General features: G+C 43.6%; 206 protein-coding genes, 3 tRNA genes and 2 riboswitches (2 of these 211 running past the window's edge). Of the genes, 118 read left to right on the top strand and 91 right to left on the bottom strand.

Annotated elements, in window-relative coordinates; all coding sequences use genetic code 11:
- The 4 genes from ABIB39_RS12450 to rnr form a co-directional block, all read right to left on the bottom strand.
- Positions 1-221, bottom strand: partial view of an energy transducer TonB gene (locus tag ABIB39_RS12450; protein WP_354430445.1) — the 5' portion only. Its footprint begins 199 nt before the window's first position; the window shows 221 of its 420 coding nt (coding positions 1-221); the start codon lies at positions 219-221; the stop codon falls past the left edge of the window.
- Between the two features lie 230 nt (positions 222-451).
- Positions 452-631: a hypothetical protein gene (locus tag ABIB39_RS12455; RefSeq protein WP_354430447.1), complete on the bottom strand. Its 180-nt coding sequence runs from the start codon at positions 629-631 to the stop codon at positions 452-454.
- An 8-nt stretch (positions 632-639) separates the two neighbouring features.
- A complete protein-coding gene (locus ABIB39_RS12460; RefSeq protein WP_354430449.1) occupies positions 640-1,614 on the bottom strand; it encodes a polyprenyl synthetase family protein in 975 nt (324 codons plus the stop codon).
- 84 nt (positions 1,615-1,698) lie between these two features.
- Positions 1,699-3,837: a ribonuclease R gene (rnr, locus tag ABIB39_RS12465; protein WP_354430451.1), complete on the bottom strand. Its 2,139-nt coding sequence runs from the start codon at positions 3,835-3,837 to the stop codon at positions 1,699-1,701.
- 150 nt (positions 3,838-3,987) lie between these two features.
- On the opposite strand from rnr, the gene ABIB39_RS12470 reads away from it, so the two are divergent.
- The 3 genes from ABIB39_RS12470 to ABIB39_RS12480 all read left to right on the top strand — a co-directional run bounded on the left by ABIB39_RS12470 (position 3,988) and on the right by ABIB39_RS12480 (position 6,805).
- Positions 3,988-4,677: an aspartate/glutamate racemase family protein gene (locus ABIB39_RS12470; protein ID WP_354430453.1), complete on the top strand. Its 690-nt coding sequence runs from the start codon at positions 3,988-3,990 to the stop codon at positions 4,675-4,677.
- 64 nt (positions 4,678-4,741) lie between these two features.
- Positions 4,742-6,061 carry an MFS transporter gene (locus tag ABIB39_RS12475; protein ID WP_354430455.1) on the top strand — a complete coding sequence of 440 codons (1,320 nt, stop codon included), beginning with the start codon at positions 4,742-4,744 and terminating at the stop codon, positions 6,059-6,061.
- Positions 6,062-6,076: 15 nt separating this feature from the next.
- On the top strand, positions 6,077-6,805 hold the full coding sequence (locus tag ABIB39_RS12480) for a (Fe-S)-binding protein (protein ID WP_354430457.1): 729 nt from the start codon (positions 6,077-6,079) through the stop codon (positions 6,803-6,805).
- A 43-nt stretch (positions 6,806-6,848) separates the two neighbouring features.
- Here the strand turns inward: ABIB39_RS12480 and ABIB39_RS12485 are convergent, their stop codons facing one another.
- From ABIB39_RS12485 to ABIB39_RS12495, 3 genes are all read right to left on the bottom strand, one after another.
- Positions 6,849-8,246, bottom strand: a complete 1,398-nt coding sequence (locus ABIB39_RS12485) for an MBL fold metallo-hydrolase (RefSeq protein WP_354430459.1) — start codon at positions 8,244-8,246, stop codon at positions 6,849-6,851.
- A 306-nt stretch (positions 8,247-8,552) separates the two neighbouring features.
- Positions 8,553-10,385: an ABC transporter ATP-binding protein gene (locus ABIB39_RS12490; protein WP_354430461.1), complete on the bottom strand. Its 1,833-nt coding sequence runs from the start codon at positions 10,383-10,385 to the stop codon at positions 8,553-8,555.
- Between the two features lie 133 nt (positions 10,386-10,518).
- A complete protein-coding gene (locus ABIB39_RS12495) occupies positions 10,519-11,295 on the bottom strand; it encodes an SAM hydrolase/SAM-dependent halogenase family protein (protein ID WP_354430463.1) in 777 nt (258 codons plus the stop codon).
- 102 nt (positions 11,296-11,397) lie between these two features.
- Here ABIB39_RS12495 and ABIB39_RS12500 point away from each other — a divergent pair, with 102 nt between their 5' ends.
- The 4 genes from ABIB39_RS12500 to ABIB39_RS12515 all read left to right on the top strand — a co-directional run bounded on the left by ABIB39_RS12500 (position 11,398) and on the right by ABIB39_RS12515 (position 14,741).
- Positions 11,398-12,363 carry a PhoH family protein gene (locus ABIB39_RS12500; protein WP_354430465.1) on the top strand — a complete coding sequence of 322 codons (966 nt, stop codon included), beginning with the start codon at positions 11,398-11,400 and terminating at the stop codon, positions 12,361-12,363.
- Positions 12,364-12,430: 67 nt separating this feature from the next.
- Positions 12,431-13,375 carry a phosphoribosylaminoimidazolesuccinocarboxamide synthase gene (locus tag ABIB39_RS12505; protein WP_354430467.1) on the top strand — a complete coding sequence of 315 codons (945 nt, stop codon included), beginning with the start codon at positions 12,431-12,433 and terminating at the stop codon, positions 13,373-13,375.
- Positions 13,376-13,428: 53 nt separating this feature from the next.
- Entirely contained in the window at positions 13,429-13,806 is a 378-nt protein-coding gene (locus tag ABIB39_RS12510) for an STAS domain-containing protein (RefSeq protein WP_354430469.1), read from the top strand.
- 17 nt (positions 13,807-13,823) lie between these two features.
- Complete coding sequence (locus ABIB39_RS12515; protein WP_354430471.1) at positions 13,824-14,741, top strand: ribonuclease Z; 918 nt, start codon at positions 13,824-13,826, stop codon at positions 14,739-14,741.
- An 89-nt stretch (positions 14,742-14,830) separates the two neighbouring features.
- On the opposite strand, the gene ABIB39_RS12520 is transcribed toward ABIB39_RS12515, so the two are convergent.
- From ABIB39_RS12520 to ABIB39_RS12530, 3 genes are all read right to left on the bottom strand, one after another.
- Positions 14,831-15,841, bottom strand: a complete 1,011-nt coding sequence (locus ABIB39_RS12520) for a S41 family peptidase (RefSeq protein ID WP_354430473.1) — start codon at positions 15,839-15,841, stop codon at positions 14,831-14,833.
- A gap of 233 nt (positions 15,842-16,074) precedes the next feature.
- On the bottom strand, positions 16,075-17,019 hold the full coding sequence (locus ABIB39_RS12525) for an MlaD family protein (RefSeq protein WP_354430475.1): 945 nt from the start codon (positions 17,017-17,019) through the stop codon (positions 16,075-16,077).
- 34 nt (positions 17,020-17,053) lie between these two features.
- Positions 17,054-17,974, bottom strand: a complete 921-nt coding sequence (locus tag ABIB39_RS12530; RefSeq protein WP_354430477.1) for an N-acetylmuramoyl-L-alanine amidase family protein — start codon at positions 17,972-17,974, stop codon at positions 17,054-17,056.
- A gap of 94 nt (positions 17,975-18,068) precedes the next feature.
- Here ABIB39_RS12530 and ABIB39_RS12535 point away from each other — a divergent pair, with 94 nt between their 5' ends.
- Genes ABIB39_RS12535 through ABIB39_RS12545 form a run of 3 tightly spaced genes read left to right on the top strand, consistent with a single transcriptional unit; the run spans position 18,069 to position 23,604 of the window.
- Entirely contained in the window at positions 18,069-20,777 is a 2,709-nt protein-coding gene (locus ABIB39_RS12535) for a putative LPS assembly protein LptD (protein WP_354430479.1), read from the top strand.
- A 1-nt stretch (position 20,778) separates the two neighbouring features.
- Positions 20,779-22,020 (top strand): competence/damage-inducible protein A, encoded by a 1,242-nt coding sequence (locus tag ABIB39_RS12540; protein WP_354430481.1) that lies wholly within the window; start codon positions 20,779-20,781, stop codon positions 22,018-22,020.
- A 51-nt stretch (positions 22,021-22,071) separates the two neighbouring features.
- Positions 22,072-23,604 carry a dihydrolipoamide acetyltransferase family protein gene (locus ABIB39_RS12545; protein WP_354430483.1) on the top strand — a complete coding sequence of 511 codons (1,533 nt, stop codon included), beginning with the start codon at positions 22,072-22,074 and terminating at the stop codon, positions 23,602-23,604.
- Positions 23,605-23,684: 80 nt separating this feature from the next.
- On the opposite strand, the gene ABIB39_RS12550 is transcribed toward ABIB39_RS12545, so the two are convergent.
- The 5 genes from ABIB39_RS12550 to ABIB39_RS12570 form a co-directional block, all read right to left on the bottom strand.
- Entirely contained in the window at positions 23,685-24,884 is a 1,200-nt protein-coding gene (locus ABIB39_RS12550; protein ID WP_354430485.1) for a glycosyltransferase family 87 protein, read from the bottom strand.
- A gap of 115 nt (positions 24,885-24,999) precedes the next feature.
- Complete coding sequence (locus ABIB39_RS12555) at positions 25,000-26,232, bottom strand: homoserine dehydrogenase (protein ID WP_354430487.1); 1,233 nt, start codon at positions 26,230-26,232, stop codon at positions 25,000-25,002.
- A complete protein-coding gene (locus ABIB39_RS12560) occupies positions 26,232-27,287 on the bottom strand; it encodes a homoserine O-acetyltransferase family protein (RefSeq protein WP_354430489.1) in 1,056 nt (351 codons plus the stop codon). The genes ABIB39_RS12555 and ABIB39_RS12560 overlap by 1 nt, the downstream gene beginning before the upstream one ends.
- A gap of 89 nt (positions 27,288-27,376) precedes the next feature.
- A complete protein-coding gene (locus ABIB39_RS12565) occupies positions 27,377-28,690 on the bottom strand; it encodes an O-acetylhomoserine aminocarboxypropyltransferase/cysteine synthase family protein (protein ID WP_354430491.1) in 1,314 nt (437 codons plus the stop codon).
- Positions 28,691-28,924: 234 nt separating this feature from the next.
- A riboswitch (SAM riboswitch) is annotated at positions 28,925-29,036 on the bottom strand.
- A gap of 141 nt (positions 29,037-29,177) precedes the next feature.
- Positions 29,178-30,293, bottom strand: a complete 1,116-nt coding sequence (locus ABIB39_RS12570) for a trans-sulfuration enzyme family protein (protein ID WP_354430493.1) — start codon at positions 30,291-30,293, stop codon at positions 29,178-29,180.
- 195 nt (positions 30,294-30,488) lie between these two features.
- On the opposite strand from ABIB39_RS12570, the gene mqnE reads away from it, so the two are divergent.
- The 30 genes from mqnE (at position 30,489) to ABIB39_RS12720 (ending at position 55,438) form a co-directional block, all read left to right on the top strand.
- A complete protein-coding gene (gene mqnE, locus ABIB39_RS12575; RefSeq protein WP_354430495.1) occupies positions 30,489-31,682 on the top strand; it encodes an aminofutalosine synthase MqnE in 1,194 nt (397 codons plus the stop codon).
- Between the two features lie 70 nt (positions 31,683-31,752).
- Positions 31,753-32,379 carry a histidine phosphatase family protein gene (locus tag ABIB39_RS12580; protein ID WP_354430497.1) on the top strand — a complete coding sequence of 209 codons (627 nt, stop codon included), beginning with the start codon at positions 31,753-31,755 and terminating at the stop codon, positions 32,377-32,379.
- A gap of 12 nt (positions 32,380-32,391) precedes the next feature.
- Positions 32,392-33,135 (top strand): menaquinone biosynthetic enzyme MqnA/MqnD family protein, encoded by a 744-nt coding sequence (locus tag ABIB39_RS12585; RefSeq protein ID WP_354430499.1) that lies wholly within the window; start codon positions 32,392-32,394, stop codon positions 33,133-33,135.
- A gap of 57 nt (positions 33,136-33,192) precedes the next feature.
- Entirely contained in the window at positions 33,193-33,999 is an 807-nt protein-coding gene (locus ABIB39_RS12590; protein WP_354430501.1) for an SDR family oxidoreductase, read from the top strand.
- A gap of 265 nt (positions 34,000-34,264) precedes the next feature.
- Positions 34,265-34,738 carry a hypothetical protein gene (locus ABIB39_RS12595; RefSeq protein WP_354430503.1) on the top strand — a complete coding sequence of 158 codons (474 nt, stop codon included), beginning with the start codon at positions 34,265-34,267 and terminating at the stop codon, positions 34,736-34,738.
- A 225-nt stretch (positions 34,739-34,963) separates the two neighbouring features.
- On the top strand, positions 34,964-35,161 hold the full coding sequence (locus ABIB39_RS12600) for a cold-shock protein (RefSeq protein ID WP_067061679.1): 198 nt from the start codon (positions 34,964-34,966) through the stop codon (positions 35,159-35,161).
- Between the two features lie 119 nt (positions 35,162-35,280).
- The gene (locus tag ABIB39_RS12605; RefSeq protein WP_354430506.1) at positions 35,281-36,525 is read left to right on the top strand and encodes an MFS transporter; all 1,245 of its coding nucleotides are present in this window, start codon (positions 35,281-35,283) and stop codon (positions 36,523-36,525) included.
- A 138-nt stretch (positions 36,526-36,663) separates the two neighbouring features.
- Entirely contained in the window at positions 36,664-37,578 is a 915-nt protein-coding gene (gene hemF / locus ABIB39_RS12610) for an oxygen-dependent coproporphyrinogen oxidase (RefSeq protein ID WP_354430508.1), read from the top strand.
- 5 nt (positions 37,579-37,583) lie between these two features.
- Entirely contained in the window at positions 37,584-37,979 is a 396-nt protein-coding gene (locus ABIB39_RS12615) for a hypothetical protein (RefSeq protein ID WP_354430509.1), read from the top strand.
- A gap of 175 nt (positions 37,980-38,154) precedes the next feature.
- Positions 38,155-40,797, top strand: a complete 2,643-nt coding sequence (gene gyrA, locus ABIB39_RS12620) for a DNA gyrase subunit A (RefSeq protein ID WP_354430511.1) — start codon at positions 38,155-38,157, stop codon at positions 40,795-40,797.
- A gap of 3 nt (positions 40,798-40,800) precedes the next feature.
- On the top strand, positions 40,801-41,907 hold the full coding sequence (locus ABIB39_RS12625) for a tetratricopeptide repeat protein (RefSeq protein WP_354430512.1): 1,107 nt from the start codon (positions 40,801-40,803) through the stop codon (positions 41,905-41,907).
- Positions 41,908-41,975: 68 nt separating this feature from the next.
- Positions 41,976-43,229, top strand: coding sequence for a tetratricopeptide repeat protein (locus ABIB39_RS12630; RefSeq protein ID WP_354430513.1), 1,254 nt, complete (start codon positions 41,976-41,978; stop codon positions 43,227-43,229).
- A 633-nt stretch (positions 43,230-43,862) separates the two neighbouring features.
- The gene (locus tag ABIB39_RS12635; protein WP_354430514.1) at positions 43,863-44,180 is read left to right on the top strand and encodes a hypothetical protein; all 318 of its coding nucleotides are present in this window, start codon (positions 43,863-43,865) and stop codon (positions 44,178-44,180) included.
- Between the two features lie 174 nt (positions 44,181-44,354).
- Entirely contained in the window at positions 44,355-44,894 is a 540-nt protein-coding gene (locus ABIB39_RS12640) for a lysozyme (protein ID WP_354430515.1), read from the top strand.
- Positions 44,894-45,118, top strand: a complete 225-nt coding sequence (locus ABIB39_RS12645; protein WP_354430516.1) for a hypothetical protein — start codon at positions 44,894-44,896, stop codon at positions 45,116-45,118. The genes ABIB39_RS12640 and ABIB39_RS12645 overlap by 1 nt, the downstream gene beginning before the upstream one ends.
- 220 nt (positions 45,119-45,338) lie before the next feature.
- The gene (locus ABIB39_RS12650) at positions 45,339-45,557 is read left to right on the top strand and encodes a hypothetical protein (RefSeq protein WP_354430517.1); all 219 of its coding nucleotides are present in this window, start codon (positions 45,339-45,341) and stop codon (positions 45,555-45,557) included.
- Positions 45,526-45,843 carry a hypothetical protein gene (locus ABIB39_RS12655; RefSeq protein WP_354430518.1) on the top strand — a complete coding sequence of 106 codons (318 nt, stop codon included), beginning with the start codon at positions 45,526-45,528 and terminating at the stop codon, positions 45,841-45,843. The genes ABIB39_RS12650 and ABIB39_RS12655 overlap by 32 nt, the downstream gene beginning before the upstream one ends.
- Positions 45,844-46,023: 180 nt before the next feature.
- Positions 46,024-46,242 carry a hypothetical protein gene (locus ABIB39_RS12660; RefSeq protein ID WP_354430519.1) on the top strand — a complete coding sequence of 73 codons (219 nt, stop codon included), beginning with the start codon at positions 46,024-46,026 and terminating at the stop codon, positions 46,240-46,242.
- Between the two features lie 61 nt (positions 46,243-46,303).
- Positions 46,304-47,236 carry a hypothetical protein gene (locus ABIB39_RS12665; RefSeq protein ID WP_354430520.1) on the top strand — a complete coding sequence of 311 codons (933 nt, stop codon included), beginning with the start codon at positions 46,304-46,306 and terminating at the stop codon, positions 47,234-47,236.
- A 62-nt stretch (positions 47,237-47,298) separates the two neighbouring features.
- Positions 47,299-47,724, top strand: a complete 426-nt coding sequence (locus ABIB39_RS12670; protein WP_354430521.1) for a hypothetical protein — start codon at positions 47,299-47,301, stop codon at positions 47,722-47,724.
- 134 nt (positions 47,725-47,858) lie between these two features.
- The gene (locus ABIB39_RS12675; protein ID WP_354430522.1) at positions 47,859-48,152 is read left to right on the top strand and encodes a hypothetical protein; all 294 of its coding nucleotides are present in this window, start codon (positions 47,859-47,861) and stop codon (positions 48,150-48,152) included.
- Positions 48,152-48,862: a hypothetical protein gene (locus tag ABIB39_RS12680; RefSeq protein WP_354430523.1), complete on the top strand. Its 711-nt coding sequence runs from the start codon at positions 48,152-48,154 to the stop codon at positions 48,860-48,862. The genes ABIB39_RS12675 and ABIB39_RS12680 overlap by 1 nt, the downstream gene beginning before the upstream one ends.
- Positions 48,862-49,440, top strand: a complete 579-nt coding sequence (locus ABIB39_RS12685) for a hypothetical protein (RefSeq protein WP_354430524.1) — start codon at positions 48,862-48,864, stop codon at positions 49,438-49,440. Before ABIB39_RS12680 ends, ABIB39_RS12685 begins: the two co-directional genes overlap by 1 nt.
- Before the next feature lie 74 nt (positions 49,441-49,514).
- Entirely contained in the window at positions 49,515-50,036 is a 522-nt protein-coding gene (locus ABIB39_RS12690) for a hypothetical protein (protein ID WP_354430525.1), read from the top strand.
- 5 nt (positions 50,037-50,041) lie between these two features.
- Positions 50,042-50,479 carry a hypothetical protein gene (locus ABIB39_RS12695; RefSeq protein ID WP_354430526.1) on the top strand — a complete coding sequence of 146 codons (438 nt, stop codon included), beginning with the start codon at positions 50,042-50,044 and terminating at the stop codon, positions 50,477-50,479.
- 3 nt (positions 50,480-50,482) lie between these two features.
- Positions 50,483-51,058 (top strand): hypothetical protein, encoded by a 576-nt coding sequence (locus tag ABIB39_RS12700; RefSeq protein WP_354430527.1) that lies wholly within the window; start codon positions 50,483-50,485, stop codon positions 51,056-51,058.
- Between the two features lie 460 nt (positions 51,059-51,518).
- Positions 51,519-51,785: a hypothetical protein gene (locus tag ABIB39_RS12705; RefSeq protein ID WP_354430528.1), complete on the top strand. Its 267-nt coding sequence runs from the start codon at positions 51,519-51,521 to the stop codon at positions 51,783-51,785.
- 495 nt (positions 51,786-52,280) lie between these two features.
- Positions 52,281-53,603: a phage/plasmid replication domain-containing protein gene (locus ABIB39_RS12710; protein WP_354430529.1), complete on the top strand. Its 1,323-nt coding sequence runs from the start codon at positions 52,281-52,283 to the stop codon at positions 53,601-53,603.
- 27 nt (positions 53,604-53,630) lie between these two features.
- Positions 53,631-54,074, top strand: coding sequence for a hypothetical protein (locus ABIB39_RS12715; protein WP_354430530.1), 444 nt, complete (start codon positions 53,631-53,633; stop codon positions 54,072-54,074).
- A gap of 569 nt (positions 54,075-54,643) precedes the next feature.
- Entirely contained in the window at positions 54,644-55,438 is a 795-nt protein-coding gene (locus ABIB39_RS12720; RefSeq protein WP_354430531.1) for an SDR family NAD(P)-dependent oxidoreductase, read from the top strand.
- 68 nt (positions 55,439-55,506) lie between these two features.
- On the opposite strand, the gene ABIB39_RS12725 is transcribed toward ABIB39_RS12720, so the two are convergent.
- Entirely contained in the window at positions 55,507-55,701 is a 195-nt protein-coding gene (locus ABIB39_RS12725) for a hypothetical protein (RefSeq protein ID WP_354430532.1), read from the bottom strand.
- Between the two features lie 203 nt (positions 55,702-55,904).
- On the opposite strand from ABIB39_RS12725, the gene ABIB39_RS12730 reads away from it, so the two are divergent.
- From ABIB39_RS12730 to ABIB39_RS12745, 4 genes are read left to right on the top strand one after another with little or no spacing between them, the layout of a single operon-like run.
- Positions 55,905-56,387, top strand: a complete 483-nt coding sequence (locus ABIB39_RS12730; RefSeq protein WP_354430533.1) for a DUF4442 domain-containing protein — start codon at positions 55,905-55,907, stop codon at positions 56,385-56,387.
- 1 nt (position 56,388) lies between these two features.
- Positions 56,389-56,844 carry a GNAT family N-acetyltransferase gene (locus ABIB39_RS12735; RefSeq protein WP_354430534.1) on the top strand — a complete coding sequence of 152 codons (456 nt, stop codon included), beginning with the start codon at positions 56,389-56,391 and terminating at the stop codon, positions 56,842-56,844.
- A 12-nt stretch (positions 56,845-56,856) separates the two neighbouring features.
- Positions 56,857-57,480, top strand: coding sequence for an AlbA family DNA-binding domain-containing protein (locus tag ABIB39_RS12740; protein WP_354430535.1), 624 nt, complete (start codon positions 56,857-56,859; stop codon positions 57,478-57,480).
- Between the two features lie 39 nt (positions 57,481-57,519).
- Positions 57,520-58,896 carry an MATE family efflux transporter gene (locus ABIB39_RS12745; protein ID WP_354430536.1) on the top strand — a complete coding sequence of 459 codons (1,377 nt, stop codon included), beginning with the start codon at positions 57,520-57,522 and terminating at the stop codon, positions 58,894-58,896.
- Here ABIB39_RS12745 and ABIB39_RS12750 read toward each other — a convergent pair.
- From ABIB39_RS12750 to msrC, 7 genes are all read right to left on the bottom strand, one after another.
- Positions 58,885-59,787, bottom strand: coding sequence for a histone deacetylase family protein (locus tag ABIB39_RS12750; RefSeq protein WP_354430537.1), 903 nt, complete (start codon positions 59,785-59,787; stop codon positions 58,885-58,887). The genes ABIB39_RS12745 and ABIB39_RS12750 overlap by 12 nt on opposite strands.
- Positions 59,788-59,793: 6 nt before the next feature.
- Positions 59,794-60,651, bottom strand: a complete 858-nt coding sequence (locus ABIB39_RS12755; RefSeq protein WP_354430538.1) for a bestrophin family protein — start codon at positions 60,649-60,651, stop codon at positions 59,794-59,796.
- 6 nt (positions 60,652-60,657) lie between these two features.
- Positions 60,658-61,944, bottom strand: coding sequence for a kynureninase (gene kynU / locus ABIB39_RS12760; RefSeq protein ID WP_354430539.1), 1,287 nt, complete (start codon positions 61,942-61,944; stop codon positions 60,658-60,660).
- A gap of 102 nt (positions 61,945-62,046) precedes the next feature.
- Positions 62,047-62,547 (bottom strand): pyridoxamine 5'-phosphate oxidase family protein, encoded by a 501-nt coding sequence (locus ABIB39_RS12765; RefSeq protein ID WP_354430540.1) that lies wholly within the window; start codon positions 62,545-62,547, stop codon positions 62,047-62,049.
- A 49-nt stretch (positions 62,548-62,596) separates the two neighbouring features.
- Positions 62,597-63,199 carry a DNA-3-methyladenine glycosylase gene (locus ABIB39_RS12770; RefSeq protein WP_354430541.1) on the bottom strand — a complete coding sequence of 201 codons (603 nt, stop codon included), beginning with the start codon at positions 63,197-63,199 and terminating at the stop codon, positions 62,597-62,599.
- A 2-nt stretch (positions 63,200-63,201) separates the two neighbouring features.
- Positions 63,202-63,852 carry an alpha/beta fold hydrolase gene (locus ABIB39_RS12775; RefSeq protein WP_354430542.1) on the bottom strand — a complete coding sequence of 217 codons (651 nt, stop codon included), beginning with the start codon at positions 63,850-63,852 and terminating at the stop codon, positions 63,202-63,204.
- Positions 63,845-64,327: a free L-methionine (R)-S-oxide reductase MsrC gene (gene msrC, locus ABIB39_RS12780; protein WP_354430543.1), complete on the bottom strand. Its 483-nt coding sequence runs from the start codon at positions 64,325-64,327 to the stop codon at positions 63,845-63,847. Before msrC ends, ABIB39_RS12775 begins: the two co-directional genes overlap by 8 nt.
- Positions 64,328-64,402: 75 nt before the next feature.
- On the opposite strand from msrC, the gene ABIB39_RS12785 reads away from it, so the two are divergent.
- Together ABIB39_RS12785 and ABIB39_RS12790 are read left to right on the top strand one after the other, a co-directional pair.
- Positions 64,403-65,116: a DUF3291 domain-containing protein gene (locus ABIB39_RS12785; protein WP_354430544.1), complete on the top strand. Its 714-nt coding sequence runs from the start codon at positions 64,403-64,405 to the stop codon at positions 65,114-65,116.
- On the top strand, positions 65,113-65,361 hold the full coding sequence (locus ABIB39_RS12790) for a hypothetical protein (protein WP_354430545.1): 249 nt from the start codon (positions 65,113-65,115) through the stop codon (positions 65,359-65,361). Before ABIB39_RS12785 ends, ABIB39_RS12790 begins: the two co-directional genes overlap by 4 nt.
- Positions 65,362-65,660: 299 nt before the next feature.
- Here ABIB39_RS12790 and ABIB39_RS12795 read toward each other — a convergent pair whose 3' ends face one another.
- The 4 genes from ABIB39_RS12795 to ABIB39_RS12810 all read right to left on the bottom strand — a co-directional run bounded on the left by ABIB39_RS12795 (position 65,661) and on the right by ABIB39_RS12810 (position 70,179).
- On the bottom strand, positions 65,661-66,350 hold the full coding sequence (locus tag ABIB39_RS12795) for an SIR2 family NAD-dependent protein deacylase (protein WP_354430546.1): 690 nt from the start codon (positions 66,348-66,350) through the stop codon (positions 65,661-65,663).
- Positions 66,351-66,441: 91 nt separating this feature from the next.
- The gene (locus tag ABIB39_RS12800) at positions 66,442-67,008 is read right to left on the bottom strand and encodes a DUF6580 family putative transport protein (RefSeq protein WP_354430547.1); all 567 of its coding nucleotides are present in this window, start codon (positions 67,006-67,008) and stop codon (positions 66,442-66,444) included.
- Between the two features lie 51 nt (positions 67,009-67,059).
- Positions 67,060-68,121 carry a YncE family protein gene (locus tag ABIB39_RS12805; RefSeq protein WP_354430548.1) on the bottom strand — a complete coding sequence of 354 codons (1,062 nt, stop codon included), beginning with the start codon at positions 68,119-68,121 and terminating at the stop codon, positions 67,060-67,062.
- A 12-nt stretch (positions 68,122-68,133) separates the two neighbouring features.
- Positions 68,134-70,179 carry a TonB-dependent receptor plug domain-containing protein gene (locus ABIB39_RS12810; protein ID WP_354430549.1) on the bottom strand — a complete coding sequence of 682 codons (2,046 nt, stop codon included), beginning with the start codon at positions 70,177-70,179 and terminating at the stop codon, positions 68,134-68,136.
- Between the two features lie 105 nt (positions 70,180-70,284).
- Positions 70,285-70,492: riboswitch (cobalamin riboswitch) on the bottom strand.
- 110 nt (positions 70,493-70,602) lie between these two features.
- On the opposite strand from ABIB39_RS12810, the gene ABIB39_RS12815 reads away from it, so the two are divergent.
- Positions 70,603-71,502, top strand: a complete 900-nt coding sequence (locus tag ABIB39_RS12815) for an SRPBCC family protein (RefSeq protein WP_354430550.1) — start codon at positions 70,603-70,605, stop codon at positions 71,500-71,502.
- 80 nt (positions 71,503-71,582) lie between these two features.
- On the opposite strand, the gene rplT is transcribed toward ABIB39_RS12815, so the two are convergent.
- From rplT to thrS, 4 genes are all read right to left on the bottom strand, one after another.
- Entirely contained in the window at positions 71,583-71,927 is a 345-nt protein-coding gene (gene rplT, locus ABIB39_RS12820) for a 50S ribosomal protein L20 (RefSeq protein WP_067059791.1), read from the bottom strand.
- A gap of 76 nt (positions 71,928-72,003) precedes the next feature.
- Entirely contained in the window at positions 72,004-72,204 is a 201-nt protein-coding gene (gene rpmI / locus ABIB39_RS12825) for a 50S ribosomal protein L35 (RefSeq protein WP_067059792.1), read from the bottom strand.
- 88 nt (positions 72,205-72,292) lie between these two features.
- On the bottom strand, positions 72,293-72,859 hold the full coding sequence (infC, locus tag ABIB39_RS12830) for a translation initiation factor IF-3 (protein WP_354430551.1): 567 nt from the start codon (positions 72,857-72,859) through the stop codon (positions 72,293-72,295).
- A 1-nt stretch (position 72,860) separates the two neighbouring features.
- On the bottom strand, positions 72,861-74,786 hold the full coding sequence (gene thrS, locus ABIB39_RS12835) for a threonine--tRNA ligase (RefSeq protein ID WP_354430552.1): 1,926 nt from the start codon (positions 74,784-74,786) through the stop codon (positions 72,861-72,863).
- Positions 74,787-75,113: 327 nt separating this feature from the next.
- Here thrS and ABIB39_RS12840 point away from each other — a divergent pair, with 327 nt between their 5' ends.
- A complete protein-coding gene (locus ABIB39_RS12840; protein ID WP_354430553.1) occupies positions 75,114-75,629 on the top strand; it encodes a hypothetical protein in 516 nt (171 codons plus the stop codon).
- Between the two features lie 117 nt (positions 75,630-75,746).
- Here ABIB39_RS12840 and ABIB39_RS12845 read toward each other — a convergent pair whose 3' ends face one another.
- The 6 genes from ABIB39_RS12845 to ABIB39_RS12870 all read right to left on the bottom strand — a co-directional run bounded on the left by ABIB39_RS12845 (position 75,747) and on the right by ABIB39_RS12870 (position 80,535).
- The gene (locus tag ABIB39_RS12845; protein WP_354430554.1) at positions 75,747-76,700 is read right to left on the bottom strand and encodes a D-2-hydroxyacid dehydrogenase; all 954 of its coding nucleotides are present in this window, start codon (positions 76,698-76,700) and stop codon (positions 75,747-75,749) included.
- A gap of 81 nt (positions 76,701-76,781) precedes the next feature.
- Positions 76,782-77,849, bottom strand: coding sequence for a 3-phosphoserine/phosphohydroxythreonine transaminase (gene serC, locus ABIB39_RS12850; protein WP_354430555.1), 1,068 nt, complete (start codon positions 77,847-77,849; stop codon positions 76,782-76,784).
- 173 nt (positions 77,850-78,022) lie between these two features.
- Positions 78,023-78,673 carry a ribulose-phosphate 3-epimerase gene (gene rpe, locus ABIB39_RS12855; RefSeq protein WP_354430556.1) on the bottom strand — a complete coding sequence of 217 codons (651 nt, stop codon included), beginning with the start codon at positions 78,671-78,673 and terminating at the stop codon, positions 78,023-78,025.
- Positions 78,674-78,763: 90 nt separating this feature from the next.
- Entirely contained in the window at positions 78,764-79,420 is a 657-nt protein-coding gene (locus ABIB39_RS12860; protein WP_354430557.1) for a 3-oxoacid CoA-transferase subunit B, read from the bottom strand.
- A gap of 40 nt (positions 79,421-79,460) precedes the next feature.
- Positions 79,461-79,811, bottom strand: a complete 351-nt coding sequence (locus tag ABIB39_RS12865) for a four helix bundle protein (protein ID WP_354430558.1) — start codon at positions 79,809-79,811, stop codon at positions 79,461-79,463.
- A 10-nt stretch (positions 79,812-79,821) separates the two neighbouring features.
- Positions 79,822-80,535 (bottom strand): CoA transferase subunit A, encoded by a 714-nt coding sequence (locus tag ABIB39_RS12870; protein ID WP_354430559.1) that lies wholly within the window; start codon positions 80,533-80,535, stop codon positions 79,822-79,824.
- A 381-nt stretch (positions 80,536-80,916) separates the two neighbouring features.
- Between ABIB39_RS12870 and ABIB39_RS12875 the strand changes: the two genes are divergently transcribed.
- On the top strand, positions 80,917-81,468 hold the full coding sequence (locus tag ABIB39_RS12875) for a hypothetical protein (RefSeq protein WP_354430560.1): 552 nt from the start codon (positions 80,917-80,919) through the stop codon (positions 81,466-81,468).
- Positions 81,469-81,654: 186 nt separating this feature from the next.
- Here ABIB39_RS12875 and ABIB39_RS12880 read toward each other — a convergent pair whose 3' ends face one another.
- From ABIB39_RS12880 to ABIB39_RS12890, 3 genes are all read right to left on the bottom strand, one after another.
- Positions 81,655-82,722 carry a GDSL-type esterase/lipase family protein gene (locus ABIB39_RS12880; protein ID WP_354430561.1) on the bottom strand — a complete coding sequence of 356 codons (1,068 nt, stop codon included), beginning with the start codon at positions 82,720-82,722 and terminating at the stop codon, positions 81,655-81,657.
- A gap of 134 nt (positions 82,723-82,856) precedes the next feature.
- A complete protein-coding gene (locus tag ABIB39_RS12885) occupies positions 82,857-85,220 on the bottom strand; it encodes an endonuclease MutS2 (RefSeq protein ID WP_354430562.1) in 2,364 nt (787 codons plus the stop codon).
- Positions 85,201-85,590, bottom strand: coding sequence for a DUF4296 domain-containing protein (locus tag ABIB39_RS12890; protein WP_354430563.1), 390 nt, complete (start codon positions 85,588-85,590; stop codon positions 85,201-85,203). The genes ABIB39_RS12885 and ABIB39_RS12890 overlap by 20 nt, the downstream gene beginning before the upstream one ends.
- A gap of 41 nt (positions 85,591-85,631) precedes the next feature.
- Here ABIB39_RS12890 and ABIB39_RS12895 point away from each other — a divergent pair, with 41 nt between their 5' ends.
- The 4 genes from ABIB39_RS12895 (at position 85,632) to ABIB39_RS12910 (ending at position 89,004) form a co-directional block, all read left to right on the top strand.
- Complete coding sequence (locus ABIB39_RS12895) at positions 85,632-86,324, top strand: YggS family pyridoxal phosphate-dependent enzyme (RefSeq protein ID WP_354430564.1); 693 nt, start codon at positions 85,632-85,634, stop codon at positions 86,322-86,324.
- A gap of 30 nt (positions 86,325-86,354) precedes the next feature.
- Entirely contained in the window at positions 86,355-86,867 is a 513-nt protein-coding gene (locus tag ABIB39_RS12900) for a GNAT family N-acetyltransferase (protein WP_354430565.1), read from the top strand.
- 75 nt (positions 86,868-86,942) lie between these two features.
- Positions 86,943-87,761 carry a DUF3298 and DUF4163 domain-containing protein gene (locus tag ABIB39_RS12905; RefSeq protein ID WP_354430566.1) on the top strand — a complete coding sequence of 273 codons (819 nt, stop codon included), beginning with the start codon at positions 86,943-86,945 and terminating at the stop codon, positions 87,759-87,761.
- A complete protein-coding gene (locus ABIB39_RS12910) occupies positions 87,748-89,004 on the top strand; it encodes an aspartate kinase (RefSeq protein ID WP_354430567.1) in 1,257 nt (418 codons plus the stop codon). The genes ABIB39_RS12905 and ABIB39_RS12910 overlap by 14 nt, the downstream gene beginning before the upstream one ends.
- A gap of 3 nt (positions 89,005-89,007) precedes the next feature.
- Here the strand turns inward: ABIB39_RS12910 and ABIB39_RS12915 are convergent, their stop codons facing one another.
- Complete coding sequence (locus ABIB39_RS12915) at positions 89,008-89,712, bottom strand: DUF92 domain-containing protein (protein ID WP_354430568.1); 705 nt, start codon at positions 89,710-89,712, stop codon at positions 89,008-89,010.
- A 127-nt stretch (positions 89,713-89,839) separates the two neighbouring features.
- A complete protein-coding gene (locus ABIB39_RS12920) occupies positions 89,840-90,016 on the bottom strand; it encodes a hypothetical protein (protein WP_354430569.1) in 177 nt (58 codons plus the stop codon).
- Between the two features lie 183 nt (positions 90,017-90,199).
- Between ABIB39_RS12920 and ABIB39_RS12925 the strand changes: the two genes are divergently transcribed.
- The 4 genes from ABIB39_RS12925 (at position 90,200) to ABIB39_RS12940 (ending at position 97,819) form a co-directional block, all read left to right on the top strand.
- Positions 90,200-90,676, top strand: a complete 477-nt coding sequence (locus tag ABIB39_RS12925; RefSeq protein WP_354430570.1) for a DUF4112 domain-containing protein — start codon at positions 90,200-90,202, stop codon at positions 90,674-90,676.
- 181 nt (positions 90,677-90,857) lie between these two features.
- A complete protein-coding gene (locus ABIB39_RS12930; RefSeq protein WP_354430571.1) occupies positions 90,858-92,747 on the top strand; it encodes an AAA domain-containing protein in 1,890 nt (629 codons plus the stop codon).
- Positions 92,748-92,827: 80 nt separating this feature from the next.
- Positions 92,828-96,199 carry a DEAD/DEAH box helicase gene (locus ABIB39_RS12935; protein ID WP_354430572.1) on the top strand — a complete coding sequence of 1,124 codons (3,372 nt, stop codon included), beginning with the start codon at positions 92,828-92,830 and terminating at the stop codon, positions 96,197-96,199.
- 114 nt (positions 96,200-96,313) lie between these two features.
- Positions 96,314-97,819, top strand: a complete 1,506-nt coding sequence (locus ABIB39_RS12940; protein ID WP_354430573.1) for a family 43 glycosylhydrolase — start codon at positions 96,314-96,316, stop codon at positions 97,817-97,819.
- A 2-nt stretch (positions 97,820-97,821) separates the two neighbouring features.
- On the opposite strand, the gene ABIB39_RS12945 is transcribed toward ABIB39_RS12940, so the two are convergent.
- The 3 genes from ABIB39_RS12945 to ABIB39_RS12955 are packed head-to-tail and all read right to left on the bottom strand — an operon-like array spanning position 97,822 to position 103,314.
- Positions 97,822-98,847 (bottom strand): GntR family transcriptional regulator, encoded by a 1,026-nt coding sequence (locus tag ABIB39_RS12945; protein ID WP_354430574.1) that lies wholly within the window; start codon positions 98,845-98,847, stop codon positions 97,822-97,824.
- 37 nt (positions 98,848-98,884) lie between these two features.
- Positions 98,885-100,312, bottom strand: a complete 1,428-nt coding sequence (locus ABIB39_RS12950) for an arabinose isomerase (protein WP_354430575.1) — start codon at positions 100,310-100,312, stop codon at positions 98,885-98,887.
- An 8-nt stretch (positions 100,313-100,320) separates the two neighbouring features.
- Positions 100,321-103,314 carry a glycosyl hydrolase gene (locus ABIB39_RS12955; RefSeq protein WP_354430576.1) on the bottom strand — a complete coding sequence of 998 codons (2,994 nt, stop codon included), beginning with the start codon at positions 103,312-103,314 and terminating at the stop codon, positions 100,321-100,323.
- Positions 103,315-103,486: 172 nt separating this feature from the next.
- Here ABIB39_RS12955 and ABIB39_RS12960 point away from each other — a divergent pair, with 172 nt between their 5' ends.
- The 3 genes from ABIB39_RS12960 to ABIB39_RS12970 all read left to right on the top strand — a co-directional run bounded on the left by ABIB39_RS12960 (position 103,487) and on the right by ABIB39_RS12970 (position 106,756).
- Positions 103,487-104,371 (top strand): AraC family transcriptional regulator, encoded by an 885-nt coding sequence (locus ABIB39_RS12960; protein ID WP_354430577.1) that lies wholly within the window; start codon positions 103,487-103,489, stop codon positions 104,369-104,371.
- Positions 104,372-104,494: 123 nt separating this feature from the next.
- Entirely contained in the window at positions 104,495-105,604 is a 1,110-nt protein-coding gene (locus tag ABIB39_RS12965) for an SPFH domain-containing protein (RefSeq protein ID WP_354430578.1), read from the top strand.
- A gap of 21 nt (positions 105,605-105,625) precedes the next feature.
- Positions 105,626-106,756: a TFIIB-type zinc ribbon-containing protein gene (locus ABIB39_RS12970; RefSeq protein WP_354430579.1), complete on the top strand. Its 1,131-nt coding sequence runs from the start codon at positions 105,626-105,628 to the stop codon at positions 106,754-106,756.
- Between the two features lie 22 nt (positions 106,757-106,778).
- On the opposite strand, the gene ABIB39_RS12975 is transcribed toward ABIB39_RS12970, so the two are convergent.
- Together ABIB39_RS12975 and ABIB39_RS12980 are read right to left on the bottom strand one after the other, a co-directional pair.
- Entirely contained in the window at positions 106,779-107,627 is an 849-nt protein-coding gene (locus tag ABIB39_RS12975) for a phosphatase PAP2 family protein (RefSeq protein WP_354430580.1), read from the bottom strand.
- A gap of 89 nt (positions 107,628-107,716) precedes the next feature.
- A complete protein-coding gene (locus ABIB39_RS12980) occupies positions 107,717-108,058 on the bottom strand; it encodes an RNA recognition motif domain-containing protein (protein WP_354430581.1) in 342 nt (113 codons plus the stop codon).
- Between the two features lie 110 nt (positions 108,059-108,168).
- Here ABIB39_RS12980 and ABIB39_RS12985 point away from each other — a divergent pair, with 110 nt between their 5' ends.
- Together ABIB39_RS12985 and ABIB39_RS12990 are read left to right on the top strand one after the other, a co-directional pair.
- Positions 108,169-108,537: a hypothetical protein gene (locus tag ABIB39_RS12985; RefSeq protein WP_354430582.1), complete on the top strand. Its 369-nt coding sequence runs from the start codon at positions 108,169-108,171 to the stop codon at positions 108,535-108,537.
- A 246-nt stretch (positions 108,538-108,783) separates the two neighbouring features.
- Complete coding sequence (locus ABIB39_RS12990; RefSeq protein ID WP_354430583.1) at positions 108,784-109,968, top strand: metallophosphoesterase; 1,185 nt, start codon at positions 108,784-108,786, stop codon at positions 109,966-109,968.
- Between the two features lies 1 nt (position 109,969).
- On the opposite strand, the gene ABIB39_RS12995 is transcribed toward ABIB39_RS12990, so the two are convergent.
- Positions 109,970-111,064, bottom strand: a complete 1,095-nt coding sequence (locus ABIB39_RS12995) for an MBL fold metallo-hydrolase (protein ID WP_354430584.1) — start codon at positions 111,062-111,064, stop codon at positions 109,970-109,972.
- 300 nt (positions 111,065-111,364) lie between these two features.
- On the opposite strand from ABIB39_RS12995, the gene ABIB39_RS13000 reads away from it, so the two are divergent.
- Positions 111,365-111,931: a cupin domain-containing protein gene (locus tag ABIB39_RS13000; protein WP_354430585.1), complete on the top strand. Its 567-nt coding sequence runs from the start codon at positions 111,365-111,367 to the stop codon at positions 111,929-111,931.
- Positions 111,932-112,021: 90 nt separating this feature from the next.
- Here the strand turns inward: ABIB39_RS13000 and ABIB39_RS13005 are convergent.
- Positions 112,022-112,095, bottom strand: a tRNA-His gene (locus ABIB39_RS13005).
- A gap of 107 nt (positions 112,096-112,202) precedes the next feature.
- On the opposite strand from ABIB39_RS13005, the gene ABIB39_RS13010 reads away from it, so the two are divergent.
- On the top strand, positions 112,203-114,296 hold the full coding sequence (locus ABIB39_RS13010; protein WP_354430586.1) for a heavy metal translocating P-type ATPase: 2,094 nt from the start codon (positions 112,203-112,205) through the stop codon (positions 114,294-114,296).
- Between the two features lie 119 nt (positions 114,297-114,415).
- A complete protein-coding gene (gene rnhA, locus ABIB39_RS13015; RefSeq protein ID WP_354430587.1) occupies positions 114,416-114,883 on the top strand; it encodes a ribonuclease HI in 468 nt (155 codons plus the stop codon).
- 4 nt (positions 114,884-114,887) lie between these two features.
- Here the strand turns inward: rnhA and ABIB39_RS13020 are convergent, their stop codons facing one another.
- Genes ABIB39_RS13020 through ABIB39_RS13030 form a run of 3 tightly spaced genes read right to left on the bottom strand, consistent with a single transcriptional unit; the run spans position 114,888 to position 116,873 of the window.
- Complete coding sequence (locus tag ABIB39_RS13020; protein WP_354430588.1) at positions 114,888-115,382, bottom strand: metallophosphoesterase family protein; 495 nt, start codon at positions 115,380-115,382, stop codon at positions 114,888-114,890.
- Between the two features lie 49 nt (positions 115,383-115,431).
- Positions 115,432-116,142 (bottom strand): tRNA1(Val) (adenine(37)-N6)-methyltransferase, encoded by a 711-nt coding sequence (locus ABIB39_RS13025; protein WP_354430589.1) that lies wholly within the window; start codon positions 116,140-116,142, stop codon positions 115,432-115,434.
- Positions 116,143-116,144: 2 nt separating this feature from the next.
- Entirely contained in the window at positions 116,145-116,873 is a 729-nt protein-coding gene (locus ABIB39_RS13030; RefSeq protein ID WP_354430590.1) for a glycosyltransferase family 2 protein, read from the bottom strand.
- Positions 116,874-116,945: 72 nt separating this feature from the next.
- Here ABIB39_RS13030 and pbpC point away from each other — a divergent pair, with 72 nt between their 5' ends.
- The 3 genes from pbpC to ABIB39_RS13045 are packed head-to-tail and all read left to right on the top strand — an operon-like array spanning position 116,946 to position 120,371.
- On the top strand, positions 116,946-119,276 hold the full coding sequence (gene pbpC, locus ABIB39_RS13035; RefSeq protein ID WP_354430591.1) for a penicillin-binding protein 1C: 2,331 nt from the start codon (positions 116,946-116,948) through the stop codon (positions 119,274-119,276).
- A 9-nt stretch (positions 119,277-119,285) separates the two neighbouring features.
- Positions 119,286-119,990 carry a 3'-5' exonuclease gene (locus ABIB39_RS13040; protein WP_354430592.1) on the top strand — a complete coding sequence of 235 codons (705 nt, stop codon included), beginning with the start codon at positions 119,286-119,288 and terminating at the stop codon, positions 119,988-119,990.
- Positions 119,991-120,005: 15 nt separating this feature from the next.
- Entirely contained in the window at positions 120,006-120,371 is a 366-nt protein-coding gene (locus tag ABIB39_RS13045) for a VOC family protein (RefSeq protein WP_354430593.1), read from the top strand.
- Between the two features lies 1 nt (position 120,372).
- On the opposite strand, the gene ABIB39_RS13050 is transcribed toward ABIB39_RS13045, so the two are convergent.
- The gene (locus tag ABIB39_RS13050) at positions 120,373-120,543 is read right to left on the bottom strand and encodes a hypothetical protein (protein WP_354430594.1); all 171 of its coding nucleotides are present in this window, start codon (positions 120,541-120,543) and stop codon (positions 120,373-120,375) included.
- 229 nt (positions 120,544-120,772) lie between these two features.
- Here ABIB39_RS13050 and ABIB39_RS13055 point away from each other — a divergent pair, with 229 nt between their 5' ends.
- The gene (locus tag ABIB39_RS13055) at positions 120,773-121,285 is read left to right on the top strand and encodes a DUF892 family protein (protein ID WP_354430595.1); all 513 of its coding nucleotides are present in this window, start codon (positions 120,773-120,775) and stop codon (positions 121,283-121,285) included.
- A 110-nt stretch (positions 121,286-121,395) separates the two neighbouring features.
- On the opposite strand, the gene ABIB39_RS13060 is transcribed toward ABIB39_RS13055, so the two are convergent.
- The gene (locus ABIB39_RS13060) at positions 121,396-122,163 is read right to left on the bottom strand and encodes an SDR family oxidoreductase (protein ID WP_354430596.1); all 768 of its coding nucleotides are present in this window, start codon (positions 122,161-122,163) and stop codon (positions 121,396-121,398) included.
- A gap of 110 nt (positions 122,164-122,273) precedes the next feature.
- Here ABIB39_RS13060 and ABIB39_RS13065 point away from each other — a divergent pair, with 110 nt between their 5' ends.
- Entirely contained in the window at positions 122,274-122,729 is a 456-nt protein-coding gene (locus tag ABIB39_RS13065) for a winged helix-turn-helix transcriptional regulator (RefSeq protein WP_354430597.1), read from the top strand.
- Between the two features lie 55 nt (positions 122,730-122,784).
- Here the strand turns inward: ABIB39_RS13065 and ABIB39_RS13070 are convergent.
- Both ABIB39_RS13070 and hscB read right to left on the bottom strand, forming a co-directional pair.
- A tRNA-Leu gene (locus ABIB39_RS13070) sits at positions 122,785-122,864 on the bottom strand.
- Positions 122,865-122,887: 23 nt separating this feature from the next.
- Positions 122,888-123,430, bottom strand: a complete 543-nt coding sequence (gene hscB, locus ABIB39_RS13075) for a Fe-S protein assembly co-chaperone HscB (protein WP_354430598.1) — start codon at positions 123,428-123,430, stop codon at positions 122,888-122,890.
- A gap of 56 nt (positions 123,431-123,486) precedes the next feature.
- On the opposite strand from hscB, the gene ABIB39_RS13080 reads away from it, so the two are divergent.
- The 3 genes from ABIB39_RS13080 (at position 123,487) to ABIB39_RS13090 (ending at position 125,508) form a co-directional block, all read left to right on the top strand.
- Complete coding sequence (locus ABIB39_RS13080) at positions 123,487-124,275, top strand: helical backbone metal receptor (protein WP_354430599.1); 789 nt, start codon at positions 123,487-123,489, stop codon at positions 124,273-124,275.
- An 83-nt stretch (positions 124,276-124,358) separates the two neighbouring features.
- Positions 124,359-124,440, top strand: a tRNA-Leu gene (locus tag ABIB39_RS13085).
- Between the two features lie 189 nt (positions 124,441-124,629).
- Positions 124,630-125,508: a hypothetical protein gene (locus ABIB39_RS13090; RefSeq protein ID WP_354430600.1), complete on the top strand. Its 879-nt coding sequence runs from the start codon at positions 124,630-124,632 to the stop codon at positions 125,506-125,508.
- Positions 125,509-125,589: 81 nt separating this feature from the next.
- Here ABIB39_RS13090 and ABIB39_RS13095 read toward each other — a convergent pair whose 3' ends face one another.
- The 8 genes from ABIB39_RS13095 to ABIB39_RS13130 form a co-directional block, all read right to left on the bottom strand.
- Positions 125,590-128,061, bottom strand: coding sequence for a glutaminase family protein (locus ABIB39_RS13095; RefSeq protein ID WP_354430601.1), 2,472 nt, complete (start codon positions 128,059-128,061; stop codon positions 125,590-125,592).
- Between the two features lie 48 nt (positions 128,062-128,109).
- A complete protein-coding gene (locus ABIB39_RS13100; protein ID WP_354430602.1) occupies positions 128,110-129,525 on the bottom strand; it encodes a glycoside hydrolase family 125 protein in 1,416 nt (471 codons plus the stop codon).
- Between the two features lie 69 nt (positions 129,526-129,594).
- Complete coding sequence (locus ABIB39_RS13105; protein ID WP_354430603.1) at positions 129,595-130,755, bottom strand: glycoside hydrolase family 76 protein; 1,161 nt, start codon at positions 130,753-130,755, stop codon at positions 129,595-129,597.
- Between the two features lie 55 nt (positions 130,756-130,810).
- The gene (locus tag ABIB39_RS13110; RefSeq protein WP_354430604.1) at positions 130,811-131,950 is read right to left on the bottom strand and encodes a SusE domain-containing protein; all 1,140 of its coding nucleotides are present in this window, start codon (positions 131,948-131,950) and stop codon (positions 130,811-130,813) included.
- A 36-nt stretch (positions 131,951-131,986) separates the two neighbouring features.
- Complete coding sequence (locus ABIB39_RS13115; RefSeq protein ID WP_354430605.1) at positions 131,987-133,639, bottom strand: RagB/SusD family nutrient uptake outer membrane protein; 1,653 nt, start codon at positions 133,637-133,639, stop codon at positions 131,987-131,989.
- Between the two features lie 12 nt (positions 133,640-133,651).
- A complete protein-coding gene (locus ABIB39_RS13120; RefSeq protein ID WP_354430606.1) occupies positions 133,652-137,002 on the bottom strand; it encodes a TonB-dependent receptor in 3,351 nt (1,116 codons plus the stop codon).
- A gap of 263 nt (positions 137,003-137,265) precedes the next feature.
- Positions 137,266-138,216, bottom strand: coding sequence for a FecR family protein (locus ABIB39_RS13125; protein WP_354430607.1), 951 nt, complete (start codon positions 138,214-138,216; stop codon positions 137,266-137,268).
- A gap of 71 nt (positions 138,217-138,287) precedes the next feature.
- Entirely contained in the window at positions 138,288-138,881 is a 594-nt protein-coding gene (locus ABIB39_RS13130; protein ID WP_354430608.1) for an RNA polymerase sigma-70 factor, read from the bottom strand.
- A 174-nt stretch (positions 138,882-139,055) separates the two neighbouring features.
- Here ABIB39_RS13130 and ABIB39_RS13135 point away from each other — a divergent pair, with 174 nt between their 5' ends.
- Together ABIB39_RS13135 and ABIB39_RS13140 are read left to right on the top strand one after the other, a co-directional pair.
- Positions 139,056-140,603 (top strand): MFS transporter, encoded by a 1,548-nt coding sequence (locus tag ABIB39_RS13135; RefSeq protein ID WP_354430609.1) that lies wholly within the window; start codon positions 139,056-139,058, stop codon positions 140,601-140,603.
- 99 nt (positions 140,604-140,702) lie between these two features.
- Positions 140,703-141,623, top strand: coding sequence for a hydroxypyruvate isomerase family protein (locus tag ABIB39_RS13140; protein WP_354430610.1), 921 nt, complete (start codon positions 140,703-140,705; stop codon positions 141,621-141,623).
- Positions 141,624-141,626: 3 nt separating this feature from the next.
- Here ABIB39_RS13140 and ABIB39_RS13145 read toward each other — a convergent pair whose 3' ends face one another.
- From ABIB39_RS13145 to ABIB39_RS13170, 6 genes are all read right to left on the bottom strand, one after another.
- A complete protein-coding gene (locus ABIB39_RS13145; protein WP_354430611.1) occupies positions 141,627-142,796 on the bottom strand; it encodes a hypothetical protein in 1,170 nt (389 codons plus the stop codon).
- Positions 142,797-142,888: 92 nt separating this feature from the next.
- Positions 142,889-143,701 (bottom strand): helix-turn-helix domain-containing protein, encoded by an 813-nt coding sequence (locus ABIB39_RS13150; RefSeq protein ID WP_354430612.1) that lies wholly within the window; start codon positions 143,699-143,701, stop codon positions 142,889-142,891.
- An 82-nt stretch (positions 143,702-143,783) separates the two neighbouring features.
- Positions 143,784-144,671, bottom strand: coding sequence for an oxidoreductase (locus tag ABIB39_RS13155; protein ID WP_354430613.1), 888 nt, complete (start codon positions 144,669-144,671; stop codon positions 143,784-143,786).
- A 111-nt stretch (positions 144,672-144,782) separates the two neighbouring features.
- Positions 144,783-145,211, bottom strand: a complete 429-nt coding sequence (locus tag ABIB39_RS13160) for a GNAT family N-acetyltransferase (protein ID WP_354430614.1) — start codon at positions 145,209-145,211, stop codon at positions 144,783-144,785.
- Between the two features lie 145 nt (positions 145,212-145,356).
- Positions 145,357-147,309, bottom strand: coding sequence for a glycoside hydrolase family 97 protein (locus tag ABIB39_RS13165; RefSeq protein ID WP_354430615.1), 1,953 nt, complete (start codon positions 147,307-147,309; stop codon positions 145,357-145,359).
- Positions 147,310-147,439: 130 nt separating this feature from the next.
- Positions 147,440-148,291: a helix-turn-helix domain-containing protein gene (locus tag ABIB39_RS13170; protein WP_354430616.1), complete on the bottom strand. Its 852-nt coding sequence runs from the start codon at positions 148,289-148,291 to the stop codon at positions 147,440-147,442.
- A 130-nt stretch (positions 148,292-148,421) separates the two neighbouring features.
- On the opposite strand from ABIB39_RS13170, the gene ABIB39_RS13175 reads away from it, so the two are divergent.
- Positions 148,422-149,402, top strand: coding sequence for a phytanoyl-CoA dioxygenase family protein (locus tag ABIB39_RS13175; RefSeq protein WP_354430617.1), 981 nt, complete (start codon positions 148,422-148,424; stop codon positions 149,400-149,402).
- An 84-nt stretch (positions 149,403-149,486) separates the two neighbouring features.
- Here the strand turns inward: ABIB39_RS13175 and ABIB39_RS13180 are convergent, their stop codons facing one another.
- From ABIB39_RS13180 to ABIB39_RS13195, 4 genes are all read right to left on the bottom strand, one after another.
- Complete coding sequence (locus ABIB39_RS13180; protein WP_354430618.1) at positions 149,487-150,029, bottom strand: DUF4199 domain-containing protein; 543 nt, start codon at positions 150,027-150,029, stop codon at positions 149,487-149,489.
- Between the two features lie 114 nt (positions 150,030-150,143).
- A complete protein-coding gene (locus ABIB39_RS13185; RefSeq protein WP_354430619.1) occupies positions 150,144-150,608 on the bottom strand; it encodes a helix-turn-helix transcriptional regulator in 465 nt (154 codons plus the stop codon).
- 54 nt (positions 150,609-150,662) lie between these two features.
- On the bottom strand, positions 150,663-151,568 hold the full coding sequence (locus ABIB39_RS13190; protein ID WP_354430620.1) for an NAD(P)/FAD-dependent oxidoreductase: 906 nt from the start codon (positions 151,566-151,568) through the stop codon (positions 150,663-150,665).
- 181 nt (positions 151,569-151,749) lie between these two features.
- On the bottom strand, positions 151,750-152,208 hold the full coding sequence (locus ABIB39_RS13195) for a hypothetical protein (protein WP_354430621.1): 459 nt from the start codon (positions 152,206-152,208) through the stop codon (positions 151,750-151,752).
- Between the two features lie 71 nt (positions 152,209-152,279).
- On the opposite strand from ABIB39_RS13195, the gene ABIB39_RS13200 reads away from it, so the two are divergent.
- On the top strand, positions 152,280-153,203 hold the full coding sequence (locus tag ABIB39_RS13200) for a glycosyltransferase family 2 protein (protein WP_354430622.1): 924 nt from the start codon (positions 152,280-152,282) through the stop codon (positions 153,201-153,203).
- Positions 153,200-154,375 carry a glycosyltransferase family 2 protein gene (locus tag ABIB39_RS13205; RefSeq protein WP_354430623.1) on the top strand — a complete coding sequence of 392 codons (1,176 nt, stop codon included), beginning with the start codon at positions 153,200-153,202 and terminating at the stop codon, positions 154,373-154,375. Before ABIB39_RS13200 ends, ABIB39_RS13205 begins: the two co-directional genes overlap by 4 nt.
- 11 nt (positions 154,376-154,386) lie before the next feature.
- On the opposite strand, the gene ABIB39_RS13210 is transcribed toward ABIB39_RS13205, so the two are convergent.
- Positions 154,387-155,283, bottom strand: coding sequence for an SMP-30/gluconolactonase/LRE family protein (locus tag ABIB39_RS13210; RefSeq protein ID WP_354430624.1), 897 nt, complete (start codon positions 155,281-155,283; stop codon positions 154,387-154,389).
- Between the two features lies 1 nt (position 155,284).
- Positions 155,285-156,808, bottom strand: coding sequence for an alpha-L-fucosidase (locus ABIB39_RS13215; protein ID WP_354430625.1), 1,524 nt, complete (start codon positions 156,806-156,808; stop codon positions 155,285-155,287).
- A 127-nt stretch (positions 156,809-156,935) separates the two neighbouring features.
- On the opposite strand from ABIB39_RS13215, the gene ABIB39_RS13220 reads away from it, so the two are divergent.
- The 3 genes from ABIB39_RS13220 (at position 156,936) to ABIB39_RS13230 (ending at position 160,864) form a co-directional block, all read left to right on the top strand.
- A complete protein-coding gene (locus tag ABIB39_RS13220) occupies positions 156,936-159,089 on the top strand; it encodes a glycoside hydrolase family 3 C-terminal domain-containing protein (RefSeq protein ID WP_354430626.1) in 2,154 nt (717 codons plus the stop codon).
- A 3-nt stretch (positions 159,090-159,092) separates the two neighbouring features.
- Positions 159,093-159,548, top strand: a complete 456-nt coding sequence (locus ABIB39_RS13225) for a DUF4268 domain-containing protein (RefSeq protein WP_354430627.1) — start codon at positions 159,093-159,095, stop codon at positions 159,546-159,548.
- A gap of 113 nt (positions 159,549-159,661) precedes the next feature.
- Positions 159,662-160,864, top strand: coding sequence for a DUF763 domain-containing protein (locus tag ABIB39_RS13230; protein WP_354430628.1), 1,203 nt, complete (start codon positions 159,662-159,664; stop codon positions 160,862-160,864).
- On the opposite strand, the gene ABIB39_RS13235 is transcribed toward ABIB39_RS13230, so the two are convergent.
- Complete coding sequence (locus tag ABIB39_RS13235) at positions 160,856-161,389, bottom strand: DUF4142 domain-containing protein (RefSeq protein ID WP_354430629.1); 534 nt, start codon at positions 161,387-161,389, stop codon at positions 160,856-160,858. The two genes, ABIB39_RS13230 and ABIB39_RS13235, sit on opposite strands and share 9 nt — an antisense overlap.
- Positions 161,390-161,612: 223 nt before the next feature.
- On the bottom strand, positions 161,613-164,186 hold the full coding sequence (locus tag ABIB39_RS13240; RefSeq protein ID WP_354430630.1) for a phosphoenolpyruvate carboxylase: 2,574 nt from the start codon (positions 164,184-164,186) through the stop codon (positions 161,613-161,615).
- Positions 164,187-164,376: 190 nt separating this feature from the next.
- On the opposite strand from ABIB39_RS13240, the gene ABIB39_RS13245 reads away from it, so the two are divergent.
- Positions 164,377-166,536, top strand: coding sequence for an FUSC family membrane protein (locus ABIB39_RS13245; protein WP_354430631.1), 2,160 nt, complete (start codon positions 164,377-164,379; stop codon positions 166,534-166,536).
- A gap of 7 nt (positions 166,537-166,543) precedes the next feature.
- Here ABIB39_RS13245 and ABIB39_RS13250 read toward each other — a convergent pair whose 3' ends face one another.
- Both ABIB39_RS13250 and ABIB39_RS13255 read right to left on the bottom strand, forming a co-directional pair.
- On the bottom strand, positions 166,544-167,032 hold the full coding sequence (locus ABIB39_RS13250; RefSeq protein ID WP_354430632.1) for a PRC-barrel domain-containing protein: 489 nt from the start codon (positions 167,030-167,032) through the stop codon (positions 166,544-166,546).
- Between the two features lie 20 nt (positions 167,033-167,052).
- Entirely contained in the window at positions 167,053-167,700 is a 648-nt protein-coding gene (locus ABIB39_RS13255; protein ID WP_354430633.1) for an OmpA family protein, read from the bottom strand.
- Positions 167,701-167,876: 176 nt separating this feature from the next.
- Between ABIB39_RS13255 and ABIB39_RS13260 the strand changes: the two genes are divergently transcribed.
- On the top strand, positions 167,877-169,424 hold the full coding sequence (locus ABIB39_RS13260; RefSeq protein ID WP_354430634.1) for a M20/M25/M40 family metallo-hydrolase: 1,548 nt from the start codon (positions 167,877-167,879) through the stop codon (positions 169,422-169,424).
- A gap of 94 nt (positions 169,425-169,518) precedes the next feature.
- Here ABIB39_RS13260 and ABIB39_RS13265 read toward each other — a convergent pair whose 3' ends face one another.
- Positions 169,519-170,247 (bottom strand): ThuA domain-containing protein, encoded by a 729-nt coding sequence (locus ABIB39_RS13265; RefSeq protein ID WP_354430636.1) that lies wholly within the window; start codon positions 170,245-170,247, stop codon positions 169,519-169,521.
- A 55-nt stretch (positions 170,248-170,302) separates the two neighbouring features.
- Positions 170,303-172,012, bottom strand: coding sequence for a GMC oxidoreductase (locus tag ABIB39_RS13270; RefSeq protein ID WP_354430637.1), 1,710 nt, complete (start codon positions 172,010-172,012; stop codon positions 170,303-170,305).
- Positions 172,013-172,155: 143 nt separating this feature from the next.
- Here ABIB39_RS13270 and ABIB39_RS13275 point away from each other — a divergent pair, with 143 nt between their 5' ends.
- The 4 genes from ABIB39_RS13275 to msrB all read left to right on the top strand — a co-directional run bounded on the left by ABIB39_RS13275 (position 172,156) and on the right by msrB (position 179,550).
- Complete coding sequence (locus ABIB39_RS13275) at positions 172,156-172,995, top strand: MOSC domain-containing protein (protein ID WP_354430638.1); 840 nt, start codon at positions 172,156-172,158, stop codon at positions 172,993-172,995.
- Positions 172,996-173,171: 176 nt separating this feature from the next.
- Positions 173,172-175,514, top strand: coding sequence for a penicillin-binding protein 1A (locus ABIB39_RS13280; protein ID WP_354430639.1), 2,343 nt, complete (start codon positions 173,172-173,174; stop codon positions 175,512-175,514).
- Positions 175,515-175,583: 69 nt separating this feature from the next.
- Positions 175,584-178,808, top strand: a complete 3,225-nt coding sequence (locus tag ABIB39_RS13285) for an eIF2A-related protein (RefSeq protein WP_354430640.1) — start codon at positions 175,584-175,586, stop codon at positions 178,806-178,808.
- Between the two features lie 253 nt (positions 178,809-179,061).
- Positions 179,062-179,550, top strand: coding sequence for a peptide-methionine (R)-S-oxide reductase MsrB (gene msrB, locus ABIB39_RS13290; RefSeq protein WP_354430641.1), 489 nt, complete (start codon positions 179,062-179,064; stop codon positions 179,548-179,550).
- Here msrB and ABIB39_RS13295 read toward each other — a convergent pair.
- Positions 179,540-179,902, bottom strand: a complete 363-nt coding sequence (locus ABIB39_RS13295; RefSeq protein ID WP_354430642.1) for a GIY-YIG nuclease family protein — start codon at positions 179,900-179,902, stop codon at positions 179,540-179,542. The genes msrB and ABIB39_RS13295 overlap by 11 nt on opposite strands.
- A gap of 85 nt (positions 179,903-179,987) precedes the next feature.
- Between ABIB39_RS13295 and ABIB39_RS13300 the strand changes: the two genes are divergently transcribed.
- From ABIB39_RS13300 to ABIB39_RS13320, 5 genes are all read left to right on the top strand, one after another.
- Entirely contained in the window at positions 179,988-180,764 is a 777-nt protein-coding gene (locus ABIB39_RS13300; protein WP_354430643.1) for an XRE family transcriptional regulator, read from the top strand.
- A gap of 131 nt (positions 180,765-180,895) precedes the next feature.
- Complete coding sequence (locus ABIB39_RS13305) at positions 180,896-181,258, top strand: Spy/CpxP family protein refolding chaperone (protein WP_354430644.1); 363 nt, start codon at positions 180,896-180,898, stop codon at positions 181,256-181,258.
- A gap of 71 nt (positions 181,259-181,329) precedes the next feature.
- The gene (locus ABIB39_RS13310) at positions 181,330-182,457 is read left to right on the top strand and encodes an aminotransferase class I/II-fold pyridoxal phosphate-dependent enzyme (protein ID WP_354430645.1); all 1,128 of its coding nucleotides are present in this window, start codon (positions 181,330-181,332) and stop codon (positions 182,455-182,457) included.
- Entirely contained in the window at positions 182,450-183,061 is a 612-nt protein-coding gene (bioD, locus tag ABIB39_RS13315; RefSeq protein WP_354430646.1) for a dethiobiotin synthase, read from the top strand. The genes ABIB39_RS13310 and bioD overlap by 8 nt, the downstream gene beginning before the upstream one ends.
- A gap of 45 nt (positions 183,062-183,106) precedes the next feature.
- Positions 183,107-183,994, top strand: coding sequence for a 3-hydroxybutyryl-CoA dehydrogenase (locus tag ABIB39_RS13320; RefSeq protein WP_354430647.1), 888 nt, complete (start codon positions 183,107-183,109; stop codon positions 183,992-183,994).
- A 120-nt stretch (positions 183,995-184,114) separates the two neighbouring features.
- Here the strand turns inward: ABIB39_RS13320 and ABIB39_RS13325 are convergent, their stop codons facing one another.
- Positions 184,115-185,509: an arginine decarboxylase gene (locus tag ABIB39_RS13325; protein ID WP_354430649.1), complete on the bottom strand. Its 1,395-nt coding sequence runs from the start codon at positions 185,507-185,509 to the stop codon at positions 184,115-184,117.
- Between the two features lie 146 nt (positions 185,510-185,655).
- Complete coding sequence (locus tag ABIB39_RS13330) at positions 185,656-185,862, bottom strand: hypothetical protein (protein WP_354430650.1); 207 nt, start codon at positions 185,860-185,862, stop codon at positions 185,656-185,658.
- A gap of 418 nt (positions 185,863-186,280) precedes the next feature.
- Between ABIB39_RS13330 and ABIB39_RS13335 the strand changes: the two genes are divergently transcribed.
- Entirely contained in the window at positions 186,281-186,742 is a 462-nt protein-coding gene (locus ABIB39_RS13335) for a hypothetical protein (protein ID WP_354430651.1), read from the top strand.
- On the opposite strand, the gene ctlX is transcribed toward ABIB39_RS13335, so the two are convergent.
- Complete coding sequence (ctlX, locus tag ABIB39_RS13340) at positions 186,732-187,655, bottom strand: citrulline utilization hydrolase CtlX (RefSeq protein ID WP_354430652.1); 924 nt, start codon at positions 187,653-187,655, stop codon at positions 186,732-186,734. The genes ABIB39_RS13335 and ctlX overlap by 11 nt on opposite strands.
- 84 nt (positions 187,656-187,739) lie before the next feature.
- The gene (locus ABIB39_RS13345) at positions 187,740-189,182 is read right to left on the bottom strand and encodes an arginine deiminase family protein (RefSeq protein ID WP_354430653.1); all 1,443 of its coding nucleotides are present in this window, start codon (positions 189,180-189,182) and stop codon (positions 187,740-187,742) included.
- Positions 189,183-189,555: 373 nt separating this feature from the next.
- Between ABIB39_RS13345 and argS the strand changes: the two genes are divergently transcribed.
- Positions 189,556-191,325 (top strand): arginine--tRNA ligase, encoded by a 1,770-nt coding sequence (gene argS, locus ABIB39_RS13350; protein WP_354430654.1) that lies wholly within the window; start codon positions 189,556-189,558, stop codon positions 191,323-191,325.
- Between the two features lie 274 nt (positions 191,326-191,599).
- Here argS and ABIB39_RS13355 read toward each other — a convergent pair whose 3' ends face one another.
- A complete protein-coding gene (locus ABIB39_RS13355) occupies positions 191,600-191,893 on the bottom strand; it encodes a hypothetical protein (protein ID WP_354430655.1) in 294 nt (97 codons plus the stop codon).
- A 661-nt stretch (positions 191,894-192,554) separates the two neighbouring features.
- On the opposite strand from ABIB39_RS13355, the gene ABIB39_RS13360 reads away from it, so the two are divergent.
- From ABIB39_RS13360 to ABIB39_RS13390, 7 genes are all read left to right on the top strand, one after another.
- Positions 192,555-194,648, top strand: a complete 2,094-nt coding sequence (locus ABIB39_RS13360) for a ferredoxin-like domain-containing protein (RefSeq protein WP_354430656.1) — start codon at positions 192,555-192,557, stop codon at positions 194,646-194,648.
- The gene (gene cobA / locus ABIB39_RS13365; RefSeq protein WP_354430657.1) at positions 194,645-195,433 is read left to right on the top strand and encodes a uroporphyrinogen-III C-methyltransferase; all 789 of its coding nucleotides are present in this window, start codon (positions 194,645-194,647) and stop codon (positions 195,431-195,433) included. The genes ABIB39_RS13360 and cobA overlap by 4 nt, the downstream gene beginning before the upstream one ends.
- A complete protein-coding gene (locus ABIB39_RS13370; protein ID WP_354430658.1) occupies positions 195,411-196,922 on the top strand; it encodes a TSUP family transporter in 1,512 nt (503 codons plus the stop codon). The genes cobA and ABIB39_RS13370 overlap by 23 nt, the downstream gene beginning before the upstream one ends.
- Entirely contained in the window at positions 196,922-197,641 is a 720-nt protein-coding gene (locus ABIB39_RS13375; protein ID WP_354430659.1) for a phosphoadenylyl-sulfate reductase, read from the top strand. The genes ABIB39_RS13370 and ABIB39_RS13375 overlap by 1 nt, the downstream gene beginning before the upstream one ends.
- Positions 197,638-198,543, top strand: a complete 906-nt coding sequence (gene cysD / locus ABIB39_RS13380; RefSeq protein ID WP_354430660.1) for a sulfate adenylyltransferase subunit CysD — start codon at positions 197,638-197,640, stop codon at positions 198,541-198,543. The genes ABIB39_RS13375 and cysD overlap by 4 nt, the downstream gene beginning before the upstream one ends.
- 153 nt (positions 198,544-198,696) lie before the next feature.
- Positions 198,697-199,947, top strand: coding sequence for a sulfate adenylyltransferase subunit 1 (locus ABIB39_RS13385; RefSeq protein ID WP_354430661.1), 1,251 nt, complete (start codon positions 198,697-198,699; stop codon positions 199,945-199,947).
- A gap of 211 nt (positions 199,948-200,158) precedes the next feature.
- A complete protein-coding gene (locus ABIB39_RS13390) occupies positions 200,159-200,854 on the top strand; it encodes a hypothetical protein (RefSeq protein ID WP_354430662.1) in 696 nt (231 codons plus the stop codon).
- Positions 200,855-201,052: 198 nt separating this feature from the next.
- Here ABIB39_RS13390 and ABIB39_RS13395 read toward each other — a convergent pair whose 3' ends face one another.
- Positions 201,053-204,001: a TonB-dependent receptor gene (locus ABIB39_RS13395; protein WP_354430663.1), complete on the bottom strand. Its 2,949-nt coding sequence runs from the start codon at positions 203,999-204,001 to the stop codon at positions 201,053-201,055.
- A gap of 285 nt (positions 204,002-204,286) precedes the next feature.
- On the opposite strand from ABIB39_RS13395, the gene proB reads away from it, so the two are divergent.
- From proB to ABIB39_RS13425, 6 genes are all read left to right on the top strand, one after another.
- Entirely contained in the window at positions 204,287-205,366 is a 1,080-nt protein-coding gene (gene proB, locus ABIB39_RS13400; protein WP_354430664.1) for a glutamate 5-kinase, read from the top strand.
- A gap of 1 nt (position 205,367) precedes the next feature.
- Positions 205,368-206,612, top strand: a complete 1,245-nt coding sequence (locus ABIB39_RS13405; protein ID WP_354430665.1) for a glutamate-5-semialdehyde dehydrogenase — start codon at positions 205,368-205,370, stop codon at positions 206,610-206,612.
- Between the two features lie 74 nt (positions 206,613-206,686).
- Positions 206,687-207,358 carry a TIGR02117 family protein gene (locus tag ABIB39_RS13410; protein WP_354430666.1) on the top strand — a complete coding sequence of 224 codons (672 nt, stop codon included), beginning with the start codon at positions 206,687-206,689 and terminating at the stop codon, positions 207,356-207,358.
- 184 nt (positions 207,359-207,542) lie between these two features.
- Positions 207,543-208,631, top strand: coding sequence for a tRNA 2-thiouridine(34) synthase MnmA (mnmA, locus tag ABIB39_RS13415; protein ID WP_354430667.1), 1,089 nt, complete (start codon positions 207,543-207,545; stop codon positions 208,629-208,631).
- Between the two features lie 199 nt (positions 208,632-208,830).
- Entirely contained in the window at positions 208,831-211,230 is a 2,400-nt protein-coding gene (gene topA, locus ABIB39_RS13420; RefSeq protein WP_354430668.1) for a type I DNA topoisomerase, read from the top strand.
- A gap of 101 nt (positions 211,231-211,331) precedes the next feature.
- Positions 211,332-211,736, top strand: a complete 405-nt coding sequence (locus tag ABIB39_RS13425; protein WP_354430669.1) for a hypothetical protein — start codon at positions 211,332-211,334, stop codon at positions 211,734-211,736.
- Here ABIB39_RS13425 and ABIB39_RS13430 read toward each other — a convergent pair.
- Positions 211,733-213,232, bottom strand: a complete 1,500-nt coding sequence (locus ABIB39_RS13430; protein WP_354430670.1) for a gluconokinase — start codon at positions 213,230-213,232, stop codon at positions 211,733-211,735. The genes ABIB39_RS13425 and ABIB39_RS13430 overlap by 4 nt on opposite strands.
- A 285-nt stretch (positions 213,233-213,517) precedes the next feature.
- Between ABIB39_RS13430 and ABIB39_RS13435 the strand changes: the two genes are divergently transcribed.
- The 10 genes from ABIB39_RS13435 (at position 213,518) to ABIB39_RS13480 (ending at position 225,423) form a co-directional block, all read left to right on the top strand.
- Positions 213,518-213,907: a response regulator gene (locus ABIB39_RS13435; RefSeq protein WP_354430671.1), complete on the top strand. Its 390-nt coding sequence runs from the start codon at positions 213,518-213,520 to the stop codon at positions 213,905-213,907.
- Complete coding sequence (locus ABIB39_RS13440) at positions 213,885-214,976, top strand: sugar transferase (RefSeq protein WP_354430672.1); 1,092 nt, start codon at positions 213,885-213,887, stop codon at positions 214,974-214,976. Before ABIB39_RS13435 ends, ABIB39_RS13440 begins: the two co-directional genes overlap by 23 nt.
- Positions 214,977-214,993: 17 nt before the next feature.
- Complete coding sequence (locus tag ABIB39_RS13445; RefSeq protein ID WP_354430673.1) at positions 214,994-215,662, top strand: TolC family protein; 669 nt, start codon at positions 214,994-214,996, stop codon at positions 215,660-215,662.
- A gap of 2 nt (positions 215,663-215,664) precedes the next feature.
- Positions 215,665-217,815, top strand: coding sequence for an exopolysaccharide transport family protein (locus tag ABIB39_RS13450; protein ID WP_354430674.1), 2,151 nt, complete (start codon positions 215,665-215,667; stop codon positions 217,813-217,815).
- A gap of 47 nt (positions 217,816-217,862) precedes the next feature.
- Positions 217,863-218,000, top strand: a complete 138-nt coding sequence (locus ABIB39_RS13455; protein ID WP_354430675.1) for a hypothetical protein — start codon at positions 217,863-217,865, stop codon at positions 217,998-218,000.
- A 13-nt stretch (positions 218,001-218,013) separates the two neighbouring features.
- Positions 218,014-219,516: an O-antigen ligase family protein gene (locus ABIB39_RS13460; protein ID WP_354430676.1), complete on the top strand. Its 1,503-nt coding sequence runs from the start codon at positions 218,014-218,016 to the stop codon at positions 219,514-219,516.
- Positions 219,517-219,526: 10 nt separating this feature from the next.
- The gene (locus ABIB39_RS13465) at positions 219,527-220,141 is read left to right on the top strand and encodes an acyltransferase (RefSeq protein WP_354430677.1); all 615 of its coding nucleotides are present in this window, start codon (positions 219,527-219,529) and stop codon (positions 220,139-220,141) included.
- Positions 220,142-220,155: 14 nt separating this feature from the next.
- Positions 220,156-221,499 carry a lipopolysaccharide biosynthesis protein gene (locus ABIB39_RS13470; RefSeq protein WP_354430678.1) on the top strand — a complete coding sequence of 448 codons (1,344 nt, stop codon included), beginning with the start codon at positions 220,156-220,158 and terminating at the stop codon, positions 221,497-221,499.
- A gap of 14 nt (positions 221,500-221,513) precedes the next feature.
- On the top strand, positions 221,514-222,701 hold the full coding sequence (locus ABIB39_RS13475; RefSeq protein ID WP_354430679.1) for a glycosyltransferase family 2 protein: 1,188 nt from the start codon (positions 221,514-221,516) through the stop codon (positions 222,699-222,701).
- Between the two features lie 91 nt (positions 222,702-222,792).
- Entirely contained in the window at positions 222,793-225,423 is a 2,631-nt protein-coding gene (locus ABIB39_RS13480) for a non-ribosomal peptide synthetase (RefSeq protein ID WP_354430680.1), read from the top strand.
- Positions 225,424-225,544: 121 nt separating this feature from the next.
- Here the strand turns inward: ABIB39_RS13480 and ABIB39_RS13485 are convergent, their stop codons facing one another.
- Positions 225,545-225,931 carry a VOC family protein gene (locus ABIB39_RS13485; protein ID WP_354430681.1) on the bottom strand — a complete coding sequence of 129 codons (387 nt, stop codon included), beginning with the start codon at positions 225,929-225,931 and terminating at the stop codon, positions 225,545-225,547.
- A gap of 124 nt (positions 225,932-226,055) precedes the next feature.
- Between ABIB39_RS13485 and ABIB39_RS13490 the strand changes: the two genes are divergently transcribed.
- Positions 226,056-230,686: the 5' portion of an alpha-2-macroglobulin family protein gene (locus tag ABIB39_RS13490; protein ID WP_354430682.1), read on the top strand. 991 nt of this gene lie beyond the right edge of the window; the window shows 4,631 of its 5,622 coding nt (coding positions 1-4,631); its start codon is at positions 226,056-226,058; the stop codon falls past the right edge of the window.

Genomic DNA, 230,686 nt, shown 5'->3' on the forward strand with positions numbered 1-230,686 from the left:
ATCACCCGGCCTTCAATATTATTTTTTCTGGCCACTTTGGGATATTTTATATTCTTGTTAATGTAATTACCAAGAATATAAAAGCCGCCTAAAACCTCCGGCGGGGTATCTACAGCCACAAACTTTTGGGTGTCGGTTTTAGCTGTATCTGCTGTTTGTGCTTTTGCGGTAAAAGCATCAAATAAAAAAAACAGCACAATTGAATATACTCTGGCTTTCATAATTATAGGAATGTAATTGGCAACGTGTATTATACTCTAACAGGTTGATTATTTTGAAAACCCGGGTTCCATTTAGGCATTTTGTTTATCACACGTAAAGCTTCGGTATCTGTATCCTGAGATAAGTTCGTACAACTTTAACATCTGTAAGGGTTTCGTCTCTCTCAAACACAAAAGTGACGATAACCCTGCCGTGGGTATGATCATCAATAAGCTTACGTGTATTTTTTTTAAGATAGGCCGTTAGCCGTTTTTCGCCCCCCAACAAAAAAATGGACCCGCTCAGAGGTATCAATTTTAGGTGGTGCATCAGTCGCAAATTCGACAATCGGCAGTGGTTCGGGCGAGGTTTGCGCTTTAACGCCTAAAAAAGCGCCAATACATAAAACAGTAAATAATAACTTTTTCATTGCTATGATTAATATTCCCTCACCAACAACCCATCTGCAAAATCGCGGAGGTATTGTTTGTTTTCTTCGGGTAGGTTTATTTGGTCTAAGGCCGTAAAAGCTTTTTCGGCGTAGGCTTGCATTTCGGTTTCGGCATGTTGGCGAATGTTAACGCTGTTGTAAATTTTGGTAATGGCAGCTACTTTTTCGGGAGCGTTAAAAGTAGTAAAAGTTATCCAGCGAGCCAGTTCTTCGGCATCGGTACCTTTAACCAGTTCAAGCGCTTTAATAAGCAGGTAGGTTTTTTTGTTGGAGATGATGTCGCCGCCAACCTGTTTGCCAAATTTTTCCGGGTTACCATACACATCCAAAATATCATCCTGTAACTGGAACGCTATGCCCAGGTATTCGCCGAACTTGCAAAGCAGGTCGGCATCTTTTATATCTGCCTCGCCAATAAGCGCGCCTATCTTTAAAGCGCCACCGAGCACCACAGCGGTTTTAAGGCGGATCATATTGATATATTCTTCGATGCTGATATTGTTACTGGTCTCAAAGGTCATATCCAGCTGCTGGCCTTCGCAAACGCCTACAGCGGTATCGTTAAAAACATCCAGTACGGTACGCAAAATATTATCTCGCACCTGCATCATCAGTTTATAACCCTCTATCAACATTACATCGCCCGATAGGATAGCCACGTTGTTGTTCCACTTTTCGTGCACGGTGGTTTTACCGCGGCGTTTGGGGGCGTTATCCATAATATCATCATGCATCAGCGTGAAGTTGTGAAACACCTCTATAGCCAAAGCGGGGGGCAGGGCGGCTTCCACATCGCCACCAAACAGATCGCAAGCCATAAGCAACAGGGCGGGGCGCATACGTTTGCCACCCAGTGCCAGTATGTACTTTATAGGTTCATATAATTCCGCCGGGTACTCCGGGTATTTTAGTTCGGCTACCGAGCTTGCAATCAGCGACTGCAGGTCTTCAAGTTTTCTCATGTGTTTGAGTGTGTAAGTGCGGGATTAGAGGAGCGAAGAACGGATTAAACGCACCCCGCATTTATATCCCGCACCAATCACATATTAATTATTTACTAAACTAAAGTCTATCTGTTTTTTGGTAAGGTCTACGTTCTTCACGCGTATCTGCACCTCATCGCCAAGTTGGTAGGTTTTCTTTTTACGCTGACCGATGATGGCGTAGTTCTTCTCATCTAAAGTGTAAAAATCGTCGCTAATGTCGCGCAGGCGAATCATGCCCTCACACTTGTTCTGCACTATCTCTACATACATCCCCCATTCGGTAACACCCGAGATGATCCCGGTGAATACATTGCCCACCTGGTCTTTCAAGTACTCGGCCTGTTTGTATTTAACAGATGAACGTTCGGCATCGGCAGCCTTTTTCTCCATTTGCGAACTGTGCTTGCAAAGCTCCTCGTAATGGTCTGCGTTAACACTTTGGCCGCCGGCAAGGTAATGCTGTAAAAGGCGGTGCACCATTACATCCGGGTATCGGCGGATAGGTGAGGTAAAGTGCGTATAATGGTCAAAAGCCAAACCGTAATGGCTGCTGCTTTTGGTGGTATATATTGCCTTAGCCATAGAGCGGATAGCCAGCTGGGTAAGTACATTTTGCTCTTTTTTGCCTTCCACATCCTCCATTAAAAAGTTTAGGGAACGGGCGGTTTCTTTGTCAGATTTAGTGTTGATCTTATAACCGAACCTTGCTGCAAACTGCGCGAAGTTGGCCAGCGCATCGGGTTTTGGCGTATCGTGCACACGGTAAACAAAAGTGTATTTATGCTTGCCTTTACCCATTTTGCTTACATGCTCGGCAACCTTTCGGTTCGCTAAAAGCATAAAGTCTTCGATCAGTTTATGTGCATCCTTGCGCTCTTTTACATAAACGCCGATAGGCTTGCCGGTTTCATCCAGCTTGAATTTAACCTCGGTGGTTTCAAAGCTGATGGCTCCTGCTTTAAACTTGCGTTCGCGCAGTTTGTAGGCAAGGGCGTTCAGTTTTTCTATTTCTTCAACGTAATCACCGGTTTTTGTCTCTATAACGTCCTGTACTTCTTCGTAGGTAAAGCGCCTGTCTGAATGGATAACAGTTTTGCCATACCATTCCGTTTGGATATTGGCGTCTTCGTCCAGTTCAAACACAGCGGCAAGACAAAGCTTATCCTCATGCGGGCGAAGGGAGCACAGCCCGTTCGATAACCTTTCCGGCAGCATCGGGATAACCCTGTCTACCAGGTAAACGGATGTCCCGCGCTCGTAAGCTTCCTTATCCAGGGCCGAATCGGGGATGATGTAGTGCGATACATCGGCAATGTGCACACCAACTTCGTAATTGCCATTATCCAGTTTTTTGAATGATAAGGCATCATCAAAATCCTTGGCATCAAATGGGTCGATGGTGAACGTTAGCACATCGCGGAAATCTCGGCGTTTAGCAACCTCTTCGGCGCTTATCTCGCTTGGGATCTCTTCGGCATCGCGTTCAACCTCGGCAGGGAAAGATAGGGGAAACCCGTACTCAGCCAGGATGGCGTTCATCTCCGTATCGTTCTCGCCCTGTTCGCCCAAAATATGTTTGATGCGGCCTATCGGGTTTTTAGCGCCGGCAGGCCAGTCGGTAATTTCGGCTACAGCTTTAATCCCGTTCTTTGCCCCGTTCAAATCGCTGATGGGGATAAAGATATCGTGCATCATTTTACGATCATCGGGAATGAAGAACGCGAAACGTTCAGATAATTTTACCACACCGGTAAACTCCATTTTATGGCGCTGCAATATCTCTATCACTTCGCCTTCCTGGCGTTTGCCGCGGCTTTTAGCATACACATAAACTTTAACACGGTCGCCGTTTAGGGCGTTGCGCAATTTACGTGGGGCTACAAAAATATCGGTTTCACTGGGGTCGTCGGTAACGATGAATGCCGAGCCGTCATTGGTTAGATCAACCTTGCCTTCAACAAAGGTCTTTAGCTCCAGCAGTTGAAATTTGCCGGGCAATATTTCTTTCATTACACCTTTAAAGGCTTCGTTCTTCAATACATCCAGGATAACGCCGCGGGCATCAGGGTCGCGTACGTTTAGCTTGGCAGAAACTTGTTTATGGTTTAGCGGCGTATTGCCGTTTTGTTCAAATATATCCAGCACCATCTGCGTGAGCACCTGGTCTATGGTAGCGTTATTTTTATTCTTTTTTGACATTTATTATTGTTTGTTGCTAAGGTACGAAATGCTTAGGCTTTGTAGGGCAACGATTGCGAAACATTTACCACCAGCGTAAGCCGAATGTAAAAAATAGCGGATTTGTTGTGCTTTATAGCTAACCCGACTGATTTATGATAGTTTTACCGCATGAAAACTTTAGGGCTTATTGGCGGCACCAGCTGGGTATCAACTATCGATTATTACCGTTTTATTAACCTGGGCGTGAATGATAAACTGGGTGGTGTAAACGCCGCTCAATTGCTGTTGCACTCGTTCAATTATGCCGATATTGCTAAAAACCACGCGGAAGAAAGATGGGACAGAACCACCCAAATGATCATAGATGCCGGGATAGGTTTAAAAAACGCAGGGGCCGAGGGCATCATCCTTTGTGCAAATACGCTGCATTTGGTGGCTGATGAAGTAGAGCAAAGTATTGGCCTGCCCGTAATTAACATCGCGACCGCAACCGCTAAGGTTATTAACGCACATTACTTAACCAAGGTTGCTTTATTGGGTACTAAGTTTACTATGGAGCGGACTTTTTTTACCGATAAACTTACAGCAGCAGGTATAGAACCATTGCTACCCAACCAAACCGACCGCGACTTTATTCACCAAACCCTGATGGAAGAATTGGGCAAAGGTATTTTACTGCCTGAAACCAAAACCCGTTACCTGCAAATAATTGACGGACTGGTACAACAGGGCGCGCAAGCCGTTATTTTAGGCTGTACGGAAATACCATTACTGATAAAACCCGAAGACACTGACGTAATGCAGTTTGATACCACGCAGATCCACTCTGCAGCGGCGGTTGAGTTTGCTTTGGGGTAGGGTACACTGTCGCTTTTTTTCAAATATTTCTTAAACTCCAAAAATTGCATACTTTTAGTGTGCAATGGAAGAAAAAAATAACGACAGAACTATCCGGGCGTGGGCCATGTTTGATTGGGCAAATTCGGCTTACAACCTGGTGATCACCACAACCGTTTTCCCGGCTTATTACATTGCTATCACCGCAAACGCCGCAAACGGCAATCGAGTAAACTTTTTTGGTTTTAGCGTTATTAACACGGCTTTGCAGGACTATGCCCTTGCGGCTGCCTATCTCGTGATGGTATTCTTGCTCCCTATCCTCAGTTCCATTGCAGATTACCGCGGTAACAAAAAAACGTTCATGCAATTTTTCACAGCAATTGGCTCGCTTGCTTGCTGTAGCTTATTTTTTGTGGACGAGCATAACATCGAATGGGGCATTGTGGCCTTTGCCATAGCTGCCATTGGCTATGCGGGTGGCTTCGTATTCTACAATTCATACCTGCCTCAGATAGCCACGCTTGATATGCAGGATAAAGTAAGCGCCAAAGGCTTTACATATGGCTATATCGGCAGCGTTTTGCTCCAGCTTATTTGCTTTGTATTCATTTTAATGCCCGATACCTTTGGCCTTACAAAAGGCTCGGCCTCGCGCTTATCATTTCTGTTAGTAGGTATCTGGTGGATAGGTTTTGCTTTGATCCCTTTCTATATTTTGCCAAAAGGCAGCCCGAACGGTAAATCGCAGCACCAAAATATTATTAAGGGAGGGTTTGTAGAATTGGGGAACGTTTGGGTTAAAGTAAAGGGCATGCCGCTGTTAAAAAGGTTTTTGCCGTCTTTCTTTTTCTATTCGATGGGTGTGCAAACCATTATGCTGGTAGCTACCAGTTTTGCCGCTAAAGAATTGGGCATGCCAACCGAAGACCTGATCAAAATTATTCTTATCATCCAAATTGTTGCCATTGCAGGGGCTACGCTAATGTCGCGCCTATCTAATAAATACGGCAACGTACGGGTACTGATATTTGTGGTGTTCCTTTGGATAGGCATTTGTATCGCCGCGTACTTTACAAGAACTGCCGCGCATTTTTACATCGTAGCCGTATTTGTAGGTTTGGTAATGGGCGGGATCCAGTCGCTTTCGCGCTCTACTTATTCTAAATATTTACCTCAGAATATCCCGGATACAGCCTCATTTTTTAGCTTTTATGACGTTACCGAAAAGCTGGCCATTGTAGGCGGTTTATTCAGTTTTGGCTTTATTGAGGAGTGGACTGGTAGCATGCGTAACTCAACCCTTGTATTGGGCATATTCTTTGTTATCGGTTTGTTCCTGCTGTTTTCTTTGCTGGGTGCGGAGAATAAGATCAAGAAAAATGCTGAATTTAGTGGCCGTTAATATTTACCCGTACAGATGACAATTGAGTTATTTATCCCGTGTTTTATAGATCAGTTGTACCCAGCCACCGCTTTTAATACCGTTAAGGTGCTCGAAAAGGCAGGCTGTAAGGTAAATTATAACTCCGAACAAACCTGTTGTGGCCAACCCGCTTTCAACGCCGGTTTTTGGGACGACGCCAAAGCCGTTGGCAGCAAATTCCTGAATGATTTTCATGAGGATAGTATCATCGTTTCGCCATCTGCATCGTGTACCGGTATGGTGCGCAACTATTACAACGATCTGTTCACCAATACGGCATTGCACAATAAATGCCGCAATATCCAAAGCAATATTTACGAGCTGAGCGATTTTTTGGTAAACATCCTAAACGTTGATTACTTTGGCGCCGAACTGGAAGGCCGCGCCGTTTACCACGATAGCTGTGCGGGCCTGCGCGAATGCAAAATAAAGGACGAGCCGCGCCAATTGCTTTCCAAGGTATTAGGCCTGGAACTTGTAGACCTGAAGGATAACGAAACCTGTTGCGGGTTCGGCGGCACCTTTGCCGTTAAGTTTGATGGCATTGCCACCGCCATGGCCCAGCAAAAAGTAGACAACGCCCTTGCCGCCGGCGCCGAATACATCATCTCTACCGATGCATCCTGCCTGCTGCACCTACAAGGCTATATCGATAAAAACAACTTGCCCATTAAAACCATCCATATTGCCGACGTGCTTGCGCATGGTTGGGGGAATGTGTAAGAGGAATTTTCACCGCGTGTGATTTAAATGACCGTGGATTTACCTACAACTCGTAACTCACGCCCTTCTCCGGTATCGTAACCTTGTACCCGTCAACCTCCAATGCATCAGCCATGGCTTGCATGCTGGTGGCCTCGCCATGTACCAAATAAACGCCTTTAAGCTTGTTTGGAGCTTGCGACTTAATGTTGTTCACCAGGTCTTCGTGATCGCCGTGGGCGCTTAGTACGTCAGTTTGTTTGATGGTGGCGTAAACGGATAGGTCGCGGTCTTTAATATGGACGATAGGGTCGCCACGCAACAAGCGGAAACCTAATGTTCCTTTGGCACAATAACCTATAAAAAGAATGGTACAGTAGTAATTTTGGATATTATAAAAAAGGTGATCCTGGATTCGGCCACCCTCCAGCATACCTGCCGAGGAGATGATAATACAAGGCTCGTAATAATTAGATACCTGGCGGCTATCCTTCAGGGTTTCTACATAGGTGAGGTGCTCAAACTCGAACTCGTCGCCTTGTTTGTTGTAAAACTCCTGCGCTTCGGCATTTACCAGGTTATGGTGTTTGCGGTAAAGACTGGTAGCACGGGTAGCCATTGGGCTATCCACAAAAACCTTAACAGGAGGGAGCAAACCCGCGTTGAAGATCTTGTTGAGCGCAAAAACCAACGACTGCGTACGGCCAATGCTGAATGCGGGAATAATTAACCGCCCTTGCTCAACCACACAAACTTTCTCAATGGTTTCTATCAGTGTTTCCTGAACCGATTTGCCCTTGGTGTGCATCCTGCCACCGTAGGTAGATTCGGATACGATATAATCCACAGGTGGCAGCGGGTCGGGGTCGTTTAGCACCGGGTAGTTCTTGCGGCCAATATCGCCGGTAAAGGCGATTGATTTTTCTTCGCCGTTATCATTTATTTTAAGCACCGCAGCAGCAGCACCAAGCAGGTGGCCGGCGGGTATAAAGGTCAGTTCGATATCGCCGGTAATGCGGAACGGTTTGTTATACCCAATGGTTACAAAGCGTTCAACTGTATCCATTACGTGTTTTTGCAGGTAGAGAGGCTGAGGGCCGGCGCTGCTATGTTTATGCTTGCGGCCACGACTGCGGCCTTTTTGTGCCTTAGCTAAAAATATGTTTACTGAATCAAATAACAACAGTTCGGTAAGGTCGGCAGTTGGTGGGGTGCAAAGGATTTGGCCGTTAAAGCCTAAGCGCACAAGCGTAGGCAGGTTGCCCGAGTGGTCGATATGGGCATGGGTAAGGATCACTACGTCGATCTCTTCGGGGCGGAAACCAAAATCTTCGTTCACCATTACGTTATGGTCTTTCTCGTAATCCAGCCCGCAATCTACCAGTATTTTATATTGACCTACCTGCAGCAGGTGCATGCTACCCGTAACCTGGCGGGCAGCGCCGTGTATAGTTAGTTTCATTTATATAGTTCGCAGGCCACTAACAGGGGTGTTGGGCCTAATGCAATAATAACGATTAAAAGTTGGTTTTAAAGGCGAAAGCGAGTTCATCTTTTTAAGGTGTCCCACTTTGTGAGACACTACACAATATTTATTTAACATTATAACAATCAGCTAGTTACAAAACAGCTGATTTTTTAAATATTTAAATTTAATTTTTAAATAAAATACATAAATACCTGTAAGTTAGAAAACTATGTATTTTTAGAAGGGTGTCTCACTAATTAAAAAACGGTACACCGTGGGACACCCTGAGACAGCACTAATTTAGCTCTGCGCGGTCTCGAATTGCAACTGGCTTAAATATCGATACAGGCCTTGTTCATTAGCTATCAGTTCCTGATGGTTACCCGTTTCGATGATGTTGCCCTTCTCCAGCACGATGATCTTATCTGCCTCACGGATGGTTGATAAGCGGTGGGCGATGATGATAGACGTACGGCCTTTCATCAGCACTTCTAACGCCTCCTGCACCAAACGTTCAGATTCCGAATCGAGCGACGAAGTTGCTTCATCCAGGATCAATATAGCCGGGTTTTTAAGCAAGGCGCGCGCAATAGCGATGCGCTGGCGCTGTCCGCCGGATAGTTTTACGCCGCGCTCGCCAACAAGGGTATCATAACCTTCGGGGAAAGACGTAATAAACTGATCTGCATTAGCTTTTTTGGCTGCCGAAATGATCTCGTCCTTATCCGAACCCAATTTACCATAGGCAATGTTCTCTAAAATAGTACCCCCAAACAGCAATACATCCTGCGGAACAATAGCTACCTGGTTGCGGATATCGGTCAAGGCATACTCTTCGGCGTCTAAACCGTCAAAATAAATGCTCCCGCTTTGCGGATGGTAAAATTGCAGTATCAGCGCCGCCATGGTAGATTTACCAGAACCGCTTGGCCCAACAATAGCAACCTTTTGGCCCGCATTGGCGGTAACCGAAATATCTTTCAACACCGTAAGTTCTGAACGGGAAGGGTAGGCGAATACCACATTATTAAATGCCAGGTTACCGCTTATTTTTTGTTTTATGAGATTATCTTCGGCATTGATAGACACATCTTCGCCTTTTTCATCAAGGATCTCTAAAACTCGTTCGCTGGCACCAACCGCCTTTTGCAGATTGGCGTAAAGTTCCGGGAAGCTACCCATAGCAGCACCCACAAAAATAGAGTATAAGATAAAGGTGGTTAAGCTACCAACAGAAAGCTCGTGCCGGTGAACCAATATCGAACCATACCATATCACACCTACTATAGAACCAAACAAACAGAATACGATAAATGATGCGAATATCCCACGGAACACCGCACCCTTTACAGCTATCTTAACCACTTCGCGCAGGTTTTTGTTATAACGACCCGCTTCAAAAGCCTCGTTCACAAAAGCCTTTACGTTAGCAATACCTTGCAGGGTTTCTTCAATTATGGTGTTAGATTCCGCCAGTTTATCCTGCGCCTGCCTTGACAGGTTACGGATAAATTTGCCAAAGAATACGGCTACCACAACCAATACGGGCAACATCAACAATAAAGCCAACGTCAGTTTAAAGGATACGATGGTTAGTAAGGTAATGCCGCCAACCAATATAACCAGTTGCCTTATCATTTCGGCAAAGGTGGTGGTCATGGTATCCTGTATCTGCGATAGATCGGCAGAGATTCGGCTATTCAGTTCACCAACCCTGCGGTTAGCGAAGAAGTTCATGGGAAGGGTTATCAGCTTAAAGTAGGTATCGCGGCGGATATCAGCAAGTGCTTTCTCGGCAACCTGCACAAACCAAACCACCCTAAAGAACGATACAAACGCCTGTACAAATAAAATAGAGAATGCCAGCAAGCCAATAGCGTTGATGGTGGGCGGTAAAAAAGCATATTTCTGTTTGCCCTGCGCGGCATCGATCAAAGCACCCAATAATGACGGGAACGCAAGGCCGGTTAAACTCGACATAAATAAGAAGAACATCCCGGCGATGAATTTGCCCCGGTATGGTTTTATGTAAGAGATAAGTTTGCTGATGCGCCTAACGCTCTCCAGGTTTAATTTTGCTTTTGGTAATTCTGCTTCTGCCTTGCTGCCACTGTTCAATCTGCCTCGTGCCATTTATATGTGCTATATTATTGTATGTACAAAGCCGCTAAATTACACCTTTGTTTCGCGTTTGTTAACAGCAATGCTAAAATTGACGCAAGTATGAGGACAAGCGTCAAGAGGTACTGCTTAAACCGCTGTCATTTTACTGAAAATCAATAATAACGCTGTCGCCAAGGTTTAGGCCCAAAAGCCCGCTGGCGTTGCCTTTGTTAATGGCAATCTCCAGGTGGTCGCTGATACCGAAGAGGCAAAGCTTTTCGCCTTCGGGTACTTCATTATAGTGCCAGCTAAGATGATTAATAGTTTCGTTACGTTTAAAGTAGAGCACAAAACGGCGGCCTTGCTGCACGCGGTTAAAAAACTCTTTGGTAACGTTGGTGATCACGTTTTGGAACGAGTCGATATAGATCACCGCGCCCTTGATCAGGTTTTTTTCGATAACGGGTTGCAGGGTCATTTTATTTTCTACGCTGCTTACCGGCAGGCCGATCTCCGCAAGGGTACCGCCGTTTGCTAAATGGCAGGCGGCCTTCACAAAAATATCCGCCAGCGGGAAATGCAGAAACTTAAGGTCCTGCATGATATCTATTTCCACAATCTCATCCGGCTCATCATTAAACATCAACGAAAAGATGCCGTTATCGGCCCCCACAAAGTAGTGCGTTTTGTACCGCACGGCAAGGTAGCGGGTTTGCGTATTGTACACAGTATCAATGCCTATCAGGTGCACGGTATTATCCGGGAAATAGTAAAAACTGTTCTTTAAAATAAAGGCGGCCTGTTGCACATTAAAGGCGGCAACATTGTTAGTAATATCTACAATATTTACTGTTGGGAGCAATTTATAAATACTACCTTTAAGGGCAGCCTGATAAATATCTTTATCGCCCAGGTCAGTAGTTAAAGTTATAATAGCCATTAATTTTGTAAATATTTATTGCTAGTCTTGTAGAGTATTAAAGGTGCAAATATTCAATTTTTAATTCATAAAAATTCGTAAACTGTCAAAAATCAATTCCTATTGAACGAGCTAAAGTTAACAATTGAGCAGATTAGCCCCGCCGTATTATGGGGCCCTAACAACGACCATTTCGAGATCATTAAAAAGCAATTCCCTAAGCTTAAAATAGTTGCACGTGGCAGCGATGTTAAAGTTTTGGGTGATGAAAACGAACTAAACGTTTTCCAGGAGAAGTTTGACCACCTGGTACAGCATGTAGAAAAATTTGAGAGCCTTACCGTTATTGATGTGGAGCGCATATTAGGCAGCAAGCCTACGGCCAAACCCGCAGCACCCGGCGAGAGCACACCGGATAAATTTGCAAGCGGCGAAGTATTGGTTTTTGGCCCCAACGGTATCATGGTACGTGCGCGCACGCCAAACCAGCACCGCATGGTAGAGAGCCTTGCCAAAAACGACATCCTTTTTGCCATTGGCCCTGCGGGCACAGGCAAAACTTACACCGCGGTAGCGCTGGCAGTAAGGGCGCTAAAAAACAAAGAGATAAAGCGCATCATCCTTACCCGCCCGGCTGTTGAGGCAGGGGAGAACCTGGGCTTTTTACCGGGCGACCTGAAGGAAAAGATCGACCCATACTTACGCCCTTTATATGATGCGCTGGATGATATGATCCCGGCCGAAAAGCTGAAACTTTACCTGGAGAACCGCACCATCGAGATAGCGCCGCTGGCATTTATGCGTGGCCGTACGCTCGATAATTGCTTTGTAATTTTGGATGAGGCACAAAACGCTACAGATATGCAGCTAAAGATGTTCCTGACCCGTATGGGGCCATCAGCCAAATTCATCGTAACAGGTGACGTTACGCAGATAGACTTACCAAAAAAACAGCAATCGGGCTTATACACCGCCCTGCGCATATTAACCGATATAAGCGGTATCGAAATTGTTTACCTGAGCGGGGAAGATGTTGTACGCCACAAACTGGTGAAACGCATATTGGAAGCTTACGGAGATATACAATAAAGTATTTATTTAGTATCAAGTATCAAGATGTTTTAGGTACTTGATACTTGATACTCACTACTGAAACATGGACGCAATAAAAGAAACACATTTTAATTTTGAGGGGCAAACCAATTATTACAAAGGTAAGGTCCGCGATGTTTATACGATAGGTGATAAATGCTTGGTTATGGTGGTTACTGACCGCATTTCTGCGTTCGACGTGGTACTTCCCGAGGCTATCCCTTACAAGGGGCAAGTACTAAACCAAATAGCCGCCAAGTTTTTACAGGCTACATCAGATATTGTCCCTAACTGGGTTATCAACGTACCCGATCCATCTGTTACCATAGGCCGCATTTGCGAGCCCTTTAAGGTAGAAATGGTGATCCGCGGATACCTTGCAGGCCATGCCGCCCGCGAGTATGCTGCCGGCCGTAAACAGGTTTGTGGCGTTGCCCTTGCCGATGGTTTAAAAGAGAACGACAAGTTGCCCGAGCCCATCATTACCCCAACCACTAAAGCAGCTGTTGGGCACGACGAAGATATCTCCCGCGGGGAGATCCTGAAACAGGAAATTGTAAGTGAGGCGGATTATGTGCAATTAGAAAATTATACCCGCCAGCTATTTCAGCGTGGTACGGAGATCGCGGTGAAGCAAGGGCTGATACTGGTTGATACCAAGTACGAGTTTGGTAAGGTAGGCGATACTATCTACCTGATAGATGAGATCCATACGCCCGATTCATCAAGGTACTTTTACAGCGATGGCTACGCCGACAGGCAGGCAAGCGGCGAGGCGCAAAAACAACTTTCTAAAGAGTTTGTAAGGAAATGGCTTATCGAAAATGGTTTCCAGGGGAAAGATGGACAACAAGTGCCGGAGATGACCGAAGGAATTGTTAGTTCGATATCTGAACGGTATATTGAACTTTATGAGCAAATTACAGGAGAAGCCTTTGTAAAGCCCGAACTTGCCGATGTATTAAATCGGGTAGAAAATGCGATCAATAGAGCATTAGTCTCTATTTAAGTTTTTCAATTACAAAGAAAATAATTATATCTTAGCTTTTTAATTACGACAAAATGAAATTTCACGTTGACAAGCACGAGAAGTATATTCTGATTAAGCTTAACGAAACAAAATTAAACTCTTTGATCACCCCTCAGTTAAAATCTGAACTGATATTGATCAACACCGAAGGCCAAAGGAACATCATCCTTGATCTTTCGCAGGTTAAATTTGCAGATTCATCTGGCTTAAGCAGTTTATTGGTGGGGCATCGCTTATGTAAAAACGCAACTGGTTCATTTATCCTTTGCGGATTGAATGACGCGGTTTCACGCCTGATTACCATCTCCCAATTGGATAACGTTCTTTCTATTGTACCTACCTGCGAAGAAGGTATCGACCTTATTTTTATGGAAGAAATTGAGAAAGAACTGAAAAGAGAAATTAGATAATAACCCGCGCCCCCGGTATGAAATTTGAAGTTACTATACTGGGCAGTAGCTCTGCAACCCCCATTTTTAACCGGAACCCAACAGCGCAGGTACTCAACATAAACGAAAAGCTTTATTTGGTTGATTGCGCCGAGGGTACCCAGCAGCAAATGCTGCGTTTTGATGTTAAAGCCAGCCGCATAGATTATATTTTTATCAGCCACCTGCATGGCGACCATTATCTTGGTTTGGTGGGCCTGCTCTCATCTATGCACCTTAACGGGCGCAAAAAAGAAATTAAATTATTTTGCCCAGAGCCATTAAAAGAGATCATAGACCTTCAGCTAAAATATTCTGAAACTAAACTGCATTTTCCTCTTGAGTATGTGTTTACCGATGCTACACAAAAAGGTACTATTTTAGAGAACCAGGATATTTTTGTAGAAACCATTCCGCTCGATCACCGGATCCCCTGCACAGGCTTTCTGTTCCGCCAAAAGAAACGTTTGCGCAAACTTATCAAGGAAAAGATAGAGGACTTGAATATTCCGGTATCTGAATACAGTTCGCTTAAAAAAGGCAATGATTTTACAGCGGCAGATGGCACTGTTTACAAAAACGAAACGCTTACCACCGCCCCGCAGGAACCAAGATCATACGCCTACGTATCTGATACCCTTTACGTGGAAAAATACCTGCAGCAGATAAACTCGGCAACGTTGCTTTACCACGAGGCTACCTTTTTACATGACATGGTAGACAGGGCAAACCAAACCCACCACACAACTGCGTTACAGGCAGGGGAGGTGGCGCTACGGGTAAATGCCGAAAAACTCATCATTGGCCATTTCTCGGCCCGCTACAAAACGCTTAATGAGTTGCTGGAAGAAGCGCAAAGCGTTTTCCCAAACACAGAATTGGCTGTTGAGGGGAAGACGTTTGTTATTAGCGAATAAGATTCAGAATAACACCCAAAAGAAATTGAGAGAGGAATAAACTTTCATGAATTTATTCCAATATATTAACTGATTATTGCTCAGCAATCTCAATGAGCATTGAGCCATTTAATAGCAGCTTTAACATTGGTATCATTTTTTAAGGAATTGAAGTTTTCGGGTGCTTCTAAACGAATATCTGGTAGAATAGCATTAGTGTAAGAGTTGCCAATTCTGTCCTGGCCGTATCCGATTGAGAGGTTCATGAATGCAAATTTATTAATGGCGATGCCGCTGTTGACCGTAACATAACCTGCTGTCTCTGTCCCGATAAAAACTGTATTCTTTCTGCCTTTAAAAGCCATTGTCAAAAACTCCCCGGAACTTCCGGTGCCCGGCCCAATCAATAATACAACCGGGATTGATTGACCTTCAACATTACACTTCGGCTTAATTGCGGTCAATAAAGATGTATCAATGTAGAGACTATTATCCTTTATAACCCAGTCTTCTTTTCGTTTATTTAGAAATGAGCCAACTTTTCTGTTTCCCAATAGTTGTTCAACGCCAATAATCATAGGATGCATAGCTCCACCGCCGTTTATTCTCAAGTCAATAATAATTCCTTTGATGTTGGCTGTTAATATTTTGCAAAGGCTATCGTTAAGGGCTTGGCCCTTCTTATCATAATCATCCTTTCCGCCTCCGGGCATAGAAGGGATTCTTAAATACCCAATGTCTTTATCCAGTATGTCAGTTTTGATGCCAGACCGTTTGTTCCATTCCTTCATCACACTATCTGATACTGGTAAGTCTTTCCCATGCCACTGGAATGTACTATCGCGGTAAAAAAAAGCACCATGAAAGTCGCCAATAGATTTATAAAGCCCGCGCATAACCTTTCCTAATTCATAAGGGCTATTTAAATTGGAAGCCTTATTCAGCGCACTTTCTCTTAATACAGACCAGTCAACATTAGCAGCATTGACTGCATTATTCTTCATGATGATAATGGTAGTATCAATAAGGAATTTAACTTCCTGATTTTTAAAATTTTGAGATAAAGCCGTATTAATTAACGCAAATAATAATATAAAAATTAATGCAAAGCGTAGTTTCATTATTAGGAGTCTTAATATAAATTGCTGAGGTGACTGAGGATTAATTTATTATGTTTAAAATACTTTCTATAATCAAATATAAAAATTTGAATCTTTTAGTGAAATAAACAGCTGGTTAAAGAATTGGTTACGAGACGGAGATGCGCTGCGTGCAAACAGAAACGCCGATTTTAACTATTCCAAGATAGCTAAAATCGGCGTTCGTGCTGATTTTATTTTAAGGGTATCCTAAGCTAATTTCCCTTTTTACCGAATACCGAGAAGTTTACGTAACGGCTTGGGTGTGCCTTAATATCAATAAACAGGTTGTTAAGGTTGCCCGATGCCGTGTTTAAGTTATCGTACATCTTAGTATCATTCATTAATAAACCTAACGAACCCTGGCCGCTGTTAATCTTGCCAACGGTGGTCTGCAGTTCGCCCATGGCTTTGTTTGCGTTTTCCAGCGTACCCTTAATGTTTGAATTGGCCAGATCGGTGCTGAACTTTTCAAAGTTGGCAGAAATGCCGTTAAGGTTACCTGTACTAACTTTTAAATTACTTGATGCAGCATCGGCATTAGCCATAATACTGTTGATATGGCTGCTTTGCGCGCCTACAATTGCATCTATCTTTTTAGTAGTACCCTCTAAAGTTTGCAATGAGTTTGCAATGCTGGCAAAACTCCTGTCCACATTTTTTTGGAAATTAGGATTCATGATCTTGTTGATAGAGCCCAGGGCAGAGTCTACCTTGGTTATCAAAACCTCGGCCTTTTTCTGAATAGGTTGCAAGCTTTCTGCAAGGCTACCTTGAATATCAGCACGCAACGTATCCTGGGTTTCGGCATATTTCATGCTATTACCCAGTTCAAATACAATGGCCTTGCCACCCAAAAGGTCGGTGCTTTCTAATTTAGCAAGGGTATTATCTGGGATGTTATATTGTTTATCAACTTTAAATTCAACCGTGGTGCGGCCATCACCGCCTAATTGCATTTTAGATACGCGGCCTATTTGGAAACCGTTCACCAATATAGGTTTAGAAACGGTTAAGCCTTCTACACTGCGGTAGATGGCATAAAATTTATTAGACGATGAGAAAACATCATTTCCGCGGAGAAAGCTGTAGCCCAATATTAATACGGTGATGGCAACAGCTGTAAGCGCCCCAATTTTTGTTTCGTTTGATATTTTCATAAAGGTATATCGAAGTATATTTAATTTTCTGTGTTTAGTTTATTGTAACTTGTTCCATTTGTGTTTTGTACTTGCTAATTGCCCTTACGATCGAGTTAACTATCTCTTTTTGACCTTCTTCTGAGTTTAAATATTCCTCTTCTTCGGTGTTATTTATATAGCCGGTTTCAACCAATACAGACGGCATTGCGCTGTGGCAAAGCACATAAAGACCCTGTTCACGCAGCCCCTCGCTTCGTCTGTTGTCTGTCCCAACAATCTCATCGTTAATTAAGTTTGCAATTTTTATACTTTGTTTACGAAATTTACGCATGTATGCGTCTGTAAGTATTACTACTATGGGGTCGTTAGGGTCTAAAGCGCCGCCGTCTATGCCAGACTCATCCTCCACCTGGTTGTTTTTAATGGCGTTTTGTTCCTCGCGCGATCGGTGCAAACCATATACCAGCATCAACACCCCTTTACCCGAACGATCTGCCACGCGTACCGACTTGTAAACCGCCTTGCCGCGCCTGGTGCCAACACGATCACGAACCACCCTGTCTGACAGTGAATTACAGTGGATAGAAATAAACAAATTACCCTTGTTTTGATTGGCGATTTCGGCACGCTTTTCAAACGATACATCCTCTTCCGTTGTGCGGGTTAAAACACCTTTTACACCCGGCAAATCTTTTTCAATTGCTTTCTGCAATTTTAATGCAATGGCAAGCGTTACATTCCTTTCATTAGAAAAAGCGCCACCTGCACCAGGCGAATAATGACCCGGTGGGGCATTAGTTGGCTTAACGCCATGGCCTGCATCAATGATAACCGTTCTAAGTTTAAAACTGTTTACAACGGTGTCTTTTTCTACGAGATCTTTTGAGGTGAATGAAAATAATGAGAAGCAAATTAATAAAGCAGCAATGCTACAAATCGTTCTTTTCAACCTGTTCAATATTTTATTTTTCATTAGCTTTGAACGCTGTTAACTGTACCTGCAAAAATACTATTCATAATCAATTTTGAAATTAGTTAAGCCTTTTTTTACAATTTTACTAATATTAATGGGTAGCATAGCAGCGTCCGCAAATGCGGATTTCCGCCAGGCAGCTGTCCAAGATACAATTATAAAACCCGAAATCGTAAACGGCCGCCAAATCATCCAGCCAAAGAGCACCATTAAAGCTGACAATACCAAAACAAAGGGCCGTAATTTCACCGCCCCCAAAACAGCTTCGGTAAATACCAAACGGGATACCACGCCAAGTGCCGGGGGACTAAAATCTATTGTAAAAGCTACAGCCGAAGATTCATCCTTTGTTGATAACGATCACAAGATCAAATATCTGTATGGCAGGGCACGGGTTACTTACGAGGATTTTGAGCTTGATGCCGACTACATTCGTGTTGACGAAAACAAGCACCAGATATTTGCCCGCGGTTCTATCGATTCAAAAACCAGGCGATATATTGGCAGGCCACTTTCCAAATCGGGCACCGAAAAACCTGTGGCATCCGATTCGTTATTATTTGACTATAAATCCAAAAAAGGAAAGATCTGGAACCCCGCGTCTGAGCAGGAGGGGAACTTTATATCGGGCGGGCAGGCAAAACGCCTTAACGAAACCGAGGTGGCATACCGTAACGTAATATTCAGCACCTGCGATCTGCCTTACCCCGAAACACACTTTGGCATCGTAATTACAAAAGGTATCGGCCAAAAAAACCGCATTATATCCGGCCCGGCATATTTAGAGATAGCAGGTGTGCCATTGCCTTTGGGCATCCCGTTCGGGTTTTTCCCCAAGCCAGATTCGCGCACATCCGGTTTAATATTACCAACCTTTGGTGAGGACCAAAAACTGGGGTTTTACCTGCGCAATATTGGTTATTACCTTGCCCTTAGCGATTATATCGACCTTACCACAATGGCTACCTTGTACTCAAAAGGATCGTACGAGATAAACACAAATGCCCGCTATCTTAAAAAATACAAATACGGCGGTAGTTTAACATTGAGCTACGGTTCGCACAATTACGGCCTTTCCGGTGATCCGGCCATAAAAGATTTTAACATTGCGTGGACCCACTCGCAAGACCCTAACGCTAACCCCGGTACCACCTTTAGTGCGTCGGTTAACGCGGGTACATCAAGCTTTTACCGTAACAGCCCTGGCCAAAACAACTATAACTTAACCCAGTTAACGCAAAATAACTTACGTTCGAGTATCTCGTATGGTAAAACTTGGGCAGGCACGCCCTTTAATTTAAACGTGAGTTTAGGCCACAGCCAGGACCTTACCGCCAAAACCGTAACGCTGGAGTTGCCAACATTTAGCTTTAACATGGCTACGCTTAGTCCGTTTGATTCTAAAGACCGTGTGGGTGAGCAAAAATGGTATCAACGCATAACCGTTGGTTACAGCTTGGTAGGTACTAACAAACTAAACGCGGTACCCGAAGCGGAGCTGTTTAAAGCTAATACCTTTACGAAACGCCTTCAAAATGGTTTGCAACACAATATCCCCGTAGCATTTAACGCTACGTTTCTCAAATATTTCCAGTTTAATACCGGTATCAACTACACCGAACGCTGGTATTTGCAGAGTATCCGCCGCAGGTTTGACAGGGGTACTACTGCCGGGCAGGTATTGCCCGTTACCGATACCGTACAAGGTTTTACCCGTAACTACCAGTATAGCTTAAATGCGGGTGTTTCAACAAAACTTTATGGTACCCTTCCATTTAAAAAAGGGAATTTAATAGCTATAAGACACGTAACCACACCATCTATCAGCTTTAACTACCAGCCAGATTTTGGTGACCCGAGTTATGGTTACTATCGTACGGCCGTAAGCGCTGCAACGGTACCCTATCCTTATTACGCGCAACGCTATTCTATATATGAGCAATCTGTTTATGGCGGGCCGGGTATTGGTAAACAAGCAGGCATAGGCTTCTCGTTAGATAACACTATCGAAGCTAAGGTTAAGCCTAAAAGCACCGATACATCCGGTGTTGCCAGGAAAATCCCTATTTTGCAAGGTTTAACCTTTTCTTCATTTTACAACTTCGCGGCCGATTCATTAAAACTTGCAAACATTAACTTCTCGGGCCACACAGCTATCTTGAACCAGAAGATCAATATCAACTTTAGCGGTTCACTTGACCCATATACCACCCAGGTGCGCGATTCTATTTCTGGCAACCAAGTGCAAAAATATATCCGCAGGGTAAACCGTTACAGCTGGCAAGATGGTAAGTTCCCTTTATTACAAAGCTTCACCTTATCGGCAAGCGGTGCGTTAAACCCGGCTACTTTCAGGCCTAAAACGGTGCAGCCTGTAGGAAATACGCTCGAAACCATGGATCCTAACCAGGCGCAAAGGCTTGCAATGATCAATAGCGACCCGGGTGCCTATATCGATTTTAACATCCCGTGGAACATCTCTATAAACTACAGTTATTCGTACTCTAACCAGGTAATTAACAGCAGTACAAGCAACACCATAATGGTAAGCGGCGATGTAAGCCTTACTCAAAAGTGGAAGATCCAATATAACAGCAGTTATGATATTAAGGCAAGGCAATTGAGCAGCGCCACGTCATTTGCTATCTATCGCGATCTGCATTGCTGGGACTTATCAGTACAGTGGCTGCCATTTGGTTTCTACAAATCATATAACGTAACCCTAAAGGTTAAGGCATCAATATTGCAGGACCTGAAACTGAGTAAACGAAGCGACTACACAAATAACGCAGCCTTTAACTAATATGCTTGCAGAGATCATAACCATCGGTGACGAGATATTAATTGGACAGATTGTAGACACCAACTCTGCCTGGATGGCGCAGAAGCTTAACGGGGAGGGAATCCGTGTGAAACAGATCTCGTCCATATCCGACGATAAGCAGCACATCCTTAAAGCCCTTGCAGAAGCTGCCGGGCGTGCAGATATCATCCTGATAACCGGTGGCCTTGGCCCAACAAAAGATGATATCACCAAACATACCATAGCAGAATACTTTGGCGTCGGCTTGGTGCTGAATGACCAGGCTTTACAAAACGTTGAGAACATTTTTAAAAAGTACAACCGCCCGTTGCTTGATGTGAATCGCAAACAGGCCGAAGTACCCGCGAATTGCGAAATTGTGCTGAATAACAACGGCACAGCACCGGGGATGTGGTTTAATGTGGACGGTAAGATTTATGTATCGATGCCGGGCGTCCCTTTCGAAATGAAGTATATGATGGAGGAGGAGGTGATCCCTAAACTAAAAAGGACATTTAAACTACCGGTCATCATCCACAAAACCATATTGACTGTGGGCGAGGGCGAATCATTCCTGGCCGAGAAGATAGCAGACATTGAAAACGATTTGCCAGCCAGCATCAAACTGGCCTATTTGCCAAAAATGGGGCAGGTGCGTTTAAGGCTAAGTGCCTATGGCGATGGCGAGCCTTCGCTACAAGATGAATTAGATGAATTTGCAGCGCGGATAGTAGAGAGGGTAGGCATCAATGTGGTTGCACAAGAAGATATCCCGCTTGAAAAAGTTGTCCTGAATTATATGGCCGAACGCGGGCTTACCCTTTCTGTTGCCGAAAGCTGCACGGGTGGTTACGTATCTCATTTAATAACCCAACACGAGGGCTCGTCGCAGGTGTTTTTAGGCGGCGGCATAACTTACTCCAACGACCTGAAAGAAAACGTTTTAGGCGTCAATAATGAAACGCTCTATCAATTTGGCGCCGTTAGCCAGCAGACAGTTACCGAAATGGCCGAGGGTGCATTGCGCCAATTTAAATCCGATTTTTCGGTTGCGATAACGGGCATTGCAGGGCCTGGCGGAGGCAGCGAAGACAAACCTGTAGGCACCGTATGGATAGCGGCGGCAAAAGCCGGCAAAACTGTGACGAAGAAATACACATTTGGCAACAAGCGAACACAAAACATTGAAAGGAGTGCTGTAGCGGCCTTTTTTATGTTGATTACTTTACTGAAAGAAAATTAGCAGTACCGTTATATATTGTATAATTTTGATCAACGAACTATAGTTTTGCGTATGGCCAAATACCAATTATTACTGCCAAAGATGGGTGAGAGCGTTGCGGAAGCGACGATAATCAAGTGGACTAAAAAACCCGGCGATTATATAGAAGCAGATGAGGCAGTTATGGAAATTGCCACCGATAAAGTAGATTCGGAAGTCCCGTCACCGGTTTCAGGAAAGTTAGTTGAACAGCTTTGTAAAGAGGATGAGGTGGTACAGGTAGGTTCTGTAATTGCCATCATAGAAACTGAGGACGCCAACAGTAGTGACATCCCCCAATCGGCACCTGAAGCTACATCTGCACCTGAGCCTGAAGTTATTCAAACCCCGGAAACTGCACCGCAAGCAATTAGAGAACAAGCATCACATTTTGTAGCGCAATCGGTAGCGGAAGACCCTGCACCCATTGCCGATATACCTGGCATAAGCCAAATTGAACAAAGAGAGACCGCACCAATTGATAGCGTAAATTATAGCAATCGCTTTTACTCGCCATTGGTAAAAAACATAGCCAACCAGGAAGGTATTGGCAATAACGAACTTGACCACATACCGGGCACTGGCGCCGAAGGCCGTTTAACAAAAGACGACCTGCTGGAGTATATACAAAAACGCGGATCTACGATCCAAGCAGCACAACAAACGGATAGTACACCGCTACAACCTGCGCCGGCAATGGCTCAATCGCAGCCTGTAGTGCCTGCTTATACCGCGGCGCAAGCACCTGCTGCGTTACCTGAACCCGTACAACCGCCTGCGCCGCCACAGTCAACTGCTGCGCCACAAGCCGCTGCAGCTACTACAGAAGCTCAACCTGCTGCTACATCCGTATCGGGCGGGCAGGAGATCATAGAGATGGACAGGATGCGCAAGCTGATTGCCGAACACATGGTTTATAGCAAGCACACATCGCCCCATGTTACCTCATTTGTAGAGGCCGATGTAACCGAGCTTGTGTTATGGCGCGAAAAGATCAAGAACTCGTTTGAAAAACGCGAAGGCGAAAAAATAACCTTCACCCCGATATTTATCGAGGCTGTAGTGAGAGCTATAAAAGATTTCCCGATGATTAACGTATCTGTAAGCGGTACGCAGATCATCAAGAAAAAGGATATCAACATCAGTATGGCAACTGCTTTGCCAAGCGGCAACCTGATAGTTCCGGTAATTAAAAAGGCCGATCAGCTTAGCCTTATAGGCATCACCAAAGCGGTAAACGATTTGGCAACACGTGCCCGTAACAACAAGTTACAACCCGATGATGTACGGGACGGTACGTTCACTATAACCAACGTAGGTTCTTTCGGTAATGTGATGGGTACGCCAATTATTAACCAGCCGCAGGTAGCCATATTAGCTGTTGGTGCTATAAAAAAGAAACCGGCTGTAATAGAAACACCAAAAGGCGATGCTATAGCCATCAGGCACATGATGTTCCTTTCGTTATCTTATGACCACCGCGTGGTTGATGGTGCGCTAGGAGGCCAATTCGTGAGCAAGGTAGCCCATTACCTGGAAAATTGGGACACTAACAGGAGTTTATAGTTACAGGAATATATAGTTAATTTAATTTGTGAGTTCTACAAAAAGCTAAGGCTTCCATAACCGGAAGCCTTTTGCTTTTATTAGTTTGTTACAGTGCTTATCTGCAACGTTTCTTCGGGTTTGTCAAACTGGCGGGTGAGCATTTCATAGATTATCTTTAGCCAGATAAGCAAACATGGGAACGCCATTAATGAATATGGTATAAAATAATGCGATCTTAAATATGCCGGCATCAGATCGGATGAGGAAAAGCCTGTACCTACCAATGCGAATATGAGCAGGAAGCGTTCGTAACCCGTGATTGGTCGGCCTAAGTTAACATACCAGATCCCCACGCCAATAAAGGCTATACAATAGGTTGGCGGCTCGGACCCGGTGCTAAATATTACAGTAAATATCAATACTGAAGCCAGCAAAAGCAACTGGTATTTAACATCTCGCCAGTATTTTATGCGCAACATAGATGCGCCAAACAAAGCTAAAGCAGGTAGCAGGATAAACATGTTTGATAGTTTCTCTACGTGGAAGATCCTGCACACCATCCCCATCACACTCATATTTGCCCTTGGTGATACAAAGTTATCCGCATTTTTAGCAAGCAGATCCGGGTACCAATCGCGATATGTTTTGATAATGTACTCTGGCGATGAAACCAGCATTGGTAACACAAATAGCACGGCCGACCAAAACACAAGGCTTAAAATAAACTTTGGCTTGTTATCTGAGAAGAAGAAGAACGCAAGGCCCACAACACCATACAGTTTTATCGCGGTACCTAACACGATCATTGACGCAGCCCAAAAATCCTGTTTGTTCCTGATGAATATAAAGCTGAAAATCACCAGCGCGGTTATCAACGGATTTACCTGCACATTCCCCGATGAACCCATCATGCTGTTAATGTTTAGTAACAGTATAACTAACTTTTGCGCGTTATTTAAAGGAAGTTTTTCTACAGCATAGTATAGAATAAATGCGAGAAACATAGCCCAAAGCACAACCCCGATCTGGTTTGGTAAAACCGCGAAAGGCGCTATTATCAGCCCAAACAACGGCCCGTAATGGTTAAGATCGTGGTAAAACTCAGGCTCGGGCCCAAACAGCGTATGCTGGTGAATTAGGTTTAAAAAGTTGTGTTTGTAAATGATATAGTTGTTATGCGTGGTAAGCTTGTTATCGAAATGCGTGATAATGTCTTTTGCAACGGCGAAAAAACTCAAACCAAACCAAAGGATAAGTATAAATTTTTTGTTAAAAAGGATGCTTTTTAGTTTTTGCATACTGGGTAAAAGGTTTTGCAATGATACGTATTGCCGTTTATATTCAAGGTAGCAAACGGGCATAAAAAAAGGTTGGCGGGATAACCGTCAACCTTATAATTTATGTGCGATATAATTAAGCCTCGGCTTCCTGCAACTTTTCTGCGGCCAAGGTTACGCCTGTTAGCTGATCGGCAAATGCAACAAAAGCCTTTGTATCGGCAATGCGCTGCTGGTTATCTATCAGTTTCTGTAAGTTTATTTTACCAATGACGAATTTATAACTACCCGAGTAAAAACGCTCGTGGATATGTTCAAACTCCAGTGCATCAACCAAAGTTTCATCATCATAACGCAGATAAATATTTACTTCGACATTGTTAGTAAACTGCAGGTTGGTGGCGCCTTTGGCTTTTTTGTACTCATACTGGTAATCGTAACGAAGGGCCGCTATATCAGAAAGCACCGCCGAACCTGTTGGATGGCCTCCCGCACCTTTTCCAAAAAAGAATTGCTGGTCGGCAAAGGCGGCCTGTACCGTAACGCCATTGTATTCATATTCCACGTTGTATAAAAACTCAGTTTCATTTACAAATTTTGGCAGAACGAACAGGGTAACGTGTTTATCGTCGAGCTCTTTAGCAACCGGCACCAACTTTATCTTTAATTTCTTTTCGCGTGCATATTGCAGATCATTTGGCGACAGGTTTTGGATGCCGATATTCAACACATCTTCAGGGTTGATAACCACTCCATAAGCGTGCGCTGCCGCGATGATCAATTTGTATTTGGCATCGTACCCGCCAACATCCATGGTTGGGTCGGTTTCGGCAAAGCCAAGGTCCTGCGCTTGTTTAAGGGCGGTATCGTAATCAAGGTTCTCTAAATAGCCTTTTGATAAAATGTAGTTTGATGATCCGTTAAAGATCCCGCTGATAGAGTGCAATAACTCATTATCGTAATACTCCTCCAGGTTACGGATAATTGGGATGCTACCACAAACCGCGCCTTCGTATAACAACGAAGTGCCATGGATCTGTTGTAGTTCTATCAACTCATCCAAATAGGTGGCTATCATTTTTTTACTGGCAGATACCACGTTTTTACCTGTACTAAGCGCACGTGATACGATCTCGAAAGCAGCTTCAGTATCGTTTATCAGTTCAACAATGGTGTTTATTTCCGGGTTGTTCAGTATTTCGTCCCTATCGGTAGTAAACAATTCATTTGGTAATGAACGTTCTTTGCCCGGGTTTTTGATGGCGATCTTAACGATCTCTATATTTAGGTCTTTTGTTTTGATAATATCGTACAATCCCTGGCCCACTACTCCAAATCCGAAGAGGCCTATATTCAGTTTCTTGCTCATTAAGCTATTTTTTGTAATTCTATAATTTTTCCTTTTACATCTGTTTTAAAAAACGACGTAATAATATTTGTAAGATCTTCTGTTTCTATTAAAAATCCATCGTGCCCGTAAAACGAATCCAGTTCGGCAAAGGCCGATTTTGGGATATGCCTGAACAGGTATTGCTGCTCCTCGATAGGGAATAATACGTCAGATTTTATGCCGATAACCAATGTGCGTGCTTTTATCAGACTCAAAGCTTTATCAACACCGTGCCTTCCGCGGCCCACATTGTGCGAATCCATGGCCTTTGACAAGTACCAGTAGCTGTATGCGTTGAACCGGTTCACCAACTTTTGGCCCTGGTAACCCTGATAGGTTGATGCTTTAAAATTATCGGTAACCGTATCGCCATCTTCCTGTTGGGTGATGCCGTAAGTTTTGTAGGTACGGTAGGATAGGAGCGCTATGCTGCGCGCGGCTTTCAGGCCTTTAGCACCACCATCAGTGGCACCGGCATAAAAGGTACGGTCGGCAGTGATGGCTAAACGTTGTGATTCGTTAAAGGCAACACCCCATGGTGAATGGTTGGCGTTTGTAGCTATCAATATCAGGTTTTTGATACGTTCGGGCTCGATGATGCTCCATTCGATAGCTTGTTGGCCGCCTAACGATCCGCCCAATAATGTTTCTACATGGTCGATACCTAAATGATCGGCCAGTAATATATGCGCTTTTACAATATCCCTGATGGTAAACTCCGGGAACGCGAGGTAATAAGGCAAGCCGGTTGCAGGATTTGTGCTTAATGGATTATCAGTACCGTAAGGCGAACCTAAAACATTTGCGCAAACAATGAAATGCTCATCAGGGTTAAAGTGGTCTTCGGGGCCAAAAAAGCCTTTCCACCAGTCAAAAACGTCGGAGTTTGCAGTAAGGGCATGGCATACCCACACTACATTATCCCGGTTTTTATTGAGGCTCCCGTACGTATTAAAGCCAATTGTAAGTCCTTGCAGTTTCTGGCCGGATTCCAGTTCAAACGTTCCGGTATAGGTAAAACTTTGTGTGCTCATTTGTTACTCTTCGTTATTTGGGGGACGGCCGGCTAAAACAACCGCCCCCTCATAACATCACTTAAAAACTAAAAAAACTAAAAAAATCGTTATGCTAATTCAGGCTGCTTTATTTTGGCAAATGCCTGCTCAAAATCAGCCTTGATGTCATCTATATGTTCGATACCAACGGCAACGCGTAACTGGCCCGGCAAAACCCCGGCAGATATCTGCTCTATATCTGAAAGTTGCTGGTGCGTGGTAGCCGCCGGCTGTATAATTAATGTTTTGGCATCGCCCACGTTTGCTAAGTGGCTAACCAATTGCAGGTTATCGATGAGGTTATTGGCAAGTTCCTTATCACCCTTAATTTTAAAGGACAACACAGCACCGAAACCATTTTTCAAATACTTTTTGGCAAGGGTGTGGGACGCTGATGATTCCAACCCCGGGTAATTAACAGATTCTACTTGTGGGTGCTGCTCCAGCCATTTGGCAAGTTCAAGGGCGTTATCTACATGGCGTTGTACACGCAGCGACAAAGTTTCTAATCCCTGGATATTCAACCATGAATTAAACGGTGATTGCGACGGCCCAAAATCCCTCAAACCTTCAACCCGGGCACGAATGATAAAGTTGATGTTTCCAAAAGGTCCGTTTACACCAAATACGTCATTGAATATTAAACCGTGGTAGCCTTCGCTTGGCTCGGTAAACTGCGGGAACTTGCCGTTGCCCCAATCATAAGTACCGCCATCTACAATAACGCCGCCAATGCTGGTGCCATGCCCGTTGATCCATTTAGTGGTAGATTCTACAACCACATGGGCGCCATGCTGTAACGGGCGGAACAGGTATCCGCCTGCGGCGAATGTATTATCAACCATCAGCGGCAGATCGTGCTTGTTCGCCAATTTAGCCAGTTGTTCAAAATCGGGGACGCTGAAACCGGGATTACCGATGGTTTCGGTATAGATGGCTTTGGTTTTGCTGTCGATATGTTTTTCGATATTCTCCGCGGTATCATCCTCGGCAAAACGCACCTCTATACCAAGGCGTTTAAAGGCAACCTTAAACTGGTTATAAGTACCGCCGTACAAGAAAGGGGAGGTAACAAAGTTATCTCCGGCCTGTAAAATATTGTTCAAGGCGATAAATTGTGCTGCCTGGCCTGATGCTGTTGCCAAAGCCGCGATGCCACCTTCAAGAGCGGCAATACGCTTCTCAAAAACATCGGTGGTGGGGTTCATTAAACGGGTGTATATATTGCCAAATTCTTTTAGCGCAAACAGGTTTGCACCATGCTCGGCATTTTTAAACACGTATGATGTGGTTTGAAATAATGGTACTGCACGCGCGCCTGTAATAGGGTCAACTTCCTGTCCGGCATGTAGTTGCAGTGTTTCGAATTTTAATTTAGACATATTCTGTAGATTAAGGGTATTTAAATGAAATGTTAAAGGTTACGACAGGATAGAACTATCCTATTCAGCAGATCACGTATTTTTCAGGAAAACAGAAAAGGGAACGTGTTACCGAATCAACAGCAGCAGCAACACATACAAATACAGCCGTGGAATTGGTTGTATGCTAAGCTTTGGGCCGATGGGGCCTGCGATGTGTTTATTTGTACGTAAGTTAAACTTTTCATGATTAAAAATTTATATCCCCCGGTTAACTATTCTCCGGGACAGGAATTGGCACCTTCTACACCTTGTAGGGTTGCCAGCGGTTCTCTGAGCCTGATCTCTCGCCGCTTCTTTATAAACCAAAATCCGTGTGAGGGAAAATTGATCGTGGTATCGCTACCAAATAATGTTTCAAATATAGGCTAATCGGATTTTAAAATCCAAATTAAATTTTTAATAAATTATCATTTATATGTAAAACCGTTGTAAAGCATTATAATAATTATGCCATCGCCTGTTCCAGATCGGCAATCAGATCATCAATATGCTCCAGCCCTACAGATACCCTCAACAAATTAAACGGTGTTTTAGTGTCCGGCCCTTCAACTGACGCGCGGTGCTCTATCAAACTTTCCACACCGCCCAAGCTGGTTGCCTGGGTAAAAACCTTGAGCGAATTAACAACCTTTTTGGCCTTTACTTCACCACCTTTTAAAGTGAATGACATCATGGCACCGGGGTAATTCATTTGGGCTTTAACAATTTCATATTGCGGATGAGATGTAAGGCCAGGGTACATCACATCTTCTACCTCCGGATGGTTCACTAAAAAATTAGCCAGCAATTGCGCGTTTTGCACATGGCCCTTAACACGGTAAGGCAGGGTTTTAATACTGCGCACCAGGTAGTAACAATCCATAGGAGAGGGCACGGCGCCGCCCATGGTTTGTACATTGCGGATCTTTTCCCACCAGTCGCTTTTTTCGGCAGTAATTAATGCACCGCCCATCAGGTCGCTGTGGCCGCCAAAGTATTTAGTAGACGAATGCATTACCAGATCGGCTCCCAACGCGATAGGGTTTTGGCAAATAGGAGTGGCAAATGTATTATCGCACACTACTTTTATATTGTGTTCGCGCGCTATCGCCACTACCTTTTTTATGTCGGTAATTTTAAGCAACGGGTTAGATGGTGTTTCTATCCAAATAACCCCGGTATTGGGTTTGATATGCGCTTGTAAAACCTCGCTATCATTCACGTCAGTAAAATCAAACTCCAGGATCCCGGCAAAAAGTTGTTTAAGTTGGTTACGCAGTCCATGGTACATATCATCGGGCGCTATAATGTGCGTACCCGGCTCAAGTGATTGAAAAACAGACATGCCCGCAGCGTTGCCCGATGAAAATGCCGCTGCTTCTGCACCGCCTTCCAATTGCGCCAATACATGCTCTAGAGAGGTACGGTTTGGGTTGCTTGAACGGCTATACTGGTAGCCTGCTGCAAAGCCTCCATCTCCATCGCGCTCAAAAGTAGTAGCCATAACAATGGGCTGTATAACTGCTTTAGTTGAAGCGTCGGTATGGTTACCGGCGTGTATGGCAATGGTTTCTATTTTCATGACTGGGAATGTATGCCGCCAAATTAACTAAGAATTATTTTATAATTATAGCCGCATCTGTAAAAGTGTTGCGAATATTAAGATCGCTTCATCTGTAACCGCACTGTCATAGTTGCATGTTCAAACACTGGTTAAGTTGATACTTCCGTTTTAAACTTGCGGCATTTTGCTACATTTGCCCAAATATTTTTCTAAATGGAAGTATCAGATAATTTCCTGGTTTTGCTGAATAATCCCCGGCTTTTACCGGCACTAAAAGACATTGCTGAGAAGGTACTCCATAACCAGCGCATTACATTTGATGAAGGCGTTCTGCTTTACGAAAAAGCCGAACTGGGCTACCTGGGAGTACTTGCCAACTACATACGCGAACAAAAACACGGTGATAAAACATACTTTAACCGTAATTTCCACATCGAACCCACAAACCTTTGTGTTTATGATTGTAAGTTTTGCTCATACTCGCGCTTGATTAAACAGCGTGCAGACGGATGGGAATACACTATGGACGAGATGCTGGATATCGTAAAAAAATACGACGACCAACCTGTTACGGAGGTGCACATTGTAGGCGGTGTTCTACCGCAGTATGATGTCGCTTTTTATTCGGAGTTGTTTAGCAGGATCAAAGCCCACAGGCCTGATCTGCATGTGAAGGCGTTAACACCGGTTGAGTATCACTATATTTTCAAAAAGGCTAAGATAGATTATGCCACCGGTATGAAGCTGATGAAAGACGCAGGCCTGGAATCTATGCCGGGTGGCGGAGCCGAGATCTTCCATCCCGAAGTGCGCGACCTGATAGCCAAAGATAAATGTACCGGCGACCAATGGCTTGCCATCCATGAAGAATGGCATAAATTGGGCATGCGCTCAAACGCTACGATGCTTTACGGCCATATCGAGCAATACCGCCACAGGGTTGACCATATGGAACAGCTTAGGCAGTTGCAGGATAAAACCGGAGGTTTCCAAACGTTTATCCCGCTAAAATTCCGCAACCAGGATAACCAGATGAGCAACGTGCCGGAATCTACCGTGGTAGAAGACCTGCGCAATTATGCCATAGCAAGGATCTATCTGGATAACTTCGACCATATAAAGGCTTACTGGGCAATGATAAGCCGTACTACGGCGCAGCTATCCCTTAACTTTGGGGTGGATGACATTGACGGCACGCTTGATGACACCACCAAGATCTACGCTATGGCAGGCGCCGAAGAACAGAAACCGGCCATGAGCACACAAGAGCTGGTTGAACTGATAAAAAACGCCGGCCGTTACCCCATAGAGCGAGATACGCTATATAATGTGGTGACCGATTACAACGATTATCAGTTTGCAGAAACGGAGAAACATCGCTATTACAAGCTGCCGGTTATAAATTAGTTTATTGGTTCACTTGTTCATTAGTTTATTAGTGGACAATGTGCCTATGAACAAATGAACTATTGAACAAATGAACCAAATAGAAAAGACACTATATATAGTCCGCCACGGCCAAACCGATCTTAATAAGCAAGGTATTGTACAGGGCCGCGGCCGCGATACCGATCTGAACGATGAAGGCCGCCATCAGGCCGACATGTTTTACCAGGCTTATAAAGATGTTCCTTTTGATAAGATCTACATATCCGAATTAAAGCGTACACAGCAAAGCATCCAGCAGTTTATTGACCTTGGTTTGCCTTACGAAAAACTTGAAGGCCTTGATGAACTTGCCTGGGGAGTACATGAGGGGCAGCCTGCCACACCCGAAACTAAAGCTGCTTTCTTAGATTTGATGCGCAACTGGCTGGGCGGTAACCTGGATGTTAAATTTGAAGGCGGCGAAAGCCCTAACGAAGTTAAAGAAAGGCAACTGCAGGCGGTGGACATTATCATGAGCCATCCCGAGGAAAAAACGGTATTGGTTTGCATGCATGGCCGGGCGTTGCGTTTGCTGATGTGTATCTTAACAGAGCAGTCGCTTACGCAAATGGATACCTTCCCTCACCAAAACCTGGTGCTGTACAAAGTAACTTACAATGGCAGTAAGTTTGAAGTTGTTGAAGCCAACAACGCCAAACATTTAAAAAACGCATAGAGAGAACGATAAGTGAATAAGATTAGAATTTCTGCCGTTAGCTATACTAACACCAAACCCTTTTTATACGGTCTGCAAGACTCCGCCATTAAAGACAAGATTGAACTAAGCCTTGATATCCCATCGGACTGTGCACAAAAACTGATAGATGATAAGGTCGATATTGGTTTAATACCTGTCGCGGCTACGTTAAGTCTGCCAAAGTGGGAGATCATCTCCGATTATTGCATTGGCGCGGTTGGCGCGGTAAACTCCGTATTTATATTTAGCAATTGCGATATAAAGGATGTGAAGCGTGTACAGCTTGACCCCGAATCGCGCAGTTCAAATAATTTGGCTAAGGTACTGATGAAGAACTACTGGATGATAGCGCCCCAACTTATTGTAAGGGCTGATGATTACGCAGTTTCGCAGGATGACCAAACCGCCTTTGTACAAATTGGCGACCGTACTTTCGGCAAAAAAGAGCATTATAAATACGTTTACGACCTTTCGGAAGAGTGGCAAAAGTTTACCGGCCTACCATTCGTGTTTGCCGCCTGGATAGCCAACAAGCCAATCCCCGAAGATTTTATAAAAGAGTTTAACCAGGCGCTTCGCCACGGCCTTGCCCACAGGCATGAGTTATTGCAAACCTTGCCACAACGCGCAGATTTTGACCTGGAAGATTACCTGATGCATAAGCTTGATTTTGATTTGACCGAGGGTAAAAAAAAAGCGCTGTACTTGTTTTTGGATTACATAAAGGCGTTGTAGTTGTAAAAATTTAATTTTTCAAAACCATATTGTTTAAATAACATTCTTATTTACAATATGGACCCACAAAAACTTAACGGACAAATCGCCTTGGTTACCGGGGCGGATAGCGGCATTGGTAAAGCGGTAGCTATTGCTTTGGCCGCTGCTGGTGCAAAGGTTTTGGTAAACCACATCAGTAGCCCAGAAAAAGCTAATGAAGTAGTTGATACCATTGCGCAGGCAGGGGGCGAGGCCTTTGAGTTTCATGCCGATGTAAGTAAGGAAGAAGAAGTACAGGCCATGTTTGCCGCTATCGTCGAAAAATATGGCACTATAGATATTCTGGTTAACAACGCCGGCCTGCAAAAGGATGCCAAATTTGTGGATATGACTTTGGATGAGTGGAATACCGTTATCAACATTAATCTTACAGGGCAATTCCTTTGCTCGCGCGAGGCCGCCAAACTGTTCATCAAGAGGGGAGTGGTAGAAAGCGTTAGTCGTGCGGCTGGCAAGATCATCTGCATGAGCAGCGTACACGAGGTTATACCCTGGGCAGGCCATGTAAATTACGCCGCAAGCAAAGGCGGTATCAGCATGTTTATGAAAAGCCTCGCGCAGGAGCTTGCACCGCATAAGGTCCGTGTAGTGGGCATTGGGCCGGGTGCCATACAAACGCCCATCAACAAAGAAGCCTGGGAAACACAGGAGGCTTTAAATGAGCTTTTAACGCTCATCCCTTACAACCGCATAGGCCAGCCGGAAGACATTGGAAAATTGGCTGTCTTTTTGGCTTCTGATGATGCAGATTACATTACCGGTACAACTATTTTGGCCGATGGCGGGATGACGTTATATCCTGGATTTGCAGATAACGGTTGATAAACCCGCTATAAAAAACATCTTTTGTCATTTAAAAGTCACATAAATAGACTTTCTTTACATTAATTTAACTTAGTGTACTTTTTACAATAAGTATTTCGTATTTTATTTTACATATTGTTAAAAGTACACTAAGTAATGATTCGATTTTTTAAATTTCAATCAAAAACACGTATTAATTATAAAATATTCATAAAAATTAGCAATAATTATGAATATTGTCAATACGGATGTACATTTGTTATATAATTTAAAACAAACGATCATGAAAAAATTATTTATATCTACCGCTATCGCAGCATTGTTCACAGTAAATGTTTTTGCTGCTAACACAATTTCAAAATCAGAAGGTGATGCTGATGCAGTATCATACGCAGTTTCTTCAAAATTCAACAGCGATTTTGTTAGAGCTGAAAATGTAACCTGGAAAGTTAATTCAAAATTCCAGAAAGCAACCTTCACTATCGACGGTGTAAAAAAATCAGCTTTCTACAACCTTCGTGGTGAGTTGATAGGCATTACGGAGAATGTACAGTTCAAAGAATTGCCTGCAAAAGCTAAAAAAGAAATTGCCGCTAAATACGAAGGTTACTTCGCAAACGAAGTTATCAAATTAGATAACGGCGATAACGGTTTCGATTCTACAGTGTATTTTGTTGACTTGAAAAACGACAAAGAAGAAGTTTTAGTAAGGGTTACACCATCTGCCGGTGTTTACTTCTTTCAGCAAGTAAAATAATCCGATCCTACATATATCGTAATGAAAGTCATTGGTTTACGCCAATGACTTTTTTGTTTTTAAATTTATTTTACCTTAATAATAAATTTATTTGGTTATTATTAATTTTATATATTTGATACAGATAGTTGTACATTCCATATTGATTATTAAACCATTTTTATACTCAGTTGAATTACCTACTGTTCTTAAACACACAATTATTAATACAATTATTTTATTATTATGAAAACTGGAAAAGTAAAATGGTTTAACACACAAAAAGGTTACGGGTTTATTATTACTGATGATGGCAAGGACTTATTTGTACACTTTAAAGATGTACAAGGCGGTGTAAACGCCATTAAAGACAACGACAATGTTGAGTATGAAGAAGAAGAAGGACGTAAAGGCTTACAGGCCGTAAACGTAAAAAAAGTTTAATTAGCTGCTTTTAAAATATATGGCCCCTGTTAAAAAACAGGGGCTTTTTTTATGCGATTTAATTTATTTTTTGCCCGCATTTTATACCTTAGCCAAACCAATAATTACAACCCTGATTTATGACCGACACTGCTTCAGCAAAAGTTTCGCGGAATGTTATATTCCTGGTACTTGTAGCCTCCCTGGGCTATTTCGTTGATATATATGACCTTTTAGTTTTCTCCATAGTGCGTAAAGCCAGCCTGCATGACATTGGCGTAGCCGATGCCGATATACTATCTAAAGGGCAATTCATCATCAATGTGCAAATGTTTGGGTTGCTGCTGGGAGGCTTGCTTTGGGGAATAATAGGCGATAAGCTTGGCCGTATCAAAGTTTTGTTTGGGTCGATACTGCTTTATTCCATAGCCAATTTCGCAAACGCATTCGTAACAGACGTTAACACCTACGCATTGATCCGTTTTATAGCGGGTATTGGCCTTGCCGGCGAACTTGGCGCGGGCATCACCCTGGTAACAGAAACCTTAAGTAAGGAGAAACGCGGCTATGGCACCATGATCGTGGCTGTGATAGGCTTATTTGGCGCTGCCGCCGCTTATGAAGCGGCTAAGTTTGGCTGGCAACATGCTTACATGGTAGGCGGCGGTTTAGGTATCATATTATTGCTTATGCGTGTTGGCACGTTTGAATCGGGCATGTTTAACAAGGTAAAACAAAGCGGGGTATCTAAAGGCAATTTTTTAATGCTGTTCACAAGCGCGGAGCGCTTTAAAAAATATTTGTACTGCATACTCATTGGCGCGCCGCTTTGGTATGTGGTGGGGGTGCTGGTTACGCTATCGCCCGAGTTTGGTAAGGCATTGGGCTCGGCAGTACCGCTTAGCGCTGGCGAGGGAGTACTTTACACCTATATCGGGATCTCGATAGGCGATATTTTTGCAGGCTTACTGGCCCAGGTCACCAAATCGCGCAAACTTACCATGGCGGTGTTTCTTACACTATCAGTAGTAAGCTCATTTATTTACTTGGGCTCAAAAGGTATTACGCATGATAAATTTGTTTGGATCTGTTTCTTTATGGGTTGCACCGTTGGTTACTGGGCAACCTTTGTAACTATAGCTGCCGAGCAATTTGGTACAAACATCCGCTCTACGGTTACTACTACTGTACCAAACTTTGTGCGCGGCTCATTGATTCCCATCAACATGGCGTTTAATGCCTTTGTAGTGCACTACGGCATGGTTACAAGCGGTTATATCATGATGGTGATACTTACCCTCATCTCGTTATTCTCGCTCAGCCAGCTTAAAGAAACCTTTGGTAAGGACCTAGATTATATTGAAGAGGAAGCCGGGGTTAGTTAAATTTAATTAATGATTTAGCGAGTTAGTGAATTAGTGATTGGAAATTGATAAACGCATTCAATAGTTTGTTTAGTTTTGCAATGTATTAATCACTAATTCACTATCCCGATAGCTATCGGTACACTCATTCGCTAATTAATGATTACAAAAGAACAAATAGCTGCCGATTACAAAGAGATACAGGACGAGATTTGCGCCGCGCTTGAGGCTACCGATGGCCTTGCCAAATTTGAAGAAGAACTTTGGGAACGAGAAGGAGGGGGCGGTGGCCGGACCCGTGTTATTCAAAACGGCAACATATTTGAAAAAGGCGGCGTTAACTTCTCTGCGGTGTACGGCCAGTTACCAGATACGGTAAAAAAAGCGTTAAATGTAGTGCAGGATGATTTTTTTGCCACCGGCATCTCTATCGTTATTCATCCCAACCACCCGTGGGTACCTATCATCCACATGAACATCAGGTACTTCGAGATGCCATCGTCATTTAACAACAGCACCCCGCCGGTGCGCTGGTTTGGGGGTGGGATAGACCTTACACCGCATTACGTGGTTGAGGACGATGCATGTTTTTTTCATCAGCAGTTAAAAGACATTTGCGACCAGTTTAACGCTGATTTTTACGAGCGCTTTAAAACCTGGGCCGATAACTACTTTTACATCAAACACCGCGACGAGACCCGTGGCATTGGAGGCATTTTTTACGACCGGTTAACTGCTACCGATGATATCAGCTGGGAAACCGTTTTCGAGTTCAGCAAGGCGTTGGGCCGCTCTTTCATCCCAACCTATACCGAGTTGGTTAACCGCAGCAGGGATAGGGAATCTACGCCCGACCAGCAGCAATGGCAATACCAGCGCCGCAGCCGCTACACCGAGTTTAACCTGGTTTACGACGCAGGTACCAAGTTTGGGCTTGAAACCAATGGCCGTATCGAATCGATCTTGATGAGCCTGCCCCCAACAGCCAAGTGGGTTTACAATTACCAGGCACAGCCGGGCAGTGAGGAGGAAAAAACCTTGTCGTTATTAAAAAAAGGCATTAAATGGATTTAATTATCATGAAAAAGATCTTTCCCGCTTTTTTATTGGTGATAGCGTTTTGTGCATTCCGTATGCAAAATACCCTGGAAGGTAAATGGCAATACAGCGGTGGCGTGTACAATGGCAAAACCGAGCAGCCATCAAAAGATTACACTTTGCAACGCAATTACGATGCTACACATTATACCGCCCTATTGCTCGAAAGGGGGCAAGAGCCATACAATTACGAGCGGGGCGATTATTCCCTGAAACAGGACACATGCCGGGAAACCCAAACCTTTAGCGCAGAGCCATCTAAGGTGCTCAACATCCTCATAAAGTACCGCTACCATATCAGTAACGATACCCTGACTTTTAACGGCATGTTACCCAATGGTAACATCGTAAAAGAGTACTGGAAAAAGGTAAGATAACCCTGTCTTTTCCACATTGTAACATTCCAATAGTTTAATGCTTTAAAACGTGGAAAACATGCATAAATGTTAGTAAAAAACGCGGCTTTTTGAGTATATTTTCTTAAATTCGCACGTTGTATAAAAACACTTTTTTTACGCATTTACTGTTAAGATTTTCCACTAAGAAAAACCAATGGCTGAAGAAACTGAAAACGAGAATTCGCACCAAGAAGACAGAATAATTTCGATAAATATTGATGAAGAGATGCGGGCCGCTTACATTGATTATTCAATGTCGGTTATCGTATCAAGGGCATTGCCCGATGTACGCGATGGTTTAAAACCTGTTCACAGGCGTGTATTGTTCGGTATGCTTGATCTGGGTTTGGCAAATAACAAACCATATAAAAAATCTGCACGTATTGTAGGTGAGGTATTGGGTAAGTATCACCCGCATGGCGATACATCCGTATATGATGCTATGGTACGTATGGCGCAAGACTGGAGCTTACGCTACCCGTTTGTTGAGGGGCAGGGTAACTACGGTTCTATCGATGGCGACCAGCCGGCAGCAATGCGTTATACCGAGGCTAAACTGCAAAAGATAGCCGAAGAAATGCTGGCCGATATCAATAAGGATACTATTGATTTCCAGCTGAACTTTGATGACTCGTTGCAAGAGCCAACCGTATTGCCTGCAAAATTCCCTAACCTTTTGGTTAACGGTGCATCGGGGATAGCGGTGGGTATGGCAACCAATATGGCGCCACACAATTTAACCGAGATTATTAATGCTACTATCGCACTTATTGACAATCGCCAGATCGATATTGCGGAATTGATGACCTACGTTAAAGGCCCCGATTTCCCTACAGGCGGTATCATATATGGTTTTGAAGGCCCGCGCCAGGCATTAGAAACAGGCCGTGGCCGTATTGTAATACGCTCGAGGGCAGAAATTGAAACTTACGGCAGCGACCGCGAACGTATCATTGTTAGCGAGATACCTTACCAGGTTAACAAAGCGCTGATGATAGAGCGTACCGCCGAACTGGTTAATGATAAAAAAATTGAAGGCATATCTGCCATCCGCGACGAAAGTAACCGCGAGGGTATCCGTGTTGTTTACGAGATAAAACGTGATTCTAACGCGGCTATCGTATTAAACAACCTGTATAAATACACCGCGCTGCAAACATCGTTCAGTGTAAATAACATCGCGCTGGTACATGGCCGCCCAATGTTGCTTAACCTGCGGGACTTGATCCACCACTTTGTTGAGCACAGGCATGAGGTGGTTATCCGCCGTACCAAGTATGAATTGGCCGAGGCCGAGAAACGCGCGCATATCTTAGAAGGTTTGCTGATAGCGCTCGACCATATCGAGGAAGTTATCAAACTTATCCGTGCGTCATCAACACCTGATGAAGCCCGCGAAGGTTTAATAAGCACGTTTGGCCTGAGTGATATCCAGGCACGCGCTATTTTGGATATGACCTTAAGGCGTTTAACAGGTCTAGAGCGCGATAAGATCCGCGACGAGTTTGATGCCCTGATGAAAACTATCGATTACTTGAAATCTATCCTTGATGACGAAGGTTTGCGGATGCAGATCATCAAAGATGAGTTAACAGAGATCCGTGAAAAATACGGTGACGAACGCAAGACCGAAATGGTACACTCATCAGCAGAAATGCAAACCGAAGACTTTATTGAGGACGAGGATGTAGTTATCACCATCTCTCGAGAAGGTTACATCAAACGTACCTCACTTACCGAATACCGCCGCCAGGGCAGGGGTGGTAAAGGCGCCATAGGCAGCAACAGCCGCGATGCAGACTTTATTGAGCATTTGCTAATAGCAAGTAACCACAACTACATGCTGTTCTTTACCGAAAGCGGGCAATGTTTCTGGTTACGTGTGTTCGAGATTCCTGAAGGTACACGTACCTCAAAAGGCCGTGCTATCCAGAACATCATCAATATCCCTAAAGAGGAGAATATCAAGGCTTACATCAAGCTTAAATCACTTAAGGACAAGGAATACCTGGAGAACAACTTTATTATTATGTGTACCCGTAAAGGTGTTATCAAGAAAACATCTTTAGAAGCATACTCACGCCCGCGTGCTAATGGTATCAATGCCATTAACATTAACGAGGGCGATGCATTGTTAGAAGCAACATTAACAACCGGTAGCAGCGAAATTGTTATGGCGCTACAATCTGGCCGTGCTATCCGCTTTAACGAAAGCACTGTTAGGCCAATGGGCCGTACCGCTACAGGTGTACGTGGTATTAGCCTTGACAGCGAGAAAGACGAGGTTATTGGTATGATCGCTATCGACGATAAAGAAACTACCGTATTGGTTGTATCTGAAAAAGGATATGGTAAACGTACGGATATTGAGGATTATCGTGTTACTAACCGTGGTGGTAAAGGTGTAAAAACCCTTAACATTACTGAAAAAACCGGAAACCTTGTTGCCATAAAAGGTGTTACTGATAAAGAAGATCTGATGATCATCAATAAATCGGGTATCATTATCCGCATGGCTATAGCAGAATTACGAACCATGGGCCGCGCTACACAAGGGGTAAGGTTAATTACCCTGAAAGGTAATGATGCGATTGCATCGGTTGCAAAAGTTGAACACGAAGAAGACGAAGTGTTGGAGGAAGCGATCTTAGCTGAAGCAACTGAAGATAAAGCTATAGCGGATGCAACTGATGCTGACGTACTTTCAGAGACACCGGATGCACCGATTAAACCAGATACTGATATTGACACAGCTGAAGCGGAAGATGAATCTGCCGATGATGACAAAACTGAATAAATAATGCAAAGCCGAAAGATCAGTATATTGATTTTAGCGTTGTTTACCACATCTTTTGCCTTTGGCCAGTCCGAAGCGTTAAAGATTGTGGTAAACAACCTTGCTTTTTATAAGCAAAAGGGTGATCTTAAGTATTTAAGCAACGCAAAAAGATCTGCAGATAGTTTAGTGGTAACCCGTAAGGATTCTGCCGACCTGGAGAAGAATGTTTACCGCATTATTGTAAACTCCAGCATCCTTTACACTGACTCGCTTAACAAGCTAAACCAGCCGGAAACTTTTTTGCCGGAAACATCTGCCTTGCTTGATAAGTTTCAGGAAAAGGGCAAGATCTACAAATATCAGCCCGAACTTGATTATGCGAAACGTTGCCTGGCAAATGTTTATATCCGCAGAGGTTTCGCTTTGTCTAAAATTAGCGATTTTAAAAATGCTGCGGATGCTTTCCAAAAAGCTAAGAAGTACGCGCCTGCACAAAAACAGATCAATGCCTATATAGCTTATGCCAGCAACAAGCAAGGCAACTTGCAGGATGCTGCCAAATATTATGACAACCTGATAAATACAGATAGCACAAAACTGGAGTATCTTGAAACCGCATCAACCATTTATAAATCATTAGGTGATACTGCAAAGGCCTTACAAATTGTAAAAAAGGGGAGAAGGCTGTTACCGCAAAACAAACAGTTACTACAGGACGAGGCTAACATCTACAATAACAAAAGGGACTATAAATCGTTAGAACCCTTAATTGTTCCGTTGATAGATAATAACGCTAATAACCCCGAAATAACTTTTGTTGCTGCAAATTGCTACGACAATTTAAACCAATACGACAAGGCGGAGTCTTTATACCTGCGTGCTATTGAATTAAACGGCGTTGCTTACGAGCCGGTGTTTAATTTAGGTTTACTTTACTTTAAGAAAAGCACACTTAAGGTAAATGATGACGATAAAAATATTACAAGTGCTATATTGTGGCTCGAAAAAGCAAACGAAATGGTACCAAAAGATAAAAAGTGCCTTGAACTATTACAGTTAGCGTACTCAAAAATTGGCAATCAAAACCAGTTGGATAGGGTTAATAACAGATTAGAACAATTAAACTAACAAACTATATTTTATAGCTAAAACCAGTTAAAAGCTATAATCACATTACCAATTTAAAACACTGTTTAATGAAAATTAAATTTCTAATGCTTGGCCTTTTAAGCCTTGTTACCGCAACTACAACTTTTGCACAAAAAGGGGAGTTGAGCACCGCACAATCAGAATACGAAAAATTTGAAGGTTTGAAGCAAGCACAGCCTATGTTGGCTATACCAAGCCTGAAAAAGGCAAAAGAATCTATAGACAAAGCCGCCGCTAACGAAAAAACAGCTTCGTTACCGCTAATTTATGCTGTAAAAGCGAATATCTACGGCACACTTGCTGAACTCGATACTGTTGCGGCATCATCGCTGCCATTGTTTACTACCGGTGCCGAAGCTTTAGCTAAAGCAAAAGGATTAGATACCAAAGGCGAAAACAAAATGCTAATTGATAACGCCAATACTGTTTTGGCGCGTTACCAATTAAATAAAGGCGTAAAAGAATACGAAAGCGGCAAATATGAACTTGCTTATAAATCGTTTGATTTTTTCCGCACGGTAATGCCCGAGGATACTAACGCTATACTTTACACAGGTTTGGCGGCATTAAATGCTAAAAACTATCCGGCAGCGATAACTAACTACAGTAAATTGGTCACCACCAAATATTCAAAAGCAGAAGCTGCTTACAGCGACCTTGTAGGGGTTTATTTAGATAATAAAGATACTACCGGTGCTGTGAAGGCTGTAGGCGAAGGTTTGGCAAAATATCCAAACAACGCAAGCCTTAGAAGAACTGAAATTGAAATAAGCCTGCAACAAGGTAAACAAAAAGAAGTACTTGATAAAATTTTAAGTGCACAGGCAAATGATCCTAAAAACAAAAGTCTTTATTACTACGCAGGTTTGGTTTACTCTAATATTGGTGATGCAGCAGGCCAAAAAATAGCTAAAGCAGCAGCGGCAGCTAAACCAGCTTTACAAGCCGCTAAAGATCAAAATTTTGCCAAAGCAAGCGCAATGTACAAGAAAGCACTGGAGATTGACCCAAGTTATTTTGAAGCTAATTTAAACATGGGTTATATCATTATATCGCCTGCAATTGATATTTACAACGGTGCAAATAAATTGCCAACAAGCCAACAGAAAGCTTATGATGCAGCTATGGCCAAAGCAAACGCACAGTTTGATCTGGCAAAACCTTATTTGTTTAAAGCAGTTGAACTACAACCTAACTCATACGACGCATTAAACAACCTGCGTACTTATTACCAGGGAAAAAAGGATAGCGCGAACTCTGCCAAAATTACTGCGCAAATTAACGCACTACAAAAAAAATAACTTCGATAGAAGAGGTATAATTAACGCCTGCAAAATATGCAGGCTTTAATTAATGTTTTTTACTTAACATAATGTTAATTATCAGACTTTTGGAATTATCGAAGCAAACTCTTTGATTTCATGGTACTTATAATAAAACTATTATTTCTTTAGGCGAAAAAATCAATACTATTTTTTTCTGTCTAAAACTCTATACACTAACCTTTTAAACGCATGATGTATTACGATACGCTAATCATGTGTCTTAAAGGTTAAATGTTAAAGCGGGTTGCGGTTTGCGCTGCACCCGCTTTCAAGCGTTCTCAACGCTTTTCTTTTTCCAGTCGACTATGTGCTAAGGCACTCAATAAAAGTCCTCCAAATCAAATAATTCATTCAATTAACTTAAACCCTGAAATTATGATTTCACACTTTTACTATTGGTATTATAAAAAATTCGGGAACTGGCCTTCCCGAAAATATATCACTATTTTAACAATGATAGAATTGGCTGCGGGTGCGCTCTGCGGCCTCGGTATTCTTTACATTGTTTATTCCTTTTTCAACTTATTGTAAAATTTTATAAAACCCGTTAAACTATGAGAACCAAATTCCATCTTAGTTTGTATATCACAGATACATAACTATTTAACAATGAAAAAACCTATTGCTAATCCGCAATTCTTTTCTAATGCAGACCGTAAACGGCTGCTAAATTCTTTAGAAACCTATTATGTCACAAAACTCAATCAGTACAATTACAATTTAAAAACTTACAAATCCCCAAATAAAACCGTTGCCGAAAATTACAATCGGCGTTTTCGTTTGGAGGTCAAAGCAATTGAGTTGATTTTGCACTCGCTTGGGTCTCAATTCATGCAAAATGTCAAACCAAATCATAGAAAAACCACTGAACTTAATGCCCGAACAAATGGGCTTATTCAAGGTGAACTCAAACCTGTTGATAATTAAAATAATTTCTTGCGCTGACGGTCTTGTGAACTTCGTTTTTCCTTTACGCAATGACGGTAAGGTGTTAACCGCTTTCCAGCATGATATTTACCTTCCTTTAAAAGAGTTGGCTAAATATCCTGAACTTGGCTTAAAGTCGGTTAACCCTCCCCGTCCTTTCACACATCGTACATAATGCTTAAAACTTCCTCTAAACAACAAAAAGTCATACGTGGCACGGAGGCTTTTTCACCTAAGGCATATAAAGACAGTAAAAACCCTACAACTGGTAAGCAACTCTATTCTATTGGCTACGGCCATCAAATACAGAATAATGAACAATCCTTACTTTCTGCTACTATTTCTGTCGCTAAAGCTGAACAACTTTTTGCCTCTGACCTTGCACCCCTCGAAAACGCTATTAACTCAAAATGCAGGGTAAAACCTAACCAAAACCAATTCGACGCTTTAGTCGATTTCGGTTACAACTGCGGTGAGGGTGCTTTGAACAAGGTCATATCTACTTATAACGCTAACCCGCATAACATGGCGGCTGTTACGAATAATATGAAACTATATAATAAAACCCGCTCTAATAAAGATGGGTCGCTTTACGTTTCATCTGCTCTAACTGACCGCCGTAATGACGAGGCTTCGTTATTTAGTTCGCCTGTTGCTAAAGGTGCAATGTTGGCTGCGGTCGGCCTTGTCGTTGGCTACATGGTTCTGTCGTAATGGCAAAACCAAAAACTTACAACGTTATCATCAAACTTGCCCCTGCTGCCACTCGTGATGCTGAACAATGGACAAAATTCCATGGGCTTGTCGCCCCTGCATCGTTCCGCAGGCTATATGTTTGGCTTGATAAAAACCATCCTAAATGGTGTTACGGTAATGTGTTCTACTATAGGAAACAAGTCGGTTCTTTTAAAAAAACTGACCGTCCTACTTCCTTCTAATACATTTACCTGACTTTCCATCAAAAAAAAACTCTGCAAGTGAAACCCCTTTCTTATTGGCTTTAAAGCATTGACTACCCTTTTAAAATGGTAAGTAATATGCAATATGCGGTCATTGGTCAAAAATGGTCGGTCTTTGCTAAGCCTTTAAGATTGGCGTTTCCTTCGGATATTATCCTCTAATTCACTATTTATTAACCCTTTAACCCCCTCTGTTTAAATGCTTGACAGTTTAACAAGCGATACAGCCCGTATAATGGCGGGCGGTGTTGTCGCTTCCGTTCCTACTCAAATGGCCTCTCCATTGGAACAACATTCCTTAATTGGAACTGTTATCACTATTGTTGTGCCTTTTGTGTTGTCTGCGCTTTCGCAGCTTGTTTTAACCCTTATAAACAAAAAATACAATGCTAATAAGGCCGCGACATCAGAAAACTAAAAAGTCGCTTAAAACGCCTGAAAATGGCCTTAAATGCGACCTCAACGGCTACGGTAAGGTTACTACCTTAAAAATCGGCAAACTTCGCCTTAAACGGCGTGAAATTGCTGATACACCTTATGCCGCTCGCCTGTACGTTACACCCGATACAATCACCTTTCTCAACGCTCTGGGCGTTGACCTCGGCGTTACTTGGGATGAGGCGTTACGTGGCATTATAGAACTTCACAAAGTGAGTAACGACCCTATCAGCGGTCTACGCTTAACCTGTCCTGCTCTAAATTAATGTACCAAGTTAGTAACACGGTACATACAGTCCAGTCGACTGGACTATTATCCAATTAATTCATTTATTTCAATGGCACAATCAATCCGCAAAAAGAAACCTTCCATAGTTTCCCGATTACGTGCGAAAATTCGCCTTTTAAGTGCGAAGCGTAAAATTTCAAAAAAACCAAAAACAACCATGCGTTTCAACAACCGTTCATCTCGTCGTTCTTCATTCCGCTCTAACCGTTCATCATTCAGGCAACGCCGCTCGGGTGGCGGTGGTTTTTCCCGCCGTGTTCCTTTACTCGGCTTTCGTATGCCGTCCATCCTTATTTGGCTTGCCGTTATAGGTGGCGGTATGTTTTTCGGTAAAGACTACATTAAACCAATGATAGACCGCTTTACAAAAAAATAAGATTTCACAATCTTAACATTTCAATCAATTAATTAATTAAAAACCCTTTTTCCCTTCTAAAATGCAAATCAAACACTTAGAAATTAAAAATCAAACGCTTCAAAATATCAAGTTTGACGCTATTTCTGTTAAGGCTATGTTAAACGGCCTCGGTGATGCCGGCTCTCAACAAGTCGATTTTTCTAAAGCTAACATTCAGGTTATTTTGACACGTGACAGTACGCCGCACGTTATCATGCAATCTAACCTTAAAATTTTAGGTTTAGCTTCAACATTAAATACGTTAAACCAAGCGGCCTTTGCAGCGGGTGCCCCTATCGCTGAACAATTGGTTAACGGTCAATCCTCAATGGTTTCTTTTAACATCCCGCTGGGCGGCGTTATTGACCTTCATGGTGAAGATACTATTTATGTTGAGGTTCAGACAAATTCGGGTTTGTTCCTGAACCCTGCTTTAGAGGCTGCTTCATATCTTGAAGTAAAGCCAATGAAGTGCTATGGTGTTGAAAAAATGATACCTCGCATCCGTGCAATGGTTATCCAACAAAACGAAGCATCAAACCAGTACATGGTAGGTAATAACCTTATTCGCCTGGCATTGCTGAACTTTGACAAAACAGATTTTAAAAATAACGTTGTCAACAACGTTGTTTTTTCGTCTGACAGGTTAGACGATACTTACAACTTTTCAGATTTGATTGCCAAAAAGCAATCTCAATTTGGAAACCAGTTGATTTCTAACGCTGCTAACGATATTGCCGCACTTATCCAAAATGACCAGAGTTTCTTGTTAACCGATTTCCATCACGAATTTGATGCGGTTACATTGGATATTTCTTTCAATGCGCCAAACGTTACCGCTGCATCCAATTACATAGTTACATGGAACTATGATACTGATTGGACTATCATTGAAAAGGCGAATGCTAAAGTCGCCTCTTTTGACGAGCAAACTAAGAAAAAACTTGATCAGGCTACAACCTTAAAAAAGTAATTTCTTAGGTATCTGTTTACAAAACGGGCTACTTCGGTAGCCCGTTTTTAATACCTTAAAAAATGTCTATTTTTTCTTTTCTTGGTAAGGGCTTAAAGATCGTCGGAAAAACCGCACTTGGTGTGGTTGGTTCTACTGTCGGTCTTTCAGGCCTTTCAACTGTCTTTGACAAAAAACCTAACGCCAACGTTACCCCGCAGCCTGCGACTGTTGCGGCCTCCCTTAACATTGGCACTCCCTTTGACCCTAATAACCCCGCAGGCCAAAGCATTGGCGGTGCTATTACTGGCCTTTTCGGGTCAATGTCTGACTTCTTCTCTGGTCGCACTCATGTGCAAGCTGATGTACATACGGAAATTGGCGGCACTCGTGACCCTTACGGCTCTGCCCGTTCTTCGGGCTTGCCTTCTTGGTTAATCCCTGTCGGCCTCGGCGGTCTTGCTCTTTTGCTGCTTAGCAAAAGTGGTTCTTCTTCTCGTCGTTACTAAGTGTATGCCCTTAATCGGGCATACCTTTTAAACCTGTTTTTAACCTTTCTAATCAACACTATTAATTAACCCTAATACTTGCCGTCTTTCTTTATAAAGTGGCTTGTATCTAAAATTCGTTAAAAATAACTATTATGGAACTTCCTTCTTTAATTAACCAATTACTTCGCAAAGCTGCACCCACAACAGCTATGGAAAATCAGCGCATTGACGATGATTGTAAGCTATGGTATGAAACCCTTGCGAAAAAAATAAAAGATAAAATTGCCAAAGGTGAAAAACCCTCCATTTTTGAAATGGCCTTTCAACAGCTTGATAGCTGGTATGGCCGTCTGATACTGGCAATGTCTTACTTCTTTATCCTCCGCTTTATTCAGGACTTAATGAACCCTGCGGACGATCCTACCGATTTAGAAAATACTGACTAATGTCTTTCGACCAAGACTTTGAAGATTGGTCGGGGGGCAAAATGAAACTTACGGATTATCTGAATAAGCAAAGCGGTTCAGAATATCAGAACCTCCGTAAAAGTGATTTACCCCCTCACCCGCTTCGACGGTCTCAAAATCGTAACTCAAACACTATGGCGCAAAATCGTTCTACTTCTTTTAAAATGCCAAAATTCAACATGCCAAATATTAACATTGGTTCTGTTATTAATTTGGCTATACTCGGCTTTGTTGGTATAGCGGGATATAAGCTATACAATATGTTTTTTGGCGGTGCTTCTAATGTTATTGATGACAAAAAGGACAAAGGAGAAAGAGCCGCTGCCGCGATGTATGTTAGTTCTGATCAGGCTAAAGCGGATACGGCTAAATCAACTGCTGCTTCTTTGTCATCTAAAGGTCTCATAGCCACATCACAGCACGGAAAATTAGCTATTTATTACAATGATCTTTTTAATAATATGTTTCCAGATCACGGTAAAATTTTAGCAACTGTTAAGGGCCAGAACGTGCAAACCTTTAGGTTAGTTTCGGGCGTATATGGTAAAAGAGAAATTTATTGGTACACTAAATTTTCTGTTATTCATCTGACTGCTAAAGAAACTGCTTTTACCCTCGGTGACACTTTGAAGATGATACTATCTGAAAGTGAACTTAAATCTATTCATTCCTATATTACTTCAATTTAATGAAACCTGAAACTTTAAACAATCTCATTGTAAAATTCATTGATTACAATACGGAGGAATACGCAAAAACGCTGCTTACTAAAGTTAATTCTTCTCGTTCACTCGAAAATATTAACCCTTATGTTGGCGTATTGAACTACCCTTCCGATATGTTTTTACAGACAAATCTTGAATACCATAAAACGGTACAATTTCAAAATACTACCTATTTGGGATATATGGATTTTCTGTTGCCCCCTCTCGATGCCCTCGTCGATGTGGGCTTAACTTACACGTTACTCTCTTTTAACCTCGATGGTATTAAGCGGCAATTCGTTCAAATATCCTCGGGTTTAACTGTTAACGGTGGTCTTTCTTTCAAAGATTTTATTTTGAAAAAATACCCTAAGGGCGACCCTGCGGGTTTTGTCTTTAACCGCTTCGCCCTTCATTATATTACTGATATAGAAATTAGTGGCGGCAATGCTGTTCTTGACCCTGACGGTACTTTTACTATTATCTCAACTGGTACAGGCTCGTTTACACCTTCGATAGAATTTGAGATAGGTGTTTCGGGCTATGCCGCTATTATCCTGTAATGCGATATAGATCATTAATCAAATCATCGCTTCACGACATTAGATGTTGTGATGAAACAGTTACCTCCGACCCTGTGTCGGGTGACGTTATTTCTTGGCGTGGTATTATCCCCGCTGACCCTTGCGTTAAGGTCGGTGATGCTAATACGGGCTATATTCACATTATAACACTTGAAAAATTAATCAATGGTGTTGCTAATGGTGATACTAAGCCGAATGCACCCTCCGACCCTAACTACATACCTGATTACCTTAGTACTTTTACTTGTCCTCTCCCTGTGCCTACCGGTTCGCTGTACGCTCGTAATAATACTAATCGTTCTATGACCGTTCAGTTCTTTAAAGAAGGTACTACCAACTATCAAAACAGGGATGTTAACGCATCATCATCCATTACTGAAAGTCTTTCATCAGGACTTTACGATGTAACTGTTAGGGCTGAATTTACGCCACCTTCTAATGGTCCTACTTTGCACATGCAGTGCAATATTAACGGCATTACCCAGATAACAAATAATGGTTCGTTGTTTCATTTTCAACATGTGACCCTACCAATTGATATTTCGGTTATGCCTACTATCTCACCTACTAATTAAAATTTATGTCAATAATTTTCGGTACTCCTATCACGCTAACTTCACAAGAGTTGGGCGTGGTTAAACAGGAGGCAATAGACGCTTATATAGCTGCTAATCCTTGTCCTCCTGCTGCTCCCCTGCTCACTGCTGGTTTTAATGTTATGGACAAATCAGATGCCCCTGTTGGCTCTGTTGTTTGTCGCATTATTAATGGCAATGGTGCTTCATGGGTTGTTCCAAAAAGTAACCTATACGGAACGCTCGTCACTCCTGATGAGGTCGGTACGGAGGGTTCAATAGTTTTTGATATACCCGTTGGCTATGGCGTTGTTGCTGTGGCAACGAACATTCCCGCTTATAACCATTATTGCCAAGCTTACGCCGCTGAAAGTACTTTTTCTTATAGCTGCTCCTATGTTTCAAGCGGTGTATTTTTCTCTTTTATCATCGTTAAAGTATAATCTATGAATAAGGCAGATTTAGACGCTCGTTTAAAAAACGATGCAACGGAAAACAAATTTATTATCGACGGTGATTACATCGTTTTTGATAAGAAATCAAATCTTAGCTATGAAGTAATTCCTCATTTTACATTAAAGGAATTACTAACCGCTAACCCTGTGAGTAAAACGCGTCTTAGTAAAGGAATACTTCTTTCCCTTAATACACTTCGGGAAACGGTCGATTGTCCTTTTACTATTCGTGCTTCTTACCACTCACCCGAATATCATATCTTATCGTTCGGCTCCCATGATAGTGATCTCTACACAACTGGAAACGCCTTGTCAATCGGCGTTCCTGCTGACTTTGTAGAACCTTTATTGAACGCTGTTCAATCTGATATTAAAATTGGTGAGTATGGTGCTTACCCATGGGGCTTGCACATCGGTTACACTAAGGATGCGAAAACATGGGATTACCGAAAGGATGCGCCCAAAAACCAATTATTAACTAACTTTTTAACAAACGACAAAATGAAAAACATTGCATTGATCGGTGCTGCTGCTGCGGCCGTTTGGTTCTTTTTTATAAAAAAGTAGAACTCTTTAATTCCCCTAATTAACCTACTCCCGCTCCCTAATAAGGGGCGGGTTTATTATTTTAAAAATGCCACTTTTTAACTCGTCTTATAATAAGGATTACCACATTGTAATTTACCCCCTTGCTCGGTTTGGGAAAAAAAGAAAAGCCTTTAAAGTTTCACCTAACCGATTACATATTTACTTAGGCTCTGCTAACGCAAATACAGTCCTTCTAAAGGCTTCAAAAATGCGAACGGACAAACTCCGCTTGCTCTTTAGAAAACACGGTACGGTCTATATTTATCTTAAATAACTATGAGATTTTTATGTTATGATATCCAGTATCATCAAACATTTACAAAATTCTACTTCAGGGCTGAAACGGGTGACCTGAAAATTAACATTAGCATCCCTGCTAATAAAGATCAAACTTACTTCCTAAATAAACTTTATTCATTCGACCTTAAACCACCTCAAAATGGAGAATGTACTAATGTCGCAAACTCTTACTATAGAACTAATAATTGATAACGGCGTTGTCGATTTCAATTTATTTAATGTTCCAAAAGAAGTTTGTCTCCCACTTGCTAACGCTTTAAAATGGGATTATCAAAAAAAACTCGGTGCCTCGTGTGCAACTGAATTTCGCCGTGATCGTGCTTTACAGCATGACAGGCATATTGAGCACTGCAAAAAAAACGGTATCACACCGAATCAGATTTTTCTTGACTTCCCTATTGATTAACCATTTAAACCCTTAAAAATGTTACAATTTTTACATAAGGCTGCGCTGCTTATCGGCTGCGCTGCATCTGCCTTAATTATATTAAGGCTTCCCCGCATTCTGATTATTTCTATATCAGATATATTTAACCCTAAACCTTAGACCTTCCATCAATGAAACGTTTGACCAAAAAAGATAGGAAACTCATATTAATGAGATTTCTAAAACAGAAACAATTAACTCGCGGTTTCGTCGATTTTTATTCTATGCGAACTTCATTTCGCCGGTACATATTATCACTTTCTCAACGTTCTCACCGCTTACACTATTTCATAAATAATTCAAGCCCTTTAAAATCACGCTTTTGATATGCAAAATAAAATATATCCATACGTTCTTTTCGTTTACCCTCCTTCTCTCCCTCCCCCTGCTTTTAGTGAACCTAAAAAATGCGATAGCTTGGAGGCTATTAAACGCCGTAATAAACGTAATTCTAAACGCAGGTAACTAACTCAAATGATTGACACAATTTTATTTAAATTAAACAATGTATCAAAATATCCTCTTACGCTTACTAAATTCGAACACACAACCCGAACAGGAGAGACAAACTTCATGGTTGACAAAGATACTGGCGAATGCTTTGAAAATCACAAGGTTCGGGCTATACTTCATCATGATAGTGATAGTATTATTCCACTTAGCAAGCGTGCTAAGCTGCATATTCCTTCCAGTAATTATAATCTATCCTATTTCTATAATATTACGCAGGATTTCATAACTTTTGAATTTAGTATTCCGAAATATATGTTCGGTACTAATATTTTACAGTTTATTAAATATTTTAAACAGGATAGTACTACTATCTACAATTACCTTTTAGACTTTGTAAAAGGCTTTTTTATAAAACATACATACGATATAATCAACATGGCTGACGTTGAATTGTTGAGGCTCGATTTATGTTATAATCAATTCTTTAATTCTAAAGTTGATGCGCTACGGTATCTCGGTGAGCAAAAAGAACTATTGCAAAAATTTGCTATGTCGTCTAAAAATAAATATCGCTGCTATGATAGTAGCTTTATTTATACAACCAAAAGGTATTCTTTTAAAATCTATCACAAAGGTGAGGAGTTTAAAATTCATGACCGTAAAGAGTTAGCCAAAAAAAATCCTACTGGTCACTCTTTAAAGGATCTGCAAGAGATAGCCGATAAAGTACTTCGTTATGAAGTTACTTTCCGAAAGGCTCAAATCGATTACCTCTTTGAAAAAAACGAACTTCATACCAAATATGTTTCGTTTTTAAAAAATGAAAATGCCCGAAAGTCATTCAGACAAACTAACCGTTTGTTTTATGACAGGTGTATTACATTTTGCGAACAAAGCAAACATTATGTTTTTGCACATATTTCCCAGCATGACGCAATAGAAAAACAAACGGTTGCTTTTGATAGCACAATCTTTGCGGTTATGTTTAATTTCTTTTGGGATATAGTAAAGAAATATCAACTTGAACGGAAGACAAGCCTGGGCGAAGTAAAGTCAAAAATTATTGAACTCAATAATAAAAGAGATACCGCAACCTCTAAAGGGTTGCGGGGTAAGCTGTCATATAATAACAATATGTTAATGGCCTTAACTCTTTTAACAGAACACACGACCTTAGACGAACTTCGGCGGTCGGGTCTGTTTGGACGTTCTTCATTTTTTGTCTATCAGAAAAAATTAAAGGAACTCGGTATAACTTCAAATAACCGAATAACTGATATGGCAATTCCTGACCTCGATTATTCAGACTACCAACATTACTTCGGTCACCATCATTTAAAATAAATTATTATTTTAGCTAAAATTAAATTTATGAAATATTTTTTATTGCTTTTTATGATTATAACAATGGATGTTGTTAATGGTCAGTCCGTAACATATTATTCACACGGTGCGGAAGCTTGGCAGTGTATTACATTGGTTATACCTCCAAAAAATAATAAAGCAGGTAAAATGTTTTATACCTCTTCTAATTCTAAAATAGTAGAAACTATAAAAGAATTAAAAGATATAAGAACGGATACAATATCAGCTTCTTATATAACTATCGGATTATCTAAGCAAAGATATATTCTTGTCGCGCCTGCTGACGCTAAATACCTTATCCTTTCAGATGACAAGCAAATTACATCTACAGTATTTTACTCTGATAGTAAAATGCTTAATCCCGATAGTGTTACTACTTCGCCACCTTCTAAATCTTCAGTGAGTCAATTATTGTATTATGGTGCGAAACTGCTAAAATTTATGTTGTAGTTTAGCCGTAAATAAGCCCCGCTAAGACATCTTTAATATTAGGCAGTAAAACATACCTCCTAATCTTTTAAGTGTCTTATATCGCAAATTCGTTTAAAATAACTTTTTAAAATGCGATAGAGTGGGGGCGAAGTTTTTACACAAAATAAAAATTATTAGACTGACATTCAGGCAGTTATAATTTTGCTATTTTATATATGGTTTATACCTTATATATTAGTAAAACTAAATCGGACGTGATGTTAGATTTAGTGCATTTGCCTTTCTCGAAGGCAATATAATAGTTTCAAATAGTGTGTTTCGATACACTAAGTCTTTTTAAATTTTCAGTTACCATACTGTTAATTATTGGAATTAAATATAATTGAAAGTAGAAGCTGCAAGCTAAGATTTGAGGGATTTCACCGGTGCGTTTGGATTATATAAATATAACAAATTCATATCAGTCGTAAATTGTCTGTCATAGGCCATATCAATCTATAATTGTCAGTAATGGAACATGTTTAGCCAGATAATAGTAATACTAATAAAAGTATTTTAAGACTTGCTTAAATTTAAATCACACCATTATGGATTTACAACTCATAAATAAAATAGCATTAGTTACAGGTTCAACGGCTGGAATTGGATACGCCATCGCAAAATCATTAGCAACCGAGGGCGCAACCGTATACATCAATGGCCGCGATCAACCTAAGGTTGATACGGTAGCTCAGAAATTAATCGCAGAAACAGGTAACCCAAATATTAAAGGCATAGCTGCCAATTTTGGCAATATAGCGCAAATAAATGCTTTGATCGAAGCTTTGCCCGAGGTTGATATTCTGATAAACAACGTTGGCATATTTGAGCCCAAAGAGTTTAAAAACATTACCGACGAAGATTGGATGCGCTTTTTTGAGGTTAATGTTTTAAGCGGCGTGCGTCTATCACGCGCATATTTTGATAAAATGTTGGCCAAAAACTGGGGACGTATCATATTTATTTCCAGCGAATCGGGATTGCAGATACCAGAGGAAATGATTCATTACGGAACATCTAAAACCGCCCAGATAGCCGTTGCCCGCGGTTTGGCCGAACTTACAAAACACACTAATGTTACTGTAAATACCGTATTGCCCGGCCCAACCATGTCCGAGGGAGTTGGCGATTTTGTAAAAGCGCTTGCCAAAGATCAGGGTAAAACAGGTGACGAGATCGAAACTGAGTTTTTCTCTCACATGCGTGGCACATCCATCATAAAACGTTTTATAGAACCGACGGAAATTGCTAGCATGGTTACCTACATAGCCAGCCCACTTTCATCAGCAACCAATGGCGCTACTTTACGTACCGATGGTGGCGTTATTAAAACAGCGTTTTAGTTTTAAAATATATCAAAAAAAAATCCCGCGCAAATTGCACGGGATTTTTTTTTGATATAAAGACCCAATTACATTTTCTTGGCGGTATCTTTTACTGCAGTATCTGTTTTAGCAGTATCTGTAGTTGATGCAGGTGCTACGGCAGCTGCAGAATCGGTTTTTGTGCTGTCGCTGCTACCGGTTTTTTTCTCAGAACTGCAACCTGCTGCAATTGAACCTATCATTGTCGCGATTAAGGCGAAACTTAAAACTTGCTTTTTCATAATAGTATAATGTTAAAGTTGTGTGATTAAAATGTTCGTCATATTATAAACCCTTAAAAATCAACTTTGTTTACTAAAAGTTTCCTTTAAATGTTCAACGGATACACTAAATGGCATGTTTTCAGGGACTTTACATGTCAAAAAAACATTAATATTATTAAGCTAATCCAGTATTTTAAACGATATTTTTCTGATATTTAACGATGATGGCAGTATCAGAACGCGCTTTAAAATGGATTATGCGCCTCTACCCTCCTTTGTTATTTCAGCGGATCTGGGTTGTTGGTTTCGACAAGGATTTCAGAGGTGTTAGTGTTAAGGTTTATAAAAGTATATTTAACCAAAACTATAATGGCTCAATTTTCGGCGGGACAATTTTCGCTGCGGCCGACCCATTTTACCCGGTTCTGTTCGACAGGATATTGAAAGCGCCAGGTAGCAGGTTTCGTATCTGGTCAAAATCATCCAGGATAGATTTTTTAAAACCGGCCCTCTCCTCTTTATCTTTCCGTATTTTATTGACTGATGTTGATATTGAACTGGCCTTACAAGCGTTAAATACCACCGGTAGGTATGAAAAGGTTTTTCCGGTAATGATATATAACAGCAGCAACGAAGTGTGCGCACAATTAATGAACGAAGTTTATATACGCGACCTTAGTTTTAACCAGACAATAATCTTGTAATATGCCTGTTTTTATGAATGATGAGGCCTTCATCAAAAAAGGCTACCAGATCTCGATGGATGGCTCCCTGTTAGATTTTGAGATGATTTTTAATTATCTTGACGGACAATCGTATTGGGCTAAAGGTATGCCGCCCGAAAAATTACGCAAAGCGATAGAAAATTCGATGTGCTTTGGAGTTTATAAGAATAGCATCCAAGTTGGTTTTGCCCGTGTGGTTAGCGACAAAGCTACATTTGCTTATCTGTGCGATGTGTTTATTTTGCCGGCCAATCAGGGTGTTGGTTTATCTAAATGGCTTATGCAAAACATTATGGCCCACCCCGATCTGCAGGGGTTGCGCAGATGGTCATTAGCTACTTTGGATGCACATGGTCTATACAAACAATTCGGGTTTACCGAAATCAATAATCCCGAAAGATGGATGCAGATTTTTACGCCATATATTGCAGATTAACAAGGATTTGAAATGAATTTAAAGCGACAGATTTTTGAGGGCGAAGGCGTATCACTTGACTTTAAGAAAACTATAACCAGTTGCGAAAAAATAGCCAAAACTATGGTGTCGTTCGCTAATAACATTGGTGGCAGGTTATTAATAGGCGTGCTGGATGATGGTACTATTAAAGGTGTTAAGGCCGAAGATGAAGAACGTTATATGATAACAAAAGCAGCCCATTTTTTTGCACGGCCTGCCTTAGAGCCTATTTTTGAGGAAGTTTATTTTGATGGCAAACTGGTGCTTATTGTAGATATCCCTCAAAGTTCCGAAAAACCCCACTACTCACTTGCCGAAGATGGCAAATGGTGGGTTTATATTCGTGTTAAAGATAAAAGCGTATTAGCCAGTAAAGTTGTTGTTGAGGTGCTTAAACGTTCTGCCGATGATAAAGGGGTACTAATAGAATACTCATCTAAAGAAAAAGCCCTTTTAGAACACCTGGATAAAGAAGAACGTATTACCGTTAAAGAGTTTTGCTCCTTGCTAAACATTGGCCGCAGGCGTGCGCAACGTGTCCTGGTAGACCTCGTATTATCCGGCGTGCTACGTGTGCACACTACCGAGAAAGAAGAGTTTTACACAGCTTCCTAATTTACGGGACTATTCGTTACTTTTGCTCCCCGCAAATAAATGAAAGCCCTGTACCAAAAATATCAATTTTACTATCGCGATAGCCTGAAACTGGCTATCCCTATTGTATTGTCGCAGATAGGTCATACGTTGGTGCATTTTTCAGACACCGTCATTATAGGGCAATTTGCGGGTACAATTGCTTTGGCTGCTGTAGCATTATCTATCAGCCTGTTCATTGTACCCTTTGTAATGGCCTTGGGTATAAGCTATGGCATTACCCCATTAATTGCCCAACACAATGGCCGTAAAAATTACAGCGAGTGTGGCAGGTTGCTTAGCAATAGTTTAGTTTTGAACGTAATTACCGGGGTAGCATTGTTCACCATATTTTATGTCGCTGTCGAGTTTTTTATCGGCAAACTTCATCAATCGCCGGATGTTGTGCTGCAGGCTAAACCATTTTTGATTCTGCTGCTTGCATCACTTATGCCATTGATGGTTTTCAATACCTTTAAGCAATTTGCCGAGGGCTTGGGCTTAACCAGGCAGGCCATGTATATCACCATCGCAGGGAATGTAATAAATATAGTGGTTGGTATAGTTTTAGTGAAAGGCATGTTTGGCATAACGCCGATGGGCATTAAAGGCGTTGGTTATAGTACATTGATTGACCGTTGCCTGATGGCTGTTGCTATGTGCATCTATGTTTTCAGGTCACCTAATTTTAAGAAATATTTAACTGATTTTGCCTTTAAGAATATCGATGAACAACGGATCAAGCAGCTCTTGAAGATAGGCATGCCGGTTGCCATGCAGTCAACCTTCGAGGTAAGCGCGTTTGGCGGGGCATCTATTATTATTGGTACCATTGGCTCGGTACCACAGGCAGCGCACCAGATTGCGCTTAACCTGGCGAGTATGACTTACATGATGGCGGCCGGGGTTTCTTCGGCATCGGCCATACGGTCGGGTAATTACTTTGGCTCCGGAGATCATTATAAGTTGCGACTATCGGCTATATCAAACTATCATATTGTGATCGTATTTATGTGTTGCACAGCCATCATTTTCACGATGCTAAACCAGGTACTACCGTGGATGTACACTTCGGATTTAAGCGTGATACACATTGCACAACAGCTACTTATAGTAGCCGCATTTTTCCAGTTATTTGATGGTACGCAGGTTGTTGGCCTTGGCATATTACGTGGTATGGGTGATGTTAAGGTACCAACCGTGTTAACATTTCTGTCGTACTGGGTAATAGGTTTGCCGGTAGGCTATCTGTTGGGGATCACACTTGGTATTGGCGTGGTAGGTGTTTGGTTTGGGTTGGTGGCCGGTTTGGCCTCCGCATCATTGATGCTGTTTCTTCGCTTTCAAAAGATCAGCAGAAGTAATAACCTTTTTATTATCGACGATTTAAAAGTATAGATCGTTTGCTACACGATAAGTATTGCAATGCGCCTCCACAATATCTTTTATCTGCGGCGAATACCCGCCGCCCATGCTTACCTGCACCGGGATATTATGTGATTTACATTGCTCAAACACAAATCGATCACGCTGTTTGCAAGCTTCTTTCGAAAGTGCCAGCTTGCCCAATTTATCCGATTCCAAGATATCCACTCCTGCTAAATAAAAAACGAGATCAGGCTTTTGATTCTCGATAAGGTTAGGCAAAGCGTCATACAAAAGGTTTAAATAAGCCTCATCTCCTATCCCATCGTCCAGCGGTATGTCAAGATCCGACCGCTCCTTCCTGAACGGGAAATTCTTATCGCCATGCATCGAAAATGTGAATACCCGCGGTTCGTTCCCGAAGATCTGCGCGGTGCCATTGCCCTGGTGTACATCTAAATCAATAATTAATATAGACGTGGCTAAATCGCTATTCAACAAATAGTTAGCAGCGATGGCCTGGTCATTCAGCATACAGAAACCCTCGCCCCAATTGCTGCCGGCGTGGTGAGTGCCACCAGCAACGTTAAAGGCCACGCCATATTCAAAAGCATAGCGGCAACCATCGATAGTCCCCTGCGCTATCCGTACCTCACGCTCTACCAATTGCGCGGATAATGGGAAGCCTATCCTCCGTTGCTCTCTTGGTGGTAAGGTAAGGTCTTGGAGTTGATGCCAGTAATCAGCGTCATGCGTTAGCAGAATAGTTTGTTCATCAACAGGTTCTGGCGAGAACAAATTGTCTTGTGTAATTATACCTTCATGCAGCAGTTGTGCAGGTATCAACTCATACTTTAACATCGGGAAACGATGACCGGGCGGTAATGGGTGCGCGTATATCGGGTCGAAAGCTATTTTAAGCATCTGTTCTTAGTCGGCAAATATCTCGCCAACGTGTTTCTCTATGTTCTGGCAGATGCTATCCAACGGTAAATCGTTGGCATCGTAACCAAACGGGTCTTCAATTTCTTCGGCAATCAGTTCAATACTGGCAAACACAAACAGTATAAACCCGATGATCGGCATAATAAAATACTTCAGATCAAAAGCCCAGGTAAACGGTAGCGTCATGATATAAGTGAAGATAAACTTCTTGATAAACACACTGTACGAGAACGGGATCGGTGTTTTACGTATGCGCTCGCAGCCGCCACAAACATCTGTAAATGAAGTTATTTCGGCGGTTATGCTCACCAATTGCTCCGGGTTTATTTGCCCCTCTTTATTTAAACGGTAAACGTTTTTTATGATGGCCGATGCGATTTGGTTAGGAACATGTTTTGTACCATCAGTAGCTAATAAGGCTTGGTCGCCCGGCACATACTCATCACGTAAATGCTCCTTAAGAGAACGCGCGTAAAGTGGAATGGCATAGTTGAAGAATGCCGCGTCTTTATCATTTATAAGATGCTTAAGTTTCATAGCTAAATTGCGGCTATTATTTGTAAGGCTACCCCAGATCTTGCGCCCTTCCCACCACCTGTCATAAGCCGAATTGATGCGGAATGCCAGCAATAAGGAGAATACAAACCCGATAGTTTGATGTACGTAGATCACTTTACGCAGGATGCTGGTCTCCTCCAGTTTCCAAACATCTATCAGCAAAAAGGTAACAACGCCCGCATAGATGCTCACCGAGAGCATCAGCGGAAACAACTCGCGCAGCGTATCGGCCTTATTAAACCTGAATATAAGCGAGAACCATTGCTTTGGATTGTAGTATATCATTCTATATTATTTAACAGCTTGCAGGGCCTTAAACAAGCACTCTGCAGCTTTGTAAATATCAACATAAGAATTGTAAAGCGGCACCGGACTTAAACGGATCACATCGGGCTCGCGCCAGTCACCAATTACGCCGTTTTTTGCCAGGTAATTGAAAATCGCCCTGGCATCGCGTTTGCAAAATACCGATAGCTGGCAGCCCCGCTGTGTTTTATCCGTTGGTGTGATGATCTGATAAACATCTTCGCCGTATTTTTTATTTACCTCGCCTATCAGATACTCCAGGTAACCGGTAAGCGTTTCACTTTTGGCACGCAACACCTTGATACCTCCAACATTTTCAAACAGTTCAAGCGATGCGCGATGCAGGGCCATTAGTATAATTGGACTTGTGCTTACATTCCATCCTTCTGCACCGTTTTCTGCCTCAAAGCCGGGGGCCATTAAAAACTGTTTATCCTTTCGATACCCCCACCATCCGGCAAAGCGGTTTAGCGTAGTGTCATCAAAATGCTTTTCGTGCACAAATATCCCACTGATACCACCGGGGCCCGAATTCATGTACTTATATGAGCACCAGCAGGCAAAATCTACATCCCATTCATGGAGTTTTAGCGGTACGTTACCCGCTGCATGCGCAAGGTCGAAACCAACTATAGCACCCGCGCCATGCCCTGCTTTAGTTATGGCCTCCAGATCAAAAAACTGACCTGTATAATAATTGATCCCGCTGAACATTACCAGCGCCAACTGATCTGCATTATCAGCTATTTGTTTAAGGATATCTCCGGTACGTAAAGTGTTTTCCCCGGCGCGTGGCGATACCTCAATAATGGCATCTTTCGGGTCGAAACCATGAAAACAAACCTGGCTTTCCATGGCATATTGATCTGACGGGAAAGCGCCTGCCTCCATCAGTATTTTGAACCTTTTACCAGTTGGTTTATAGAAACTTACCATCAGTAAATGAAGATTTACTGTAAGGGAGTTCATTACCGTAATTTCGGTTTCTTTGGCACCCAAGATGTTTGATAACGGGCCGAGTAAAGACTTGTGGTATTTGAGCCATGGTTCATCGCCCATAAACCAGCCTTCTACAGCGTTATTCTCCCATGCGTCGAGCTGATCCTGCACATATTTTTTGGCTGAGCGGGGTTGTAAACCCAAAGAATTACCGCATAGGTAAACCGCAGTTTCGCCATTATGCTTAGGGATCAAAAACTCGTCGCGAAAGCTTTGTAAAACGTCCTGCTCATCAAGTTGAAGGGCAAAAGCTAAGGTGTCGTGATAAATCATTAGCCAATATTACAAAAAAAGCTGTTTCTAAAAATTAATTAAATAACAAGGCCACAAAGATATCTTTGTGGCCTTGCCCGAATAATTTTAATTAATTTAATATTATAAAGCTATATCTCCATGTTTACCCTCGTCATATTGCTTTCCGGTTAGCCTGGCTTTAAGCATATTGAACAAAACCACCATACTGCTACTGCTGCTATCCCAATATTCGGCATCGGTAGGCACAATTTTAAGCAAGGTAAGTTTTGGGTCATCCAATCCCCCGGGGAAGAATGCCTGTATAAACGGGTTCCACAATTCTTTCATTTTGGCTTTATCGTCTACCAAAGATGCTTCGGCCACAATGCTCAAATAAGTGTGGTTTTTAATATCAGAATAAGTTAACGAAACCGTATTCTCTACCGAGATCTCACTTGCCTTTGGCGAATATTCGTTGGTAAAGAACCAAATGTTGCCTTCATCATCAATATCGGCAGTGCCCATCGGCCTGCTGTTAAAACCTTTTTCTTCATTATATGTGGTAAGCATAGCTGTTCTTACCTCTTTTACTTTATCCTGTAAATATTTCAGGCTCTCTGTTTTTGACCAATCGCTGCTCATCGTGTGTTTTAATTGTTATCAGAATGTGAAGATTAAACCAACAAAAAAATTATTTGTTGGGCTTACTTACATAAATATTTCCTTTTACATAAAAACGATATGGCAGCAAAGCGTCAGCACCCGCGTAATCAACCCCTATCCGCGGGCCTGCAGCAACCTCTTCATCAGGGAAGGTTAGCCCCCTGTCTTCTATCCAAATCACATCGCTTTGCAAGCTAACCGCATTTATTTTGCGGGAGATGCCCAACGCCTTAGCAACAGACCCCGGTCCTTTGGTAATATTGGGTTTAAGTGTTTCCATATTGCGCCTACACATCATAACATCCAAACCATCAGTTGGTTGCACTGCCCTAATTAAAATAGCATGCGGGTGCCCTTCTTCTGATACCACCACGTTAAACATTTCGTGGATGCCATAGCACAGGTACACATATGATACCCCGCCTTGCATGTACATGGTTTGTGTGCGCGGGGTCACCCGGCCACCGTAAGAGTGTGCGGCCTTATCGTTAACGCCGGCATAAGCTTCTGTTTCAACAATATACCCACCGGTTAGTTCTCCCTCTATATTGGTGAAAAGATATTTACCGATCAGATCGCGGCTTATCGCCACTACATCGGGGTTATGGTAATAGCTGTCAGGTAGTTTCATTGTTATTTTAAGATATCGGCAAGCAAGGTGTTGATTTCATCGGCCCTATCAAACACCATTATATGCGTGCCGCCTACTATAACCGCTGTAGGGTTTTTAATGTTTTGGTGAGGGAAAACAAGGTCTTTATCGCCAATTATGTGATACAGGTTTGAAACCTCCATATCATTTCTCCAATACAATACCGCGCGCATAGCCCATTTTATAAACACAGGCGACGAGTTACGCAACATGCTTTTAAATAACGCCAAGTCATCGGAACTCATCTTACCAAACATTCCCCTTATTAAAAACCCCAGATGCGTCATCAGTTTACCGGGGATGGCTTTGTATACAGGCAGGTTCCTGAAAAAACTAAAATACCACGGCGCTTCGCTATCTGTCTTGATACTTGAGATTAATACGACCTTATCCAGCTTCACCTGTTTGGCGATCTCCACAGAGATCATCCCACCAAGCGAAACACCAATTACAATTGCTTTATCTCCTATATGATATTGATTTATGATACTTTGAGAATAAGTAGTTAAAGTATCATTAAGTTTCGGAACAAACCAATCTACAAATATTGCTTCATAACCTGCAGGCAATTTAATATTCTTAAACAAGCGGCTGTCAGCACCCAATCCGGCTATTAAATATACTTTATGCATTAAATTTTATTAATGAGATAATTTCATTAAGGTATTTGGCATCTACTGCATCAAACTGGTTCAGTTCCGAACTATCTACATCAAGTACACCTACTACTTCACCACGATGAATCAGTGGCAATACTATCTCGGACCGTGACAACGAACTACACGCGATATGCCCCGGGAAGTTTTCTACATCAGGCACTATCAATGTTTCAGCTTTGGCCCAAGAGGTACCACAAACGCCACGGCCTTTAGCGATCCGGGTACAGGCTACCGGGCCCTGGAACGGCCCCAAAACCAATTCATCCTGCTTTACAAGGTAAAAGCCAACCCAAAACCATTTAAATTGCTCTTTTAATGCGGCGGCGATGTTTGCCAGGTTTGCCACCAGGTCGGTTTCGCCATCTAATAAAGCTGCTATTTGTGGGATGAGCGATCTGTATTGCTCCTCTTTACTTGCTGATGTCGTGATTTGTAAGTCCTCTGCCATAAAGCAAATGTAATATGCCTGTGTTGAAAGTAAATAAGCCAAATCTCATATTTAATATTTTATTTTCGCAAACAGATGATCGTTAGCCTCAGCATAGTACGTTACCGGAAAGCTTTTATACCGTTTGCCCTGCTGGCCATGGCTGTACACCGCCTGCCCATGATGCTACAGAATGGTTGTAGCTTTTGGAAGTTATTGGGTAGTGGCCGTAACGGCACATTCGACCTGCAACCGGATTGGCAGCAATGGGGGCTTTTAGCAGTATGGGATAATCGTGAAGCTTACGACAGTTTCGCCAAAACATCGTTTGTAAGCAAATGGTGGCAAACCCTGGGCACTGAGAGTTGGACGCTTTTGTGTGAACCGGTACAAAGCCACGGCAAGTGGGACGGCAAAGAACCCTTTGGCAAACCCACTGTCAAAATTGAAGACGGGCCAATGGCGGTACTTACAAGGGCAACTATTAAGATGAGCAGGTTGAAAAACTTTTGGTCGCATGTGGATGAGGTAGCAAACCTAATGGTTGGTGCACCTGGCTATATAACCTCATTCGGCGTTGGCGAAGCGCCCATTTACCGGCAGGCAACCTTCTCGTTTTGGGAAAGCATGGAACACATGAAGGCCTTTGCCTATGGCAGTAAACAACACGCCGAAGTGATCAAAAAAACACGCAGCGAGGGTTGGTATAGCGAGGAACTTTTCGCCCGGTTCCGCATCATCGAAACCACCGGTACCATCAACGGAGAAGATCCATTAAGAGCGTTGTTAAAACAAGAATTTACATCATGAGAATAATAGCAGAATTACCCCATCCCGATTTTAAAATATCTATCCTGAGCATGAACCAAAAGTTTATTGTGAAGATAGAACAAGGCACATTGGAACAAACTTACAAAATCCCGGAAATGGATCTGACCGAGGGTGTAAACAGCGTTTTTGAATTGCTTGACGAAGCCTTTTTAAAAACAGTTTCGGCACGGTTTATAGAAATGGGCAAAAACTTTAGAGAGAGTTACTACAGGTGTAACTATTAGTATATATAAAGTTCATAAGTAATTGTAAAATAGTCTTTTGTATTTTACAAAATATGATAACAAAATTTAATTTGGTAAACATTTAAGTATGAATAGTTTTATATTGTGTTTTCATCATTAAGTGATAACTAACACCCCTGTAAGGTAAAACTCATAAAACGTTGAATATAAATTATATAAGTAAATAAAAAAATCAAAACAGAATAATATTTGGGGTTAAATTATGGGAGATTATCATGTTATTTGAGATATGAACGCCGCCAATGGTGAATTTAAAAAGCCGCGAATTGCGGCTTTCTTTATGACTTATTTTTCATTAATTCTTCTACCAGCAAAGGCACCCCTACCGTTGCTTTGTACGGCATTTCTACAATACGTTTATTGCTTGCCGTGGGTATGTTTGGGTCGATGATATATTGGGTTACATCGCGTTGTACATAGTTGATCAAACCGGCCGCGGGGTATACCGCGAGTGAGGTGCCAACGAGAATAAAAATTTCGGCATTAGCGCAGATCCTGGCAGCCTTTTCTATCATTGGTACAGCCTCGCCAAACCATACCACATGGGCACGCAGTTGCGACCCCAGTTCGCACTTATCCCCCATCTTGATCTTCCATCCTTCGATAGGATAGGTTAGGTTTGACTTGACGCTCGATTGCGACCTGGTGATGATGCCGTGCAGGTGCATAACGTTGGTTGAGCCCGCCCTTTCGTGCAGGTCATCTATATTTTGGGTGATGATGGTAACATCGTAATGCTCCTGCAATTTAGAAAGGGCATAATGCGCGGCATTGGGTTCTGCCGCTAAAACAGATTTCCGGCGCTCGTTATAAAAATGCTGTACCATCTCTGGGTTACGCTCCCAAGCCCCAGGCGTGGCTACGTCTTCAATGTTATATCCCTCCCACAGCCCATCGCTATCCCTGAAGGTTTTTAAGCCACTCTCAGCGCTTATTCCCGCGCCGGTAAGTACTACTACTCTTTTCATAATTAGGTTCTCTAAAATCAAATATTATAAAATGGGCACAAAAAAAGCGGTTAGCCAATGGCCAACCGCTTTTGTATATCGTATTATAAACCTACAAAGCCAGTTGCCTTTTACCGCTAAGTGCTTCGTACCTGCTTTTTGCCAGTTCAAACCCACCGAAAAGAATGGCGCCATAAATAGCATCAGCAATGAGCATGTTAGTTTCGAACGGGTATATTGCTTTAACCAACAACATACCGTAATTGGCCCAGTTATTTGGAATGCCGTAAACAAATGGCAAGTCCATAACTAACCAGTGGACCAAAACAGCTACAATAGACGCTGCAGCTACATTAAGCAGGTTTACTTTTTTAATAAGTGTACCAACAAATGTCATCAGCATAAAACAGCCATACATGAATAACGAACTGCTGTAAAATGTAAACTTACCAGCATAGATATAGTTGATAACAACATCGCTAATCAACAGTGCCAATAATGGCACCAGGTAAGCTTTCCATTTATCGGTAAAATACGCGCCGCCAAATAAGGCAACCGCACCAACCGGTGTAAAGTTGCTTAACGCGGGCACTTGAGTATTAACAATACGCATTGCAATGGCAGCAAGCACCATGGTTATAAGTACTGTTGTACGGGTATTGGTTTTCTGTAATGACATATTTTGTTACTGTAGCGCAAATTTATTGATAATACCCTGTAATATAAAATGCTATTTATTAACCAATATCACCCTTCCCGGGCTTATACCTGTAGCTATCGTATATTCCTTTTTTCCGTTCCTGTCAAAAGCGGTTAACGTGCCGTTCGAGTTAAAATCTTTTGCATCGGTAACAAATATTTCACCGGTAAGTTCATCTGCCGCAAGGGCAAACGCGCTGGCGAAGATTGTACCATCGGTTACAAAATTATTTCTTTCTGGCTTTTGTGTTTTGGCGTTATAAACGGCAATTTTATTGTCGGCGGTAGGGTAATATACAAAATCACCAAGGGCCACGATCGGGATATTGTAACCCAGGGCGACCGCAGGCTTTGATTTTACCAAGTCGGTTTTGTTATCGATAATGGTTAGCCCGGGTGCAATATCATTAAAGTTACCTAACGACAGTACGTAAACATTTCCATAAGTATCAGCGGTCATTGATACAGGGTCTTCAATAACATTTATCTTTTTAGTTTCGGTAAATGAGGTCAAGTCTACAACAGATACTGTTTTGTCTGGGTTACCAGAACTTAAACCGCCCGCGTTGGCAACATATAGCTTGCTATTTGATATCACCATCTGCTCTGGGTTACGGCCAACGGTGATATTTTTAGTGATTGTTAATGATGCTGTATCAATAACAGCCACTTTGTTGTCATATGATGTTACAAATGCGTTGCTCTTGTAAAATACAACGTTACGGCATTGGTTTAGCGCAATTTCTTTGATGAGTACGCCGGTTTTTACGTCTACCACCTTAATATTGCTTGAGTTATTTACGATGATGTACATTTTTGACCCGTATATGCCCACGTCATTCCCGGTGTCGCCTATTTTTTTGCCGGGGTTAGCGTTACCGTAAAAATCGCTGGTAAGCTGTTTGGTGGTGTAATTGTAAAAAGACAGGGTGCTGTTGTTAGCGCCATAGTTGCCCTGGTTTAAAATATACACGCCTGCCCGTTCGGCTGTGGGCTTGTCGGGTGTAACGTCAATGCGGTCCTTTGTACAGGCAGATAGTGCTGCTATTGCTACGGATAGAATGATTAGATTTTTTAGTTTAAATGATCTCATATCGATGTTGTGTTAAATTGTAATTTGAATTGATAAACGTACCGAACGGCCAGGCATTGGGTAACTCTGCACGATAAAATAACTTTTATTGAACAGATTATTTACTTCCATTGATGTTTGTAATGCTCTATTTCTAAAAGCTTTATGATAAACAATTGAGGCATCGCTAACAGAATATCCCGGTATGCGGTCGGCAGGCAAATTATTATTTGTGTAGTACCTTTCGGAAGCGTAAACCTGGTTATAATAAATGCCGAATGCGCCATGGTTAACACCTGCATTAACAGATAAGGTGTTTTTAGGCGTGTAGGGTAACTGATTTAAATACACCGATGAGGTGGCATCGGTTACGTTGAGTGCCTGTAAATAACTGTAATTTATAAACAGCGATGCTTTATAATTTGCAGCGATAGTAGCCTGCGTTTTCACCCCGGCATCAAGTCCCTCCATATCAACCTTACCAAAGTTTTGAATAGACCCATTATAAGCGTCCTTCGGGATAAATACGATCTTATTGGTCACATCATTATAATAGGCGTCGGCAGTAAAGGTTAGGTACTCGAAAAAGCCGTTTAGCGCTTTAGTATAGGTTAAGCCGGCATCATACTGATTGGTGTATTCGGGTTTTAGGTTTGGGTTGCCGATGCCGCCGTAATACAGGTCGTCAAACGTAGGGTTGCGGAAGATGCGTTTGTAAAAAGCCCGGATGTTAAAATTGGAGTTTTTAAACGGCTGCAAAGCGGTCATTATCGTTGGCGAAAAGTTATTTCGCGCCGGCGCACCTCTGCCGGTTTTAACAGTCTCGGTTATGTTGGTATTCAATAAACTACCCTGAAGCTTTAGCCTTCCTATATTGAAGTTACTTGCGAGTACGTTAAACAACGACATCCTTGTTGGATAAGTGAACTGCGGGTAAGGATAATTAAAATCGATATCAAGATGGTTAACAACCACGTCGGTAGCGTAAGATACCTGCCAGTTAGCATTAACTTGCCAGGAAAGTGCCGCTGACTGGTAAAACTCGCGCTGAGTAAATTGCTGGTCCAACCGACCCTGCACATTTAAAAAATTTGGGTTTAAGTACCGTAGGTGATTTTCTGTTAATTCGGTATTTATCAAAAAACTCAACCCGTTTTTCCAAATACGCCTATAACCGCCTTGTATAAAAAAATCACGGTTCCACAGCCTATCTTGTGACGGCACAGGATTATCTTGAATAACCGCTCCCGGCAATCCACGTTGCGAATGATAGTAATTAACATGCATGTTAAACTTGCTACTGTCGTTTTTAGCCCAATATAAAGCGCCATCAACTTGTTGTGCGGTAATGTCTGCATTGGTTCGTGTGCGCACCGTATCGGGCCCGTTAACGTTGTTGTGGAATTTATATCGCCCGTTGGCATTTTCGGTATAAGCATTTACAATAACCTGCCAGTTGCTACTTAGGCGTTGCTGCCATTGCAGGTATGGGTTTATTAGCCCAAAGCTCCCTCCTTTTAAGCCAAATAGTAGCTGATATGGTTTATTCGCTGCTAAATCTGGCTTTATGGTTTGTATACTAAGTACGCTTGCAGAAGTATAACTACGTGCCGGTTGTAAAATATCTATCGGCTGGCCGTTGTATAGGGTGATTTGCTGTATGTTGTTTAGATTTAGTTTACTAAGATCAACCTGGCCGGTTTGCGCATCATTGATCTGTACGCCGTCATACAATACCGTTGTGTGATTAGCCCCCATACCCCTTACCGAAACTGTCTTTAAACCACCAATACCCCCGTAATCCTTTACCGTAACCCCCGAAAAACTTTTAACCGCATCCGCAATATTGAATGCGCTGTATCTGGCGAAGTCTTTATTAGTAACCTGTTGTGTTGGGATAGGTAATTGCACTTTAGGCACTGGAGTGGCTTTTACCGCCACTTCTTTTAGTTTTTTGGTGGTATCGCTTTGCGCTAAAATAGCATTTGAAATAAACAGACAGATACACACAAGACATCCCCATTTCCCTATTACCGGGAACGTTGCTGACCTGAAAATATCAAAGTAACCGTTTACCATGCTGATGTTAAAACATCACAGCCCGCAAAAAGGAAAAATATAGGAATGGAAATACACCGCCTTATGAAGAGCATTCACACCCAAGCTTCAATCCCCGAAAGCTATGAATAATATGATGCTGAGGCAGGTATTCTGACTTGCTCCCCTTTTGCCCTGCCTTCCCATCCCGGAAACCCGGCACAGTGGCAATTTTGAACGGACATTGGTTAAACGGAGCTTACAGCTGCGGGACAGTTACAGATTTACACTGTATTCCCTTTTAATCCTGCTGTAAAATGCTTCACAGGCAGGAACCTAAAGCGCTGCAAATGTAGCATTAGAAACTGTAACAGCCAAAGCAATTATTATTGCCGGTTAAAATAATTTCAATTAAAGAAAACCCGCTGTAAGTTAACGTGTTTAATAATTACAAACGTATTTAACATGACAACATCAGCAATGCAAAACAGGTACCGCGGACCTGCCGAAAACCAGGAGCCAAGTTTAAACTTGTCTACCGCCGAGCGTACCATATCTATAGCAACAGGCATTAAACTTTCTTTATCTGGTTTTAAGGGATTGTTCAAAAGCCCATTTTCCAGTATCATCAAACTTGGCGCGGGCGGTTACCTGCTAAACCGCGGGCTTACCGGCCATTGCGAATTATACTCGCGCATGGGCCGCAACAGTACTGAACCCGTGAACGTGAACATCCGCACATCATACCACATTGATAAGCCAAGGCAAGAAGTCTACGATTTTTGGCGTAAGCTGGATAACCTGCCCCTATTTATGAAACACCTGGAGAGTGTGGATGTTATTGACAATAAACGGTCTCACTGGGTATTAAAACTCCCTATAGGTTCTGCTAAAGTAAGCTGGGATGCCGAGATCGTTCGTGATGAGCCGGGTTACAGCATCGGCTGGAGTTCGATACCAGATTCGTTGATAGACAATGCCGGTAAAGTACGTTTTCAGGATAGCGTGGATGGCAGTGGCACTTTAGTGGATATTATTATTAGCTACCGCCCGCCTGCAGGTGGTTTTGGAGGTGGCATCGCACATATACTTAACCCTGTATTTAAAAGCATGGTCGATAGCGATGTACGCAACTTTAAACAATATATGGATATCGATGGAGGCATCGCTTCGGATGTATCGTACATAAATGATAACGACTATGCCGAACCCGTAGCTATTGTGATAGAAGAAACTATTATAGAAGATGATGCGTCGGAATATACCCCATCTAATGACACTAACGAACCAATATCCCCCTATCGCTCGCATATTGAGCCGATTGAAAACAAACCTAACAGCGGTGCTGACAACGCGGTAATGTAGTTGTTATCACACTACAAGTTTATAAACAAAAAAGGCCTTCTGAATAATCAGAAGGCCTTTTCTTATGAAGTATGATGTTATTATTTTACAGCATCAATGATAGCTTTGAAAGCATCAGGGTGGTTCATCGCTAAATCGGCTAATACCTTACGGTTTAAACCAATTTCTTTTGCGGCTAACTTACCTATTAATTGAGAGTAAGAAATACCGTGCTGGCGTGCACCTGCGTTGATACGTTGGATCCATAAAGCCCTAAACTCGCGTTTTTTGGTCTTACGGTCACGGTATGCGTATTGCAAACCTTTTTCAACTGTGTTTTTAGCAACGGTGTAAACCTTGCTTCTTGAACCCCAATAACCTTTGGCGAGGTTCATGATCCTTTTCCGGCGTCTTCTCGACGCGACTGCGTTAACTGAACGTGGCATGTTGTGTTGTTTTTGGTAGTGAGTGTCCCTCTCGGAAGCTTCTGTACTCTAATACCTGGTTAAAAAATTTGTTTGATTACTTGCCTATGCAAAGCATACGTTTAACGTTGCCTAAGTCAGCTTTAGATACCAAGCTGGTGTGACTAAGGTTACGCTTACGTTTAGTCGACATCTTGGTTAAGATGTGGCTTTTGAATGCGTTTTTTCTGGCAATTTTACCGGTTCCAGTAAGCCTAAAGCGCTTTTTTGCACTGGAATTGGTTTTCATTTTTGGCATAACTCTATTTATTTGTTTTTAGATGATTTACGTTATCTCAACGTTTTATTTTAATTGCAGCTGCATACCAACGCACCTGCCTTAATTATTACTTTTTCTGCGCTTTTGAAGCAAGCGTTAAAAACATACGTTTACCTTCCAGCTTTGGTAATTGCTCTACTTTACCTAAATCTTCTAATGCCTGTGCAAAACGCAGCAATAATATCTCGCCTTGTTCTTTGTAAACAATTGCACGGCCTTTAAAGTGTACGTAAGCCCTTACTTTTTCGCCAGCTTCCAAAAACTTCTGCGCATGCTTTAATTTAAATTCAAAGTCATGGTCATCAGTGTTAGGCCCGAAACGGATCTCTTTAATAACGGTTTGCTTGGCGTTGCTTTTGATCTCTTTAAGCTTCTTCTTTTGCTCGTAAACGAATTTATTGTAATCGGTTACTTTACAAACGGGAGGTACTGCGTTTGGAGAAATCTCAACCAGGTCAAGTTCTTGTTCCTGAGCAATGGCAAGTGCATCTCTTAACGAGAATATACCCTGCTCAACGTTGTCACCTACAAGGCGCACTTCCTGTGCCCTAATAAACTGGTTGATGTTGTGTTCGGCTTCTTTTTTCTTAAATGGAAGCCTTGGTCCTCTGTTGAAAGGTTTGTTTAAAGCCAAGTTATACTGTTATTTCTTTAATTATTTGTTGTTTAAAATCCTCAATACTCATGCTGCCCAGATCGCCGGTGCCATGTTTGCGTACAGAAACCAACCCTTCGGCAGCCTCTTTTTCGCCCACAATAAGCATATATGGGATCTTTTTAACTTCAGCGTCGCGTATTTTACGACCGATTTTCTCATCTCTAAAGTCAATCAGCCCGCAAATATCGGAATCTTTTAACTCATCTGAAAGTTTTTTTGCATATTCTTCATATTTTTCAGATATGGGCAGGATAATAAATTGCTCAGGCGACAGCCAAAGTGGGAAGTTACCGGCACAATGCTCTATCAATACGGCAACAAAGCGCTCAAGCGAGCCAAATGGTGCGCGGTGGATCATTACCGGGCGGTGTTTTTGGTTATCGCTGCCGGTGTATTCCAGTTCGAAACGTTCTGGCAAATTATAATCTACCTGTATGGTTCCTAACTGCCATTTACGGCCAAGGGCATCCTTCACCATAAAATCCAGCTTAGGGCCATAGAAAGCCGCTTCGCCATATTCTACAATGGTGGTCAGGTTTTTCTCGGCAGCAGCCTCGATGATAGCGCTTTCGGCTAAAGCCCAGTTCTCGTCGGTTCCAATATATTTGGTTTTGTTATTAGGGTCGCGTAGTGATACCTGTGCAGTATAACTGTCAAAACCCAAAGCAGCAAACACATATAATACAAGGTCGATAACCTTTTTAAACTCTTCCTTAACCTGGTCAGGACGGCAGAACAAGTGGGCGTCATCCTGTGTAAAGCCACGTACACGGGTTAAGCCGTGCAGCTCGCCGCTTTGCTCGTAACGGTAAACGGTACCAAACTCTGCCAAACGAACCGGAAGGTCCTTATATGAGCGTGGTTTTGTTTTATATATTTCGCAGTGATGCGGGCAGTTCATCGGTTTTAAGAAGAACTCCTCTCCTTCCTGCGGGGTTTTTATCGGCTGGAATGAATCTGCACCATACTTTTCATAATGGCCCGATGTTACATAAAGGTTTTTATGGCCGATATGCGGTGTAATAACCTGCTCGTAACCAGCTTTTGCCTGTGCTTTTTGCAGGAAGTTAGTCAAGCGTTCGCGCAAGGCAGTACCTTTTGGCAACCACAATGGCAAGCCCATGCCTACCTTTTCGCTAAACGCGAATAATTCTAATTCCTTACCTAATTTACGGTGGTCGCGTTTTTTTGCTTCCTCAATCAGGTGCAGGTAATCGGTCAACTCACTCGCCTTAGGGAAAGTAACACCGTAGATACGTGTAAGCTGTTTACGGCTTTCGTCGCCACGCCAGTAAGCACCGGCAACACTCATCAGCTTTACAGCTTTGATGCTGCCTGTGTTAGGAATATGCGGGCCACGGCAAAGGTCGGTAAAGTTACCTTGTGTATAAAACGTAATGCTGCCATCTGGCAGGTCCTTCAAAAGGTCGAGCTTATACTCATCCCCTTTTTCGGTAAAATATTCAATAGCATCGGCTTTGCTAACCGGTTTGCGGATATATTCGCTTTTGGTTTTAGCAAGCTCAATAACCTTATCTTCAATTTTCTTGAAATCGTCTGACGAGAATGGCTCGTCGCCAAAGTCAACATCGTAATAAAAGCCGGTTTCGATAGCCGGGCCGATACCAAACTTAGTACCCGGGTATAACGCCTCTAAAGCCTCGGCAAGTAAGTGGGCAGATGAGTGCCAGTAGGTTGATTTACCTTTGGCATCGTTCCAGGTTAAAAGCTTTACTGCCGAATTTTCTTCGATAGGGCGGCTTGCATCCCAAACCTCGCCGTTTACTTCGGCTGCCAATACGTTACGTGCTAAACCTTCGGAGATAGACAGCGCTATCTGCATGGAAGTGATCCCTTTGTCGTATTCTCGAACGGAACCATCAGGAAGTGTAATACTAATCATCTACAACTATGATTTAAATTTTTAATAATAAGTGAATTATAACCAATCGCATACTAACGCGATCTATACTTAGCGCAAAAATAGGATTTTATTTATACAGGGAAAGTAAATTGTGCTTTTTGATAAAGACGGGCAACGGATATCAAACCCGCATCAAATCGCTTGTTAGATTTTCGAGCTACGGCTTTTTTTAAGTATTTTCATTGCAAATAAGAACCATCACAACAATAACACTTACACCACATGATCATTTACGGCACCAGATCCAAAATTATTAAAACGGAATATATAGCAGAACCTTGCCCTAATTGCAATACCCTCAACAGTATGCAAATGAATATTGCGCAAAAATGGGCACACATCTTTTGGATCCCTTTTTTTCCGATCGGTAAAACAGGCGTATCACAATGCACACACTGCCAGCAGGTTTTGGCGTTAAAAAACATGACGCCGATGTTGAAGCTGAGTTACGAGGACATGAGATCTGACACAAAAATTCCATTGTGGACTTTCTCTGGCATTGCCGTCATCATCGCGATTTCTATTTTCGTTGTTATCCATGAAAAGCAAAACGCCGAGCGGATAACCAAGATGATCCCCGCGCTGCAAAAGAATGATGTGCTCCATTTAAAACTGGCGAATAACGCTTACAGTCTTTCGAAAGTTACAGGCATACATGGAGATAGTGTATTTTTTGTAAACAATAAGTTTCAAACAGACGGCGAAACCGGTTTGGATGATCTTAAGAATAAGGAGTACGATACCGAGGAAAGGTTTTTTACCATAAGCGAAATAAAGGATTTATATAAAAAAGATGAGCTTTTAGATATAGATAGGAAATAGTTTTCAGCTGACCACAAACTCAAACACTTAACCATTATTAAATTATAGCTCCCTAATCAAAAAAGCCCCTCGCTATTTGCAAGGGGCTTAAATATGAGTTATCGTTTATTGGCAATATTATTTATTAAAGTGGCCGATAATTAGACTTGCCAATTCAACACCTATCCGCTCCTGGGCTTCGTTTGTGGCGGCGCCAATGTGCGGGGTAAGCGAAATTTTTGGATGAGATAAGATCTCGGCACGAGGGGTTGGCTCATTATCAAACACATCTAACGCAGCGTATGATACCTGGCCGCTGTTAAGCGCCTTGATCAGAGCTAACTCGTCTATTAAACCACCACGTGAAATATTGATCAATTGAACACCTTTTTTCATCTGCGTTAATTCTTCGGCACCAATAAGGGCTTTATCGATAAACGGCGTATGCAAGGTAATAAAATCAGCAGTTTTGATGATCTCGTGAAGTGTTGATGTTTTGACAGTTACGCTAACTTTAGTACCGCCTGTACCCAGAACAATTTCAACCTCGGGGTTGAACGGGAATAGATCATAAGCGATAACGTCCATACCCACACCTATCGCGATTTTAGCAACCTCGCGTCCAATGCGGCCAAAGCCTACAATACCCAATATTTTTCCACGCAGCTCAACACCTTTGGCATAAGCTTTTTTAAGATCGTTAAACTTGGTGCCACCATCAAGGGGCATTTTGCGGTTGCTATCGTGCAGCGAACGCACGCCTGTAAACAATTGCGCGAAAACCAGTTCGGCAACAGACAATGATGACGAGGCAGGTGTGTTATACACGCCCAGGCCTTTGCTTCTAGCATAGTCAACATCAATATTATCAACACCTACACCACCACGGCCAATAAGCTTAAGGTTAGGGCAGGCATCAATTAAAGCAGCGCGCACTTTGGTAGCACTGCGTACGGTAATAGCATCAAACTCCTGTAAACGCACAGGTAATTCATCCTGCGGGATGTTATTTGTTTCTACAAAGAATCCGGCATCTTCCAACATTTTTTTACCAATTGGGTCGATACCGTCGTTAGCTAATATTTTGATCATTTTGTTTGTGATTAGAGGTTAGAGACCAGAGGTTAGGAAAAGAGGATTAATCTCCAATCACCAACCGCTGATCACTAATTGTTATTTATTTTTCTCAGCAAATTCCTGCATGGTTTCAATCAGCACATTTACGCTGCTAATTGGCAATGCATTGTATATGGATGCGCGGAAACCACCTACACTCCTGTGGCCTTTTAAACCAACAATGCCTTTTTCGTCGCAAAGTTTCAGGAATGGTTTTTCGTGCTCGGGGTTCTCGGCAACAAAGCAAACGTTCATGCGTGAGCGGTCTTCATCAGCGGCAACCGCTTTAAACAACGGATTGCTATCAATTTCAGCATATAGTGCTTTTGCTTTTTCGTTGTTTTCAACTTCAATAGCAGGTACGCCACCCTTTGCCTTTAACCATTTTAGGGTAAGCATAGATACGTAGATAGCGAAACAAGGGGGCGTATTGTACATCGATCCACCTTCTATCTGTACCTGGTAGTTAAACATAGCCGGGATATTGCGGCCTGTTTTGCCTAAAAGGTCGTCCTTAACAATTACTAACGTAACACCTGCGGGACCCATATTCTTTTGAGCGCCTGCATAGATCAACCCAAAATCGGCAACGTTAACAGTTCGGCTAAAAATATCTGACGACATATCGCATACCAACGGAACAGGCGACGTAGGGAACTCCTGCATCTGCGTACCGTAAATGGTATTATTTGATGTGATGTGTAAATATGCAGCATCCGCAGGGATGGTATAACCTTTAGGGATGTAAGTAAAATTGCTTTCTTTTGAAGTGGCAACAACCCCTACTCCGCCAAAAAACTTAGCCTCTTTTAAAGCCTTGTTCGCCCACACGCCACTCTCCAGGTAAGCAGCTTTGCCACCCTCCGGTAAAAGATTGTAAGGCGCTAATGCAAACTGTGTGCTTGCACCACCTTGTAAAAACAAAACTGAGTAACCAGCAGGCACGCCGTAAAGTTCTTTAACCAAACTAACGGCCTCATCTAATACGGCCTCAAACTCCGGCGATCGGTGCGAAATTTCAAGCAGGGATAGCCCCGTTCCGTTAAAATCAATTACTGCTGCTGCAGCCTGTTGTAAAACTTCGTTAGGTAATATGCCGGGGCCGGCACCGAAATTGTGTTTCATAATATTGGATAAACTATATATTGGACTAATAACTAATTATCAACTTTTTATAAAGGAAGGCCGAAGATAATAAATCCGACAACTTTAATAGACTATTTTTTATAATTTTATAAAAAAGGAGTTTAAAATAGCATAACGGCTTTGTTTCTGAACATAAATTATCAGATTGATAATTATGGATGTTTTAGCATCGATATAGCCTTGGATGGATCTGCCGCAGAAAACACCGAATTACCCGCCACAAAAACGTTGGCACCGGCCGCTATCAGCTTTGCGATGTTCTGGTTTCCCACCCCACCATCAACTTCGATGTACAGGCTTGGATTGGTATTGGCGCTCATGGCCTTAACCTCGGCAACCTTGGTGTAAGTATGCTCGATAAACTTTTGCCCGCCAAAACCGGGATTTACCGACATTACCAACACAAGGTCCAAATCGGCAATAATATCTTTCAATAAAACGGTTGGCGTAGCGGGATTTATGGCTACCCCTGCCCTGCATCCCAACTGTTTTATGGCCTGCACGGTGCGGTGCAAATGCGGGCAAGCCTCGTAATGTACGGTGATACTATCGGCGCCTGCATCGGCAAAATCGTTCAGGTAACGATCAGGGTCAACGATCATCAGGTGCACATCCAGCGGTTTGGTAGCGTGCTGTTTGGTGGCCTTCACCACCGGGAAACCGAAAGAAATATTGGGTACAAACATACCATCCATCACATCAACATGAAACCAATCGGCCTCGCTGTTATTTATCATTTCAACATCGCGCTGCAGGTTTGCAAAATCCGCAGATAATATAGAAGGTGCTATCAGGTGGTTCATAGCGGTAAATATAGGGATATTGTTTTATAAGGAGTTGACAGTTTGCAGCCGGCATTTTCTGCAAACCGCCAACTATCCACTCCAAACTTATTAAATCACCATCTCCGGGATTTCACCTTCTATGATCAGCTTACCGGCCGTTGCAGCTTTTATTTCCTCTACAGTTACCCCAGGCGCACGTTCCAGTAGTTTAAAACCACCTTCGGGCAGTACATCAAGAACGGCCAGTTCGGTCACTATTTTTTTTACACACTTGATGCCGGTTAGCGGCAGGGTGCAATTTGGCAACAGTTTAGATTCGCCGGCTTTATTTACGTGCCGCATGGCCACAATAATGTTTTCTGCGGATGCTACGAGGTCCATTGCACCGCCCATGCCTTTTACCATTTTACCGGGGATCTTCCAGTTGGCTATATCGCCGTTTTCGGATACTTCCATAGCGCCGAGGATGGTAAGGTTTACCTTTTTTGCCCTGATCATCCCAAAACTCATAGCCGAATCAAATACCGCCGAGCCCGCCAACTTGGTTATGGTTTGCTTACCCGCGTTGATAGTATCCGCGTCCTCCTCGCCCTCAAACGGGAATGGCCCCATACCCAATAATCCGTTTTCAGATTGCAGGATCACATCCACATCATCGGGGATATAATTTGCCACCAGCGTCGGGATCCCGATACCCAGGTTAACGTAGTAACCGTCTTTTACTTCTTTTGCTATTCGCTTTGCTATGCCTGTTTTATCTAACATTAATTTGAAAATTTGATGATTTGAAAATTTGAAAATAATTTCAATTGCTCTTAGAACTTGAAATTATTTTAGAAAGGACTTTAATTATCATGGATAATTTGTCGAGCAATACTGGATTAAACGGATAGCTTTTTGAAAACTGACATAACAATAAAAAGTATTCGGTCTCATCAGCCTCTTTTGCTGAAATTTTTAATTTATGGATAAAGTCCGCTTTGCTCTCTGCATTTTGAGCCTCTCGTACATTTGCGCCAATAGAAGTTCCACATCTAATTAATTGACGCGCAATCGCAAATTTTTTTAATGCTTCTAATTCTTCACAAAACGCTATCACATCTAATGCAAATTCGAAGGTTAGTGTAACTATCAGATTGTCTTTATCATTCCTCATTTTCAAATCTTCAAATTATATCATTTTCAATTTTTTTTCTCACTGTCCTCTGCTCAATCCTCTTTTCATAATTCTCTCCCTGGAACACGCGGTGCACGTAAATACCGGGGGTATGGATGTTATCCGGGTCCAGTTCGCCGGGTTCTACCAGCTCTTCTACTTCGGCAATGGTTATTTTGCCCGCCATGGCCATTACGGGATTAAAGTTACGTGCGGTTGAGCGGTAAACCAGGTTACCCAGCCTATCTCCCTTCCAGGCTTTCACGATAGCGAAATCGGCATCAAAGGCCATTTCCATCAGGTAATCTTTTCCGTTAAAGTTGCGCACTTCTTTGCCAATGGCAACTTCGGTACCTATACCTGCGGGGGTAAATATCGCGGGCATACCGTAACCTGCCGCCATGCAACGGGTGGCAAGGGTTCCCTGCGGAATAAGTTCAACCTCCAGTTCGCCGCTCAACAGCTGGCGTTCAAACTCGGCGTTTTCGCCAACGTAAGAGGAAATCATTTTTTTAACCTGGTGTTGGTGCAGTAAAAGGCCGATGCCAAAATCATCAACCCCTGCATTATTGGAGATACAGGTAAGATTCTTTACTCCTTTTTTGACCAGGGCCATGATGCATTTTTCGGGAAGGCCGCACATGCCGAAACCGCCAAGCATCAGGGTGCTGCCGTCTTCTATATCGCGTATGGCCTCATCGGCGCCGCTCACAACTTTATTCATGGTGTATTATTGGTTGCGGTAAAATTAGGCATTTTGGTTGATGCACAATACTATGCAAGCATAATAAATAACTTCTTATTAATTTCCTTTTACTGTCCTGTCCCACTAATTATGACAGGGCGGTGAAACACTTGATTAAGTATTTGATAAACAATTACTTACAAATTATGAAATTAAAACCATACTTAAATAAATACTTTAAATTTTCAACATAATTACTTAACAACAAGTATACTATGAATTTTAAACACTTGTTTTAATATATAAAAAAACGGTACAGAATGGGACACCGTGGAACACCCCATAGTTAACTTCTGATTAATAAATCCAAACAATTACAACAGCCATTTCGTTATCAATATACATCAATTTTTAAAAGAAATGGAAAGCAATAACGATAACAACCAGCAAGATAAACCAACCGCTTACCGCGTTGAAGACGACGATAATTTGGAAGAAAAAGACCTTCGCAGAACCGCCTTTATGTTTGGAAGCGAGGAAAAGAGCGGTGATGAACCGGGTATGGAAGCTAATGGTGCAGGCGGACAACGTTTCGGCGAAAACGCTAATACTCCGTCCGGCGACGACAAGAACAACCCATCGCAAAACGCGGGTTACAGCAATGAATATTTCCGCCGTACCGAGCCATCTGACGAACATCCTGAAAACAATAATTTTAAAGACCCTAACCAGTTAGGCCAATCCAACTACACCGAAGCAACAGGCGCCGCCACCACCGGTCAATCGGATAATGAGCCGACAAAAGAGGGTTCAGAAAACGACCAAAAAACGCCAGAAAACGATACTAATGATACTGAAGGAAATCGCAACGAATCGCAGCAAAGTTACCAGGAAGGCACTGCCGATGGGAATGATAATGTAAATATCCCGGGACCGAATGAAACACCGGATCAGCAGAAGGTTGGGGAGTAAAGCCTGACCCTACTGTCATTTCGAGGGAAGCGCAGCGACGAGAAATCTTCTACGTGCGACTAAGAAACCGTTGAAAGTGTGTTGTAGAAGATTTCTCCTCGTACCTCGTTCGAAATGACATGGTGATTAGAATAGTTCGCGAATAGATCCTTCGCTATCGCTCGGGATGACAAATTTATCTGATACCTACCACTTAAACGTCTTTTCAATATACGCTATCAGGTCCTCTCCCATGGTTTGCTGCTCTTTAACACTTGGGTGGCCGTTTGTATTTTTGTAGGGAAAGAAATGGGTGTAAACATCTTTATCATTTAAGCCGGCAACGGCTTTTTCTATATATCCAGGCCATGCCGAACCTTCTTTGGTGGCATCCATAGCGCCAAGCGCACATACAATTTTCGCCTTGGGATATTTTGCCCGGATGCTTTTAATAAAGTCCTGATAATGGTTTATGATGAACTCCGGCGTTGGCGGGGTTGTACCAAAAAGAGCTTTAAACTGTTCGTGTTCCTCCTTTTTTGTTAACCACGAATCATTTTGATAAAGGTTTACCACAACCAGTTCGGGCGTAAATTTGCTAAAATCCCATTTGGCTTTATCGTGCGCGTAGGCGCGATCATAAATATCCGGCATCACGTAGTCGAACCAGCTGATAATGACGCCGATGCCACTTTTAGAGATTGAATTAAAATTGGCGTCAAAATGCCTTGCCGCTACATTTGCATAGGCGGCATAACCGTTCTCGTAATCGTTATCGCCCCTATCCTTGCCGGTGGTATCTTCATCGGCCATGCCGCAGGTAATAGAGTCGCCGTAATATTCAATAGTGTGTTTAAAGGTTGGCGGGGCAAGTAATTTACCGTTGATATTTAAGCCGTAGAACCAGGTGCGACCCCAATCGTATTCGGTACGCTTGAACAGTTGCAATTTGTGCTTACCTGTAGGCAAGCCCGAGATCAACTCATATTCCGTTTTACCCTTACTTAACTTAATCACCTTAGCTACCTTGCCATCTACCACTACGTTATAATAGTTAAGGCCGTTCTCGTCATTCATGGTGGCTTTTACAGCCGTGCCATTAAAGTTGATAATGACGGATGCAGCTGTCCATGAAAGCTCGGCAGTGCTATCTTTCATCGGCACTCGCCCCATGTAATGGATCTTTGGGTTATTAAAGTTTACAAGGGTTTGCGCGTGAGTGTTTAGCGCAGTGGTTAATAAAAGTATAAATGCAAATGCTTTAAATCTTATCATGATATTTATTAAGCGTATTAATCTTCCACTTCGTCATGCTGAACGTAGTGAAGTATCTATTCGCCACCAAGCATTTCCGATATGTATAGTTCGCTAATAGATCATTCGCTGTCGCTCAGGATGACAATTCTAATCTATTTTAAATAAACATAAGTTATCCCGTCGCCACCCCTATCCGGGTGTTCATCTTCCATGCGGTCTACCTGATCATATTTTTTAAGGTACTGGCGGATCATCTTGCGCAGGATGCCGTCGCCTTTGCCATGGAGTACCTTCAGCGTACCAAAACCCATCATCAGCGCCCTGTCAAATAATTTTTCAATCGCGAACAAAGCATCCTCGGTACGCTGGCCGCGTACATCAATCTCAGGGCTAAAGCTGGCTATATCGCCGGTCTGGCTAATGGTATTGCGCCTCGCTTCCTTCGGGATGGTAGATCTGGCTACCTTTTCCAGTCGTTTACGTTTCACCACGGTGCGCAGTTCGCCCATGGCAATCACTACGTTATCTTTAATCAGCTCCAGGATCTGGCCGGTGGTATCGCCGTCAATCAGTTTCACCCAATCGCCAACTTTAAGGTCTTCATCAATAGCAACCTTTGGTTTCGGCACATCAGTTTTAACAGTGTTTTTCCTAACCTCGTTATTCAAATTTTCCCGCAGGTTACGGGTTACTTCTTTATCAGCATTGCTGCTTTTGATCTCGGCAATAGTATTTTCTACAAGCTTATTAGCGTTCAGGATGATGTCTTTGGCTTCCTGTTTGGCTTCTTTAAGCAAGGTTTTGCGGTTCTCGTCTAAAAAGCTTTTCAGCTCCTCGTTCTCGGCAAGCAGGGCATTTACACGTCGCTGCTGTTTGTCCAGTTGCAGCTTAGTATCAAAAATATCCTTCTTCTCGCGTTCCAGATCAACCAATAAACTATCTACCTTTTTTTGCCCGCTGCTTATCTTGTTTTTAGCCAGATTAAGCACATTTTGTGGCAAGCCTATCTTTTGGGCTATTTCAAACGCATACGAACTGCCGGGTTTGCCAACCTCCAGCATATACATGGGCAGCATTTCGGTGTTATTAAACAACATCGACGCGTTTTCTATCCCCTCGGTATGGCTGGCGAAGATCTTTAGGTTAGAGTAGTGGGTGGTAACCATCCCCCTCACCTTTTTATGGTTAAGGGCCTCCAGCACGGCTTCGGCTATGGGGCCTCCAAATTGCGGGTCGGTACCGGTACCAAACTCATCTATCAGTATCATGGTTTTGCCATTGGCATCTTCCACAAACTTTTTCATTTTTGAAAGGTGCGCGCTGTATGTACTCAAATCGCTTTCTATCGACTGGTCGTCACCAATATCAACAAAAATTCGCTTAAACACCCCTACTACGCTATCAGCGGCAGCAGGGATAAGCAACCCTGCCTGTACCATCATTTGCAGCAAACCAACAGTTTTCATACAAACAGATTTACCGCCCGCGTTAGGGCCCGAAACTACAATTACACGCGTTCCCTCGTCTATACCTACATTAAGCGGCACAACCGTTTTACGCTCTTTTTTAAAGCTGAGATATAACAACGGGTGGCGGGCATTCAGCAATCTTAGCTTTGCCTCGTTAACAACTTTAGGCATCTCGGCCTCGATATCAATTGCAAATAAAGCCTTGGCACGCACAAAATCCAGCTTTGTAAGCAAGCCGTGGTACGATAATAAAAGTGGCACGTATGGCCTTAATTCATCGGTTAAAACGGTTAAGATCTTAATGATCTCGCGGCGGCGGTCAAACTCCAGATCGCGGATGCGGTTATTAAGGGAGAAAACTTCCTCAGGTTCCATATAAACCGTTTGGCCCGAGGCCGATTCGTCATGGATGAAACCTTTTAGCTTACGTTTATTCTCGGCAAGTAGGGGAATACAGATCCGCCCGTCGCGCACGGTTAAAGAGCCGTCGGCCGTCCAGCCATTACCGGTAGCGGCCTTAAATATCTGGTCTATCTTTTTACGGGCTTCCTGTTCTGCCTTGGCAATGCCCGATGTAATTTCCATCAGCTCGCGCGATGCGTTGTGGCGGATCTTTCCTTTTGGGTCAATAATGGCATCTATCTTTTTAAGGATGGCCTTCTCTATCGGCAAATGCTCAAACAAGGCCTCGAGGTTTGGGTAAACACCTGTACGCTCGTTAAAGTAAGCGATAACCGCGAACACCGTGGTAAGCGACGCCTGCACCTGGAAGAACTCGTCCTCAGACAAAAAAGAACCCTCTATCCTGGCTTTATTAGCCAGCGATTTGATGTCGTAAAAATTATTGATGGGCAGCGCGCCGTCGTTCTGCAAAATATTCTTAAACTCATTGGCCTGGTTCAGAAATTTGGCTATCAGGTCATAATTGCTCATCACCTGGATCTTATCCACCATCTCCTGGCCCATCACACTCAGGCAGTGCGCCTTTATTAATTGTTTAACCTCGGTAAAGCCAAGTTTATCCGCGCTATTTTGTGGGTACAGCATTATTAACGGGCTTTAAGGGTTTGTTTGATGCCTTATTGGTAGAATCTAATTTAGCTTTTATCGTAGCTTCGATCTTAACGTACATATCCTGCACTACATCGGGATGTACCGCATAGTACTTGAGGCTTTTTTTATATTCGGCATCAGTTGTGTGATGCTTTTTAAATACGGCATCGTATTTAGCCCTGCCATATTTAAATAAACTATCCGGCAGTTGCGGCGCTGTGTAAACAGCTCCATCAACTAAGTGGATATCGGTTAGCAGGCTTATCATTGCTGGCTGCTGTATAATATCTTTAGGCACATCTTTGTTGTCGCAGGCGGTCAAACAAATCAATCCCAAAAAAAACAAGCTTATATATTTTTGCATTCTGTAATTTAGCGGCGTTATATAACGCAAAATTACGATAAATGAGCATAGCCGATAATATTAAAAGTTTAAAAAAAGAAACCGGCGAAATAAACGTAGCCCTACTGGCCGTTTCTAAAACAAAGCCTGCCGAAGACCTGCAGCAAGCCTATGATGCCGGGCAGCGCCTGTTTGGTGAAAATACCGTGCAGGAACTGGTAGAAAAGCAAGAGCAATTACCCAAAGATATTGAGTGGCACCTTATTGGGCACCTGCAAAGCAATAAGGTTAAGTACGTTGCGCCCTTCATTAGCATGATACAATCTGTAGATAGCATTAAGTTACTGCAAGAAATTAACAAGCATGCCGAAAAGAATAAGCGTGTTATTGATTGCCTGCTGCAAATTTACATTGCCGATGAGGAAACCAAATTTGGTTTAGGGTTTGACGAGGCCATAGAACTTTTGCGCAGCGAAGAGTACGCGGCATTAAAAAATATCCGCGTCCGCGGATTGATGGGCATTGCCACCAATACCGACGTTGAAAAGCAGATAAAAGATGAGTACTACGAGTTGAAGACCTTTTTCGACGGGATAAAGGTTAGCTTTTTCCGCAAGGAGGAATCGTTTGATACGCTATCTATGGGCATGTCATCCGACTACAAAGTAGCCATTGAGCAGGGCAGCAATATGGTGCGCCTGGGCAGTACCATTTTTGGCGGCAGGGCTAAAAAGACCGTCTCAAACCCGAATTAACTGAATTAAAGATTTTAATAGAATATCATCATGAGTCATAATAACTCAGCCGATCAAAAGTTCGCTCTTCAGGGCTCCGGAGGGATAACCCGCGTCGCGGTAAAAGCCGATTGCCCGCGCCTGATGGAGCTGGTTAATGAGCTTGCTCTGTTTGAACGCGCACCCGAAGAAGTAACCGTATCGCTGGAAGAATTTGAGGATGCCGGTTTTGGTGCCAACCCCGTTTGGAAGGCTTTTGTAGTGGAAGCCGACAATATGATTGTTGGCTTTGCCGTGTACTACATTCGCTACTCTACCTGGAAAGGTAACCGTTTATACCTCGAAGACTTGATAGTGACCGAAGATTATCGAGGCAGGGGCATAGGTAAATTACTTTTCGACAGGCTGTTTGAGGAAGTGCGCCAACGTGGCTTTAGCGGCATGGTATGGCAGGTACTGGACTGGAACGAGCCCGCCATTAAATTTTACGAAAAGTACGGCGCAAACATTGAAGCAGGTTGGCTAAACGCATCGCTCTCTAAAGAACAAATTGAAAACTTGTAGATGTGCAGAGAGGATGTGCAGATGTGCAAATATGCAGATGCAAAAATCGAAATGAGGCAATCACAAAATCATATAATGATGAAAGTAACATCACTCCTGCTATTGGCCGCATTGGGCCTTAGCTCATGCAAATGGGGTAACGAAAAAAAGGTACAAACCGACGGAATATTCAGGGATACTGTTGCTTACACCTACCAGGCCATCCACGAACGTGCTGCAGATTGTGGCAGTAAACCCGATAGCACCTGTACCGTGGTAGATATCAAATACCCGGTTTTTAAAGGCAAGCCTGTTTTAAATGATACCGTGAAACATAAACTGCTAAACATGTTTATGCTGGGTGAAAAGGCTGATACAAGTTTGAATACAATGACTGCGGCTTTTATTAAATCATATGAGGATTTTAAAAATGATGATCCGCAAAGCAAAATGTATTACACACTGAACAGTTACGCCAAAGTTATTGGCCAGGATTCCGCATTGATAACGCTTGAGTATGGCGGTTATGCGTTCCAGGGAGGCGCGCATGGCGGTAGCTTTACCGGTTTTATAACCTGGGATGGCAAGCTGAATAAAAACGTTACCCTTGATGATATTTTGATAGCCGGTTATAAACCAGAACTTACCAAAGTTGCCGAGCGCATTTTCCGTAAGGATGAAAAACTTACTCCAACCAAGCCGCTTGACGATTACTTTTTCGACAAAAACAAATTCGCGTTGAACCAGAACTATTCGATAACGCCACTTGGGTTAAGGTTTATGTACAACCAGTACGAGATAAAACCATACGCGGCCGGCCAAACCGAGCTGATCATCCCCTATTCAGAAATTTCTAAACTTATGCGGCCAAAGTCTGTCGCTTCACAATATTTACATAAAAATGCTGGTATTTAAGTTCGGCGGTGCATCGGTTAAGGATGCGCAGGGTATTATCAATTTAGGTAACGTTGTTAAAAGCTACGAGGGTAACCAGATTTTGGTTGTGGTATCGGCCATGGGTAAAACCACTAACGCGCTGGAGCGGCTGACCAACGCCTATTTTAACGGCACCGATGATATGCACGGGATCTTCGAAGAAATAAAAGAATATCATTACCACATCGCCCACGAATTATTCGGCGAAAGCCACCCCGTATTTGACGATATTGCCAATACCTTTGTAGAAATAGACTGGGCCATTGAAGACGAGCCCCATGATGAGTACGACTTTATTTACGACCAGATAGTATCCATAGGCGAACTGGTATCAACCCGCATCGTGAACGCCTGGTTTAACCATACCGGCATCACCAGCAAATGGCTTGACGTGCGCGGTTACATTCATACGGACAATACTTACCGCGAAGGTGTGGTGGACTGGGATAAAACCCGTGCAGCAATACAAAAAGACATCCCTACAATGTTAAATAAAGGCGTTGTGGTAACGCAAGGGTTTTTGGGCGGAACATCAGAGAACTTCACCACTACGCTTGGTCGCGAGGGATCTGATTACACGGCATCGATTATTGCGGCATGCCTTGGCGCGGAATCTGTCACTACCTGGAAGGACGTGCCCGGCATACTAAACGCCGACCCAAAGCATTTTGCCAATACAATCAAATTTGACGAATTAAGCTATCAGGAAGCTATAGAGATGACCTATTACGGCGCAAGTGTTATTCACCCAAAAACGATAAAACCTTTACAAAACGCCAAAATACCGCTATTAGTTAAGCCATTTACCGACCCAACCGCATCCGGTACGCAGATAAAAGAAGGCGCGGTAAACAAATTTGATAAGCCGGTTATCATCATAAAGCAAAATCAGGTATTGCTCTCTATCTCGGCTAATGACTATTCGTTTATATCTGAAAGCCACCTGAGTGAGATCTTCGGGTTGTTTGCCAGGCACCATGTAAAGGTAAATATGATGCAAACTTCGGCGTTAAGCTTTACGGCCTGTATCGATTACGCTGCCGATAAATTTGAGAAGCTTTTGCAGACGTTAAAGGAATCGTTCAAAATGAAATATAATAACGAGCTTACGCTGATAACCCTGAGGCATTACACCACCGCCGCTGTCGACGAAGTAACCAATGGCAAAACAGTTTTAATGAAACAAACCAGCAGGAACACCGCGCAGGTTGTATTGAAATGATTTCTAAAGAAATATAAGTAAGGAACAGGCTATTACCGCGAAAATACCATTCAGGAAGTTAACTTCGTTATTGTTGATATAACCCCGGCGCTCGAGCACTGCACCCAAAACGGAATCGGAAAGGTTACCTACAGTACCTGCTATAATGATGCTGAGGAATAGGCTGTTCAACCCAAAATTGAGGGCAAATATCACCGCTATAATCACAGATCCTCCAAGGCCTATCAATATGCCTTCTATGCTTACTACCCCATCCCTGCCCCTTTCATCAACCTTGAAGGTGGTTATGTTATAAAAACGTTTCCCATAAATTATCCCCAACTCTGAAGATAAGGTATCAGCAGTTGCAGATGCAAATGCGGCGGCCATAAGGACGGTTGCCAGCAAAATATTTTCAGGCATGATAAAAGCCAGTAAACCTAATATCGCAGGCAGGCCCCCGTTGGCCAATACCTGTAGGGCATCACGCTTTTCGGGGTGCTCATCGCTTAGTTTGCGCTTCTCTACTTTTTTATGGGATGTTGCCAGGATGGAGAGCAAAAAAAACATCGCCAGCACTGCTATCCCAATATAACCAGTGCCAAGGTAAACAAGTGCCGCCACAACCCCACCTGTTACGGCACCTGCAAGTGTAAGCTTACCCGCTTTGTAACTGGCATAACTTGCAGCAAGTATGAGTAATGTGAATATAACGTGGAGTATTAGCATTTACATCAAACATATAAATTAGTTTACAATACGTCATTACCACATAAACGATGCGCGGAAGGGCTTGCTCCAACAAAAAAACGCCCTTAGTTTTCACCAAGGGCGTTTAAGGTATTAAACCAAAGCATTAATGTTTATTATCGTATTTACGGGTGTTATCCTTATTCGATGTTTGATCGGAACGTTGGCCGCCGCCATTGCTTATACCCTTTTGTTTTTGTGCTTCCTTAGCATCTACATAAGCGCGGTCGGAGGTTGACGATCCTTGTCCGGTTACATTGTTTTTTGTTTCCTGGGTTTTCATAACAGATGTATTTAAGTTTATAAATAGACCTTACAGCCTTAGTTATATCTTGCAACAACCATACCGTTGCTATCAGTTTGCAGTTATTAGTTTGAAGTTTGCCCGAAAAATTGCCTTTGCCCGGCCAGGTAAATAAGATACAGGTTTAAAACAAATGCCCGCGCTTATTTATTTATCAATAACATGGATAAGTCAAAACAGGTAGTATTAAGCGGACAGCTTAAATGGGTAGAGCGCATAGCATCGGTAATGGATGATAAATTTAAAGTGCCGGGTACAAACTTCCGTTTCGGCCTCGACCCTATCCTTAACCTGATTCCCTTTGCAGGCGATGTTTCGGGTTTTATCGTATCGGCCGCGTTGCTTTATGTAATGGCCAAAAACGGTGTTAGCCGCAAAGTGCTCATCCTTATGACGATCAATATCAGCATAGATGCCATCGTTGGCGCCATTCCTCTATTAGGGCAGATCTCCGATTTTTACATCAAAGCAAACACCCGCAACATTCAACTATTAAAAGAACATTACAGCGACGGCAAGCACACCGGCAGCGGCAACGGTATCATCGCGCTATTATTGATTGTCCTTTTAATAGTTTTCAGCGCGGTGCTGTACATAAGCTACTTGTTATTACACTGGTTATTCAGTTTGGGTGGCTGAGATTTCATAAGTATAAGGCATATTGGTTAGCGTACCGGCGGTTATGTTTGCTACATTAACAGATATTAGCTTAAAACCAATCTAAACATTTAACATTGAGCTGTTAAATATGTAAAGGTTACGCGTTGTAATTTGGGTGAATAGTTTCCTTACGGTATGGCTTTAGCGTACCTTTGCAGCAATGGACTATTTTAAAAACCTGCTCTCGCTGCTCAAAATTGAGCGCGACGAAGACAGGGGCGCATACTTAAAACTCACGCAAACCACATCAGTTACCGACAGGCGCGCGGCAGGCATTACCTGGTACCCTATCGCTATCCGTGGGTCAGAACCAAGCCGGGGAGATTACCTTACGGTTGAGCTTGAGCGCACCACAAATAAAGACATATCGCACCAATTTAAGTTTGGCGCGCCTGCCGTGCTGTTCTCCAACCATGATGCCGGTACCGACCGCGTGGAAGGGACTATAGCATACGCAGGCGGTGATCGCCTAAAAATAACCCTTTTTACCGATGAACTGCCTGATTGGACACGCAACGGCAAACTGGGCATAGAATTACTATTTGATAACAACAGCTACGATGAAATGCAGAACGCCCTTAAACAGGCATCTGCATTAGTTGATAAGCCGGAAGGGAAATTGATCCGTGTGTTGACGGGACAAGCGGAGCCTTCGTTCAACGAAATATATGAGGCACCCATTGATGGCATAAATACCTCACAACTTTCGGCAGCGCAAAAAGTACTGGCAGCGCAAGACCTTACCATTATACACGGCCCGCCGGGCACAGGTAAAACTACCACCATTGTACAGGCCATTAAACGCCTTATAAAACAAGATGGCAAACAGATTTTGGTAGTTGCCCCGAGCAACACAGCTGTAGACCTGTTAAGCGAGAAACTGGCAAACGAAGGCCTCAATGTTTTGCGCGTGGGCAATCCGTCGAAGGTATCAGAAAAACTTACGTCGCTTACCTTAGATAGCAAGATGGCGGCGCATGCCTACACAAAAGACATTAAACAGCTTAAGAAACAGGCAGCTGGCTACAAAGACATGGCGCATAAATACAAGCGCAGTTTTGGCAAATCCGAGCGCGACCAGCGCAAAGCCCTGTTTGATGAAGCACACCGCATGATAAAGGATGTGGGCAAGATTGAGCAGTTTATCATTGATGATCTGGTAAGTAAAGCTCAGGTGATAACCGCCACACTTGTGGGCAGCAATCATTATACCGTGCGCGATGTAAAGTTCAACACCGTGGTAATTGACGAGGCCGGCCAGGCGCTCGAGCCGGCCTGCTGGATCCCAATATTAAAGGCGCAAAAGCTCGTTATGGCCGGCGACCATTTCCAGTTACCGCCAACCATTAAGTCTAACAAAGCAGCTAATGAGGGTTTAAGCACAACCCTGCTTGAAAAATGCGCGGTACTGCACCCCAACGCCGTTACCTTGTTGGAAGAACAATACCGCATGAACGAGGATATAATGGGCTTCTCATCCAAAGAATTTTATGGCAATCGTTTAAAGGCAAACGCATCTGTTGCCAAGCGTTTGCTTTTTGATAGCGATATGCCTATGAGTTTTGTTGATACCGCAGGCTGTGGCTTTGATGAAAAGCCGGATGGCACAAGTTCCGTAAACCCCGAGGAGGCGGTGTTTCTGCTAAAGCATTTGCAGCAACTTGCTGATATGATTGAAGCAAAAGACTTGCCTTTCCCGTCGATAGCCATCATATCACCATATAAAAGCCAGATCCGCATTTTAAAAGAGCTGTTTGAGGCATCTGCCCTGCTACCCCATGCCGATAAGATCACTATAAATACTATAGACAGTTTCCAGGGGCAGGAACGCGATGTGGTTTATATCAGTATGACGCGGAGCAACCCCGATGGCATTATCGGTTTCCTTTCGGATATCCGCAGGATGAACGTGGCTATGACACGGGCGCGTAAAAAGCTGGTGATCATCGGCGATAGCGCGACCATTACCCGCCTGCCTTTTTATGCGGATATGATGAGTTATGCCGAGCAAATAGGCGGCTACCAAAGCGCATGGGACTACATGAATTAACGCTTCCTGTGTTTATAAGTTAATTGCATACTCTCCATTATTCTTTGGATATTTAGCGCTTTGGCTACAATAAATTACAGGTGAGCAACGTACAGGACAACCACATAACCGACCATGTTTTTATTTTGAGGGATATCCCCTTTCAAAATATCACCGGGGTGGTTATTGCTAATAATTCAGCATCCGGAGCTTACCCCGATGCCGACCAATATAAGGACATCGCCCCAAAACACATTGCTGTTAATGAGGGTGTTTTTATCAACCAAACCAACGGAACGTTCCCGCCAGTGGGTGTTGTGCAGCATGCCGATGGTTTGTTACTTACCTGCAATTGTGATAGCATACCGGGCAAACTTTGTGACCATCAGGCCTTGGTATTAGGGGCCATTACCCGCCGGGATGAACTGGGCATTTTCTTTAACAACAAGCTTCGCCACGAAAAACTGAAACGCTCGGCTTATGATTATGGATTGGAAAATGAACCCGATCTTGACCGTTATTTTAAACTTGATTATCAGCATAAAATAGTAACTGTTAATCCGTTAAGCAACTCGCTTATGCCGATAACTAAAGAGAGTTTATCTGGTTTAAATGACTTGATAATACCTACTGAAAATCAACATGTTAAAGAGAATGAGCGAACGGTTTGTGTAGTTATCAAGCAGCACAAGTATTACCACTATTTGTTCATCGAATTGTACTCGGCCCAAACAACTAAAGAGGGCAAGATAAAGAACCCCATGGCCCCTGTTAACCCCTTGGACCTGATCTGGGAAACGGACGATAACAATAGGCTTAAGTTTTATACGGGCATCAATAAATTTCAAAACCACCTCAACTCCAAACGCACCGAGGCCGATATAAAAGCCCTGCGTGCCATCGTTAAAAACACGCCCGACTATCCCTTTTATTATCACGATAGTGCTATCTCAGAAAACATAACAGCAACATCTGTAGTCCCGGTTAAAGTGACCGTGCTGCCACATGATGTGAAGCTAACGGTGGATAGCAAAGGGCAGTTCTTCGAGTTGTCCGGGTCCGTAAAGATCGGCAAAACGGATCATCCGCTTAAAGATCTCGACCTGCGTTTTAACTATTTTGTGTTGCTGAACGATACCCTTTACCTGGTAGATAACCTGCAGGTTTTGGCGTTGATAGACCTGCTTAAGAAACGAACAGATAATTTGCTTATCCATCAATCGAAATTCACGGAGTTTAAAGGCGGCTTTTTATCTAAACTGGAAGATAATATATTGGTTGCCTACAAATATATTAGGCCCGCCACGCCTGTGCAACTACAGCAGCAAGGTTTCGTAAAAGATACAGAGCAGATCATTTACCTGTCGGATTTTGGCAGCCATGTGATGCTGTTGCCGGTAATGCGCTATGGCGAGGCCGAGATCCCTGTACGTACAAAGCGTATGATCTACGGCAGGGATGCCAAAGGAAAAGAGTTTTTGGTGGAGCGTAATGATGAGGCCGAACTTGCGTTTACCGCCCTGCTCACCAAACAACACCCCTGGTTCCCGGAGCAATTGGAGGGCGACGACCTGCCCTATTTTTACCTGCACAAACGGTATTTTTTGCAGGAGGATTGGTTCTTAAATGTGTTTGAGGATTGGAAAACACATGGCATTACCGTTTTAGGCTTTAACGAATTGGAGGGCAATAAGCTTAACCCAAACAAGGTGAACATCACCATTAGGGTGTTAAGTGGTATCAATTGGTTCAATACTGAGGTGAACGTACGTTTTGGCCGCAAACGCGCTGCTTTAAAGCAGGTGAACAAAGCAGTACGCAACAAAAGCAAATATGTGCAGCTGGATGATGGCACCATGGGCATCCTGCCTGCCGAATGGGTGGAAAAGTTTGCCGAATACTTTAATTCGGGCGAGATAGTGGACGATATGCTACAGATCCCTAAATCAAACTTCCAGACCGTTAGCGAGCTTTTTGAGGACGCCATGCTGGATGATGAGGTAAAAACGGATATCCAAAACCTCCAGTTAAAAGTGATGGATTTTGAATCACTTAAGGAAGTTACGATATCGCCGGATTTTAAGGGGGTACTGCGCCCCTACCAGCATCAAGGCTTAAACTGGCTAAATTTTTTAGATGACCTGAATTTTGGCGGATGTTTGGCAGATGATATGGGCCTTGGTAAAACTCTGCAGATTATCGCGTTTATCCTGTCGCAACGGGATAGGGTAAAGCGCAATACCAACCTGCTGGTTGTGCCTACCTCGCTAATATTTAACTGGCAAATGGAACTGAAAAAGTTTGCCCCCTCCATCCGCATCCACACCATTTACGGTGCCGACCGGATCAAAAATACGGATGAGTTCAATACTTTCGAGGTGATCCTTACTTCTTATGGTACGCTGTTAACGGATGTGAATTTCCTGAAAAGCTATCGGTTCAACTATATTTTTCTTGATGAATCGCAGGCCATCAAAAACCCCGATTCGCAACGGTACAAGGCTGTGCGGCTATTGAAAGCGCGTAACCGTATTGCTATTACAGGTACGCCTATCGAGAATAACACTTTCGATCTTTATGGACAGCTTTCATTTGCTTGTCCCGGTTTATTGGGTACAAAACAATACTTTAAGGATATTTACGCGGTACCTATAGATAAATTCAAGAGCAATAAACGCGCTGCCGAACTCCAGACTAAAATTAAACCGTTTATACTGCGACGCACCAAGCAACAGGTGGCCGAAGAATTGCCTGATAAAACCGAAATGGTACTGTATTGCGAGATGCAGCCACAGCAACGTGGCATTTATGACGCTTACGAAAAAGAGTTTAGGGAGTACATCTCGGCTACTACGGATGATGTGCTCAAGCGCAGCCCGATGAATGTTTTGAAAGGCCTTACCCGCCTGCGCCAGATCTGCGATTCGCCCATGCTGCTTACAGGTGATAAGCCACCGGGCGATGAGTCGGCCAAGATAGCGATGCTGATAGAGCAGATAAAAAGCAAATCGCCACAGCACAAGATCTTGGTATTCTCGCAATTTGTGACGATGCTGGATCTCATCAAGAAAGAATTGATTGCTCGCGATATTCAATTCAGCTGGTTAACAGGCAGCAGCCGTAACCGCGAGGCAACGGTGAACAATTTCCAAAATAACCCGGAGATAAGGGTATTCCTCATCAGCCTTAAAGCAGGCGGTGTTGGCCTTAATTTGACCAAAGCCGATTATGTGTACCTGGTTGACCCATGGTGGAACCCTGCCGTTGAAAACCAGGCTATAGACCGTACCCACCGCATCGGTCAGCATAAAAATGTGGTAGCCGTACGGTTGATCTGCCCCAATACGGTTGAAGAAAAGATAATGGAAATGCAGGACAACAAACAACAGCTGGTTAAAGACCTCATTAAAACTGACGCGTCATTCCTGCAATCACTCTCCAAAGCCGACTTGCTTGGCCTGTTGCGAAAATAGCCGCCGACGTATCATATTATACACCTGTAATATCAAATAGTACAACATTAAAAAATTGCTTTTAAGTAGGTTTGTTTTATAAACCAATGTTACGGGTAAACCCAATCACCAACCATGAAGCATCTTTCGTTAAAACAACTTATCGGCTTTGCCATAGCTGTATTTGCATTTTTAGGCAGTACCAATATCGCGCTGTCACAGATCAAAAATTTTAATATAAACGGCGGCCAGATAACGCGCTTTAGTACTGTTGGCAACGCTGTGGATGCGCACGATGGTGAGATAGCCTACTTTGGCGATACCTACTACCTATACGGAACCAGTTACGATTGCGGTTTTCAATGGGGTAACAAGGGCGCGCCGTTTTGCGGGTTTAAGGTGTATTCGTCAAAGGACCTGAACAACTGGGCAGACCGTGGCTATCTCTTCGATGCCACCACCCCCGTTTGGCAAACGCGTTGCGATGGCAAAACGTATGGCTGCTTTCGCCCGCATGTTATCTACAATGAAAAAACCAAATTATACGTGCTGTGGATAAACGTTTATGATAACCAGGTTGGTTACCGCGTGTTCACCGCTAAAACGCCTATAGGCCCTTTTAATGAAGTTGCAGAACCACATTTATCCGTAAACAGCGACATGCCCGTTGCAGGCCTGAACAACGGCGACCATGATACCTTTATTGATGACGATGGCACTGCATACCTGGCCTTTACCGACTGGCGCACAAAAGGCACTATCGTGATAGAAAAATTGAGCCCCGATTACCTAACGGGTACTGGCGAATTTGTAAAAGGCATCACCGAGGGCGAAACAGAAGCCCCCGGCCTATTTAAACGCAAAGGTGTTTACTACGTAGTTTATTCTGACCCTAACTGCGGGTATTGTTCGGGAACGGGTACATCCTATCGAACGGCTAATTCACCGCTTGGACCATGGTCAAAGGCTACCAAGATCAGCGATAATTCTTGCGGCGGGCAGCCTTCATTTGTATCGACCATTAAAATTAATTCGGAGACCGTTTACCTTTACGGCAGCGACCTTTGGAACAATGCCGCCAAGAACGAAGCGCTTGCCAATTTTTACTGGGCGCCACTAACTTTCGCGGCCGATGGTAGCATTAACTCGCTTAAATGTTTCGAGACCTATAAAATGCCAAAAGCACGGTCTGCCCAAACCGACTACAGCATCAAAGGTGATATTGCCGGGGAAACAGCGCGCGCACAATCTTTTACAGCTAAACGATCTGGAAAACTAAGCACATTGAATATAACCGTTTTCAAAAACAACTATCCGGATGCACCATTGATGGTGGAAGTTTACAGGGCAAACGGTTTAAAACAACCTGTAGGCAAAGCTTTATTTACGGAAAACGTCCCGGCAGAGAAGATTGGCTGGTCCGCAAGGAACATAACGCTAAAACCTAATCTTCGGATTGCGAAAGGCGGACGATACGTGTTCATTCTTAAATCCGCTGCTACTAAAGGTTGCTATGGTTTTGCATATAGCGATTTTGCCCCTTACCCTGGTGGAATTGCTTTGTTAAGTTTCGATGGCGGGAAAACCTTCAAAGCCGAACCAAACCGAACATTAAAGTTCCAGACCTTTGTTACCAATTAAAGCTATATCGATTCTCTGATGATGGTGTTGAAAGGCACTTTAATATGGGTGTGGGTACTATTTAATACCAACTGGGCAGCATGTTTACCCATAAATTCAAAATCAGTAGATATGGTGGTGATTCCGTTTAGGATAAATTTTTTGAGCGGGGTTTCATTATAAGAGATCAGGCCAACATCCTCTTTCAACTTTAAGTTTTGTTGCAGCAATAGATTTATCACGGCAACAAGGTCATCCTCGGTAAGGGTAATATACAGCGTATCTTTACGAATCTTTTGACTGCTCAGGTCTGATAGGATATCGTATTCGCAATTATATTGTTTACAAAAATTAAGAAAACCTATTAGTATATCAACCGGGAAATAACTATTTTTTGGAAAGACAATGGTACATGAGTGATAGCGTTTTATTTGAGGGAGCAATTCCTCCAGCGCGTTAAATATATCATTCTCAAAATCTTCGTACACCGCACCAAAATCACCCTCGACACCTTCAACCAGTTTACCAAGCAATATCAATTTATCTTTGGGGATCTGGTTGATCACCTCGTGGGCATTGTCTATTTTATCTAAAAAATGGGGCACAACAACCACCTTATCGTAGCTATCCTGTTTCTCTAATAGGATCTTTTTGAAAAAATTAAAACTATTGTTATAGATGTAAAAATCGATGGAAGCCTGGTTACCAAGTGCTTCGGCAAAGGCATCGTACATGAGTTTTTTGTGGCTGCTAAGCTTATTGAACAATAGCAGCACCTTTACCGGCCTGTCCAGGTTTACGTTTGAAACATAATATCCCTTGCCATGCACAGAACTTATAATACCACTCTTTTTCAATGTATTATAAGACTTGGTTACAATATTCCTTGAAATATCAAGCGCGATGCTCAAATCATTAATAGAAGGCAGGATATCGTTCTCATCAATCAGTTTTTCATTTATACCCTGCAAAATACAGTTGCATAACTGCCTGTAATAAGGCGTTAACGAGTATTCATCAATCTTTAATATTTTAAGAAAATTCTTCATGTATAAACTTACGCTAAGCTAAAATTATAAAGGCCTGTTAGCAAACCTTAACCGTATCTATCTTTAATATGTGGCCCAGTTTTTTAATTTTTGAAGCGATATGCCCCCTACCTATAGCACAATGATGCGCGGGCCCCTGCGCGTTCCAGGCCTCCACAAAACCACGTGCACCTAACGGGAATTTATAACGGCTATTGGTATTGCCTATTTCCAAGATCTCGCCCGATACAGATTCTCCCTCGGCAACTAATAATTTCAGCCGCCCGTCCCCGGTTTCTACAACAGACAGCAAGGTAACCGACCCGTGCTGTACTGACATCTCTACCGATAACCCACTACCCACCTTGCCATGATATACTTGCAAGGGCTTTACTTTTATTTTGCCTTCGGCTATGCGCGGGTGGCAAGGGCCATCGTGCCCCATAAGCACTACATCATCATTAAAATCCATGGCGTAGTACTCGGTAAAAGAACCTCCGGCTCCAAAGCTGTCCATTATTTTCATGGCCTGGGCATTTTTTATCTCGTACTCGCCCGCTACCGGGATGTTCCTGCCCGTTAGTAACGAGTTACCCAGAATAATGGATGAAATGGTATTCTCGTTAACATTACCCGTCCCTTTGTGATAGTATGCGAGCGAACCAAGTTGATGCTTATTTACCAATTTATCTAAAGCTACGGCAGTTAGCGCGGCCCGGTTAAGTTCTTCACCCGGGCAATCAGCCTGAACATCAAATTCATTTGCGATCTCTGCGAGTTTAGCTTCAATTTCATCATCCGTAATCGTATCCCGCAATGCTGATAGTTCATCCACTTCTATTACTTCCATGTGGCCGCCAAAGGTTGCGCATTGCAGCGTTTGGTCGGTGTAAATATCCATCATACCGCCGTAGTAGTTGCCCATTAAGCCTAAACGGTTGTAATACATAATGCGGGCTACTTTAGCAGCATCTATCCATTCTTTTGCCTCGTTCCAAACCTGCGGGTCGTTTTGCAGCATACCTGTTATTTGATGGAACGGTATGTTACTGCGATTAAAAACATTGGCTATCTCGGGCACGGAGCATGATGAGCAATGTGCCAGCCATTCACCCGTCATAACGGTACGGTCTGTTAAAGCATTAAAGCTTTTATAGTCGATGCCGGCTTCCGGCGAAAGGTTCAATACAATAACCGGCACGCCAGCCTTACGCACCACCGGCAACACGGTGGATGATAATGCGTAGGTAGTTACATACAAAAATATGATATCAACATCTTCGCGTTTAAAGGCGTCGCCTGCTTCAAAGGCTTTCTCCGGGGTGTCTATCAATCCAAGGTTTACAATATCGGCATCAAAGGCTTCCATGCTTTTGGCTACCGCATTTACATAGCCTGTTAAGCGTTCCTGTAACCCTGCAAATTGTTCCCAATATGCTTGCAACCCTATGCCAAATAAGCCTACTTTGGCTTCAGTTTGTTTCATGCGATATCCTATTTGCTTTTGATTTCCTGAACTATGGTAACCGGCCCCATCAATCCCGACGGTAACAATGGCGATTTACCGCTATACTGTTGTGTGGTGGTAAATGTGTACCGCCCGCTGGTGCGTGGTTGGCCTTTAAGCAACCACTCCGGCCAATTATCATCTACAATGCCGTCGTATGGTTTTGACTCATCGCCTATCAGCCTGTTTGGCCAAAGGTTGGCGACTTCAATCTTCAGTACGTTATTTTTTTGTTTTAGGGACGATGATATATCTATCCGCCATGGTGCTGTCCATACCACGCCAAGGTCTTTACCATTCAAGATAACGCGGGCAAGGTTATTAACTTTACCCAGATCAAGATAAACCGGCGATGAACCAACAACCGATACATCAAATTTCTTGTAATAACTTGCTATACCCGAATAATATTTAATGCCATCTACCTGGCTTTTTGTCCAATCCGCAAGGCTGCCAAAAACGATATGCGCAGGGCCACCCCATTTAGGATCGAAATTTACATCCCATGGGCCGGTTAAATTTGTTAATGTCTTTTGAATAGTTGTATTAGATAAGCCCGAGGCTTTCCATTTATTGTTTGCCGAAAACACCACGAAGCAGCTTTCATAAGCGCCTAATTGTAAGGGTACAAGTGTTATACCTTTAGCAGTTTTAAATGCTCCAACCCTTTTTATTTTACCTGTTATGGCATCCCACAATTCCGGCGAACCTTTTATAGTTCTAAATTGCCCGGTAAAGCTAACCTGCTTATCGGTTTTGTTGCTCAAAAAGTAAACATCCCACTTTGCAGCGGTGCGATGGGTGTACCTAATCGGGCCATCGGCTACAAAATCTTCCCTAACGTTTTTAGCTTTCAGGATTTTGGCTACGGCATCATAAGTTGGATATAAATGGTCGATATTCTCGCTCAACGCACCGCTCCAAAACAGCGTGCCCTTGCCATATTGGCGACGCATTTCTTTAGTTGGTTTAGCAATAGAGCCCCAGATCTGTTTACTTAAAGCCTCCACCTTGCTATCGCACAGCGGATAACCAGCCAAACTTGGCGAGCGCAACGGCGGGCTGCCCACAACCGTTGCGCCCAGTTTTAAAAGGTTGCCAATTTTGGTAAGCAATTGAGGTGTCATGGCTTCATATACCGGCAGCACCAATACTTTGTAAATTGCTCCAGATGGAAAAACAATATTATTATTTACTACCGTAGCCTCCATCAACTGGCCCGGCGAGCAACCATCAAAGTTAAAGCCCCGCCTATCGCCTATGGTATCGCCCAATATGGCTGAAGATGGTGGTACAAACACGTGTGGCGAACCTTCTGGTGTTAAATAAAGGATATCGGCTACCGTGCGGCCCTGCTGCAAAATGTATTGGCAACGGGTAATATAATCATGGTAGCCGCCAACCATTGGCCACCAAGTTTGGCTGCGGTCCCAATGGACGCCATAAGGGCCCATTGTCGCGCCGGGTTTCAAGGAATCCGCCAGGAACTGGTTTTGAAATGTGTGATAAACAAAACGGTTGATACCTGCTGCAAACGCCCAGTCGCCTTGGTTTTTCATGGAGCCTGGGTGTTGTTTCCAACCCTCGTTGTCCTGCGCGGTAAAAGCCTCGGCAGGCACAAGCGATCTGCCCATAACATGCCCAATGGATGTAGCCTCTATAACACTGTAGGTGGAGTTAAAGCCAAAGCCCTTGCTCCAAAACTCGCCCATGGGCACATCGGCTACGCTACCTAATTCAAGGTCGGCAGTAGGGTTCATGTCATACGGTTCTATGGATAAACCAAGGCCGTGGCGTTTGGCGTATGCCTTTACATGGCCGGCATGGTTCGCCAGGATTAGTTCCTGCGAGGTTTGCCTTAAGTCCCATAAAAAACGTTCGCTCTCCTCCGGGCTACCCACAATAATGCCCGAGTAAACAGGGTAATATTTTAACGGATCATAGCCGCGTCGTTTTATAAACTCTTTACGGAAGTTGGCTGTCCAGTTTTGTGCGCCCATTTCCCAACTGTCCATGTGCAGGCGTTTTAAACCGCCGGGTTGATTTTTATTTACCGTACCTATTTTTTTTAGCAGCTTGCCTATATAGTTTTCAAGGTGCGCGTTTAGTGCTGTAGTATCAAACTTATCAGCTTCGAAACCCAAGCCTGGCACAGGCGCAGGGCGGGTAATAGCACCATTATTGCGGCTGCCAAAACGCATCACTATCCATTTGCCAGCAGGGGGCAACCAGTTCAGCGTACCATCGGCACGCATCTTACCCATAAGGTCAATGATCTTATTTTTGGCGATGGCAGTGCTTTTATCTGCATTATTAGAGGGGGCTGACAAATATGGTTTAACAACCGCCGAACTATATGGCGCACGCACGTACAATGCCTTCTCATCCAATTCAGCAACTCCATTATTTTTATCTGTAGTTGGAAAAGCTAAAACCGCCACATCCTCGTAATAATCCAGCCATTGTTTTTTAAATTCGCCGGTCAGGTTGTCCTCGCCGAAAAATGGCTTTTTAGGTTTAGGTACAGGCAGTACAATATTCTTATCGCTTGCAGAAACCACAACCTGGCTCGACACCAAATGCTTCATCGATTGATTGCCCTTAATCCAGGGGCCTCCGCTGCCCGTCCATCCCGGGCCAATGCCCAAAGTGATCTCGATGCCCAAACGGCGGGCTTCATGCTCAGCATGTACAAAAAGAGACGTCCATTTATCGCTTAAAAACACCACCGGGCCACGCGGTACGCCAACATTCACTTCCAAAAAAACAAGGTTACCTATCCCCGCCTTTTTCATCGACTCCAAGTCTTTGGTAATGGTTTCGGCGGACATATTCCCATCCATAAAATACCAGTAAACGCCGGGCTTATAAGCATCGCCGGGATGTGCAAACGACGCTTTCATTTTAGCCATTTGCGCGTTAGCAAAAACACTAAAAAGCATCAGGAGCAATACGGGCAAAATAGTTTTCCTGTAAATCATTGGTATTTGGCGAACGCCCATTGGCGGGTGCACATAACTGGTTATTCAAAACTACCTGATTAGCATTAAGTATAAATGGACTATTTGATAAATAAAATGTATATTTTGACTTGCGCGCCTGCGGTGTAAAACCATATTTAATTTTTTGTTGCTATTTTTCGGGACTGAAGCCATGATCAACTACTACAAATATCTACCGGTTAGTAAAGAAGACGAGCGCTGGGGCCTAACGGTGCTGAACGCCGGCTGTACACATGTGGGCGCATTAAACGCCTATCCTTTAAAAGAGCACCCGGCTCACCATAATTTTAGCTGGAACAACTGGCGGGTATTGCAAGAGTACCAGCTTGTTTATATCACTAACGGGCAGGGCGTTTTTGAATCGGAAAGTTTTGGGGAAACCGACGTTAAGGCAGGTACCGTTATGGTGTTATTCCCAAACGAAAGGCACCGCTACAAACCCGACAGCCAAACCGGGTGGGATGAGTATTGGGTGGGTATAAAGGGGGCTGTTGTAGACAACCTGGTTATATCCGGATACCTTAAACCCGATAGCCCCTGCCTCTATATTGGTTTTAACGAGAGTGTACTAAATATCTATAACAGCATCATAGCCGAGACAAAGAAAGAAAAACCCGGCTATCAACCCCTCATCTCGGGCGCGGTGATGCACTTTGTAGGTATTTGCCATGCAGCAATAAAACAAAGCGCAACAGAAAATAAAGAAGAAGAAATGATAATTGATAAAGCCCGGTTACTTTTCCGCTCCAACATCAGCAATGCATACTCGGCAGAGCAAGCCGCTATAGAATTAAATGTAGGGTATTCGCGGTTTAGGAAGCTGTTTAAAAATTACACGGGCCTGTCGCCGGGGCAATATTATTTGCAGTTAAAAATTGAACGCGCGAAGGAGTTATTAAGCAATGGTCATACCCCGGTTAAGGAGATCTCTATCGATCTGAATTTCGATTCGAGCTTTTATTTTTCTAAGATCTTTAAGGAAAAGACCGGCCTGCAGCCCACCGAATACAGGAAGCGCAGTAACAATTTGGTTTAATGATAATCTAAACCGCGAACATTATTGAACTTTTAACCCGCTGTTAAAAACTAATTGAGAGCGAAAATTTGGTTAGGTAGCTAATTTTTCATCATATTTATAATCAAACATAACCTTAAGTATATGGGCCTATTTAGTAGACTGCTGAACGAATTTATTGATGTAATTGAATGGGTTGATAACACCCAGGATACGCTGGTTTGGAAATTTCCGCGCAATGATAACGCTATTAAAATGGGTGCCAAGCTTACAGTGCGCGAATCGCAAGTAGCTGTTTTTATGAACGAAGGACGCATTGCAGATGTATTTACTCCGGGCTTATACGAGTTGCAAACCCAAAATATGCCCATACTCACCACCTTAAATAGCTGGAAATATGGTTTCAACAGCCCGTTTAAGGCTGATGTTTATTTTATAAGCACCCGCCAGTTCACCAACCAAAAATGGGGCACCAAAAACCCGGTTATGATACGCGATGCCGAGTTTGGCCCCGTAAGGTTACGTGCGTTCGGTTCGTTTAACTTTAGGGTACATGATGCTAAACAGTTCCTTACAGAGATAGCAGCCACCAACCCGCAATTTATAGTTGAAAATATTAATGAGCAGCTGCGCAACCTGATTGTGGCACGCGGTATGGATGCCGTAGCGCAATCAAAAATATCGATCCTTGACCTTGCTGCCAATTACGACGAAATGGGCCAGCTGATCTCAGATAGCATCCAGCCCGATTTTATTGAAATGGGATTAAACCTGACTAAGTTATTGGTAGAGAATATCTCGCTACCGCCAGAGGTAGAGCAAGTGCTTGATAAGCGGAGTGAAATGGGCATTATTGGAAACCTTGGCGCTTACGCGCAGTTTCAGGCTGCTAACGCGATTGAAAAATCGGCAGAAAACTCTATTGGCGGTAATTTGGGTGCGGCAGGTATGGGCCTTGGCGTTGGTGCCGCCATGATGGGACAAGTGGGCAACGTGTTTAAACCAACCCAGTTTGACCCCAATGCCGACGCGGCCGAAGCCGCCCCTCCTATCCCCCCGGTACAATACCATGTTGTTAAGGATGGAAAATCTGACGGGCCGCATACGTTGAGCGACATCGATAAAATGATAACTGCTAACGCGATAAGTAAAGATACTATGGTTTGGAAAAAAGGAATGGCGGGGTGGGCAACTGCCGGTAGCGTTGCCGAACTTACCGGCTTTTTTGATAACGAGCCGCCACCAATAGCATAACCTATACCGAAACCTTATTACATGAGCGACCTTACAAAGCCGTCGGAAATTAGCAATGAGTTAAAGTGCAAGGGCTGCGGTGCGTTACTACACTTTGTACCCGGCACTAATAACCTGCAATGCGATTACTGCGGCGAAAACAACCCCATAGAACAGCAAAAGGAAACGGTAATTAGATCGTTTGACTATGAGGATTATATTGCCGGCATTGATGCAAGTAAGCAGCTTGATGGCCATAAGGTTGTAGACTGTAATAACTGCGGGTCGCGTACGGTGCTCGATTCTTTTGTAACGTCAGATAAATGCCCGTTCTGCGCATCGCCATTGGTTTTAAACCTGGAAAGCGGTTTACAATACGTGCCGCCGCATTATATTTTACCGTTTGAGGTTACCAAACAACAGGGTGCAGCATTTTTTAACAAATGGCTGGCCGGTTTATGGTGGGCACCAAACGACCTGGCTAAAAAAGTAAGCAACAGTTCATCTGTACTAAACGGTGTTTACCTGCCCCATTGGGCGTACGATACCAATACCCTTACCGATTATACAGGCGAACGCGGCGATTATTATTATACAACCGAAAGTTATACTGAAACAGTTAACGGGCAAACGCAAAGCAAAACCCGCCAAGTACGCCACACCCGCTGGAGCGACGCATCCGGGAGGGTGCATTGTAAATTTGAGGATCTGATAGTCCCGGCAAGTACATCATTGCCCGAAGTAACGCTGGTAAAGCTTGAGCCCTGGAAATTTAGCAACCTGGTAAAATTTGACGAACGCTATACCAGCGGCTTCCGGTCAGAAACCTACCAATTGGACCCAGAGAAAGGATTTTTAAAAGCAGAGGAACAAACTGTTGCCGAAATTGAAGATACCATCCGGAGGGATATTGGCGGCGATGAGCAGCGGATAAATGACACCACTACCCAATACAACGATAAAGCCATAAAATACATTATGCTGCCGGTATGGGTAAGCGCTTACAATTACAACAATAAAGTTTACCAGTTTACAGTAAATGCCAGCACGGGCGAAGTTATTGGTCAGCGGCCTTTAAGCTACATTAAAATAGCGCTGGCTATTTTATTTGCTATAGCGGTAATAATCGCAGCGGTAATTTATTTTCAAAGCGTAAACGCAAATCCTCAATAGTCGGGCGGTAGTTATAAAGTAGTTAAAACTGCATGGCAAATTGTAAACCCAATACGCCATCCTGGTAAGATGGCAGTAATATCGAACTGCTTTTCTTTTCTTTTTTTAACTCATAAGGCACATCGCGGTTTTGCTCTTTATCCCGCCCGGCTTTAAAAAGACCGTTACGGATGTATGGGTACAGCAAATATGCCGCCTTGGTAGACAAAATACCGAAACCTGCACCTGCCACAACATCGCTAAACCAATGGTTTTGGTGGTAAATACGGAATAACCCCGTGGTAGTGGCAAAGGTATACCCGATGATACCGTAATAAACAGATTTCTCATTAAGCTCCTGCGCCATAAACTCGGCACCTAAAAACGAGTTTGAGGTATGGCCCGATGGGAACGAGTAATTATTGCTGCCGTTTGGCCTAAGGCGGTGGGTCGCGTTTTTTAATCCGAAAACGGCAAGGTTCATCATCCCCTGCGCCATTACGTAAATAAGCGTACGATCAACAAAGGTATTTTTGCCATGAACGCCAACCAGGTTAACGGCATAAACTATTACCACGGGTGCGTATTGAAAATAATCTTCGTAGTGCCTTGTAGTAGAAAAGTTATGCTCATTAGCTTCCTTATAAATATAACGGTCGAACCGTTGCAGGGGTTTAAGAGCGAGAGAGCTTAAGCCATAGCCAACCAAGATAGCAGGCGGTATCAATGCCGCGGTTTTACTGCGCAGATGTTTTACAGTATCTGGCGCGGTAAAAAGATCTATTTTAAGGGTATCAACAATGCTCACCTTCCTAACCGTATCGGTAGGTACGGTTTGCGCAGTCGCGTTAAAACAAATAAACAGCAAAACAATGTAGAGTGCTTTTTTCAACAGGGAGATATTATAATATTAAACCGTTCTTTAACAACGGTTAACACTGAACGGGAAAATACTATTTATGTTTTGACGGATTATTAAGTTTAAGATGACAACCTGCGGGGGCGTTTAGGCCGGTCGGGTGTATCAGCCGATGCAGCTGGTTTTGAGTATGGCCTTGGGCTTGGCGTTTTCTTTACGGGCTGGTCTTCGGTAATATTTAAAGTAAGTTCGCGGCCTTGAAACATAGTACCATCTAAAGCAATTACCGCATTTTCGGCACTTATGCGGTCTTCCATTTCTACAAAGGCATATCCTTTGCAAACGCGCGTTTTTTTATCACGTACAATTTTTATGGTGCTCACAGCACCGTGCCAGCTTATTAGCTGCACCAGTTCCATTTCGGTAATATCAAGCGGAAACCCGCCGACGAAGATCTTTGTCATAAGTAAATACAACGCAATATTAGCTATTCTTGTTATTTAACAAAAACATACGGGTAATTGTTACATGCAGATGGCTAAAACAATTATAGTAAGATATTTATTTAATAGCTATGATAACAGTAGTAGGGATCTTTGAAAAAGCCGAACTTGCCGAAGAGGTAAGCTCATACTTATTAGCAAACGGGTTTACAGGCGAAAATGTAGACGTCCACACGCATGGCGATAAGCAGGACGACCAGAACCGTATAGGTGATTTTTTTAGCCAACTGGTAGATGATGACAACCGGGCAAAGCATTTTGCATCGTTGGGGCGAAACGGATCTATCTTGACTGTGCATGCCAACTCCACCCGCGAAGCTCAAGAAGCGGCAGATGCCCTGAACAACTACGGCGCCATAGACGTTAACGCAAGCGACGACAGCCCTTCGCATAGCCAAATGATAGAACGGATCGTGGCGGATGACATGAGGTTGCGATAAATAATCTTATGAAGCCTGATGTTTATTAGGGCTTACGTAAGTATATATCTATTAATTTTTTGCTGTGTAATTACAACTTATTCCCCTTCTAATTATAACCGATGTTATCGCCGATACATTTCAGATTATCCTAAACGAAAAACGTATTTCCTTTTAAGGAACAGCATAATTTCAGGGTAATTGTCATTCAATTCTCATTAATTTTGTTCTGTTAAAATGTTTGGTTTGGATGTTCGTCATCATCTTATGGCAAAACGGCTTCCTCTTATCCTATTACTTTGGTTATTCACCGACATTTACTTTTTCCAGGTTGTAAAAACAATTACTGCAAATCCTGTCATCCACCTGGCTTATCGTTGTATAGACATCATTCTTTTATTCGGGGTAGTATTGATAATGTTATTGCCACGCGGCGGTAAAATCGCCCAAGTAATCATAACCGGTCTTATGGCATTTATGTTATTAACTTTTGTGCCCCGCCTGTTCTCGCTCCCGGTATTACTTATCGAAGACCTTATTCGCCTTTTTAGGGGCTTCCCGTCGCGCGCAATATGGGTGAGTCAGCTTACTGCAGTGTTTGCAGCAATTATATTGCTGGTTGTATTATTTGGCATTACGCGTGGCCGGCATTTTTATCGTGTACGCCGGGAAATACTATATTTCGCCGATCTGCCGGAAGCTTTTGATGGGTTTACAATAACGCAGCTCTCGGATATTCATTCAGGTAGCTTTAGCAGCGATGCAGGCGTACAAAAGGGTGTTGATATGGTTAATGACCAAGCCAGCGACCTTATCTTATTTACAGGCGATCTGGTTAATAACAAAGCTTCTGAAATGGACCGCTGGATTTCGGTATTTGCTAAACTTAAGTCTACCTATGGCAAATTTTCAGTATTAGGCAATCATGATTACGGCGACTACGTGCAATGGGAAAGCGAAACTGCAAAGCAAAACAATCTTGTCCGCTTAAAACAGGTGCATGGCGACATTGGATTTAAATTATTGCTAAACCAGGCCATCAGTATTAACAAAGACGGGCAGCACATTAGCCTTATTGGCGTAGAAAACTGGGGCAAAGGCGGTTTTCATAAATATGGCGACCTGGAAAAGGCGGCAGCCGGACTAAGCCCGAACAGCTTTAACATCCTGATGTCGCATGATCCCTCTCACTGGGACGCGGTAACACTGGGCCATCACAAACATATCCACTTAACACTTGCGGGCCATACCCACGGAATGCAATTCGGCATCGAATTGTTTGGCTTTAAATGGAGCCCGATCAAATATGTGTATAAGCAATGGGCCGGGCTTTATGAACAAGCCGGAAAATACCTTTATGTAAACCGCGGGTTTGGTTTTTTAGGCCTTAAAGGCCGCATAGGCATGTGGCCCGAAATAGCTGTAATTACGCTTAAACGCAGGTTGGCGTAATTTATAAGAAATCCCACCAAACGGCCCTCTTTGGCGGGTCACCCAAGGTATATGGCTCCCCAATACGCGGCACATTTACTTGTATGCCTAGTTTATCGGCAGCGGGTAACAGTTTTTTTATAGGTGCGTTCCAGGCATGGTCAGATGCCTCAAACTTTGCCCAGTGAATAGGTTGTAGTAAACCTGCCCGCAGGTCAACAGCTGCCTGGGCAGCTTGCCCAAGCGGCAAATGTGCCCATGGCCAATTGGGGCTGTACTGGCCACATTCAAGTAGCGCTATATCGAAAGGGCCATATTGCTCGCCAATTTGTTTAAATAGTGGCCCATAACCACTGTCGCCACTGTAAAATAACCTGTAGCAATCTGCCTGTATCACATAAGATGCCCAAAGTGTTTTATTTGCTTTAGTATAAGTGCGGTTACTACGATGCTGCGCCGGGGTAGCGGTTACTTTAAGGCCATTGGGCAACGTTACCGATTGGTTCCAATTAAGTTCCATGATCTTTTTAGGGTCATACCCCCAATAAACAAGATCAGCACCTACACCCTTTGGCACTATCGCCATTTTGATACGGCTTTTCAATTTTTTTAGGGTGTTATAATCCAGGTGGTCGTAGTGATCATGAGATATTATAAGCACATCTATTGGCGGCATATCCTCTGCATGGTAATTTGTGGTGCCTTTAAATGCCCTAACTACCCCAGGTATTGGCCCTGCATGGTTATTAAAAATAGGATCAATAAGTATGTTGCCCTGCCCGGTTTTAATTAGCAAAGACGAATGCCCAAACCAAACGATTGTTGGCGCAGGTGACGCCAGTGCCTTAAGATCGGTTTTTACCCATGGAAGTGCATGGGAAGGCCGGGTTATTTTAGAACGGTTGTGGAACAACAACAGTAATTTATTGCGCTTTACGGTAGAATCAGACAGTTCGGCTATATTTTCAAAAGCGCCATTTTTGAAATTAGGCAATGTGTCTAAACCGGCAAGCGATTCACCCTGCGGGTTTTTACCTACCGATTTCACCAAACCACAGCCGGCATTTACCATCAGCAATAGCACAAACGTAAAAATCCCCAAACACCAATACTTCATACACTAAAAGGCTAATAACGTTAAGCCCTGCCGATTATTTCCCGAAAACAGATAATACGGATGGTTTAGCCTGCAAAGACTGATTAATTTTCTTGAGATATGTTATCAAGCAAACGACTTTTAAAACCTGAACACGAAAAAGCCAAATCGATAACACGTCTTAAATTGACTCAGAAGTTTTTAATTAGGGCTTTACGGGTTCAGCATATCTAATTTATTTTCAATTGTTTAATGTATTATCTACTTTTATATACGTTTCAATTTACAAATCGTTTTACAGCCTTTAATTCAGTACCAAAAATGAAAAGGAAAATTTTTATTTCGAATGTGCTAACACTTGCAGCAATACCACTGGTTGGAAAATCTTTCGACAGGCAAAATAATATGAAAACAGGTAAAGGTTTTAAAACCAATAACGGAGAGGGCAGGCTGCATGGCCATATTAAACTAAAAGGTGTTAATGCAAATATACTGGATGTTAAAGTATCCGGGACAGACACTGATGGAAATATTGCAGTTTTTGAACAAACAAGTCTTTCGCAAGGCAGAGGGACGCCTTTGCATATCCATTATGCGCAGGACGAAATATTTTATGTTCTGGAAGGAGAATACTATTTTAGAGTGGGTGATGATAAATATCATCTTTCTACAGGTGATAGTATTTTCCTGCCGATGAAAGTTCCACATGCGTGGACTCAGGTTTCAGAAAAAGGTAAGATGACGGTTACTTTTCAACCCGCAGGCAAGATGGAAAATTTCTTTGTTACCCTGGCGGGGTTAGATCATGAACCAAATCATGATGAACTGGCTAAACTTTTCGCAGATAACGAAATGCAGATTGTAGGACAGCCGCTAAAAATTGAATGATATTGGCTATGGTCGGTGTTACCACCTCACTGTTTACTTTAAACTTTTCAAACAAAAAAAAGCCTCCTGAATTTCTTCAGGAGGCATCCGGGTAAATGATGGGGCTCGAACCCACGACCCTCGGTACCACAAACCGATGCTCTAACCAACTGAGCTACATCTACCGTATTGGAGGCTGCAAAAATAGAAATCTAAACCCAATTTGCAAAGCATTTTTTAAAATTACACTCTGCTTACCTGTTTAACAGGGCCTTAGATTAAATTTGTAGCTATGTCAGAGCAGTTAGTGGAGTTGAATGTTACCGGGATGCATTGCAATAATTGCGCGATGAGTATCCATAAATTATTGGAAAAGAAAGGCTTGCAGGATGTATTAGTTAGTTTTGCGTCCGAAGAGGTAAAATTTAGCACTGCCGATCAATCTATCCTGCCACAGATCATCAAAGATATTGAGGGCCTCGGCTTTAAAGTTGTTGATGAAGAGAACATCCAGCCCACCCCGTTTTACGACAAGGTGGAGAATAAATTTATTTTCTGCGCCATTTTTACCACTCCGCTTCTGCTTCACATGCTGTTCCCATGGCATTTTTTCCATAACCCGGTAGTACAGTTGATATTATGCCTGCCCGTTTTCGCGGTTGGCTGTCTGCACTTTGGTAGAAGCGCCTACAGTTCCTTAAAAAATGGTGTACCCAATATGGATGTGCTCATCTTCGTAGGTTCAACCTCAGCGTTTATATATAGCTTGGTAGGCACCGTTCAAAACCTTGGCGAGCATTATCTTTTCTATGAAACTTGCGCAACCATCATCACATTGGTATTGTTAGGTAACGTGCTGGAGAAACGTTCGGTTAACCAAACAACATCAGCTGTTAAAGATTTGATGAAATTTCAGCAGGTAAATGCCAACCGGGTTATCAACGGCGGTATCGAGGTGATAAGCGCTAAAGATGTATTATCCGGCGATACCCTTCTGATTAACGAAGGCGACCAGGTGCCTGTGGATGGCGAAGTTATATCCGGTGACGCGCTCATAAACGAAGCTATGATAACCGGCGAGAGCATCCCGGTGACTAAAACCAAATACGATAAGGTAATTGGCGGTACCATCCTGCAGCAGGGTAACATCCGTATTATGGCTACCAAAGTAGGATCTAATAGTACGCTGTCGCAGATCATCGACCTGATGAAAAAGGCGCAGGCCGCTAAACCGCCCGTTCAAAAACTGGGTGACAAGGTAGCCTCGATTTTTGTCCCTGTAGTGATCCTGATAGCCCTTGCAACCTTTATAATAACCTATTTTGCTACCGATGCCGGCCTGCAACAATCTATGATGCATGCAATAGCCGTGTTGGTTATTTCCTGCCCCTGCGCTATGGGTTTGGCTACGCCTACGGCGGTTATGGTGGGTTTAGGTCGTGCGGCTAAAAACGGTATTTTAATAAAGGGCGGCGATACCATCGAGGCGGTTGCCAATACCAAATATGTGCTATTTGACAAAACGGGGACGCTTACCACGGGTAAATTCAGTATCCATAATATTAAACCCGAGGAAGGTTTTACCATGGAGCACATCCGTGGGGTAATAACAGCTATAGAGGAACGTTCCAACCACCCGATTGCTAAATCTATGGTGATCGAACTACAATCGTTACCACAAGATAAACTGATACTCCGCTCCGTTAAGGAAGAAAAAGGCTTAGGGATGCGCGCCGAGGATGTGGACGGCAACAATTACTTCCTGGGCACAGCTAAACATAAAACGCTGGATAATTTTAATTTGACTTTGTACCGCAATCAGGTACGTATGGCGCAAATAGCGGTTGATGATACTATAAAACCTGATGCAGCAAGTTTGATAGCCCAGTTGAAAAAAGACGGCATTACCCCGGTATTGGTGAGCGGCGATAAAAAAACACGCTGCCTGGCTGTAGCGGCAGTGCTTGGCATTACCGAAGTACATGCCGAAATGCTGCCCGATGATAAGCTTAAGGTGGTTGACATGTACCGCAAAAAGGGTAAAACCATTATGATAGGCGACGGTATAAACGATGCCCCTGCCCTAACCCAGGCAGACGTTGGCGTATCTATGAACGATGCCAGCCAAATAGCTATCCAGTCGGCTAAGGTGATTTTGCTGAATACCGATCTGCAATCGGTAGTGAAGTTTTTGCAGATAAGCAGGCATACTCTACTTACCATCAAACAAAACCTGTTTTGGGCGTTCGCCTATAATATAGTAGCTATCCCGGTTGCCGCACTTGGCTTTTTAAACCCAATGGTTGGCGCTTTGGCTATGGCATTTTCGGATGTTATAGTGATAGGCAATTCGTTGCGGTTAAAGGTGAAAAAAGTAGATAGGTAATGGTTCATAGATCATAGTAGCTTCAATTCAGTTGTGGTTTCATAAAGTTTTATATTTTTGGGTTTTTATAAGCTGATCGTTCTCCTATTATCTAAGAACCATCAACCACAAGCTAACAAATGATAGAAATTTTTACAGACGGTTCGTCAAGTGGCAACCCGGGTCCGGGTGGTTTTGGTGTTATTATGCGCTCGGGGCAGCACTATAAAGAGCTTTCGGGCGGTTTCCGTAAAACCACTAACAACCGTATGGAACTTCTGGCCGTTATCACCGGGCTGGAAGCTATCAAATCTCCAAACCAGCATGTTACCATCTTCTCCGATTCCAAATACGTTATTGACGCGATTGAAAAACGTTGGGTAAATGGCTGGGTTACCAAAGGGTTTGTAGGTAAAAAAAACAAGGACCTTTGGATGCGGTACCTAAACATCGCTAAAGTGCACCAGGTAAAATTTGTTTGGGTGCGCGGCCACAACGGCCACCCCGAAAACGAGCGCTGCGACCAGTTAGCCGTAGCCGCCGGCAAACAAAAAGACCTGCAGATAGATTCGGTATTTGAAATGGAATCTGCCAAAGCGGGCGCGTAATATATTATCGTCCGTTTAATTCAATCACTTCCAATGCTTCTATTTTATTGCCATTAACGCTAAATCTTACTAAGGTACGCACCTTGTGCCATCCTTGTTTACCCGCTGCACCCGGGTTTATATGCAGGCAATTTATCTTTTTGTCAAAAATAACTTTTAAAATATGCGAGTGCCCGCTGATAAATAACCCCGGAGGCTTAGTGTATATTTCACTCTTTACATTGGGTGCATATCTATCGGGATAGCCCCCTATATGGGTCATCCAAACATCCACCTTTTCGCACATAAAACGCAAGTGCTCGGGGTACACCTGGCGAATGTCTTTTCCGTCGATGTTACCATAAACGCCTTTAAGCGGTTTAAAGGCCGCAAGTTTATCAGCAAGTTCAATATCCCCAAAATCACCGGCATGCCAGATCTCGTCGCAGTTTTCGAAATGCTTAAAAACGGCATCGTCAAGGTAACCGTGGGTATCTGATATTAGTCCTATGCGGGTCATGCTGATTACGGATTTAAAATGTACGTCGCGATAGCCATCGGGATTAGATTTAAAATATCGTTAAAAAATCCTTTAATAAATATTGATACTGTTTTGCGTAAACCTTTGGCTCATCATAAATAAACAACTCTTCCTGTAACAGGTCCTTTTGCTCTTTACCAAAAATGATTATTTCCCTATGCGGATCAGAATAAATAAAAGATTTTATTGAAACAATTTTCTGCAAGTATAACTGGTAAGTTGGCAATAACTTTCTGATCAGCGCACTTGTATCCAACGGCAAAATTAACTGGCAAGTGCCGGGATTTGTTAGATGATTGGCGGTGTATTTTAGCATTCTTTCAAAAAATGCAATACCTGTGTGCCGTGCCAGGCTTTTTTTATCATTTGCCGATATCAGCGAATCTAAAAAGAACGGCGGGTTTGATACGATAACGTCAAATTTAGTGCCGCCATGACTTTCAAAAAAATCTTCGAACGAGTTAAGATGTGAAGTTAACCTGTTATTAAATTTCGAATTTTTAAAATTATCACCAGCCATTTTTTCGGCATCCTGGTCAATTTCTACCGCATCAATTTTAGCGGTTTCAAACCGTTGTGCCAGCATCAGGGCGATAACGCCAGTGCCGGTACCAATATCAACAATATTTTGTGGGTTATGGGCATGGGCCAGTGCGCCAAGCAAAACGCCGTCGGTGTTCACCTTCATGGCACAGTCGGTTTGGTCTACATCAAATTGTTTAAATTTGAAGATACTCACTCTTACCTGGTTTTAAATAAACCATATTTCAGGATGCAGTAAATAGCGCGCACGCCATCCTTCCACCCTATTTTCTTTCCATCCTCGTAAGTACGTCCGTAATAGGAGATCCCCACTTCGTAGATACGGATGCGGGGGATGCGGGAGATCTTAATAGTTACCTCGGGCTCAAAACCAAAGCGCTGCTCCTCTAATTTAATAGACTGTATAAACTTGGTATCGAACACCTTATAGCAAGTTTCCATGTCGGTAAGGTTAAGGTTACTCATCATGTTTGATAAGAAAGTTAACCAGCGGTTACCTATGGTGTGCCAAAAAAACAAAATTCTGTGTGGATTGCTACCCATAAAGCGCGATCCATAAACCACATCGGCAAAGCCGTTGCAAATAGGTTTCAGCAGGTCGTTATATTCCGATGGATCGTACTCCAGATCGGCATCTTGTATAATGGTGTAATCGCCCGTTGCTTGCGCGATGCCCGTGTGCAATGCCGCACCTTTACCCCTGTTTACCGGGTGTTTAAGGTATTTAATGTCGATATCGTGATGTTGGGCTTGGTAACCGGCAACAGCTTGTTCCGTATTATCGGTAGAGCAATCATCCACAATAATGATCTCTTTTTGGATGTTATCAACCAGCTCCACAGCTTTTATCTTGTTCAAAATGAGGTGGATGGTGCCACCCTCGTTATAAGCCGGGATAATTATTGATAATTTACCTATTTTCATCATGGATTATAAAATGCCAAATTAATGCTATCGCGAGTAAAGCAAAGTCTCAAAAAGCCAAAAGTACTGATATTAATGGCTATTTTATTTGCTTTGCTGCTATGGTTTGCACTTTGTTTACCCAAGCCGTTATTTAGCAGCCCCACCTCCTTTGTTATCGACGACGACCAGGGGCAATTACTTGGCGCCTCCATCGCTACTGACGGCCAGTGGCGATTCCCTTACAACGCTGATGTTCCCGAAAAATTTAGTAAGTGTATTATCGCTTTTGAGGATAAAAGGTTTAATTACCACTGGGGGTTCGATCCGCTGGCGTTTGGACGCGCCATAAAACAAAATATTAAAGCTAAGAAGGTAACCAGCGGCGGCAGCACGTTAACCATGCAGGTAATCCGCCTGAGTACAAGAAATAAACGCACCGTATGGAACAAACTTGGCGAGATCTTTAGGGCCATGCGACTGGAAATTACCTATAGTAAAAAAGAGATCATGGCACTGTATGCCAGTAACGCACCTTTTGGCAGTAACGTTATTGGCCTGGATGCCGCATCGTGGCGGTACTTTGGCCGCGGACCAGATAAGCTCTCCTGGGGAGAGATGGCTGCGTTGGCGGTATTACCCAACTCCCCCTCATTGGTACACCCAGGTAAAAACAGGTTGATTTTATTACGCAAACGGAATACCCTGCTCGATAAACTTTTCCAACAGGGCATCATAGACAGCACCACGGCATCGCTTGCCAAATTTGAACCCGTGCCCGAAAAGCCTATGGCCCTGCCCCAAATGGCCCCGCACTTACTGCAACGTTTTAAAGCTGATTTTAAAAGCAACAAACAGGCTTTAACACGCCTAAAAACGACCCTCAAAAGCAATTTACAGGAACAGGTTGCCGATATACTGGAAAAGCATCACCAGGTTTTAAAAGCTAATGACATTAACAATATAGCCGCTGTAGTGCTTGATGTAGAAACTGGTGCGACACTGGCCTACCTGGGCAATATATCGCACCGCGAAAACCCTGAAATGGAAAGTGATGTGGATGTTGTGGATGCCCCGCGCAGTCCGGGGAGTACATTAAAGCCTTTACTGTATGCCAGCATGCTGCACGATGGGTTGATACTACCCAATAGCCTCATCCCGGATGTGCCTACGCAAATTGCAGGATATCACCCCGAAAACTTCGACTTGGGCTATGATGGTGCGGTGCCCGCATCTAATGCACTCTCCCGCTCGCTGAATATACCGGCAGTAAAAATGCTGCAGCAATATAAGTATGAACGTTTTTATGACAAGTTGAAAAAAGTGGGCATCAGCACCCTCAATCAACCTGCCGACCATTATGGCTTATCGCTAATTTTGGGTGGCGGCGAAAACACCCTTTGGGAACTTACGGGCGCTTACGCGGATATGGCGAGGATACTTAACCATTACAACAAAACAGCCAGGTACGACCCTTACGATTACCATTCTCCGGTTTATACCTTATCGAAAACAGAAAAACCAAAAGCAGAAAAGAACGGCTTGCTGGATGCCGGCTCGATATTTTATACCCTGCAAGCCATGGAAGAAGTGATGCGCCCCGGCGAAGAAATGCTTTGGCAGCAGTTCAGCTCTACCCAGCGCATCGCCTGGAAAACAGGTACAAGTTTCGGTTTCAGGGATGGATGGGCAATTGGCATCACCCCAAAATATGTGGTTGGTGTTTGGGTAGGCAATACCGACGGCGAAGGCAGACCGGGTTTAACCGGCATCCATACCGCCGCGCCGGTGCTATTTGATATTTTCCGCCTGCTGCCTGCCGCACGAGAGTGGTTTGATACTCCCACCGGCGAAATGGTAAAGATAAACGTATGTAAGGAAAGTGGCTATCGCGCGGGACCAAATTGCGAACACCCGGTTGAGCAATTAGTACCTAAAAGCGGTTTAAAAGCGCCTGTTTGTCCGTGGCATAAATTGGTTCACTTATCTGCCGATCAAAAATTTCAGGTGACGGGTAACTGCACTTCGCAGGATAATATGCTCAACAAAAGCTGGTTTGTGCTGCCGCCATCCATGGAGTATTATTACAAAACCAAAAACTACCAGTACCACACCCTGCCGCCTTTTGCCCCCGGCTGCGAACAGGCCGAAGCTAACCCTATGGAACTGATCTACCCGAAAGATGGCGCGAAGATTTATGTGCCGTTAGAAGCTGATGGTAAACGGGGCAGGTTAATTTGCAATGCCGCACACAGGCAAAGCGGTATCAAGATCTTTTGGCATTTGGATGATAAGTACATCGGCGAAAGCGGTGCCTACCACCAAATGGCTTTAAACCCGGTGCCGGGCAAGCATAAGCTTACTTTGGTAGACGCTAACGGCAACACCCTGCAAATAAATTTTGAGGTGCTGGATAAGAATAAATAACTTAGTACCATGCTTGAACAATACGACCTTAGCAACCTGATGGTACTGGATATTGAGACCGTACCTCAATACAGCAACTATGATGATATGCCCGACAACCTGCAGGAACTTTGGGCGCATAAATCGCAATACCAGCGTAAGGACGAAACGCCTAAAGAGTTTTACGAACGCGCCGGCATTTGGGCCGAGTTTGGGAAGATCATCTGTATCTCGGTAGGGATATTTACCAATGGCAAACGCCCCGGATTACGCATAAAATCTTTCGCCGGGCACGATGAGAAAGAACTGCTGGACGATTTTAGCAAGATGTTGACCGGGCAGCCACTAAGCATGATCCTTTGCGCACACAATGGCAAGGAATTCGACCTGCCGTACATTTGCCGCCGCATGCTGATCAACGGCGTGCAGTTCCCGCCGCATTTACAGATCCAGGGCAAAAAGCCGTGGGAGATCCCTCACCTGGATACCATGGAGCTTTGGAAATTCGGCGATTATAAAAACTACACCTCGCTGAGTTTGCTAACCGCGATATTTAACATACCCACACCTAAAGACGATATTGATGGCAGCCAGGTTGGCCACATTTACTGGGTAGATGACGACCTGCCGCGTATTTGCACCTATTGCCAAAAAGATGTGGTTGCCACCGCGCAACTCATCCGCAGGTACCGGGGCGAATATCTGATAACGGAAGATTGTATCACTATAGTTTAATTAAATATCAACAACATGGAACATAAAGGCATATCCCTCCGCCCGTTTATCGGCGCTAAAGATTTTAAAATTTCGCGCAGCTTTTACCGCGACCTTGGGTTTGAGGAAACGGTTTTATCGCACAATATGTCGGTTTTTAAAAGCGGCACGCTAAGCTTTTACTTACAAGATTTCTATGTAAAAGACTGGATAGACAACACCATGCTTTTTATGGAGGTAGATGACGTGGAAAGGTTTTGGCAGGAACTTGTGGCTTTAGACTTGCCCGGCAAGCATAAAAATGTAAGGCTAACCCCTATCAGAACCGAGCCTTGGGGCAAGGAGTGTTTCGTGCACGATCCATCGGGAGTGCTGTGGCATTTTGGCGAATTTGTGAAATAGACTATTCTTCAGTCTCCATCAAATGCCGCAAGTATGCTTTGGGGTTATCCAAAAATAATTTTGTCAGCGTGAAGTGCTCCGTTTCCTGGTAAGTGCTGGTGAGATCAAATTCAACATTCTTGAGCGATTGATAATAATAATTGTCAATCCTTCGCATACGTATGCTTCGCATGCCTATTACATTTTAAATGTTCACGTTCACGGCCGTGAACGCAGGGAAAAAATTTTAAATATTTGATAATCAAATATTTAAAATTTTGCATTAACTGACAAAATAGCGCCACCAAACTTGCGGGATAATATGCTTAAGAAACGTTTTGCCTATCGCGTGAAATAATTACGTACATTGTGGGACTACGCGGATCCTGTTACGCATATACATCTTTACTACTCCCTTCCAAATGAAAATTACTTATCCCAACAGCTTGGGTACTTCGGCTATTCGTACAATTTTTATCAATCAGTTAAGCATCTTATATGCGGCGAAACATCATCTTATTAAAAGCATCCCAACTTTGATCAGCCATGCCAATTTCGGGGTCCTTGTTCTTGCTTTAAGCGAGGAATTGGATGATACTAACGAGCAATTAAAATGCTTGAAATCGGTATTTTCGCAACTTAACGAGTCCGCATTAACGGAGTGCTGCCTTGGCATGAATGTAATTATCGAAGAAGCTTTTACCCAGATAATTTATCAGGAAGACGCGCATTATCAAAGTGATATGTCGATTATTTTTTACATGAATGTTGTAGAAAACATGCAAATAGGTGCGGGAAGGATCCTAAACATGATTGCCCAAAAATTAGCATACCAACAATACCAGCACCTAATAGCGCAATGCATGGATATGAGCCACGATAATGCTAAATTGTTCCACCACGTTGCGGAAGAATACTTAACGGAGGCTGTTTAAATGATAACTCCCTCCTCGTTAATAAAATTGAAAGCTCAAACAAATACATAAGAAAACCAAAATTGATTCGGTCAATCGGGCTTCGAATGGGGGGTGTAAAAAAAATAGAATTATGATTGAAGCTGACTTGCATTTTTTGCGTTATTTACTAAACCATAAGCCAGTTTGGGAAAGAAACGGTGAACAAAGTACAGCAATTTAGTATCCCCAACACGTATTGTAAAACGATCATTTTTAATACCCATGATAAGTGCTTTAACCAGTTTTTCCGGCGAGATCCCTTTTGCTTCCAGATTTTCTGTCATCTCCGTCGCTACCACCGGTGGCAGCAGCTCAAACACTTTTACAGTACTATTGAGGATCTTCAAATGATCCCTCAATGCTTCGGTGTAAAATCGCATAGCTACTTTGGATGCAGAATAGGTTGGCGAAAGATTGAAGGACACGTAACTTAAAACAGATGTCGTGTTGATAATTGCACTTTCTTCTCTTGACTTCAGCATCTCTATAAACAGGTTGTTCATACCAATTACACCCAGATAGTTGATGTCCATTTCATACTTTGCCACTTCAAAATGCTTATCGTTAGCTATCCCCAGGTTTTTTGGGCCGCCCATAACGCCTGCATTATTGTACAGGATATCGATTCCGCCGAGTTCTTTGATCCGATTAAAAAGTAACTGTGCATCATCGGCTTTAGCTACATCGCTATTGATAGCAGTTAGCGCAGGATAAAGCTTTTTAGCTGCATCCAATTTTTGCTGGTTTCGTCCTGTGATAATTACTTTTGCGCCGTTGGATAAGAATTGTTTAGCAGCTTCTAATCCAATACCCGCACCTCCCCCGGTGATTAATATTGTTTTTCCCTTTAATTCCATGATTTATTTTTCAGGTCTGATAATTAAATTTATATTTGCTTGCATATTGCAAGTGCAAATGTATTAATCCACTTTTAAATTGCAAGTTTTTTTTATTAATAATTTATCGAATGGAAAAATTAAAAAAAAGGTCAGATTGCCCGATCAGCGGCTCATTAGATATTTTTGGCGACAAGTGGTCTTTACTCATTATTAGGGATATGATGTTTTTTCAAAAATCAACCTATGGGGAGTTTCTAAAATCGGCGGAAGGAATTGCAACAAATATTTTAGCATCAAGGCTTCAGAGCCTGGAAGAGGCGAAGCTTATCGAAAAGTTGGATCACCCCAACAGCAAAGCAAAATTTTTGTATAATCTTACACAAAAAGCGGTAGCTCTACTTCCGGTTATTGTAGAAATCCATTTGTGGGCGGATAAATATTTTGACAATCCTGCCGACGTAAAAAAGAAAATAAAAGAGGTGAAAAAGGATAAGAATGAATTTATAAAATCATTGGCAAAACAATTAGAAAAGCAAATGGAGGCAACTACAAGTAGCAATAGAACATCAATAAACACAAATTAGAAATTTCCCACAAATAAAAAAAGTAGCCAATAAAATTGGCTACTTTCATAAATTGTACCCAGCGCCGGAGTCGAACCGGCACGGTTTCCCACAGGTGTTTGAGACCAGCGCGTCTACCAATTCCGCCAGCTGGGCATGTTCTTAAGCAAGTCTGTTGCTTAGAAGCGGGCTGCAAATGTATCTAAACTCTCTTTAATTCGCAACAGATATTTTTGCCTGTAGTAAATATTTGCAATGTGGTTTAGCCTGTCTTCTTTTGCGGTATCGTTAAGGGTTTCGTAATCGCTTGTAAAGCCGTTTAGCTCCTCGGTCATATCACCCTCAATTGCAGCAACTTCCGCACCAATAGCGCCAAATTGTTCTGCGTTTTCAATTTCCATAAGGCGTTCATTAATGTCCATCATCTCCATTAAAAAATCTGCCGGGAGCGCCGGTTTTGCACCTTCGCTTACCAATTCGTGGAGTTTTAAAATGTATTCGAGGGTCTTATTTGGGTCGCTTAAGGTTTGATAAGCTTTATTATTTAGGGTGGATAGTTCTAAAATTTCCTGCTGTTTCTTGTCATCCGAATTGGCATGGAAATCGGGATGAAACTGTTTACTTAAAGCGTAAAACTGTTTTTTTATCTGTGCGGCGTCCGGCTTAAAGGATTCCGGGATGTTATAAAATTCAAAATAATTCATCGGTACAAAACTACTCATTTTTGATGGCTGAAATTTAATTTACCTTAGCACAATAACAAAGCCGAAATTACTATATGCCGGTATTTTACGACCAGATGAACAATGCCGTTAATTTGCCCGATACTCCGCGGCGAATCATCTCCATTGTACCATCCCAAACCGAACTTTTATTTGACCTTAGCCGGGGCGGGCAAATTGTTGGCATTACCAAATTTTGCATCCACCCGGCCGATATAGTTAAACAGGTAGCCAAAGTTGGCGGCACCAAGCAATTAAACCTGCAAGCTATCTATAAGCTAAAGCCCGACCTGATCATAGCTAACAAAGAAGAAAACGAGCAAAGCCAGGTTGAAGAGCTAATGCGCCACTATCCCGTTTGGGTAAGCGATATACACGACCTGCACAGCGCCCTCAGCATGATTAATAAACTTGGCGAAGTAACCGGCAAACAAACCGAAGCCTCGGCATTATCTAACGAGATATTTAAACGGTTTGGATACATTAAACCAATAAGCAAACAAACGCGTGTAGCTTATTTTATTTGGCGAAAGCCCTACATGGCCGCAGGGCAAGGCACTTTTATAAACAGCATGCTTAAACTATGCGGCTTAACAAACGTACTATCGGCAGGCCGCTACCCGGAGTTAACCATTGATAAAATCAAAGCGGCCAGGCCGGATGTGATACTGCTCTCATCAGAACCCTACCCCTTCGTCCAAAAACACATTGAAGAGTTTAAGAAGATGCTGCCGGATGCCAAAGTATTATTGGTTGATGGCGAGTTGTTTTCATGGTACGGAAGCCGCTTATTGCATTCGCCGGGCTATTTTAATAAGCTTATAGATAAATTAACATCAATGTAATGAGGCAGATAAATAAAAAAGAACAATTGAATTTTAAAATGTTGCATTTTACGCTATCTTTGCACTCTCTTAAAAAACCAAACGCGGAAGTGGCGTAATTGGTAGCCGCACCAGACTTAGGATCTGGCGCCGCGAGGCGTGGGGGTTCGAGTCCCTTCTTCCGCACTAAGTTTAAAGCCGTTAACTGAATAAGTTAACGGCTTTTTTTGTGATTATAAAAACCACCGCTAACGAAAGCCAAAAGGTTACCTCATGATGCGGGCGCATTCGCTAATTCAAACGCACCATCCACTCATTGTATTAAAACCATTTAATTAAACCGCTCATATTGTGGTTAATATCAAAAAACACACTATGAAAACTTTAAAACTATTTACAAAGCCATTGCTTTTAGCAATGATGGCAGGCGCGATTATCAGTTCTTGCTCAAAAGAGGCAGGCCCAAAAGGCGATGCCGGAACGCAAGGTGCCCAGGGCACAACAGGCATTAAAGGTACCGACGGCAATACCGTTTTAAGCGGCACCGTAGCACCTGCAGCAACCACAGGCGCTATCGGCGACTTTTACATTAATCTTGCCACAAGTTTGTTCTACGGGCCAAAAACAAACGCCGGATGGGGCGACGGTGTATCTTTAAAAGGTGCTAAGGGTGCTACAGGCACAGCCGGCAGTAAGATCCTGGACGGTGCAGGAGCCCCTGCCGCAACCCTTGGCGCCACAGGCGACTACTACCTTGATAAAAACAGTTCGTCATTCTACGGGCCTAAAATTAGCACGGGCTGGGGTATTGCAATATCATTAAAAGGTGCAACAGGCGCCGCTGGCACTGCCAACGTAATGTACTCGGGCTGGAGTTTCGCAGCTAACTTTAAGGATAGCGTTGTGGATAATTCTGCAATTAAGGTGGGGCATCTTAACGTGCCGGCGCTTACTACTCCCATTCTAAATTCTGGTACGGTATTGTTGTATTTAAATTATGGCGGTGGCGTAATTCCGTTGCCTTACAACAGTTATGCAGGTGGTAAAGCAAATATCATTTCCTTTTTACCTAAGCTCAAGCAAATTGTAATAACCCGTTTCACGCTCGATAATTCTAACACTGTGCCATTATCAACGATAATCCAATACCGTTATATCATTATACCGGGTGGCACTGCAGCACCAACGGCAGCAAAACGGCCAAACTTAGCTAATTATCAGGAGGTTAAGGCGTATTACAATATTCCTGATTGATCAATGTGAGTTAATTAAAAAGCCCGGCTGCATGTTTGTGCGCCGGGCTTTACTGTTATTGATCTTTGGGGGATTGTCTATTTATCTTTTCTTCCACTGCTGCTCCAGCATTTTCATAAAATAACCGCCAACCACACTTCTCGCCTGGAAACCTACCTGTTTGCCGTCGGTAGTTTCGTGCCAGTCGCTGATAGGCACGCGTGACGGTGTTTCGATAGCATATTTATAGATTGGATCTGTTAATGCTTTAAAGTCTGCAGGATTGTCTGCAAGCGTTGCCGTCCAAATTATCCAGTCGGATTTGGTGTACGTTTTGCGGCTATCCAACGGCAAACCGTATTCATTTTGCTTGGTCAGGTAGTATTTTATCTCCCTGGTGTAAACCTCTTTCGGGAAAATATTAAGGTTTAGCAATTTGTCCCAAACCAGGTTATACTTTTGGCTCCAGGTATCTGGCTTTTCAAATACCAGCGAGTAGTGGTCGCCGGCATCAGCCATCTTCATCCATTTAGCTACAAAATCTTTAGCAGTTGCGTGATACTTTGCTGCGGTAGCTTTATCGCCCAGCATATCGGCAAGGATAGCGTACGCGGCAATGCCATTAATGGCTTTTAACGATAAATTTGCATTACGCGCCAAATGCCCTGCAAAGTCATCGGTACAAAGCTGGTTGGCCGGGTCAAGGCCTTCTTTAATCAGATAGTTAGTCCAGGTGGTAAGTGTTGCCCAGTGTTTTTTGGCGAATAAGGCATTGCCCTCTGCTTTAGCTATAGCCGCGGTAAGCAACAGCATATTGCCGGATTCCTCTACCGGCATACCTTCGCCATAAGTTTGGCCGTTGGCGAACGGATAAGTACCTAGATCATGCGCGGCAAACGGGTGTTTAAACTTACCGGTTTCGCTAAATTCAAAAATGCCGTTCAACATACCTTCGGCAAGTTTAGGGTTATAGATCAGGAACAATGGTGCCGATGGATAGGTAACATCAACCGTATTGATAAAACCACCGCTAAAGTTTTCTTTTGATAACCAAAGCACTTCGTTTTTTGGGCTGCGCGCAAGGATATGCGCGGATATAGCCTGGCGGTAAGCAATAGCACAAAGTTTGGCGTAAGCTAACCCACCCGATGCTGATGCTTTAACATTCATGGCGTTATCAAACGCTACGCATTTGGCCATGATGGCTTTGTAATCGATAGTAGCCTGTTTAAGTTCGCCGGCGATGGTTTTCTTGCCATCGCGGTTCCACCACGGCCTTAGATTTTTACCGAAGTATTGAACCGAGTATATATCGTCATAACCTAATTCAATAAATTTCTCTACAGATGCACTGCCTACCTTACCAAAAGGAATAACGGTATTCAGGAACACAGAAGTACCGCCGGGAGTGGTAGATATTTTTTTGTTATTGATGAAAGAGCTTGCAGCCTCATCATCATTGGTGATGTATTGCGATGCTTTGGATGCTAAAGGCGCCGCTACATAAAGGTATCCCCAATCGATACGCATATCATCACCTTTCTTTTGCAGGATGGGTTGCTCCTTAGTACCAACTTTAAGTATCGATAAGTTACCTGATGTCAATTTCTGAGCGGTTACTGCCTGGTTTGGTTTATAGCGCGCCAGATCTGCCGATGCACCTAAGTACACCTGTACGTTATGGCTTTTGCCATCATTTGCCTTTACACTGTAAGTAACATAGCTAACCGGGCGCGAAAGCAGGTTAAGATTATCCATTAATAATGGCGAGGTGAAGGTAACTTTCAGGTCGGCATCCCCACAGGAAAATGAATAGATCGTTTGTGTAGCATTGATGAGCACACCCGTTTGGCGTGCCATTTTAAGGCCTTTGGTATCGATAGGTTTAACTTCATCTGCGAAGCCGGCATCAAGCCATGCGCCACCACCTGTATTTACGCAATGCATAGCCAGCACGTTCTCGCCTTCTTTAAGTTTAGCGGCGACGCTTTCATCTATATTAACGGGTAATAAATCACCGTTTGCGCCTTTACTTACGTTGATTCGTTCGCCGTTGAGAAACACCTCGGCATCATCATCGTGGTGAAGCTTTAAAATTAGTTTATTTATAGGTTCAGATTTTGTGTAAGTAAACGTGCGGCGCACAAATATATCGCGGCTTTTCCAAAGCGTTTTTGCCAATGATGCATCATCGCTAAATGGCGCCGTGCCTATTTTCCATGCCTTATCGTCAAAACTTGCTTTCTCCCAGCCCTCGGCAGGGATCACTTCAGTGTATTTAACGCTGTATGGTTTGGTTTCGCCATCTGCCAAAACGGTGCGGTATGTTACCGGCTGCTGGCCCATAAACCTGTAAGTTTCGCCATCAACCTTTATTAGTCCCAATAAAGATTGGTTTTTACCTGTCCAATGATGGGTTGTCGACTCGTTTAGGTTATCGGTATTAGACCAGATGCTAAAATACGTGTTATGCGTTATTAGCGGATACGCCGGGGCCTTAGTAGCCTGCCCATGCGCATGCTGATTTATAAACGCACCTGCAAGCAGGCAGGCGATTCTCAAAGTGCTTTTCATAGTTAGATGTTAATTTGACAGTTTAAAATTGAACCGCAATTTAACGATTTAGCTTAATAATTGTGGCTTTTGTGTGTATGTTTCCCAAAGTAATTCGCCAAACAGCGTATTTGCCCATGCAAACCATTTACGGGTAAACTTAGTAGGATCATTTTTGTGGAACGACTCGTGCATAAAGCCTGTACCGCCATGCGTTTTGCGCAACATTTCAATACATTCTTTTATCTCGTTATCATCGGTACTGGTTAACGCCCGGATGGTGATACTGATAGGCCAGATCATATCTTTGCCAATGTGCGGTCCGCCTATGCCCTCGCCTGCCGTGCCTTTAAAAAAGAACGGGTTGTTAAGCGATAAAAGCATTTTACGGGTATTAATATAAGTAGGGTCGGTATTTTTAATGGCGTCTAAATACGGCATACCCAAAAGGCTTGGCACGTTGGCATCATCCATTAAATTATAACTGCCGAAGCCATTTACCTCATAAGCGTAGATCTTTCCATAATCCGGGTGGTCTATCACGGCGTGTTTTTGCAGGGCTGCATCCACCTCGTTTGCCAACGCAAGCAATTCGGCAGACAGGGCGTCATCCTTCGAAATAGCTTTTATCATCTCTGACGCTTGTTTTAAGCTGGTAACCGCGAAAAAGTTTGACGGCACCAGGTACGAGTAAATGGTAGCATCATCGCTTGGGCGGAAAGCCGAGCAAATTAAACCAACAGGCTTTACCGGGTAGCCGTAACCATTCATCGGTACGCCATCGGTAGCCCATGCGGTTTTACGCTGGAACGAATACGGGCCGTCGTTATCTTTACGTTGTTGTTCTTTAAATGTTTTAAGGATGCTTTGTATCGCTGTTTTCCATTTCGCGTCAAATGGTGAGGTATCGCCGGTAAGTTTCCAGTATTTGTAAGCCAAACGCACCGGGTAACAAAGCGAATCTATTTCCCATTTGCGTTCGTGCAGGCCGGGTTTCATATCAGTAACATCATCTTTCCACTCTCCCACCTTATTGGCGTCGTCGTAAAAAGCGTTGGCATATGGGTCGCGCAGGATACAGGTAACCTGGCGGTTTATAACACCTGCAACCAGTTTTTTCAGTTCAGCATCTTTATTTATAAAGGCAATGTATGGCCAAACCTGCGCGCTGCTATCGCGCAGCCACATGGCATCAATATCGCCGGTAATTACATAGGTATCGGGTTTGTTGTTAACCACTTTATAGGTAACGGTAGTATCAAGGGTGTTTGGGAAACAGTTCTCAAAAAGCCACCCCAGCTCCGGGTTTTTTACTTTCGATTTAAACTCTGCAATCGCTTTTTCTATCGATACATTTTTAAATTTACGTGCCGATACGGGTACACGCACAACTGGGAATGCTGGTTTCGCAGCAAACGAAAACTTGCTCATTAATACTCCTGCACCTAATATACTGGTGCTGCCAATAAATTGCCTTCTCTTCATGTTCTCAAATAGGTAAATAAAAAAAATCTTCCGGGCCAAATATAACCCGGAAGACCCAATTCTCAGTGCTTAAAATTTGCCGGCTGCTTTTAACGTGGCTGCGGCCTCCATCGTCGTAACCCCGCTTATTTGCGTGGTTAAGTCTGTTGTACCCGATGGTTTGGTTTTCCAATCCGGGCTAACCATAAAATCGGGCCTGCTGATACCTTTTGCAAATAAGGTTTCGGCATTGTATTTTAAAAATTTGGCGTATGCTTCACGATCTGTAGATGATACGTCTTCTTTAAGTGTCAATAAGGTTAGGTACCTAACCAAAATACCTTTAAATAAGCCACCATCGCCCTGGCCTTCGCTTTTTAGCAAGCCACCCGGTGAAATATCAAGGTCTTTAATGGTAGCGTTGGCCGTACGTACAGCATCGCTCAGGTAAGTACCATCACCTGTTACGTTGTAAAGTTCAAGCGCAGCACCAATAAACACGCCTTGGTTGTAGGTAAACTTATTTTTGCTGATCTGGCCGTCGTGGTCGCCGTTGATTCCATCCCACACAATACCGCTAACAGGATCAACTAATGTACCTTTTAACCAGGTATATAATTCTTTCGCAAGAGCAAGGTCGGCAGCATTTTTTTGCAGGCGGTAAAGGCGCGCGGCAAAAATAATTGCAGGCGCGTTTGCCGGTGTGTTCTTATAATCCAGCTGCGATTTACGCCAGGCTATACCCCCACCCTGGTTGCTGTTAACACCTGTTTTGATGTCTGTCCACAAAGTATTCGCGGCAGCAAGGTAATCTGCATCGTTTGTAGCTTCGTATGCACGCAGGGTTGACAATGCCAACCACTCCATATCATCATAGTACTCGTTCTGCAACTTGTTACCGTTAGTGGCTTTTGTACCGTTTAGTAACGATTTGATGCGCTGTTTATAGAGGTCGTTTTTGGTACGTAGATAGCCATCTATAAATACATCCATCGTATGCGCTTGCGGCCAATAGTTATAATTGGTATTGCCGCCGTTGCTTTGGATAAAATAATTTCCGTTAGATGACAGGAACGTAGTGTAAGTTTTTTCCTGCAAAGTATCGGCAGTTGCCGCAAAAGTATAATTGATCACTGCTGATGCTTTGTTTCCATACAGCGGGAACGGTTTATCCTTTAAGCAGGAAGTAAGCATAACAGGGATAAGCCCTGCCAGTGCTATTATTTTTATATGCTGGGTTACGTTTTTCATATAATATTTTTAATTTATAATGAGCGGCGGGCAAGCCCGCCGCCCAATAAACCAATTATTTAATTGTTACCACGTGCGTGTAAGCCGCACCGTCCGAATTAAAAATCACCGAGATATCCGCGTTTTTTGTATCGATATCATGGTTAAACTTAAAAGTGTAATCAAACACCGAATTATTAACAGGCACTACGTAAAAGTAAGATGCAGGTGTACCTGAGTTCGCCGCACTGTTATCAGAGTTTACACTCCCAAAATATTGCTCGGTGCTTGTGTTATCAGCATTTTTAAACGTAAATCTAAATTTGTAACGTTCCTCAAGGCCGTAGCTTACATGATCAAGCATAATCTTTTGGTTCTCAATCTTCCAGGTTCCGTTACCTGCGTATGGAAGTTCGAACCATATTTTAGCCTGATTAGAGAACCATAATCCTACGTTGGTAACCTCGGTAGTTTTATATGCGGCAACATTAAAGTCAACCTCAATTTTTTCAACCTTAGTCGCACCTGCAAAATCTGTATTGCCAGCTTCGGTTAATTTTGCACCATCGTACGAATACGTTGTTGGCGTTCCTGTTTTACGGTCTGCAAAATGGAAGCTACCGGCTTTTAGTGATGTATAAATTTCAAATTTACCAGGTGCCGTTTGTTTAAACTTAAGTGCTTTAGTCAAGTCGTCACCACCTTCGCTGGCTGTACCTGTAAGGAATAACTCCGTTGGGATATCTGTAAAACCTGCAGGGCGTTGAATTTCAATCACGCGGTTAACACCCGATTTTTGTACGTTAATACCTTTTGACGACATAACTGTCCAGATCACCTTGCCCGATTCCTGTGGTTTAACACCGGCAAGGGTGGCAATTTTATTAAGATCGCTAAAGGTTACGGTTAACTTGTTGTATAAACCGTTACCATCAGAAGGCACTGAATAAAGGGGTTTTGAAAAATCGCCACCCTCTTTATCAAATGCAACCTCATATAAAACTAAACCATTATCTTCTGCACGGGCTTGCTCCCACTCAAATGCTACCGAACCCGATGCACCTGACGCGATTTTTACAAACTTGCCATCCTCCGGTAAAAACAGGTTACTTACTGCCGATACGTTGGCGTTGCCAATTGTTTTGTCTTTTTTGCAGCCGGTTATAACAACCAGGGCTACCATACCCGCAAGCAGGCTATATAAAATATTTTTCATGATCTTAATTGATTATAATTTTTTCTATAAATAATTTTAGTTCCAGCCGGGGTTTTGTGTAAGGTTTGGATCAACCGCACGCTCATCTCTTGGTACCGGCCACAAGTAGTTTTTACTTGCATCAAATGTGCGCAGGTTGGCACGGATATAACCGTTATCTACCCCCGGTGCGCCAAATTTGGCACCGTGTGCCCAACCGTTCAATACGGTTTCGGCAATCTTCCAGCGGCGGATATCAAATATGCGTAAGCCTTCCATCGCTAATTCCACACGGCGCTCTTCGCGAATGGTAGTACGTAATAATGTCTGGTTGCCGGCAGGGAAGTTCAACGCTTCTGCAGCAGTAAAGCCTGCACGGGCACGGATAACTTTTATGGTTTTATCCCATGTGGTTGCATCCATCTGGCTTAACTCGTTCTTTGCTTCGGCGTACATTAGCAGTACATCTGCATAACGGATGAGGATCAGGTTTAAGCCCGAGCCAAAATCGGCAGTATTTGATGTAGGGTCAAAGTATTTGCGGGTATAATAACCGGTTGGCGATGATGTAGCACCCGGTGCATACTCGTCAAAACGTTTGGTAGGGTCCGGGTTAGGATCGCTGCCAGGTTTGGTGTAAATAGTGCTGGTAACGTTAGCCTGGTTTTTCCATTGATACAGGTGATAAACAACAGTATTGGTAAAACGAGGGTCGCGACCTACATATGGGTTGTTCTCGTCGTAACCGGATCCTGCGGCATTTATCTTTTTACCGTTTGCCATCAGGTAGCTGTCAACCAGTTCCTGTGTTGGTGCAATGGCGTTAAGTCTGCCACCGACAGATATCGGCGCCATATCCCTAAAGTCGGTATAGAACCTGTTACCGGCTGCTACCGGTGCATATTGCAAGTCGAATATTACCTCACTATTATACTCGTTCTGTGGTAAAAACAAACCTTCGTAAGAATTAAACAAAGCGTAGTTACCATTCGTAGAGTTACCAATCAGTTTTTCACACTCGGTAACCACTTCGGCCCAACGGCTGTCGTAAAGTAACACCCTTGCTTTTAGGGCAACGGCGGCACCTTTGGTTACGCGGCCCTTGTCTGCAGCGGCCAACGAGGTGTTTGTAGGTAAATCCGTTGCAGCCTCATCAAGTTCTTTCAAAATAAAAGTAACTACATTGGCTTTTGGTGTACGTGCAACGGTTTTTGATTCGTCGATAGTAATATCTTTCTCTATCAATGGCACATCGCCCCACCAGGTTTCCAGCAAAAAATAATGCCATGCGCGGATAAACCTTGCTTCGGCTTTCATACGTGCTTTTAACGTAGCATCCATCACGGTAACCTTGTCAACATTTTCTAAAAATATGTTACAGGTTTTGATACCGCGGTAATGATCGCCCCACTCGCCTTTCAAACGGCCCAGTGACGGATCATAAGTGCCCGCTGCCAATGATGCAACTCCGTTGTTGTCGCCACGGCCGTTGTAAGCATTATCAGACATTGCCTCCATCGAAAAGAAGTAGCCGCTGTTTGAAATCTGCGAATAAGCCGTATTTAAAACGTTGTTCGCTTTATCCGTAGTAGTCCAGTAGTTGGCATCTGTAAACCTGTTTTCGGGCGCCAGATCCAGCTTTTTACAGGCAGATAAGGCTGTTACCAGCATTATTGCCAAGCCTATTTTATTGATATTAAATTTTTTCATGTCTGTGTAGAATTAAAGTGTTATATCAATACCAAAACCATAATAAATTGGTGTAGGGTAAGAACGCGCGCTGTTAGCGCCACCATTTTGAGGCAATTGAGAACTGCCGTTTAATTCTGATGATTCTGGGTCGATAAACTTCAAGCCCGAGAACGTAAGCACGTTTTGGCCGGTAACATAAGTTCTAACCTTGCGCATACCAATAGCCTTTGCAACGCCTGTTGGCAATGTATAACCTATTTGTATATTTTTAACCCTTAGATAAGAGCCATCAAATAAATACATATCAGACCCCCTGCGGAAGTTATTTTCGTTTGACTGGCTTCCGCTTGCTGCAAGGCGAGGGAAACGGGCGTCAGGGTTGTTTGGTGTCCAGTAATCTAACTGATGCTGGTAAATAACCTGCGAGTAGTTGACGTGGAATGGTTCTACCTGCTCACCCCTTATAAACATACTGCGTTTGCCTACTCCCTGTAAAAATAGGTTTAGGTCAAAGCCTTTAACCGTGAGGTTATAAGTAAAGCCAAATGTTAAGCGCGGGAAGCCGCTGCCTAAAACAAACTTATCGTTCTCGTCAATTATGCCATCGCCGTTAACATCTACATAACGGTTATCACCCGGCTGCACGTTAAGGCCGGCCGGTTTAGGGCCATTGTTAATATCATCCAGGTTTTGGAAATAACCATCACGTTTAAGGCCAACGTATGAACCTATTGGCAAACCAACTTTGTTTATAATTTGCATTTCATCGCTGGTACGGAGCTGATCGCCACCCTCAAGTTTTAAAACTTTGTTTTTGGTATCGGCAACGTTAAAGGCGAAGCTGTGGTTAAACGCACCTGTTTTTAAACGGTAGTTGATGGTTACTTCCCAACCGCGGTTTTGTACTTCACCTGCATTATAATCTCCTAACCCTGCGCCAAATGTACCCGGTACAACGGGTGGCAACAGAATGTCGCGGGTAATTTTGTTGAAGTAATCAGCAGATACGGAAAGCGCGTTTTTAAAGAATGTTGCATCAAAACCAACGTTAAAGGTAGATGCGCGCTCCCAACGTATATCAGGGTTAGCAAAACCGATGGTAGCGGTACTTTGGGGCAAGTTGTTGAACGCGTAGTAGCTATCGGTAGATACGCCAAACGTGTTCAGGAACTGGTAATCGCCAACATTTTGGTTACCCAAAATACCGTAAGAACCACGAATCTTCAGGTCACCAAATCTATCGCGGTAACTCTGCATAAAATCCTCCTCGGTTAAACGGTAACCAATAGTTCCCGACGGGAAGAAGGCATTGCGATTGTTTTTAGCAAATTTAGATGAAGCATCCACCCTAAAATCGAACTCGCCGTAATACTTGTTTTTGAAGTTGTATGACGCGCGGCCAAATACTGAGTTAAGGCTGCTTTCAAATTTGTTATTATTTGTGGCTGATGACGAGGTTTCGATTATTGTACCGGTTGTTGGGGTTCCCAATTCCGGATCGGTAAACTTAAGGCGAAGGTAATTCGCATCATTAGTAGATGACTCGTTAGCCACACCTATCAGCACATCAACATTGTGATTCTTTGCAAATGTTTTGGTGTACTGCGCTAAAAACTGCGAATTAACAAATAGGTTCTTCTGATTCTCGTCAAAAGTGTTCCTGTCAGATCCGTAACTGCCTTTTGGCAAGTAGTTAACCTGTATAACACGGCCAAACATATGGTTGGACGTTAGCCTGCCACCAAACACGCCCTTTAGTTTCAGATCTTTGGTAATACCTAACTCTGCGGTAAGATTACCAAAGATATCATCATTATCGCGCTTGCGGTAACCACCTTTTTCAAGGATACCAAGCGGATTAAATTCTGCCAATACATCATTGGTTAAGTAGTTGCCCTGGTCGTCTTTAATTTTGTAGTATGTTGGCGTACGGCCGGCATCTACTATAAGCGTACCTGTTTGGTAAGAGTGTTCTTTGATCTCGGTACGGGTGTAAGCTAAAATGCTGGTTAACTTTAAGCGCCCAAATTCGGTGGCTAAGTTCATGCGGTAGTTGTAACGCCTTAAACCATAATCGGGGCCGACGAGGTTACTGCGCTGATCGAGTACACCGGCAGATACCAGGTAGGTAGAGTTTGCACTGCCTCCGCTTAAGCTAAGGTTATGGTTCTGCTGTACCGCATTTTGCAAAATAGCATCCAAAAACCATTGCTGATCACCCTGTGCCTGAAAATCACGGATTTGCGCAGGGCTGTAAACTGGGGTTAAGCCTGCATTTACAACCGCCTCGTTACGTAAAAGAGCGTTTTCGTAAGCGTGTACCGGTTTATAACCAACATGTGGTATTTGCACACCACCCTGGCCATTGTAAGTAAGAACTGCGCCGGCATTCTTCTTACCTTTTTTAGTGGTAACCAAAATTACACCGTTAGCAGCACGCGAACCGTAAATAGCCGCGCTACCCGCATCTTTTAATATCGAAATACTTTCGATATCCAACGGATTAAGCAGGTTAAGATCACCACCGGTAATACCATCAATCACGATAAGCGGTGTGTTATTACCAAATGTGCTGACGCCGCGTATGTTAATCAATTGCTGGGCGCCAGGCTCGCTGCTGGTTTGTTGGATAATTAAGTTTGGCGATGTACCCTGTAATGCCTGTGTTAAGTTAACGGCAGGTTTGCCTTCAATATCTTTTGTACCTATCTGATCTACCGCGCCAATAACATTCACCCGTTTTTGAGTGCCGTAACCTACCACCACAACCTCGTTCAGCGAACTTTGCGAAGCTACTAACTGGATATTTCCTACAGAAGTTTGACCGTTAAGCGGCACTTCTTTAGAGGTAAAACCAATAAAGCTGAATACCAAGGTGCCATCCGCGTTCGGTAGGTCTAAAACAAAATTACCGTTTACATCTGTAACTGTACCAAGGGTGGTACCCTTAAGCTTAACGCTTACGCCCGGCAATGGTTGGTTGGTATCATCCAATACCTTACCGGTGATTTTTGTTGCTTTTACAGCTACGGAAGATTGGCCTGTAGAAGCAAGCGTCTCGGCCTTATCGCCAATAACGATAACATCGTCAATTAGTTTGTAACTAAGGTTGTATGGAGTTAAAACCTCGTCAAGTACCTCTTTGATACTTTTATTTGTTACGTTAACGTCAACCTTAAATGTCGGCTTCAGTAAGTTATCCGCGTAAGCGAATTTTACTTTTTTATCGGCAGCAATTTTATCAAGCGCATCCGTAAGTTTTAAGTTTTTAAGCTTAAGCGTTACCTGTTGCTCTAAAAATTTTTGGCCATAAGAATTGTTTGCAACGGCGGTAAAGCACATTAAGCAAACAACGAAGCAGGCAAGCGAGGTAATTTTCATTAATATTAATACATAACGAACTACTCCATTTGAAAATAGAGATATATTCATAGATTTGAATAAATTAAAGTGTTTGAAATTCAAGTGCGGCGTTCTCTGAATTCGACCTCTGGAACGTACACTTAATAATAACCCGGCATTTTAATAACCCTGTTTCAATTCCCATTGATCAGGGTTTTTTTATGTATTTATGTCTTCATTCGTTTTTAATTTAGGTGAACTGATAATTGGTTTATCTTTCTATTATAATTGGTCTTGTTTTATTAGCAGCCTTTACCTTTTAATTGGTAACCCTGGCCATCTGCTACGGCTTTGCCCCTCACCAGCTTGGAAATTATTTTGATGATATTTTGCAGCGATACATTGGTAAAATTGGCCGAGATAGCGCATTTGGTAAGGTTAGCATCAGCCTTTACCGTTACATTGTAACGATGATAGATTGCGTTAAGCACTTCGGCCAATGGCATGTTCTTAACCACAAAGTCTCCGCTTTTCCAACTGGTAAGGTTTGTAATGTCAACACCTTGAGTGGAAACGGCGCTATGGGTTTTCTTATCCATTAAAACTTCTTGCGCCGGGGTAAGAAATACAGTTTTCACCGAAGGCGCAAGCACACCTACTTTACCGGTAGCTACATCAACCTTTACAAAAGCATCTTCGGGATAAGCCTTAACATTAAAACTGGTACCCAATACCTGCGTTTTAATCGTACCTGTGTGCACAATAAAGGCCTTTTCAGCGTCGTGCTCCACTTCAAGGAACGCTTCCCCTGTTAGCGTGATCTCGCGGATATTACCACGAAACTCCGCCGGGTAAGTTAATTTACTCCCACCGTTTAGCCATACCTTGGTACCGTCTGATAATGTAAAAGCAGCCACCTGGCCGTTTGCTGCTGTAAATTGTTTTTGGGGAATGGGCGATACTACATCAAGTATCTGTAAGCGATATTCAAAAAACAATGCCGAGAGCGAAGCCACCGCAACTAACGATGCGGCAACCATCCACTTTTTACCATTACCCGCGCGTTTAACCGGCATAGCATCAATGCTATTTATAATGCGGTTATATACCTCATCGCTGTTAAAACCTTTGTCTTTGCCGGCGGCTGGCTCATCGCTAAGCTGCATATCGTCAAAATATTTGGTCACAAGGTTTTCCTGCAAAGCGCGGTCTTTGGCCTGGATTTTTTTTCTCAGAAAAGTAAACTTTCTCATGGTTTATATATGTAAGATGCAATTGCAGGCGGCACCCCCTAAAGGGAAATAAAAATATTTTAGAGGGATAACTACGCGCTGAAGATCTGCACCAGAATAGCAGCAATTAATACCGGCAGGTAGTCGCTTAAGCCTATACGCAGGTAGCGCAGGGCAATGGTCATTTGGTTTTCTACGGTTTTAACCGAAATGTTTAAACGGGAGGCTATTTCTTTATTGCTAAGGTACTCTTTACGGCTCAGGGTGAAGATCTGGCGGCATTTTTCGGGCAGGCGCTCTACCCCTTCATCAAGCAAATGGCTGATATCGCCTTGCATTAATTTACTGTCGGCACTGTATCTTTCGGTAAGTGTTGCAATGGCCGACAGGTCAAGCGTGGCCTTTTGGGTGCGTATGTACATCAGCACGCGGTTTTTAATGGCTACTTTTAAATACCATTCCAGCGAATTGATCCATAAGGTGTTCCGTTTTGCCCAAAGATCAATAAACAACTCCTGAACAAGGTCTTCACAAACGTCGCTATCCCTAAAAAGATTATAAGCCACCTGGTAGGCCTTACCCGAATATTTATAGTACAGCGTTTCAAACGCCTTACGGTCGTCATGCCTTAGCAGTTCTAAAAGTTCTGCATCGGGCCACATTTGATATTCCTTATCTGGAAGCATAAAATGGACGGTAAATGGTTTGCTGTAATTGGTAAGGCATAATTACAAAGTTTTCTTCAAATAAAAAATAGTTACTTAAATTTCAATACACTAAGTACGCACAATTACGATGGCGGTAACCGAACAATAGTTTTACTGAAGCGTTTTTAGTAGGTTTACTTAAAACCTATAAACATGGCAACAGTTGCACTGGGCAGTAAGGCCGGCAAATGGATAATGGTGTCATCCATTATGGCATCGGCCATGGCATTTATTGATAGTACCGCCTTAAATGTTATATTGCCATCACTGCAAAAAAGCCTAAACGCCAGCGGCACCGATCTTTTCTGGATCCTGAATGCCTACCTCCTGATGCTTGCCGCCCTCATCCTGATGGGTGGTTCACTTGGCGACAGGCTTGGCCGCAAAAAGGTTTTCATGGTGGGCATTTTCATATTTATATTGGGTTCCGCAGCATGTGGGTTCGCGCCGGGCGTTACGCTGCTTATCGTGTTCAGGATGATGCAGGGTATTGGGGGCGCGCTGATGATACCGGGGAGTTTGTCGCTCATCTCCTCCTCTATCAACCCAAAAGAACGCGGCAAAGCCATAGGTACCTGGAGTGCTTTTACAACAGTAGTTACCATGGGTGGCCCCGTTTTAGGTGGTACCTTTGGCGATGCCGGTTTATGGCGATACATCTTTTTCATCAACATACCCATAGGCATTATAGCCCTCATCATATTAGCTAAAAACGTAAACGAAATAAAAGACGACAACAGCAAGCAAGGCCTCGATTTTGCAGGTGCTATAGCCATTGCGTTGGGCTTGGCGGCAGTTACATTCGGTTTTCTGCGCATCCCTGCGGTAGGGCTACACAACTGGCAAGTTTATACATCTTTAGGTGGTGGATTGATGCTGTTAATCGCTTTTGTATTCATCGAAAAGAAGAGCAAATACCCGATGATGCCTTTGCAGCTTTTTGCTAATTTAACTTTTAGCGGAGCCAATTTGCTTACGTTTTTCTTATATGCCGGGCTTGGCGCGGGTATGTTGTTTTTAGGTTTGAACATGGTGCAGGTGCAGGGCTACAGTCAGCTACAATCGGGCCTAACATTTTTGCCGTTTACGGTTTTGATGATAACCATTGCAAGGTTTGCAGGCGCATTGGCAGATAAGCATGGCCCGCGCCTGCTACTTATTGGCGGCCCTGCGGCGGCTGGTGCTGGTTTGCTCATCCTGTCGTTTGTGAAACAAACAGCCGGGCCATCTGACTATTGGACCACATTCTTCCCCGGGATATTGGTGTTTGGATTGGGAATGTCGTTTACCGTAGCGCCGCTAACCGCTGCGGTAATGGGTTCCGTAAGCGATCATTTTTCGGGGGCAGCGTCTGGCGTAAATAACGCGCTTACCCGAATAGCTAATGTTTTTGCTAACGCTATACTTGGTGCATTAGCCGTGTTGTTTTTTTCTGGCGCGTTACAAGGCCAGCTTAAAAATGGAAAGTTAAATGATAAGCAAAGAAGGGTTATAGAGCAACAGTCTGTAAATCTGGGCAACGCCAAAGTACCTTACGGGTTTGAGGTGAAGGATAAGGCGGCGATTGAAAAAGCTTACAAGAACAGCTTTATAGCAGCTTACGGTAATATAATGCGCATTGCTGCGGGATTGGGATTTTTAGGTGCGTTAATGGCCGTGCTGTTTATCCGCAATAGCGCTGTGAAGAAAGGTACAGAATAACGCAACATGACCTATAAATTAAAGTATCGTATAGTAGTTATCATAAAAAATGTGATATTACGCCCTCGAAATATCAATCGAATACAAACCCTCTTTACCATGAACAGAAGCAATTTTTTAAAAAATAGCGCATTGGCGGCAGGTTCTATGCTGGCCGGCAACTCGGTTTTGGCAAGTACTAATGCTAACCAAAGCATCGCCCCCGGCAAACCTTTTAACATGAATTATGCCCCACACGATGGCATGTTCAAAAATTCGGGAGGTGCCAATTTTTTAGATCAGATCCGTTTCATGTACGACCAGGGTTTCCGCAGCATCGAGGATAATGGCATGAGCAGCCGCAGCCCTGCCGAGCAGGAGAAAATTGGCGGCCTACTTACTAAACTTGGTATGAACATGGGTGTTTTTGTGCTGGATAAAGGGGGAAACGGGGCGAATACCTTAGCCGATGGAAAGCAGGAACATATCGATATATTTTTGAAAGGCTGCCACCAGGCGGTAGAAGTTTCCAAACGTTGCGGCGGCAAATTGGCCACCGTGGTCCCAGGCGATTTTGCCCGCAACTTACCGCTGGATATCCAGAACGCGAACGTGATAACTGCCCTGCGTAAAGGTGCCGAGATATTGGAGCCACACGGCATTGTAATGGTGCTGGAGCCTCTTAGCGATACGCCCGACCTTTACCTGCGCACATCGGCACAAACCTATATGATTTGTAAGGGCGTTAACAGCCCAAGCTGCAAGATATTGTATGATATGTACCACATGGCCAAAAATGAGGGTAATTTGATCAACAATATTAAGCTTACCTGGGACGAGATTGCTTATTTCCAGATAGGCGATAACCCAGGCCGTAACGAGCCTACTACCGGTGAAGTGAACTACAAGAACATCTTTAATTTTTTACACGAGAACGGCTACAAGGGTGTATTAGGTATGGAGCATGGCAACTCCCGCCCCGGTAAAGACGGTGAGCTGAGGATTATTGAAGCTTACAGGGAAAGCGATAATTTTTTATAGGGATTACCTAACCAACGGCTCATAAGCATATACCACCTGGTAAGGCGTGTTCTTTAATTTAGCAGACATTTGACCAATAATTAAGTTCTCTAACTGTGGGGTTGGCTCGCAGACCGAATAGGTTTTGCCATTGTAAACAATAGGTTCGCCTACCGGCTTGCTAAATTCTACCGCCATGGTAATGTGCGTTGGGTATAATAGCGCTATCATTGGCAAATTATAGATCTCCTTTACCAGGTAGAAAAATAAAGCTGCACGGTCATCGCAATCACTGTAGTTTGAGGCCAGGGTTTCTCCCGGAGAAAGGCGTTTTTCCTTGCCGAAATTTTCATTGTCGTTTTCATACAGGAAAGCGTAACGGGTAAAGCGCATTAGGTAATCAACACCTTTGTGTTCATCCATTCCTTTCATATTTTTCTTCAACAATGGGATAAGTGAACCGTAGGTTTCTTTACTCAGCGGGATATTAAAGTATGTTTCAAAACTTACACCGGGGTAATTGTTAAATGCCTTCTGCTGATCGATATTTACCTTTATTTTAAAATGATATTGTTTACGGTCATATTCAAACGACATTTGCTTTTCTATGTCATGCTCGGGTTTAAAATCGGGCATCAGGGTAACCTTGTACGAAAATGCCTTTACTGCTGCCGCGATGGGGATACTTACCGGAATAGGCGGGTAGTCGTTAAGGTCGGCCTTGGCATAATCATGATAGTTAAGGCAAACAAACTGTTTACCATCCACCATAAAATATGGGATATCACTAATATCCTCGTTATTGTAAACGTAAAATATCACTTTTTGATGGGCCAGTGCCAGCCTTGCGTCGTACCCGGACTTATTGAGCATAAACCATTTGTAAAAAGTATATGCACCATAGTTGGCCTCCTTAGGGCTAATCTGTTGCGCCACCCTGCGGATAAGCTGATAGTACATCCAATCGTTTAATTGGTGCTCTTGTTTGTAAGCTAAAAGGGAATCCACCACTACCTGGTATTTGCCCGCGTTTACAGTGGCATAATACTTTTTTAAAATATCGGCATTAAGCGGTTGCGGCAAATTTACCAACACCGAATCATCAACCTTAACGATAAAGGGGTCTTTATAAAAATCTACGCGTACATCGTGCCCCTGCCCGTTCGCAATTGCGAATGGCAATATAAAAAGCATTAAAAAAATAAACGTAACAGCCGTAGCATGGCTTATAATTTGGTTACATTAAATATACATTATATTAACGTTTAATTAACACTAATAAATATTTAATTTTTTATCCTTGATGGCGCCACGCCGTACTTGTTCTTAAAGGCGAATGAAAAGTGCGAAAGATCCTCGAAACCAAGCTCTAAATATACATCTGAAGCAGATTTACCTTTTTCTTTGATAAGGTAATGTGCCTCTTGTAAACGGCGTTGCTGCAACCAGCGGCTTGGAGTGATGTGGTAAATCTTCTCAAAATCGCGCTTAAAGGTTGCCAGGCTGCGGCCGGTTAGGTACGCAAAACGCTTAAGCTGCACATTAAAGTGAAAGTTTTTCTCCATAAAACCTTCCAGATCTATCTTGCCGGGTTCGCTAAAATCAAACAAAACATCCTTCATTTCGGGCTTACTTTGCAACAGGATTAAAATAGCTTCGCGGAGTTTAAGCTCCTGCAGTTTATCATCGATAGTGATATCGTTTGATTGATACGGAATGATGGATTCCATGAAGCTTTTGTACAAGGGTTGTGGCGGTAATACCATCACCGCATTTCCGGTGTAATGCCCTGTAGACTTGAAGCCGTACTCTATACTAAAATTGCGCAGCGTTTGCTGATCCAGGTAAACCGATACCGATTTAAAGTCGCTGTTTGGCGGTGGTACTTTCAAAAACTTAACCAGGTTATTCCGCATAATGAACCTAAAATCCCCCGGTTTAAAAACAGATTCCTTTTGCCCGTCATTAATTGTCATGGTCCCGGCTATGTGGTAGCTAAATACATGCTCGGGTACAAACTGCTCACCCTCGCGGCTGCGGGTAACGTAGCAAGAGTATGCTATTTTGGGGCGTTCGGTATGTTCTTGTTTGGTTGGCATGGTGCAGATTTAAAAAAAGGTTGATCGGGTGGATGGTACAAAGTTACAAATAGGCAACCATTCACCCGATCAACCGTCACTATTAATTACTTTTCAAACTCATGTATCGTTTACCGTATTCAGTTTCCAGGAAATTTTCGGCACCATCCGCATCGGTAGCAAGGCTGGTACTTTCCCATTTTTCTAATTCCCTAAGTTTAGCCGCTTCAGAATATTTTACAATACCTACGGCGTCGCTGCCGAGCAACAGGTGTAAAGGCGGCTCAGGGGTATTTACCATATCTATCATTACCTGGGCGGCTTTGCCCGGGTCGCCTGTTGGTGTAAAACTACCGCTTTTAAATGCATTTACACGAACGTCAACAGTGGTTTCGTAACCTTCTACATGTGGCGCATACGTCATCGAATCGCCAGCCCAATCGGTACGGAAACCACCCGGCTCAACACAAATAATTTTGATACCTAAAGGCGCAACCTCTACAGCCAAGCCCTCGCTAAATCCGCTAAGGCCAAATTTGGCTGCCTGGTATATACTTACACCGCCGCTACCAACCCTGCCACCTATCGAACTGATCTGCAAGATATGCCCGCTGCGCTGCTTGCGCATGTAAGGTAAAACTGCGCGTGTTATTTCTATCGGCGCGTATAAATTAGTTTCCAGCTGGCTGCGTACTTGCTCATCGGTATAGGCTTCAACCGCGCCGGTTATACCAAAGCCTGCATTGTTTACAAGCACATCTACTTTACCAAAATGTGCTACCGTATCTGCAATGGCTTTATGTACCCGCGCTTTGTCATTAACATCCAGCTTAACCGGAAAGACCTGGCCGGGATATTTATTTTCAAGCTCGTTTAAACTATCTGTATTGCGTGCCGTTGCGGCTACTTTATCGCCTGTTGCAAGCACCGCTTCTGTAAGGCTGCGGCCTAATCCGCGTGAGCTACCTGTTATGAACCAAACTTTTGTCATTGTTTTAATTATTATTGTATAAGACAAAAGTAGGTTGTAACGCATGACTGCGTTTTGTTGCAAAGCTCAAACCACTTTGCTGAAAAGTTCAAACAATATTAAAGATGATTGCTATTCTTTCAGTTTAAGATTATTCACATCGTCCAGCAAAAAACAATGGGTAAAATTGGTCATGCCGGTTTTTGGATAATAATTTACCGCAGCCGGTGCCGCAAGCAATATTAGCTTTGCCTTTGGAGAATGGGTCTTAGTTTCGGCAATTAAACGTACGCCGATACCCATTTTTTGATAGGCCTGGTCAACCGCCAAATCTGAAAGATAAGTACAAAAAGCGAAATCTGTGAGCGCACGCGATACACCAACCAATTTGCCATCTATACGCGCGGTTATAATAAGGTTGGCATTTTGAAGCATATCCTGTATGCGTTCGGCATCATCCACAGGGCGGCGCTCGGCAAGTGTGCTACGCCTTAACACGTCAATAAATTCGTCAGCACCAAGCGTTAATTCACGCTGAAATACAATATCTGAGATAGGCATTTTTAAGGATTTAAGGTTAACAATATCCAAATATGAAAACCTGTGGCTGTTAAGCCATAGTCCAATAAATATAAAGGCTTTAGTCCAGATATATAAACTAAAAAAGGCAGGCTATTTAGGCAGGCTTTCAAGTAAATATTGCCCACTATTGCGGCTTTAACTCCAACACAAAACCTCCTTTAGGCATCATGGTAATGGCAACCTTGTTATCCTTTTCCTCAACAATCTCTGTATGCACAATTGTACGCGGCGTGTTGCCATCAGTAAATAACGTGCCATGATAAACGTTTTTATTGTACAGGAATGGCAGGCTAAAGTTGTAATTTTTAGATGTATTCTCGCCGTTTATACCGGCTATATACCAGTTTTTACCTTTTCGACGGGCAATGATAGCATCCTTACCCGGCTCGCCCTGTATCAGTTTTGTATCATCCCATGTGTTTGGCACATCACTCAGAAACGCCTTTATTACATTGTCCTGGCTTAGGTATGATTTATCGCTATCGGCAAAATGCATCATCCCCGATTCAAATATCACGCTCAAAGCAAGCTCATGTGTGTTAGTGGTGGTATGTGGGCAGCAGGGAGAGTCTGAAAAAGTAACCGGCGTATAATCCATAGAGCCAACCACGTTGCGGGTGAATACATAAATGCTGTTTAGCTCGGCAGCATCCTTAGCGAAATCGTTAGACCAGCCGTAGTTCTCTGCACCACGTACAGATTCCATCGACAGCAAGTTTGGATAAGTTCTTGCCCAGCCGCGCTGCATGGTGCTGCCGTGGAATATTACCATTATCTTTTCTTTGGCTGCGTCCTTCAAAATATCGATGTATTGTTTGATGATGTCTTGCTTATCGCTTTGGAAGAAATCTACCTTGATGGCTTTTACGCCCCATTCATGCAGTTTTTTCATTTCGGCTTGGCGGGTTGCGGGGTTAAACATTATGTCGCGCGGTTGCTCGCCCACGTTATTATGCGGCCCGCCAGAATTATACCAAAGGGTAAGCTTTACATCTTTTTGTTTGGCGTACTTCACCAGGTCCTCTATGGTCCCACCTTCTGTAGGGATGTTCCAATTGGCATCTACTAACGAGTATTCCCACTTCATTTTCGCAGCGAGGTCTACAAAGCGTTTCAGGGTGGTGATGTTGCGGCTGCTTGCGTGGTCGCTCCACCAACTCCATGAAGAGCGGCCGGGTTCCACCCAATCCATATCCCCTATCGCGTTTGGCTGCGCCAGATGGTTCACCAATACCGACTGTACAACCGTTGCCGTGCTTTTACCGGCAATAATAACCCGCCATGCGGTAGCAAACGGTGTTTTAGCAACAGGGTATTGCTTGCCCTCACCCAAACCTTGGGTAGCCAATGGGAAGTCTATTTTATAAACCCCATTGTCGCAGTTTTGCTGCAGGTGCATAGCGGCATTATCCGCCGTTGTATTGCTTTCAGATATAAGCAACCAGTTATCCTTTGTATGGAACAATGCGGGAAACGCCCACCCGCTATCCTCTTTAGATGCCGTGCCCGTTGGGATGCCATTCTTAAAAACGTTTTCATAAGCAGGGTCGCGGTCATATGCTTGCATCCATGCAGATGCCTCCGGCACGGCAAATTCTGTTAACTCTTTGGTTAACGTTAAAGCACGGGCCGTATCCGGAAAACGGTAACGAAACGCTACCCCATCGTTATACGCTCTCAAATCAATAGTTACCTTGCTTTTATTTTTATTGGCAAACGTGATACTTGCCTGGTTAGCAGTGGCATGGTAAACATGGTACTTTCCGGTAGGGAGTGTGTAGATCTCGTTTATTTTACGGGTTAATTCGTTCAAAAAAGTCAAATCGACCGTAAATTTTTCGGTAGCACTTTCTATACCAAGCTTAGATTCGCGGATAACATCAGTGCTTCCAATTTGGGCATTATAACTTAGCTTACCATCCTTTAACGACAGGTTGATTTGCAGGGAATGATCAGGAGAGTAAACTTTCCAATCATTTTTAGCGGCTTGGGCATTCGCCTGATTTATAAACAGTGACCCTGCTGCAATCATTAGCGCAAGCTTTTTAAATTCGGTTTTGAATTTTTTGTGTGACAAGAGTTGGAGAATTAAAGGGAATATTATAATGTCTGTTTTACGTTTATCAATTGTTTAAGTTACACAAACCGGCCTGTTACGACAAATTTTTTACTTGTAAATTTAAACATTAACCAGAACACTATACATCTTAAATCCTGCCGGAGTAATTACGCTTGAATCCTGACGGGTTTTGCCCAACAATTTTATTGAACAGCTTATTAAAATAAGACAAACTTTCGAAACCGATGGCGTAGCAGGTTTCAGTAATATTTTTTCCCTGCATCAATAAATTCTTGGCCCGCTCCATACGATACTGGTTTACAAAATCAGTAAACGTCATATTAGTTTGGCGTTTAAAATAGCGGCAAAAGGCCGCGGTAGTGAGGTGCACTTTGGCAGCCACCACATTTACATCTGGCTTCCGGTGGTAATTAGCGTCTATGTATTCATATATGGCCCCCATACGGATTTTATCCTTAATAATAAAATCCTTGCTACTTTGGTCGGTGTTGAGTATTTCTATATCTGATGCATGAGCTAATATGTTAAAAATATCTACCAGTTCCATCAGTTGTTTATAGGAATTTAGTTCAATTAATTTCGCCAATTTTTCACCAACAATCGTCTTTGTTTCGCCTGTAAATGCAATCCCATTGTCGGCTTTTTTAAATAGCTGGCGAATGGCTGCAAACTCGGGAGAGATACGGATGGCTTCGCCCAAAAAATCGGTGCGCAGCTGGATCACAATTTGGTGATAGTCGCTTCTTAGCCGATAGTCAAAATTCAAATGCGGAATATTACTGCCTATAAAAACAAGGTCGCTTTGTGTATAGGTGGAGATATGTGTACCCACGTGCCTGATACCTGCATCAGCCTTAACATATACCAACTCTATTTCCGGATGGTAATGCCACAGAAAAGTGTTACGCAATCGCGGAGAAAATAGCTTAAAGGACTTACCTGGTTCAAAGTCTACCCGCTCTAATTGGATCTTATTCATCTTCCCGTTGCATTAACCGAAGGAATAAATCTACTTAAAATATCAATACAGAGCAAATATTAGTCATTGTACAGAATATCGGTGTTTAATTACCACCTTACTTTTGTTCTATCAAAACCAATAAATAAAAATGAGAACAGAAACTATGACACCAGCAATGGCCACGGGCGCAAAAGCTAACGAAGTGCATAAGGTTGTCCCCGGCAACCCATCAACCGCAACAAGCAGCCAGATAAAACTAAACGACCGCAGCAACAGCAAACCATTGCAGGTTTTAAGCGAGGCCGATTGGAAATTTTGGGTGACTAACGGTTACGTGATCATCAAAAACGCCGTACCTAAAGAACAGGTTGAAAAAATGGCCGATTACCTTTGGGAATATGAAGGTAAAGACCAAAATGATATGGAGACATGGTACAAAAAGCCAAATGCCCAAATGCAAATGGCCGAGTTGAACAATACCGGCATGGTAGAGATCTACAACCACCAATACATGTGGGATAACCGCCAGATGGAGAAAGTGCACCAGGCGTTTGCCGATGTTTGGGGAACCGAAAAGCTTTGGGTAACTATAGATCGCGCAAACCTAAACTTCCCGCTGCGCCCGGGGTTTGAATATAAAGGCTTCATCCATTGGGATTACGACCCGGAAACCAAACCACAAAACGTGCAGGGTGTATTGGCCCTTGCAGACCAAACAGACGAAACCATGGGCGGTTTCCAATGCGTACCCGAGCTTTACCGTACCTATGATATCTGGAAACTTACCCAACCCGAAAACCGCGATCATTACAAGCCAGATACCACAGGCTTTGATATAGAAAAGGTTAAACTGGAGGCTGGCGACTTGCTGATTTTTAACAGCCTTGAGCCACATGGCATCCGCGCCAATACCAGCGGTAACAAGGTGCGTGTGGCGCAATATATATCAATGATGCCCGCGCAGGAAGACAACGAAGAATTGCGCCAATGGCGCATAAACAGCTGGCAAAGCCGTGAGGCCATGCAAGGCTATGCCTTCCCCGGCGACCCCATGGAACGCGAAAAGAAAAACCCTGTTGCAAAACTATCGGCCCTGGGCAAAAAACTATTGGGACTGGATAAATGGTAGTTATAAATGCAAAAACGCTCAGTATAAATGCTGAGCGTTTTTGCATTGAAATAGTATCGATAACGTATAAGCATAACCAGTAAACTATGCAGCCACCGCTACATCATCAGTGCTTGTTTTTCGTTTTAATATAAGCGCCGTTATCAGCGCAACAATTATACCTACCGGTAGTATTTCGAGATAGGTGTACATAATAAAGCCGAAAACAGAATCATAAACACTTCTCATAGAATTTGCTTGCTCTATTTTCTCAGCTATTTCTGTGGCACTTTTTCCGCTATGCTGCGCCTTATTAACAAGCTGCGTAGCAAACTTGTCCATAAAATCGGGCATAAAAAAGTAATAGTCTATCATCCACGAAACAACATACATGCTGGAACCTATCAAGGCTATTAAAAGCCCCATTTTAAAAGCATTACCGAAACTTATTACGCCACCATTGTACTTATCGCGATAGCCTTTTACTGCGGGGAACATTAGGGAAAAGGCAATGATCATAGACGAAAACCCTATTATCATGTTGCCCTCGTAGGTGCCGCTGCTGTGGCACCAGCCCATACTGAAAAGCATCCATATAGATACAATAGCGCCAGACAGTAAACCGAATTTAATTACATTCTTTTTCATTTTAAGTGTTTAAAGTTTATGCTTCAAAGGTGGCGTAAGGCTTTGTAATTAAGCTCATACTTTAGGGTGATTTTGATAAAAACAACACTTTTAACACTAAAGTATCGGTAGTATTTATGGGATGAGGTTCAGTTTTTTAGCCTTATCAACAGCCTGGGTACGGCGCTGGACCTCAAGCTTTTCAAACACTTTCGAAGAATGTGTTTTGATGGTATTAAGCGATACAAATAACTTTTCGGCAATATCCTGGTTACTTAGCCCATCGGCCATCAATTGCAAAACTTCCATTTCGCGTTTACTAAGGCCAAGACGGGTAAGCGCGGCAGCGTCAAATACAAAATCGTTGGTTTTTACAAGCACATGCTTTTCTACCACCAATGTTTTAGGTTTGGCGATTTTTAAAGCCAACCAAACGCCCAATAGGGTAAAGATAAAGGCTGTTGCCCCCGCGTAAAGCTCAAATGAATAATCGACTATAATAAAACGCCACTCCAGCCACTTTATTAAAAACAATAAGGCAGCCAGCGATGCACTGTACAGTAAAACAGACCGGTTCTTTATCCAAAAACTTAAAGCCATAACCCTATTTATGGCTTTAAAATAAGGTAATTTACAGCGAATATCAAAGTGAAGTTAAAATTCGTCGCTAATAAGTAATTTATTAATATGTGCACCGGCGGCACTACCCGCTGCAACCGCGGCAGCTACCGAACGCATGGCGGTAGTGTTATCGCCCGCGGCATATATACCGGGAACAGTAGTTGCATAAAAATCATCAACCATGATATGCCCATGTTCGGTAAGGGCGCATCCTAACTGCTCCAGTATATTGCAATGCTGCTCAAAAGCAACCCGCGCAAATACAGCTTGTATTGGCTGTAATGTACCATCTACAAATTCTATGGTTTGAATGTTGCCGTTAACAGAGTTTATTGCTGCAATTTTTGTTTGGACGATGTTAATGTTATGGTCCTTAAGTTTCTGCTCTTGCCCGTGGTTAAGCGTTGATGGGCCATTGGTATCCAGGGTCAAATCATGGCTCCAGTTACTTATCAATTTAGAAAACTCAAAGCCATCGTTTCCGTTAGAAATCACGGCCAGTTTTTCCTGGTAAACTTCGTAGCCATGGCAGTACGGGCAATGGATAATAGACTTGCCCCAGCAGTCAGCAAAGCCAGGGATGTCTGGCATCAGGTCTTTAACCCCTGTAGCGAACAGGATCTTCTTAGCTGTGAATGTTTCTGCCAGGGCAGTAGTCAATTCAAAATAGTTATCTTTTTGTATCACAGCTTTTGCGGTGCCTGCCAAAAGTTTAACACTGGTATAAAATTCCAATTGCTTACGTGCTTTCAGTGCTATGGCAGCAGGGGTTTCACCATCCTGGGTTAAAAAGTTATAAGATTCCGGAGCCTTCTTGTTACAGGGCTCACCGCTATCTATCACCAAGACGTTTCTTACAGACCGCCCTAAAGACAATGCAGCAGATAAACCCGCAAAACTTCCCCCAACTATTATAACGTCAAATTCAATATTCTTCATAGTAATTTTCTTATCGTAAAGTAGTGCATGCCACAAACTATAATTTTGCCATTGCTTTGTCTGTCGCACCTTTCTACAAAAAACAATGTTGTAAATGTTATTGCATCAAAGTTGCATTTAAAAACCTTACCGAATGTTACCCGATTGCAATAATTAGCTTGATGATTTTAAGAAATCGGCGTTAAGCAACCACCTTTTTAGAAAACGCGCTTAGTGGCAAATATATGCCTGTAAATACAATTACAAGGGCTATCAGGTCCATCAGGGTGACGCCATCACTGGCGTTAAAATGGTATATAGTAAAAAGCTCAAAATATGGCGGTGCCGGCATTATGATCATGGCCAGGCCAAGGGTTATCATCACCGCCCCTATCACAACAAGCAGGTATTTTTTTATCGCCTCAAATTCGAAACGATGCTTTGGTGTATCTTTTTGTAACTGGTGGGCCGAGAGCAGCAATTCCAGGTCATTTTGAGGGCGTGATGATAGATTACCACTTTCTTTAAACGCCCTGTTAATTTTCTGATGGATTAATTTCGCATGGTCGGCATCAATCGCCCCGCTTTTAAGTAAAGCTATCAACTCATTTGCTTTAGCATCTAATAATTCGGCGTCTGTAATAACTTGTTTACCTTTCAAAGTTTTAAATACTTATATAATGCTTACTTTTATTAATATTATGGGATTAAAAATATCCATAAATATACTACATGAAAAGAGTATCTGTTGTAACCATAAATTTTAATCAGGATAAAATTACCGAAGAGCTTTTGACATCCATTGCCAAAACCAATACGTACGAAAATCTTGAAGTAATTGTGGTTGATAACGGCAGCACGGTAAACCCTATCCCCTTGTGGACGGCCAAATATCCTGACATTAGATTTATACGGAGCGAAGCCAACCTTGGTTTCTCCGGCGGTAACAATATTGGTATTGCACAAGCCACCGGCGACTATTACTTTTTAGTTAACAACGATACTGAATTTAGCCCCGGCCTTGTTCAAAAATTGGTTGATATTTTAGATACCCATCCAGAAGTTGGCATTATTTCACCAAAACTAGTTTATGATTTCGATCGTAGCATTATACAATATGTTGGTTTTACCCAGGTAGATTACTACACCTGCCGCAACCAGGCGGTTGGTAAAAACGAAAAAGATCTTGGCCAATATGATAATCTGCTTGGCCAAACCGGTTATTGCCACGGCGGGGCGATGATGGTGAAAAAAGAAACATGTGAAAAGGCCGGATTAATGGCCGATAACTTCTTTATTTATTACGAGGAGGTTGACTGGGGCGAACGCATCAACAAATCGGGCTACCAAGCTTGGGTACGCGGCGATGCTGTTATTTACCACAAAGAATCGATGACGGTTGGTAAGAACAGTCCGGTTAAAGAGTACTTTATGAACCGTAACCGTATCCTGTTCATTCGCCATAACGCTCCGGCCTTTAAGGCATTTGTTTTTTACATCTATTTTGTGCTGTTAGTGGTTCCGCGTAACCTTATGAGGTACATTAAAGAGAAGCGATACAATTTTATACTATTACTGTTCCGCGCCGTTTGGTGGAACATGACGCACGGTAAAAATAGTACCGAATTAGGCTACACCATTAACAAAATTTCATGATAATTGCTCTTTGGATAAGCCTTTTTATTGTTGCCTACACTTTTGTGGGTTATGGTTTTCTGTTGTATTTTATCATCAAAATAAAACGCACATTTAAAGGCAAACCTGTGTTGCCTGTTGTTAGCGATGAGGCCCTGCCAAGTTGTACATTGGTAGTTGCCGCCTACAACGAAGAGCATTTTATAGCGGCGAAAATTGCCAATACCCTGCAATTGAAATATCCCGAAGGCAAACTGAAGTTTATTTTTGTTACAGATGGATCGTCGGATAATACAGCGGAGATCATTAGCCAACACCCACAGATCCAATTACTCCACCGCCCGGGGCGTGCCGGTAAAATTGCCGCGGTACATCGCGCTATGGAGTACGTTGATACCGAAGTTGTGGTGTTTACCGATGCCAATACATTTTTGAATGCCGAAGCCATTACACGCATTTGCCGCCATTACAGCGATAAAACCGTTGGTGCCGTAGCCGGCGAAAAGCGCGTACAGATTGACCAAAGTGCCGATGCCAGCGCGGCAGGAGAAGGCTTTTATTGGAAGTACGAATCTGCCCTTAAGAAATGGGATTCGGAACTATACTCGGTTGTTGGTGCCGCAGGCGAGTTGTTCAGCGTACGCCGTAACCTTTACCAGGATGTACCTGCTGATACCGTGCTGGACGACTTTATGATATCGATGCTGATAGCCAGCCAGGGTTACCGCATTATTTACGAGCCGGAGGCATATGCTTTGGAAACCGCATCAGAAAACGTAGCCGAAGAATTGAAACGCAAGATCCGCATTGCGGCGGGTGGTATCCAATCGATCGTAAGGTTGAAGAGCTTGCTTTTGCCGTTCAAATTTCCAATATTATCTTTTCAATATGTAAGTCACCGGGTTTTACGGTGGACGGTTACGCCGTTCTTTTTGATACTGGCTTTCATAACCAATTTCGCCACAGCCTTTGCCGGCGATGGGGTTATTTACACATTACTATTTGCCGGGCAGGTTGTTTTTTATTCACTTTCCCTATTAGGTTATGTGATGGAAAAACGCCACATCCGTATCAAAGCCCTCTTTATCCCCTACTACTTTTGTGTGATGAACTACGCGGTAATGGCAGGTATAATCCGTTATTTCACCAAAAAACAAAGCGCTGTTTGGGAAAAAGCGCAAAGGAAAATGTAATCGCGATTAGGTTACTCCACTCCCTTGGCATTCATCCGCATAACATAAATAGCTTTAGATGCTGTTATAAACAACGTCCGCCTATCCTTCCCACCAAAACAGACATTAGCGCTCCAGGGCTCGGGGATATCGATGTGGGCTATTTGAATGCCTTGCGGGTTAATAATAGTTATTCCCTTGCCTGCCAGGTATAAGTTACCCTGCTCATCAAGCGTTATGCCATCGGCGCTCGCGTTCGCTATAAATAATTGACGATTGATGATGCCGCCATCTGGTTTAACATCATACTTATAAATTTTGCTATCGCCAATGTCTGATACATAAATGTATTTACCATCGGGGGTGCCGACAATGCCATTCGGCCTAACCATGCTATCTAAAACCATTGGTTTACTTTTGCCCTTCATCAGCACAAAAACCATCCTGGCAGTAAAATCTGGTTTGGTGCGGGTCCAGTAATCGCGTTGGTAATATGGGTCGGTGAAATAGATGTTATCGTGTTTGTCTACCCAAAGATCGTTAGGGCCATTAAACAACTTGCCTTCATAGTCTTTCAAAAGCACTTTAACTATTTTATCGGGCGATATTTGCCAAAGCTGATTATGTTCATCTGCACAGGCAACCAAGTTAGCTTTGCTGTCGAAATATGTTCCGTTCGGCCGCCCGGCGCTGTCCATAAAAACGGAGAGCTTGCCATCGATACCATACTTCCAGATCTTGTTATTAGGCTGATCGGTAAAAAAAATATTTCCTGCTTTATCTACGGCAGGGCCTTCAGTAAAGGCAAATTGATTGGAGATCAATTGAGGCTTTGCGTTTGTATCAAAAAGCGGCCTTTTTTGGCCAAACACCGACCCGGAAAAGACGGAAATAATACTTGAAGCGATTAATACATATCTGTATTTCATCTTAAAATTTACTGCCATTTGAATTGTCCATTAACGTTTCCATACCGTTTAATTTAGGCTCTCTGTAAAGCCCGAAATCGCTCAGCGCAATACAAACTTTTGCCTTGGTGATCCGCAGCCTAACCTTACTTGCTAATACATTGTTTGGCAACCGGATCAGCCTGTTGCCGCCAATGCTGGTGGCTTTTGCTATCTCCTCCCATTTACCCTCCTGCCAGGCATCAACCGCAACTTCATCTATCCGCTGGCCCAATTTGATGTTCTCGCGAAGGCGTATCACATTAAAAGTTCTGGGCTGACGCATGTCGATCACCAACTCCGGTGTTTTTACTTTATCATCGCTAGCCCAGTAGCTGTAACGGTTAGCATCCAGCAGGTTTGCCGCGCCGTATTTACGTTTATTATTGCCACGGATATTGCTGGCGGTAAGCGTTGCGCCTTTAGCCAGATTAACTGCAAATGTTTTTTTCAATATGTCGCCAAATGCCTTAAGCGAGTTAACATCGTTATTGTAAAGTTGCCCGGTCCTGTCGGGAGATAATCCAAGGTCTAAAGCTGCACCACGGCCAACACTTTGATAATAGAGGTTCAACAAAGCCTGCGGTGTCTTTACCGAGTCATCCTGCCGTTTGTGGTAAAACCATCCCGGCCTAAGCGACACATCGCACTCAGCAGGCATCCAAAACTTTCCATCCCGGTGGCCTTCCGTGCCTTCGTAATCTTTCACATAACCGTTACCGGGTTTCTTCCTCTCGTCGGGGGCGTGTGGGGTGTAGGTAGCCCAACTCGTTTCACCTGCTTGTCCGCGTTCGTTACCAACCCAGCGTACATCCGGGCCAACATCGCCAAAGATCACCGCGTTAGGTTGCATTTTACGGGTGATGCCCCAGGTTTCGTCCCACCCATAATAGTTAGATCGGTCTATCTTACGTTCCTGGCGCGCGCCGCCATAAAAGCCATCGCCACCATTGGCGCCATCATGCCAGGAAATAAACAACGGCCCATAATTACTGTACAATTCTTTCAGCTGCTCGCGGTAAACTTTGGTAACATATTCCGGGCTGCCGTAAAGCGGACTGTTCCTGTCCCATGGCGAGCAGTAAACGCCCATCTTCATGCCCAGTTTATCGCACGCCTCGCGGTACTCGCGCAAAATATCGCCTTTGCCATTTTTATATGGGCTTTTTCTGATGTTATGTTCGGTAGTTTTTGTTGGCCAAAGGCAAAAACCATCGTGGTGCTTAGCAACCACAACAATGCCTTTAAACCCTCCTGCTTGGGCCGCGGCCACTATTTGCATTGCGCTAAAGTTTGACGGATTAATAAGTTTGGGATCTTCATCGCCATAGCCCCACTCCTTGTCGGTATAGGTATCTACCCCCCAGTGGATAATGCAATACATGCCTGTTTCCTGCCAGTTTAGCTGACCTTGAGTTGGCAACGGGCCGTATGGCTTTGGGGCTGGTTGTGCAAATGCGCCAAGCTTTAATGAAACCAGCAATAACAACAACAATAAATTTTTCATGGTAAGAGGTGTATAAATCCGAAACTGAAATTCCTAAATCCCACATTGCTAAAGTAACATTTACAGATAAAATAATTGGCAGAGCGGGCTATTTCTTTTATGTTAGCCCTCCGTGATCATACCGCCTATGAAAACTCATTTTACTTACCTGTACCTGGTATTATTTGTGCCGATGATCTCGTTTGCGCAGCAAAACATCATTTATAAAGACAATAAACAACCTTTGGATAAGCGCGTGAAAGACCTGGTATCGCGCTTAACGCTCGAAGAAAAGATCTCCCTTTTGGGTTACAGCAGCAAAGCAGTTCCCCGTTTGGGCATCCCCGCTTATAACTGGTGGAACGAAGGTTTACATGGTGTTGCCCGCGCAGGCGAAGCGACCATATTCCCTCAAGCAATTGGCATGGCAGCCACGTTTAACGACGATCTGCTGAAACAGGTATCTACCGTAATATCTACTGAAGCGCGCGCCAAATATAATCTTGCTATTGCTCAAGACAGGCACCTGCAGTATATGGGTTTAACTTTTTGGACACCCAATATCAATATCTTCCGCGACCCGCGCTGGGGCCGGGGACAAGAAACTTACGGCGAAGACCCGTTCCTTACCTCGCGCATGGGAAACGCTTTTGTAAAAGGTTTACAGGGAGACGATCCGCGTTACCTTAAAACCAGCGCTACAGCTAAACATTACGCCGTACACAGCGGACCGGAAGCAGGCAGGCACGAGTTTAATGCGGTAATTGATGAAAAAGATTTGCGCGAAACTTACCTGTATGCCTTTAAATATTTGGTTGATGGTGGTGTGGAGAGTGTAATGTGTGCATACAATCGCGTAAACGGCGAACCATGCTGTACAAGCAATACCTTGCTAAGCAACATCCTGCTTAAAGAATGGGCTTTTAAAGGCCACGTGGTTACCGATTGCTGGGCTCTTGATGATATTTACCTGCGCCATAAAACCATGCCCGATGCCGTGCATGTAGCTGCGGCTGCGATAAAAGCAGGCGTAGACCTGGATTGCTCCACCATGCTGCAATCGGAAGTGTTGAAGGCCGTAAAAATGAATTTGCTAAAAGTAAGCGACGTGAATAAAGCACTGTCGGCCATATTGCGTACCGAATTTAAGCTGGGCTTTTATGACGACCGTACCCTGAACCCTTATCAGGCTTACGGCGCGGATAGCGTGCACAACACCACACACATAAACCTTGCCCGCAAAGTGGCGCAGCAAAGCATGGTGATGCTAAAGAACAACAATAACCTGCTGCCACTAAGCAAAAGCAAATACAGTGCTATTACAGTTGTTGGGCCTAATGCAACCTCTTACGATGCCATGGTAGGCAATTATCACGGCGTTAGCAAGGTGATCAACTTTGTGGAGGGTATCATAGCCGCCGTTGGCCCGGGCACACGGGTGGAGTATGACCTTGGTGCAGATAGTAAAGACACCACCCGTTTCGGCGGCGTATGGGCTGCCCAAAACAGCGATGTTACCGTAGCAGTGCTTGGCCTTTCTCCGGTTAACGAGGGCGAAGAGGGCGACGCATTTTTAGCGGAGGGCGGCGGCGATAGGCTTAACATTAGCCTCCCTGCAAGCCACATCGCTTACTTAAAAAAACTGCGTAAAGAGGTGAATAAACCCATCATCGCCGTAATAACCGCGGGCAGCGATGTGGATATTGAAGCAATCGCCCCGTATGCCGACGCCATAATTTTAGCCTGGTACCCCGGCGAGCAAGGCGGCAACGCTTTAGCAGATATAATTTTTGGCGACGTATCGCCATCCGGGCATCTACCTGTTACGTTTTACAAAGCGCTAAGCAACCTGCCCGATTATAAGGATTATAACATGAAAGGCCGCACCTATAGGTACTACAGCGGCCCGGTGCAATACCCGTTTGGGTTTGGATTGAGCTATACCAGTTTTGGCTACACCCACGCAGTTAAACTTAAAAGCAGTTATGCACCTGCAGATAGTATCAGCATTAGCGTAAATATTAGAAACACCGGAAATTTTAATGGGGACGAGGTTGTGCAGGCCTACATTCAGTATCCGCAGGTAAACCGCATGCCCTTCAAGGAACTAAAAAGCTTTAAACGGGTAAGCATAGCAAAGGGGTCGGAACAAACAGTGAGTATCAATATCCCCGTTAAAGAACTACAGAAATGGGACATGGTAACCCACAAATGGAAAGTGTATCCCGGCGAATACAAACTGGTGTTGGGCAGTAATTCGCAGGACGAGAAGTTATCTTTGCCGTTTATTGTTAAACTGTAAATAATGTACTCGAAAGATCAGGCATCACAGTTAAAGCAAGCATTTTGGACGGCGTTTGGGCAATACATGGCCCCGGTACTATCGGGCGAGGGCTTGCGCACCAACTGGATCAATTATAAAACTGGCGTTAAGAATATTTTTTTTAAGATGCAGGCCGACAAAAACACGGCCTCGATTGCAATAGAAATATCCCATCCGGATATCGAATTACAGCAACTCTTTTTTGAGCAATTTGGTTCGTATAAAACCATGTTGCACAGTACCTTGGGCGAAGAATGGCAATGGCAGCTGCATACTACTGATGATTACGGCAAAACCATCAGCCGCATTTATACCGAGATTTCGCCCGTAAATATTTTTCAAAAGGATAACTGGCCCACGCTTATCTCCTTTTTTAAACCCCGAATAATCGCGCTGGATGAGTTTTGGAGCGATGTGAAAGTGGCGTTTGAGGTGTAAGAAAGTTTGTCTGAACTCGAATTTTCAGAATGTGAGAAATTATTAGAATTTGCTTTTCCAAAATTCTTTAATTCATAAATTTGAGTTCAAACAATTTTGCTAACTTTGTTAGCATGAAACGTTCCGGAAGTGCCGACATGCCTTTGCATTATGGTTATGTGCCTGTTTGGCTTGCCGAGCGTATGGCCAAGCTTGGCCTTGCTGTGATGGAAACCATTGTGATGGATTACGGTAAAGATGAAGTCCTCCGCCGCCTTAGCGATCCATTCTGGTTTCAGAGTCTTGGCGCCGTGATGGGTATGGACTGGCATTCATCAGGTATTACCACTTCTGTTATGGGTGCTTTAAAGCGGGCTATCAATCCGCATAGCCGCGACCTTGGTATCTACATTTGCGGCGGTAAGGGCAAGCATTCTACCAAAACCCCGCAGGAGTTGATGGCGGTCTGCAACAGCAACGGACTTAACGGTGACCACCTGGTTAAATGCAGTAGACTGAGCGCTAAAGTAGATAATACAGCCATACAAGATGGTTTTCAACTGTACACCCATAATTTTATTTTAAGCGATACGGGCAAATGGGCCGTAGTGCAACAAGGTATGAGCGATGCCAGCAGCACCGCCCGTCGCTATCACTGGCATTCTGAACAATTAACCTCTTTTGTGGAAGACCCTCATACCGGCATCCAAGGCAAAAATAAGGGGTTGATATTGAATATGGCCGATAAACTGGCCCATCCATCCCGCACGGGCGTGATGCAAATAGCCGCCGAGCATCCCGACCGGATGCTGAAAGAGATAAGTCACTTAGTTATGCCCAACCACCACGAGGTAAAAGCAAAAGATGTAGACCTGAAAAGATTAGGCGCTGTACTTTGGCTGGCACACGAAAAGCAACCCCAAAATTTTGAAGAGCTACTTTTATTGCAGGGCCTTGGGCCGCGCACATTACAATCGCTGGCTTTGGTGAGCGAGGTGATACATGGCACACCGTTGAGGTTTAAAGATCCTGCCAGGTTCTCGTTTGCCCATGGCGGCAAGGATGGGCACCCCTTCCCCGTCCCTATAAAAGTTTATGACGAAACCATCGGTGTTTTACAGACCGCTATTCAAAAAGCAAAATTAGGTAATGGTGAAAAAAATGAAGCTATTAAGCGCCTAACTAATATAGTCCAGGCCGCAGAAAAGGATTTTACCCCTAATGCCAACTTTGATAAAGTAATTGAAAAGGAAAGAAATGATTCGTGGAAATACGGCGGCCGTACCGTATTTGGTAAAACTAAACCTTCTGTAGAGCCTCAGTTAAAACTATTTTAGCCCGGCGCCGGTGCAAAGTGTGTTCGCCTTGGTTAGGTGTTCCTGTAGTTTCGGAAGGCTTTTTGTTGCAAAATCTTTTAATTTTTTATCGTTGTTAGTTTCGCCTGTTTTAAAAACCTTAATAACGTTTTCGTGGTCTATCACCATCGCCTGGATGTACATCTTATCGAAGGCATTACCTGTCTTTTTGGTAAGGCTGTCTACTTGTGTTTGATGTACAGCGGTAAGTGTATCAGTGTTAACTTTGCTACCCGATACCGCTTTTAGCTCGGCATCCATAAAAGTATGGTCGGCAATAACCTGTTTAGCATATTCCAGCATCTGGGGGTTTTTAGAATTGGTAAGCGCCAGTTGCGATAGTTTTATTTCGGCTGCGCCGGACTCAAGCGCGCTTTTCACAAAGGAGATTCCCTCTTCGTTAGATTGCTTTATGTTGTTGTAGTTTTTTGCTTTACGGTTGTTACAAGCTTGTGTTAAAATCAGGGTGACCAACGCTAAAGCGATACAGAATGTTCTTTTCATCATAAAATGTTAAGCTTATAATACTTAGTTAACAAGTTTTATTACATTCTGTTTACAAAAGTTTAACGATTGCGAACTTAAACGGATTGATACCGGAATTATAAAGCAGTCATTAAGAGGAGCGATAGCGACGCGGCAATCTTCGATAGGCTCTTCGCCTGCTTTTCCACCGAAGATTGCCACGCTACGTTCGCTATGACGCATCATATTGTAGGCTTGGTGAGGTCTAAGCCAAGTTCCTGCCGGCATTTACAATACCGTACACGGTGCGCACCACCAGCTTATTGTAGATGCCTATCAATTCCTCATCATTTGTATTATTAAGGCATTGCAATGCGTAGTGTTGTACAATAACCAGCGGCAATACGATCTTTTCGCGGATGGCGATAGAGCGGCGATCTACCGGGAACTCTTCCATCAATACCTTGGTGCCGGTAAGTTCTAATAGCATATTGCGGGTTAGTTCGTACTCGGCTTTAAGTCCTTTCCAGAATGCGCCGAACTTTTTATCTTTTTCCATGTAAGCCGTAACCCTAAAGTCGGATTTGGTCATAGACATCATACAGTTATCCAGCATCGTTTTAAAGAAACCCGATTGTTGGTAAAGCTCCTGCACTTCTGCCCAGCTACCGTTATCCTTCATTTTTTTGAGGGCAGTACCCACACCATAAAAGCCCGGTATATTTTGTTTCAGTTGGCTCCAGGAGGTTACGAAACTAATGGCGCGCAAATCTTCAAGTTTAAGTTTAGCGCCTGCATTACGTTTGGTTGGGCGACTGCTGATGTTGATCTGCGATAATAATTTCAGCGGACTAAATTTCTCCAGGTATTCCACAAATAGCGGGTGTTCGCGAAGCGCCAGGAACAAGCCGTGACTTTCTTCGGCCATTTCGGCTATTAAAGCTTTATGTCTTTCGTCCAGCAGATCGTGATGGTTCGGGTGCAAGGCGCTGGTAATGCCCGCGTTGATCAATTGCTCGGTATTGAACCTTGCCGTTTCTATAGAACCATATTGCGAACTTACGGTTTGGCCTTGTATAGTCAATTGAATATGGTCGTTAGCGATCTCTTTACCCATCGAGGCGTAAAAGCGGTGCGTTTTACCACCACCACGAGCCGGCGGGCCGCCCCTGCCATCAAAAAAGGCGAGGGTAATGTTATGTTTGCGGGCTATGGCGGTAAGTTCAACTTTGGCTTTGTAAATACTCCAGTTTGCCATCAGGTAACCGCCATCTTTAGTACTATCGCTAAAGCCGAGCATGATGGTTTGCCTGTTGCCGCGTTTTTTAAGGTGCGATTTATAGAACGGATGCGTGTATAACTTCTCCATTATATCGCCGGCTTGTTTCAAATCGTTAACGGTTTCAAACAGCGGCATAAAATCAACACTCAATTTATCTTTTTCCCAGCCGCTCCACAAGAACAATGCGATCAGCTGCAAAATATCCGAAGCTTGCTGGCAATTGCTGATGATAAAACGCTGACAACCTTTTTCGCCATTGCTGTGCTGAATTTGTTTCATCAGCCTGATGGTATCCAGCGTATCGCTTATCAGAGGATCGGCATTGGCAGGGCATTTGAAATCGGCCTGGTTAAACGGAAGGCTTTTTATTTTCGACTCCTCGTTCATCTCCGCGTAGTTCTTAGGCACGCCGGTATAAACCTTCTCGGTGGTATATTTAAACACATCGCGCAGCACACGGCTGTCCTGGCGGATATCCAGCGTAGCGAAATATGAACCAAACAGTTGCACCTTTTGCAACAAGTTATCTACAATGCCTACAAACAAGCTATCGTGCTCGTTAACCAAAGTTTCACGCATTGACCTCAGGAGTTTTAATAACTCTGGCTGTAGATCTTTAGGGGTTTCTTGCGGATTGAAAGCGTTATCGTAAAGCAGTTTCTCCAGTTTGCTCAGCGTATCGGCAAAGCCACGGAAAGTAATGCGGCGTTTTAGGTTACGAAAATCGCGGTAGTAGCAACGATAGATAACCTGCCTCAATAGTGACGATACCGAACGCGTGGTTTCCATATGTACGTTAGGGTTACCGTCGCGGTCGCCGCCCGGCCAAAAGCCAAGCTCTAATACCTGCTGATTGCCTTCAATATCAAATTCTTCCTCCAGCTTTGCCTGGATGCCTGATAACGCATTGTAAAATATATTCTCCAGGAACCACACCAAACTAACGGCCTCATCAACCGGGGTTGGCGAGGTTTTATTGAAGAAAGGAGTTTTGCCCAATTGCTGTAAAAGGCCATCGATTGATGGGATGTCATTTGTTTTTAAGGCTTCGATCAAGTCCGTCATGATCCCCAGAACGGTGCCGGGGTAAAACTGGGTTGGGTGAGCGGTAAGCACTAAACGAAGCGAAAAATCTTTCAATTGCTTGCTGATGTTTGCCCTTGCCTGTTCGCTTTGAGATGCCTGCTGCACCATGCTTTGTAAAGTACCGGTATCATCCACACGGCCAACTTTGCTAAACGATGAATCTTCGATAGCGTCAAACAAAACTACCTGGCGTTCAATATATTGTATAAACCTAAATAAACGGTTTAGTTGCTCGCGGTGGTCAACATTAGGCACATATTTTTTAAAGAAAGATTCGATGATGTCGGTTGGTGACGCCTGGTCGGCCGCGCCTTTATCGCAATGCGAACTAAAGAACGGCAGTAAAATACCTGTGTCCTTAACCTGATAAAAAGGCAATGTTTGAAACAAGCTGTTGTACAACTCAAAACGTTTTACAACTTCGTGATTAAAGATAGATTCTTTTTGACTGAGCCTTAAGGTTGATGGCATGTTAGAACAGGTTACAAAAGTTTTACAGGAATAATATCGCCGTGAATTTAACTATCTAAAATTAAAATTAGCTAAAAACTGAAAATTAATAACATTAAGTACATTTTAATGCAATAATGGTTATTGCAAAACCTAACACGTTTTATTTGTTTAATTTTGCACAACAAATCCCCAACCCAATATATAGTAAATGCAAAGCCACAAAAGAGAAATAAAAAGCTTTTTTCACAGTCAGTATTTTTCTGATGGCTTGCGAATGACCATTGGTATCATTACCCCCGCCCTGGTAATGATGCAGTTAGGCTATTTCGATTTAGGCCTTACCCTTTCACTTGGTGCGCTTTGTATTTGTACCATAGACGGGCCGGGGCCTATTTCGCACAAACGCAATGCTATGGCCGCGGGCAATGCTATCATGCTGGCTGTCGCTATTATTACAGGTTATGCAAGATTTAATGTAATCACATTAGGGTTAGAGATCACCGTTTTTTCATTCCTGTTTTCGATGCTCACGGTTTACGGCAACCGGGCGGCATCTGTAGGTACATCGGCATTGCTGGTAATGATATTTATGATGGATAAGGCCGTGCCACCACCGGAGGTACCCATCTTTAGCCTCACCATTTTGGCGGGCGGGCTTTGGTATATGGTTTTCAGCCTGGTATTTTTTGGTATCAGGCCATACCGGGCCGCGCAGCAAACTTTGGGCGAGAACGTGGCCGATATAGCCCGTTTCCTGCGCATAAAAGCCGATTTTTATTTAACAGCGACGGATGTTGACGAGAATTACCGCAAGCTGGTAATCCAACAGATCCAGGTGAGTAACCATCAGGATGCGGTAAGGGAGATCTTATTCAAAAGCCGTTTGCTGGTCAAAGAGTCTACCGCGGCCAGCAGGATATTGGTGCTTACCTTTATTGATCTGGTGGATATGTTTGAGCAGATCATGGCTACACACTACGATTATAATTACATCCGCGAGAAGTTTGAGAGCACAGGTGTACTATCAGAAATTGCAGATTTTCTTCATCACGTGGCCGACGACCTGGATAATATCGGCTATGCGGTACTTGCCAACCAGCGCCCAGAAAAGTTAAGCAACCTTGAACTTAGACTGGAGCATTTAAAACGGCGTATTGATAGCATTGGTGCCGATGATAAGGAAACCAGCAACCTGGTGCTTAAGAAGATTCTCATTAACCTGCGCGACCTTAGCAAAAGCATTTCCAACATTTATAAATACTATCATTCAAAAGCATCAGACAGTTTAGTGCAAAGCCCCACCAATGTGGAGTATTCTAAATTTGTGACCCATCAGGACTTTGCGCCGCATATCTTTTGGGATAACATTACTTTTAAATCCGGCGCGTTCAAGCATGCTTTAAGGGTGGCATTGGTATGTTTGGTGGGTTTTATTACAGCAAAGAATATATCGCTTGGCGGGCATAGTTACTGGGTGTTGTTAACCATTATTGTAATATTAAAACCCGGTTTTAGCCTTTCTAAACAACGCAACTATCAACGTTTGATAGGTACTATAGCGGGTGGGGCTATCGGGATCCTAATACTGAATTTTATCCCCGATAAAACAACGCAGTTCATCATTTTAGTTGTGCTAATGATAGGCACTTATAGCTTTTTAAGGGTAAATTACATTGTGTCGGTGATATTTATGACCCCGTACGTACTTATACTATTTAAATTTTTGGGCTTGGGTACTATAAATATTTTCCAGGAAAGGGTTATAGATACGCTCATCGGTTCTGGCATCGCATTCATAGCCAGTTATGTGTTGTTCCCAACGTGGGAGTTTCAGCAGATAAACGAAACGCTTAAATCGGTTATTACGGCAAATATCAACTACCTGCAAAAGATCTCGGAAAGTATTTCTGGTAAAGTAGTGGAGATCACTGAATATAAACTTGCCCGTAAGGATATTTACGTAAACTCGGCCAACTTATCGGCTATGTTCGAGCGGATGACATCCGAACCGAAAAGCAAGCAAAAAAGCGTTAAAGATCTACATAAGTTTGTAGTGCTCAATCATATCCTTGCTTCCTACTCGGCCAATATAGCATCGGCATTAATCCAATCCGGGCAGGTGGCACCGCATAAGGATATGCTGAAACTGGTTAAAAAGAGCATTGCAGTGTTAAAAGATATCAACAAAAAACTAAGCGGCGAAAGCATTACCCCGGTTGATGCAGCACCAAAAAACAACATGATACCGATACCTGACGCACAGCCTATCCCGCTAACTGAGGATGATGTGCTGATGAAAGACCAGTTAGGGTTTATCAATAAAATCACACTGGATATCGCTAAGATAACAGACAATATTTTAAGGTAAACGAAACTTACTCCGCATTATCATCACCTGCAATAAAACCTTCCTCCTTTTTATTATAAAATTTAGTTTTACCTACATTTAAGGAGCCGGGAGCTATTGGTGCACCTGCTTCCACTTTATCTAACGCAAGGGCTATTTCCCTATCGGTTTCGTGGTTTATAATGCGGCCTTTTTCATATAGCGGCAGGGCCAGCAGGTTAGTAACGCTTATGCCGGGCATCCTTACTTCATCGTTCTCCAAATCAAACTCCACGTTTTCTATAGGCACAAGCACACGGCCTTCCTCCAGGTCAATGTCGTTGCTTTCCATATCGACCACAATGTAACGTACCTTTAAGGTATCCTCGTCGAATAATAACTCGTACACCTCGCCTACCTTGTTCTTGTGGGTATCTTTTACATCCCATCCAAAAATTTCGGGCTGCTCGTCAACTATTTCAAAATCGCTTTCGCTTAGTTCGTATAAATCGTAATTTGTTTTATTATCTGATGCCATGATTATAGGTTATATGGTTATTACTTCTCGCCTTCGGCATATGCTACTATCTCTACACTACGGTTTTGCGCACGGCCTTTTTCGGTCGCGTTGGTAGCAAGAGGCTTTTGCTCGCCTAAAGAATGGATAGAAATTTTATCGGGAACGATATCTGCCTTGGTAGATAGCCAATCCTTAACGGCATTTGCCCTATCCTCGCCAAGTTGTTTATTAGCGCCTGCCGTGCCGGTGGAATCGGTGTGGCCGTAAACCGCTATCTCGGCAGTTTTATAACGCCTTGCCAGCGATGCAGCTATCTGTTCCAATTTGGATTCTGCCGATGGTTGCAAAGTGCTTTCATCTGCGGCAAACAATATATTTTCGCCAAGGCTGTATATGGTGTATTTATCATTGCCTTTTACTATAATGGCGGTATCGGTAACCTCGTCATATTTAGATCTTGGGATGTCAAAATCGATGGCGTTCCAATTTGGTTGTGTAGTTACAATAACATTACTGTCGCTTTTAGCAGAGTCGGTTTGGGTTGTATCGCTGGTATCCATTTTTATCGGGGCCGATTTATTACACCCGCGGTAAAGCAGAACTGCTGTGGCTATGGCTATGATAGCGAAGATGATCCATATAAATACTGAGCCTTTGCGCTTGGGCTGAACGTCGAGTTGTGCCATTTTATTATCGCTTGTTTATTTAATTTGTGATAAGCATTAATCAGGCCAATAAGCATATTATGGCTTTGATCAGCATAATTCAACTTTAACAAACTTGTTACACCGCCGGTCCGAGTATGATTTAAGGCCTGTATTTTATACATTCGCTGTATATAACTAAGCCCTATATAAACGAAATGAAAAATTTAACTAAACTTTTTTTTGCTTCCGCCCTTCTTGCCGGGAGCACGGCCTATGCACAAACAAAAAACGCGGTGGTTGATAACATTGTAAAAGAAGGAACTGATAACTCCCAACTGGAGAAACTGGCCCATGAGCTTTTTGACGGTGTTGGCCCGCGTTTGGTAGGTACCCCGCAGTTTGATAAGGCCGGTAAATGGGCTTTAGACAAATATAAAGGCTGGGGCATTACCGCCAAAGAAGAAAATTGGGGCCAATGGCGCGGCTGGGAACGCGGCATATCACACATTGATATGGTTTACCCCCGTGTAAAATCGTTAGAAGGCACGCAACTTGCCTGGAGCCCCGGCATGAAAAAAGCGGTTACCGCCGAGCTGGTGATATTGCCTGAGTTTGCCGATTCTACCGCTTTTCAAAAATGGTTGCCTGCTGTAAAGGGTAAATTTGTGATGATCTCCATGAACCAGCCAACCGGCCGCCCGGATGATAACTGGAAGGAATTTGCATTAACAAGCTCTTTCGACAAAATGAAAGCTGCCCGTACCGAGCAAACCGCCGCATGGCGCAAACGCATCAGCAATACCGGTTTAACTAACCGCACGTTGCCTGTAGCGCTTGAAAAAGCAGGTGCAGCGGGTATCATTACCTCAAACTGGAGTGCCGGTTTTGGGGTAGATAAAATATTTAGCGCATACACAAAGGTTGTACCTACGGTTGACATCGCTTTAGAAGATTACGGCATGCTTTACCGCCTAACCGAAAGCGGCGACAAACCGAAGATCACTATCCAAACAGAATCAAAAGAGCTTGGCGTTGTGCCGACTTTTAATGTAGTAGGTGAAATTAAAGGCAGCGAAAAACCAAACGAATATGTAATGCTTTCTGCCCACTTCGATTCGTGGGATGGTGGTACGGGCGCTACCGACAACGGTACAGGTACTATCACCATGATGGAGGCTATGCGCATCCTGAAGAAAGTTTATCCGCATCCAAAACGTACTATTTTAGTTGGCCATTGGGCAAGCGAAGAGCAGGGCCTTAACGGTTCGCGTGCGTTTGTAGAAGACCATCCCGAAATTGTTGCCAACCTGCAGGCCCTGTTTAACCAGGATAACGGTACAGGCCGTATTGTTAACATTGGCGGGCAAGGCTACGAAAAATCTGGTGAGTTTATAAACCGTTGGTTACAGGCTGTGCCGGATACTATCCGTCATCAAATAAAAACCAGCTTCCCGGGTTCGCCGGGCGGTGGCGGGTCAGATTTTGCATCATTTGTTGCAGTAGGTGCACCAGGCTTTTCCTTAGGTTCAAACAGCTGGTCGTATGGTAGCTATACCTGGCACACCAACCGCGACACTTACGACAAATTGGTTTTTGACGACGTACGCAGCAATGCAATTTTAACTGCCATCCTTATTTACATGGCTAGCGAAGACCCTGCAAAATTCCCCCGTGATAAAGCAGCGCTCCCTGCAAGCAGCACAGGCCAGCCATCAAAATGGCCTGAGCCGGTTAAAGCAAATCGCCGTGGCGGTTTAGATTAGTTTTTATTTCGAATATTATAAGAAAGCCCGTGTCATACTTTGAAGCGGGCTTTCTTTGTTTAATTCCCTCTTGTGGCGACGGAATTTTTTGAACCTACTTTTTCCTTATTGCATACTTAATGCCACCCAAAATATGTTTCAAATAAAGCGGATCGGCATATGAGGCATCGGTATGGCCGAGGGCGGTGTAAAATGCGCGGCCACTGTCGTAATTATGATACCATGCCATAGGATGATTGCTGCCGTTCTCGCCGCCCTGGTAGCTTTTTTCGTCTATTTTGATGAGTACCTGCAGGTCGGGCGCCATCCATTTATAGTTGTACCACTCATCTAATCTGCGCCAAGTTGCAGGCAGGTGATTGGTAGCCGGAAAACCACGGTCAACCACATTTAATTTGGCTTCTTGTTGTTTAGCCGGGTGGCTTTTAAAATAGGCGCCCACAAGGTTACCGTACCAGGGCCAATCATACTCTGTATCGGTAGCAGCATGGATGCCTACAAAACCTTTTCCAGATCTGATGTATTGCTCAAACGCAGTTTGTTGTTCATTATTCAACACATCGCCGGTAGTGCTCAGGAATATTACTGCTGCATATTGCTTTAGGTTTACTGCCGTAAACTTTGCCGAATTGGTAGTGGTATCCACATCAAAATTATTCTCCCTACCCAACTTTATTATAGCTGGGATTCCCACAGCTATCGACTCGTGGTGAAAGCCCGCGGTTTTACAAAAGATAAGTACTTTGGGTTTTGGTTTGGCACAGCTAATGACTGTAACAAAGCATATAAGTATTAAAGTGGTTATATTATTTTTGATTTTCATGATTTTGTCTTGATTCTTATCTCTTGTTTCTTATCTCTTGTTTCTTGACTCTCCCTTAAAGGTTCCCTTTTTTCAACTCATCTGCCGCGAAATTTGCGGCCCGGGCAGTTAAGGCCATGTAAGTTAAAGATGGGTTTTGGCAAGCCGACGAGGTCATACTGGCACCATCGGTAACAAAAACGTTTTTAGCATCCCAAACCTGGTTATGCTTATTAAGCACTGATGTTTTCGGATCTCGGCCCATGCGTGCGGTACCCATTTCGTGGATGCCATCGCCAATATTATGGCCGCTATCGTGCGTTTCAACGTTTTTAACGCCCGCGGCTTCCAGCATGGCTTTGGCCTCTTTTACAATATCGATGCGCATCTTTTTCTCGTTATCCTTTATCTCGGCATCCATAGATAGTACAGGCAAACCCCACTTATCTTTCACGGTTTTATCAAGAGTGATCTTATTCTCATGATAAGGCAACAGTTCGCCAAAACCGCCTATGCCTATGCGCCAGCCCCCCGGTTCTGCAAGGGCATCTTTATAAGCACCGCCTATGTTTAGTTCGGCAATTTCGCGGCTCCAACCGTTGCGGCTGGCACCACCCTGGTAGCCAAAACCACGCAGATAATCGCGTTTATCATCGCCTATGTTCGCGAAGCGCACAACGTACGGGCCGTTTGCACGGCGGCCGTAGTAATATTTATCATCATAGCCTTCCACATCTCCGCTTGCGCCAAGGTTATAGTGGTGATCCATAATATTGTGGCCCAATTCGCCGCTGCTGCTGCCCAGGCCGCCCTGCCATATATCAGTCGCACTGTTCATTAATACCCAGGCGCTATTCAAGGCCGATGCATTCACGAACACAACTTTGGCATAATACTCATAGGTTTGGTTAGTAACCGCATCCAGCACCTCTACCCCTTTAGCCTTTTTGGTATCTTTATCGTACAATATTTTGGTAACGATAGATTGAGGCCTCACGGTTAAGTTGCCTGTACGCAAAGCAGCCGGCAAGGTTGACGACTGGGTGCTAAAGTACCCGCCAAAGGGGCACCCCTCCCAACACCTGTTCCTGAACTGACAGGCGGTGCGATACGGGATAGCCTTTGTTAGGTTAGCCACCCTGCCGATGATCATATGCCTGCCAAATTTCTTTTTGATGCTCGCGGCCACGTCCTTCTCCACCCAGTTCAGATCCATGGGTGGTAAAAACTGTCCGTCGGGTAAATTGGGGATGTTTTCAATAGAACCGCTGATACCCGCGAATTTTTCCACATGGTCGTACCAGGGCGAGAGATCTTTATAACGGATAGGCCAGTCTATCGCCCACCCATCTTTATCATTCGCTTCAAAATCAAGGTCGCTCCAGCGGTAGCTTTGTCGCCCCCACAAAATAGAACGGCCGCCCAAGCGGTAAGATCGCCACCAGTTAAAAGGTTTTACCTCGGTGTATGGCGACTCCTGCTCGTTTGTCCAAGCATCCATAATAGCTTCCTGCGCGCCCCAGTTACGGGAAATTACCGGGCGCTCCTTGCGCTGCTTTTGAGTTGCGTTGCCACGGTGTTCAAAATCCCACGGGTTATAATTAGCTGTTTTATAATCTTTTATATGCTCGTAGTTTGAGCCGCGCTCCAGCATAATGGTTTTAAGGCCGCGTTCGGTAAGTTCTTTGGCAGCCCAGCCGCCGCTGATGCCCGATCCTATCACAATTGCGTCATAAGTATTGTTAGCCGTAGCCTTGCCATTAATGTTGGGTGCGTTTACTGACATGATTTTCTTGCTTTAAACCGGCTAAAAGCCACCGGGATGATAATTGGTTTAACAATACTATCAATTAACAGCCAATAAATCAAATGTATCTGCAACAATTATAATTCGCTATAAATTGACGGGGCAATGCCTTACATTTGCGTATGCTTCTTGTTAGTCAGCTGTTTATTTACCCCATAAAATCGTTAGGTGGCATATCGTTAGATACCGCCCAACTAACCGACCGCGGCCTTCAGCATGACCGCCGCTGGATGCTGATAGACGAGAATAACCGCTTCCTGTCGCAACGCGAAAACGCCCAACTTGCCCTGTTTAAAATTGAGGTTTTAACAGACGCTTTAAAGGTTGTTTATACTGCCGACGGCACATTTATAAATATCCCATTCGTCCCGCTTAAGCCGGACATGCTTGAGGTTGTTATTTGGGATGATACCTGCGCCGGGCAACTGGTGAGCGATGCTGTTGACGCATGGTTTACGGTTAAACTGGGCATCCCCGCACGGTTGGTTTACATGCCCGATGAAACCCATCGAGCTACCGATCCACGCTACACAAATTCAGGGTCGATAGCTTCGTTTTCTGATGCATATCCCGCCTTAATTATCGGTCAGGCATCGCTAAATGATCTAAATAGCCGCTTGGCAGAACCCTTACCCATGAACCGCTTTCGCCCTAATATCGTATTTGAAGGCGGTGACCCGTACAATGAAGACCACATGAACCACATCCGGATAAACGGCATAGATATGTACGGCGTAAAACTTTGCGCCCGCTGCGTAATGACCACTATTGATCAGGAAACCTTGGCTAAAAGTAAAGAGCCGCTAAAAACCCTGGCAGGTTACAGGCGCAAGGGCGCTAAGATCCTGTTTGGTCAAAACCTGGCATTCCGCAGCACGGGGATTATTAGTGTAGGTGATGAATTGAGTGTGCTATCCACCCATACCGACGAACGCTTTTTCATTAACGATCCGGCTACTTAGGCAGTTCAAAATGTTTTTATTAATTGAATGATATATGAAGAAATACGCAAATTCTCTTCTATAAAATATTTCTCGCCCCAAACGGCTTAACTTGAAATTTACTTATTAAAATTGCGTTGTTAATTATTGTCAATTGCCCATTATGATTTGGGTGCTTAATTTTACATCTTTACTCAATGTTCAGAGAAATAAAGAACCGCTACCTAAGATATCTTTCCATCTTCATATACGCTATAATTATATTCTTTTGCGCCATAGAAATTAACTTTTTGTGGTTGTTCGGCTACTCACCGGATATGCAGGAGATCAAACAACCCACCGTATCAGTAGCATCAGAAGTTTATACAGCCGACGGAAAACTGATTGGTAGTTTTTATAAAGAAAACCGCTCCCCCGTTGAATATAAAGCCCTATCCCCCAATATTGTACACGCATTGGTAGCTACCGAGGATGTGCGTTTTTACAAGCATGGCGGGGTAGATTTTCTGGGCTTTTTTGGCAGTCTCGCATCTACCGCAACTGGCGACCGCCGCGGTGGCAGTACCATTACGCAACAGCTAGCTAAAAACCTGTTCAGCACCCGTAAACGTAAATCTCAGGGGTTGATACGCCACATCCCGCTTTTGCGTACCGTTGTATTTAAATGTAAGGAATGGATAACGGCCTATAAGATAGAACATCAGTACAGCAAAGACCAGATCCTGACTATGTACCTTAATACGGTACCGTTCGGCAATAATTCCTTCGGTATAAAAACGGCTACTTTAAAATACTTCAATAAAATGCCTGATGCGGTTAACCCCGCCGAAGCCGCGACGCTTATAGGTATGCTAAAGGCAACATCAACTTATAACCCTAAAACCAACCCCGCCCGATCGTTGGAACGCCGTAATGTGGTGCTAAGCCAAATGCTGAAGTACAACTACATTGACAAAGCCGCTTACACAGCAAACACCACACTCCCATTAAACCTCGATCTAAGCTATGTTGACCGAACAGGCCAGGGCGACTCATATATCCGCCGCGCGGTTGAAAAGTGGCTGGACAAATGGTGCAAGAAAAACGATTACGACCTTTACGAGGATGGGTTGAAGATCTACACCACTATAGATTCCAAATTACAGCAATACGCCGAAGAGGCTGTTGCAACCAAAATGAAGATGCTGCAAAAGCGTTTCAATAATTTGTGGGGGAATAAAAACCCCTGGAGGGACAGTAAAGGCGTGGAGATAAAAGATTTTTTGTTGAAGGCTGAGCAAAGGTTGCCCATCTACAAAATGCTGACCAAAAAGTATAAAGGCGATACCACGCACATCAACAGCTACTTTGAGAAAAAGAAACGCATGAGCGTGTTTACCTGGAACGGCGATAAAGACACCACCTTCTCCAGTGTAGATTCAATAAAGTATTACACCAAGATCCTGAACACAGGGATGATGACCATGGAGCCATCAACCGGCAAGATCAAAGTTTGGGTGGGCGGCATTGACCATAAATATTTTAATTACGACCACGTAAACCAGGCCAAACGCCAGGCAGGTTCTACATTTAAACCTTTTGCCTACGTAACCGCTTTGGATAATGGCTTTACCCCTTGTGATAAGTTTACCGATAAACCGGTGACCATTAAGTTTAAGGACAATGGCAAGGATGATGTTTGGCAGCCAAACAATGCCGATTTCCATTTCTCGTACCGCGAAATGTCGTTGCGTTGGGCTATGGGTAAATCGGTAAACTCGATAACCGCCCAAGTAACAGAGCATGTGGGTTGGGATAAGATTGTAGAATATGCGCACAAAATAGGGATCGAGAGCCCGCTAAAATCGGTGCCTTCGGTATCATTAGGCTCTAACGATGTTTCTGTTTACGAAATGGTGCGCGCATACAGCACATTCCTTAACAAAGGCGAAAAGGTCGACCCATTATTGGTTACCAAAATAACCGACCAGAAGGGTGATGTGATCGAAGAATTTACACTGAAGGCTGAGCGTGTTTTAAGCGAAGAAACCGCATGGCTGATGCTCTACATGTTCCGCGGTGGTATGGAAGAACCGGGCGGCACATCACAGGCCTTATGGGAATACCCAAGCCTTTGGAAAAAGAACAACCAGATAGGCGGTAAAACAGGCACCTCAAGCGATTACGTGGACGGCTGGTATATGGGGATCACTAAAGACCTGGTAACTGGTATATGGGTTGGTGCCGATGACCGTAGCGTTCATTTTACCAATTCAGAAACCGGCGAAGGTTCTCATACGGCACTTCCGATTTTTGGAGCATTCATGGAAAAAGTATATGCCGATCCTAATTCGGGCTATACTTACGGCCCATTCCCTAAGCCATGGGTTAAGATCACTAAGGAATATATGTGCCCGTCGCCGATAATACATGAGGATACCACATCAACAGACAGCCTGATGGAAATGCCTATGGATACTACAGCCGCGCCGGTTAGCGTGCCTGCAACCGAGGAAAATAAAGAGGAGACACCGGAAAATAAACCGCCGGCTGCGAAATAATTGAGGCAACCCGGCTTGCTTGGGGAACGTATTTAATATAAATTAGCAATATCGTATAAACCGCTATGTATGTATAAACGTTACCCCTGCAATTTATCCATCAAGTATCCTTTTATATTATTATGCCTTGTAGCCGCGCTATTATTTAATCAACAGGCCAAGGCTCAATACTTTGGACAAAACAAGGTACGGTACAAAAACCTAAAGTTCAAGGTTTACAAGACCCCCCATTTCGAGATCTACTACTATCTGAAAAATGATAGCCTCATTAAACGATTCGCGCAAGAAAGCGAATTATGGTACACCGTGCACCAGCAGGTTTTCCGCGATACATTTAACAGGCCCAACCCAATTATCCTTTACGCCAACCACCCCGATTTTCAGCAGACTACGGCTATAGATGGCGAAATTAGCGTCGGCACGGGTGGTATTACCGAGGGTTTAAAAAACCGTGTGGTGATGCCGATAATGGAAACTAACCAAACCACCCGCCACGTGCTGGGGCATGAGTTAGTGCACGCTTTTCAGTATCACATGCTGCTTGGCCGCGATTCTTCCAACTTCGAAAATATCGGCAACATTCCCCTATGGATGGTTGAGGGTATGGCTGAATACCTGTCGTTAGGCAAAAAGGATGCCTACACCGCAATGTGGATGCGAGATGCTTATCTTAACCACGATATCCCTACTGTGCGCGACCTTACCCAAAGCAACAAATACTTCCCCTACCGTTACGGCGAGGCTTTTTGGTCGTTCCTGGGGTCTACATATGGTGATACTATTATTGTACCCTTTTTCAAAAACACAGCGCGTTTTGGCTTAGAGTATGGCATCCGCCGCACTTTGGGTTATGATGATAAAACCCTCTCCCGCCTGTGGCAAAACTCTATCGAGAATACTTACAAACCCTATTTAAAAGATACCGTTCAAACGCCGGTGGGCAAACGCATTATCGATGCTAAGGTTGGCGGTGATCTTACCGTCGCCCCTTCAGTTAGCCCGGATGGTAAGTATCTGGCCTTCCTTTCCTCAAAGGGTTTATTCAGTATTGACCTTTACCTGGCGGATGCTAAAACGGGGCGGGTGATTAAACGGCTTACCAGTAAAGTATCTAACACCCATATCGATGAGTTTAACTTTATAGAATCGGCAGGCACCTGGTCGCCGGATAGCAGAAAATTCGCGTTCAGCGTATTCAACAAAGGCCGCAACCGGATGCTGGTTGTGGATGTGCCGGATGGCAGGATAGTGAACGATGTTTCAATGGGCAAAGCAGAGCAGTTCAGTAACCTTACCTGGTCGCCGGATGGTAAGTACGTCGCTTTCCAGGGCATGTCAGAAGGGCAGGGCGATTTGTATATGTACAATTTCGAATCGAAAAAAGTTATACAGCTTACCAATGATAAATACTCAGATTATCAGCCAAATTTTTCAAAAGACAGCAAGCATATCATCTTCTCAAGCGACAGGGCAACTTACGACACCAAACTTTCGCAGAATATTACCTTTAACTTAGCCGAATTAGACATTACCACGGGTAAAGTAAACGATATAAAAGTATTCGACGGGGCTAACAACCTTAACCCCCAATACTCATCAGATGGTAAACAGGTTTATTTCCTGTCTAACAAGGATGGTTTCCGCAACATGTACCGTTATACTTTTGCAGGTGGCAAAGTAGAGCAAATGACCGACCTGTTTACCGGGATCTGTGGCATCACAGAATATTCGCCCGCGTTGAGTTTATCCGCTAACGATGATGTGGTTTACTCTTATTATCGTTCACAGAAATACGCCATCTACAACGCAAAAGTATCCGATTTTAAGCCTGTAGTGGTTGACCCGGGTTCAACAAATTTCACTGCAGCCATGCTGCCGCCATTGCGCTCGGTCGGTGTCGACCTGATCAATTACAACCTGAACAATTATTTGGCATACAGTAAGATACCGCTCGATTCTATCCATGCCGTACCATACAAACCAAAATTTAAGCTGGATGCATTGGGCAGCAGCGGAGTTGGCGTCTCGGTAAGTTCGTTTGGTACAGGTTTATCAAGTGGTGTGCAGGGGATCTTTAGTGATATTTTAGGCAGGAACCAGATATATGCAGGGCTGGCTGTAAATGGAGCGATCTATGATTTTGGCGGCTCGGTATTGTACATTAACCAGCAGGGACGCTGGAATTTTGGGCTGGGTATATCGCATATCCCCTATCAATCGGGTACCTACGGCTACAATTTCACTAACATCGATGTCGGTGGTACATCAACGCCTGTTTATGAAGAAAAGACAGACATCATCCGCACATTTGAAGACCAGCTGCAGGCGTTTGCATCATACCCATTATCGCGCGCTCTACGCACCGAGTTTGGAACAACTGCTTCGCGATACTCTTACCGGGTAGATAGGTACAGCAGTTATTATGCCTACACCAATACGCCCGATGCAAATGGCGTGGACCAGTTAGCTATAGGCGGGTTGTTAGATTATAAAAAACACAAAATTTCACGCGCGCAGTTCCTTGCCGAAAATGGCATCGACCTAAAACCGTTTAATATTTATGGACTAAGCGCCGCACTGGTTGGCGACGATTCGTATTTTGGTATTGCAGCACCATTGAACGGGCATCGTTTCCGTATCGAGGCGGAGTATAATGTAGGCACTTACCACTTCTTCTCGCCTACTGTAGATCTTCGTAAGTATGTACGTGTGGCGCCGGTAACCTTTGCTGCAAGGCTATATGGCTACGGTCGTTTTGGTAATAATGTGAGTGGATTGTACCCGTTATACGTGGGTTACCCCTTCCTGATCCGGGGTTACGAGGCGCAAACCTTTTATAATTCAAAAACAGCAAATAAAAATGGGTTCACTATCGATCAGCTTTCGGGTAGCCGCATCGCGGTAGCAAACTTCGAGATCCGTTTACCATTTACCGGGCCGGAGAAATTGGCGGTTATCAAATCAAAATTCCTGTTTAGTGATCTTAACCTGTTCTTTGATGCCGGTTTAGCCTGGAACAAGGGCAACGACATCAAGTTCCAAAAAGCGCCTGACGCTATCGGTCAAACGCCTGTGTTAGGTACTAATGGTAATCCGGTGCTTGATGCTAACGGCAACCCGCAAACACAAACCGCCTACAATACCAATCAGCGTGTGCCGGCACTTAGCGCGGGGATCTCGTTAAGGGTTAACTTTTTTGGCGCTTTTGTGCTGGAACCATACTTAGCTGTTCCGTTCAACCGTACTGATATTAAAAAACCTGTATTTGGGTTGACATTTGCTCCGGGATGGTAGGTTGTTCAGTTAGCAGGTGTAAGTTGGCAGGGTGGAAATATTAGGAGATTTAAAAATTCGGCAATCAATTATCCTGACAAGTAAAGGCTATGAATGCAAACTGCTGATATTGACTGCCAACTGAAAACTGCAGGGCAAAGGCTATAACTGCAAACTACCTACTATAAGCCATCAGCTGAAACTGCAAACTGTTTACTGCAAACTGTCAATTACATGACATCCGCGTTGGCACAATATTCGTAACTTAAGTATTATGAAAAAATCGATCTTAGCAATACTGGTAGTTAGTATGTTAGCAACCTTTGGGTGCGGTAACAGCAACGGACAAAATAAAAAACCGCAGGAGAAAAGGCCAATGGCTAAACCTGCATCTGAGTGGAAACAAAAGCTTACTGCCAACCAATACGAGATAATGGTTGAGCGCGGCACCGAAACGCCTTTTAAAAACGCTTATTACAACAATCACCAAAACGGTATGTACGTAAGCGCGGCAACCGGCGAAGCATTATTCAGTTCGGCTGATAAATTTGAAAGCGGTACTGGCTGGCCAAGTTTTGTAAAGGCTGTCGACCCAAACAAAGTAGAAATTGTGCACGACAGCAGCTTTGGCATGAGCCGTGACGAGGTTATTGAAAAAAGCACTGGCCTGCACCTTGGCCACGTGTTTAACGACGGCCCTAAAGACCGTGGCGGCAAACGCTACTGCATGAACTCGGGCGCATTGGTATTTGTTAAAAAGTAACCGCCCTTCGTGCTGCTTGTATAGAAGGCCTGCCGTAAATGGCGGGCCTTACTCTTACACCACTTTCGTAGTTAAGGCCTGCGGTAAGGTCAACCCAGTCCGGATTTACGGGGCGGATCATTTTTTCTTTTTGCGCGCGGGTGTAAGTGCTCACCATTTTAAAACGTTCCATCGCCTGCTCCTCGGTATTTATCTCTTCAAAATAAACCAGTCTGTTGAGTTGCTGCGCGCTATCAAAAAACAGGGTAGGCATTTCGCCGTAAAACTTAAGGGTTTTCAATAGATCTGTGCACATCCCTACGTGCAGGTTTTTCCTGTTTCTGTCTGTGATTATATATACGAACCTTTTCATTTGATAAAAAAATTTGCTGATTAAAAAATAATTACTAATTTTATGAGCATAAAAATACTAACTATTTTAGCAATTCCAAATATTTATGGCAAATATTTCACAAAATATTAAATTCCTTCGCAAAAAGAAGGGCCTAACCCAGCAACAGTTTGCCGACCAGGTAGGTATAAAACGTTCATTAGTAGGCGCATACGAAGAAGAACGCGCCGAACCCAAGTATGAACTACTAAAACAATTAGCAATATTTTTTGACATATCAATTGATGATTTTATTAATGAAACCATCGATGAGAAGTGGGCACCGAAGCCAAAAGGCAATCCCGCAAACCTCAGGGTGTTAAGTATTTCGGTAGATAAGGAAGATAATGAGAACATCGAAATGGTTCCTCTAAAGGCAAGTGCAGGCTATTTAAATGGTTACGCCGACCCGGAATATGTGGGCCAGTTACCAAAGCTTTATCTGCCAATGTTTAAACAGGGTACTTACCGTGGTTTCGAGATAAAAGGTGATTCGATGTTGCCACTGCAATCAGGCACTACTATAATAGGTGAATACCTGGAGAACTGGGCCGATGTTAAGATTGGCGAGACGTATGTTATTATTTCTAAAAACGATGGCGTGGTTTATAAACGCGCGGGTAATAAATATAAAGAAGGCCGTAACATGAAGCTGGTATCTGACAACCCCGTTTACGAGCCCTATGAAATAAGCGCCGATGATGTGCTGGAAGTTTGGAAAGCAAAGGCCTATATATCTACTCATATGCCGATGCCTACCGCCGAACCTACCATGGAAAGCCTTACCAGTATGATGGCCCAAATGCAGCGTTCGATTGCTAACCTTAATAAGGACGTAAATTAAAAGCGGCAACATTTAAGTTACGTTGTGCGGATCTAAACCGGGTTATAGCAACAATTAAGTTACAGTGCAACAGGTTAAACTATTCGCTGTTATCTTTATCTATAACATCAGTTAAACTAAAAATTATAAAAATGAAAAAGATTATGATGATCTGCTTATTCGTATTAGGAATATCAGCAGTAAGCCACGCACAAGGTGGCCGCCAAAGAATGACCACCGCAGACAGGGTTAAAGCCATGAAAGAAAGCTTAAAACTTACTGACGACCAGGTTGCAAAGATCACCGTTGTTTATGATGCGCAAACCAAATCTATGGATAGCCTTCGTACTGCCGGTGGCGATATGCGCACACAAATGCGCCCGATGATGCAAGCTACCAACGATAAAGTTAAAGCTATTTTAACCGCAGAACAGGCAGCAACATGGCAAAAACGAATAGATGAAATGCGCGCGCAACGCCAAAACGGCGGCGGTGGTGCACCATCTAACAAGTAATAAAGTATATGCTAAAATAAAAGAAGCGGCTATATAGGCCGCTTTTTCTATTTTAGCAGAAATTTAAAAGTGTGTCATCAGCAGAAAAATATATCCAAAGCAAACTTGATGAACGCGAAGCGCTGGGCACTTACCGCGGCCTGCGCCCCGAAACTAAGCTGGTAGATTTTTGCTCTAACGATTACCTCGGCTTTGCCCGCTCCCATGTTTTAAAGGAAAATATTCAGTGGGAACTTGATAATTATCCGCTAAGTTTAAACGGTGCCACAGGTTCAAGGCTCATCTCGGGCAACATCGCGTACACCGAAGAACTGGAGCAACAGATAGCTGGTTTCCATCAAAGTGAAGCAGGGTTGTTGTTTAACTCGGGCTATGATGCCAACGTGGGGTTGTTCTCTTCCCTGCCACAAAAAGGTGACACCATTATTCATGACACGTTGATCCATGCCTCTATCATAGATGGTGCGCGACTTAGTCACGCAAACCGATATACCTTCCGTCACAACGATCTAGAGAGCCTGGAGGCTAAGCTAAAGCAGGCGAAGGGTATTTGTTACGTGGTGATAGAAAGTGTTTATTCTATGGATGGCGATACCCCGCCTATTGCAGCGATATTAAAGCTAACCGAACAATACGGCGCTAATTTAATTGTTGACGAGGCACATGCCGTTGGCTTATATCCCGCAGGGTTAATCTCGCATTTAGGTTTACAAAATGAAGTATTTGCCCGTGTGGTAACCTTCGGCAAAGCATTGGGGTGCCACGGGGCAATTATATTGGGCAGCAATTTGCTGCGCGAATATCTGATCAACTTTTCGCGTGCCTTTATTTATACTACTGCGGCATCATTTCACCAATTGGCCGCGGTGAAGATGGCTTATGAGTTATTGACCAAAACATCAGCAGAAACAGAGACACTGCACCATAACATCAGTCAGTTTAAACAGGGCATTCAACAAAACATAACTTATCCTTTACTGCAAAGCGACAGCGCTATCCAATGCATCATTTTAAAAAGTAACGAAAAGGCTAAACAAGCGGCACAGGCACTGCAAAAAGCAGGGCTGGACGTACGGGCAATATTAAGCCCAACTGTTGGCAAGGGAGCCGAACGCATCCGCATTTGTCTCCACTTCTATAATACTGCCGAAGAGATCAGCTTGCTTACCTCGACCATCAACAACATTACCTATGAATAAACCGCTATTTGTAACCGGCATTGGTACCGATATTGGCAAAACGCTTATATCGGCCGTATTGGTAGAAAAATTAAAATGTGATTACTGGAAACCTGTACAATCGGGCGAGTTGGATAATTCTGACACCATGAAAGTACAACGCCTGATATCAAACAAAACCTCTGTTTTCCATCCCGAAACCTACTGCTTAATCCAACCCTATTCGCCGCATAAATCGGCAATGCTGGATGGTATTACCATAGATGAATCAACCATCATCGCCCCAAAAACTGATAACCAATTGCTGATTGAAGGTGCCGGTGGATTAATGGTTCCCCTTAACGACCATTGCCTGGTTATTGACCTCATTAAACAGCTTAACGCCGAAGTTATATTGGTGTCGCAAAATTACCTGGGCAGTATTAACCATACGCTGCTATCAATTGAGGCGTTAAAAACTCGTGGCATCCCGGTTAAGGGCATTATTTTTAATGGCGAAGAGAATGCTTCTACCGAGGAATATATTATCAAATACACTCAAATAAAACATTTAGGCCGTGTACCGCAGTTTCCAACTATCGACAAAAGCATTATTGCTGATGCAGGTAAGTATATTTCCTTGTAATTTGCAGCAGATTTCCATCCCAATGGGAATAAAACCAATTATACCATGAAGAACATTACAGTTATAGGATCGGGCACAATGGGTAAGGGGATTGCCCATACTTTTGCACAGAACGGGTTTAACGTGTCACTTGTTGATATCAGCGATGCCGCCCTGCAAAAAGCCCTGCAAACCATAGCCGGTAACCTTGATAGGCAGATAAAAAAAGGTGCTATAGACGAAGCCGCAAAAATCACCACCCTCGGCAACATTAAAACTTATACTGATGTATCTGAAGGCGCAGTCAATGCCGACCTTGTTGTGGAAGCCGCTACTGAGAACCGCGAGATAAAACTAAAACTGTTTAAACAGCTGAGCGAAGTTTGCAAACCTGATGTGATACTGGCGTCAAACACTTCGTCTATCTCCATAACTGAAATCGCAGCGGTTACGGCCAACCCGGCCAATGTTATCGGCATGCACTTTATGAACCCGGTGCCTGTTATGAAACTTGTAGAAGTTATCCGTGGATATGCGACCACAGACGAAGTGACCCATACCATCATGGAACTTTCGCGCCAGCTGGGTAAAGACCCGGTTGAAGTGAACGACTACCCTGGTTTTGTAGCCAACCGCATTTTGATGCCGATGATAAACGAGGCGGTGTACACCCTGTTTGAAGGTGTCGCAGGAGTACACGAGATTGATACCGTGATGAAACTGGGTATGGCCCACCCGATGGGCCCGCTTCAACTGGCCGACTTTATTGGCCTTGATGTTTGCCTGGCTATATTAAGTGTACTGCACAACGGCTTCGGTAACCCTAAGTATGCCCCTTGCCCACTACTGGTTAACATGGTTACAGCAGGTCACCTTGGTGTTAAAAGCGGCACCGGGTTTTATAAATACACAGCAGGCAGCAAAGATTTGGTTGTAGCAGATAAATTTTTATAAAGCTAATAATATGGACACCTCTTTAATAGGTCTTCGACAAGTCCAGAACGACAAAATATTTTAACCAAAGAAGCACCGCTAATTAGCGGTGCTTCTTAATATTAGATCAGATTGGAACCCTTAGGTGGTGTAACCTAAAATTTTCAATACTTGTTTACTGTTTTGTTCTTCGCCAAACACCTCAAAGTTAAAGGTCTCGTCGCGGTTGCGGCGGATAATAACGTGTTTAGGCGATGGCAGCAGGCAATGGTGGATACCACCATAACCGCTTAACACTTCCTGGTAAGCGCCGGTATTAAAGAAACCCATGTATTGTACTTTACGCGTTTTCGGCATAAATACACTGTTCATGTGGGCTTCCTGGTTGTAGTAATCCTGCCCGTCGCAGGTGATACCGCCAAGGTTAACACGCTCGTATTCGTTATCCCAGTTATTTATCGGCAATAACACATATTTTTGGTTTAACGCCCAAACATCCGGCAGGTTGGTAATAAATGATCCATCAAGCATAAGCCACTTTTCACGGTCGTTTTGTTGCTTGCGGCCCAATACCTTGTACAGTATACCCGATGCTTCGGCCACGGTGTATTTACCAAACTCGGTAATAATATCCGGTTCCATGGTATCGTGCTCGGCGCAGATCTCTTTGATCCGGCTCACGATCTCGTTGATCATGTACTCGTAATCAAAATCAAACACCAGCGAATCTTTAAACGGCATACCACCGCCGATATCCAGCGTATCGAGCGCAGGGTTTATCTTTTTAAATTTGCAGTATAGCGTTACATATTTCTCCAGCTCGTTCCAGTAGTATGGCGTATCAGAGATACCCGAGTTAATGAAGAAGTGTAACAGCTTAACCTGAAAATTAGGGTTGTTCTCTATTTTATTGTGGTAAAAGTCGATAATATCCTCCATACGAATGCCAAGGCGCGAGGTGTAGAACTGCGAATCAGGTTGCTCCTCTGCAGCTATACGGATGCCCAGGTTGCATGGTGTCTCCATTTCAACCTCATCGTCGTAAAGGTTAAATTCCTCCTTGTTATCCAGCACCGGGATAATGTTGGTAAAACCATCGTGCAGCATATCAATAATGTACTGCTTGTACTGGAATGTTTTAAAACCGTTACAGATAACCGTAATATCTTTGCTTACAGCGCCTTTTTTTTCCAATGCGTCAATCATCGGCATATCAAAAGCTGATGATGTTTCCAGGTGGATCTCGTTCTTCAGCGCTTCTTCTACAATGTGCTTAAAATGCGAGCTTTTGGTGCAATAGCAATATTTATAGCTACCGCGATAGTTGGTTTTGATGATAGCCTGCTGAAAAAGCAGCTTAGCCTGCTGTATTTTCTTGCTGATGATAGGCAGGTAAGTGAAGCGCAACGGCGTACCGTACGTTTCGATCATTTCCATCAAATTAAGATCGTGGAAGTATAATTCATCATCTATTATCTCGTAACCTTCCTGTGGGAAACCAACGCTTAGGTCAAGAAAATCCTGGTAACTCTGCATTCTTTAAAATTTGTGCAAATGTATATTTTTAACGGATTTATTTTGTATTTGTTGGGTGGAAATTTTATAGTAACAATGTAATTTGTTTGTGGGGCGATTTGCACCTTATAAATGTCATGGTGAGCTTGTAGAACCATTGGCCGACATTACAGAGCGTTTAAGTCTTCGACAGGCTCAGACTGACAGATGGTTTTGTATAGAAAAAAATCAACAATGGCGTTCCCTGCGGGCCAGGCTTTTCGCTCATACTGCGCACAGGCATTAGGCTCGGGGCAGGTATCCGCTGCAATCCTTAACGCAGGATGGTTGGTAAAGGCACTGCGGAACGCGTGCGCGTCAGCTGAAAAAAGCACCCCATCGACTACGGTCTTGCCTTCCTTAATTTAAATTTCATAGCTTCTGAAATTAGAAACATTAATAAAGAAACAGATGCTAAAATATACCATAACACAAATTGGCCATTTGATTTAATGCTTTTGCCAAAAAATATATCACCTAATGCTAATAGTATACCCAACAGACCGGATATATTTGACATCTTAGTCCAGACTCGAAGTTTATTCATTTTATTAATAACGCTCATGCTTGTAGCCGATGGATAGCGCGAATGCATGGCGGCTTGTTGGTGACAACACCAACAAGGGCTGGAATGAAGAATTTCTCATAAATCTGTCTTCTTAAATCTGATAGGGAAATTTAATTTTTAAACGTATTTTAACGACACAAAATCATAATGTAAACTAATACTTATCATAGATAAAAATTCAGATAATGGAAGATGTAGTTATGAGCTTTTATTCAAAATTCAAAGAGTTAAAAGCCATTGAAGAAAAATTAATTAATTGGGACCTGTCGATTGTCGAAGGAGGTGGGGAATTTATAAAATCGATCAATGGTGGTTATGGGCATATTGAATTAAAAATTTATAGCGATAATCGTGAAAAAGTTATTTGGTCCGTAAGTGAAAAACAACTGCCAGATATTTATAAAATTAAAGAACACATAATAGACACTATTAAGACCTTTCACGGACACCTTGTAGCACTTCGTGGAGAAAATCTTAATTTAGTCTACGAGGTAACCAAAAGTAGCTTTCACGCCATTGATTCACATCCACAGTATTATGCGATAGCAACAATTTATGCTATTATAAATTGCTTTGACAAGAGCTATAGGGAGTTTGACAGTGAGAAAATAATGAAAAGAGCAACTACTTGGGGGTCTAATCTCTAACCGCCAAATACACCTCCGCCATCATACACCTGACGCTACCGCCACCATTGGTTTCGATGGTATTAATATCGGCATAAATCAACTTACCATATTTTTCCAAAGTATTTTTCTGTTCTGCGCTAAGCGAATTATATGCCGTTCGCGACATCACAATTAAAGTTCCCCCATCGTTGTTCTTCACCTCCAGCATATTACCCGCGAAATTGTTCATCTGGTCGAAGTTGATATCGACAACTTCTTTACCGGATGATTTAAGCGAGGCGATAACTGCTTGCTTTTCATCGGCATCAGTAATACTATCCAAACAGATCACCGCGAATTTACTGCCTATAGCCATCAGTACATTGGTATGGTAAATGGCCTGCCCACCCTGGTCGAAGGCATCGAAGGTTACAGCATTGTAGCCGGAATGATCACAAAAAGCTTTCAGTACTTCCGCATTGGTACGGGGCGAGAGGCAGGCATAGGCGATCTTATTTTCCCTATCCAGCACCATACTGCCAGTGCCTTCCAAAAACTGCTCTTTAGCCTCAAACCGACTCAGATCCACAACATGGTTAGCTTTGAAATGCTCCTCCAACTCGCGGATTATATCTTCGCTCCTCTCCAGCCTGCGGTTTTCAGCCTGCATGGGGTACAAAAATATATCGCCATTATCATGAAACGACACCCAATTATTCGGGAAGATCGAATCGGGTGTATGCGGTTCAATAGTATCATTTATCACTGTAACGTTCACGCCGTTGTTTCTCAACACGGTTACAAAAACGTCAAACTCTTGTAGTGCTTTTTGCTGCACGGCTTGCTGGTCGGCGTCCTGTTTCTGGAAGGCATTACTTTCGGCAGTTTGCGCGTTAAAGCCAAACGCCACCGGGCGAATCATTAATAGGTTATTGGTGCTTTGTTGGCTCATGTCTGAACTCGAATTGAACGAATTTGCTTAATTGAAAGATTTTAAATTAATGTCTTGTCGGCCTCAGATTTCTAAAAATTAGGTTCAGACTTTGTCCCTTTTCAACGGCATGCTCATGCAGTGGAACCCACCGCGGGCACGGGATAGTTCGGCGCTTGGCATCAGTATCAGGGTATCTTTCATTTTTTCCGGGTCAATTTCGCCGCTTTCCATTTTGGGCAGCAGGTCGGTAACGTGGATCACCGCAAAACCACTTTGTTTAAAGGCTTCCACCGTTTTATCGTTCCGGTCGTACCCAACCACTACCCCATCTTTAAGGGCCAGCAGGTTGCAGCTATCCGTCCATTGTTCGCGGGCATCAAACGGGAATTCATCGTTACCCGAGTAAATGAATTTTGTAGGCTCGGTGCTTTCCAGGTCCTTTTGGCTAATGTTATCAAGCAGATCTTCCAACGTATTAAACGTTTTTGGTTTCTTATCCTTCCTAAACTGAACTATCTCGGGCTTGTCTTTATTCTTTTTATCGGCAAACCAGGCGATTGGTTCGCTTTGCGATTGCTCGGTTTCGGTGATAGTTAACGAGCGCAGCAGCACCCACACATTCCTTTTTACCTGGGTAAAAACGGTATCGATGTGCATATAATCGCGCTTATGCGGTATCTTCACAATCGTGATCTTATTTACCACATTATTCTCAAACAATAGTTTAATAGCCTCGTTGGCACCGCTGATTGACGTGCGTTCGCTGCAACCAATTATCAGGTGCTGCGGACTAACCATCATCACATCTCCGCCCTCGATAGTGGTTTTCTCCTCGTTCGCTTCGCCGGGGCGTAAAAAATGCTGCTTGTTTTCAGAGATTTCGATGATCTTCTCGCGGTAGCCGGTAAATAACTGATGATTAAAAAAGATATAGCGCATCAGCAACGTTTCGCGTGAGCGGGCCTTTTTGGCGGGTTTGTTGAGCAGGATATGATCGTTAATGGCAATACCCAGATCGCGCGAAAAGATAAGGTTAGGTATTGGCGCGAAGATCATCGTATCATCAGCCAGCGAGCCGGAGATAAAGATCTTAGCTAGTTCTACCGGGTCGGTATCTATCAATTGCAACTGTAGCTTGTAATTACAGCTTTCTATAGCGCAAACGGCAGCCACCAGTTTCTTGCGGATATCGGTTTGCTGCAGAATATCGCCCAGCAGGGTCTGGATCTCGATAACCTTTGTAGAACTATGGAATCCGGCGTTATCTGGTTTAAAAAAATCGCGGTTGGCTGCCTCGCTGTCTATCTCGGTCAGTTTACCTTTTATTTTATCGGGATCAAGAAAGTACATTAGCAACTTAATGTAGTAATCGTACTCCTTGCGGCGCATGGTATCCAGATGTACAATATCCTCAAAAAGCCAGTCCTGCGCCTTAGAGGGCACAACTTTGCCCAACCCGCTATCTGGGCTATGCACTAAAAGTGTGCGCAGGTTACCAATTTCAGATGTTACATCTATTTTAAAATCGTTGTCATTAAGTGTCATAAATGGTTATAAAGAAGAAACAAATCTATCGTTTTTAGTTGGAAAATACAGCCTCTCCCCGGCTCTCTCCTTCGGAGATCGTTCGGGTGAAGCTGTACTGTCCCACTTTTTTATAACATAGTGTGGAACACTTTCACAAAATATTGATTTACAATTAAATAAGAAATTTGAAAATAATTATTTAGTTAAAGCAATCATTTCAAATTCTATATTAACTATTTATTAGACAAATACTTATACAAAATATTAACCTGTCTCATTTTAAAAAAAGTGGGACACCGTGGGACACCTATTTTAAGCGGCTTTACAGGTGTTTTTCCAAAAAGACCATCAACTATGAAACATCAACCATAACTATTATTAATTTTGCGCGATGGATTTTATTATTGAGGCTGTTGTTGAGGCCGTTAAAGATTTATACCAAACCGATATTGCCGCCAAAGATGTAAGCCTGCAGGAAACCCGCAAAGATTTTGACGGGCAGGTTACGCTGGTAACCTTTCCCTATACTAAAGTATCGCGCAAAGGCCCTGAACAAACAGGCGCCGAAATTGGCGAATATCTGCAAAAAAAACTACCCGAAATCGCCTCTTTTAACGTTGTTAAAGGCTTTTTAAATATAGTAATTAACGATAGTTACTGGCTAAACACGCTGCGTACCCATATCCTTACGGATAACTTCGCGGTAGCAAAACCGAACGGCAAAAAGGTAATGGTAGAGTATTCCTCACCCAATACCAACAAGCCGCTCCACCTTGGGCACATCCGTAACAACCTGTTAGGTTTTTCGCTGTCGGAGATCCTGGATGCGGCAGGTTACGATGTGGTAAAAGCCAATTTGGTTAACGACCGCGGCATCCATATTTGTAAAAGTATGGTGGCCTGGCGCGAATTTGGACAGGGCGAGACCCCCGAAAGCAGCGGCTTAAAGGGCGACCATCTTGCCGGTAAATACTATGTTTGGTTTGATAAAGCCTATAAGCAACAGATATTGGAATTGGTTGAAGAAGGCCAAACCGAAGATGAAGCCAAAAAGAACGCCCCCCTGATAAAAGAGGCGCAAGCCATGCTTTTACAATGGGAACAAGGCGACGAGATGGTTATCAACCTATGGAAAACCATGAATGGCTGGGTTTACGAGGGCTTTGATGTTACTTATAAAACCCTTGGTGTTAGCTTTGATAAGTACTACTACGAAAGCAACACCTATTTATTAGGTAAAGATATTGTGGAAGAAGGCCTTGCAAACGGCGTGTTCTTTAAAAAAGAAGATGGATCTGTTTGGATAGACCTTACAGCGGATGGGCTCGACCAAAAACTTGTTCTGCGTGGCGATGGAACTTCGGTTTACATTACGCAGGACTTGGGTACCGCACAGCTAAAGTACGACGATTACCAGATGGACGAGTCTATCTATGTAGTGGGTAACGAACAGGATTATCACTTTAAAGTGCTGTTCCTGATTTTGCAAAAATTGGGTAAAACCTGGGCGCAGGGCCTGTATCACCTGTCATACGGCATGGTAGATCTTCCATCCGGCAAGATGAAAAGCCGTGAGGGAACGGTAGTTGATGCCGACGACCTGATGGCCGATATGTTTGGCACCGCTAAGGAAACTACCGAAGCAATGGGCAAAGTGGATGGCTTTAGCGAGGACGAGAAGAACAAGCTTTACCGCACCATTGGCATAGGTGCTTTAAAATACTTCCTGCTAAAGGTTGACCCTAAAAAACGGCTTTTATTCGACCCTAAAGAATCGATAGATTTCCAGGGGCATACCGGGCCTTTCATTCAATACACCCATGCCAGGATCAAATCGGTACTCAGCAGGGCCGGTTACGTTGCCGAAGCCGGCACCAACGATATTGCTGAACTGGATGGTGTAGAGCGCGACCTGATCGTGACCCTCACCAAATTCCCGCAATCCATTGCAGAAGCCGCCGCTAACCATAGCCCGGCGCTAATTGCTAACTACGTGTACGAACTGGCTAAAAACTACAACAAGTTTTACCACGAAAAGCCAATTATGCAAGCTGAAGAAGAAAATTTAAAGCAGTTCCGCTTACAACTATCGGCAGCATCAGCAAAGGTCATCAGCAAAGCAATGAGCCTGCTGGGGATAGATGTACCGGAGAGGATGTAAAAAAGATGTGCAGATATGCAGATTACAAATGTGCAGATGAGCTTCGGATAAAGCCACCTGCACATTTTTTTTATCTGCACATCTGCACATTGCCGTACTAAAAAAAATAAAAATGTTCAGGTAAACTTAAAACAAAGCATATCTGAACATCTCTTTTCATCTGCACATTCGCATATCTGCACATCCCAAATGTGCTGATGAACTTCGGATAAAGTCACCTGCACATTTTTATTATCTGCACATCTGCACATTCGCATATCTGCACATCCGTGGCTTACCTCCAGTGCCCTTTTCTCCAAACGTAACCCCTTGAGCCGCGTACCCAGTTACCTTGTACATACACACGGTTGGCATGTGGGCGCACATAATAGCCATTGCGATAAACGTAACGGCGACCGCTATACACCCATTCGCCGGGTACCCAATAGGCATTAGCATAAGGCGACGCAGGACGAACGTACACAGGTTCAACCGGTTGCTCGGCCACATAACCCTCAGTTGCACATGATGCCAGAAACAGCGATCCCGCCATTGCTGCCACTATTCCAAATTTTGATAATGTTTTCATCTGTAGATTGTTTTGGTAAATAAGTAAGACGGTCACAAAAGCAAATGGTTTATTGGGGGAAGTGAGTAGAGGTAAAGGGCGAAAGGTTAAAGGTATTAAAATTCGAAAACCGTGTTAACCCGGCTAATCGCAGAAACCCCTCCCCGCCCTCCCAAGGGAGGGAATTAAAAAATGCCAATAGCCTAACAATACCAATAAATGCGGCATAGTGTAACACACGGATAGCACCACAACTGATAAAGCACTAACGTACAAAGGGTGTTACCAAGCCGCGACTTTTCTTTGGTTCGTTTCTTTTGGGAGAAAAGAAATGAACATCCACTGACGATTCATGTTAATCATCGACCCATTCCTAACGAAGAACTAATTCGCGACTTGCCTAAGAAGATTGCCTTGAAATTGACGCGGTGTCGATAATTCAATTCCGTCATCCAAACATCACATCTGCATTTTTTTAAATAATTTCTACTAATTCCCTATACTTTGTATATATTTGAAACAGAAAAATGAAACAAATAGGATTTACATATCATAACAATCTGATTAACTGCTGTATGCGAGCAGAAACATCGTGGTTGTAAGTGTGTAAATAAATAATATCCGCCTCTTCAGCCACAGCAGAAGGGGTTTTTTTTTGAGATAACTAAATTACGTACCGAATATGCAGAGCTTCAGAACAGAACTGGAGAACCCGATAGTGGAACAAGACATCATTGACCTGGAAAGGAAGATCCGTGCGTTCCGCGACGGCAAGATACACGACGAAAAATTCCGCAGCCTGCGCCTTGCGCGTGGCGTTTATGGCCAAAGGCAGCCGGGCGTACAAATGGTGCGCATTAAATTGCCATTCGGTAAGGTTACCTTTAAGCAACTTTTAAAAATTGCCGATATATCTGACGAATATGGCAGCGGTAACCTCCACTTAACCACCCGTCAGGACATCCAGATCCATTACGTAAGCCTTGACCGCACACCTCAGTTATGGGCCGAACTGGAACAGGACGATATCACGCTTCGAGAAGCATGTGGAAACACGGTAAGGAATGTAACCTCGTCCCCTACTTCGGGCATCGACCCTTTGGAGCCGTTTGATGTTTCGCCGTACGCACAGGCAACGTTCGAATATTTTCTACGGAACCCAATCTGTCAGGAAATGGGAAGAAAGTTTAAAATTTCGTTCTCATCCAGCGATGCGGATACCGCTTTCTCTTACATCCATGATATTGGCGCGATACCTAAAATAAACGAGGCCGGCGAACGTGGTTTTAAAATTTTGTTAGGCGGCGGCCTGGGTGCCCAGCCCTTACTGGCAAGCCCGGTAGAGGACTTCCTGCCCGAGGATCAACTGATCCCTTACATAGAGGCCATAATCCGCGTGTTTGACCGTTACGGCGAACGTAATAACCGTAACAAGGCACGTTTAAAATACCTTATCCAAAAGATTGGATTAGAGGAAGTGCTTCGCCTTGCAAAAGAAGAACATACCGCCCTTAAGGTAAAAACCTATAAAATAAACCGTGATACCGTTCCGCAACCTCAAATCCCGGAACTTCTTACCCCGCACTCAGCAATAATCGAAAACCCATTGCGTTACGAGCAATGGCTGGCTACAAACGTATTTGAGCAAAAGCAAACCGGTTTTTACGGCGTGTATATTAAAGTTCCCGTAGGTGATATCCCAACCGCTAACGCCCGCAAATTGGTGGCTGCCATAAAACCCTACGTGGGCGACGAGATCCGCATTACCCAAAACCAGGGCTTGCTGTTGAAATTTGTCCGCAAGGAAGCATTGCCTGCTTTATACGCCGGCCTGCACGAGTTAGACATGGCAGCACCCGGCTTTGATAGCATGGCCGATGTAACTACCTGCCCCGGCACCGATACCTGTAACCTGGGCATCAGCAACAGCATGACCATGGCTAAGGTACTGGAGGATGTGATCTACAACGAATACGAAGACTTTATCTATAACCGCGAGATCAAGATCAAGATCAGCGGCTGTATGAATAGCTGCGGCCAGCATGGTTTGGCGCACATTGGTTTCCACGGCAGTTCGCTAAAAGCGGGCACCAAAGTATTACCATCTGTACAAGTGATGTTAGGTGGTGGCACCGTGGGCAACGGCGTTGGCCGCGCTGCAGAACGTGTGATTAAAGTGCCATCAAAACGTGCTACACATGCGTTAAGGTTTGTGTTGGACGACTATAAAACGTTATCTACAGAAGGCGAAACTTTCCACGCTTATTACGACAGGCAGGGTAAAGATTATTTTTACCGCCTGTTAAAACCCCTTGCCGACCTTACCACCTTAACCGACGATGAGTTTGTAGATTGGGGCCACCAGGAAACCTATGTATCGGCGATTGGTGTTGGCGAGTGTGCAGGTGTCATCATCGACCTGGTAGCTACGCTGCTGTTTGAAAGCGAAGAGAAACTGGGCTGGGCAAATGGCGCTTTCGAAAAAGGGTTATGGGCCGATGCCATCTACCATTCATACAATACCATGGTGAGCGCGGCTAAGGCATTATTGCTTGATAAGGGCGTAAATAGCAGCACCCAAACCGGCGTAATAAAAGAATTTGATAACAACTACGTAGCAACCGGCGATTTTGACCTTGAAGGTACTTTTAGCAACCTGGTGCTGCAAATAAATAAAAACGAACCATCCGAAGAATTTGCTACGGCCTACAAAAAACAGGCAACAGATTTTTTAGAAGCGGTAAAAACGAAGAGAGAGGCAGTGCTGCAATCATGATACATAACGAACCTAATAATATAAAAGTACCGCGCGTAACCCTTGTTGGCGCAGGCCCGGGCGATGCCGAGTTGATCACTTTAAAAGGCATTAAAGCCCTGCAAACTGCCGATGTGGTTTTGTACGATGCATTAGTGAACGACGAAATTTTAGACTTTGCCCCTGCTAACGCGGTAAAAGTTTACGTGGGCAAACGCTCCGGCGATCATTCGTTCTCACAAGATAATATTAACCGTTTAATGGTTGATTACGCTTTGAACTACGGCCATGTGGTGCGCTTAAAGGGCGGCGATCCGTTTGTATTTGGCCGCGGGCACGAAGAGTTGGATTTCGCCGCGGAGTATAACATCCCTACGCAGGTAGTACCGGGCATTTCAAGCTCTATTGGCGTACCGGGCTTGCAAGGCATTCCTGTTACCCATCGTGGATTGAGCGAAAGCTTTTGGGTGATAACAGGTACCACAACAGATGGCAAAATATCCGCGGACCTGTACGATGCCGCCAAAACTAATGCTACTATTGTGGTGTTGATGGGTATCCACAAGCTGGCAAAGATCGCGGAGATCTTTCAAAACGAAGGCAAAGGCCGGTTACCTGTCGCCGTAATACAAAGCGGCACCACCGTTAACGAAAAAGTTGTTGTTGGCGTTGCCGATACCATTGTGGCTTTAGCTTCAGAACAAGGTATCACCTCTCCTGCCCTGATTGTACTGGGCGAAGTGGTTTCCCTGCACCCAACATTTAAATTGGTAAAAGAAGTTTATGACGTTGTTGCCAAAGGATAATAGTTTAACAGACGTTCGGCCAACCGAAACGCAGGGCAACCAGTTGTTCCCCGTGTTTTTAAAGTTGAACAACCTGCATACCGTACTGGTTGGCGGGGGTAATGTTGGCCTGGAAAAGCTAACCGCCCTGCTCAACAACAGCCCGGCTGCCGCTGTTACTGTTATTTCTAAAGATTTTTTACAACAGGTGCATGCACTCGTAGCCCAGTATCCGCAGGTAAATATCGTGCAAAAATCTTTTGCAGATACCGACCTTGACCCTGCCGATATTGTTATTGCGGCTACCAACGACAGCGAACTAAATAAATACGTGCGCCAATCGGCACATGACCGTAAGCTGCTGATAAACGTCGCGGATAAACCCGAGCTTTGCGATTTTTACCTCGGTTCCATCGTACAAAAAGGCGATCTGAAGATCGCTATTTCTACCAACGGAAAATCGCCAACCATAGCCAAACGTTTAAAAGAAGTGCTGAGCCGGTCGTTACCCGGCGAACTTGATATTACCCTGCAGCAAATGGCCGAGGTGCGCAACACCCTGTCGGGCGATTTTACCCACAAAGTAAAAGAGCTTAACCGCGTTACCGAGATCTTGCTTGGCCCTAAAAAAGCACCGAGCAACAACCATATCAAACTGCTGGTTTGGGGTACATTTGTAGCTTTCTTGGCTGTAACTATTGTTGCCTTATGGCTTAAAGACCCGGCGTTTAAAAGTTACCTGGAGAACATTTCTCCTATGTTTTATTACTTCTTGGGGGCGGGTTTTGTGTTCGCGCTGATAGACGGGGCCATTGGCATGTCGTACGGGGTAACTTCTACAACGTTCTCCCTTTCTATGGGCATCCCTCCCGCTTCGGCGAGTATGGGTGTGCACTTGTCCGAGATCATGAGCAATGGTATCGCCGGCTGGATGCATTACCGCATGGGTAATGTAAACTGGAAGTTATTTAAACTATTGCTACTTCCCGGTATAATCGGCGCGGTAACGGGGGCATATCTGCTATCGTCGTTAGAACATTACGCGCAATACACAAAACCGTTAGTATCGGTTTACACACTTATATTAGGCACCGTTATCTTTAAAAAAGGTTTAGACCTTAAAAAGAAACGCACTACGGATAAGATCAAACACATACCGCTGCTTGGTTTAGGCGGTGGTTTTATTGATGCTGTTGGCGGTGGTGGCTGGGGTTCTATCGTGCTATCAACGCTGATAGCAGGCGGGCGCCATCCAAGGTTCTCGTTAGGTACGGTGAAACTATCAAGGTTTTTTATCGCGCTGATGGGTTCGTTAACGTTCATCACCATGCTTAACAGCGGGCATTGGGACGCGGTGGCGGGACTGGTTATCGGCAGTGCGTTGGCATCGCCTGTGGCGGCACGTATCTCTAACAAGATCTCGGCAAAAGCCATCATGCTGTCGGTATCGGTTATCGTTATCCTCATCAGCATCCGCAGTATTGTTAACTTTATTATAAAGGTGATATAATGGCCGATACTACCTACATATTGAAATTAGTAAACGGAAAAGACCCTGTGGACGCTTTACAAGCGCTTGCAGAACAGTTTGCCGGCAAGATCGTATTCTCTACCAGTTTTGGCTGGGAAGACCAGGTAATTTCGCACATGATATTTGCCAACAACATCCCCATAAAAGTTTTCACGCTAGAGACCGGCCGCCTGTTCCCCGAAACCTACTACGTGTGGAACCGCACCATGGAAATCTATGGCAAACCCATCCATGCTTACTACCCTGATAATAACCGGTTAGAGCAAATGGTGAACGCCAAAGGCCCAAACAGCTTTTACGAATCGGTAGAAAATCGTAAGGAATGTTGTGGCATCCGTAAGATAGAACCCCTGCACCGCGCGCTGGCAGGCAACCAATGTTGGATAACCGGCATCCGTGCCGAGCAATCGCCAAACCGCGAGGACATGAGCAACGTGGAATGGGACGAGGGCAACAAGCTTATTAAGTTCCACCCTATTTTTAATTTTAGTTTAGACGATGTAAAGGCTTACATCAAACAATATAATATACCCTACAATACATTGCATGACAAGGGCTTCCCCAGTATTGGCTGCCTGCCCTGCACAAGGGCGGTACAACCCGGCGAAGATTTTAGAGCCGGCCGCTGGTGGTGGGAAGACCAAAGCAAAAAAGAATGCGGTTTACATGCTGTACAGTTAAATGATTTAAAAGAATGAGTAAATACCGGTTAGATTACCTGGACGAATTGGAGGCAGAGGCCATTTATATTCTGCGCGAAGTAGCGGGGCAATTTGAAAAACCTGCGCTATTATTTAGCGGCGGTAAAGATTCTATCACCCTGGTGCATTTGGCGTTGAAGGCCTTTCGCCCGGGTAAGTTCCCTTTCCCGCTGGTGCATATTGATACAGGGCACAATTTTGAAGAGACCATTACCTACCGTGATGATATGATAGCCCGCATTGGCGAAAAACTGATCGTAGGGCACGTGCAGGATAGCATTAACGAAGGCAAAGTGATCGAACAAACTGGCAAAAATGCCAGTCGCAACCCTTTGCAAACCGTTACCTTGTTAGATACCATTGCCAAACATGGCTTTGATGCCTGTATTGGTGGTGCCCGCCGCGACGAAGAGAAAGCCCGCGCCAAGGAACGCATCTTTTCGGTACGAGATGAGTTTGGCCAGTGGGACCCGAAACGCCAGCGACCCGAGCTTTGGGATATTTACAACGGTAAAATTCACAAAGGCGAGAACGTACGCGTGTTCCCGATAAGCAACTGGACGGAGCTTGACGTGTGGAACTACATCCGCCGCGAAAATATACCCCTGCCTACCATATATTTTGCCCACCAGCGCGAGTGCATTACCCGCAACGGGCAGCTGATGGCAGCATCGCCTTTCCTGAATATGGATGAGGCCGACATCATTGAGCAAAAGAATGTACGTTTCCGTACCGTTGGCGACATGACCTGTACTGCGGCGGTAGAATCATACGCGTTTGAGATAGATGACATTATCGATGAGATAGCATCATCAAAAATAAGTGAACGCGGCGCCCGCATCGATGATAAAGTAAGCGAAGCCGCCATGGAAGACAGGAAAAAAGGGGGATACTTTTAGCCTCTCCCCGGCCCTCTCCTTCGGAGAGGGGGCTAAAATCTTCACCCTCGTTGCGTAGCAGAGAGGGTCGACCAGCGAAGCGTAGTCGGGGTGAGTAAACCAACCGAAGGCAATAAAATCTAAAATCGTAAATCTGATATCTAAAATCCAAAAATGGATATACTAAAATTTATAACCGCAGGCAGTGTAGACGATGGCAAAAGCACATTGATCGGTCGCCTGTTGTACGATAGCGAGGCTATCCTTGCTGATCAGCTGGAAGCCCTGCATGCATCAAACCGTAAAAACGACGACGGCTCCATTGACCTTGCCATATTAACCGACGGTCTTAAGGCCGAGCGCGAGCAGGGCATCACCATTGATGTGGCCTACAAATACTTCGAGACCGATAAACGCAAATTTATCATAGCCGATGCGCCCGGCCATATCCAGTACACCCGGAACATGGTTACCGGCGCAAGCAATGCCGCACTTGCCATTATCCTGATAGACGCCCGCAAAGGCGTTATCGAGCAAACCACCCGTCACTCCTTTTTAGTGTCGCTGTTGCAGATCCCTAAAGTGGTGGTTGCCGTTAACAAGATGGATATGGTTGATTACAGCGAAGAAGTGTTCAATAACATTGTAGCCGATTATAAAAAACTGGCCACCAAGGTTGGTTTGGATAACGTTACCTATATCCCGGTGAGCGCGCTTAAGGGCGATAATATCGTTTACCAATCATCAAACATCAGCTGGTACACCGGCGACAGCTTGCTGCAGCATTTAGAGAATGTGGAACTGACCATTGATGATGCCTCTGACCATGCACGTTTACCTGTACAATGGGTTATTCGCCCGCAAACCGATGCCTTGCACGATTACCGTGGTTACGCAGGCCGTGTCTCAAGCGGCTCGTTTAAGGTAAACGATAAGGTTACCGTTCTGCCATCGGGCTTTAGCTCCACCATCTCAAAAATTGAATTGTACGATAAACAACCTGAAGAAGCTTTAGCAGGGATGTCGGTAACGGTGCACCTTGCAGATAATATCGATATCAGTCGTGGCGATATCATCGTGAACAGCGCCGGCCAACCGCAGCTATCCAACGTGATCGAGACCGACCTTTGCTGGATGGATACCCGCCCACTGGATACCACCATGACCTACCTGGTGCAGCACAATACCAAAACCATCCGTTGCAAAATTCAGGAGATCATCTACAAGGTGAACATCAACACGCTTGAAAAAGACTTTGACGAAGATTTTAAACTGAATGACATTGGCCGCATCGTGATAAAAACAGCGGAGCCGCTGGCATTTGACCCATACCAGGTAAACAAAGCAAACGGCGGTGCCATTATCATAGATAGCCGCACTAATGTAACCGTAGGCGCGCTGATGCTGCGCCAGTCGGTAGCTTAAACAGAATAATTTCCAATTATTATATAAACCAGTTAAGTGAAGTAAGATCAACCCTGCGCGAGGTGCAACTCGTGCGGGGTTCTTGCATTTTAATACATCCCGTCATCCTGAACTTGTTTCAGGATCTCTCAGGATAGCTATTCGAATAAGCGTAGGCGGGGATTGTTAAATAAAAGTTTTTTTACCTTTAATTTGTTTCTAAGATCAATATATGCCTAAAAATTTAATCACATTATTAATTACAGTTGGAATTTTCCTCGGTTTACTTGCCTGTGATTCAAGCAAGAGTACCGCTAAAAAAAACACCACAAAGGAATTTGAAGGAATAATAACTTATCATGAAATAGTTAAGAACATTGATAGCACTTTTAACACGGACGACACCGTGCAACTTTTTTATTCTCATGGTAATTATGTTGCTATACACTCAGAAAAATCGCCAAAATTTCATTTAATCAAGGATTACTATTTTCACAATAAACCTTTGAGGTTATTGCTTTTCAACGACTCAGATACTTTACGAAAGTTGAATTTATATTATCCAACGGAAAAGCTAAATAGCTTTAAAGTGAAAAAAATAGCTGATCGGATATTATCACAACGATGTGAGAAAATTAATATCAGCACAAGTTATCCTGAAAAGGGATCAACAACTTATTCAGATTTTACTTTAGTTTTTTCGAGAGAATATCTGAATGTAGATAAAGAACATTTTAAAAAGTGGCGTTTAGGCTTTTTTAATAAAGTAATTGATGAATCCGGTGCCTTTTATCTAAAACTAAAAGCAGTGCATTTCGACAGTACGCACAAGAATATATTATCAAGCAAAACCTACGATGTTATATCAGTAAAAGAACAAGTCATCGATGCTGAGATATTCCAGATTGATGCGACTAAGATTAAATAATTTCACTCGCGCTTATTTAAGCGCAATATTATAAGTTGTAAAAATCAACGCATAAAAAAAGCGGGCAGCTCGCCCGCCCGCTTTTAGAAAAACTAAATTATACCTAAAAAACAAATAGGATCTTTGTAATAGCTTATAGTTAATGGTTGATAGTTCATCGATAATGTTCACTATAAACTATCAACCATAAACAATCTGCTATTTGCTCAGCAAGCCATCCAGCGTAACCGATGCGTAGTAAATACCACCAATGGTTGGGCCGCCTGCATATTGTATGTACCTTTTATTGAAAATATCAGTCGCGCCAATTTTAAACGTGGCGTTATAAACCGGCACGCGGAAAGTTACCTGTGCATCCACCGTATGGATAGCCGCAACGTTACCGGTTACCAGCGGGCTCTCCCACAAGAATTTTTGCTGCCATTTGTAAACCACGTTAAAGCCTACATTTTTCACCACCTCGCGGTTACCGAACGAGAAGTTACCGCTCCACTCCGGGGTGTTAAAGCCCGTTACGAAGATATCCGAGGTTTGCTGTGCCTTCAGTTTGTTAAAGCTTACGTTGCCCGATACTGTGTAACGCCTGTAAAAATTATAGCTTAACCCTGCCGATGAGCCGTAGTTGTTATACACGTTTTTAGCATTGGTGTACACCCGGTAACGGCTCTGGCCCGCGCTTGCCGCGTTGTTGGTGGTTGCGGTTGTAGGGTCGCGGTTAATATCCAGCATACTTAATACGGATGCATCTGAGCCAACAGTAGCCCCGTTCGGCACAAACACTTGCACCTGTCCTAAAAAGCCGTTGTAGCGGTTGGCATAAGCATCTATATCAAGAAAAACCTTGTTATCAAAAAAGATCCCTTTGTAACCAACTTCAAACGAGGTGATCTGCTCCGGTCGGGCCTTTGGCAGGTCGGCTACTTTTAGCAAGTCGCGGTTTGCTAAAGCGGTTGCATCATCGCCGGTTGTAGATTGTGCCTTTACCGCGGCGTTAAATGCTGTTACCGATTGCTGGGTGTAGCTGTTATTAAGGTAACCCAGGCCATCATTTATAAAATCTAAACTCCCCACACGTTTAACACGGCCATTGTTTACGTATGATAAAGCCTCGAACAGCGACGGGAAACGATACCCATTCTGGAACGTGAACCTAAAGTTATGATTTGGGTTTGGCGAGTAAACCGCTGCCAAACGCGGTGTAAACTTGGGGGCGAAATATGGGTTACGGTCCCAACGTACAGAGCCGAACAGTTTCAACTTTTCATCAAAAAAGGTTTTGGTAACCTGTGCGAACGCACCATACTTTTTGTAGGTAACATTATCGCCAAAGCTGCCATCGGCAAGCGGTGTGTTACGGTCGGCAATGGAACGGGTAAAGTCTACAAAATTATTACCATCCGGCGTTATCTGGTAAACGCGGAAATCGGCACCAACCAGCAGATCGATAAATTTAACGTGTTTGGTAAGGTCCCACTGGGCTTCGGCATTGTACATTTTACTTTTTTGAACCAGGGCGGCCCCACCTGTAACAGGTGCGTTAGGGATCAGGCTCGATTTAATATCCCAGTTATTAATGCCGATGATGGTTTGGCGCAGATCGTTAAAGGCTTCCGTACCGGGTTCTACCCTGCCAACATCCGCAGCAGCACGAGCCGCATCATTAGCAGCTGCGAGGTTTGCAGACGTAAGGGCACCCCCATGCGTATTGGCATAAGCCGTTAAAGCGTTTTTGTAGGATGTGCCCCATGCCGAGTTGCTGGCGTGGTTTAGGTCAAGGTTATCGGCCAGTGGTTTTACGTTGAACGATTTGCCTGTATTTTCAATAGATTCGTAAGCACGTACCAGGAAATCACTGCCTTTTAATTCTATTTTATGGTTTTGTACAGATGCACCATTCAGTGATATTTTGTTACCGCGTTGAAAAACACCATCCATGTTGCCATAGCGGTAAGTATATGATAATTGAGTGTGTGGGGTTATTTTGTAAGCCAGTGTACCATCCAGTTTTAGGTTAGTAACCTTAGGGTCTACCAGGTCCACTTCGTTATATCCGGTACGGGCAACGGTTAAATTAGGCCTTGCCACGCCGTCAACAACAATGCCTTTTATAGATACCGTGTTACTGCCGGCCAGCGCGTCATCGCCATACTTGTTCCAGCCATCGTAAGCAGCGTTGCTTGTGCCTGTAAGTTCGGGGTATGCCGGGTTGGCTGTCTTCAGGTTGCCGGAGTTTTGATCAAGGCGGGTATTTGATTGCCAATCTTTACCTGTTAAATAACTGGCGTTCACTTTAAAGGCAAATTTATCGTTCCAGGCTTTTGCGAAGCGGATGGCGGTTTCGTTGATAGCACTCGGGCTTACACCTATCCCATCCACGTGGTTTATGCCCGTGCGGTGGTAAAAGCTAAGTCCCTGCGATTTAAAGGGGTCTTTTGTGAACAGGTTAGATAAACCGTTAATGGCATTGGTACCATATAAAGCAGCCGCTGCGCCGGGGGTAATCTCTATACTGGCAATATCAAGTTCGGTGGGGCCAATGGCGTTACCAAGCGGCACACCAAGGGTTGCCGACTGCATATCCACGCCATCTGCCAGTTGCATAAACCTGAAATTATTGGGGCTGTTAAAACCACGGGTATTAGGTACTTTGAGGGTGATGCTGGTGGTGGTCATCTGCACACCTTTTACGTTTTCCAGCGCGTCGTAAAAACTTGGTCCGGGCGATTGTTTTAACGCCGTAATACTCAATTTTTCGATAGCTACCGGCGAACGCAGCAGCTTTTCTTCCCTGCGGGATGCGGTAACTACCACCTCGTTTATTAATAAGGCTTGTGTTGATAACTGGATATTTACCGCGCTGTTGGCATTGCGGATAGTAAACTCCTGTGTTTGGAAACCAACGGCGCTAAACACAAGCGTAAAAGGCAACTTGGCATTTGTTTGTAGGGTGAATTTCCCTGTAGTATCTGTAGCGGTACGGTTTTCGGTACCTTTTATGGATACGGTTGTGCCTATTAGTGGCTGGCCGTGGTCGTCGTTCACTTTACCGCTAAGGGCGTAATTCCCGTTAAGTTGGGCAGATGCCACAGCGGGGACAAGGGCTAAAAAGAGCGCAGTAAGTTTAAAGAAATTTCTAAAAGATTTCATGAAGTAAGGTTGAAAGAAAATTGTAAATGAGTTTGTTATGTGTTATTATCCGGGTGGAATTAACAACAACAGCATGCAGTTAGGCGCTGCATTCGTAACACTGAACTTGAAAGAAAGGCAATTAAATAATACATTGTCTATAGAATAAGTAGTCAAAAGTATCAAATCTTTTATGCGCTCCAAAAAAAATTACAATATTTTTAAAATAATATTTACCTCAAAGCTTAAAAAGCCGCCGTTTACACAGGAAAACCGTATTATTGTCGACTAAATTAATATACTTTAATGTCGTTCAATTACCGCCGCGTCATCGTTAAAATAGGATCGAATGTTATTACACGTACCGATGGACTGCCCGATGTGGAGCGCATTTCGCATTTGGTTGACCAGATTGCGGCCATTAAAAAACAAGGCATCGAGGTGATATTAGTATCCTCGGGCGCGGTGGCATCCGGCAGGAGTTTGATCTCGGTTTCCGAAAAGTCGGATGCCGTTGCTATTCGACAGCTGCTGGCATCTATCGGGCAGGTAAAGCTCATCAATACGTATTCGCAATTGTTCGAAAAATTTAAGATCCTGTGTTCGCAGGTATTGGTAACCAAAGAGGATTTCCGCGACCGGTTGCATTACCTTAATATGCGCAACTGCCTGGAGATACTGCTGCAACACCAGGTTATCCCCGTGATAAACGAGAATGATGTGGTATCGGTAACCGAACTCATGTTTACTGATAATGATGAACTGGCGGGGTTGATAGCCGCCATGCTGAACGCGCAGGCTTTAATTGTACTAAGCAACGTTGATGGCATTTATACCGGCGACCCAAAATTGGAAACTTCATACGTTATAGAAGTGGTTGGTGACCAAGGCTTAGATTTTGCCTCGTTTGTAAGCTCGGGCCGTTCGCAGTTTGGCCGTGGAGGGATGATCACCAAGTCTACCATCGCGCAAAAAACTGCTAAACTGGGCATTGCGGTGCACATCGCCAACGGCACCAAAGAAAACGTACTGACGGACGTGCTGGCAAACAAAACGGTACACACCCGCTTTACCCCTACCAAAAAAGCATCGGGCAAAAAGAAATGGATAGCCCATTCAGAAACCGCGGCTACAGGGGTAGTGCAGGTTAACGAGGGCGCTAAAACAGTGCTAATATCCAGCAAAGCATCCAGTTTGCTGCCGGTGGGCATCATCAATATCGTGTCCGAATTTAAAAAAGGCGAGATCATTAAGATTATCGACGAACAAAACAAAACCATAGGCCTTGGCCTGGCCGAATATGGTTCAGAAAAAGCGCGGGAACTAACCGGCCAAAAGAACCAGAAAGCCCTGGTACATTACGATTACCTTTATTTACAGGGATAACATGAGCTATAAACACTTCTTCGAGAACGCACTGATAGCCGGGCGGAACGCGGCCCTATCTCCCGTTACCATAAATAAGGTATTGCTTGATGTTGCACAGGCAGCCATTGACCAAACGGATTACCTGCTACAGGAAAACCAAAAAGACCTGGCCCGCATGGAACCCACCGACCCAAAATACGACCGCCTTACCCTTACGGCCGAAAGGATAAAAGCCATTGCCGGCGATATGGAGAATGTGGCAGGATTAGATAGTCCGCTGGGTAAGGTATTGTCTGATAACACCCTGCCTAATGGTTTACAGATCAAAAAAGTGCGTGTACCGCTTGGCGTAGTAGGCGTAATTTACGAGGCGAGGCCAAATGTTACATTTGACGTATTCGTACTGTGTTTTAAAACAGGCAATATCAGTATATTAAAAGGTGGCAGCGATGCGGATAACTCCAACCGTGCCATTATGAAAGTGATCCACGGTGTTTTATCAGTACATGGTATCGATGCAAATTTCGCTACCCTGTTGCCAGTAGAACGCGAAGCTACCGAAGCCTTGCTTAATGCGGTCGGCTATGTAGATGTGCTGATCCCCCGGGGCAGCCAGTCGCTCATCAATTACGTACGCGAAGGCAGCAAAGTGCCTGTGATTGAAACCGGAGCGGGCATCGTACATACCTACTTCGATGAAACCGGCGACCTCAAGAAAGCTGTCGCCATTATCGATAACGCCAAAACCCGCCGTGTAAGCGTTTGCAACGCGCTGGATTGCCTCATCATCAACAGCAAACGCCTCGGCGACCTTGTGCATATCACCGAACCGCTTGCCGCCAAGCAGGTGCAGCTTTATGCCGATAAAAAAGCCTTCGAAGTACTGGACGGCCATTACCCTCCCGAATTTTTAGCAGAAGCAAAACCCGAGCATTTCGGTACAGAGTTTTTGTCGATGAAAATGTCGATTAAAACGGTAGATACTTTGGAGCAGGCACTACAGCACATCGCCGTTAACAGTTCCAAACACAGCGAGGCCATTATATCGGAAGACGAGCTGAATATCGAAACTTTTTTAAACCGGGTGGATGCCGCCGCGGTTTATGTTAACGCCTCCACCGGCTTTACAGATGGCGCCCAGTTCGGCCTCGGTGCCGAAATTGGCATCAGCACCCAAAAGCTGCACGCCCGCGGCCCCATGGGGCTGGAAGAATTGACAAGTTATAAATGGATAGTAAAAGGAAATGGGCAGGTAAGGCAATAGTTATATTTAAAATCTCATCACAATGGGTTACTTTTAGTCCTGCCATGTAATTAAGGATAACTAAACCAAAACCATTGAAAAAATTCTTTAAGATCACACTGCGTGTAGTTTTAGGCTTCATAGCTTTTATTGCATTGTATCTGTTGGCTGCATTTGGCCTATCTAAAATACCTGTGCCCGCCGAGCCGGCTACCGCGCAAACCATTGATATTTATATCCTTACCAACGGCGTGCACACCGATGTGGTTGTCCCGGTAAAAAATGAGCAGATGGATTGGAGCAAAGAGGTGAAATTTGATAACACCCTTAAACCGGATAGTACTGCCACACTGATAGGTTTTGGTTGGGGCGACAAGGGCTTTTATCTCAACACCCCTACCTGGGCCGAGTTGAAATTTAGCACAGCGATTAAAGCCGCTTTCGCGCTGAGTACCTCGGCTGTCCACGCAACTTTTCATAAGCAGCTTACCGAAAGCCCGTCATGCAAAAAGATATCGATAAGTAGTGAGCAGTACGGCCGGTTGGCGAAATATATCAGGTCCAGTTTTGCAAACGATACCAATGGTCATGCCGTCGTTATCAAAACAAACGCTAATTACGGTGATACCGATGCCTTTTATGAAGCTACCCGCAGGTATAACCTTTTTTATACCTGCAATACCTGGGCCAACAACGCCCTAAAAGCATGCGGGCAGCGCGCCTGTTTGTGGACGCCGATGGACAAACCAATATTTGCGAAGTACTAAAGTTGGTAAAGATAATATCGAACACTGAATTTCGAATAATGAATATCGAAGTGCCCGGTGCTTCCATACTTCATTATTCGACATCCAACATTCATCATTCGATATCCTTCGCTCAACTCATTTTACCCTCCCCTGACCCAAGCCTTAACACAATAAAGGGTAAAACATTATCTTTGCAGCCAATATGAGTAAGCACGGTAGGATCTTGGTGGCAATGAGTGGCGGAGTTGATAGTTCTGTAGCGGCAGTAATGCTGCATGAACAGGGCTACGAGGTCATCGGCCTTACCATGAAAACCTGGGATTACGCCGCAAGTGGCGGCAGCTCTAAAGAAACCGGCTGCTGTAGCTTAGATAGTATCAATGATGCCCGCGCCTTGGCTGTTGGTTATGGTTTCCCGCATTATATATTGGACATCCGCAACGAGTTTGGCGATTTTGTGATCGATAACTTTGTTGACGAATACCTTGCCGGCCGCACACCTAACCCCTGCGTGCTTTGCAATACCCACATTAAATGGGAAGCCCTTTTAAAACGCGCCGATAAACTGGATTGCGAATTTATCGCGACCGGCCACTACGCCAATATCCGCGAGCAGGATAACGGCCGCTACGTAATATCAAAAGGTAAAGACGAAAATAAAGACCAGTCATACGTGCTTTGGGGCGTATCGCAGCAAAACCTTGCGCGTACCAAATTCCCGCTGGGCAGTTTCTCTAAACCCGAGATCCGCCAGATGGCTGTTGATATGGGTCAACTGGAACTGGCAGGCAAAAGCGAAAGCTACGAGATCTGTTTTGTGCCTGATAACGACTACAGGGCGTTCCTGCGCCACAAAGTAGAAGACCTTGACGAACGTGTTGGCCCGGGTAATTTCGTGTTGACCAACGGTACCGTTGTAGGCAAGCATCTTGGCTACCCTTATTACACTATTGGCCAGCGTAAAGGCTTGGGTATTGCTTTAGGCATGCCGATGTTCGTGACCAAAATCCAGCCGGAGAATAATACGGTTGTATTGGGCACCATCGAAGAACTGGAAAAGAAAGAGGCATGGGTACGCAACCTTAACCTGGTTAAATACGAAAGCATTAAAGAACCTTTGGAAGCCGTTACCAAGATCCGTTATAAGGATGCAGGCACCCAAAGTAAGATCATGCAAATTGGCGACCACATGAAGGTATCATTCGATCACATGGTATCTGGCATCGCCCCGGGCCAATCAGCCGTGTTCTATGAAGGCAATGACCTCTTGGGCGGTGGCTTTTTGATATAACTTTATGTTATAAAGTTTGAATGTTGTAAAGTTGTTTACTTTACACGCGTACAGCTATAACGGCTCATAATTATTGCTTTTTTAAACGATAATGAAGCCTTAAACTTTTCAACTTTAAAACATTACAACCCTTCAACAGTATAAATAATTGCGTTTCTAATGCATTTTATGTTTTCTTTGCAAAAAAACACCCGCTTAAATGGCTAAAAATTTACTCATAGTTGAATCACCGGCGAAAGCTAAAACCATTGAAGGATACCTGGGCAAGGACTTTACCGTAAAATCGAGTTACGGCCATATCCGCGATCTGGTGAAGTCTGAAGATGCCATCGATATCAACAATAACTTTAGTCAGCGATACGAAGTGCCTGCCGATAAGAAGCAGATAGTGAGCGAATTAAAGAAATTAGCTAAAGAGGCAGACATTGTATGGCTCGCATCCGATGAGGACCGCGAAGGAGAAGCCATATCATGGCACTTGTTTGAAACTTTAGGATTAAAAGAGCCCGATACCCGCCGAATTGTTTTCCACGAGATCACAAAACCGGCGATAATGAAGGCGATTGAAAATCCCCGTAAAATAGATTATAACCTGGTAAATGCACAACAGGCCCGCCGAGTTTTAGACCGTTTGGTGGGTTTTGAGCTTTCGCCGGTGTTATGGAAAAAGGTTAAACCATCGCTTTCTGCAGGCCGAGTACAGTCGGTAGCCGTGAGGTTGATTGTAGATCGCGAACGCGAGGTGAATAAGTTTACTGCCGAGGCCGCCTTTAAAATAGTGGCCCTGTTTGGCAAAGGCCGCGACGCTTTTAAAGCCGAACTGCCAGAGCGTTTTACAAAACAGGAAGATGCTGAAAAGTTTTTACAGGATTGTATACAGGCCATCTTCGAGATAAAATCATTAGAGACCAGGCCAACTAAACGTTCGCCTGCCGCGCCGTTTACTACATCTACCCTTCAACAGGAGGCCAGCCGCAAATTGGGTTACTCGGTAGCGCGTACCATGCAGGTTGCACAAAGGCTATACGAATCCGGTTATATCACCTATATGCGTACCGACTCGGTAAACCTAAGTGATACTGCGTTGAACGCCGCCCAAGCAGAAATAACATCTGCTTATGGCGATAAATACCATCAGCACAGGAAATATAAAACTAAGAACGCCAGCGCGCAGGAAGCCCACGAAGCCATTCGCCCTACGTATTTTAATAACCATACTATTGATGGCGAAAGTAACGAGAAGCGCCTTTATGAACTGATCTGGAAACGTGCTATAGCATCGCAAATGAGCGAAGCACAGTTTGAGAAAACCGTTGCAAAAATCAGTATATCAACCCGTAATGAAGATTTGGTTGCCAATGGCGAGGTGATGAAGTTTGATGGTTTCCTGAAAGTTTACCTGGAAAGCAACGACGAAGACGAAGACGCCCAAACCGCTGATGGCGAAAACGCTATACTGCCACCATTAACCAAAGGCCAAAAATTAGATCTGCAGGAACTATCGGCTACCGAAAGGTATTCGCGCCCGCCCGCCCGTTACACCGAGGCAAGCTTGGTAAAGAAATTAGAAGAACTGGGTATAGGACGCCCATCTACTTACGCCCCTACTATATCTACCATACAAAACCGCGGTTACGTGGTTAAAGAGGAACGCGAAGGCCGCCAGAGAAATTTCCGTGTGTTAACGCTTAAAGGCGGTAACATCAGCAAAGAAACTAAAACCGAGAACACAGGGGCAGAACGGAACAAACTTTTCCCTACGGACATTGGCGCTGTAGTGAATGACTTTTTGGTACAGCACTTTAAAGGCATTGTCGATTTTAACTTTACCGCAGGTGTAGAGAAACAATTTGACGAGATAGCACAGGGCTTGCAGGACTGGACAAAAATGATCCGCACGTTCTACGACCCGTTCCACAAAGATGTACAAAACACGATTGAAACGGCAGATAAAGCAACCGGCGAACGCGAATTAGGCGTACACCCGGAGAGCGGCAAAAAAATGTCGGTACGGATAGGCCGTTACGGCCCGTTTGTGCAGGTTGGCGATAACCCAAGCGACGAAAGTGAAGAGAAACCTTTGTATGCAAGCTTGCGCACAGGTCAAAGTATAGAAACTATCAGCCTGGAAGAAGCACTGGAGCTTTTCAAACTACCAAAGATATTAGGTGAATATGAAGGCAAAGTGATGAAGGCAGCCATAGGCCGTTTTGGCCCTTACATTAGCCACAACAGTGCGTTTGTATCGGTACCTAAAGAGATAGATCCGCTTGATATTACGCAGGAACAAGCTATTGAACTGATAGAAGCCAAACGTAAAAAGGATGCGGAGAGGTTGATCAAAGCATTCCCCGAAGATGAAACCGTAAAAGTTTTAAACGGGCGCTGGGGACCATATATCGAATTTGGGAAGTTGAACGTTAAGATCCCTAAAGACATTACCGACCCAACAACACTTACTTACGAGCAATGCAAGGCTTTAGCCGATGCCATGCCCAAGGATGCTAAAAAGGGGCGTTTTGGTAAAGCTGCACCGGCGGCTAAGCCCGCAGTGAAAAAAGCGCCTGCCAAGAAAAAGGCGGCGGCTAAGAAAAAATAAGTTATTGGTTTAAACGTTTAATGTTGGAAAGTTGTAAGGTTAAGATAAAGCAAAGCAACATTTAACTTTGTAACGTTCCAACCTACAACAACCAACACAAAATGATTAAAGATCTTCCTCCTAACGTGGTAAAAGATATAGCGGTTGCAGTTGCCTTAGAGGGCGAAAATCCTGAAAGTAAGATCTGGTACGTTTACCTCATCAACCTTAAAAATATACCCTTAGAAAATGTCCTGGTAACCTCAAAAGGTTATGGCGAAAAAGACGGCGAGCTGGTTAAAACTTCTGTACTTCGCCACTCCTTCCCGGTTGTAGATGCCAATTCTTTTAAACTGATCGAGCCTATTGATGAGCAGACCTTTGGGCTGAACAACGAATATTGGTTAAGCTTCTACATCGGCCGCGAGATCTTCGACAAAAAGTTCATATTCCTGCCGGAAAGCATTGTAGATGATAACTTTATCAAGTTACCCGTGGTGAATAAACCCGGCGTTATGATCCGTTAATTAACCAGATCATGCAGTTGGTGCATGGATGACTTCAAGTCCGTGTAAAGCTTTTTATATATCGGGAAGATCTTGCTGTAAACGGCGTGCGCCTCTTGGTTTGGAGTTACCACCACCCTATCTTTTGCTTCTTTATCCGCGATGCTTTTATAATCAATGCCCAATGCTTCCATCGCCAGATAAATTGCGCCGATGGCCGATGAATCGCCGGATTGCAGCATCACCAGTTTTTTGCCGGTGATATCGGCGAGCAATTGAACCCACGTGGCAGATGATATAAAGCCACCACTTATTACAATTTCATTTATGGGCTGTTCTGTACTTTCCACAGCCTTAAGCACATCATTAAGCGCGAAGCAAATGCCTTCTAAAGCCGCCCTTAAAAAATGTTGTTGCTGATGTTTAAAGTTGATATTAATAAAAGCGCCCGAAGCCTTCGCATCCCAAATTGGCGCGCGCTCGGCATATAAATAAGGTAAAAACACCAGTCCATCGCTGCCAGGTTTAACGTTATCGATGGCTTTGAACAGGTATTTATAGTTCTCATCAGATACATAGTCCAGTTTCAGGAAATCTTTCAGCAGCCAATCTACCGCCGCGCCGCCGTTGTTAACCGCGCCGCCGCAAATAAATGTATCAGCATTTAACAAGTAGTTAAAGGTCATGGCCCCATAATTATAAACCGGGGTTTTACTGCCTACCCGTACCGCGCCGCTGGTACCAATGGTTAAAGCACCTATCCCGGGTGTAACGGCATTGCCTCCAAGGTTGGCACAACAGCCATCGCTGGCTCCAATCACAAAGGCGGTTTGGGTGTCGATACCCGGCAAAATATGTGCTGATGATATATACCTTATATTACCCGTATTTACGGGCGTCGATAATTTAGTGTCGCTAATTCCGGCAAGACTCAGGGCTTTATCATACCATTTTAGTTTCAGCACATCAAACATCCCCATGGCTGATGCCATAGAATAATCCACCTCAAACACACCGAAAAGCTTAAACCAAACGTATTCTTTGATGGAAATGAATTTATAGGCTTTATTAAACCGCTCTGCCTCATTTTGGCGCAGCCACATAATTTTGCACAGGGGCGACATGGCATAGATGGCTGTGCCCGTGTGCTTATATAACTCTTCGCCATCCACGCTATCCCTTAACTTCTGCGCTATCTCTCCGCTCCGCGCATCAGACCAAAGCATAGCATCTGCCAGTGCATTGCCTTGCTCATCTACCGGCATAATGCTGTGCATTGCGGCGCTAAAACTAATGGCAGCGGGTGGCGCATTTAAATTCGTTGTTATTTTACTGATGCAGTTTATAAATGCCCGCCAGATAAGGTCGGGGTTTTGCTCGCTGTAGCCGGCTTTTGGGTTGCTTGTAGGGTAAAAACTTTGAGCTGTTTCAAGGGTGCTGCCGGCTGAATCAATAGCTACAGCTTTGGTGCTGCCTGTGCCTAAATCGATACCAACAAAATATTTTTGTATAATCATGTAACCTATTTAATCCGGTTGCGTAAACTCAGTAGAAGATAATGGAAACTAATCCACAATGGCAGTATTTGTCAACAATAACATCCCGAAATGCGCAATTTAATTCACTCTCGTTTTTTTTACCTTACTTTTAAATATAAATCTAAATCAATAAAAACAGCGTAATTGGCTATTAAATAGATATTTGATATTTATAATCCCAAAAATAGGTCAACTGGCATAATATTGTCTCATAGACCAGATATAAAAATATCACATTTATAACCGAAACCACGATTAATCGGCATGAAAAAAACTTTACTGATTGTTGATGACGATTTGAGTATCTTAAAATTGCTTAACTTTATCCTATCTAAAGATTACGAAATTGTTGTCAAAAACAACGGCATCGAAGCTTTTAGTTGGTTAGAAGACGGCAACATGCCCAAACTCATAATTTCTGATTTACAAATGCCATATTTTGATGGACAATCCTTCCTGAAAAATGTTAAAATAAGTGGCTTTTATCGCCATATACCTGTTATTATGCTTTCGGCAGCTCATGACCTTGACGCGCAAGTTGCCAAGATGCCCTTTAAGGTGGATGCCTATATGCACAAGCCCTTTAACCCTAACAGCCTAAAAACCGCCATTATTCAGGCCTTAAAAGTTTATGATGAACAAGACAGCAACTGATTGGAACGAAAACTCTCATTCCCAGATCAGGATTGCATATGCAGGCTTGGAATTGAAGGACTTGATCGCAAAGGACCTGGCGAACTTTGAGATAGATTTTAACGATACCCTGCAAGATCTTGAGAATTATATGGGCGATCAATCCATCTTAACTATTCCTGATATTATTTTGGTGGAGGTTGATATGGACGAGCAATGCTTTGAACTGGTTAACCGCCTTCGCCAAAACTTTTTGATGAACGGGTTGATCATCGTATTACTATCTACCCGTAAGGATAAAAAACTGGTACAAAAAGCCATGCAGATGAAACTGCATGATTTTTACACCTACCCTTTCGCTACATCAGACATTCGTGAGCGCCTAAACTTCCTGGTGAAATTTAAATTGATTAAACCCCGTTTGCAGGAATTATCGATAAAAGTTGATACCACTTATAAAATGCCTTTCGGTAAGCGTTTTCTTGATCTTGCTATAGCGGGCGGCATGTTTGTTTGCCTAATGCCGGTTATGGCGGCAGTTGCCATAGCCGTTAAGTTAGATTCTAAAGGGCCGGTATTTTACACAAGCAAACGCGTAGGTACAGGTTACAAGATCTTCGATTTTTACAAATTTCGAAGTATGCGTACCGATGCCGACCAACTTTTAGCGCAAATGGCTGTTACAAATAACCAGTACGCCGCCGAAGAAGAAGGCGCGTCAAAATCGGCCTTTGTTAAAATTAAGGACGACCCGCGTGTTACCAAGCTTGGCAACTTTTTACGTAAAAGCAGCCTGGACGAGTTACCGCAATTGTTTAATATCATCAGAGGTGATATGTCTGTAGTGGGTAACAGGCCGTTACCTGTTTACGAAGCTGAGATGCTAACCTCTAACGAATGGTCGATGCGGTTTTTAGGCCCCGCAGGTTTAACTGGGTTATGGCAGATAAGTAAACGCGGAAAAGAAGATATGAGCGAGCGCGAACGTAAAAAACTTGATAATTTTTACGCCCAAAAATACTCTTTATGGCTGGATTTGAAGATCATTGTTGGTACGGTACCTGCCTTGTTCCAAAAAGAGAAAGTTTAAAAAACATCAATACAACTTTGAAAAAACTAAACATATTAATCCTCTTTATACTAAGTACAGTAGCCCTGCACGCGCAGGAAAGCTTTGTTAACGAGGTGAACTACCCCTATCTAGATAAACTTATCGCTACAGCTAAAAAGAATTATCCCGAAGTAAAAATACGCCAGGCACAAATAGAAGCGGCAAAAGCTACACTTACCCAATCAAAGGTGTTGTGGCTGGATGCGATAACAGCCTCGTACATCTACAGCCCAAAAAACTCTCTTAACCTTGCCAACCCTACATTTTTTAACGGTTATCAGATAGGTTTATCGGTAAACGTCGGCCAGTTGTTATCAAAGCCGTTTGCAACACGCGTGGCGAGAGAGAATGTAAACATAGCCCAGTTTCAGCAGCAAACCTATAACTTAACTCTTGAAGCAACAGTAAAAAGACTTTACTTTCAATATCTTGAAGCACAGGCCGATCTGCGGAACCGTGCAAGGGCTGTTACCGATGGCGAGATTGCTGTAAAACAATTAAAATACACGTTTCAGAAAGGGGAGACCACTTTTCATGATTATAACGAGTCTTTGGTAGGTTTATACAATCAAAATTCATTTAAAGTACAGGGCGAACTTGCCATGTTAACGGCAAAAGCAAATCTCGAAGAATTTTTGGGTGTTAAATTAGAAGAGGTTAAATAGCCATGGAGTTAGGAAATTTTTTTAAGCTTTTATGGAAGCATAAGAACCTGCTGATCATTATTCCGCTGGTTACAATCATCGTCTCTTATTTCCTGGTAAAAAACCTGGCAGATAAATATGTATCAACGGCGCAAATAGCCACCGGCATAGTAGATCAATCGCGCCACTTACTTGACGCCGATCCATCAGGCGCCACCAAAGAACAATCAATAGCGCACGAGTTTAGTAACCTGATAGAGATAATGAAGCTTAAAACCCTCATTAACCAGGTATCTTACAAACTTATCCTGCACGATCTTACTGATAGTGTTCCATTTAAACCGCATAGCAAGCTTTTCAATACCATGAACCCGGCAGCTCGCGCGCACGCTGTCGAGCTTTTCACCAACAAGTTTAAAACCATGCAGCCCCTATCCTATTATAATAAGGATGAAGAGGGGTTGAATGAGCTTTTACGTAGCATGAAATATGACGAGCGATCTTTACGCAAAGACCTGCTTATTGTTCGTTCCGAGGATAGCGACTTTATTTCGGTAAGTTATGAATCAAGTAACCCGCAATTATCTGCTTTTATTGTTAATATACTTTGTACCCAGTTTATTGATTATTACACACATACCGTTAGGCAAAACGAAACAGACGCGGTTAATTACTTAGCCAATTTATTAGAAGCTAAACGCGATACCCTTAATAAGAAAACCGCCGACCTGCAAGACTATAAGATCAAAAATGGCATCCTGAATTTGGAAGAACAGTCAAAATCCCTGTTTGACCAGATCATCGTTTATAACGACCGTAAACAACAAGCCGAAAAGGACGTAGCATCTTACAACGGTGCTATAAAAAAAATAAACAACAAGTTTGAGCCCGGCGAACGCCAGTACATCGAAGCCACAATAAGCAAGTACAACCAGGATGTGATCAACTCGCAAGATCAGCTTCATATCCTTACAGATAGATATGTGCGCAGTGGCTTTAATCCAAAACTTAAACCCGCTATAGATTCATTATCGAACAAGCTGTCATCGCAGATAAACCAAACATCAGATAAATACATTGTAAACCCCTTAACCGCCAAGGATGATTTGGTTAAACAAAAGCTTACGTTAGAGGTAACACGCGACCTTGCCAAGTACAGCATACAATCTATAAACAACGCGGTAAGCGATCTTAATGGCAAATTTAAACGCCTGGTACCGTTTGATGCTACTGTTAAAACCTACAACTTTGATATTGATATTGCCAGCAAGGAATATTTGGATGTGCTGAATAAGTATAACCAAACCAATCTGCAATCTACATTTTCTATCAGGTTGCGTCTTGCAGAGTCGGCCACGCCTGATGCTGCCGAGCCATCTAAAAAGATGCTGCTTATTATCCTGAGCGGTATAATTGCCTTCGCGTTTTGCGTTATTATCCTGTTCGGTATCTTCTTTATGGATGATACCATAAAAGAACCGGGCGACCTGGTTAAACGTACCAATTTACCGCTATTAGGTCACCTAAACACCGTAACGGGCTCGCTGGACCTCAAGAAACTTTGGGATGTGGAGCACCGCGATAAAATGCGACTGTTTAAGGAGCTTATCCGCTCTATCCGCTTTGAGGTTGACCAGGAATTGCGCGGCGAAAAGGTATTGGGTGTAACCAGCCTTGCCAATCACGAGGGTAAAACAGTTTTGGCTATCAGCCTGGCTTACTCTTACTCCATGATCAACAAAAAAGTGTTGTTGATAGACGGTAACTTTGATAACCCCACTATAAGCAACACGGTTAGCCCCCGGATCTACCTGGAGGACTATTTTAAAAACAACCCCGATAACTACGAAAGCTTTAGCAATACTACTAATGTAATGGGCAACCATGGCGGCGATGTTACCCTGCTTGAAATTAGCGACGAAAATTTTATTCGCAGCAAGTTTAACGAGCTTAAGATGAAATATGATATTATCATTATTGAAACACCGCCGTTATCGTCGCTCAATAAATCAAAAGAGTGGTTGTTATTCACCAACAAAGTTATTTCTGTTTACGAGGCTGATAAAGGTATTACCAATTGGCAAAAAGATGATGTAAATTACCTTCGTAATTTAAAAGGCAAATTTGCCGGCTGGGTACTTAACAAAACCGACCCTAAAAAGGACAGGTTTTAAATATAACCCGGCATACGTGCCTCCTGTAAACCTTTAATTTTTTCATTATGAGGATAAAACCTGCCGAAAAAAAGGGTAATGTTTTTGAAGACCTTACCCCTATGGAACAAAAAAACCGCAAGGCAGCCATTGCATTTGCTTTTATAGGTGTATTTGTTTGGGCTGCTAAAATTTTATTCTTTTAACCAAAAGCATCGAATGCTTCATAATCAGGCACAAAATAACTTTATTGTAAACTTTTCCCGTAAGCTAATGTCGGGGCGGGTATCTATGGTAAAACTTATTTTTATTTTGCTGCCTGTAGCTATTTTCATTGCGGTTGCCATCTCCATGTTTGGCATACTGGCAGCTGGTGCATTGTTGGCTTTATTTATTGGTATACCCGTTGTGTTGGGTATTGTGGCTTATCCTATTTTCGGCATAGCGGTATTGATGGTCGTCTCGTTTTTCCTAAATTACGTATCGGAATTTGTACCGCCGGATACCCCTACAGGGATCCTGCTCGATGCTATCACCTACCTGCTAATCTTCGGTTTCCTGCTTAAATTCAAGTACGATAAAGATTGGTCGTACTTTAAAAACCCCATCAGTTATCTGATACTGGCATGGCTGGCCTATAATTTTATAGAGGTTATAAACCCTGCGTCGCCATCCATACTGGCATGGGTTTATACCGTGCGTACCGTTGGCTTTATAATGCTGATGTATTTTATTTTTGTGTACCAGGTACGCACCATGTCGCAAATCAAATTTTTGGTCAAGCTTTGGTTGTTGCTGGCGTTCTTGTCGGCCATCTCAGGTTTCCAGCAAGAGAACTTTGGCCTGTTCCCGTTCGAAAAAGCCTGGTATTATTCAGATCCCTTACGACTAAGTTTCCTGTACATTAACGGGCACCTGCGTAAGGTGGCCATATTCCCGGATCCGGTTACGTTCTCATATAACATGGTGGTAGCGGCGGTATTATGCATGTGCATCATGTTCACTAAAATTAAAATGTACAAAAAGGTGTTGCTTGGCTCTGCTATCCCATTCTTTTTCCTGGTGATGTTGTATTCGGGCACGAGGGGCGCGTTTGTATTGCCGCCGGCTGCTTTGGCCATGCTGGCCATTATTAACTTTAATAAAAAGATGTTGATGTTTGTTGTCGGCGCGGCAGTTGTGTTGTTAGGGCTTATATTTATGCCGACATCCAACCAGTTTATCAAACGCTTCCAAACGGCCTTTAAACCATCGGACGATGCCTCATTTAACGTGCGTGCCGAAAACCAAAAGCGTATTAAACCGTACATATTATCACACCCTATCGGGGGCGGTTTAGGGTCTGTTGGGATCTGGGGAAGGCGTTTTGCACCCAACTCTTTCCTGGCAAAATTCCCGCCAGATAGTGGTTACGTGCGTGTGGCAATAGAGATGGGTTATGTAGGTTTGATACTGTTTTGTTTTTTGATGTTTACAATATTAAAAACCGGCATCAATAATTATTACCTCATCAAAAACCCTGAGCTCAAGATCTATTGTTTAGCTATGATATTGATCATTTTTGTGTTTAACATTGGCAATTATCCGCAGCAGGCACTGGTTCAATATCCGTCGAATATTTTATTCTATTTTGCATGTGCGTTATTAAGCGTTACCTTACGTATAGACAGGCAGGAACAGAAAGAACATGCTGAAAAACAACGCGCCGAATTAAGCGCCTGAAAATATTATAATGTCGTTACTAACAGTAGTAAAATCTAACCCCCGTTTAAAAAATTTTGTACACTGGATGGTCGTACAATCCAGGCGTTCTGCGCCAAGGTTGTGGGTTAAATGGTTTGTTAACCCGTTTATCCACAAGCGAGGTAAACGGTCGATAGTTAGCTTTTATTCAAGGTTGGATATATTCCCTTTTAACAATTTCGAGCTTGGTGCGTACAGTATTATAGAAGATTTTGCCGTGATAAATAACGGTGTTGGCGATATTATTATTGGCGAGCATACCGGTATCGGACTAAGTAATATTTTAATAGGCCCCGTAACATTGGGCAACTATGTTACCCTTGCGCAGCACATCGTATTATCGGGCCTTAACCATGGTTTTGAAGATGTTACAGTGTCTACCCGCCTGCAAAAAGTGGTTACCAAGCAGATCACCGTTTGCGATGATGTTTGGATAGGTGCCAACAGTGTAATAACAGCCGGTGTAACCATTGGCAAGCACTCGGTAATAGGCGCGGGAAGCGTAGTTACCAAGGATATCCCAGAGTATTGTGTGGCTGTGGGCAACCCGGCAAAAGTTATAAAAAAATATAATTTTGAAACTGCTACCTGGGACAGGGTTTAGCCGTATAAAGGATTATGCCCAATTTAAATAAACTTGTAAATAAGCATACCATATCATTAGCCACAAGTGCGGCCATGCCGGTTATAGGTATGCTTGTGCTTTCGTTAATGGCGCATAATCTGCCCGCGGCCGATTTTGGCAACTACATATTCCTGCTCATCACTATTTTATTGGCCGATACCTTCAGGAACGGTTTTGTACAAACATCCCTTATTAAATTTTACGCGGGCACCAGTAAGAAAAAGGCTTTTGAGGTCGCCGGGTCGGCGTGGTATGTTGGTTTAATGCAGGCAGGTTTATTTGTTGCAATAGATGCCATAGTTTACCTTGTTTACCGCAGCAAAAGCGTTGATGCCGAAACTACCATTCAATGGTTTGGCATTATTTACATAACTACCCTGCCCTCTGCCGTAGCATCTTACATCTTACAGGCCGAAGAAAAATTTGGGCGGATGCTGATCCTGCAGGTAATTAACCAGGGGCTGTTTTTGGTGCTAATACTTACGCTAATATTCATGCATAAGCTATCGTTCCAAACAGCAGTATACGCTTATTTTGCGGCTAGCACGGTAACATCATTGTTTACCATTTTTAACGGTTGGTCAAAGATCCGGACACTAAAATACCGAAGCAAAGAAACAATAATCAAGTTGGTACATTTTGGCAAGTTTAGTGTAGGTACGTCCATCAGTTCGTACCTGTTGCGCAGTTCAGATACCTTCATTATTAAAATAATGTTTAACCCGGCGTTACTGGCGGTTTATTACATCCCGCAACGTTTAATGGAGATCTTTGAGATCCCGATGCGTGCAGGAGTTGCCACTGCCATGCCCGAGTTATCGGCCGCCGTGCACAAAGGCAATGAGGCCGATGTGGCAAGCATTATGAAACGCTATGCCGGGATGCTTACCGTAGCCATTATCCCTATAGCTATAGTGGCATTTGCCATAGCAGGGCCCGTTATAACTATTCTTTTTGGCAAGCAATACCAGAATACCGAAGCGGTTAATATCTTCCGCCTGTTTATGTGTTATGTTATGCTAATGCCTATCGACAGGTTTTTTGGCATCACGCTGGATATTATCAACAAACCACATTTAAATATGCTAAAGGTTGTGTTAATGCTGGTAGTAAACGTAGTTGGCGATTTTGTAGGCATTTGGATTTTCCATAGCCTTTACGCGGTTGCCATAGCATCGCTCTTTACCTTTTTCTCAGGTGCGATATTTGGTTACTGGGCGCTAAAAAAACATCTACACTTTACCATCAGGGATATTTTCAGTTTGGGTTATACCGAGTTAAAAAGCATTGTAAACCATTTACTTGAAAAAAGCAAAACAGAAAAGGCAGAAGTTTAATTATTAAAAGCAACATGGGCATCATTGTATTTATTCTTTCGGTAATTTTCACCCTGGTATTTATTTACCTGGGCGTTTATAGCCTATACCTGTTTGTGTTTTCTGTTTTAGGAAAACTGATCAAACAGCATACCCCTCCTGTTGCTACGTCGTTCAGCAAGTTTGTGATATATATTTGCGCTTATAAAGAGGATGCCATTATCCTGAGTTCAGCGGCGCAGGCCTTAACAATCGACTATCCAAAAGACAAATTCCACGTTTGTGTTATTGCCGATTCGATGCAGCCCGAAACTATTGAACAACTGAAAATTATGCCCTTACAAGTGATTGAAGTTGTATTTGAGAGCAGCACCAAATCTAAAGCCCTGCACGCGGCCATAGCGGCCACGCATGAAGACTTTGACGCTGCCGTTGTATTCGATATTGATAACGTTGCCGCACCCGATTACCTGCACCAGATAAACAATTACCTGCACGATGGTAACCGAGTTATACAAGGCCATCGCGTAGCAAAAAATACCGAAACCGAAATTGCTGTATTGGATGCAATCAGTGAAGAAGTGAACAACCACATTTTCCGCAAGGCACAGCAGGTGTTTAAACTTTCGGCCGCGATTATAGGATCGGGCATGGTGCTGGAGTATAGGTTATTTAAAGAAACCATGGCACAGATTGACGCCGTTGGTGGTTTTGATAAAGAGATGGGCCTGGTACTTACCCGCCAAAAAATCCACGTGGCGTACGCCGACAAAGCTTATGTGTACGACGAAAAGGTAAGCAATCCCGAGGTGTTTAAAAAACAACGCCGCAGATGGTTGTCGGCGCAGTTTAACCTGTTAAAAACATATGGTCTAACAGGTTTTACGGAACTATTCGCCCGTGGTAACTTCGATTACTTTAACGAGATCTACCAAACGGCTATCCTGCCCCGTATATTAATGTTAGGGCTAATGCCGTTCATGTTATTAGTGTCGTTGTTAACGCCGGAGATTGGCCCAAGCTGGCAAATGTGGCTTTCGGCAACGTCTTTGTGTTATATTGGTATATTAGTTGCAGTACCCGGCCAGTTCTTTAACAGTAAATTGCTTGGTGCCGTACTTAAATTACCAATGATATTTTTCGCGATGTTTGCCCTGCTGTTTAAATTAAAAGGCGCGAACAAGAAATTTATTCATACACCGCATAACCCGGGCGCAAATTAATTACGTATACAATTAGAAACGGGGAATTGCTACCCGCAACATTAAGTAGGGCAATCATTTATAAAACACCGCTCAGGGGTCTTAATAAAATATGGAAGTAGTATTAAATAATACCACAGTAGATTATCCAAAAGAGAAGCCGCTTCACAGCCTTATCCAGGAGAGTGCCGTAAAGCACCCCGATAATGTTGCGCTTAAATTTCACGACACCTCGCTTACCTATACCCAGCTTAATAATACTGCCAATCAACTCGCCCGGGAACTTATCAAAAAAGGCATTAAAACCGGTGACATCATCGGTATTGCCCTCGATCGTTCAACTGAACTTGTTATAGCACTTTTAGCTATACTAAAAAGCGGTGCTGCCTATGTACCGCTTGACCCCGAATACCCCAAGGACCGAATCGAGTTTATGCTTGATGATTCGGCTGCTACTATACTTATTACGTCTAATAAATATAAAGGCCACTTTGCATCAAATACCACCGAGGTTTTAATGGAAGAAGCATTGACCGCTTCAAAAGATCATCCTACAGAAAATCCGGAGGTAAACGTAACCGGCCAGCAGCTGGCTTATGTGCTTTACACATCGGGCTCTACAGGCAAACCAAAGGGTGTGCAAATAGCGCATCACAGTTTGGTAAACCTGATGTACAGCTTCCAAAAAACACCGGGCATCACTTCAAAAGATATTACGCTTGCCGTTGCAACCATTTCTTTTGACATTGCCGGTATAGATATTTACCTGCCTTTGTGTAGCGGCGCACAGATCATTATGGCCGATTCTATCACGGCGAAGGACGGCCGTGCGTTATTGGATATTGTCCGCAACGAGGGAGTAACCATCCTACAGGCTACCCCCTACACCTGGCGCATGATGCTGGAAGTAGGCTGGACTGAACCATTACCATTGAAAGTATTTTGTGGAGGCGAAGCACTTGCCAAAGACCTTACCGAAAAGCTTATTCCGCTTTGTAAAGAGCTGTGGAACCTTTACGGACCTACCGAAACTACCATCTATTCGATCATAAAACACGTTATCGACCCCAACGATATTACCATTGGCTGGCCGGTTGATAATACGCAGATCTACATCCTTGACGAGGAGAAGAACAACCTTACCAACGGCGAGATTGGCGAAATTTTTATAGGTGGTGTTGGCGTGGCATGGGGCTATTTAAACTGCCCAGAATTGACGGCCGAGCGTTTCATCGACAATCCCTTTACACCCGGCGAAAAGATTTATCGAACCGGTGACCTTGCCAAACTAAAACCTGATGGCGACATTGTGTACCTTGGCCGCATAGATCACCAGGTAAAGGTGCGTGGTTACCGCATCGAATTGGGCGAAATAGAACATAACCTTGGTAAACAGGAAGGTATCAAACAAGCCGTTGTTATTGCCCGCGAAGATACGCCGGGCATTCCCCGTTTAGTGGCTTATGTTGTTTTAGAATCCGGCCAAACCGGCATCCCAGAAAAAAGCATGCTTGATAAATGGGACGATGCCCTGCTTGGTGTATTGCCCGAATATATGATGCCCGATGATTATGTGCTGATGGATATAATCCCATCTACCCCCAACGGCAAAATAGATCGCAAAGCCTTACCGAAACCCGATTACAGCCATATAAACCGCTCCGACAAATACGTTGCCCCGCGTACCAGTAACGAAAAATTGGTTACCGAGATCTGGGAAGAACTTATGGGGCTAAACCAGATCAGCATCCTCGATAATTTTTTCCAGTTGGGCGGCCGCTCGTTAATTGCCGTAAAGATAATGGCCCGTTTAGAGCAGGAAACCGGTAAACGTTTACCGCTGGCTACCCTGTTCGAATATTCGACGGTGGAGAAACTGGCTTCGCGTTTAGAGATTGATGCAGAATCCATCACCTGGGAATCGTTGGTGCCGATAAAACCCCAGGGCGATAAAATGCCGCTCTATATTGTCCATGGCGCAGGCTTAAATGTGCTTTTATTCAATGCCCTTGCTATGAATATGGACGACCAACAACCGGTTTTTGGCCTGCAAGCCAAGGGTTTGAATGGAATTGACGAGCCATTAGATGTGATGGAAGAAATTGCCGCTAACTACGTAGAAGAGATCATCAACCATGACCCTATTGGCCCTTATGCTGTTGCGGGTTATTCATTAGGCGGGTTGATTGCCTACGAAATGGCTAAACAAATGCTTGCCTTGGGTAAAAACCTGAAGATGCTGGCCATGTTTGATACCTATGCCGACCAAACACAAAAATACCACTCGCCATTAAGGCGCACTATTGATAATACCTGGACGTTGGTGAAACAGGTTGCCTATACGCCGGTATTGTTTTTAGAAGACCCTAAACGTACTGTCGAATATAAAAGCCGCGAAGTCGGCCGCAGGATCCAGAAGATCTTTAAAAAGGTTTTCCCTGATAAGGTGAAGAAAAAAGAAGGTTTTTCAGCTTATACAGATGAGATCCATGACCGGAGCCTTACCGCGCAAAAGAATTACCGTTTAGAACCTGTAGACGTGACTATCGAACTTTTCCGCGCTAAAAAGAAAACGTTTTACATGGACGATTTTAAATTTTTGGGATGGAAACCCTTTGCTCTTAAAGGCGTAAACGTCCACGACATCCCCGGCGAACACAACACCATCTTCGCCCCGCCGAACGACAAGCAATTCGCCAAGGTATTGCAGGAATGTTTGGATAAATCAGCAAAGGGGAAATAGGTGTTTTCACTACCATGTCATTGAGATGAGCGATAGCGACGTGGAAATCTCTTTAGGCCGTTCCGCTATGTGACGCGTACAAATGAATTAATGACATTGCTTTATACCTGGAAATGTTGACTTATCTATTCAACGGCTTCCCGATTTCCCAATGATGTCCATACGGATCGATGAAATGCCCTAGACGATAACCGTAAGGCTGATCGGCAACGGGATAAACGGTTTTTATGCCTGCTCCAATAGCCTGTTCCGCAAGGGCATCAGGGTCATCAACCATCAGGCCGATGCGCACACTTATCCCACCCAAAAGTTCAGGCGAAAAATTACCATGATCTGGCGACGCGTCTGCCACTACTATGCGTGCGCCTTGTACGGATAGTTCGGCAACAGTGTGACCATCCGGGTCGGTATTACCGGTAATTACTTCTGCACCAAAGGCCTTTTTGTAAAATTCGATAGCGGAAGTGCCGTTACTCACACTTAATGTTGGGATGATAAAGCTTTGCATTACAGGTTGATTGATAAGGTAAACCTATCAAAATAAAACCGTAAAAATGTGAGCAAATATATTTTGGCAGGTACATAATTCTGCCGAAATTTTTATAAATTCATAGCCATTTACCATATCACATATGAATTACCTTGCCAACCTTTTCCGTTCACGAAAGGGACAGATTATTGTATCAATATCTTTGATACTTATCGCTTTAGTCATATTTTTTGCAAGGCAGCACCAGCGCAACAAGCAAATAAAAGTTGATGCCGAGTTCAGCAAATACATCGAATCGTACACCACGGGCGTTATTTCCAAGCAAAGTACCATCCGCATAAAACTGGCCGGCGAGGTTCAGGTTTCGCATGCGCAAAACGAGGAACTTAAAGGTGACATCTTCGATTTTTCTCCATCTGTAAAAGGTAAAGCCTATTGGATAGACGACCGTACCATCGAGTTCCGACCGGCGACAGCAATGGATATCGACAAAAAATACACTGCCGATTTTAACCTTGGTAAGATCATTAAGGTAGAAGATGATTTCGAACATTTCAAGTTCGGTTTCCAAACTATTAAACCCGATTTTAGTATAACATTCGCGGGCTTGCAAAGCGAGAGCGCTACATCAGGCCAAAACATGAAACTTACAGGCAACATACAAACTGCTGACGGTGAGGACCAGGTAGCAGTAGAAAAACTGCTCGATGTTAATTATACAAGCCCTGTTAAAGTAAGCTGGCAGCACAACCCGGTTACTAAATCACACCAATTTACAATCACCAAAATAACCCGTACAACAGCCGCCAACCCGCTTACCATAAACTGGGATGGCGACAAGTTGGATATCGACAAAAAAGGCAACCAGGAATTTCGTGTGCCTGCACTTGGAGAGTTCAAAGTGCTGGATATAAAAGCCGTGCAGGATAATGACCAGTACGTTTCCGTACAATTTTCTGACCCTATTATGGTTGGGCAGGAACTGAGCGGATTAATCGGTATCAACAACTCATCCGACCTCGCATACACCATCGACGGCAGCATTGTAAAAGTATATGCGCCCGAGCGCATGCAGGGAAACTTCAGCGTTTTTGTAAATGAGGGAGTGCAAGATATTTATCACCGTAAAATAAAAACCGCCTTTACAGCAAACGTGTTTTTTGAAAACCGCGAGCCTGCGGTAACCATACCGGGTAAAGGTGTGATCCTGCCCGATTCTGGTAAACTGATGATGCCATTCGAAGCAGTTAACTTAAACGCAGTGGATGTTACCATCATTAAGATCTATGAAAATAACGTACCGCAGTATTTCCAGAATAACGGATTTGACGGTGGCTACGAACTGCGCCATGTGGGTAAGCCTATTGTGCAGAAAACCATTCGTTTAGATGCTGACAAAGGTCTTAACCTGACCAAGAAAAACCGCTTTATGCTGGATGTTGACCAGCTGATGCGTGCCGAGCCGGGCGCTATTTACCGTGTGGTTATAGGGTTCAGGAAAGATTACTCGCTGTACAATTGCAGCGCTGGCAAACTTGTTGCCAAAAGCGGCGATGATGACGAATATGGCGATGAAGGTGGTGAGTACGCCGGCGATAACACAAGCAAGGCAAACGACGAAGACGACGACTTTTGGCAGCGATATGATAACTACTATCCCGAAGGTTACAACTGGCAGGAACGTAACGACCCATGTACCGAATCATACTTTAGCAAGCAGCGTTGGGCAACGCGCAATATCATCGCATCAAACATTGGCCTGATAGCCAAACGCGGCAATGATAACAACATGACCATTGCCGTAACCAACATCCTGAGCGCAGAGCCAATGAGCGGGGTTGAATTGGAATTGTTGGATTACCAGAAACAGGTAATTTTTAGAACAAAATCCGACGGTGACGGGATGGCCACCTTTAGTCTAAAACGGAAGCCATACCTGTTGGTTGCCAAGCAGGGCAAAGAGCGCGGCTATTTAAAACTGGACGATGGCAGTTCGCTCCCACTCTCCCGCTTTAATGTTGGCGGCGAGCAGGTGCAAAACGGTCTCAAAGGTTTCCTTTATGGCGAACGCGGTGTATGGCGGCCCGGCGACTCTATCTTTACAACCTTTATTTTAGAGGACAAATTAAAAACCTTGCCTGCAGACCACCCTGTTGAGTTTGAACTGTACAACCCTAACGGACAATTATACCGACGGATGACCCGTACAAGCTCCGTAGACGGTTTCTACAGTTTCCACGTCGCTACAGAAACTTCCTCGCCTACCGGTAACTGGAACGCGCGGGTAAAAGTTGGTGGCGCAACTTTCGAGAAAAAGATAAAGGTGGAAACCATTATGCCAAACCGCCTCAAGTTAAAGCTTGATTTTGGAGGCGCTACAGAGCTGACCAAAGGCAGCGGTGCAAATGGTACGTTGAGTGCTCAGTGGCTCTTCGGCGGTATAGCGCAAAATTTGAACGCCAAGGTTGATGCCTTCCTGTCATCGCAAGCAACTAGCTTTAAGGGTTACGAGGATTATAACTTTGACGACCCCACCCTTGCCTTTAATACCCAAACGCAAACCGTTTTTGAAGGTAAACTTAATGAAAGTGGTGTGGCGTCGGTTAACACCAATATCAATGTAGAAAAGCAAGCGCCGGGCCAGTTGCGTGCCAACTTTGTGGTGAAAGTATTTGAACCGGGCGGCAACTTTAGTTTGCAGCAGGCCAGTATGCCATACAATGTTTACGATGGGTACGTGGGCGTAAAAACACCAAAAGGCAGCGACATGAGCGGCATGCTGGTGACAGATAAAACACACGCAATAGAAATTGCCGACGTTGATACCAAAGGCCATGGCTTTGCAAGTACACGCAACGTAGAAGTGGAATTGTACAAAATTCAATGGCGCTGGTGGTGGGACGAGACCGGTAACGAGCTAAGCAACTTTACGCAAGACCGTTACAATAAACTCATCAAAACCGAAACCGTACAGTTGCAAAACGGTAAAGGCAAATGGAACCTTAAAATCAACCAGGCAGACTGGGGCCGTTACCTTATCCGGATAAAAGACCCGCAAACGGGGCACTCTACAGGTAAAATAATTTATGCTGATTGGCCAAACTGGTCGGAGCGTTTGCAGAACACCGACCCTACCGAGGCTGCTATGCTATCGTTTACATCCGATAAGCCAAATTATAAAGTTGGCGAGGAAGCAACCTTAACCATCCCTACAGGTGGCGATGGCCGTGCTTTGATAAGTTTTGAAAACGGCAGCAAGGTTTTAAAAACCATTTGGATAGATACAAAAAAAGGCGAAACGCGCTACAGCTTTAAGGTGGACGAAACCATGGCGCCAAACGTTTTCGTGAACGTTACGCTATTACAACACCATGCCCAAACCGTTAACGATCTGCCTATCCGTATGTATGGTGCCATCCCGCTAAATGTTGATGACCCGGAAACCATTCTTAAACCGGTGATAAGCATGCCGGATAAGATCAGGCCGGAAACACAATCGGCCATTACAGTGTCTGAAGCATCGGGCAAGGAAATGACCTATACCATTGCTATTGTAGATGAAGGCTTGCTGGATATTACCAATTACAAGACACCAGACCCGCACGAGGCATTCTATGCCCGCGAAGCATTGGGTGTTAAAACGTGGGACCTGTTCGACTATGTAATCGGCGCCTTCGGCGGCGGACTTGAGCGCATCCTGAGTATTGGCGGCGACGGCACAAACGGCACAAATAAAAATGTATCAGTAAACCGGTTTAAGCCGGTGGTGAAATTCCTGGGCCCATTCCATTTGGCTGCCGGCGACAAGCAAACCACCAAATTTACCCTGCCACAATATGTAGGCTCGGTTAAGGCGATGGTAATTGCAGGCCATAACGGCGCTTACGGAACAGCAGAAAAAGCAGTCGCCGTTAAAAAACCGTTGATGATATTAGCAACCTTGCCGCGCGTGCTCGGGCCGTCGGAGAGTGTACAGCTACCCGTTACCGTTTTCGCGATGGAGAACAACATCAAATCGGTAAGTGTGCAGGTGCAATCGAACGCGTTTAGCAACCTGGGAGGCAACAACCTCAAAGTTGTAAAATTTGATAAACCGGGCGACCAATTGGTAACCTTCGATTTAAACGTGAAAGATTTTGTAGGTGTAGGCAAAGTTAGGATCATTGCCAAATCGGGTAACGAAACCTCGGCTTTTGATGTGGAACTGAACGTTCGTAACCCTAACCCACCTGTTACCCGCATATTAGAGAAAGAGCTCAAACCAGGCGAATCTTATAACACAGCATATAGCGCTATCGGTATCAATGGCACTAATAAAGCATCGTTAGAGATATCAAGTATCCCGCCGTTGAATATGGCTAAACGTTTGGGGTATCTTATCAGCTATCCGCATGGATGTGTGGAACAAACCACGTCGGCAGCGTTCCCGCAATTGTATTTGGGCCAGCTGCTTGACCTAACGCCAAGGCAAAAAGCCGAAAGCGAGCGTAACATCAAACTCGCTATAAACCGGTTGAACGGCTTCAGGGTGCAGGGTGGCGGCCTTAGCTACTGGCCGGATGGCGGCCAGGCCGATGAATGGGGCACCAACTATGCCGGGCATTTCCTGCTCTCGGCACAGGCTAAAGGTTATAGCCTGCCATCCGGATTTATCGACGAATGGAAGAAATATCAAAAACAAAAAGCCGTAAACTGGTCGCCGGATCCACGCAGCAATATCCACGGCTATTACTATTATACCGACTTGGTGCAGGCATACCGTTTATATTTGTT

This window comes from Mucilaginibacter sp. UYP27 (assembly GCF_040547175.1).
Lineage (GTDB): Bacteria > Bacteroidota > Bacteroidia > Sphingobacteriales > Sphingobacteriaceae > Mucilaginibacter.

Excerpts from the sequence above, each read along its gene's own strand:
- ABIB39_RS12645 (WP_354430516.1), top strand. The coding sequence starts at position 44,894 with ATGGCAAAACCAAAAACTTACAACGTTATCATCAAACTTGCCCCTGCT.
- gyrA (WP_354430511.1), top strand. The coding sequence starts at position 38,155 with ATGGCTGAAGAAACTGAAAACGAGAATTCGCACCAAGAAGACAGAATA.
- ABIB39_RS12570 (WP_354430493.1), bottom strand. The coding sequence starts at position 30,293 with ATGAAAATAGAAACCATTGCCATACACGCCGGTAACCATACCGACGCT.
- ABIB39_RS13135 (WP_354430609.1), top strand. The coding sequence starts at position 139,056 with ATGGCAACAGTTGCACTGGGCAGTAAGGCCGGCAAATGGATAATGGTG.
- ABIB39_RS13150 (WP_354430612.1), bottom strand. The coding sequence starts at position 143,701 with ATGCCAACCAAACAAGAACATACCGAACGCCCCAAAATAGCATACTCT.
- ABIB39_RS13210 (WP_354430624.1), bottom strand. The coding sequence starts at position 155,283 with ATGAAATACAGATATGTATTAATCGCTTCAAGTATTATTTCCGTCTTT.
- ABIB39_RS13305 (WP_354430644.1), top strand. The coding sequence starts at position 180,896 with ATGAAAAAGATTATGATGATCTGCTTATTCGTATTAGGAATATCAGCA.
- ABIB39_RS12580 (WP_354430497.1), top strand. The coding sequence starts at position 31,753 with ATGAACCAAATAGAAAAGACACTATATATAGTCCGCCACGGCCAAACC.
- ABIB39_RS13060 (WP_354430596.1), bottom strand. The coding sequence starts at position 122,163 with ATGGAATTAAAGGGAAAAACAATATTAATCACCGGGGGAGGTGCGGGT.
- ABIB39_RS12895 (WP_354430564.1), top strand. The coding sequence starts at position 85,632 with ATGAGCATAGCCGATAATATTAAAAGTTTAAAAAAAGAAACCGGCGAA.
- ABIB39_RS12925 (WP_354430570.1), top strand. The coding sequence starts at position 90,200 with ATGGATAAGTCAAAACAGGTAGTATTAAGCGGACAGCTTAAATGGGTA.
- ABIB39_RS12810 (WP_354430549.1), bottom strand. The coding sequence starts at position 70,179 with ATGGTAAACGGTTACTTTGATATTTTCAGGTCAGCAACGTTCCCGGTA.
- kynU (WP_354430539.1), bottom strand. The coding sequence starts at position 61,944 with ATGATTTATCACGACACCTTAGCTTTTGCCCTTCAACTTGATGAGCAG.
- ABIB39_RS12865 (WP_354430558.1), bottom strand. The coding sequence starts at position 79,811 with ATGAGGAATGATAAAGACAATCTGATAGTTACACTAACCTTCGAATTT.
- ABIB39_RS13040 (WP_354430592.1), top strand. The coding sequence starts at position 119,286 with ATGCTTGAACAATACGACCTTAGCAACCTGATGGTACTGGATATTGAG.
- bioD (WP_354430646.1), top strand. The coding sequence starts at position 182,450 with ATGAATAAACCGCTATTTGTAACCGGCATTGGTACCGATATTGGCAAA.
- ABIB39_RS13355 (WP_354430655.1), bottom strand. The coding sequence starts at position 191,893 with ATGAAAACATTATCAAAATTTGGAATAGTGGCAGCAATGGCGGGATCG.
- ABIB39_RS12700 (WP_354430527.1), top strand. The coding sequence starts at position 50,483 with ATGAATAAGGCAGATTTAGACGCTCGTTTAAAAAACGATGCAACGGAA.
- ABIB39_RS13280 (WP_354430639.1), top strand. The coding sequence starts at position 173,172 with ATGTTCAGAGAAATAAAGAACCGCTACCTAAGATATCTTTCCATCTTC.
- ABIB39_RS13200 (WP_354430622.1), top strand. The coding sequence starts at position 152,280 with ATGAAAAGAGTATCTGTTGTAACCATAAATTTTAATCAGGATAAAATT.
- ABIB39_RS12945 (WP_354430574.1), bottom strand. The coding sequence starts at position 98,847 with ATGAAGAATTTTCTTAAAATATTAAAGATTGATGAATACTCGTTAACG.
- ABIB39_RS12630 (WP_354430513.1), top strand. The coding sequence starts at position 41,976 with ATGAAAATTAAATTTCTAATGCTTGGCCTTTTAAGCCTTGTTACCGCA.
- ABIB39_RS12800 (WP_354430547.1), bottom strand. The coding sequence starts at position 67,008 with ATGTCATTACAGAAAACCAATACCCGTACAACAGTACTTATAACCATG.
- pbpC (WP_354430591.1), top strand. The coding sequence starts at position 116,946 with ATGGCTATTTTATTTGCTTTGCTGCTATGGTTTGCACTTTGTTTACCC.
- ABIB39_RS13245 (WP_354430631.1), top strand. The coding sequence starts at position 164,377 with ATGCAAAGCCACAAAAGAGAAATAAAAAGCTTTTTTCACAGTCAGTAT.
- ABIB39_RS12805 (WP_354430548.1), bottom strand. The coding sequence starts at position 68,121 with ATGAGATCATTTAAACTAAAAAATCTAATCATTCTATCCGTAGCAATA.
- ABIB39_RS13335 (WP_354430651.1), top strand. The coding sequence starts at position 186,281 with ATGGAAGATGTAGTTATGAGCTTTTATTCAAAATTCAAAGAGTTAAAA.
- ABIB39_RS12940 (WP_354430573.1), top strand. The coding sequence starts at position 96,314 with ATGAAGCATCTTTCGTTAAAACAACTTATCGGCTTTGCCATAGCTGTA.
- ABIB39_RS12930 (WP_354430571.1), top strand. The coding sequence starts at position 90,858 with ATGGACTATTTTAAAAACCTGCTCTCGCTGCTCAAAATTGAGCGCGAC.
- ABIB39_RS12545 (WP_354430483.1), top strand. The coding sequence starts at position 22,072 with ATGGCCAAATACCAATTATTACTGCCAAAGATGGGTGAGAGCGTTGCG.
- ABIB39_RS12640 (WP_354430515.1), top strand. The coding sequence starts at position 44,355 with ATGCTTAAAACTTCCTCTAAACAACAAAAAGTCATACGTGGCACGGAG.
- ABIB39_RS13030 (WP_354430590.1), bottom strand. The coding sequence starts at position 116,873 with ATGATGAAAATAGGTAAATTATCAATAATTATCCCGGCTTATAACGAG.
- ABIB39_RS12920 (WP_354430569.1), bottom strand. The coding sequence starts at position 90,016 with ATGAAAACCCAGGAAACAAAAAACAATGTAACCGGACAAGGATCGTCA.
- ABIB39_RS12725 (WP_354430532.1), bottom strand. The coding sequence starts at position 55,701 with ATGAAAAAGCAAGTTTTAAGTTTCGCCTTAATCGCGACAATGATAGGT.
- ABIB39_RS13225 (WP_354430627.1), top strand. The coding sequence starts at position 159,093 with ATGTACTCGAAAGATCAGGCATCACAGTTAAAGCAAGCATTTTGGACG.
- ABIB39_RS13485 (WP_354430681.1), bottom strand. The coding sequence starts at position 225,931 with ATGCAAAGCTTTATCATCCCAACATTAAGTGTGAGTAACGGCACTTCC.
- ABIB39_RS12555 (WP_354430487.1), bottom strand. The coding sequence starts at position 26,232 with ATGAGCAAGAAACTGAATATAGGCCTCTTCGGATTTGGAGTAGTGGGC.
- ABIB39_RS12775 (WP_354430542.1), bottom strand. The coding sequence starts at position 63,852 with ATGCATAAAGTATATTTAATAGCCGGATTGGGTGCTGACAGCCGCTTG.
- ABIB39_RS12885 (WP_354430562.1), bottom strand. The coding sequence starts at position 85,220 with ATGCTGTACCCACAAAATAGCGCGGATAAACTTGGCTTTACCGAGGTT.
- ABIB39_RS12815 (WP_354430550.1), top strand. The coding sequence starts at position 70,603 with ATGACAACATCAGCAATGCAAAACAGGTACCGCGGACCTGCCGAAAAC.
- ABIB39_RS12510 (WP_354430469.1), top strand. The coding sequence starts at position 13,429 with ATGAAATTTCACGTTGACAAGCACGAGAAGTATATTCTGATTAAGCTT.
- ABIB39_RS13160 (WP_354430614.1), bottom strand. The coding sequence starts at position 145,211 with ATGCCTATCTCAGATATTGTATTTCAGCGTGAATTAACGCTTGGTGCT.
- ABIB39_RS13475 (WP_354430679.1), top strand. The coding sequence starts at position 221,514 with ATGGGCATCATTGTATTTATTCTTTCGGTAATTTTCACCCTGGTATTT.
- ABIB39_RS13480 (WP_354430680.1), top strand. The coding sequence starts at position 222,793 with ATGGAAGTAGTATTAAATAATACCACAGTAGATTATCCAAAAGAGAAG.
- ABIB39_RS13385 (WP_354430661.1), top strand. The coding sequence starts at position 198,697 with ATGGATATACTAAAATTTATAACCGCAGGCAGTGTAGACGATGGCAAA.
- ABIB39_RS12955 (WP_354430576.1), bottom strand. The coding sequence starts at position 103,314 with ATGATTTACAGGAAAACTATTTTGCCCGTATTGCTCCTGATGCTTTTT.
- ABIB39_RS13375 (WP_354430659.1), top strand. The coding sequence starts at position 196,922 with ATGGCCGATACTACCTACATATTGAAATTAGTAAACGGAAAAGACCCT.
- ABIB39_RS12475 (WP_354430455.1), top strand. The coding sequence starts at position 4,742 with ATGGAAGAAAAAAATAACGACAGAACTATCCGGGCGTGGGCCATGTTT.
- ABIB39_RS13110 (WP_354430604.1), bottom strand. The coding sequence starts at position 131,950 with ATGAAAAATATTTTATATAGCCTGCTTGCGGGTATGGTAGCCCTGGTT.
- proB (WP_354430664.1), top strand. The coding sequence starts at position 204,287 with ATGTCGTTCAATTACCGCCGCGTCATCGTTAAAATAGGATCGAATGTT.
- ABIB39_RS13045 (WP_354430593.1), top strand. The coding sequence starts at position 120,006 with ATGGAACATAAAGGCATATCCCTCCGCCCGTTTATCGGCGCTAAAGAT.
- ABIB39_RS13090 (WP_354430600.1), top strand. The coding sequence starts at position 124,630 with ATGAAAACTTTAAAACTATTTACAAAGCCATTGCTTTTAGCAATGATG.
- ABIB39_RS13130 (WP_354430608.1), bottom strand. The coding sequence starts at position 138,881 with ATGCTTCCAGATAAGGAATATCAAATGTGGCCCGATGCAGAACTTTTA.
- ABIB39_RS13450 (WP_354430674.1), top strand. The coding sequence starts at position 215,665 with ATGGAGTTAGGAAATTTTTTTAAGCTTTTATGGAAGCATAAGAACCTG.
- ABIB39_RS13345 (WP_354430653.1), bottom strand. The coding sequence starts at position 189,182 with ATGACACTTAATGACAACGATTTTAAAATAGATGTAACATCTGAAATT.
- ABIB39_RS12985 (WP_354430582.1), top strand. The coding sequence starts at position 108,169 with ATGATAACAGTAGTAGGGATCTTTGAAAAAGCCGAACTTGCCGAAGAG.
- ABIB39_RS12735 (WP_354430534.1), top strand. The coding sequence starts at position 56,389 with ATGCCTGTTTTTATGAATGATGAGGCCTTCATCAAAAAAGGCTACCAG.
- ABIB39_RS12680 (WP_354430523.1), top strand. The coding sequence starts at position 48,152 with ATGTCTTTCGACCAAGACTTTGAAGATTGGTCGGGGGGCAAAATGAAA.
- ABIB39_RS13185 (WP_354430619.1), bottom strand. The coding sequence starts at position 150,608 with ATGGCTTTAAGTTTTTGGATAAAGAACCGGTCTGTTTTACTGTACAGT.
- ABIB39_RS13065 (WP_354430597.1), top strand. The coding sequence starts at position 122,274 with ATGGAAAAATTAAAAAAAAGGTCAGATTGCCCGATCAGCGGCTCATTA.
- ABIB39_RS13000 (WP_354430585.1), top strand. The coding sequence starts at position 111,365 with ATGAAAAGGAAAATTTTTATTTCGAATGTGCTAACACTTGCAGCAATA.
- ABIB39_RS12710 (WP_354430529.1), top strand. The coding sequence starts at position 52,281 with ATGATTGACACAATTTTATTTAAATTAAACAATGTATCAAAATATCCT.
- ABIB39_RS13170 (WP_354430616.1), bottom strand. The coding sequence starts at position 148,291 with ATGAATAAGATCCAATTAGAGCGGGTAGACTTTGAACCAGGTAAGTCC.
- cobA (WP_354430657.1), top strand. The coding sequence starts at position 194,645 with ATGATACATAACGAACCTAATAATATAAAAGTACCGCGCGTAACCCTT.
- ABIB39_RS12950 (WP_354430575.1), bottom strand. The coding sequence starts at position 100,312 with ATGAAACAAACTGAAGCCAAAGTAGGCTTATTTGGCATAGGGTTGCAA.
- ABIB39_RS13440 (WP_354430672.1), top strand. The coding sequence starts at position 213,885 with ATGATGAACAAGACAGCAACTGATTGGAACGAAAACTCTCATTCCCAG.
- ABIB39_RS12845 (WP_354430554.1), bottom strand. The coding sequence starts at position 76,700 with ATGATCAAAATATTAGCTAACGACGGTATCGACCCAATTGGTAAAAAA.
- ABIB39_RS13395 (WP_354430663.1), bottom strand. The coding sequence starts at position 204,001 with ATGAAATCTTTTAGAAATTTCTTTAAACTTACTGCGCTCTTTTTAGCC.
- ABIB39_RS12960 (WP_354430577.1), top strand. The coding sequence starts at position 103,487 with ATGATCAACTACTACAAATATCTACCGGTTAGTAAAGAAGACGAGCGC.
- ABIB39_RS12595 (WP_354430503.1), top strand. The coding sequence starts at position 34,265 with ATGAAAAAATTATTTATATCTACCGCTATCGCAGCATTGTTCACAGTA.
- ABIB39_RS13010 (WP_354430586.1), top strand. The coding sequence starts at position 112,203 with ATGTCAGAGCAGTTAGTGGAGTTGAATGTTACCGGGATGCATTGCAAT.
- ABIB39_RS12765 (WP_354430540.1), bottom strand. The coding sequence starts at position 62,547 with ATGAGCAGCGATTGGTCAAAAACAGAGAGCCTGAAATATTTACAGGAT.
- ABIB39_RS12790 (WP_354430545.1), top strand. The coding sequence starts at position 65,113 with ATGAGAATAATAGCAGAATTACCCCATCCCGATTTTAAAATATCTATC.
- ABIB39_RS13020 (WP_354430588.1), bottom strand. The coding sequence starts at position 115,382 with ATGACCCGCATAGGACTAATATCAGATACCCACGGTTACCTTGACGAT.
- ABIB39_RS13250 (WP_354430632.1), bottom strand. The coding sequence starts at position 167,032 with ATGGCATCAGATAATAAAACAAATTACGATTTATACGAACTAAGCGAA.
- argS (WP_354430654.1), top strand. The coding sequence starts at position 189,556 with ATGGATTTTATTATTGAGGCTGTTGTTGAGGCCGTTAAAGATTTATAC.
- ABIB39_RS13050 (WP_354430594.1), bottom strand. The coding sequence starts at position 120,543 with ATGCGAAGCATACGTATGCGAAGGATTGACAATTATTATTATCAATCG.
- ABIB39_RS12770 (WP_354430541.1), bottom strand. The coding sequence starts at position 63,199 with ATGAAACTACCTGACAGCTATTACCATAACCCCGATGTAGTGGCGATA.
- ABIB39_RS12870 (WP_354430559.1), bottom strand. The coding sequence starts at position 80,535 with ATGAATAAAGTTGTGAGCGGCGCCGATGAGGCCATACGCGATATAGAA.
- ABIB39_RS12485 (WP_354430459.1), bottom strand. The coding sequence starts at position 8,246 with ATGAAACTAACTATACACGGCGCTGCCCGCCAGGTTACGGGTAGCATG.
- msrC (WP_354430543.1), bottom strand. The coding sequence starts at position 64,327 with ATGGCAGAGGACTTACAAATCACGACATCAGCAAGTAAAGAGGAGCAA.
- ABIB39_RS13405 (WP_354430665.1), top strand. The coding sequence starts at position 205,368 with ATGAGCTATAAACACTTCTTCGAGAACGCACTGATAGCCGGGCGGAAC.
- ABIB39_RS12605 (WP_354430506.1), top strand. The coding sequence starts at position 35,281 with ATGACCGACACTGCTTCAGCAAAAGTTTCGCGGAATGTTATATTCCTG.
- ABIB39_RS12990 (WP_354430583.1), top strand. The coding sequence starts at position 108,784 with ATGGCAAAACGGCTTCCTCTTATCCTATTACTTTGGTTATTCACCGAC.
- thrS (WP_354430552.1), bottom strand. The coding sequence starts at position 74,786 with ATGATTAGTATTACACTTCCTGATGGTTCCGTTCGAGAATACGACAAA.
- ABIB39_RS13425 (WP_354430669.1), top strand. The coding sequence starts at position 211,332 with ATGATTAAAGATCTTCCTCCTAACGTGGTAAAAGATATAGCGGTTGCA.
- ctlX (WP_354430652.1), bottom strand. The coding sequence starts at position 187,655 with ATGAGCCAACAAAGCACCAATAACCTATTAATGATTCGCCCGGTGGCG.
- mqnE (WP_354430495.1), top strand. The coding sequence starts at position 30,489 with ATGGAAGTATCAGATAATTTCCTGGTTTTGCTGAATAATCCCCGGCTT.
- ABIB39_RS12675 (WP_354430522.1), top strand. The coding sequence starts at position 47,859 with ATGGAACTTCCTTCTTTAATTAACCAATTACTTCGCAAAGCTGCACCC.
- ABIB39_RS12730 (WP_354430533.1), top strand. The coding sequence starts at position 55,905 with ATGATGGCAGTATCAGAACGCGCTTTAAAATGGATTATGCGCCTCTAC.
- ABIB39_RS13435 (WP_354430671.1), top strand. The coding sequence starts at position 213,518 with ATGAAAAAAACTTTACTGATTGTTGATGACGATTTGAGTATCTTAAAA.
- ABIB39_RS12530 (WP_354430477.1), bottom strand. The coding sequence starts at position 17,974 with ATGAAAAATAAAATATTGAACAGGTTGAAAAGAACGATTTGTAGCATT.
- rplT (WP_067059791.1), bottom strand. The coding sequence starts at position 71,927 with ATGCCACGTTCAGTTAACGCAGTCGCGTCGAGAAGACGCCGGAAAAGG.
- ABIB39_RS13105 (WP_354430603.1), bottom strand. The coding sequence starts at position 130,755 with ATGAAAAACGTAACCCAGCATATAAAAATAATAGCACTGGCAGGGCTT.
- ABIB39_RS12635 (WP_354430514.1), top strand. The coding sequence starts at position 43,863 with ATGAAAAAACCTATTGCTAATCCGCAATTCTTTTCTAATGCAGACCGT.
- ABIB39_RS12750 (WP_354430537.1), bottom strand. The coding sequence starts at position 59,787 with ATGCTTAAAATAGCTTTCGACCCGATATACGCGCACCCATTACCGCCC.
- ABIB39_RS13470 (WP_354430678.1), top strand. The coding sequence starts at position 220,156 with ATGCCCAATTTAAATAAACTTGTAAATAAGCATACCATATCATTAGCC.
- ABIB39_RS12880 (WP_354430561.1), bottom strand. The coding sequence starts at position 82,722 with ATGATAAGATTTAAAGCATTTGCATTTATACTTTTATTAACCACTGCG.
- ABIB39_RS12650 (WP_354430517.1), top strand. The coding sequence starts at position 45,339 with ATGCTTGACAGTTTAACAAGCGATACAGCCCGTATAATGGCGGGCGGT.
- ABIB39_RS12665 (WP_354430520.1), top strand. The coding sequence starts at position 46,304 with ATGCAAATCAAACACTTAGAAATTAAAAATCAAACGCTTCAAAATATC.
- ABIB39_RS13370 (WP_354430658.1), top strand. The coding sequence starts at position 195,411 with ATGACGTTGTTGCCAAAGGATAATAGTTTAACAGACGTTCGGCCAACC.
- ABIB39_RS12535 (WP_354430479.1), top strand. The coding sequence starts at position 18,069 with ATGGGTAGCATAGCAGCGTCCGCAAATGCGGATTTCCGCCAGGCAGCT.
- rnr (WP_354430451.1), bottom strand. The coding sequence starts at position 3,837 with ATGTCAAAAAAGAATAAAAATAACGCTACCATAGACCAGGTGCTCACG.
- ABIB39_RS13460 (WP_354430676.1), top strand. The coding sequence starts at position 218,014 with ATGCTTCATAATCAGGCACAAAATAACTTTATTGTAAACTTTTCCCGT.
- ABIB39_RS13180 (WP_354430618.1), bottom strand. The coding sequence starts at position 150,029 with ATGAAAAAGAATGTAATTAAATTCGGTTTACTGTCTGGCGCTATTGTA.
- ABIB39_RS13320 (WP_354430647.1), top strand. The coding sequence starts at position 183,107 with ATGAAGAACATTACAGTTATAGGATCGGGCACAATGGGTAAGGGGATT.
- ABIB39_RS12840 (WP_354430553.1), top strand. The coding sequence starts at position 75,114 with ATGCAAATGAATATTGCGCAAAAATGGGCACACATCTTTTGGATCCCT.
- ABIB39_RS13325 (WP_354430649.1), bottom strand. The coding sequence starts at position 185,509 with ATGCAGAGTTACCAGGATTTTCTTGACCTAAGCGTTGGTTTCCCACAG.
- ABIB39_RS12660 (WP_354430519.1), top strand. The coding sequence starts at position 46,024 with ATGCGTTTCAACAACCGTTCATCTCGTCGTTCTTCATTCCGCTCTAAC.
- ABIB39_RS12785 (WP_354430544.1), top strand. The coding sequence starts at position 64,403 with ATGATCGTTAGCCTCAGCATAGTACGTTACCGGAAAGCTTTTATACCG.
- ABIB39_RS12970 (WP_354430579.1), top strand. The coding sequence starts at position 105,626 with ATGAGCGACCTTACAAAGCCGTCGGAAATTAGCAATGAGTTAAAGTGC.
- rnhA (WP_354430587.1), top strand. The coding sequence starts at position 114,416 with ATGATAGAAATTTTTACAGACGGTTCGTCAAGTGGCAACCCGGGTCCG.
- ABIB39_RS13125 (WP_354430607.1), bottom strand. The coding sequence starts at position 138,216 with ATGAGAAAGTTTACTTTTCTGAGAAAAAAAATCCAGGCCAAAGACCGC.
- ABIB39_RS12905 (WP_354430566.1), top strand. The coding sequence starts at position 86,943 with ATGATGAAAGTAACATCACTCCTGCTATTGGCCGCATTGGGCCTTAGC.
- ABIB39_RS12705 (WP_354430528.1), top strand. The coding sequence starts at position 51,519 with ATGGAGAATGTACTAATGTCGCAAACTCTTACTATAGAACTAATAATT.
- ABIB39_RS12455 (WP_354430447.1), bottom strand. The coding sequence starts at position 631 with ATGAAAAAGTTATTATTTACTGTTTTATGTATTGGCGCTTTTTTAGGC.
- ABIB39_RS12965 (WP_354430578.1), top strand. The coding sequence starts at position 104,495 with ATGGGCCTATTTAGTAGACTGCTGAACGAATTTATTGATGTAATTGAA.
- rpmI (WP_067059792.1), bottom strand. The coding sequence starts at position 72,204 with ATGCCAAAAATGAAAACCAATTCCAGTGCAAAAAAGCGCTTTAGGCTT.
- ABIB39_RS12685 (WP_354430524.1), top strand. The coding sequence starts at position 48,862 with ATGAAACCTGAAACTTTAAACAATCTCATTGTAAAATTCATTGATTAC.
- ABIB39_RS13295 (WP_354430642.1), bottom strand. The coding sequence starts at position 179,902 with ATGAAAAGGTTCGTATATATAATCACAGACAGAAACAGGAAAAACCTG.
- ABIB39_RS12590 (WP_354430501.1), top strand. The coding sequence starts at position 33,193 with ATGGACCCACAAAAACTTAACGGACAAATCGCCTTGGTTACCGGGGCG.
- ABIB39_RS13055 (WP_354430595.1), top strand. The coding sequence starts at position 120,773 with ATGAAAATTACTTATCCCAACAGCTTGGGTACTTCGGCTATTCGTACA.
- ABIB39_RS12540 (WP_354430481.1), top strand. The coding sequence starts at position 20,779 with ATGCTTGCAGAGATCATAACCATCGGTGACGAGATATTAATTGGACAG.
- ABIB39_RS12565 (WP_354430491.1), bottom strand. The coding sequence starts at position 28,690 with ATGTCTAAATTAAAATTCGAAACACTGCAACTACATGCCGGACAGGAA.
- ABIB39_RS13285 (WP_354430640.1), top strand. The coding sequence starts at position 175,584 with ATGTATAAACGTTACCCCTGCAATTTATCCATCAAGTATCCTTTTATA.
- ABIB39_RS12655 (WP_354430518.1), top strand. The coding sequence starts at position 45,526 with ATGCTAATAAGGCCGCGACATCAGAAAACTAAAAAGTCGCTTAAAACG.
- ABIB39_RS12520 (WP_354430473.1), bottom strand. The coding sequence starts at position 15,841 with ATGAAACTACGCTTTGCATTAATTTTTATATTATTATTTGCGTTAATT.
- ABIB39_RS13220 (WP_354430626.1), top strand. The coding sequence starts at position 156,936 with ATGAAAACTCATTTTACTTACCTGTACCTGGTATTATTTGTGCCGATG.
- ABIB39_RS13255 (WP_354430633.1), bottom strand. The coding sequence starts at position 167,700 with ATGGCACAACTCGACGTTCAGCCCAAGCGCAAAGGCTCAGTATTTATA.
- ABIB39_RS13230 (WP_354430628.1), top strand. The coding sequence starts at position 159,662 with ATGAAACGTTCCGGAAGTGCCGACATGCCTTTGCATTATGGTTATGTG.
- hemF (WP_354430508.1), top strand. The coding sequence starts at position 36,664 with ATGATTACAAAAGAACAAATAGCTGCCGATTACAAAGAGATACAGGAC.
- ABIB39_RS13260 (WP_354430634.1), top strand. The coding sequence starts at position 167,877 with ATGAAAAATTTAACTAAACTTTTTTTTGCTTCCGCCCTTCTTGCCGGG.
- ABIB39_RS12900 (WP_354430565.1), top strand. The coding sequence starts at position 86,355 with ATGAGTCATAATAACTCAGCCGATCAAAAGTTCGCTCTTCAGGGCTCC.
- topA (WP_354430668.1), top strand. The coding sequence starts at position 208,831 with ATGGCTAAAAATTTACTCATAGTTGAATCACCGGCGAAAGCTAAAACC.
- serC (WP_354430555.1), bottom strand. The coding sequence starts at position 77,849 with ATGAAACACAATTTCGGTGCCGGCCCCGGCATATTACCTAACGAAGTT.
- ABIB39_RS13390 (WP_354430662.1), top strand. The coding sequence starts at position 200,159 with ATGCCTAAAAATTTAATCACATTATTAATTACAGTTGGAATTTTCCTC.
- ABIB39_RS13215 (WP_354430625.1), bottom strand. The coding sequence starts at position 156,808 with ATGAAAAATTTATTGTTGTTGTTATTGCTGGTTTCATTAAAGCTTGGC.
- ABIB39_RS13270 (WP_354430637.1), bottom strand. The coding sequence starts at position 172,012 with ATGTCAGTAAACGCACCCAACATTAATGGCAAGGCTACGGCTAACAAT.
- hscB (WP_354430598.1), bottom strand. The coding sequence starts at position 123,430 with ATGAGTAGTTTTGTACCGATGAATTATTTTGAATTTTATAACATCCCG.
- ABIB39_RS13300 (WP_354430643.1), top strand. The coding sequence starts at position 179,988 with ATGGCAAATATTTCACAAAATATTAAATTCCTTCGCAAAAAGAAGGGC.
- ABIB39_RS12795 (WP_354430546.1), bottom strand. The coding sequence starts at position 66,350 with ATGAAAAGAGTAGTAGTACTTACCGGCGCGGGAATAAGCGCTGAGAGT.
- ABIB39_RS13465 (WP_354430677.1), top strand. The coding sequence starts at position 219,527 with ATGTCGTTACTAACAGTAGTAAAATCTAACCCCCGTTTAAAAAATTTT.
- ABIB39_RS12615 (WP_354430509.1), top strand. The coding sequence starts at position 37,584 with ATGAAAAAGATCTTTCCCGCTTTTTTATTGGTGATAGCGTTTTGTGCA.
- cysD (WP_354430660.1), top strand. The coding sequence starts at position 197,638 with ATGAGTAAATACCGGTTAGATTACCTGGACGAATTGGAGGCAGAGGCC.
- ABIB39_RS12515 (WP_354430471.1), top strand. The coding sequence starts at position 13,824 with ATGAAATTTGAAGTTACTATACTGGGCAGTAGCTCTGCAACCCCCATT.
- ABIB39_RS12890 (WP_354430563.1), bottom strand. The coding sequence starts at position 85,590 with ATGCAAAAATATATAAGCTTGTTTTTTTTGGGATTGATTTGTTTGACC.
- ABIB39_RS12755 (WP_354430538.1), bottom strand. The coding sequence starts at position 60,651 with ATGATATACTACAATCCAAAGCAATGGTTCTCGCTTATATTCAGGTTT.
- ABIB39_RS13120 (WP_354430606.1), bottom strand. The coding sequence starts at position 137,002 with ATGAAAATTACCTCGCTTGCCTGCTTCGTTGTTTGCTTAATGTGCTTT.
- ABIB39_RS12560 (WP_354430489.1), bottom strand. The coding sequence starts at position 27,287 with ATGAGCACACAAAGTTTTACCTATACCGGAACGTTTGAACTGGAATCC.
- ABIB39_RS12600 (WP_067061679.1), top strand. The coding sequence starts at position 34,964 with ATGAAAACTGGAAAAGTAAAATGGTTTAACACACAAAAAGGTTACGGG.
- ABIB39_RS13360 (WP_354430656.1), top strand. The coding sequence starts at position 192,555 with ATGCAGAGCTTCAGAACAGAACTGGAGAACCCGATAGTGGAACAAGAC.
- ABIB39_RS12495 (WP_354430463.1), bottom strand. The coding sequence starts at position 11,295 with ATGGCTATTATAACTTTAACTACTGACCTGGGCGATAAAGATATTTAT.
- ABIB39_RS12460 (WP_354430449.1), bottom strand. The coding sequence starts at position 1,614 with ATGAGAAAACTTGAAGACCTGCAGTCGCTGATTGCAAGCTCGGTAGCC.
- ABIB39_RS12490 (WP_354430461.1), bottom strand. The coding sequence starts at position 10,385 with ATGGCACGAGGCAGATTGAACAGTGGCAGCAAGGCAGAAGCAGAATTA.
- ABIB39_RS12480 (WP_354430457.1), top strand. The coding sequence starts at position 6,077 with ATGACAATTGAGTTATTTATCCCGTGTTTTATAGATCAGTTGTACCCA.
- ABIB39_RS13175 (WP_354430617.1), top strand. The coding sequence starts at position 148,422 with ATGAGAACAGAAACTATGACACCAGCAATGGCCACGGGCGCAAAAGCT.
- ABIB39_RS13275 (WP_354430638.1), top strand. The coding sequence starts at position 172,156 with ATGCTTCTTGTTAGTCAGCTGTTTATTTACCCCATAAAATCGTTAGGT.
- ABIB39_RS13240 (WP_354430630.1), bottom strand. The coding sequence starts at position 164,186 with ATGCCATCAACCTTAAGGCTCAGTCAAAAAGAATCTATCTTTAATCAC.
- ABIB39_RS12745 (WP_354430536.1), top strand. The coding sequence starts at position 57,520 with ATGAAAGCCCTGTACCAAAAATATCAATTTTACTATCGCGATAGCCTG.
- ABIB39_RS12910 (WP_354430567.1), top strand. The coding sequence starts at position 87,748 with ATGCTGGTATTTAAGTTCGGCGGTGCATCGGTTAAGGATGCGCAGGGT.
- ABIB39_RS13095 (WP_354430601.1), bottom strand. The coding sequence starts at position 128,061 with ATGAAAAGCACTTTGAGAATCGCCTGCCTGCTTGCAGGTGCGTTTATA.
- ABIB39_RS12860 (WP_354430557.1), bottom strand. The coding sequence starts at position 79,420 with ATGTTAGATAAAACAGGCATAGCAAAGCGAATAGCAAAAGAAGTAAAA.
- ABIB39_RS12670 (WP_354430521.1), top strand. The coding sequence starts at position 47,299 with ATGTCTATTTTTTCTTTTCTTGGTAAGGGCTTAAAGATCGTCGGAAAA.
- ABIB39_RS13265 (WP_354430636.1), bottom strand. The coding sequence starts at position 170,247 with ATGAAAATCAAAAATAATATAACCACTTTAATACTTATATGCTTTGTT.
- ABIB39_RS12995 (WP_354430584.1), bottom strand. The coding sequence starts at position 111,064 with ATGAAGTATTGGTGTTTGGGGATTTTTACGTTTGTGCTATTGCTGATG.
- ABIB39_RS13115 (WP_354430605.1), bottom strand. The coding sequence starts at position 133,639 with ATGAAAAAATTTAATATCAATAAAATAGGCTTGGCAATAATGCTGGTA.
- ABIB39_RS13155 (WP_354430613.1), bottom strand. The coding sequence starts at position 144,671 with ATGACAAAAGTTTGGTTCATAACAGGTAGCTCACGCGGATTAGGCCGC.
- ABIB39_RS12740 (WP_354430535.1), top strand. The coding sequence starts at position 56,857 with ATGAATTTAAAGCGACAGATTTTTGAGGGCGAAGGCGTATCACTTGAC.
- ABIB39_RS12915 (WP_354430568.1), bottom strand. The coding sequence starts at position 89,712 with ATGCTAATACTCCACGTTATATTCACATTACTCATACTTGCTGCAAGT.
- ABIB39_RS12525 (WP_354430475.1), bottom strand. The coding sequence starts at position 17,019 with ATGAAAATATCAAACGAAACAAAAATTGGGGCGCTTACAGCTGTTGCC.
- ABIB39_RS12715 (WP_354430530.1), top strand. The coding sequence starts at position 53,631 with ATGAAATATTTTTTATTGCTTTTTATGATTATAACAATGGATGTTGTT.
- msrB (WP_354430641.1), top strand. The coding sequence starts at position 179,062 with ATGAAAAAATCGATCTTAGCAATACTGGTAGTTAGTATGTTAGCAACC.
- ABIB39_RS13190 (WP_354430620.1), bottom strand. The coding sequence starts at position 151,568 with ATGAAGAATATTGAATTTGACGTTATAATAGTTGGGGGAAGTTTTGCG.
- ABIB39_RS13235 (WP_354430629.1), bottom strand. The coding sequence starts at position 161,389 with ATGATGAAAAGAACATTCTGTATCGCTTTAGCGTTGGTCACCCTGATT.
- ABIB39_RS12695 (WP_354430526.1), top strand. The coding sequence starts at position 50,042 with ATGTCAATAATTTTCGGTACTCCTATCACGCTAACTTCACAAGAGTTG.
- ABIB39_RS12875 (WP_354430560.1), top strand. The coding sequence starts at position 80,917 with ATGGAAAGCAATAACGATAACAACCAGCAAGATAAACCAACCGCTTAC.
- ABIB39_RS13145 (WP_354430611.1), bottom strand. The coding sequence starts at position 142,796 with ATGCTTTTTATATTGCCATTCGCAATTGCGAACGGGCAGGGGCACGAT.
- ABIB39_RS13140 (WP_354430610.1), top strand. The coding sequence starts at position 140,703 with ATGAACAGAAGCAATTTTTTAAAAAATAGCGCATTGGCGGCAGGTTCT.
- ABIB39_RS12720 (WP_354430531.1), top strand. The coding sequence starts at position 54,644 with ATGGATTTACAACTCATAAATAAAATAGCATTAGTTACAGGTTCAACG.
- ABIB39_RS13430 (WP_354430670.1), bottom strand. The coding sequence starts at position 213,232 with ATGATTATACAAAAATATTTTGTTGGTATCGATTTAGGCACAGGCAGC.
- ABIB39_RS12550 (WP_354430485.1), bottom strand. The coding sequence starts at position 24,884 with ATGCAAAAACTAAAAAGCATCCTTTTTAACAAAAAATTTATACTTATC.
- ABIB39_RS13455 (WP_354430675.1), top strand. The coding sequence starts at position 217,863 with ATGAGGATAAAACCTGCCGAAAAAAAGGGTAATGTTTTTGAAGACCTT.
- ABIB39_RS13205 (WP_354430623.1), top strand. The coding sequence starts at position 153,200 with ATGATAATTGCTCTTTGGATAAGCCTTTTTATTGTTGCCTACACTTTT.
- rpe (WP_354430556.1), bottom strand. The coding sequence starts at position 78,673 with ATGAACCACCTGATAGCACCTTCTATATTATCTGCGGATTTTGCAAAC.
- ABIB39_RS12505 (WP_354430467.1), top strand. The coding sequence starts at position 12,431 with ATGGACGCAATAAAAGAAACACATTTTAATTTTGAGGGGCAAACCAAT.
- ABIB39_RS12470 (WP_354430453.1), top strand. The coding sequence starts at position 3,988 with ATGAAAACTTTAGGGCTTATTGGCGGCACCAGCTGGGTATCAACTATC.
- ABIB39_RS13100 (WP_354430602.1), bottom strand. The coding sequence starts at position 129,525 with ATGAAGAGAAGGCAATTTATTGGCAGCACCAGTATATTAGGTGCAGGA.
- ABIB39_RS12980 (WP_354430581.1), bottom strand. The coding sequence starts at position 108,058 with ATGACAAAGATCTTCGTCGGCGGGTTTCCGCTTGATATTACCGAAATG.
- ABIB39_RS12625 (WP_354430512.1), top strand. The coding sequence starts at position 40,801 with ATGCAAAGCCGAAAGATCAGTATATTGATTTTAGCGTTGTTTACCACA.
- mnmA (WP_354430667.1), top strand. The coding sequence starts at position 207,543 with ATGAGTAAGCACGGTAGGATCTTGGTGGCAATGAGTGGCGGAGTTGAT.
- ABIB39_RS13080 (WP_354430599.1), top strand. The coding sequence starts at position 123,487 with ATGCCGGTATTTTACGACCAGATGAACAATGCCGTTAATTTGCCCGAT.